This is a genomic window from Sulfuriferula plumbiphila, assembly GCF_009938015.1.
GTDB classification, from domain to species: Bacteria; Pseudomonadota; Gammaproteobacteria; order Burkholderiales; family Sulfuriferulaceae; genus Sulfuriferula; species Sulfuriferula plumbiphila.
Genome location: NZ_AP021884.1, coordinates 2,282,790 through 2,508,255, shown reverse-complemented (window position 1 = coordinate 2,508,255; position 225,466 = coordinate 2,282,790). Strand labels below are relative to the sequence as shown.

Genomic DNA, 225,466 nt, shown 5'->3' with positions numbered 1-225,466 from the left:
CCGGTGAGGCAGCCAGCGAACACGCGCACGTCGTCGGTATGGCTGAGCGCGGCCACGCCGGTGGCGCGCAGGTTATCCAAGGTGCGGGAGGGATGGAAGGGCGCCAGGACGATGTATGCCCCCTCGCGACGGAAACCCAGGGGGGCAATGTGAGTGCCGCCGTCAAGGGTGGCGGTGGTAAGGATGGCTTCGTGGATCAGGCTCATGATGGTTCGGTCGGTGTCTTGCGGAGGGTGCTGCCGGGGGCGCAATGAGTGTTCAGGTCCTGCGCCTGGCGTGGCAGCATGCAGCCCCAGGCGAGTTCCTCGTCCTGGTTGTAGCGCTTGCCAAGTTGCCAGGCGATTTGGGCGCGGGCGAGTTCCACACCCAGGTAGAAGGCGTGGCTGCCGTCGTGTTCCAGCTGGAGATGCGGCCAGAGATCAAAGGGATCGGTAGCGATGTGCAGGCCGTCGCGGTTGTAAATATGAATTCCTGTCTGGCTGACCTGGATGCGGAAGTTGGGGTCCCTAACTGCGCTGGCCATGGCAGCGATTTCATGCGAGGCATAGGGAAAAGGCTTGCGGTGGCGCAGACCGAGCAGGGCGTCTGAAATGTCTCGCGGCAGGCTCTGTGCCTCGCGGGCGGCGAACATGAGGCGGCGGGCGGCGTCGATTTCGCGCACGGCACTGCGGCAGTGGGGGCTGACCTGGGTGGTGAGCAGGGCGTGGATATTCAATTCTGCCATGATCCCCAAGAGCAGGGCATGGATGCCAGGGGTGTCGGCATCGGTGAGTTCGGAGACATTGCCGGTACCCATGAGGATTTCAGCCTGAGGCATGCGTCGGCGCAGTTCATGGTAACGGGCCAGGGACGCAGCAAAGCCGAAGGGAAGCGGATCCAGGATCGGGTCAGCCAGATAGGGTTTGTTTTTGGCCTCCAGCCGTTCCATGGCGGCAATCAAGTTGTCCAGATCGCCGTGGTGGGCGGGAATGAGTACCGGTATGGACGCCACCTCGTCGGCCAGGTGCAGGGTGTCCAGGGTCAGGGAAAGCAGGTAGTCGGCGCCGGCGCGGCCGCCGCGCAGGAGTTCGTCGGGGTCCAGGGAATCGACGCTGACCCGGTAGCCCTCGGCTTTGAGGGCCTGCACGACCTCTTCCAAGTGGGGGAAATGGGTCTGGGGCAAGCCGCCGATGTCGATGACGTCGGCGCCGTCGGCGGCGTAAGCGGCGGCCTGGGCCAGAATGGCATCGACGCTCATGCGCGGGGCGTCCACCAGTTCGGCGAACAGGGTGACGTCGTGTCGTGTCAGGTCGGGCGCATGGCGTTGCCGGCCGAAGAATTCGGGCAGGTCCATGAGTTCGTCCGGCCCTCGTTCCACGGGGATGCCGAAGTGGCTGGACAGGGCCGCAAGATCGCCCCGGCAACGGCCTGGCACCAGGATGCGGTCGGCGCCCTGGGTATCCGTCAAGCGGCGCCGGATCATGTCCGCGGTCATCAAGCCGGCCACTTGCAAGCCGAGCACATGCACGCTCCAGGTAAATTCGGCGTCGCCCAGGCTGGTGAGCACGCGTTTGAGTTGCGGCTCGGCTAGGCGGCCGGTCAGGAATAGGATGTGTTCAGGCATGCCAGTGGTTGGTTGAGGGCCGTCTTGAGGGCCGCTATGCTTTCCACCACTGTGGTATAGGGAAAGGTCTTGAGACGTTGCGTGTTTTCCAGGTCGATGGGACGGGGATAAACCATGACGGTACGATCAGGGGCTTCGGTGATGACCGTAGGTTCACTGTCGCAGGCGAACACGATGGAGTGGATGTGGCATTTGCCGGCCTGGGCGTAGAGATTGGTGACCAGGGTGTCGGAAATGCCAGCCACACATTTGGCCACGGTGTTGGAGGTGGCCGGGCCGATGATCAGGATGTGGTAGTGGCCAGTGTAGAGGAAGCCCACCGGCACGCTGCTGGCAGTGTGATCTTGGTAAACCCGTCTTTTCTCGCTCAAGGTCTTTAACGGGATACCGTACATGTTGAGCACTTCGGTTGCTGCCTTGGTAACGAAAAGGTCCACCTCGGGCAGGTTTTCGATGATTTCCAGGCTTTCGCGCAGATAATGACCTGAACCGGTGAGGCCCCAGGCGATACGCGGCGTGTCGGGCTTAGTCATGGATCCCGCCTGGGACACCCTGTCGGATGATAGGGCGTGAAATGTCACATTGGTGTTTGGCTTCCTCCACGCGCACTTTCGGCAGACAGACGCCCTTGGCCAGAGTTTTTCGGTGCTGGGTCGCGCTGAGACGCTCGTTGATGTACAGGCGATAAGCTCCATCAGCAAAATCATCTCTTCTATGGGCAGTTACGCGGCGGAAATGATGAGGCTGGAGATTTTCGCCGAAATTGCAATAAGTGATGATATGAGCAGAGTTGAAACCCAGGTCAACGGCCTTGATCCAGGTGGCGAAGGGAGATGGCAGCAAGTCATTCCTCCTTGTTGATGCGGATCTTGAGATTATTCATCTTCCGGTACAGGGTGTTGCGACTGACTTTGAGGTGCCGGGCTGCCAGTGTGACATTCCAGCGGCAATTCTCCAATACCTTCAGGATGGTATTGCTTTCGGCTATTTCCAGAGCGGATAGTTGGGCCTCCTCAGGACGCTCCGGGCGCGATGATGGCGTTAGCTGGCTGATTTCCTCCGGCAGATCATAAATTGTGATTTCATAACCATCGTGCAGCGCAAGGGCAGTGCGCAACACATTGCGCAATTGGCGGATATTGCCTGGCCAGGGGTGCGCTTCCAATTTGCGCAGGGCACCTTCGCTGAGATTGACATTCTCTTTGTCACTGCATTCCAGTGACAGGATGTGGTGTATCAGTTCGCGCTTGTCCTGGCGTTCACGCAGCGGGGGGAGATTCAGGGTAATGCCCTGCAGGCGGTAATAGAGGTCTTCTCTGAAGCGGCCTTGCGCCACGAGTTCTTTCAAGTTGCGGTGGGTAGCGCTGATCAGCTTGATGTCAATTTTGACCGGCGTTTCACCCCCCAGCGGAATGACTTCACGCTCCTCCAGCACTCGTAGTAGACGGGCCTGCAGCATGACTGGCATGTCGCCGATTTCGTCCAGGAACAGGGTTCCACCGCTGGCCTGGAGAATCTTGCCGCGGCGACCTTCCCTGCTGGCACCGGTGAAGGCGCCGGGTTTATAGCCAAACAGTTCGCTTTCAATCAGGGTTTCCGGGATGGATGCGCAATTTACCGCAACAAAAGGACGTCCCTCGCCGACTTGTTCGTCGTGAATGGCATGGGCGAAAATTTCCTTACCGGTACCAGTCTCGCCGGAAAGCAGAATGGGAATGTCCCGGTCTAGAACCCGTTTGACACAGCGCACATTGTATTCCATGGTCTGATCACCGAATTGCAGGTCAGTCAGACGTACAATCCTGGCTTTGCCTGGGGCGGCGATCGCTGGTGAGGCGTTGCGCTGTAAGGCGCCCCCGGAGACAGAGCGGTTCTCTGGTGGATTAACCAGACCAAAGAAACGGTTGCCTTGGCGAGCTTCATAGAATGGTACTGGGTTAAGCCAGCCATGGCTCTTGCCACCAAGCAGGGCAGCCATGCCGGTATTGAACAGGTCGCGCAACTGGAGACCCACCAGATCGGCCGGCTTTTTGTGGCCAAGCTGGAAGAGTGCATTTCGGTTGGCAGCCAGAATGCGGCCTTCCTCATCCAGGGCCAGAATGCCTTCCCATAGCGTGCCGATGAATTCAGGACGGCTGTGGAAACGCAAGACGTACTGGTCACGGAAGTTACACAAGAAAGCCCGGTTCTCAATCATTTGGGCAGACATGTTTACCAGCACTAGTGTGTGCTGCTGCGCCAAGTGGGAAAAACTTGATGCATCCAGTACGGCGAGCAGATTACCTTCATGGTTAAAAATGGGTGCAGCTGAACAGGTCAGTCCAACGTTACGGGATAGGAAATGCTCATTGTGATGAATCAAAATTGGACGCTGTTCTATAGCACACGTACCCATTCCGTTGGTACCCTGATTTCGTTCGCTCCACAGAGCGCCTTCTACCATGCCATATTGGGCAGCCGAGTCGGTAAAAGTAGGGTCGCCCAGATAATCCAGTACCACTCCTTCTGTATCAGTGAGTAGTACGGAGAAACCAGAGCCTGCCAATTGTTGGTAGAGGGTGGCCATCTCGCCTTGGGCGATGGCGCGCAAGCGTGTCAGGGGAGCCTGACGATCCTTGAGCTCGCGACCTTCCAGTATGACGACAGGTTCGTTTCTCACCGGATCCAGACCGAAATCGTGTACACATCGATTCCATGACCGTGCGATAGCCGACCCCACCTCCACCGGTTCCATCACCCCGTCCAAACCGACAACGGCGTTCACAAGACGGACATGTTCCAAGATGTCTTGCCTTTCCATGGCTTTAATCCTTAGTTTATTAGCAATAACCGCACCAAATCGTTATAGATCGCTTAGACGGAGGTATTGGTCTTTAAGCATAGTGAAGTACCGCCCTTGGCTCTCTATGTAATATACCGAACTTGGCGACATGTGCGGGACAAATTGTCCCGGTAATGGAACATTGTCACGAAAGCGCTCTATGTCTCGTATTTAGGGATTGAGCAAGCCACTGGGTACCTTAGATAACAATATGTGGACAAAATTCTTGCGTGGCATGTTTCATGCATTGTTAATAGTAACTTGCACTCGTGTTTTCAAAGAAGTAGATGAATTCTACGTGTGCTGCTTGCCTGGCTTGCCTTGTGTGTGTTGGCGGCACCCACGCTGGCGGGCGCCATGTCTTCGGGGATTTCGCTCTCCACACTTCGAAAGGAGACGCCGTTTCCCTGCCCTCGCTATGTGGCAAATTGGTGTTGTTTTATTTCAGGATTTACATGTTGTCCAGTGATGCGCCCCACTGAATTGTTACAATTTCAGCATCTTTATGTCTATGCTGGTAAAGACGCGAGCGCTGTTTCCAGCCTCAGGGCGTGCTCAAAGCGCGCGCGGGCCAATTACCACAAAACATCAGGGCGCGACAAATGGATGGTGTTGCGCTGATCGCATCTTCCCAAGATCGCTGGCTATGTGTGTAGCAGTACGTCGTCGAAATCTAGAAATAAAATCATAACCGCCCCGTTCACATCGATCCATGCCAACCAGCCGGCGCGATGTGCATAATACAAGGCATGGTGCCACGGCTGATTGGGCTTCTCGTGGTACTGGCAAACCGCCTTATTGAAAACCGTCGTGTCGATCAACAAGCGAAAATCATGGCGCCCTACAACTTGCACGGGCAGATCGCCATCGAACATGTCTACCAGCAACTCCCTGCCAATGTATGAATCGCAAGCGATAGTGAGGCGACGCGGCAAGAGGTGTGGGATGAGCTGGCGGCGTGATCACAGTAGCGTTTGAAGGGCACACGTTACCGTAGCTATGTGCCGTTTTGGGCCTGATGCTTATTTAAAAGCAAACCGGCGCGAGCGCTGCCAATGCCATCTAACTCATTTATTTTCAATAAGTTGTTTATTTAAACGCAAACCGGAATGAGCCAGATCAAAGAATCCATCTTGAAAGGCGCTGCCCTGACCTGGTTCGGGGAGCTGGGCTATGCCATTGGCCGCGGGCCGAATATGGTTTGTTTATGAATGGATTGACGCTTTACACATTTCCACAACATATAAAGAAAAGTGCTATATTCTTTGCGCGTTTTTGGATCGTGTCAAAATAACGAGTGTTTTTTAACCTATGCCTATTCGTCTCAAGCCCTTGCCGGTGCCTGACACCATTGAACTGGAGACGCCCGCCGTGCTGCGCTTGGCGGCGCGTGCGCATCGCGCTCTGGCAGAGTTGAAAGGAGCGGCGGCGACGATTCCCAACGAGTCGATCCTGATAGATACCCTGGCATTGCAGGAGGCGAAGGATTCATCGGCGATCGAGGACATTATCACCACAGAGGATCAGCTATTTCAGGGCGATGTAATCTCGGGGAAATTTCCGAACGCCGCAGCGAAGGAAGTTCACCATTACGCCGCTGCCCTGAAGATCGGGCTTGCCCATGTGCGGCAGCAAAGATTTCTGCGGCTGGACGATGTGCTTGAGATTCAGGCGGCACTGGAGCAAAACCGGGCTGGGCTGCGCAGGCTTCCGGGAACCGTGCTTAAGAACCAGCAGGCCGGAGAGGTCGTTTATCAACCGCCGCAAGATCCAGCGGAGATCGAACGGCTGATGGCGAATTTCCTTGAACACTTCCATCGTGACGAACCGGGCGACCCGGATCCGCTGGTGCGGATGACGGTGCTGCATTACCAGTTCGAGAGCATCCACCCGTTTTACGACGGCAACGGGCGTACCGGACGGATTCTCAACCTGCTGTACCTGGTATTACACGGTTTGCTCGACTTGCCGGTGCTTTACCTCAGCCGTTATATCGTGAGACACAAGCCGGATTACTACCGTGGTTTGCAGGCGGTGCGGGAGGAGGATGCCTGGGAGGCATGGGTGTTCTACATGCTCAATGCGGTGGAGGAAACCTCGCGCGAGACGCTCACCAAAGTACGCGGCATCCGCGATCTCATGCAGCTGACGAAACAGCGGTTACGGAACGATTTGCCCAAACTTTACAGCCAGGATTTGCTGAATAATCTCTTCCGCCATCCCTACACCAAGATCGAGTTCATCGAGCGCGACCTTGGCGTGTCGCGGCCCACGGCGACCAAATATCTGGGGGCGTTGGAGGCAGCCGGATTGGTGCGCAAGACGAAGCTCGGGCGAACGAATTTTTATATCAACGAACCGCTTTTTAACTTGCTGGGACGATGAGCCTCAACGAATCCATCGTAGAAGACGCCGCCCTGAGCTGGTTCGGGGAACTGGGCTATGCCATCGGCCACGGCCCACTCATGGCCCCCGGCGAACCGGCGGCGGAGCGGGACTCGTTTGGCGATGTAGTGCTGGCGGGGCGGTTGCGCGAGGCCATCCGGCGCTTGAATCCGGCCATCCCGGAAGAGGCGCGCGAGGATGCGCTGCGCAAGGTGCTGCGCGTCGGCACGCCTTCGCTGAATCAAACCAACCACACCTTCCACGCCATGCTGCGCGACGGGGTGCCGGTGGAATACCCGCGCGCAGATGGCAGCATCGCGGGCGATCATGCGCGGCTGGTGGATTTCGATAACGCCACGGGCAACGACTGGCTGGCGGTGAACCAGTTCACGGTGATCGAAGGCCAGAATAATCGACGGCCTGACATCGTGGTTTTCGTCAACGGCTTGCCGTTGGCGGTGATCGAACTGCTGCGCCAGATGCCGGTACAGGCCGAGAGCCGCGAGCGGTTGCGCGAACTGCTGCAAGTGGCCAGCGGCGGCGTGGTCTTCACTACCATCCAGAAATTCATGCCGGACAAGGGCGAGCAGATGCCCGCACTGTCGCCACGGCGGAACATCGTGGTAATTGCCGACGAAGCCCACCGCAGCCAATACGACCTGATTGACGGCCTGGCGCGCAACCTGCGCGATGCGCTGCCGAATGCGTCCTTCATCGGCTTTATGCTTTAAAGATGGTTGCGCTTCGAGAGGAAGCATTGGCGAGCTGCTACAGAGAATAAAGCGTGATTGGCACAGCGCTGGCACAGTGAATGCCACAACAATATAGGATACATGAACAAGAATCTGGCACAATTCTGGCACATTGAGATATGCTGAATGTGTAGTAAGTGAGGGTGGGTTGGCTGGTGCGTAGCAGCTATCTATTTGATTTATAAATGAATGGTTGGGGTGGATGATGGGGCTCGAACCCACGACAACCGGAATCACAATCCGGGACTCTACCAACTGAGCTACATCCACCGCTGAAAACTGGCCTGCCCGACAGGAATCGAACCTGTAACCCCCAGCTTAGAAGGCTGGTGCTCTATCCGGTTGAGCTACGGGCAGCTCACGAACCGGCCAAGGCACCGGCTAGCCGGGCAAAAAACGTGGTCGGGGTGGAGAGATTTGAACTCCCGACATCCTGGTCCCAAACCAGGCGCGCTACCAGACTACGCTACACCCCGAGAGGTCGAGACTATACCCGTGCCGGCGTATATGGTCAATCCACATCTTGAGTCTGGGGCGTGAAAAATGCGATGATTGCGGCTTTAATACTCCACCCGGATTACCATGCCCGCACAAATTCTTGATGGAAAAAGCCTGTCCGAACGCATTATTGCCGACGTGCAAAAGCGCATTGCCGGGCGCGTCGCTGCAGGTAAATCGGCCCCCACGCTGGCGGTCATTCTGGTGGGCGGCGATCCGGCCTCGGCCATTTATGTCCGTAACAAGCGCAATGCGTGTGCCAAGGCAGGGGTGCGTTCCATTTCCCATGATCTGCCGGCGGATACCAGTCAGAAAGCATTGCTGGCACTGATTGACGAACTCAACGCTGACGCAACGGTAGACGGTATTCTGGTGCAACTGCCGCTGCCGCCGCATATCGATCCGGAAACCGTCATCGAGCGTACCCATCCCGACAAGGATGTGGACGGCTTCCACCCCTACAATATTGGCCGGCTGGCAGTGCGCATGCCTACGCTGCGCTCATGCACCCCGTACGGTGTGATGGTGCTGCTACGCTCGGTACGTGCCGACCTGAAGGGGTTGCACGCAGTGGTGGTAGGGTCGTCCAACCATGTAGGACGCCCGATGGGTCTGGAATTGCTGCTGGCTGGCTGCACCGTCACCACCTGTCACCGTTTTACCCGTGATCTGGCCGGCTTTGTGCACCAGGCTGACATCGTGGTGGTGGCGGTGGGCAAGCCGGGTCTGGTCAAGGGCGAGTGGATCAAGCCCGGCGCGACGGTGGTGGATGTGGGGATCAATCGCCTGGCCGACGGCAGTCTGTGCGGTGATGTGGAATACGCAGCGGCTGCGGAGCGTGCGGCGTGGATTACCCCGGTGCCGGGTGGCGTGGGGCCAATGACGGTGGCAATGTTGCTGCAAAACACCCTGCAAGCGCTGGAAACCCACCGCCCTTAATTCGCCTGCCCTGCGTGCCAGGCGCGCACTGCTGCCAGATTGACGCACGACTGGCCGTGCAGGCTGCCTTGAATCACCAGCGGTGCGCTGCCAGGTTCGCCCATGTCAGAGAGCACCGCAGTGGCGCCGCTAAAGTCATGACCGTGAGTGTAGTCGTTGGTCGTCACCAGGGTTTTTAAGCCGGCGCCCCTGCTTGCGCGTATGCCGTTCTCCGAATCCTCGAATGCGAAGCAGGCCTCGGGTGGCAGTTTCATTTGCTGTAGCGCCCACACATAAATATCGGGTGCGGGTTTTTTGGCAGGCACGATATCGCCCGCTGCGATGACCTCAAACCAGTCGCAGGCGTCTTCTGCCAGGCTGTGGCGCAGCAGTGCGGTGACGTTTTCCGGTGTGGTGGTGGTGGCGATGGCGAGCCGCAGTCCGGCTGCGCGCGCCTCGTGCAACAGGCGTTTGACGCCGCGGCGCATGGGAATTTCGCCAAGGCCGAGCATCTCGGTGTAGTGACGTGTTTTGGCGCGATGCAGTTCGGCGACCAGGTCGGCAAAATCAGCCGGCTGAACATAATCAGTGCGGAAGTGTTCAACGTAGTATTGCATGCGTTCCTTACCGCCGGTGACGGCCAGTAATTTTCCGTACAATGCCACGTCCCAGTCCCAGTCCAGACCATATTCGCGGAACGCGGCGTTAAACGCCACGCGGTGGCCGTCGCGCTCGGTGTCGGCGAGCGTGCCGTCTACGTCAAACAGTAATGCTTGCAATTCCATGGGCTGGCCCTTATATGAAGTTTGTTGCTCTACGGGGTTATTTCTGCTATTAAAGCGGCTTGTCTTTTTTTCAGTATTCGGAAGCGGTAACTATTATGGCGACAGAATTCACCAAATTCACTCCTTATGTGCCAAAAAAAGGGGAGGAGTACATGAGTGCCAAACAGCTCGGGCATTTTCGCAAAATCCTGGAAGGCTGGAAAGGCGAACTGTCTGAGGATATTGATGGCACCATTCATGCCATGCAGGAAGATGCCACGTTGTTTGCCGACCCCAACGATCGTGCCAGCCAGGAGTCCGACATGGCGCTGGAATTGCGCAATCGTGACCGTGAACGCAAGCTGATCAAGAAGATCGACGAGACCATCGCCAAGATTGACAATGGCGATTACGGCTATTGCGAAGGCTGCGGTGTGGAGATTGGTTTGAAGCGCCTGGAAGCACGCCCGACCGCAACCTTGTGTATTGATTGTAAAACGCTCGATGAATTCCGCGAGCGTCAGGTCGCGCGCTAATCCATATTGGCTGTGCCAGTCATGACCGAGTTCGAATCCAAACTAAACGGGATGTTGTTCAGCCTGATGTCGTGGGATCAGCTGACGGCCTTCTGGGCGCGGGTAGACATGGGTGCGCGGTGGTATCTCTACGCAGTGGGGCAGGAGGTGCCAAGCATTCCTGCATTGCGCGAGCAGGTAGAGGTGTTTGTGCAGAAAATTGATGCATTGCTGCGGCACGAGCATGAAGAAAGCTACTGCGGCATCGTTTACGCAGATGACCTCGAGCGACCGCGCTTTATCAAGATCTACGACCCCAGCAACCTGGGTGTGTCGTGTGGTTCCGGCAAAGTCAAAGTGCAACCGGGCTGGGTGATGAGCCAGTTTGCACCCATCGAACTCCAGGCCAAAGCCGTGCCAGCCAATCGCACGCGCTGGTGGCAGGGCCTGTTCAGCAGCCAATAAGCCATTTTGAGTGACAACAAAAAAGCAGCCATCAGGCTGCTTTTTTGTTGTCCAACACCTGCCTGCCTACTCGGTAGGCGCGGCTTGCTCAGCCTTGACGGGTGGTTCCAGCAGGGCTTTCATGGACAGGCGCAGGCGGCCTTTCTCGTCGGCCTCCAGCACCTTGACCTTGACCTGCTGGCCTTCCGTCAGGTATTCGCTCACTGCGTTGACGCGCTCGTGGGCGATCTGAGAGATGTGCAGCAGGCCGTCTTTGCCCGGCAGCACGCTGACAATGGCGCCAAAATCGAGCAGCTTGATCACGGTGCCCTCATAGGCCTTGCCGACTTCGACCTCGGCGGTGATCTCGGCGATACGTTTTTTCGCGGCTTCACCGGCTTCGCTGCTGGTACAGGCGATTTTCACCGTGCCATCTTCATCAATATCAATCTGGGTGCCGGTTTCTTCGGTCAGCGCGCGAATCACGGCGCCACCCTTGCCGATCACATCGCGGATTTTTTCCGGATTGATCTTCATGGTGATGATGCGCGGTGCGTAGGCAGACATTTCCTCGCGCGGCGCCTCCACGGCGGATTTCATGATGGCGAGAATGTGCAGGCGACCTTCCCTGGCCTGATCCAGCGCCACCTTCATGATTTCCTTGGTGATGCCGGTAATCTTGATGTCCATCTGCAGGGCGGTGATGCCGGCCTCGGTACCGGCCACTTTGAAGTCCATGTCGCCGAGGTGATCTTCGTCACCGAGGATGTCGGTGAGCACAGCGAAACGATTGCCATCCTTAATCAGGCCCATGGCGATGCCCGCTACGTGGGCCTTCATCGGCACACCTGCGTCCATCAATGCCAGGCAACCGCCACATACCGAGGCCATTGAGGAAGAGCCATTGGATTCGGTGATTTCCGACACCACGCGCATGGAATAGCCGAATTCTTCACGGCTTGGCAGCACCGCCAGCAACGCACGTTTGGCGAGGCGGCCATGGCCGATTTCGCGGCGCTTGGGGGTGCCGACACGCCCGGTTTCGCCGGTGGCATAGGGGGGCATGTTGTAGTGCAGCATGAAGCGGTCGCTGAACTCGCCTTGCAGCGCGTCCACTTTCTGTTCATCGCGACCCGTACCCAGTGTGGATACCACCAGTGCCTGGGTCTCGCCCCGGGTAAACAGGGCGGAGCCATGGGTGCGCGGCAGCACGCCGGTACGGATGGTAATGGGGCGCACGGTGCGGGTATCGCGGCCGTCAATGCGCGGTTCGCCGGACAGGATCTGGCCACGCACAATTTTGGCTTCCAGGTTATGCAGGATGTCGTTGATTTCGTTGACCTGCAGCGTGCCCATATCCGCTGTGACCAGTGCCGCCATCACACGGCTGCGCACCGCGTCGATTTCCTGCGAACGAGCGCGTTTCTGGCGCATGCGGTAGGCTTGCTGCAGACCGGTTTCAGCCAGTTCGGTGACCTTGGCGACGAGTTCGGTATTGGCGGCGGGTGCAGTCCATTCCCACGGTTCCGGATTGACTTCATCGGCCAGTTCGTTGATGGCGTTGATGGCTGCCTGCATCTGGGTATGTCCGTATACCACGGCGCCGAGCATGATTTCTTCAGACAGTTGTTGTGCTTCGGATTCCACCATCAGTACCGCACTCTGGGTGCCGGCAACGACAAGATCCAGCGCCGATTGGGGCAGCTCGCTGGCCAGCGGGTTGAGCACATATTCGTTGTTGATGAAGCCGACCCGGGCGGCGCCAATCGGGCCTTCAAACGGGATGCCGGAGACGGCCAGTGCAGCTGACGCGCCAATCAGCGCGGGAATGTCGGAATCCACTTCGGGGTTGCTTGACATCACCGTGGCGATGATTTGCACTTCGTTGTAAAACGCCTCGGGAAACAGCGGACGCAACGGGCGATCAATCAGGCGCGAGACCAGTGTTTCTTTCTCGGACGGACGGCTTTCACGTTTCAGAAAGCCACCCGGAATCTTGCCGGCGGCGTAAGTTTTTTCCTGATAATCCACGGTCAGCGGAAAGAAATCCTGGCCAGCCTTGACTTCCTGTTTGCCGACCACGGTGACCAGCACCACGGTGTCGTCCATGTTGACCAACACTGCGCCACCAGCTTGGCGAGCGATTTCGCCGGTTTCGAGCGTGACAGTATGACGACCATACTGAAAGGATTTAGTAATCTTCATCGGATTCCTTTATTTATCAAACAAAACCGCCCCGCAGTAAAGGCGGGGCGGTGTATGGTGCGGCGATAATGATGTGCCTGAATATTTATTTGCGCAGGCCCAGGTTCGCAATCAGATTGCGATAGCTGTCGTTATTGGTGCGTTTCAGATAATCGAGCAGTTTGCGGCGCCGGCTCACCATTTTTAACAGGCCACGACGTGAGTGGTGGTCTTTGCTGTTGGCCTTGAAGTGATCGGTCAAGCCATTGATGCGCGCGGTGAGCAGGGCAACCTGCACTTCGGAAGAGCCGGTGTCGCCCGGGGCGTGTTGATGTTCGGCAACGATTTTTGCTTTGTCTACTGCGGTTACAGCCATGGTGTTCTCCTATTGGATAAAACAATCGCGAAGCGCTTCGGCTGGGATGCACTTCGTTCAAGAAAGCGCGCATTCTAGCAAAAAAATGCTTTTTACTCAAGTCATTGCACTGGATTCTGCATCGGCGACAAGTTGCTATTCATCAATCTGCGCGCAATTGCGAGACCATTGGCGTGTAGTTCCACCAGCCCGAAAAAGCGCTGCTGGCAGTCGTATGCGCGCACCAGCCCGGCCAGCTGCGTGCAGGCAGCGAGGGTCTGGCGCTGGCCCTTGAGTAAGGCTGCAGATTCAGCGCCATTGAGTTCAATACGCGGCAGATAGGCAACCAGGCTGTCGACAGGCAGCAGCAACTGGTCGCGCGCAGCCATGTCGCTATTTTCCAATAGCGCCAGGCTGACCGCCTGATCCAGCTGGAAACCGCCACTGGCTGTACGGGCCAGTGCAGTCAGGTGCGCGCCACAGCCCAACACCCTGCCAATGTCTTCAGCCAGCGTGCGGATGTAGGTGCCGGCACTGCAGCGTACGTTGATGGTTGCCCGTGTGCCGTCAAATGCGCACAGATCAATGGCGCGGATGTGGATGTGGCGTGATTTGCGCGCAATTTCGATACCCGCACGCGCGTATTCATACAGCGGCCTGCCCTGGTGCTTGAGGGCGGAATACATGGGCGGGGTTTGCTCGGTGGTGCCGATAAACCGGGCGATTGCAGCATTCAGATCAGCGGGTGTTACGTTTACCGGGCGCGTGTCCAGCACTTCGCCTTCAGGATCGCCGGTCGTCGTGGTGACACCCAGCCGCATCACGGCACGATAGGCTTTATCGGCATCCAGTAAATATTGGGAAAATTTGGTGGCCTCGCCCAGGCACAGGGGTAACAGGCCGTGTGCAAACGGATCGAGGGTGCCGGTGTGGCCGGCCTTTTCGGCCTGAAACAGGCGTTTGGCGATTTGCAGAGCGGCATTGGAAGTGATGCCGGCAGGCTTGTCGAGTAGCAATACGCCGTTCACGGCGCGTTTGATGCGTTTGAACTGCACTTGCCAGGATAGTAGGTGACGGTTCAGGAATCGGCGTCGCTATCAGCCGCTGGCTGTGGGCGCTGGCTGCGGTCTTCGGCCACGGCGTTGTCGATCAGGTGCGACAGGGCAGCGCCGCGTTCCACCGAGGTATCATAGACAAATGTCAGCTGCGGTGTGAGGCGCAGACGCATTCTTGGTCCCAGGCGCGTTCGCAAAAAACCGGCTGCACGGGTGAGCGCCTGCTGCACTTCCGGGGCGCGTGCGGCACCGTCCAGCAGGGTGAAGAATACCTTGGCGTGCTCCAGATCATGCGTGGCGACCACTTCGGTAATCGTGATCATGCCCACGCGCGGGTCTTGCAGTTCCAGCCGGATGATCTCGGCCAGCTCGCGCTGGATCTGCTCGGCAACGCGCCGCGAACGGGGAAAATCCTTGGGCATCAGAGTGTGCGCGCCACTTCGACGACTTCAAAGGCTTCCAGCTTGTCGCCCACTTCGAGTTCGTTGAAATTTTTCACCGAGAGTCCGCATTCGAAGCCGAATTTAACTTCCTTGACGTCGTCCTTGAAGCGCTTGAGCGAGTCGAGTTCACCCGTGTGAATGATTTCACCATTGCGCATCACGCGCACTTTGGCGCCGCGCTTGACCAGGCCTTCCAGCACATAGCAGCCCGCCACGGTACCGATCTTGGAAATGTGGTACACCTCGCGCACTTCCACCAGACCGGTGATGTTTTCTTTCTGGTCGGGTGTCAACATGCCGGACAGCGCCGCCTTCACCACATCGACCGCTTCATAGATGATGTTGTAGTAGCGGATATCCACGCCGATGGATTCGGCCAGTTTGCGCGCGGTTGCGTCAGCACGCGTGTTGAAGCCGATGATCACGGCCTTGGAGGCCATGGCCAGGTTGACATCGGACTCCGAGACCGCACCCACGCCGCCATGCAGAATATCCACCTTGACTTCGCTGGTGGAGAGCTTCTGCAGCGAGGTGGCCAGCGCTTCGTAGGAGCCCTGCACGTCGGATTTGATGATCAGCGGCAGGCGCTTGGCCTCGCCTTCGCCCATCTGTTCCATGATGGACTCGAGCTTGGCGGCCTGGCGCTTGGCGAGTTGCACGTCGCGGAACTTGCCCTGGCGGAACAGGGCGATTTCGCGCGCCTTGCGTTCGTCATTCAGCACCATGGCGTCTTCGCCAGCCTTGGGGACATCGGACAGACCCTGGATTTCCACCGGGATGGCGGGACCGGCTTCCTGCACCGGCTTGCCATCCTCGTCCAGCATGGCGCGAATACGGCCATAGACACTGCCCGCCAGCAGCATGTCGCCGCGCTTGAGCGTTCCGGACTGTACCAGCAGCGTGGCTACCGGACCACGCCCCTTGTCCAGGCGCGCTTCGATAATCACACCCTTGGCGGGAGCGTCCTGCGGCGCCTTGAGCTCCAGTACTTCGGCCTGCAGCAGAATGGCTTCAAGCAGGGCGTCGATGTTCTGTGCGGCTTTGGCCGAGACTTCGACGAATTGAGTGTCACCGCCCCAGTCATCCGGCACCACACCCTGCGCCACCAGTTCCTGGCGGATGCGTTCTGGGTTGGCATCGGGCTTGTCAATTTTGTTGACTGCCACCACCATCGGCACATTGGCTGCCTTGGCATGGTGGATAGCCTCAATGGTTTGCGGCATGACGCCATCATCAGCGGCCACCACCAACACCACCAGGTCAGTCACCTTTGCGCCACGCGCACGCATGGCGGTAAACGCCTCGTGGCCCGGGGTATCCAGGAAAGTCACCATGCCGCGAGCGGTTTCCACGTGATAGGCACCGATGTGCTGGGTGATGCCGCCGGCTTCGCCGCTGGCCACGCGGGCACGGCGGATAGCGTCAAGCAGGGAGGTCTTGCCGTGGTCAACGTGACCCATGACAGTGACTACGGGTGCGCGCGGCAGGCTCGGCACCTCGCGCAATTCGCCTGCTTCGAGGAAGGCTTCGGGCGTATCCAGTGGTGCAGGCTTGGCGACATGCCCCATTTCTTCCACCACAATCATGGCAGTTTCCTGATCCAGCACCTGATTGATGGTGACCATGCTGCCCATTTTCATCAATACCTTGATGACTTCTGCAGCCTTGACCGCCATTTTGTGGGCGAGGTCGGCGACACTGATGGTTTCTGGTACCAGCACGTCATGCACAATGGGATCAGTGGGTGCGCTGAAGGTGCTGGCATGATCTGCATCAGGCTTGTGTCGGCCACCGCCCTTGCGGTTGCGCCAGGCGTCACCACCCGCATCGCCACGCGATTTGATACCGCGTTTCTTGGCCTGCAGGTCGCTCCAGCTGGATTCTTTTTCTTTTTTGGCAGGCACCTTGGCGGTTTTTGGTTTTTCGCCCGGTTTGGGCGTGGGCTTGTGCAGCGTACCCTCGCTGGCAGCCGGTTTGGGTGCGGCGGCCAGTTGTGCGGCTTCAGCTGCGGTCCTGGTTTCTGCTTCCAGCGCCAGCTTGCGCTGCTGGATACGCTCCTGTTTCGCACGCAGTTCTTCTGCCTGACGCGCGTGTAAAGCAGAATGGCGGCGCGCTTCTTCGGCGCGCAAAGCGATTTCTTTTTCGTCCAGTACGGGCTTGCCGACACGGGTGCGCGGTGCAGGCACTGCGGCTGGCTCAGCCGCTGCTTCTGCAATGGTTTCGGCAGGTTCTGGCTGCACCGTTTCGGTTTCCGCAATCGGTTCAGCTTCGACAGGCGTCTCAACGACTTTGGGCATCTCAGCAACGGCTGCCTGAGCTTCGATAACCGGCACGGCCACATCGGCTATTGCTGCCTCTACTTCTGCTTCGCTGGTTGTCAAAGGGGGTGCTTCAACAGGCGTCTCCTGTGCGGCGGGTGCCGGCGTATCTTCAGCCGGGGCAACCGCATCGCGTTTTACCAGTATACGTTTTTTGCGCACTTCTACCTGGATAGTACGGGATTTGCCCGTGCTGTCCGCCTTTTTGATCTCGGTGGTTTCCTTGCGGGTCAACGTGATCTTGCTTTTTGGCTCTCTGGCACCGTGTTTCTTGCTGAGGTAATCGAGCAGGCCGGCTTTATCCTGTTCGGTTACCGTATCGGCGGCGGCGGATTTTTCTACGCCAGCAGCGCGCAGCTGTTCCAGCAGCAGTTCAGTGGGGAGCTTCAGTTCCTGGGCGAATTGCTCTACGTTCATATGTGGGCCGTCAGGGCTTTCTGTGCAATTGGGTTATGCGAACCACGGGGCGCGTGCCGCCATGATGAGCTTGGAGGCACGCTCTGCGTCCATGTGAACCATGTCCATCAGTTCATCCACCCCCAGTTCGGCGAGATCTTCCGAGGTGGTAATCCCTTTGGCCGCCAGCGCGCGCAGGGTATCGTTGTCCATGCCGTCGAGTGACATCATGTCCTCGGCAACATGCTCGACCTTCTCTTCGCTGGCAATGGCTTCGGTGAGCAGGGCGTTACGGGCGCGCGCGCGCAACTCGCTGACCAGGTCTTCGTCGAAGCCGTCGATCTCCAGCATCTCGTTAATGGGCACATAGGCCACTTCCTCAACCGAGCTGAAGCCTTCCTGTACCAGGATGCCGGCGATTTCTTCGTCCACGTCGAGCTTTTCAATAAATAGCGTGCGGATGGAAATCGCTTCGCTCTCATTCTTCTGCTGGGCTTCTTCCACCGTCATGATATTGAGTTCCCAGCCGGTGAGCTCGGAGGCCAGGCGCACATTCTGGCCGCTGCGGCCAATTGCCTGCGCCAGTTGTTCTTCCTCCAGCACCACGTCCATGCTGTGTTTGTCTTCGTCCACCACGATGCTGCTGACTTCCGCCGGCGCCAGCGCATTGATCACAAACTGGGCTGCTTCGGGCGACCACAGGATGATATCCACACGTTCACCTGCGAGTTCGCCGGTGACGGCCTGCACGCGTGAACCGCGCATGCCGACACAGGTGCCGATCGGGTCAATGCGCGGGTCGTTGGATTTGACCGCGATTTTGGCGCGGGCGCCGGGGTCGCGTGCGGCACCTTTGACTTCGAGCAGGCCTTCCTCGATTTCCGGCACTTCCAGTTCAAACAATTTGGCAATGAATTCCGGCGCGGTGCGCGACAGGATCAGTTGCGGGCCGCGGCCACCCCGTTCCACGCGCAGCAAGTAGGCGCGCACGCGATCGCCCACACGCAGGTTTTCCTTGGGGATCATCTGGTCGCGCGGCAACAGACCCTCGATGCGGCCCGACTCGACAATGGCATTGCCGCGCTCCATGCGTTTGATGGTGCCGGTGACCAGATATTCCTTGCGCAGCAGAAAGTCGTTGAGAATCTGCTCGCGCTCGGCGTCGCGGATTTTCTGCAGGATGACCTGCTTGGCTGCCTGTGCGCCGATACGGCCGAACTCGACTGGCTCCAGCAATTCTTCGATGAATTGTTCGAGCTGGATATCTGGATGCTGTCGCTGCGCGTCAGTCAGGCCAATCTGGCGCTCGGGGAATTCCACCATGTCGTCAGGCACCACCTGCCAGACCCGAAACGAATCGTAGTTGCCGGTTTCACGGTCAATCGACACGCGCGTTTCCACGTCCTCATGGAAGCGTTTTTTGGTGGCAGATGCCAGCGCCATTTCCAGGGCGCTGAACACAATTTCCTTGCTGACATTTTTTTCCCTGGCCAGCGCGTCTACCAGTAACAAAATCTCGCGGCTCATAAAAAACCTCCGGCCAACCTATTTTATAGTTACAGACTGGGAACCAGGCGCGCTGTATCCATGTTGGCGAAATCCAGCATGACAGTCTGCCCCTCCACGTCCAATTCAATTTGCGTCGCACTGGCACCACGGATCACTCCGGAAAACCTGCGTTGCCCCGCAATTGCCATGCGCAGCTTGACCTGCACCTTTTCACCAGCGAAACGACGAAAATCTTGCGGTTTTTTCAGTGGGCGATCCAGCCCCGGCGATGACACCTCAAGATGCTCGTAGGCGATATTTTCAACCGCCAGCCAGTTGGACAGGTGGTTGCTAACCGCCGTGCAATCGTCCAGCGTGATGCCGCCTTCTTTGTCGATAAATATGCGCAACAATCCGCTTTTTGCGGACATGGACATATCCACCAGCTCGTAGCCAAGGCCGTTGAGTGTCGTTTCCAGCAGCGTTTCCAGAGTCATTCACGTTCCACAAACAAAAAATGGGCCAAAGCCCATAAACAAGCCGTTAAGTATATCAGCAAAGGGGGGGATATGAAAGAGGTCGGCAAGTGGCGGCGGAGGAATGCCGGATGGTGCCCGGAGCCGGAATCGAACCGGCACGCCGTTTAGCGGCGAGGGATTTTAAGCCAGAACATGGAGTCCGCACCAGATAACGCCGGGCTTGGATACAGCTTGCTGTGGCAGGTTTTCCGTAGAGCCAATGCCTGGGATCATATGCCGGTGCGCGATGCAAACCGCCCCGGTTCTCTTTCGCTTGGCTCCTAGCCGGCTCCTGGAATCGGGGGACTCCAGGAGTGCCAAATGGCAAAGATCAAGCTAACCAAAAGCGTTGTTGATGCGGCTCAGGCACAGACCTGCGACGTTGAACTCCGGGACACGATTGTTCCGGGCTTCTTGTGCAAGGTTACACCAACCGGCCGCAAGGTATTCATGCTTCAGTATCGAACGAACTCCGGCGTGCGTCGCAAGCCGGCGCTGGGCCAGTTCGGCGAACTGACCGTCGAACAGGCGCGGTCGCTGGCACAAGACTGGCTGGCCGAAGTCCGGCGCGGCGGCGACCCTGGACACGACAAGGGCGAAGCCCGCAAGGCACCGACAGTCAAGGAACTGTGCGGCCGGTTCATGGAAGACCACTCCAAGCTGCACAACAAGCCGAGTACGCAGGACGGCTACCAGTACCAGATCGACAACTTCGTCATCCCAGCCTTCGGAACCAAAAAGGTCCACGAGGTTACCCGCCACGACATCACGGCGCTGATGAAGCGCATGGAGAAGTCCCCCACACAGGCCAACCGCGTGCTGTCGCTCGTCCGCAAGATGTTCAACCTGGCCGAACTGTGGGGCTACCGGCCCGACGGCTCCAATCCTTGCCGCCACGTGCCCAAGTACCCGGAGAAAGGCTCGACCCGCCTCATCACCGACGAGCAGATGGTCAGCCTGTTCGCCTATTTGGACAAGGCCGAGGCCGAGGGGCTGGAACATCCGATCTATCTGCTGGCCGTCCGGCTGCAATTCGAGTTCGCGGCCCGCATGTCGGAGATCCTGCTGTTGCAGTGGGATTGGCTCGACTTGCCCAATGGCCGGGTCGTCTGGCCTGACAGCAAGACAGGCGATATGTCCAAGCCGCTGAGCGAGGAAGCCCGCCGGCTGCTGACGAACGCGCCTCGCTATGGCAATTCGCCCTACGTCTGCCCGGCCATCCTCGACCATGACAAGCCACTCGGCCCCCATTCCTACTACCAGGCGTGGCGGCGCATCCTCGATCGCGCCGGCGTGCCGAAGGTCGGCACCCATGGCATCCGCCACCGCTCGGCGACCGACATCGCCAATTCCGGAATCCCGGTCAAGGTCGGCATGGCGCTGACCGCGCACAAGACCGTGGCCATGTTCATGCGCTACGTGCACACCGAAGATGACCCGGTGCGTAAGGCGGCCGAGTTGGTGGCGAGCCGGCGCAAGTCGGTCGTCGGCACGCGCCAAGAACCGAAAGAGGTGACCACATGATCGGCGACAAGCGCCCCGCCACGTTGGCCCCTATCGCCGTGTCGCCGCCACGCCAATCGACTCGGTGGCCCTCCCCGCCCGTGCGACGCGCTGGGGTCTGGAAAAGTGTGCCCGTTACGGGTATAGTTTGGAGGTCAAGATGACCCGTGTTCTCAAGCGGAAAGACTTTGCGCGGTGGCAGGCGGGCGAAAAGCTGCCCGATGCCGCCTTGTGCAAGGCGGTTCAGGAGATGGAAAACGGTCTGATTGACGCGGACTTGGGCGGCTTCCTCTACAAGAAGCGGGTTGCCCGACCCGGCGGCGGCAAGAGCGGCGGCTTCCGCACGCTGCTGTCGGCCCGGATCGGCAGCCGCTACGTGTTCCTGCATGGGTTCCCCAAGAGCGACAAGGCGAACATCACGCAGGACGAGAAGAAGGCGCTGCAATTCGCCGGCAAGGTGTTCCTGGAACTGTCCGCCGAGGCTTTGTCGAAGGCATTGCAGTCGGGCGTGTTATTGGAGGTGCATTGTGAGCAAGATCATTGAATCCCTGCGTGGCGACCTGGCTGCGCTCCACGAAGCGGGAGCGATCAGCAAGGTAACGATGCGCGAGTTCGACGCGATCTGCCCGCCGCCGGTACGGGAGTTCAGCGCTGCCGACATCAAACGCCTGCGCGAAGCCTTGAAGTTCAGCCAGCCGGTGTTCGCTCTTCATTTGCACACATCGGCCTCGACCGTGCGCAAGTGGGAGCAAGGCGACACCCATCCCACGGGACCGGCCCTCAAGCTGCTCAACGTCATCGCCGACAAGGGCCTGCAGGCCATCATCTGATGCCTGACGAGGGAGACAGGCATTGGCGATGCGAATTGATCCTTTCAACTCACAGCATCTTGAAGCCGCGTGCCGCGTGCTCGCCGATACCGCGCGCGGCCTGAGCGGCACGCAGATCGAACGCCTGCTGCAAGAAATCGAGACTGCCGACCCGTCGCCCGGCATGACCAAGTGGAAGCGGTTGTTCAATGCGCTGGCCGGTGCACAGAACCAGCACCAAGTCGGCAACCATCTCATCATGTTCATCAATCGCGCGATGAACCCGGTGAGCTACGCCCGCGACCCCGCGACGTTCGCCTGGCGGCGCGACGAACTCAATGTCGTCCTTGCCTTCTCTGGTTTCTACGTGCGCGAAGATGGCAAGGTCGCGCACGCCGACAAGGCCACGACGCTCAATGCCGCGCGCGCCCGCGCGGGGCGACTCAAGGCCGCGCTGGAAAGCCGCGTCGTCCACGCGGAAGTACTGAACTACTGCCGTGCCGAGCTGCTGGACGAAAACTACTTCCATGCCGTATTCGAGGCCACGAAAGGTGTTGCGGAGCGGATTCGCCTGCTGTCGGGCCTGAACGGCGATGGCGCGGACCTGGTGAACAAGGCATTCGCGGGCCAGCAGCCCGTTCTCGCCTTGGGACCACTCACCACCGAGTCGGAGAGGAGCGAGCAGAAAGGCTTTGCCAACCTGCTGATCGGCCTGTTCGGCGCCGTGCGCAATCCGCTGGCCCATGCACCCAAAACGAATTGGCCCATGTCCGAACAGGACGCACTGGACATCCTGACGCTGGTGTCGCTGATTCACCGCAAGCTGGATGGCACCACGAAATTTTCGGCCGTATCGCCATAAGGGAAAGACAGGAATGGACGAGGCGATCGTTGTCTTCTCTCGGAAAGGGATTTTCCAGACCACGATCGCCGCGCGAGACGTTCGCAGCCGGGAACATGCGCGCAAGCTGTGGCCCCTGGTGTCTCCCGGCGCCTCAAGGCAGATGGTGACATGGGTCAGCCCCTCCTTTGAAAGCGGGAAGTTGCGTCGGCGCTCCCATTTCCGGGTGCTTCCTGCCCAGCACACCTTTAACCCCAAAGCGCACTTCGACGACGAAGAAGCCAGCCGGCGGCGCGCCGTTCAGGAAAGTCCCGAACACCGGCAAGCGAAAGAGCTTGTCGCGGCCGAACTCTCCCGACGATTGAATGCCGGCCTTGCGATGCCGTGGGCGTTCAAGGATATGGATGCGTCGGACTATCCGCTAGAAGGCAACTTGTTGCTCGGCGCCGACCAGGTGGCAACCGAGCATCCTCTGGAGACGCCATTTGGCAGCAGATTCCGGCTCGACGTTGCTGTGCTCGGCCCACCGGTCCAGGCAGAGCCGATAGTGCTGGGCGGCGTTGAAATCGAACTTGGCCACGCCTTCGACGGGCGCAAGGCGCTGATCGGGAAGTCGCTCGGATTCCCGCTCATCTCCATCGACATCACCGAGATGACGCTGGCCGAACTCACGTCCGAGTGGGCACAGCAGGTATTGACTGCGACCACGCGGAGTCATGAGCAAGGACGCCGGCAGACCTACATCTATCTCCACGACCTGCTGTACCCCCTCTACGCGCAATTGCCGGCGTTTCTTGACGACGAACAGCGGCATCAATTTCTTGTGTTTGCCGACGATGAAACTCTGAATAAGTTGGTGCGCTGGATGAACCTGCTCGCCGAAAAGCTGGAGTACCCGAAGGGTATGGGCGTGATGCTGATATGCGTGAGCACAGCGGCCAGGTCGCTGAAGCCCAGATTGACGTTCGCTTCCATCGTTAGCGAGGGGCCAAACCAGGATTCAAGATCCTGAAGGCTCAACTGACGGAACTTCGCCAGCATTTCCTCGTACCCACAATGTCCGATTCTGATCTTCGGATTGTCTTGCCTGAGTTTGGCCAAGGCTTCGATGATGTGGGGGCCAAGTCGCCCATCAGGTACGTTGTGAACGAAGGCCCACTCAGCGAAATACTCTTCCCAATGCTCTTTGGCCCCCTCGAAATCCTCGTTGATCTTCTTGACGGCTTCGGTGGCGCTCATTTCATTCGGCGCGTAGCTCTGGAACAGGATTCGCGCGGAAGGTAGATACCCGTCGTTTTTCCGGTCTCCAACATTGCCCCAGGGCCGGCAGGCCATGAAGTCGTTGGGATGTGCCTTCGACATCAGCCTCTCAAACAGACGTTGAAACCCATCCCCTTTGGATTCCAGGAAGGCAATGCGGAAGTCCTTTTCGTAGTTGAGCTGCTGTATGCGATCCATGTGGTCAGGCCCTGGCCTTAGTGTTCTTGGAGTTTTTCAGGCAGAAGCTCATGGCTTCTTGGTTTCGGGTTGGGCCTGCACTCGATTGATATCGAAAGGAAGTGCCTTGTCGGCTGCAATGCGCGTGAGCAGCATCCGAATGGCGTCTGACACGGACAAGCCCATTCCTGCCAGCACGTTCGTGGCTTCCTCTTTGATATGCCCGTCAATCCGGGCGCGAACGACATCACTGCTGCTTGCCATTACATGCCTCAAGCCTTGTTGTAGCTACATTGTGCTCCATTTGCGCTGCGGTGTCATTTGTCTCGTTACAAGCGATCGAGCGTCTCGGCGTTCCGCCGTCGGGCTCGCGGGCTGCGCCCCGCGCCTCGTGCCGAGTCGCGGCCATCCGGCTTTGATCCCTGACGCCTCCGGCCCTTGAGTGCCTGCGCGCTGCGCTTGCCTATCCGTCATTTCTGCGGGCGGGGTGTGGGCGGTCTTGCTGTTCCCTTCACCGTATCACGGCGTTCTCGCTGTCAAGGGCTGCGCGCCCTGCCCTGCGGTTGGTCGCTTGCGTCCTGCGGCCGTCTGCGTCCCCTGACTGCTTGCGCTGCGCCGTGCTGGAGCCGGTTCCGGGCAATTCCGCCCGAGCAACCGGAGTACGATCATGTCGCAACTTTCTCTGTCTCTCGATTCCTCGCTGCTGGTGCGTGACGACCAAGGGCGTTATCTGCCGGCGACCGCCGACCAAATTCTGGAAGCTGCGCGGTACGTAATCGACCAGAAGGTCCCGCGTGGAACGCTGTTCACTTCGCCAGCACTGGTCAAGGACTACCTGCGCACCAAGCTGGCCTGCTTCGAGCACGAGGTTTTCGCTGCCTTGTTTCTCGATAGCCAGAACCGTCTGATCGAATACGTGGAGATGTTTCGCGGCACCATCGACCAAGCATCGGTGTATCCACGCGAAGTCGTGAAAACGGCGCTGCATCACAATGCGGCGGCCGTGATTTTTTCGCACAATCATCCGAGCGGAAATTCCGAGCCAAGCCAGGCCGACAAGCTGCTGACCCAGCGCCTCAAGGAAGCCCTGGCGCTGGTGGACGTGCGCACGCTGGATCACATCGTCGTCGGCGGCGAGGCCACGACGTCATTTGCCGAGCGTGGCCTGATCTGATCCTGGGGCTTCGGCCCCTTTTTGCTGCACCTGGGGCGGCGCAACTCCGGCCCTCGCTGGCCTGCGCGTGCTGCGCACTTGCCGAAGTGCAGGTGTGCGTCGGTGGTGGTGTGAGGCGGTCTTGCTGTCCCCTTCACCGTATCACGGCGTTCTCGCCGTCAAGGGCTGCGCGTGCCAGCACGCTGGCGGCCCCTGGGCCGTCCTTGACCCCTGACTGCTTGCGCTGCGCCGTGCTGGCGACGGTTCCGGGCAATTCCGCCCGTGCAACCGGAGATCGTCATGAACGACAAATCACACGTTTCCCTCGAACAGCACGTTTGCCTGGTCTGCGGCAAAGCGTTCGATACCGGCGCCATCCTGCTCGACAAGCGCCTGCGCGCGAGCATGGAGCACCATACGAAGACGGGATGGGGTCTGTGCCCCGAACACCAGAAACTGTCCGATGACGGCTTCGTCGCGCTGGTCGAGTGCGACCCGCAGCGCAGCGGCCCGCCGGGCGGCCGCCTGAAGCCCGAGCAGGCTTATCGCACGGGCCGGCTGGCGCACCTGAAGCGCCATGTGTTCGCCCAGGTGTTCAACGTGCCAATCGAGGCCGGCCAGCCTTGCGTCTTTGTCGAGCCTGGCGTCATCGACCAGTTGCAATCGATGGTGGTGCCGGCGGCGAGCTGATCGCGCGCTGGCAACCTGGCGCGTCGTCCTTTCGGGCGACGCGCCTTTCTTCTTGCTGCGCCTGGCGTCGATACCTTCGCGCCTGCGGCGCTGCGCACTGCGCTTGCCTCCAGGGGAAAGCCCTGCGGCCTATCCCCGCCGCGCGGTGCTTGGCGCCCCTCAAAGACCGCCGAACCGGCTGCGCCGGATCGGCCGGGAACCAATCGCAGTTCCAGCAGCAGAGGCAGCTCCTCGATGCCTTGTGCATGATGGCTGTCCTGGGCGTGGTATTCACCGAACATCGAATTCAGGGCGTCCCCGGCCAAGAAGACATGGCCGGTCGCGCTGTCGTGCTGCGCATCGAGCCACCTGCGGCGTCTCACCCCATTCGGGCTTCCATCGTTCCCTCACTCCGCTCGGCTGACGCCTCCGGCCCGGCTTCCAGATCCGGGCCTGCGCGCTTCGCTTGCCGTGCGGTCAGCACACAGGGAAGGCCGTTGCCTGTCCAGCCATCTTTCCTGACTCCATCACCTTGCTCGCGACTGTAGCCCGCGGCCGTGTGCCGTCAAGGCGCGCAGGGCCGTGTCCTCGGCTGCGCCTGTGGGCCGCACCAACCCTGCGCTTGTCTCCTTGACGGCTCCCATCCGCGCGCTCCTGACCGTCGCGGGCGATGAACTCAGGAAAGACGGTGGCAACGAGGCCAACCGGGTTCTTCGTGCCGACCGCACCGAACAGCCGAAAGGCTGGGCTCCAAATCTTGGAATCCGGTGTGCGGTGTGAACAGCAAACCCTTTTTTTGTCAGGAGAAAGACCATGCAAATCGCCTCCCGTTTCGCTTCCCGTTCCCCGTCGCTGCGCAGCGATTCCCCGCTGTCTGATGACCAAATCCGCCGCGTGGCACCGTCCATCTTCGCGGATGCCCCTCATGAGAGCCGTTCCGAGCGGTACAGCTACATCCCCACCGCTGCCGTGCTGACCGAACTGCGCAAGGAAGGTTTCCAGCCTTTCATGGTGACGCAGACCCGCGTGCGCGATGAACGCAAGCGCGAGCACACGAAACACATGCTGCGCCTGCGCCACGCCAGCCAGATCAACGGCGCGGAAGCCAATGAAATCGTGCTGCTGAATTCGCACGACGGCACCAGCAGTTATCAGATGCTGGCCGGGATGTTCCGCTTCGTTTGCAGCAATGGCCTTGTCTGCGGCGACACCGTGGCGGACGTGCGCGTACCCCACAAAGGCGATGTGTCCGGGCTCGTCATCGAAGGCGCTTACCAAGTGCTGGGCGGCTTCGAGCAGGTGAAGGAATCGCGCGACCTGATGCGAGGTATCACGCTGGACGATGGCGAATCCGAAGTGTTCGCCCGCGCCGCGCTGGCCCTCAAGTACGACGACCCGGACAAGCCCGCACCCATCACGGAATCGCAAATCCTGACGCCGCGCCGGTTCGACGACCGCCGCCCCGACCTGTGGAGCGTGTTCAACCGCACGCAGGAGAACTTGACCAAGGGCGGCTTGCATGGCCGTGCCGCGAATGGCCGCAGGCAGAGCACGCGCCCGGTGCAGGGCATTGACCAGAACATCCGTCTGAACCGCGCCCTGTGGCTGCTGGCCGATGGCATGCGCGCCCTCAAGGCCTGAATCGCCCCTCACCCGCCGGAGGGGCGGTTTCCCCTCCATTCCTTGTTTCATTCGATTGGAGATATACCATGAACGCCATTACCCAAACCGAAGCCCGCGCCATCAACACCGCCGCCGCTATCCCGCTGGAAGCCGCCGACCCGAGCAAGAACCTGATTCTGGTTCCCTTGTCGCGGCTGGTGCTGCGCCCAACGGGCCGCAACGTGCGCAAGGCCCCGCGCATGTCCATCCCCGAACTGGCCGCATCCATCCAGCGCGTGGGCCTGCTGCAAAACCTCATTGTGATTGCCGCCCCCGATGGCGAGCATTACGAAGTCGTGGCCGGTGGCCGTCGCCTCGCAGCCCTCAAGCTGTTGGCGAAGAAGCTCCACATCCCGAAGGATTGGGAGGTGCCTTGCCTGCAAGTGGCCGATGGCACGGCCCGCACCGCCAGCCTCACCGAGAACGTGCAGCGCGAAGCCATGCACCCGGCAGACCAGTTCGAGGCGTTCGCCGCGCTGGTGGCCGAAGGCCGACCCATCGAAGACATTGCGGCAGATTTCAGCGTGACGCCGCTGGTGGTACAGCGCCGCTTGAAGCTAGCGAACGTCTCGCCGCGCCTGATGGCCGACTATCGCGCCGATGCCGTCACGCTCGATCAGTTGATGGCGCTTGCCATCACTGACGACCACACCACGCAGGAAAGCGCGTTCTACGATGCGCCGACGTGGCAGCGCCATCCGGCCAACTTGCGCGAACGTCTCACCGAGCGCGAAATCGACGCCTACCGGCATCCGCAGGTGCGCTTTGTCGGGCTGGACACCTACGAGCGGGCGGGCGGCGGTGTTCGCCGCGACCTGTTCGCGGAAGGCGATGCAGGCGTGTATCTGACCGACGCTGCGCTGCTGGAGCGGCTGGCGCAAGACAAGCTGGCAGGTATCGCCGCCGAAGTGAAGGCCGAAGGCTGGGCATGGGTGGATGCCACGCCAAGCGTAACCCATGCCGACCTGCACGCCTTCCAGCGAGCACCGAGGGAGCGGCGCGAACCGACCAAACGCGAGGCCCAGCGCATCGAGAAACTGCAAACCAAGATGCAGGAGGTGGGCGAAGCCCTCGATGCCGCGCTGGACGTAGATGACGAAGAAAAGGCCGACGCACTGCAAGAGGAAGGCGAGGCGCTGGGCGAGCAATTGCAGGCGCTGGAAGATGGCTTGCAGGACTACAGCCCGAACGCGAAGGCCGCAGCCGGGGCCATCGTCACCATCGACCGCAACGGCGAGGCCGTCATTCATCGCGGGCTACTGCGCGAGGCCGAGGCCAAGGCGCTGCGCACGCTGGAACGGCTGCGGCAGGGTTTCGGCAGTGAGGAAGCCGAGAACGACGATGAAGGCGACGTGGCAGACGAAGCGAAAGCCCCCGCCATGTCCGACCGGCTGGCGCAGCGCTTGAGCGCGCATCGCACGGCAGCGCTGCAAATCGAAGTCGCCCAGCATCCGCAAGTGGCGCTGGCTGCGCTGGTGCATGGCATGGTGCAGACCGTCTTGCAGGGTAACCACTACGGCAATGACCTGCCGCTGGGCGTGCGTTTAGCAGTGCAAGACCGGCTGGAAGGCATGGCCCCGGACTGGCCGGAATCGCCCGCCGCCGTCGCTCTGCGCGAACTGCAACAGGCATGGGGCGGCAAGCTGCCCGAGGACAGCGCCGAACTGTTCGCCGTGCTGCTGGCGATGGAACAAGGCGAACTGGTCAAGCTGCTGGCTGTGTGCGTGGCTTCGACAGTGGACGTAGTGACGCCTCGCGCCACGCCGCGCCAACCCGGCGCGGAACTGGCGCAGGCCGTGGGCCTCGACATGGCGGCATGGTGGAAGCCGAGCGCCGAGGACTATTTCCGGCATGTGCCGAAGGCCGCAATTCTCCAAGCTGTGGGCGCGTACGCGCCGGAGCATGTCAACCGGCTGGCGAAGTTGAAGAAGGGCGACATTGCCAGCGAAGCCGAGCGGCTGGTCGATGGTACGGGCTGGATGCCCGCCATCTTCAAGGGCGAATGCCCGCAGGAGGTGGCACAGGCGGAAGGCCCGGAGCAGAACGCCCCGGAGGATGCCGAAGTCGTGGCGAATGAGTCCGCCGAGGCGCTGGCCGTTTGACCCGCGCAGAAGGCAAACGCCCCGGCTTCGACCGGGGCGCTTCGCTGGGAAGGAGAGATGCCGTGACCCGCAATATGACCAGCCGCCCGCGCATGGCGGCAATCTATGCCCCCGGCACGGTACGCGTCCGCCGCTGGCACGGCGAAGGCGACGTGCGCGCCTACCGTCCGCCCTCGGGCTGGTCGGCTCGCGCCGACCTCACCGACATTCACCCCATCACGGGCCGCGCTTTGCCGTGTGCCGTGTGGTGGCTTATCGAGACGAAGGAATAACCGCGATCAGCACCGCGCCCAGGCCGTTCCGTCTTGGGCGCGGTGGACGCAAAATCCGGGCGCGGCGGTGGCCGCACCCGGTGTCGAAGGCCAGCAGCCGAATCAAATCGACGCCGCCTTCACGGTTGCTCAGGCGGCGGTGTTGATGCGGCCGGGCATCTCGCCCGGCAGTTGCAAACCCGCATGGGCCAGAAAGCCAAAGCGCGCGTAGTACGCGGAATCATCCAGCGGCTCACAGCCTGCCGCCTGTAGCGCTCGCGGCAGCACCGACAATTCCGATTCCATCAGGCGCATGTTCGCGTTCCTTGCTTGGAAATCTGGAACGGCCTGGGCGTGCCGGCGCGATGCGCCGTCGGGCTTTTGGGCTGCGCCCCGTGCCGCCTTTGCCGTCACGGCCATTCGGCTTCAATCCCTCACGCACCTTTGCGCCTATGACGCTGCGCGCTTCGCTTGCCTCTAGGCGATCGGTGTACAGCCCGCGCTCGGACTGAACCAAGCCCCGGCACGATTGCTAAGGTCGTACCTCCAATACCTCTTCGCACTTGGGAAGGCGCTGGAGCGGCAAGAGGTCCATGACATCGCAAAACAGAGCCCGGTTCTGCCAGTCGTTTCGGTCGCCGATCACGTAGAAGCGCCGCTTGGCCCGTGTGGCCGCCACGTTCAACAGGTTGGGTTCCGAGACCGCCCAATCGCGTGCGCCGGAACCTTCGGTATTGCCGCCCAACACCATGATGACGACCGGAGCCTCCTTGCCCTGCATGGTGTGGATGGTTCCGGAAACCATCGTGTCGCCGAGCAGGCGTTTGAGGTTTTCCTGTACAGCCTTGAAAGGCGTGATGACCGAGATGTCGGCCGCATCCACACCGTCCACGCGCAGCAGGGCGAGCAGTGCCCTCAAAGCCTCCCCTTCGGCCGGCACCCAGTTCCCGTCGGATGCTCCGCTGGCGTTAATCCATCCTGTCGGCAGGCGGGCGCGCGTCTCCTTGTCGGCGCGCGGTGCTATGGTGCCGTACACCATGGCGCCGTCGTAGGCGATGCGGTTGGCCAGCCCGTGCATCGGCTTGTCACAGCGCCGATGCGCGACCAAGGGCAGCCCCACCCACGTCTTGCTGTCGGCCGGTCCTGCCAGGCGGCCCCATGTCGTGGCCTGGTCCGCCAAGGTCTGCGCGGATTGTCTGTTGGGGAGCCAATGCGCATCGACGCGGTAGCGCGTGCGCATGTGTTCCAGCACTGAGTCGGACACGGTGACGATCGGCTTGAGCTGGAGAGGGTCACCCACCAGCAGCGCGCGCCGGGAACGCCACAGCGCCCCCACCGCTGCTTGCGGGGGGGCCTGTCCGGCTTCATCCACCAGCAGCCAACCGATCTCCCCCGGCCCCAATGAGCGGAAAGAGCGTGCGAACGAGGCAAAGGTGCTGCTGAGTACCGGCACAACCATGAACAACGAGGCCCAAGCCGAGCGAATCGCCTCGCGCGAGAGTCCCTGCAGGTGGGTGCCGGTCAACATCGCGTTGATCAGGAACAGGTTGGAGCGCATCCGTGCCGCCTCCAGCTCGAAGAACGTCCGATGCAGCTTCAGCGCCTGGATGAAGACACGCGCACGGGCCTGTCGCCAGCCCTCGATGTGCCAGGGTTCGGCCAGTTCGATGGCGTCGCCACGACCGATGACGCCGCCGCGCAGCCATGCCAGCAGATGGTCGGCCCGGCAAGCGCTGGCCAAATCGCTGGCCTGTTGCGTCAGGGATTGATCTTCCGCCTGCATTTTCCTCAACGCCTGCTGCCCACTGGCGATCTGCCGATCCAGTTGCTGCCTGGAGTCCTCGAACTGCTTGGCGAGCCGTGCGATGCGGTCGAACTCGGCCTTGGCGAGGCCATGCCGGTCTTGCAGCAGTTTCAGCGCAGTGTTCCAGGTGCGTGACGCGCCCCACAGACTGCATAAGTTCGCCCAGAACCTTGGCTTGCTAGCCTGGTGCTGAGCAAGCCCCTCCAGCGCATGTTTGAACGCCGCATTGGCGGGGCGGCCTTCCTCGGCATCCAGGCGCGCCTGTTGTTCCGTCGTGCGCACCAAGCGCTGTTCAAGCGCTTGCACGGTGGCGGTCGTTTCGGTGATCTTCTTCCTGGTCGTTTCCAGCGCCTGGATTAGTGTGCGGATGCGGGAGGCATCGGCGCATGCCGAGCGAACCTGCGCCTTGGCCGCCACGTACTCGGCGACCGCCTGTTGCCAAAGGGCTTGGCGTTCTTCCGGCCTACGCTCCTTGTTGAGCTGGCTGTGCCCGCCAAGCCATGCCATCAGGCCTTGCGGCGCTTTCTTCTGTTGTTGCGGAGATGCTTGCTGGCCATCGGCCTCGGCAGCAGCGGCCGGGCCGGCAAACAGGGTCTTGACGACATTCTCATCGTCGGTTTCGTCGCCGGCTTCCTCGTTGTTGCCCACCTTGTCTTGGCTGGCCGATGGACTCTGTCCGTAGAAGTAGCGGTCCACGAACGCCTTACGCCGCGCCTTGCTGCCCAGCGCGCCAGAGATCAATCCCCAGGCCGGCTTGCCGGTGATCAGCTCGCCCAGGTCGGCGAAGTGCTCGGCCTCGGGCAGCCAACTCTCGTCGATCTTGTCGCGCTGTGGCAGTTCAAGGGTGACGTTCTCCACAGCGCCGTTGTTGGACGAAGCGACCACGATCTCGAAGCCGTACAGCGAAGGATTGAGCTTGAAGGCGACCTGCTCCTTGCCGCCATCGTTGCTGGTTTCGCGCGCGTTGCTGGCGAAACCGTCCGATGCGCGGCGCAGCGTGGCAAGCACATCGGCCCGGCTGGTGATGATGGCGGCGATCAAGTCGCGTAGCAGGGTCGTTTTGCCCGTGCCCGGCGGGCCATTGACTCCCAGAAGTCCTTGTCCGTCAGCGAGCTTGGACAGAACGGTGTTCACGGCCAGTTGCTGGGAATGCACAAGCCCCAGGTGCCGTTCGGAGGGCCAGCAGCTATCGGCATGGGCCTGCGGCATCAGCCGCTCGATCAGCGACGGGGAAGCGTCGTCGCTGTCGATGTGCAGCCGCGGTTGCGGATCGTGGCGGCGCAGGTATTGGTTCAACGCTTCGCTCGCCACGCCCTTGCTGAGGCTGTCAGCAACTGTGGCAAGGTCGTCGAGCAGGAAGCTGTTGAGCGGATCGTCCTCCGATGCGGGCTTGTCGGGTTTGACGGGTTGGGAACGGAATCGCAGTGGTGGGCGCTCAACAGTTGCAAAGAAGTCCGCCACGCCGAGGAACTGCAGCACCCACCGGGTGAAGTCCCGCAGCGCATCGCCGGACACCTGGCCCTGTAGCTGCGTTAGCGCCTGCTCGGCGGCGGCCCGTTGATCGTCCTCGAAACCGCGTGTCCAATCATTTCTCGCCAGCGCCCGCCCGAGGAACCAGGCCTCGCTGGAGAGCACGAAACTGTCCTCCACAAGTTGCCCATTCAAGGTGAATTTTGCGGCGAACAGCGCTGACTCTCTGTGCTGCGGCTCGCGGTAGCCCTGGTCGGCGCCGTACAGTTCCTTGAGTGCGGCGGCGACGAGCCGACTGTCGTACAGGTGGGCATAGAGCGTATGGCTCCATTCGCGCTTGTCGGGAAGCGCCTGCTTGCTGACGATGCTCTCGGGCGCCCACGGAGGAATGGGGCGCGTGCAGGGTGTGTCGTGAAAGAATGCGCCATAGACGCTACTGCGCTTCTTGACCTTGGGGGCCGATTGCGGCTGCAGCAACTCGACTGCATGCCAGTAGCGGATGATGTTCTCTGGCTCCTTCAAGATGCCTTCCCTTTCATGCTCTTAATTTTCTTTGCGGTCCACGCCGCGCGTATTTGTTGTCCATCTGCTTGAATTGCCATGGACGCTATGCGTGTGCGGGACACCTCGGTGATGCGCTGAGCTTTCCATGATGCCATGCTATGGCTTTCCCACGAACGCTGTGCTACGCCCTCGTGGGGGCTGACGAAGAGGAAAGCGGGAACCGTGCAGCGTGCCGGCGCGCCGCCGGGCTTTCGGGCTGCGCCCCGTGCCGTCTTAGCCGTCACGGCCATTCGGCTTCAATCCCTCACGCCTTCGCGCCTGCGGCGCTGCGCGCTTCGCTTGCCTCCAGGGGGAAAGCCCTGCGGGCTATCCCCGCCGCGCGCAGCTTGGCGCCCCTGTGAGAGAGCCGAACCGGGTATCGCCGGATCGGCCTAGCCAGCGCGCCACCGCGATGGGCGGGGCTCTGGCGAACACGCCGTGGCTTGCTGCGGCAGGTTGTGTGAATGCGTGCCGTCGTCAACGCTGGCGGTTCTTGCCTATCACGTCCACGAAGGACGGTTCACAGACACCGCCCTGCATCGCCATGAAGCTTCCACGCCACACCTCAAGACAGGCGCCGCAGAGTGCGGCAGGGGCGTTCTCGCCTGTCGTCGGGTGGTTGACCTGGCCCGCGTCGGCAATCGTGCTGGTGCAGCCTTCGAGCGGGGATGTCGAGTCGGCCACATCTCCTTTCGGAGCGGTCGGCCCAAGGCGTCCTTGTCTCGTTGTGAATCCTGGTGGTGGCACGGCTGCGCCTCGGGCTTCATCGCTGCAACCGTCCGGCGCAAACAATTTCCCCGCCGCTGCGCGGCTTCCTCGCGGGACAAATTCTTTTCGCCTTCCGGTTCTCCACTGCGTTGCGACCGCAAGCGGTGCAGCCCGCCCGTCCCCCGCCGGCCGGATCACAACAAGGACGCGATGGGCGCGAGCCTTGTTCAACCGAAAGGAAAAATCATCATGGCCAACATCGGCACCTTCACCGCGGACAAAGACGGCTTCACCGGCACGCTGCGCACCCTGACGCTCAACGTCAAGGTCAAGCTGGTTCCCAACGACAAGGGCAGCAGCGAGAACGCCCCCGACTTCCGCCTGCAGGCGGCCAGTCACGACATCGGCGCGGCGTGGAAGAAGACCAGCGAGGCCGGGCGGGAGTACCTGTCCGCGACCCTCGACGATCCTTCGTTCCCGGCAACGGTCTATGCCCGCCTGATCGAAGGCGAGGACGGCACGCACGACCTGATCTGGTCGCGCAGCAAGCCCCAGGCGGCCTGACGGCCGCAGCGCCCCGCCCGTTGCGGCGGGGCGTCGGGGCCTGCTGGCAACCGCGGAAACGCTCAACCCATGACCCGGATGGGAGGCCGACCTTCAACCGGCATCTCCCATAACTGCTTTCGAGTCATACGAATACCCGGTCGGTTGATTTCTCTGTCGTTGGCCTTTTGCAGCATCCGGGCGATGGTTGTGCGGAGATGGTCCAACGTACAAGGCGTCTTTTCCAGGTAATCGTGAAAGCTGATGGTATTTGCCACGTCCTTTTCCCAGTTTCTGACCTGATGGATGCCGGCATAGAAGCCGCTGGGCGGGGGAACGATACCGACCTGCAGTTGCTTCAGCCAGTCGTAGATTTCCGGATACTTGTTCGATACGCCGGTTGGAATGATTAGTTGCTCGGGCATGCCATGGAAGAAGAAGTCTGGCTTCTTGGCCCATGCACGCGTCAGGAATTCAATTGGCGTCATGAGCGTCTTGCTGGTTCTCAGTTCCGCGTAGAAGGCTGAGGAGGTGTGGTCGGCCACGATGTAGTGGACGACATGCTCCTTGTCCGCTTCCTCCACCTTGTCGAGCTGCACTTCCATGGCCTTGTCTTGCCACTTCAGCCGCCTATCCTTCAATACATAGAGGTGCTTGGATGGCGTGACGAATAGCTGATGGATGTAGTTCGGATACGGGGAGCTGTAACGATTGATCATGCCGAAAACCTGAGATGAATTGTCCGGGGGGGGAACTACGGATTGCTCACATGGTATCCGACGTATCTTTCAGCTCGGCAATTTCACGGCGCACACGCTCCACAAGCAGGTCGACACCCTTGGCGTCGCCACCATATGCCAGAGCCAACAAGGTCATCGGGTGGATTTCCATCACCTCGCACAGCTCGGCCAGTTTGTTGAGCGTCGGGCTTTTCAGGTCGCGCTCCAGCGAACTCAGGTAGGTCCGGCTGGAGACATCGGAGAACGCCTCCTGGCTCAGACCGCGTGCCTTCCTGACCGTCTTCAGTGCCATCGCCAATGAGTTTTTCTCTGCCATCCCGTGGTTTCCCCAAAAACCAAGATGACAGTCGATTGCGCTCTACAGGGCTACAATCTATAGTGTTCATTCGATAGTGAGCCTTACGACTTTGCGCCTTTACAGAAATCCGCCTCTGCGGATTTCGCCAGAACCGGAGAGCCGCACTCATGTCTTTCCTGACATCCACAAATCCGCTTCTACGTTTCTGTCTCTGTACGGATTCGATGGCTTGCGCTTCCGTGTTTACACACGAAAGCGCGCATACGTTTCGGTGGTTCCACGCTTTCGCGGAAAGGCGGATTCGTGCATCCTCGGTTTCGTGGGGTTCCTGACTGACCATGCCCCAACCACTCACCACCGCCGACGAGCGAGCGCAACTGCTCGCCAACGGCGAGGCGCGCGCGGCAGGCCGAAGCATCGACCCGCTACCCGTGGTGCGGCTGTTCACGCCGGATGCGCACGCAACCTGGTTGCTGGCTTCGCTCGACCCGGCCGACGGCGATACGGCCTGTGGCCTCATCGACCTCGGCATCGGCATACCGGAGCTGGGAACGGTCAAGCTGTCCGATCTGGCGGCCATCGTCGGGCCGCGTCATCAGCCCATCCTGCGAGACAAGTATTTCCGCGCATCGCGGCCGTTATCCGAGTACGTCCGGCTGGCACAGATCGATGGCTCGATCCCCGACTGATCAAGCCGCATGGCCTCTGCTACGGGCGGCCATCCAGACACAGGCCGTTGCGGTGCATTGTGTCTTTTTCGGTCTGACTTATGACGTTGGCGATCTGAATTGCCACTCTTGCGCCAAGGTGGTACGTCCCTGACAAAAAAGGATATGACGCACAGCAAGGCTTGCAGCAGGGTCTTGTCTGCTGCGCTCCATTTCTGGGCTGCGCGGCCGTCGTATTCGGTCAATCCACGCAAGACTTCGGAGCCAATCAGACTTGACACCACGCCCTTGAGTTTATCCCTTTGGTAGTAGTGCGTTGATGTTTTGACGGCGTAGTTCCAACGTGCCGACGACCGCGGCGACGATCCCTGTCCAACAGGAGGTTGCGTCATGACTGATCGAAGCGCCGAACCTTGGTATCCCACTGCCGCGTATCTCTACGTACTGCATCTGGATGACTTGGCACTGGCCTGGGAGTATTTGCGCCGCCATCCCGACTATCGCCGCGACTGGCTGCACCGTCGCCGCAGGCTGGACGCTGCCCACGACTGGGGGCTGCGCATGCTGGAAGACCCAGCCTTGGATGCGCGCGACGCACATCCTGCCTGGCTTCCCGGCCATCCTTGTACAGCGCAACTTCACCCGGACATTGACCCGCCACCGGATGCCGTCGCGTTCGAGCTGTGGCGCATTCCCGGTCAAAAACACCTGGTCCACGATGGCCGACGCCTGATGCTCGCTGCGCGCTGGCCCGGCTGCTGCCTGCGCCTGACGCTGGCGCCAGGCTTGGATGACGGCATGGCCTACGTCTACGCTATTCGGTCCTGCAACATGCCTTGTGCGCACCATTGCACGCTCCGGGCCGAACTAGACAAGCTGGCCGTGGCCCCAGAAGGAACGCCCGCGGCAGCGGCCCGGCCACGGCCTGCGCCGACTGCGCTGCAGGAGTTGCACACCTTGCAGGCGCTCGACGCCAACTTGGCTGGGGCGTCCTTGCGTGAAGTTGCCGAGGGGCTGTTCGGCACCGATGCAGTGGTCAAAGGCTGGTATGCCGATGGCGGTCTGCGTTCCCGCGTGCGTCGCCTGGTGCGACGCGGCCTGACGATGATGCGCGGCGGATACCGGCGTCTGGCCCAACTCAAATAGCTTGGGGAGGGTCGTTTTGCATTCCCTGCAAAACGACCCTCAACGGGACGCATCGCTTTCTTGAGACTACCTCCATCTGGCCGCGCTGGTGCGGCCGGGCTGTCCTGACCGATGGAGGCTTACCCGATGCGACCCGCTCCCTTGCGGCCTGCTGCCGCACACGCTACGCAGCCGCAACCCGCTGCTGCTACACAACCTCAACGCTACCTGACGAACGACGAGGCCGCCGAATACCTGCGACTGTCGCCGCGCACGCTGGAAAAGCAGCGCGTGATTGGCGGCGGCCCGCGTTTCCGCAAGTTCGGCCGTCGCGTCATGTACGCGGTGGCCGACCTCGACGTTTGGGCCGACCAGCGCAGCTTCGAGGCCACGTCCGATCCCGAATATGCCGAGCACCACTCGGCCGACAGCCGTGCGCGCTGAGCGGCGCTTCGCCGGTGGCCATCACCATGCCCAGCCCATCGCTGCCGTCCCGATCATCGGGGCAGCGACCAACGCAGGAGCGGGAACAGCTCGACCTGTTCCGCGCGCTGCCGGGCGACATGGCGCCGCGCGACAGCCAGGATTTGATGGCCTTTCCGTTCTTCTCACTGGCCAAGTCGAAGCGCGTCCAGCCGATCGACTTCCGCGCCGGCGGCGTGACGATCCGCGTGGAGGGCACGCAGGAGCACGGCATCGCCACGATCTGGGATGCCGACATCCTGATCTGGGCGGCCAGCCAGATCGTGGAAGCGCGCGACGCTGGCATTCGCCCGTCGCGCCTCATGCGCGCCACGCCCTACGAGATCCTGCGCTTCATCGGACGCGGTACGTCGCTGCGCGACTACCAGCGCCTCAAGGCGGCCTTGGATCGGTTGCAATCCACCACGGTGGCCACCTCCATACGCGAGACGACCGGGCGGCGCCTGCATCGCTTCTCCTGGATCAACGAATGGAAGGAACTGGCCGACGCCCGCGGCACGCCGCTGGGCATCGAGCTGATCCTGCCGGACTGGTTCTACGCGGGAGTGCTGGACGCGGCGCTGGTGCTGACCATCGATCCGGCCTATTTCAAGCTCACGGGTGGTATCGAGCGCTGGCTGTACCGATTGGTGCGCAAGCACGGTGGCAAGCAACCGGGTGGCTGGCAGTTCGACTTCAAGCACCTGCATCGCAAGTCGGGCAGCACGGCCAAGCCTTACGACTTTGCCTGCGACCTGCGCACGCTGGTGGCGCGGCAGTCGATGCCGGGATACGTCCTGGGCATCGAGCGGATGCCGGACGACGGGGCCGAACTGCTGACCTTTCGGCCCGTGCTGCGGACGGCACGGGGATAACTCGGGGAGAAGCTGTGAATGGCCTCGTGCTATCAGGCGTGCCGGGTATCGTGCTATCGGGCGTGTCCCTATCGTGCTATCAGGCGTGCGAAACCACCGAAAACCCAATAGCGGCGCGGGTTTCCATCCCCTCTAACTTCCCTAACTTAAATTCTTTAACTAATAACAGAAGCGCGCCGTTTCGGTGGATAAATACCAAACGGCGCGACGCGCAGCGTTTCGCTCGGCCAAGAAGACCCGGTTTTCCAGCAAGGAGGACCGGGCCATGATCATCGCCTTGCTCAATCAGAAAGGCGGCGTCGGCAAGACCACGCTCGCCACGCACATCGCGGGCGAGCTGGCCATGCGCGGCCAGCAAGTCGTTCTGCTCGACGCCGACCCACAAGGCTCGGCGCTGGACTGGACGCAGCGGCGCGCCCAACAGGGCTTGCCGCGCTTGTTCAGCGCCGTAGGCCTCGCTCGCGAAACACTGCACCAGGAAGCGCCCGAGCTGGCGCGCAGGGCCGATCACGTCGTCATCGACGGCCCGCCGCGCATCGCCGCCTTGGCGCGCTCCGCGCTACTGGCGGCCGAGCGCGTGCTGATCCCGGTGCAGCCCAGTCCCTACGATCTGTGGGCATCTGCCGAGATGGTGGCGCTGATCCGCGAGGCGCAGGTGTTTCGGCCAACGCTGCGCGCAGCCTTCGCCATCAATCGGCGCGTCAGCACGACCATCATCGGCCGTGAAGCGCGCCAGACGCTCGCCGACCAGCCGCTGCCCGCGCTGCGTTCGGAAGTGCACCAACGCATCGTCTTCGCCGACAGCGTGGCCGCTGGTCGGTTGGCCCGCGAAACAGCGCCTGACAGTGCCGCCACGCGCGAGATCGCCGCGCTGGTCGATGAACTGCTGCGGTGGCCGACATGACCACAGAACGATCTACGCGCGGCAAGCGCGTCGGCATCGGTGTACGGCCGCCAGCGAATCCGCACGCAGAGGCATGGGTTCGCCAGGGCGAAGCCGACGCCTTGCAGAAAGGCGACCTCTACACCGCACGTCTGACCCTCGACATCACGCCTGCGATGCGTGCGCGCATCAAGGTGTCGGCCTTCACGCAAGGCGTGACTGTCGCCGAACTGCTGCGCGCATTGCTGGAGCGCGAGTTTCCAGAAAACTGCCTGGAGAACCGTCCATGAACACATCCGCTCCGGCGTCCACAGTTGCGCCGCCGCCATCGCTCGCGGTGCTCGCCAGCCAGACCGGCACTGCGTCGCTGACCCGCGTTTCGCTCGCCTACGTTGAGCAGCGCATCGACATCTATCTGCGCTTCGGCGAACCGGCGCGCACCGCCCGGCTCGACCACTGGCGGCGCGTCGCGATCTTCCCGCCCGGCGCGCTGTTCTGCCGCATCCGTTGGCACGCCAACGACTACGGCACGATCCGCTGGCAGCTCATGGTGATGCAGGCCTGCACGCCGCTGGACGCGGCGCAGCGCATCCCCGGTGTGCTGCCGGGCGCACGCCTGTTGCTGCACGCTGAGGGCGAGCCAGCCGTGCGCGCCGTGCTGGCACGGATCGACGCCATCGAGGCGCTGGGCATCGCTGCCATCGATGTGTCGCCGGCGTACTGGCGCACGCTAGGCAACCGTCTCGCTGCGCGCCTGGCGCTGCCCGAATACACCGCTGCACGGCACGCCGCCTGGCTAGCCGGGAGGACGTTCCCATGACGACAGTTTCTACGTCCGCCAACACCACGGGAACGGCGCCGCACCCTCGCTCACACTTGCGTGCTCGCCTCGCGCTGGCGGGCCTGTCCGCCTGTGGCCTCGCTGCGCTGGCCTGGGTGTCCTTCCTTCCTGACCACATGCGGCCGCTGCCGCGCCTGATCTACAACCCGTCCGACAGCGTGGCGGTTGGCTGGTATCGCGTCGATCCGGTCCAGCGCTGGGCCGACTCGCTGCAACATCCGTTGTCCGTGGGCAGCATCGTGTTGGCCCAGCTTCCGGCTGACGCTGCCGTGCTGGCAGCGCAGCGCGGCTACCTGCCGGCGCGTGTGCCGCTGCTCAAGCGCGTAGGCGCGGTGGCGCCGCAGCGAGTGTGCATCGTAGGTCGCAGCGTGCTCATCGACGGCGTGCTGGTGGCCGCTGTCTTGCCTGCCGATCGCATGGGCCGATCGCTGCCATTCTGGAAGCAGTGTCGGCAGCTTCATTCCGGCGAATTGTTCCTATTGAGCACGACCAACCCGGCGTCGTTCGACAGCCGGTACTTTGGGCCGATTGCTGCATCCACCGTGATCGGTGTTGCGCATCCGGTCTGGCTGGAAACGTGCCCATGATGGCTACCGATTCGCTGCGCTTCATCGTGCCATTGGGCGTGTCGTCGCTGGCCGTTGCCGTGTCGTTGCGCGGGCCGTGCGCGTGCATTCGCACCGCTCTTCGCTCAGCATCCGGAGCCCTCTTCCCACGCGCAGGCGTCTTGCCTCGAACGCGCCCGGCCGGTCGCCGTGGCCGCGTTCGCCGGCGGGCTGGCTGCAAGCAGCACAGCGCCACCGGGCCGCCGACGCCCAGAGCGAAAGCGAGGGGCAAAGGCGGAAGGCAAGATAAAAGGTTGCGGCACCCGGCCGCTTGAAAACCTTGTCTGCACATGGGGGTGGCGCGGCACGCGCCAAGGGGCAGCGGCGTGCCGCGAGAGTGCGCAATGCCGCACCGGCATTGGCGAAGGCGCGTGCTTCGCTCGCTGGACTGCGCCGATCTTGGATGGAGACACCACATGAGCAATCAAGACGACGATCGTTTCCGGGCGCGGCCTGGTGCGCCGAAACGGCGCGGCGATGCCTTCATCAACAAGGTGCTGCGCCAGACCAGCAAGGCTGGCGCCAAGCTCGGCAAGACGGTCGGCAAAGTCGGCCAGCGGCCGGGTTCCCGGCTGGGGCGCGGCCATGTCGCGGCCCGCTTCGCCGGGGTCTCGCTCACGCCAAACGCCCGTCGCGTGACGATCAAGGCGCGGCTGATCAATCTAGCCAAGGCTGGGCCGCGTTCAACCGCCGCGCACCTGCGCTACATCGAGCGCGAAGGGGTTGATCGCCAGGGCGGGTCGGGCCATGCCTACGGCCCGACAACCGACGCGGTGGACACCGCCGCTTTCGAGGAACGCGGACGCGAGGATCGGCACCAGTTTCGCTTCATCGTATCGCCAGAGGATGCCGAAGAGCTCGACGACCTGCGCACGTATACCCGCCACCTGATGGCGCGCATGGAGGCCGACCTGGGCACACGGCTGAACTGGGTGGCAGTGGATCACTGGAATACCGACAACCCGCATACCCACATCGTCCTGCGCGGCAAGGACGACACCGGAAAAGACCTCATCATTTCCCGCGACTACGTCGCCGAGGGGATGCGCCGCCGGGCCGCTGAACTGGCGACCGATTGGCTGGGGCTGCGCACCGAGTTGGACATCCAGCGCGCCATGCAGCGCGAAGTCGATCAGGAGCGGTGGACGGGACTGGATCGCACCTTGCAGCGCGAGGCCGCAGATGGCCTGGTGCGGACGGAAACGTTGGCCGAACCCCGGCTGCAACGCCAGCGGCAAATGCTGATCGGCCGTCTGCAGCGCTTGCAGCGCATGGGGCTGGCGACCGAGCAGCAACCCGGCGTATGGGCCATCCGTGCCGAGGCCGAGCCTACTCTGCGGGCCATGGGTGAGCGCGGGGACATCATCCGCACCATGCATCGCGCCATGAGCGGCAAGCAGCGCGAGCTGGCCGTGTTCCAGGCCGGCGAGGAAAGCCGTGCCATTGTTGGTCGCGTCGCCGGCAAGGGGCTGGCCAACGAGCTGTACGACAAGGGCTACCTCGTCATCGACGGGACCGATGGTAAGGCGCACTACGTTGCACTACCGCCGCGATCGGAATTGGAGCAATACCCAACTGGTGCCGTGGTGGAGGTGAAAGGCTCGACCGACGTGCGCGCGGCTGACAAAAACATCGCGGCGTTGGCCGTCGATGGTGTGTACCGCACCGATCATCACTTGGCCATCGTGCAGGGAAAGGCCATGCCGGACCGCGACCCACACGAAGTGGTGGCGGCACATGTACGGCGGCTGGAAGCCCTGCGCCGCATCGGCATCGTGGAGCGCATGGCCGAAGGCGTCTGGCGTGTGCCTGAGAGCCTGCCCGAGCGAGGCCGCCAGTACGATGCTCAGCGCCTCGACGGCGGCGTGGCGGTGGCGCTGAAATCACACCTGCCCATCGAGCGGCAAACCCGCGTGATCGGCGCCACCTGGCTCGACCAGCAGTTGATCGGCGGCGGCAAGAGGCTGGGTGATCTGGGCTTTGGCAGCGAGGTCAAGGACGCACTGCAACAGCGCGCCGATTTCCTGACCGAACAGGGGCTGGCCGAGCGGCGGGGGCAGCGCGTCGTCCTCGCGCGCGACTTGCTGACGACGCTGCGCAACCGCGAGTTAACGAAGGCCACGCAGGACATAGAAGCGGAAACCGGCCTGCAGCACCGGCCGGTTTCCGACGGGCAGCGCGTGAGCGGTATCTACCGGCGCAGCGTCACGCTTGCTAGCGGGCGCTACGCTATGCTTGATGACGGCATGGGATTCAGTCTGATTCCATGGAGGCCGGTGATCGAACAACGCTTGGGGCGCCAACTCGCAGCGACGGTTCGCGGCAGTGGCGTGTCTTGGGACTTTGAGCGGCAACGCGGACCATCACTGATCTGAATTTGCCCGGTTTTAAGAATGTGTCTTCGCCAACCAATCACGAGGTGACATCCCCATCCTAGCCGCAAACGCACGCGATAGCGCCGAAGCATTCGCATAACCGAGCTCTTCCGCTAACAGCTTGATCGGTCGCCCCTCGCGCAGCCGGCTTTGCGCCAGCGCGATACGCCAGTCGGTCAGATAGTCCCCCGGAGGCTGCCCCACTACCTCGCGAAACGTAGTGGCAAACGAAGTGCGCGACATGCTGGCGCATTCGGCCATGCGCTCCAGCGTCCACGGTTCGCCGGGGCTGTCGTGCATCGCTACCAGTGCACGGGCCAGGCGCGGGTCCGACAACCCGGTGATGAGTCCGGGCTGCACACCTGCCTCCTGTGGATTGTCGAGCAACCAGCGCAGCAACTGGAGAACGACTACCTCAAACAGCCGATCGGCCAGCAGTCGCTGGCCGCAGCGCACGCGGTCGGTTTCAGCGAACAACAACTCCAGCGTCGAGTGCAAACCGGATATCCGCGCCAACGGCAAAACGATCAAAGACGGTAGCGCCCGCGCCAGCGGGTTGCGTTCTCCTCCATCGAAGACCAGGCGCGCGCAGGTGAAGTCGGAACCCTCCAACGGAGGGTTGTGGAAGCGATGCGTCATCGGGCGCGGATACAGCAACAGCGTCGGTTCTTTGAGGTGCATCGATTTGGGCACATCGCGCGCACCCGGATGGCTCACTTTTAGCTGACCGCGGCGCAACACGTGCAAGTAACCGTGTCCTTCGCAAGCGTCGAAGTGGTTGAGTCCGCACAGCGCGCCGGAATGATGCAACTGCGCCTGCACGCGGAAGCGTTCGAGGATGCCGGATAGACGATCAACCGGAAGGCTATCTTTCATATGCGCTCATTCGAACTAATTGGTATCTTTATTGTACATATTGTATCCAATAATTCAGATTTTTCGACCAAACTTCAAGCCGTCGATCACAGCGGATCGACGATCCCAACCCAACCTTGGAGAGTCATATGAAGCCACACATACCCACCTTTTTCGCCATCGCATTGGCGTGCGTTTGCTCAGTTAGCCACGCGCAGCAACAACCCGGTACAAGTGCTCCCGGTTACGCCTATGGTCAGCGGACGTTGTCCAAGGCGCCATACACGATGACGGACCTCAAGGCGCTGCAGACGACGTTGCTATTCACTGAAGAGGACATCAAGGCGCTGCGCCAGAGCAAGGCCATCCTAGCCGACCAGACCGACGCCATCCTCGATGTTTGGTACGGCTTCGTCGCCTCGACGCCCGAATTGGTCCATTTTTTCAGTGATGCGAAGACTGGCAGGCCCGACGGTGCATACCTGGAAGCCGTGCGCAAGCGCTTCGCGTTGTGGGTTCTCGACACCGCCGACGCCAACTACGACCAGAAATGGCTGGATTGGCAGTACGAGATCGGCCTGCGCCACAATCGTCTGAAGAAGAACAAGACCGACCGCGTCCCGAGCGTCGCCCAGGTGAACTTCCGCTATATCCCAGCGCTGACCATTCCCGTCACCACCACGCTCAAACCATTCCTTGCCAAAAAGGACGCATCGGCGGCCGATGTCGAGAAGATGCATACAGCATGGGTGAAGGCGGTGCTGATGCAGAGCATCTTGTGGAGTCAACCGTACATCAAGGATGGTGAGTTCTGAGATGCCGGCGATTCTCTACCACGACGGCTGCGCCAATTGTTTGTCCATCGCCGATAGCTTCGCCTCGGCACCCGGACTAAACGTCGAGATCATCAACCTCGGCGCGGACAACCGCCGGGCTGGCGAGGCAGTTGCCGCTGGCGTCGCGCGGCTGCCGTCGCTGGTGATCAACGGCAAGGTCATGCGCCTCGAAGACCACTCCCCGATCGAGCATGTGCTGTGAATGAAAACTCCCGCTCGACTGACACACATTCCCATCAAATAAAGGAAACACCCATGAGCCACGTCAATCTGATCGAATCCACTCAAACCACTCCGGATCGCGCCGCCGTGCTGGCGGAAATCCAGCAGGCATTTGGCACCGTGCCCAACATGTTCCGCGCCGTCGTAAACTCGCCCGCCGCGCTCAAGAGCATGTGGGGTTCCTTCTGCGCGTTGGACAAGGGCACCTTGGGTGCCAAACTTGGTGAACAGATCGCGGTCGCAATCGCCAACCGGAATCGTTGCGAATACTGTCTGGCCGCCCACACCGTGCTCGGCCAAAATGCCGGCTCAACCGCCACCGAGATGGCTGCCGCACAAGCGGGCCAATCCGGCGACGCCAAGACCGCCGCGGCGCTGACCTTCGTGCTGAAGGTGGTCGAACAGCGTGCCCACGTCAACAAAGCCGATGTCACCCGCCTACGCGATGCCGGATTTGGCGATGAGCAAATCGTCGAAATCATGGCCCACGTCGCGCTGAATCTCTTCACCAACTACGTCAATGTCGCGTTTGACGTTCCGGTCGACTTTCCCAAGGTCGCGCTGAAGTAAGACAGGACGAGCTTTACCCGCCAGCGGGTGTGAACCGCCCCGGCCGGGGCGGTTCACAAGTGGTCTATAAGATCGCTTTCGGATTCGATCAGGCGTTCGGCTCGTTAAGGGTGACACCGCAGTTCGCGGCATAAGCCACCATGAGTTTGTCGAGAAAACCAAACAGATTCTGGTTCATGACGTCATAGTCGTTGTCGCGCAAGGCATCTGGCTGCTGCACAAAACGATGGTTAGTCAGCGTTGCCAGTTCACGTTCGGCTGCGGCAATCAGAAGTTCGATAACGTCAAGCGTGAACTCCATGTGGCACTGGAATCCATATGCGAGTTCACCATACTCAATGATCTGGCGAGGGCATCCCTCGCTGTACGCAATGATTTTCGCATTTGCGGTCAGCCCCGGCATGTCGCTGTGCCAATGCCCAACGTCCACGGTGTCGCCGAAGTGGGCGAACTTGACGTGAGCCTTCCCTTCAGTCGTCAATTTGATCGGGAACTTTCCGATTTCCTTTTCCGGGCTGTGCTCATGGCGGGCGCCCAGGGCCTTGCCCATCAACTGCGCTCCCAAGCACACACCAACGACGGCCTTTCGAGCGGCGACGAATTCGGCAATCAAAGCACATTCCGACGCAGCATCGAAATGCGGACATTCCTCTCGGGTCGTTGATGGCGATTGGGGGCCGCCCATGATCACCAGCAGATCGATGTTCTCGATGGACTGCGGCAGCGGTTCATGCGCATAGACGCGAGAATACGTTGCCTCGTATCCACGATCACGGACCCATGCTTCATATGCACCTGGTGCCTCGAACGATTCATGCACCACGAAATGTACTCTCATGATTTCCCTTTCTATTGGATGAATTTGGTTGAATGAGCAGCCACGCGCGAAGCTTTACTACACGATGACATCCCATATCCCTGGCCCAGCACATGGCCGAGCACGCGCGCAAACGCTTCCGCGCCTGCCTCGTCGATGGATGAAACTGTGATGCGCAGCCCGTGCGCCTGCCCCTGTACACCGAAAGATTCACCGCCGCGCACCAGCCAGCCATGACGGGCTAGCTCCAGTACCGCCGCCTGGCTGTTCGCCGGCAACGGCAGCCACAGGTTCAGGCCCTCGGCAGGCGTGGTGACGGAGATGCCTTGCCTGGCCAGGGCCATCGTCAGGCTGTCTCGACGCCGCGCATAGTCCGCGCGAGCTTGGACGATCTGTGCGGAGACTTCCGGCGAAGACAGGCAGGCGCCGACTACATCCTGCAATAGATGACTGACCCAGTTCGTGCCGGGCGCCAGGCGTAGGCGCAGCCGCTGGGAGGTCTGTTCATCGCTGGCAACGAAGGCCAAGCGCAGGTCGGGGCCGAGCATCTTGGACACCGACCGGATCAACGCCCACCGTTGGGCCATGGGTGGAATCACATCGAAGTAGTCGGTTACGGCCAGCAACGAGAAATGGTCGTCGGCGATGACCAGCACGTGCGGATAGTGCGCCAGCACCGCGCGCAGCTTGCGCGCGCGCGCCGCACTCAAGCTGCATCCGGTCGGGTTGTGCGCGCGCGGCGTCACGATAACCGCCTGCGCGCCCTGCGCCAGCGCCTGTTCCAGCGCCTCGGCACGCATGCCATGCGCATCGACGGCCACCCCTACGGTTTGCAGCCCGGCAATGCGCAGCGTGTTGATATTGCTGACGAAACATGGGTCTTCTACGGCTACCTTATCACCTGCCACCAGATATGCCCCCAGCAAACGCTCAACAGCATCCACTGCTCCATTCGTCAAGTTGATCTCGAAGCGATCTGGGCAATCGCCAGTCAACCATTGCCTCGCTGAGGCTTCTAGCTCCGGGGCCACCGTGGCCTCGCCATACAGGCGCGGGCGATACGGCTTCCGCACCAGGGCTGCGCCCATGTCGGGCAGCCAGACTGGATTCGGATTGCCGCCGCCTAGGTCGACCAACGGCGAGCCGGGCAGCGAGCCTTCTTGCTCACCGGGGCCGGGCTGCTCACGAATGACCGTGCCTAATCGACCTTGCGTAACCGCGACCCCGGCCGTCACCAAGCGCTTGTAGGCCATCGACACCGTATTGCGGTTGACGCTCAGCGTGGCGGCCAGATCGCGCACCGTGGGCAGTTCCTGGCCCGGCGTCAATGCGCCCGTCTGCGTCAGCGTTCGGATGCTGTCGAAGATCTCGGCCGCAGTCTTTCCGACAATTCCCATAATGATCTAGGACATGTTAAAGTTTGACCTAGGACAATTATACATTAATTCGACGACGCCTGCACCACCTTGAGTGCGATGGGCTTTCCGATAGCGAGGCTTACACGTGAACATTGGCATACCCCTGGAAACATCCACCATGCACGACCAGCATGGACGCTGGCCCCAGGCCGAGTCGGTGGAGGACTTCCGTCGCAACATGGCAGCAGTTCATGCGCGCATTGCGGCGGCGTGCCAGCGGGGCGGCCGCGATCCGGGCGGCGTGCGTCTGCTGCCCGTCAGCAAGACCAAGTCCGAAGCGAGCCTGCGCCTGGCTTACGCTGCGGGCTGCCGCCTGCTCGGCGAGAACAAGCCGCAGGAGGCATACCGAAAATGGGAGGGGATGACTGACCTGACCGATCTGCGTTGGTCGGTGATTGGCCATTTGCAGACCAACAAGGCCAAGTTGGTGGCGCACTTCGCCGCCGAGTTTCAGGCGCTGGATAGCCTGCGCGTGGCCGAGGCGCTGGAGCGGCGCCTGCAAGCCGAAGGCCGCGGGCTGGATGTGTTCGTGCAGGTCAACACATCGGGGGAGGCCAGCAAGTACGGCCTTCCGCCGGACGAGGTGGCCGCTTTCATACGCGAGCTACCGGCATTTTCGGCGCTACGTGTGCGCGGCCTCATGACACTGGCTCTGCTGTCGGTCGAGGCTGCGCGCGTGCGCCGCTGCTTCGTGCTGCTGCGCGAACTGCGCGATCGACTGCGTCAGGAAGCCCCGGATGGAATCGACCTGGATGAACTGTCGATGGGCATGTCCGGCGATTACGAAATCGCTATCGAAGAGGGGGCAACTGTCGTGCGCGTCGGGCAGGCCATCTTCGGTGCACGAGCCACGCCGGATGTTTACTACTGGCCGTCGGCTGGAGAGGGGAAAACGGATTGATGCGACCAATTGAAGCTGCTACCGCCGTTCCCATTGATCCTGTGCCGTCGCTACAACCGCTGCCCATCGATGTGGTTTCCGTCCAGTCGCAGGTCGTCTATGGCCGGGTCGGCAACAACGTGGCCATGCCCACGCTGCAAGCGCAGGGACTGATCGTCGCGGCCGTTCCTACGGTGATTCTCAGCAACACGCCACACTATCCGACAATCCACGGTGGCACCTTGCCCACCGCGTGGTTCGAGGGCTATCTACGCGACCTGACTGCGCGCGGTGCGCTGGGCCGGCTTCGGGCTATCCTCACCGGCTATCTCGGCAGCCCGGAACAGGCGCAGGCGTTGGGTCGCTGGATCGGCCAAGCCATCGAAGCGCAGCCTGGCTTGCAAGTCGTAGTTGATCCCGTGCTGGGCGACCATGACCACGGGGAATACGTCAGTCCGGGCATCGCCGACGCCTACCACCGCCATCTGCTGCCGCTGGCCGACGGGCTGACGCCCAACGGCTTCGAGCTGCAACGGCTGACCGGCCTGACGGCGACGAACCCCGAAAGTGTCATCGCCGCCGCACGAACCCTGCTGGTCGGTCGAACGCAATGGGTGATCGTCACCAGTGCCGCTCCTGCGGCTTGGCCCGCCAATCAAATGCTGGTGGCGGTCGTGACCCGCAACCGGCAGGAGGTCTTGAATCATCCTCGCATCGACGCTTTGCTCAAAGGCTCGGGCGACTTGTTCAGCGCTGCGCTCACGGGCACCCTGCTGACGGGTGCCTCGGTGTTCAAGGCTGCGTCTTTGGCTTGCGATCAGGTCACGTCAGCATTGCGGCTAACCCGGCAGGCGCAATGCGCCGAGCTGCTGCTGGCTACATCAACCGGATCATCTCTGGAAAGCCGCACATGAATACCTACCGCCTCATCATCCACAACCGCGACCGGCTGCTTGGGCACTTCGAGTCCAGTACGCCATCGTCGCGTGAAGCCATCAAGGAAATCGCCGACTGCTTGAAGCGGAACGGCTACCAGTTGGAATTGCTGGTCGCCTATGACGAAAGGCGTCTGGTCGAAAGCACATCCGACGGCGTGCGGCTCTTGAGCAGCGAGCCGCTGTTCAAGCCTGCGCCCCTTGATATGTAAGCCCACTTCCCTGGAATCTCTAGCTCATGCTCACACCTCACGCCCACCTGATGCACGTCTATGCCCGCCAGCCAGTTTCGTTCGTTCGCGGACAAGGTGCTCGCCTCTGGGACGCCCAAGGCACGGAGTACCTTGATGCCATCGCCGGGGTGGCCGTGACCAACCTCGGACACGCCCATCCCGATGTCGCAGCAGCAATCGCCGAACAGGCCACGCTGCTTTTGCACACGTCCAATATGTTCGGCATCGCTTGGCAAGACCGCCTGGGCGAACGCCTGTCCGCCTTGGCTGGCATGGAGCGCGCCTTCTTCTGCAACTCGGGTGCGGAAGCCAACGAAACCGCACTCAAGCTGGCCTGGCTGCACGCCAACCGCAAGCAGGTAGCGCCGCCGCAAGTGCTGGTAATGCAAAACAGCTTTCACGGCCGCACCTTCGCCACCCTGGCGGCTACGGGCAACTCAGCCGTGCATCGCGGCTTCGAGCCGCTGATGCCCGGCTTCGTGCGGGTGCCCTACAACGACCTATATGCCATCCGACAAGCTGCAGAGCACGTGCCAGGCATCGCGGCAGTGCTACTCGAACCCATCCAGGGCGAAGGTGGCGTACATGTGGCATCGCCCGAGTACCTGCGGGCGGTACGCCATTTGTGTGATGAGCACGACTGGCTGCTGATGGCCGACGAGATTCAGACCGGCATGGGGCGCACTGGCACGTGGTTCTGCTACCAGCAGGCCGGCATCCTGCCAGATGTTGTCACTCTGGCGAAGGGCTTGGGCAACGGTTTCCCAATCGGAGCCTGCCTGGCGCGTGGTCGTGCGGCCGAGTTGTTCTCGCCAGGCACCCACGGCTCCACCTTCGGCGGCAACCCGTTGGCCTGTCGGGTCGGCTGCACCGTCATCGACGCAATCGAGCGGGAGGGTCTGCCCGACCGGGCCGCCGTGCTAGGCCGGCAACTGCTGCTGGGGCTACGCAAGGCGTTGTCCGGCGTCCCCGGAGTCGTTGCCATCCGCGGACAGGGATTGATGGTCGGCATTGAGTTGGACCGGGCCTGCGGTGATCTGGTACGCAAGGCTCTGGAGCAGGAACGGCTGCTCATCACCGTCACCCGCGAGAGGACGATTCGGCTACTACCCCCGCTGATCTGCGATGAAGCTCAGATCGACGAAATCGCCGTCCGTGTCCGGCGTCTTCTGCAGTGAGCTGAAAGGACAAGGGATGCTTTTATGGAGTTGAGGCACTTACGCTGCTTCTTGGCAGTGGCCGAAGAACTCCACTTCGCCCGGGCGGCCGAGCGCTTACATATCGAACAGTCGCCGCTTTCACGCGCCATCAAAGAACTGGAAGAAGACCTGGGTGTTCAGCTATTTGCTCGCACCACCCGCAGTACCCGACTCACGCGCGCGGGCCGGATGTTCTTGGAACACGTGCCTCGCGTCTTCGCCTCCTTGCAGCAGGCTCGGGACAGCGTAAAAGCCGCCGCCAACGGCTTCCATGGCCAATTGCGCATTGCCTTGTCTGACGGCATCACGCCGACCTGCTTCTCAGCCCTCTTGGCACTTTGCCGGCAGGAAGAGCCTGAGATCGAGATTCGCCTAACCGAGGTTCCCTTGTCCCAGCAGATCAAGGGGCTGCACGACGATCTCTACGACGTAGGGTTTGCTCAGTTGGATGAAGCCGGTGATGGACTTGTTGCTGAACCCATTTGGCACGATCCATTGATGGTGGCGGTTCCGGCACGTCACCCATTGCTCGCCTACAAGCGTGTACCGCTGGACGAGGTGTTGCGCTATCCCTTGGCACTCGGCGATGCGCATACATGCGAAGGACACGCTCGCCAAATTGATCGCGCTTTGCGTCAATCAAGTATGGAGCCGTTGATCGCCGAACGAGTCGCGTCCTTCGATCTGATGATGACCCTGGTGTCGGCAGGTTTTGCGCTCGGGTTGGCGGGCGCTTCGCAGATTGCCGCCAGCCGTGAACCCAGCGTGGTGGCCCGACCGCTGGCTGGTCGTTCGCACATGCTCACGACTTACCTGTTGCGTGCGGATAGCGAGCCGTCAGATGCCTTGGCTCGTTTCATCAAACGAGTCCTTGCCATTGATCCCCCAAGAGGAAAGACCTCAGCTGCACTTGAACGAACTGATCCACCAGAGGAAATCGAGCCATGAAGAAGATCATCCCGTTTCTGCTTACTACAACGTTGGTTGCCTGTGGCAAGCCCGAACCGACCGCGACAAGCAACAGCTCTGCACCAATCGAATCCGTTGAATCGCTCGCCGCCAATCCCGAACGGTTGAAGGCACTGCGCCAGCAATGCAAGACAGATCGAACAAAGCTCGGTGATGAACTCTGCAACCGAGTAGCCGAAGCGACGAATCGGCGCTTTCTCGGCGATGGCAAAACACCCTACACGCCGCCGAAGGAGCCGCCCAAGTTCTGATCTGGGACGACTTGCAACAAAACCGCATTTATCTGCTCGATACGCCGCAACGCGCCGTCGCTTGCGGCGTTTTTATTCGCTTCGCCGCTACATGAATTGATGTTTTATCAAGCATCTTTGTCCCGATAACGGTCTTTGACCGACCGTGATCAAGCCCCGAATCTCCCGAATGCGGCACGTTTTCGTGCCGCTTGCCGCGCAGGAGAAATCGGGAGGCCAGGATGCAAGGTCAAGGTGTGCTGTTCGGGCAGATCGTTGCTGTATTCAGCATCGTGATCGCCGGCGTGTGGGGTGCCACGCAATGGACAGCCGCCGCCTTGGGCTACCAACTACGTCTTGGCTCGCCTTGGTTTGATTTCTTCGGCACGCCGGTGTATCACCCTTGGCGGCTGTTCGAGTGGTGGTTCTTCTTCGATGCCTACGCGCCCAACGTCTTCGACATCGGCGGCGCGATCGCTGGCGGCAGCGGGTTGATCGCCGTCGTCGTCGCCATCACCATGTCGGTGTGGCGTTCGCGGCAGTCGAAGCTGGTCACGACCTATGGTTCGGCGCGCTGGGCCGAAACCAGTGACATCCGCAAGGCAGGACTGACCCAACCGGCCGGCGTCTTCCTCGGCCTGCATGACGGGCAATACCTGCGTCACGAAGGCCCCGAACACGTCCTGACCTTCGCACCGACGCGCTCGGGCAAGGGCGTCGGCCTGGTGGTGCCAACGCTGCTCTCCTGGCCCGCGTCCACCGTGATCCACGACATCAAGGGCGAGAACTGGTCCATCACCGCCGGTTGGCGCTCGCGCTTCTCGCACTGCCTGCTGTTCAACCCCACCGATACGAATTCAGCGGCCTACAACCCGCTGCTGGAGGTGCGGCGCGGCGCGCATGAGGTGCGCGACGTGCAGAATATCGCCGACATCCTGGTGGACCCGGAAGGTGCGCTGGAGCGTCGCAACCACTGGGAGAAAACTTCGCACGCGCTGCTGGTCGGCGCCATCCTGCATGTGCTCTATGCCGGCGAAGACAAGACGCTGCGCGGCGTCGCCAACTTTTTGTCCGACCCGGCATGCCCATTCGAGTTGACGCTGCACCGGATGATGACGACGCGGCACCTGGGTGATGCCCCGCATCCCGTCGTCGCCTCGGCCGCGCGCGAAGTGCTCAACAAGAGCGACAACGAGCGTTCGGGTGTGCTGTCCACGGCCATGTCGTTCCTCGGCCTATACCGCGACCCCACAGTGGCCGAAGTCACGTCGCGCTGCGACTGGCGCATCGCCGACTTGATTTCGGCAGAGCATCCGGTATCGCTGTACCTGGTCGTGCCGCCGTCCGACATCAGCCGTACCAAGCCGTTGGTGCGCTTGATCCTCAACCAGATCGGTCGGAGGCTCACTGAATCGTTGGATGGCTCGGATGGCATCGCGCGTCGCCACAAACTGCTGTTGATGCTCGACGAGTTCCCGGCACTTGGCCGACTCGACTTCTTCGAGACGGCGCTGGCGTTCATGGCCGGCTACGGGATTCGCAGCTTCCTCATCGCGCAGTCGCTCAACCAGATCGACAAAGCCTACGGTCAGAACCATTCGATCCTCGACAACTGTCATGTCCGGGTGACGTTCGCCACCAACGACGAACGAACAGCCAAGCGCATTTCCGAGACTCTGGGCACGGCCACGGAGTTGCGCGCGCAGCGCAACTATGCTGGGCACCGGCTCGCGCCGTGGCTGGGGCACCTGATGGTGTCGCGGCAGGAAACGGCGCGGCCACTGCTTACACCTGGTGAGGTCATGCAGCTCCCGCCCGACGAGGCCGTGGTGATGGTGTCCAGCATGGCACCGATCAAGGCGAAGAAGCTGCGCTACTTCGCGGACGTGAACTTCAAGCGGCGCGTACTGCCGCCGCCCGCGCACGCAGCCGGGCGCTATGCCGATGCACCGCCGACACGCGCCGACGACTGGAGCGGCATGGCAGTCCCCGCCGCTGTGGGCCTGACCGGCAGCGACACGGCCACCGCCGATGACGGCGGGCCACGGCGTCAGCCAGAGCTGTCCGAGGTCGCCGAGTACCACCCAAAACAGGAGCCAGCGAGCAACGACCTGGCACTGCTCGATGACGACGATTTGCCGCTGCCGCTTCCCCGCCAGCTCGACCCGGCCATGCAGCGCACGGCCCGGCTGGCATCCCTCGACCCCGACGACGGACTCCAGCTATGAGCCAATACCGCCTCAACCTGTTCATTCCACCCGAGCACGCGAAACGTCTGGACGAGCTGGCCGCCAAGAAAGGTGTGTCCAAGTCGTCCATCGTCGCGGCGGCACTGGCGTCCTGGTTGTCGCCCGATGCGGGCGATCAGCGCGAGGCGGCCATCGCCAAGCGGCTTGATCGGCTGTCACGCCAGTTCGAGCGGCTGGAGCGCGACCAGAACATCGAGATCGAGACGCTGGCGCTATTCGTTCGCTACTTCCTGACCGTCAGCACGCCGGTGCCTGAAGCCCACCAGGAAGCGGCCCGCGCCCAAGGCAAGGCGCGATTCGAGCAGTTCGTCGAACAGCTCGGCCGTCACCTATTGCGTGGGCGCAGTCTTGTGCGCGACGTGGTGGAGGAACTTCAACCCGACTCTGCGCGGCTGGACGAAGCGGCGGCATTGGCCGAAGCCCAGGAGCGTGCCTCATGAGCGCGCAACCCGAGTCCTTCGCCGCCACGTCGCTCGACCGACGCATCCGCATGCTGCGCACGGCCATGGGGCCAGTGATCGCCGCCGCGCTGGAAGACCCGGACGTGGTGGAAATCATGCTCAACCCCGACCGGTCACTGTGGGAGGATCGCCTGTCGTCCGGCCGCGCACCGCTGGGCGTGGAACTGTCTGAAGAAGACGGCGAACGCATCATCCGTCTGGTCGCTGCACACGTTGGCGCGGAGGTCCATCGCGGTCAACCGCTTCTGACCGCCGAGTTGCCCGAGACGGGCGAGCGCTTCGAGGGCATCCTGCCGCCCGCCGCACCGGGGCCTGCCTTCGCGCTGCGCAAGCGCGCCGTGAACATCATCGGCCTGGATCGCTACGTGACCGACGGCATCCTGTCTGCCCCACAGGCCGAGTTCCTGCGCCATGCCGTGCGCGAGCGGCAGAACATCCTGATCGCCGGCGGCACCAGCACTGGCAAAACGACGTTGGCGAATGCCTTGCTCGCCGAGATCGCCGTCACCGGCGACCGCGTGCTGGTGCTCGAAGACACCATCGAGCTGCAATGCGCCGCCCGCGACCATGTGCCGTTGCGCACACGCGCGGGCGTCGTGTCCATGACTGAGCTGGTGCGCGCCACGATGCGGCTGCGCCCCGACCGCGTTGTGGTCGGCGAGGTACGCGGCGGCGAAGCGCTGGATCTCATCAAGGTGTGGGGCACAGGTCACCCCGGTGGCATCGCCACCATTCATGCCGGCTCCGCGCTGGGCGCACTGCTGCGCCTGGAACAGTTGGTTCTTGAAGTCGCGGTGAATCCGCCGCGCGCACTGATCGCCGAGGCGGTGAACGTCGTCGTGTTCATCGTGGGCCGTGGCCACAAGCGCCGCATCGAAACCATCGCCCGTGTCGCCGGCTTCGACGGCACGGGCTATCGCTTGGCGGACGTTCTGGAAACCCCGTTTCCAGAGCTGCTGCCGCCTTCTTCCGTCGTTCCTTCCCCGTCCCTCAACCACTCTGGAGAACTGCCATGACGCACGCCCATACTTTCCGCTTTTCCGTAAATCCGGTTTCGATCCTCGCTCGCTTGCGCCGCCTTGCCGAGCCCGCCCATCACGGCCTGCTGCTGGCTGCTGCGATGCTGATGACGGTTGGCACGGCGAAAGCAGCCGGCTCCTCGATGCCTTGGGAAGGGCCGCTGCAATCCATCCTCGACTCCATCCAAGGGCCGGTCGCACGCATCATCGCGGTGATCATCATCATTTCCACCGGCCTGGCACTGGCCTTCGGCGACACATCGGGTGGCTTCCGCAAGCTGATCCAGATCGTCTTCGGCCTGTCCATAGCCTTTGCCGCATCCTCGTTCTTCCTGTCGTTCTTCAGCTTCTCCGGCGGGGCCGTCGTATGAGCACGGCCAACGACCTGCCGGGCTTTGAGATTCCGCTGCATCGCTCGCTGACCGAGCCGATCCTGCTGGGCGGTGCGCCGCGCACCGTGGCGATCGCCAACGGCACGCTGGCCGCCGCCGTGGGCCTGGGCCTGCAACTGTGGATTCCGGGCATGGTGCTCTGGATCGTTGGCCACTCGCTGGCGATGTGGGGAGCCCGCGTCGACGCGCAGTTCATGCAGGTGTTCGCCCGCCACATCAAGCACAAGCCGCTGCTGGACGTGTGAGGACCGAGCCATGATGAACTTCGCCGAATACCGCCAGCGCCCAGCCTTGCTCGCCGACTGGCTGCCTTGGGCCGGGCTGGTCGCGCCGGGCGTGGTGCTCAACAAAGACGGCAGTTTCCAGCGCACGGCGCGCTTTCGTGGGCCGGACCTGGACAGTGCAACCCAAGGCGAGCTGATTGCCACCACGGCACGGCTGAACAACGCACTGCGCCGGATCGGCACTGGCTGGGCGCTGTTCGTCGAAGCCGAACGCCGGCCCGCAGCGGACTATCCGCATTCGGATTTCCCGGAGCCGTTGTCCTGGCTGGTGGACGAGGAGCGACGCGCGACCTTCGAGGAATCGGGGAACCACTTCGAGAGCGGCTATCACCTCACTCTGCAATTCCTGCCGCCCGAGGAGTCCCGCGCCCGCGCAGCCAAGATGCTCTACGAGAACACGCCCACGCAGGGCGTGGACTGGCGCGAACGCCTGTCGGCCTTCGTCGCGGAAACCGACCGCATCTATGACCTGCTCGACGGCGTGATGCCGGAGATCGTTTGGCTGGACGACGGAGCAACGCTGACCTACCTGCACGCGACCGTCTCAGCGCGGCGCTATTCGGTGTTGGTGCCGGAAGTGCCGTTCCACCTTGATGCGCTGCTTGCTGATGCGCCGCTGGTCGGCGGTCTCGCGCCCATGCTGGGCGACCAGCACCTGCGCGTTGTGACGATACGCGGCTTTCCGACCTCGACCTGGCCGGGGATTCTGGACGACCTCAACCGGCTCGGTTTCGCCTACCGCTGGAGCACACGCTTCCTGTGCATGGACAAGGCCGAGGCCGAGAAGGAACTGGGCCGCCTGCGCCGGCAATGGTTCGCCAAGCGCAAGAACGTCCTCGCGCTGCTGCGCGAAACCATATTCCAACAGGAAAGCCCGCTGGTCGATACCGATGCCAGCAACAAGTCTGCCGACGCGGATGCGGCCTTGCAGGAGCTGGGCAGCGATCAGGTTGCCTTCGGCTACGTCACTGCGACAGTGACCGTACTGGATGCCGACGCCAATACGGCCGACGAGAAGCTGCGCATGGTGGAGCGCGTCATTCAGGGGCGTGGCTTCGTGACCATCCCGGAGACGCTGAACGCCGTGGAGGCCTGGCTGTCGTCGGTGCCGGGCAATGCCTATGCCAATGTTCGCCAGCCCATCGTCTCGACGCTGAATCTCGCGCACCTGATGCCGGTATCGGCGGTGTGGGCCGGACCGGAAAAGAACGATCACCTCGATGGCCCGCCGCTGATCGTCACGCGCACCGAGGGCGCGACGCCGTTCCGGCTGGTGACGCACATCGGCGACGTGGGGCATACGCTGGTGGCTGGCCCGACCGGGATGGGCAAGTCGGTTCTGCTCGCCACGCTGGCGATGCAGTTCCGCCGCTATCCCGGCTCACGCATCTTCGCCTTCGACATGGGGCGTTCGATGCGCGCCACCATTCTCGGCCTGGGCGGCGAGCACTACGACCTGGGGGGCGATGGTGCGATCGCTTTCCAGCCACTCGCCCGCATCGATCGGGAAGGTTATCGCACCTGGGCGGCCGAGTGGGTCGAAGGCCGCCTGCGGCACGAGGGCATTGCCATCGGTCCCGATGAGAAGGTGGCCATCTGGTCGGCACTCGGCAGTCTCGCGGGGGCCCCCGTGGAGCAACGCACGCTCACCGGCCTGTCGGTGCTGCTGCAATCCAACGTGCTGCGCCAAGCGCTCGCGCCCTACGTGCTCGGCGGCGCGCACGGCAAGCTGCTGGATGCCGACAGCGACCGGCTGGGCGTGGGCGACGTTCAGGGCTTCGAGATGGAGGAACTGATGCACAGCAAGGCCGCTGTATTGGCCGTGCTGGGCTATCTGTTCGCACGCTTCGATGAGCGTTTCGACGGCGCGCCGACGCTGCTGATCCTCGATGAAGCCTGGCTGTTCCTTGACGACCCGGTGTTCGCGGCGCGCATTCGCCAATGGCTCAAGACGCTGCGCAAGAAGAACGTCAGCGTCATCTTTGCCACGCAGTCACTGGCCGACATCAAGGACTCGACCATCGCGCCCGCGATCATTGAGAGCTGCGCGAGTCGCATCTTCCTGCCCAACCCGCAGGCCACTGAACCGCAGATCCGCACGATCTACGAGGGCTTCGGGCTGAACAGCCGGCAAATCGAGATCGTCGCCACCGCCCAGCCCAAGCGCGACTACTACTACCAGTCGCGGCTGGGCAACCGCCTGTTCGATCTTGACCTCGGGCCGGTCACGCTCGCCTTTGCGGGCGCCTCGACGCCTCAGGACCAACGCGCTATCGACAACGTGCTGCGCGATGCCGGAACACCGGGATTCGCCGGTGCCTGGCTGCGCCATCGTGGCCTCGATTGGGCGGCCGACCTGTTGCCGTCCGTTCCCTCGGCCGCGTCCTTCCTTGCTTCCCAACCTCTGGAGGTTTCACCATGAAAAAACGTCTTCTTGCCGTTGCTGTTGCTGCCTTGATTGGCGCCGTACCCATCGCACAAGCGCAATGGGTCGTCGTCGACCCCACGAATCTGGCCCAGAACATCCTGACTGCCGCACACACGCTGGAGCAGATCAACAACCAGATCAAGCAGCTTCAGAACGAAGCGCAGTCCTTGATGAACGAGGCTCGCAACCTCGCAAGCCTGCCTTTCAACGTGGTCAATCGCCTGCGGGCCAACCTCGACACGACGCGGCAACTGATCTCCCAAGCACGTGGGCTGGCCTTCGACATCCAGAACATGGACCAGCAATTCGCGCAACTCTACCCGGAGCAGTATGCCGCCAGCGTGAGCGGCAACCAGATGTTCCAGGATGCGCACCAGCGCTGGCAAAACACGCTGCAGGGCTTGCAGACCGCCATGCGCATGCAGGCGCAGGTATCGCAGAACCTGAACCAGGATGAGGGCGTGCTGGCCGATCTGGTCGACCAGAGCCAATCGGCCACCGGCGCCTTGCAGGCCATGCAGGCCACCAATCAGCTCCTGGCCCTGCAAGCCAAGCAGTCCATCCAGACCCAGCAGCTCCAGCTCACGCAAGGCCGTGCGGCTTCGTTGGAACTGGCTCGGCAAGCCGCCGCTGTTGAGCGTGGACGCGAGGTGACGCGCCGCTTCATCGGCAGTGGCACGGCGTACACGCCGCAATCTGTGAACTTCTACGGCAACTGACGGATGCGGCCATGAACGACGTCTCCGTCATCGACCGTTTCCTCAATGTCTTCTCCACGTACATCGATTCGGGGTTCGGCCTGCTGCACGGTGAAGTCGCTTTCCTGACCGCGACGCTGGTGGCGATCGACATGACCCTGGCCGGCCTCTACTGGGCGCTGGGCCACGCCACCGGCCAGGGCGAAGACGTGATGGCCAAGCTCCTGCGCAAGGTGCTCTACGTCGGCGCCTTCGCCTACATCATCGGCAACTTCAACTGGCTGGCGAGCATCGTGTTCCGATCGTTCGCCGGCCTGGGCCTGACGGCTTCCGGTTCGACCATGAGCATGGCGACCTTCCTGCAGCCGGGGCGCCTCGCCAAGACCGGCATCGATGCCGCTGCGCCCATCCTGCAACAGATCAGCGAGATGGCCGGTTTCCCGGAGGTGTTCATCAACATCGCGCCCGTCGTGGTGATGTTCCTCGCCTGGTTGATCGTCATCATCAGCTTCTTCGTGCTGGCGGTGCAGCTCTTCGTCACGCTGATCGAGTTCAAGCTGACCACGCTCGCCGGCTTCGTACTGGTGCCGTTCGCGCTCTGGAACAAAACCGCCTTCCTTGCCGAAAAGGTGCTCGGCAACGTGGTGTCCTCGGGCATCAAGGTGCTGGTGCTGGCTGTGATCGTGGGCATTGGAACGGGGCTGTTCGCGGAGTTCCAGGTCACGCCCAGTGAACCGTCCGTCGATCACGCGCTGGTGGTGATGCTGGCCTCGCTCGCCATGCTAGCACTCGGCATCTTCGGTCCCGGCATCGCTACCGGCCTGGTGTCCGGTGCTCCGCAGCTTGGCGCGGGTACGATGGCTGGTGCAGCGATGGGCGCAGCCGGTACGGCTGTCGCGCTCGGTGCTGCCGCGACTGGCGTGGGTAGCGCGGTGGTGGCCGGGGCGCGCATGGCACCCGCCGCCGCCAAGATGGCCGCCAGCGGTGCGCGTGCTGCGGCCTCGACCGCAGGCAGCGCGCGCTCGGCCTATCAAGCCGGTTCCGCAGCAGCGGGCGGTGGCCTCAAGGGTGCCGCTGCCGGCGTGGGCAACGTTGCCAAGACCGGCGCGCAGGCCGTTGGCCAAAAGGCCGCCGCCGGGATGCGCTCGCTCAAGGAGCGCGCGGCATCTGCTTTCCGTTCCGACGAGGCAGGGCCGGCATCTGGAGGCGCCGCCACGTCAGGCCAATCCAGTGCCAGCGAAGCCAGTTCCGGCGCTGCGGACCCGCAGCAACAGGCGCAGCCCGCCTGGGCCAAACGCCTGCACCGCCGCCAGCAGATCAGCCATGCAGCCACGACGGCCGCCCACACGTTGCGCGGAGGCGATGGCGGTGGTTCGAGCAGCGGCCCGAGTTTGCACAGTTCCGACGATTGAAGCGATTCATAAGGAGAACAAACCATGCGATTCAAACGACCGCAGGTGCGCTATGCCGATACGCCGCAGCCTGCCACTCCCTACCAATCCGCCGCGCAGCTGTGGGACGAGCGCATCGGCTCGGCCCGCGTGCAGGCCAAGAACTGGCGGCTGATGGCTTTCGGCTGTTTGTCGCTCGCGTTGCTGATGGCCGGCGGTCTGGTCTGGCGTTCGGCGCAGTCCATCGTCACGCCCTACGTGGTGGAGGTGGATCAGGCCGGCCAAGTTCGGGCGGTCGGCGAAGCCGCCACACCGTACCGACCGAACGATGCGCAGATCGCCTATCACCTGGCGCACTTCGTCGTGCTGGTTCGTTCGCTGTCCATCGACCCCATCGTCGTGCGGCAGAACTGGCTCGATGCCTACGACTACACCACCGATCGCGGCGCGGGCGTGCTCAACGAGTACGCGAGCACCCATGACCCGTTTGTCCGCGTCGGCAAGGAGTCGGTCACGGTGCAGATCACCAGCGTCGTGCGCGCCAGCGACGCGTCTTTCAACGTGCGCTGGACCGAGCAGCGCTTCGTCAACGGAGCGCCGGTCGGCACCGAGCGCTGGAACGCCGTGATTTCCACCGTCCTGCAAACCCCGCGCACCGAGCAGCGGTTGCGCAAGAACCCATTGGGCATCTACGTCAACGGACTGTCGTGGAGCCGCGAACTCGATGCCACCGAAGGAGCCAAGCCATGAACCAGTCTTTCCGCTTTTACGCTTTCGTGTTGATGCTTGCAGCCTCTGCACTGTCGCTACTGGGCTGCGCCACGAAGGGCACGCCGCCGCCAGCCATCTCGCTTGATGAGCCGGTGCAGGCCCAGCCACTGCCCGAACCGCCCAAGCCGGTTGAAGTGGTGGAGGTGCCGAAGGTGCTGCCGATGCCGGCGCAGATGAAACCATTGCCGGAGAGCATCGAGGTCAAGACTGCACCTGAGCCCGCCGATGAAAAGCTGCGGGTCTCGCGTGCCAACGCCGAGGCGCGCATCGCGCCCACGCGCGAGGGCTACGTCAACGCCATCCAGGTCTGGCCCTTTACCGATGGCGCGCTGTATCAGGTCTATGCGGCGCCGGGACGGGTAACGGTGATCTCTCTCCAACCCGGCGAGGAACTCGTAACGGTTGCCGCCGGCGATACCGTGCGCTGGATTGTCGGTGACACCTCCAGCGGCGCCGGTGATGCGTTGCGCGTCAGCGTGCTGGTCAAGCCTATCCGCTCGGGCCTCAAGACCAATCTGGTCATCACCACCAGTCGGCGCACGTACCTGATCGAGCTGACCTCGACGGAACGCGCCTGGATGGCTTCGGTGTCGTGGGAATACCCGAAAGATCGGATGCTGGCCTTGCAGCGCCAGGCACAGGCTGCGCAGGCGACCGCACCGGTCGATACCGGCCTGTCGTTGGAAAAGATTCGCTTCCGCTACGCGATCAGCGGCAGCAATGCGCCGTGGAAGCCGCTGCGCGCCTTCGACGATGGCGAGAAGGTCTACATCCAGTTCCCGCCGGGCATCGCCCAGGGCGAGCTGCCGCCGCTGTTCGTGATCGGTGCTCAGGGCGACGGACAACTGGTGAACTACCGTTTCCGCTCGCCGTACTACATCGTGGATCGGCTGTTCGGCGCGGCCGAACTGCGCTTGGGCGGTGGAAAGGGAAGCGATGGGGGCGAAGTGGTGCGCATTGAGCGCACCGATGGGGTCGCAGTCGGAGCACGGGGGAACTGACCATGAGCCAGAACGATGTCCTTGATATGCCTGTTCCCGACGCCGCCCCGAAGGTCGCGCCAGAGAACGTGGCGCTGCGCGCCCAGCCGCGTCCGGTGACGCGCTTGAACCGGCGCACATTGATGGTTCTGGCCGGTAGCCTCGCCGTAGCTGTGTTGGGCGCAACCATGTGGTCGCTGCAACCGCGCAAGCGCAGTGCAAGCGAACAGGCCGAGCTTTACAACGTGGATCGCGTTTCGCGCTCGGAAGGACTGGACCAGCTTCCAACCGATTACTCCAAGCTGCCGCGGGCTTTGCCTCCCCAAGTACCCGAACTGGGGCCGCCGCTGCCGGGCGACTTGGGGCCAGCCATCGTGAAGTCGCAGCAGCCGGTAACACCCAGCTACACCCCGCCCGGCCACGCTCCGGCTAATGCCGAGCACGACGCACAGCGCAAGGAAGCGGAAGCGGCCGCAGGGGCATCGGTGTTCTTCCGTTCCAGCAACCAGCGCGCCGCTGTCGCGCCAACGCAGGTGGCCACGGCCAGTCCCGCATCGGGCCTTGCGGGCTTCGATCCGATGGCTGCCGGGCCGGCCTCGACGGCGGCCCAACCGGCCGATCCGACCGCTGTGCAGAACCGGCAGGACCAGAAAGAGGCGTTCCTGAAAGCCGGAACTACGGAAACCCGTAATTCCGGGAACCTGAAAATGCCGGCTTCACCTTACCAGGTGATGGCCGGGACGGTGATCGCTGGCGCGCTGGTCACGGGCATCAAGTCCGATCTGCCGGGCGACGTGATCGCCACGGTGACGGAACCGATTTACGACACGGCTACCGGCAAGTTTCTGCTGATCCCGCAAGGCTCGCGCATCCTCGGCCGCTACAACAGCCAGGTGAGCTACGGGCAGAGCCGGGTGCAGGTGGTGTGGAATCGGATCATCCTACCCGACACTTCATCACTGACGCTGGACAACTTGGCCGGCACCGACCCGGCCGGCTACGCCGGTTTGGAGGATGGCGTCGATTGGCATTGGGACCGCATCTTTGCCGGCGCGGCGCTGACGACGCTGCTGGGCGTCGGCGCCGAGTTGGCTGCGCCGGAGAGCCGCCAGGATGGCAATCGGATCGTCATCGCCGGGCGCGACAGCCTTCAGGACAGCGTGAACCAGGTCGGACAGGAGATGACCCGGCGCAATCTCAACATCCAGCCGACGTTGACGGAGCGGCCGGGCCTGCCCGTGCGCATCATCGTCAATCGGGATCTGGTGCTGCGGCCCTATCAGCCACTGTTCTTCAATCGGGGGACTTCGCGATGAGCACTACGCGCAAGCTGCGGCTGGGGCCGCTGCCCAAGACCGAGAGCATCAAGCTGACCTTTACGTGCCCGACCAGCCTCAAGGCTGACCTCGACCGCTACGCCGCGCTGCATGCACAGGCCTACGGCGAGGCGGTCGATGCGGCGACGCTGATCCCGCATATGCTTGAGGCGTTCATGGCGGGAGATCGAGGGTTCAAGAAACCCACGGCTATCCGGCTAAAGCACAAAGAGCCTGTAGAAAACTGAAAGCCGCTCCCCGAAGTGCGAACCCACTGGGGCATCGAGAACGGATTGCACTGGTGTCTCGATGTGACCTTCGGCGAAGATGCCAGCCCGATCCGTTTGCGCAATGCCGCCCAGAACTTCTCCTTCCTGCGCCGCCTTGCCTTGAATCTCTTTCGCGCCTCCCCGAAGGAAGCGGCTTGAATTGGTGCCCGAGGCCGGAATCGAACCGGCACGCCTTACGGCGAGGGATTTTCTTACCACTTCGGCTTTCGCCGCCAGCGCATGCGCTGTTCGTGGTCTGGAGCACGCCTTCACCATAGCCTTGCGGCCGTAGGTGCCCGCCGTCTGCTCTCTACACCTTCCCAAGCGTTGGGCCTGGGCTTGGCTCGGCGTTGGCTCGGATGCCGTAGCATCCAGGGCTTTCGCCGACTTTGACGGGCTTCACTTCGGGCGTTTCCACCCGAAGGCTCAAATTGTTTAAGTCCCTTGTGTCTACCGATTTCACCACTCGGGCATTACATGATGCTCAGGAGCCTACACTCTCTCTACTGGCTCCTGGTTGGCTCCTGACCATCAAGCCGAGCCGCGAAGCTACGCCTTGGATGTTCACAAACCATTGTCACTACTGACCTTCCGCCCTGGTGGCACGAGAGAAAAATACTTGACAAAACAGATTTTAAGTCCCTTGTGTCTACCTGTTCCACCATCCGGGCGGAATGGAGGCGGGGGTCGGAATCGAACCGGCGTCCACGGCTTTGCAGGCCGCTGCATAACCACTCTGCCACCCCGCCAGGGGTGCTTGATGAAACCAGCGCTGAAATCAGTCGGACACCACGTCCGGCTGAAATTAAAAGGGGAAAGCAAGAAGCTTTCCCCGGTGTTCTGGAGCGGGAAACGAGACTCGAACTCGCGACCTATACCTTGGCAAGGTATCGCTCTACCAACTGAGCTATTCCCGCGTCAACGAGATGCGCATTGTAATGGCGGGGGTTTTTTTGTCAAGCGCTATTGCAGGCGTGGATTGACCGGGCATGGGCAATCTACTATGCTCAATACTGTTTTTTTTCGTTCTATCAAGCGCATATGTCCGTAAGCATTAAATCCTCCGCCGACGTCGAAAAAATGCAGGTTGCAGGCCGTCTGGCTGCCGAAGTTCTGGATTACATCACGCCGTTCGTCAAGCCCGGTGTGACCACCGGCGAACTGGATCAGTTATGCCACGATTACATGGTGAACGTGCAGGGCACCATCCCGGCGCCGCTCAATTACGCGCCGCCAGGTCATGCGCCGTATCCGCGCTCGATTTGTACATCGGTCAACCATCAGGTGTGTCACGGCGTACCCGGCGACAAGCAGCTCAAGGCGGGCGATATCGTCAATATCGACGTGACTGTCATCAAGGACGGCTGGCACGGCGATACCAGCCGCATGTTTTATGTGGGTGAGCCATCCATCCAGGCGCGCCGCCTGTGCGAGATTACCTACCAGGCGATGTGGCATGGCATCGCCATGGTGCGTCCCGGTGTCCACCTGGGTGATATCGGCCACGCCATCCAGAAATTCGCCGAATCCCAAGGTTGCAGCGTGGTGCGCGAATTTTGCGGGCACGGCATCGGCCGCGGATTCCACGAAGAACCGCAGGTATTGCATTACGGCCGCCCTGGCAGCGGGCTGAAACTGGTAGCGGGAATGACTTTCACCATCGAACCGATGATCAATGCCGGTCGACGCGACATCCGCCAGATGAACGACGGCTGGACGATTGTCACCAAGGATCACAGCCTGTCGGCGCAATGGGAGCATACCGTGCTGGTCACCGGGACCGGTTACGAGGTGCTCACTGTCTCTGCCGGTACGCCGCCGGTTCCGGCTTTCCTGACCCAGGCCGCCTGATTCTCCACCTTCATGACAGCCAGTTCGCCGCAGCGCGTGGACAGCCTTGACCCGCGTGGCTGGCGCGAAACGCTGGGCAACGGACGCGACGCAATCAGGCATGCCTTTGACGGCAAAGTAGCGACACGGTCTTTGCTGATGCGCTACCGGCGCCTGGTGGATGAGGTGCTGCAGTCGCTATGGACTGCGGTACGGCTACCCGCAACGGCATCTCTGGTGGCGGTGGGCGGCTATGGGCGGGGCGAGCTGTTTCCGCATTCCGATGTGGATGTGCTAATCCTGCTGCAGGCCAATCCCGATGCGGCTACCCAAACGGCAATCGAGCATCTCGTCGGCCTGTTCTGGGACATTGGCCTGGAAGTTGGGCACAGCGTGCGTACCGTAGCGGAGTGCCTGGAGGAAGCGCGCCGCGACGTGACGGTGCAGACCAATCTGCTGGAGGCGCGCTATCTATGCGGCGAGCGCAGTCTGTACCGGCATTTTGAGCAGATGTTCCGTGCCGAGCTCGACCCTCATGTGTTTTTTGAAGCCAAGCTGCTGGAACAGGACCAGCGCCATGCACGCTTCAACGACAGCGCCTACAGTCTGGAGCCCAATCTCAAGGAAAGCCCGGGCGGGCTGCGTGACCTGCACAACCTGCTGTGGCTGGCGCAGGCGGCGGGTATCGGACGGCGTTGGAGTGATCTGGCCGAAGCGGGCTTGTTGAACGCAGGTGAAATGCGCCAGATCCAGGCGCTGGAACGTTTCCTGTTTGGCCTGCGTTTCCGTCTGCATTATCTTGCCGGACGGCGCGAAGATCGTCTGCTGTTTGATTATCAGAATGCGCTGGCTGCGCAATACGGCATTTCGGCGACGGCCACGCGGCGTGCCAGCGAACTGCTCATGCAACGCTATTATCGCAGCGCCAAGATCGTCGCGCAGATGCGCGATATTCTCATCCCCGGCTTGCGCGCGCGGGTGTTTGCTGCCTTGGCCGAGCTGCCGCCCACGGCATTGAACGCGCGTTTCCAGGTGCGTGGCAATTTGCTGGAAGCGGTGGACGAGCGCGTATTCGAGCGCGAACCCGGCACCATACTGGAATGTTTCCATCTGCTGCAGCGCCGCCCGGAATTGCAGGGCATGACGGCAGGCACTTTGCGCGCCCTGTGGCGGGCACGTGAGCGCATCAACCCGGTGTTCCGGCGCGACCCGGCCAACCGTGCGCGCTTCATGGCCATCCTGCGCGAGCCGCGCGGGCTGACCTGGGCGTTGCGCAGCATGAATCGCTACGGCGTGCTGGGGCGTTATATCCCGGCGTTCGGGCGCGTGGTCGGGCAGATGCAGCACGACCTGTTTCACATCTACACGGTGGATGAACACATTCTCACTGTACTGCGCAACATGCGCCGCCTCAACGTCCCCGAGCTGGCGCACGAATACCCGCTGGCCAGCCGCCTGATCAGCGGTTTCGAGCGCCCCGAGGTGCTGTATCTGGCGGCACTGTTTCACGACATCGCCAAAGGGCGCGGCGGCGACCACTCCACCCTGGGGGCCGTGGATGCGCGGCGCTTTTGCCGCCAGCACGGTCTGACGGCGCAAGATGTGGAACTGGTCGGCTGGCTGGTGTCACAGCATCTGTCCATGTCGGCCACGGCGCAGAAGCAGGATTTGTCCGATGCCGACGTGATTGCCGGGTTTGCCGGCCGGGTGCCGGATGAGCGGCATCTGATTGCGCTCTATCTGCTGACGGTGTGCGACATTCGCGGTACCAGTCCCAAGGTGTGGAATGCCTGGAAAGGCAAGCTCCTGGAAGACCTGTTCTACGCTACGCGGCGCGTGTTGGGTAGCGATAGCCCGCAGCCCGGCGGCATCGCAGCGGTCAAGGCAGAGGCGCAGCGTATTTTGCGTTTGTATGGGCTGGAGGCCGATGCCCAGGACATCCTGTGGGGTAATCTTGATGACAGCTATTTCCTGCGTCACGAGGCCCAGGAAATAGCCTGGCATACGCGTCTCCTGTGGCACAGCACAGCCAGTGCCAAAGCGCTGGTGCGGGCCCGCCTGAGCCCAATAGGCGAAGGCGTTCAGGTCATGATCTACGCGCCGGACCGGGAGGAATTGTTCGCGCGCATCTGCGGATTTTTCGAGCGCCTCAACTACACCATTCTGGATGCGAAAATTCATACCACGCGCAACGGTCATGCGCTGGACAGCTTTATGGTAATGGACGAGGCGCAACGCAAAGTGCCTTACCGGGATTTTCTAAGCTATATCGAACACGAGCTGATGCTGGTGCTGCATGCCCGGAGCGTGCTCCAGCCGTCTGGCCACGGGCGGATCAGCCGCCACCTCAGGCATTTTCCCATCACCCCGGAAATTACCCTGCGTCCGGATGAAAAGGGCGCATTTCATATGCTGGGCATAGTCGCGGGCGACCGTCCGGGCCTGCTCTCGGCCATCGCGCAGGTGCTGCATCAGCACCATGTGCGCATCAATGCCGCCAAAATCACCACCCTGGGTGAACGCGCGGAAGATACTTTCATGATCCAGGGGGCGGTGTTGACCAGGCAGAAATCACTGATGCAGCTGGAAACCGATTTGCTTGCGGTGTTGAAAACCTGAGATTTATTCCACGCTGGTTTGCTCCGGAAACAGCACCTCGGTAAAGCCGAAATTGCGCAGGTCGCGGATCCGCATCGGATAGAGTATGCCCAGCAGATGATCCACCTCGTGCTGCACCACGCGCGCATGAAAGCCGGACACGGTGCGGTCAATGACTGCCCCGAACTGGTCAAACCCGCGATAATGCAGGTGCGTGTGGCGTGGCACCAGCCCGCGCATGCCCGGCACCGACAGGCAACCCTCCCAAGCCTCATCCATGTCTGTGCCGATGGCGGTCAGCGCCGGGTTGACCAGTACCGTATCGGGCACCGGCTCGGCGTCCGGATAGCGGGGTGTGCTGTGCACGCCAAAAATGACGACTTGCAAGCCGACACCGATCTGGGGCGCAGCCAGTCCCGCGCCGTTGAGCGCCGCCATGGTGTCACGCAAATCCGCAATCAGCGCGTGTAATTCAGGTGTGTCGAAGGCGCTGACGGATGCTGCTGGCTGCAACAGGCGCGGGTCGCCCATTTTGAGGGTGGTTTTAATGGCCATTTTTTATAGTCGGCTGTCACAGGGTTGGCGATTGAATGAATTACGCTATTTTATAGGAGTGGCCACGCAATAAAAAACCCCGGCTCGTGACCGGGGTTTTTTGATATTGCCCGAGCTTACGCAGCGCGGTTGCGCTTGCGCTCGTTCTCGGTGAGGAAGCGTTTGCGGATGCGGACGGACTGGGGGGTGATTTCCACCAGTTCGTCGTCGTCGATGAATTCCACTGCGGATTCCAGCGTGAGCTTGACCGGCGGCGTCAGGCGCACGGCTTCGTCGGTGCCGGAGGCGCGCACGTTGGTGAGCTGCTTGCCCTTGATGGGGTTAACCACCAGGTCGTTGTCGCGGCTGTGAATGCCGATAATGATGCCCTCATACAGCTTGTCACCGGGGGCGACGAACATGCGGCCGCGGTCTTCCAGTTTCCACAAGGCATAGGCAACCGCCTCGCCCTGGTCCTGGGAGATGAGCACGCCATTGCGACGGCCGGGCATGTCGGCCTTCATCGGGCCGTAGTCATCGAACACGTGGGCCATGATGCCGGTGCCGCGGGTGAGGGTCATGAACTCGGACTGGAAGCCGATCAGGCCGCGCGCCGGGATGCGGTATTCCAGGCGCACGCGGCCGTGGCCGTCGGACTGCATGTCCTGCAGGTCGCCGCGCCGCCGGCCGAGTTCTTCCATGATCGCGCCCTGGCTGCTGTCTTCCACGTCTACGGTGAGCGCTTCATAAGGCTCGCATTTCTCGCCGTTGATTTCCTTGAACACCACGCGCGGCTTGGAAACGGCCATTTCGAAGCCTTCCCGGCGCATGCTTTCGAGCAGGATGGTGAGGTGCAACTCGCCGCGGCCGGATACCAGGAACACATCGGCGTCGCCGGTTTCTTCCACCTTCAGCGCGACGTTGGTGAGCAACTCCTTGTTCAGGCGGTCGCGGATCTGGCGGCTGGTGACGAACTTGCCCTCGGTGCCGGCCAGCGGCGAAGTGTTGACCTGGAAGTTCATGGTCAGGGTGGGCTCGTCCACTTTCAGCATGGGCAGCGCTTGCGGATTTTCCCGGTCACAGATGGTCACGCCAATGCCGATGTCCTCGATGCCGTTGATGAGCACGATATCGCCGGCCTGGGCTTCGTCCAGCAGTACCCGTTCCAGGCCCTGGAAGCCCAGCACCTGATTGATGCGGCCGGTCTTCGGCGTGGCGTCCGGCCCGGCCATCACGACTACGGATTGCCCAGGTTTGATGCGGCCGTTGCTGATGCGGCCGACACCGATGCGGCCGACGAAGTTGGAGTAGTCGAGCGCAGACAGTTGCAGTTGCAGCGGCGCGTCCGGATCGCCGGCGGGCGACGGCACGTTGGCCAAAACGGTTTCGAACAGCGCGCTCATGTTGTCGCTCGGCTGTTTCATATCCAGCGTGGCGTAGCCATTCAGCGCGGAAGCGTAGACCACCGGGAAATCCATTTGCTCCTCAGTCGCGCCGAGTTTGTCGAACAGATCAAAAGTGGCGTTCACCACCCAGTCGGGCCGGGCGCCCGGGCGGTCAATCTTGTTGATCACCACAATGGGCTTCAGGCCCAGTGCCAGCGCTTTTTTGGTAACGAAACGGGTTTGCGGCATGGGCCCTTCCACTGCGTCCACCAGCAGCAACACGCCATCTACCATGGACAGCACACGCTCGACCTCGCCGCCGAAGTCGGCGTGACCGGGGGTATCCACAATATTGATACGGTTGCCTTTGTACTCGACCGAGGCATTTTTGGCCAGAATGGTGATGCCGCGCTCTTTTTCCAGATCGTTGCTGTCCATGACACGCTCGGTGACAGCCTGGTGGGCGGCAAAAGTGCCAGCTTGTTGTAACAGTTTGTCAACCAGCGTAGTCTTGCCGTGGTCAACGTGGGCGATGATAGCGATATTTCTGAGCGCGCGGGACATGTTCGTTTCCGGTTTTGCAAACGAAAAATTATATCATGACATTGTGTATTTTCAGAATTTCAGTATAATCTAATTCTCCCAACCGCCCTGATCTTCACTGTTCCGATCAAGGCTTGGGCGCGTGTTTCACAACACGCCATCGATCCCTGACCTCATCGCGTTTCAGCACGGTTTTTTCTGAAAGCGCAGCGCCACCCGGTTAGCGACGATGTTACGCGCCGGCAGTGGATGGCTGTAGCTAGCCTATCCCCGTTGGCTTGCTATTTGCTTTTTTTAAGGAAAAATTTCGTGTCTTTCGAAACCCTCGGTCTCAATGAATCTCTCATAAAAGCGCTTGTTGATTCGGGCTATACCCAGGCCACCCCGATTCAGGAACAAGCCATTCCGCTTATTCTGGCTGGCGAAGATCTGCTTGCCTCGGCTCAGACCGGCACCGGCAAAACGGCTGCCTTCATGCTGCCCGCGCTGGAAAAACTGTCCCAGCCCAGTGCGGTTGCCGGCCGCGGCCCGCGCATCCTGGTATTGACCCCGACCCGCGAACTGGCGCTGCAAGTCACCGCCGCTGCGGAAAAATACAGCAAGCACCTGCGCCGCGTGAAAGTGGTCAGCATTCTGGGTGGCATGCCGTATCCGATACAGAACAAAATGCTGTCGCAGCCATTTGAAGTGCTGGTGGCAACCCCGGGTCGCCTGATTGACCACATCGAGCGCGGCCGCATTGATTTTTCGCGCCTGGAAATGCTGATTCTGGACGAAGCGGACCGCATGCTGGACATGGGTTTCTTCGATGACGTGGAACGGATCGCCAATGCCACGCCCGCGAGCCGCCAGACGGTGATGTTCTCCGCCACCTTTGAAGGCAACATCGCGCGCCTCGCCCAGCAGTTGCTGAAAACCCCGAAGCGCATCGAAATCGCCCACCAGCAGGCACGTCATGAGAACATCACCCAGCACATGCACTATGTGGACGACCTTTCCCACAAGAATCGCGTGCTGACCCACCTCATCAATGACGTGGACATCAACCAGGCGCTCATCTTCACCGCGACCAAGCGCGACGCCGATACCCTGGCCGACGACCTGCAGGCACAGGGTCACAAGGTCGCCGCGCTGCACGGCGATATGCACCAGAGCGCGCGCAACCGCACCATCACCCAGATGCGCCAGGGCAATATCCGCCTGCTGGTGGCCACCGACGTCGCCGCGCGCGGCCTGGACGTGCCCGGCATCACCCATGTCATCAACTACGACCTGCCGAAAAACCCGGAAGATTACGTGCACCGTATCGGCCGCACCGGTCGTGCCGGTGCTTCGGGTATTGCCATATCGCTGGCCAGCCCGCGTGATTCCATGCAATTGAAGCGCATCGAACGCTTCACCGGCCAGCAGATTCCGGCTGAAGTCATCGTCGGTCTTGAGCCCAAGCTGAAGCCGCGTAGCGCTGCCCCTGGCGGCCGTCCGGGTGCAGGCCGTGGCCGCCCTTCCGGCCAGGGGGAACAGCGTCGCACTTCAGGTTATGGCAACAGCGCTAATGGTAATGGCGGTGCAGGTAACAGCAACGGCAACAGCTGGGGCAACAATAGCGGCAACGGCGGCGGCCGCCGTGATGGCGCTGCGCGTCCCGCCTCCGGTGCGCGCCGCGATGGTCAGGGCAATGGCGGCGGTAACCGCAGCAACGGTAATCGCTCCTGGAGCTGATCGGGCGGAATTGATCCGGGCGATTCACCCCGGATAAGCCCGACAAAAAAGGCGCTGGATGCGCCTTTTTTGTCGGGCTCAAATCTGATCCAGGCATTTTTTTCTACGCCATATGCGTTCCGCTTGCTGATCGAAAGGGCTACGCTGCCACCGGCCTGATCCGGCTGGCAGCAAGCCTGGCGCGATCACGCGCGCTGTCGGTGGCGCCGGCGCAGGCCAGCGCCACCCCCATGCGACGCCGCGAAAATGCCTCGGGTTTGCCGAACAGGCGTATATCGGAACGCGGTACGGCGAGTGCCTCGGCAACGCCGTCAAACGCGATGCCGCTGGCTTGCATGCCGCCATAAATCACTGCGGAAGCACCTGCCTCGCGCAGGCGGGTGTCCACCGGCAGGCCGAGGATGGCGCGGGCATGCAACTCGAATTCGCTTTGATACTGGCTGCACATCGTCACCATGCCGGTGTCGTGCGGGCGCGGCGACACTTCCGAGAACCACACCTGATCGCCTTTGACGAACAGCTCCACACCAAAAATTCCGCGTCCGCCGAGGTTGTCGGTGACTTTTTGGGCGATCGCCTGCGCTGCCGCCCGGGCTGCCGGAGACATCGCCTGCGGTTGCCAGGATTCGACGTAGTCGCCCTTCACCTGCAAGTGTCCGATCGGCTCGCAGAAATAAGTTTCAACCTGGCCCGATGCGCCCAGCGCACGCACCGTGAGCAGGGTGATTTCGTAGTCGAAATCAACGAAGCCCTCAACTATCACCCGCCCCTGATCCACGCGCCCGCCACTGGCCGCAACCTCCCACGCGCTGGCCACGTCAGCCGGGCTGTCCAGCTTGCTTTGGCCTTTGCCGGAAGACGACATCACTGGCTTGACCACGCACGGATAGCCGATGCCGCCGTCAATCGCCGCCTGCAATTCAGCCAGGCTGTTGGCAAAGCAATAGGGGGAAGTGGGTAAACCCAATGCTTCGGCAGCCAGATGGCGGATACCTTCGCGGTTCAAGGTGAGCTGGGCGGCACGGGCGGTGGGGATGACTTCACACAGCCCGCTGCGTTCGATTTCCACCAGCGCGCCGGTGGCGATGGCTTCAATTTCCGGCACGATCAGGTGCGGGCGCTCCTGCTCCACCAGCGCGCGCAAAGCGGCGCTATCGGTCATGTCGATCACATGCGACCGATGCGCTACCTGGTGGCCGGGGGCGTTGGCGTAGCGGTCCACAGCGATGGTTTCCACGCCCAGGCGTTGCAGGGCGATGATGACCTCCTTGCCGAGTTCACCGCTGCCGAGGAACATGACGCGGGTGGCGGAGGGGGAGAGCGGAGTGCCGAGTTTCATGGTATGGGCTTTCAGAAAAAATTTTTTGCCACGGAGGTCGCGGAGTACACAGGGGAAAACCAGGGTAATCAGCCTAATCCAACAAGATTGCATGGTTTAATTCCGGCTTTCCCGGTGCGCTCTGTGACCTCCGTGGCAAACGAATTGGGTGGGTAAATCAGTTCAATTGTACCCGCTCACCCCAGGGCACCGGTGCTTTGCCCTTGACCAGCCACAGCACCGGGTAGTCGGGTGCGTATTCGGGGAATTCACCTTCGGCGTCGGTGAAATACACCAGCAAGTCGGGGTGCAGTTGCGCGGTGGCAATCCATTCAAACGCCGGACGAAAATCAGTCCCGCCACCGCCCGCGAAGCCTGCCGGCAAGGTGACGGCCTCCCATGGATCGAAGTGCCACGGGCCAGTCTCGGCCAGGCGCTCGTCGCAGGCATGCAGGGTCACCTGGGCGTTGACCTGGCTCTTTAATGCATCGATCTCGGCAGCGAATTCGTGCATCTCCGTATCGGCAATCGAGCCGCTGGTGTCGAGCACGGCAATGAGCTGGATGCGACGGCTGTACAGGCTGGGCAACAGTGCTGCGCCTTCGCGCCGCGACACGCGCTGGAAGCTGTAGTCCTCGCGCGCCGAATTCATCAGGTAACGCGCCAGCAGCATGCGCCAGGGCAGCCTGGGGGCGATGAGCTCGTCCACCAGGCGCAGCCAGGATGCGCCCAGGCGCCCGGCCATGCGCGCCTGCTGCGCGGCAGAGGCCAGATGGCCGCGCCATTGCCGGGCCAGTTCTTCACGCTGGGCAGGGGTGATGTCGTCCATGCCGGGGCGGCCATGCGGGCTGGGTTGTGCGCGCGGCCGGGGTTGTCCGGTATTGCCGCTGTCGCCGCCGGGAGAGGGCGGGGGCGTGTCCTGGGTTTGTTTGCCGCCGCCTTCCCCGGACGGGTCGTCGCCTTCACCCTGACTATCATCTGCGCTGTCTGCAGCTCCCTGTTGGGTCTGATCATTGTGATGCTGGCCGCTATCGTTCCCGGTCTGGTCGAACAGGTGTTTGTCCAGAGTCTGCTCGCTGCTGTGTTCGGGAATCAGCGGATAGATTTCTTCGGCGCACAGCCCCCTGTATTCGTCATTGGCGAGGATATTGGGCGGGGGACGCAGGCCTTCACCCAGTAACAGCAAATTGACCGCGTGGTCGCAGGCGATATTCCAGCGTTGTATCACGCGGTGCGAACGGCGCGCGAAGTGACCCAAGGCGCAATGCAGTGCCTCGTGGGCGAGGACAAACTGGGTCTGCGCCAGCGACAGGCGCTCGATGTAAGCTGGATGGTAGTAGAGTGCGCGCGCATCAGTGGCGACACTGTCGCAGGTTGTGGCGTCTACCGCTTGTAATGGCAGGTGCATCACCAGTGCGCCCAGGAATGGTCGTTCAAGAATCAGCCGGGTGCGTGCGGCGGAGAGCTTGGTGGCGATTTCGTCGGGAGCGTGCATGGGGTTGCCCCTGGAATAAAGTCGTTAGCCACGGAGAGCACGGGGAAGGCAAAAGGCAAAAGGCAAAATTTAAGACACCTCACCAGGTTTGATTTTTGCCTTTTGTCTTCCCCGTGCTCCGTGGTTCAAATGTTATTTCAAATTTAGCGCATCGGTGACCATTGCAGGTCGTAGAGCATCAGGTCGGTGATGGTGTTCGCCCAGTCCTCGAATTCCGGCACCGCAAACAGCGGTTTGCCGATCGAGCGGTGCATGTCGGTGACCAGCATCACGCCCATTTCGCGCTGCGGGAAGCGCCGCGCATAGTCGAGAATATTGCCGAACACGCGATTGGCTTCCATGGTTTCGCGCGCCAGCACGGCACGCCGCACCAGCGCGGCCGCGACGCCGTATTGCAGGTCGATGCCTTCCGGTACGTCGGCGGCCTGCCCGGCGAGGATGGCTTCGATGTCGGGCAGGCGCGTCATGTTGTCGATGAAGGTTTTGAACTCCACCGCGGCGGCTTGTCCCACGCAGGCCTGCAGCGCATCCAGCATCAGGTCGGGTGTGTCGCGGAATTTTTGCAGCGCACGCTGGGCATACTCCCACGAGCGCGGGCTGGGAAAGGCGACCGGATTGTGCGCCGGGTTAAAGCTGAACAGCAGGTCCGGGCGAAAGCGCAGAAAGCCGATCAGACGCTCGTCCATGCCTGCGCTGTGCGCCCAGGTCACCCAGTCATCCAGATGGGCCTCGACTTCGTAGTGGGTAAAGCGGTTGGCCAGCGGCGCGGGCATGGCATAGGTCACGCCGCGGTCGCCCTGGCGGTTGCCGGCGGCGAAGATGGCCCAGCCTTCCGGCACGCGGTAGTCGCCCAGGCGCCGGTCGAGGATGAGCTGGTAGGCGGCGGCAGACACACTGGGCGGCGCCGAGGTGATTTCGTCCAGAAACAATATCCCCGCTGCGCCGTGGCGGCCCGCATCCGGCAGCATGGCGGGGATGGACCACTCGACCAGGTCGCCGCTGCGAAACGGGATGCCGCGCAGGTCGGTGGGTTCCATTTGTGACAGCCGGATATCAATCAGCGGCACGCTGTGGCATGCGGCGATGTGCGCCACCATTTGTGATTTTCCTACCCCGGGCGGCCCCCACAGCATGACCGGGGTGTGATGCCGGGCACTCGCGAATTCGCGGTCGAGAATGGTGAGAATGTGGGCTGGGCGCATGGCGTGTCCTAAACAGAGAAGGAGGCGGCTTGGGTTAATCGGGCGGCGATCAGCGCGGCGTGCAGACGGGCCGGGTTGGTGATTTCAGGTAACACGCGGTATACCTCGAGCAATTGTTCCGGATTTTGCAGCGCAGCGTCCTCAAGCCGCAGCCGGGTGGCGGGCGATAGCCCCGGCTGTGTGAGCAGCAGGCTGGCGATCCAGTGGTGGTATTCGCGCACCAGTTCGCGCTGGGTGGGCTGCGACCAGCACTCGCATACCGGCAGTTCGGGGAAAGCGGCGGCAGCCAGCTGGCGCCCGATCCATGCCGGATCGAGTCGCAAGCCGGCATCCAGGCCTGCACCGCCGCCGTCCGGGTTACGGCGAAACCACTGTGCGGCTGGCAGCGGACGTGCCGCGTCGTTGATCTGGCGCGCCAGCACGTCGCGGTGTTTCACCGGCCAGGCACGCGGGTCGCGTTTGGCGTCGGCGTCGGCCAGACAATGGGCGGTAAAGCGCGTATCGGTCAACACAAACGGGTACCAGGTCGGGTCGCCGACTTTCCCGGGCGCGGCATGCGCGCGCTGGGTTTTGAGCAGGGCCAGCGGCAGGCTGCGGGCTTTGTCCAGCAGCCAGAGTTCCAGCGTGTCCTGGGGGACGAAGGGCAGCGGCGGATGGTTTTCAAGTGCGGCAATAATGGCTGCTGCGTGCTGGCAATTATTGAGCATGCCGCCTTCGCCCTCGATCCATTCGCCGGACGGCCAATAGCGGCTGAACGGGTTTTTGCAATGCACCTGCCAGCTGTGTCCGTTGGTGCTGTGCGCCAGCGCGCATTCGATAGCGACGACAAACAACATGCCGCGATACGGCGAGAGCTGGCGGATGGCGTAGTAGTCTGCGTGCACGAAGGGAGCGTGGCGCCATGTATGGGTTGTTTTTTCGGACAGGTATAACGATAACAGGTTCCTGCATAAAACCAAGCTAGCCGCCGCGGGTGATTTTTGTTAAGTTCATAGGATATTTTTTGGGAAGCCATCATGAATTTTTGCAGTGAATGCGGCAGTGGTGTGATCCACACCATACCCGACGGCGACAACCGCCTGCGCCATGTGTGTCTCCAGTGCAACACGGTTCATTATCAGAATCCGAAAATGGTGGTGGGCTGCCTGCCCGAGTGGGAAGACAAAGTGCTGTTGTGCAGGCGTGCCATCGAGCCGCAGTACGGACTGTGGACGTTGCCCGCCGGATTCATGGAGAACAACGAGACCACCCAGCAGGGGGCCTTGCGCGAGACCATGGAAGAGGCGGGCGCGCGCGTCGAGATCGAACAGCTGTTCACGCTCTACAACCTGCCTTATATCAGTCAGGTGTACCTGATGTTCCGCGCGCGTTTGCTCGATCTGGATTTCGCGCCCGGTCCGGAGAGCCTGGAAGTGGCGCTATTCCGCGAGGACGAGATTCCCTGGGATCAAATCGCGTTTCGCACCATCGAGCAAACCTTGCGGCTGTATTTTGCCGACCGCCGCAATGGCGGGTTTGGCTTTCATATCGGGGATATTGAGCGCAGGAATCGCTAGCAGGGTAGTTGGAGCTTGCCCATAAACTATTTACGGCAAGCCCTAAACCATCCCGACATGGCGCCGCGTCAGGATGTTGAATTTCAGCAGCAGCCAATCGTGGCTGCGGTCCTGCTCATGGGTAATGCGGACACGATAAATATAGTCCCCGTCCAGCATGTCATAAAGCTGCGTGGCCGCGATGCTCATGTCGCCGACCACTAGTGCGCTGCTGAATCTGCGCGCATCCTGTGCGGGCAGAAAAATACCTGGCGTCGGCATGCAGTCTGCGGGCGGATTGACCAGGCAGAAAATGCTTTCCGACATCAGGTGGCCGACGCCATGCAAGGCAACCACTCTGGGCGCGGTACCGAGCCGTTCTGCGCCCAGCTTGACCGGATGGCCTGGTTGCTGATCAATCCAGCGTACCGCAGCGAGCACCCATGGGTGCGCTTTTACCTCGGTGCGCAGACCGATCAGTGCGCCGTGGTCGGGGATGCTGACGGGGGTGCCATAGTGGGTCAGGCCAGAGCCGTCATTGCCTTCGTCCTGCATGATCCATGGCTCAAGTGGCGCAGTGCGCTTGCTGCCGGCTGCCCCGCTCAGGGTGTGCAGCACATGTTCGAAGCCGCATACCAGGAGGGCCGACATGTTTTGCTGCTGGCGCGGTGTGTGACGCTGCGGGCCACCGCGCTTGAGAATGGCGCGGATGTCATCCAGCAGCCCGGGTACATCGGCCTCATTCTTGATGGCGTCGAGCGGACTTGCGGGTGGGTTGATCAATTGTGTGCGGGTAATTTCAAGCGCAGTCAGCACGCTTTGCAGAGACCAGTAGCGTAGCGCGTTGCCTTCCACCGGGCGGTCGCCGATGCGGTGCAGCGGTTCGCAACCGGCCAAATCGAGCCAGTGGGTGTGCGATTGCGGGTCGAACAGCGTAGCCGGTTGCAGTTGCCGGCACCAGCTATGGATCCAATGCGCAGTCAATTCGATTTTCCAGGGGCATAGCCCGAGTGGATTAATCAGGTTGAGCAGCAGGATGTGGGCATACAAATGGGTGCAACTGGCTTCGACGTTGTCGCTTAACATCAGGCGCCGCTCGGCAAAGCCATTGCATTCGGCAATGGCGTAGAGCGCGTGCACATTGCGCCAGGCATCTGACGTGGGGGTCTCATAGCGCATGTAGCGCCACTGGATCAGCTTGCCCTGATAGTGCAACGCGAGCAGCGTAATGGCGGGTAGCTGCTGGTCCAGCGCGGGCTGGTTGCGCGTGGCAGCCTTGACAAAACTCTGGTAAGCCAGTGCCAGCTGCCAGTAAAAAACAAAGATTTCCTGCCACAGCGATTTGCCGGCGTAGCGGAAGGCGGTCTGATTTTTCAGATACTGCATCACCATACCCTCCTGCAGCGCGCCGCCAGCGTGGCGCAGCATGGCCAGGATGTGGAGTCTGCGTTCGTCCAGCACAACAGTTGACAGGTTGAACTGATTGAGTGCATCCACCACCATTTGATGCGCTTCATACTCATGATGAAACTGCAGTTGTTCCACCCAGCGCCGGGTGCTGTGCAGGGTCGCGAAGGGCGAACGTTCCCGGCGTGACCCTGGCAGCCATTTTTGGAGTATTTTTGTGAACGGGCTCATCGCATGCGGGTAAGGGATTGTTTGCCGGAATTCAGCACGATATGTGCCAGCAAATGAGTTGCCGGAAAGGCTGGCAAAGGCTTGAATGCAGGGCACCTGGTGCCAGGCGGGTTAAGGAATGAGGCGAAACCCGGACACTGATGTCGGGATGCTGACAGCCGTCACCGTAGCATCAGGCGACCCACCCGAAAACAGGATCCGGTCTGCCAATGTGGTAGCCTTGGGCGAAATCCACACCGTAATCGCGCAACATCTGGACAATCTCTGCGTTCTCGACAAATTCGGCCACAGTCTTTTTGCCGAAGCCGTGCGCCGCTTGCACCAGGGCCTTGACGAACATCTGATCGTCTGTACTGGTGGCGAGATTGCGGATGAACGAGCCGTCAATTTTGACATACTCGACAGGGAGCTGTTTGAGATAATCGAACGAGGCAAAGCCCACGCCAAAATCATCCAGGCTGAATGCGCAACCCAGGGCAATGACTTTTTCCATTAGCGCACGTGCAGATGCCATGTCTTCCACGGCGGCAGTTTCGGTGATTTCAAAGATAAGACCCGCCGGGTTGATCTGTGAACCAGCCAGCTCGGTCTGCAGCAATTCCAGCCAGCGCGGGTTGCTGAAACTGCGCCCGGAGAGGTTGACCGATAGTTTGATATTGGGTGTCTTGCGCTGCAGTTCAGCCAGCGCGCCTATCGCCTTGTGCAGTACCAGGCGGTCAATGCCACGGATCAGACCGGTGGTTTCGGCCACGCTGATAAACTCTGCCGGCATATACAGGTCGCCGGTGGGGTTGCGCATGCGTACCAGCGCTTCATAATGGCTCACATTATTGCTGGATAGTGCCAGTATGGGCTGGAAATACAGCTCGAACTGGTCGTCTGCCAGCGCCTGCTCGATTTTGTCCACCCAGTACACACGATTGAGCACACGCTCCATCAGGCCTTCGTCCGGAGCATACAGATGCAAGTTGCCACGACCGCTCTCCTTGGCGCGGAACAGCGCCAGATCGGCATTGGCCAACAGCTCCTGGGCAACTGTGCCGTGTTCGGGAAACAGGGCGATACCAATACACGCCGAAACCTTGTGGCTGAGAGGGATTTCTGCCAGGGTAATCGTGGATAAACTGTGCTGGATGTGGCGTGCCAACTGCATTGCGTGCGGCGCGTCAAGGTGGCTGAAGAATACGCCAAAATCATCGCCGCCCAGCCTGCCAATCAATGCGGGTGCGGGAAGCAAGCCCTGCAACTGGCTCGCTACCGCGTGTAAAACCTGATCCGCTGCATCGTGCCCGGTCGTGTCGTTGAGCGACTTGAACTCATCCAGATCAAGATAGATCAGCGCTCCACTGGATTGTGCATCGGTGTGCGACAGGATTCCCTGGAGTGCTTCCTGGAAGCGGTGACGGTTGTACAGACCCGTCAGTGCGTCGTATTCGGTCAGGTAGCTTGCCTGTTTTTCAACCCGGTGCAGTTCGGTGATGTCCAGGCCTACCGATAAAATGGCCGCGTCATCAGGATTTTCTGCGCCGAGCGACGAGTGTATCCATACCACATCGCGCGATTCGCCACTCTTGCAGCGCAGCGCTGTTTCCTGGCGCAAACTGGCGCCGTCCGAATGCAGCAACGCAGCCAGTTCACGGCCCGTGTCCGCAGCTTGCTGTGGCAGGCTGAAATAATCTGTCAGTTTTGCGCCACGCAGTTCCCGGTAGTCGAAGCCGGTCAACGCCAGCATGTAGGCATTCGCCATCAGGATACGGCCCTGGCTGTCCTGGGTGATGATCAGCATTTGCGCTGTATCCAGTAGTCCGGAAACAAAATCGCGCTCGCGCGCGAGTTGCCGTACCAGATTGTCGAGCTCATTGCTGTGCGAGCGGTTTTTTTCCTGCAGGTCTTCCAGCCGGTCAGCCAGATCCAGCGCGCTGGCGTCGAGCGTGTCGAGTTCGTCACGGATTGTATCTATGCGACTGGTTTTTTCCAGCCGGGCACGTACTGTCTCGAACTCGCCCCGGCCAAGCAGCGGCAGGGCTTCTGCCGTGCGCTTGAGGCGGCGCATTGGAACCCACAGCAGTACCATCAGCATCAGCTCGGAGATGCACAGGCCGAGGATGCCGACGCCCGCGCTTTTCCATGCCACCGCGTGCAAATGCTGCAGATTGCGGGTGCGGTCAAAAATCACCAGCATGGAGGGACTGCCGATGCTGGCACCGATAGGCACCGGCACAGGTAAAATTTCGTAATGGCGATTTTGATACGATACGTTGATGCGATGGTCGGCAATGATATTGCCCAACGGGATGTCCTGCAGTATGGCGATACTCTGCTGGCCGCCGGACACGGCCAGCACCCGGCGCCTGAGCGCAGGCACCTGGGGTTGGTTGAAATCGCTGGTCGAGTCGCCAGTGTTGTTGGGTGCCAGAATGGCCAGAGCCATGTCAGCACCGGTCATGTGCTGGAATGACAGTACTGCATCAGCCAGCGACGCGGCGACGGCGACGGCGGCGACGGAACGCCCATTGTCGAGCACGGGTACGATGTAATAGTAAAGACAGGTCGCTGCACATGCCAGCAGGCGTTGTGGTTGTTCCTCAACAATGACATGCCTGGCCAGGGCAGACAGGGCGGGCTCGTTCACATGCATGGTGTCCTCTTTCCAGCGGGCGAACAATTGCCCATCGGGTTTGAAGAACAGCACCTGTTCCAGTCCGCTGTTGAGGTGGAGGGCGCTCCAATAGCCCTGATAGTAGTGTTGCAGGGCCGCTCCATCGCCGCTGGCAATCGCGCTGTGGACGTCGCTCAGATTGGGAATCAGATTGGCTGAGGGAAACTCTGCAAAACCCCCACTTCTGCGCCCCGCACCCGAGTCCATTGTGGCAATATTAAGCCCATGAAACAAACCACCCTGAATCTAGACCTCAGTCTCAAGCGCACGCGCAAGCGTGAATTTCTCGAGCAGATGGAACACGTCGTACCGTGGGCAGCGCTGGTCAAGCTGATTGCCCCGCACTACCCCCAAGGCAACAACGGGCGTCCGCCGTTCCCGCTCGAAACCATGCTGCGCATCCACTTCATGCAGCAATGGTTCAGCCTGTCCGATCCGGGCATGGAAGAAGCCTTCTTCGACATCCCGCTGTACCGCGAATTTGCCCAACTCGAAGACTATGCCCGCCTGCCTGACGAGAGCACCATCCTGCGCTTTCGCCACCGGCTCGAGCACCACCAGCTGGCCGAACAGATTCTCGCCACCGTCAATCAGCTGCTGATCCAGCAAGGCCTGCTGCTCAAAGTCGGCAGCGTGGTGGACGCCACCCTGATCCCGGCGCCCACCTCGACCAAGAACAAAGACAAGACCCGCGACCCCGAAATGCATTCCAGCAAAAAAGGCAATCAATGGTACTTCGGCATGAAAGCCCACATTGGTGCGGATGCCGATTCCGGACTGGTGCATACCGTGCGCGGCACGGCTGGCCATGTGCATGACGTGATCGAAGCCAATGGGCTGTTGCATGGCGAGGAAACAGAAGTGTATGGCGATGCCGGTTACCAGGGTGCCGCCAAACGCCCGGACGCCAAAGCGAGTATCAACTGGCACATCGCCATGCGCCCGGGCAAGCGCCGGGCGCTGGACAAGGACAAACCCATTGATGCATTGATCGACCAGTTGGAGAAACTCAAGGCGGGTATCCGCGCCAAGGTAGAGCACCCGTTCCGGGTGATCAAGCGCCAGTTCGGATTCGCCAAGGTGCGCTACAAAGGATTGAAGAAGAATACGGCCCAGCTCATCACCCTGTTTGCGCTATCCAATCTGTGGATGGCGCGGCACAAACTGAGGGCACTACCGGGATGAGTGCGCCTGGAAATCAGGAAAGCGGCCTGAACGGGGCTAAAAACTCTAAAAACAGCGCGGGAATAGGCGCTTATTAAGCATTTCGCGTGGCTGATTTGAAATTTAAAGCAGCGCCGCCTGCCGCTGCGCGGTGGATGGGGTTGTTCAGAGCATCCTGAGGTTTCCAGCTGTGCACCCAGCTGGGTGACGACTTCAGCGGCGAAACGCCGGCTTTGCGTTTCACTTGCATTGCGCACGCTGTCAAATTCAGCACGCTGACTGCTGTAATTAATGTATGACAGCGACGCATTCACCGCCAGCAGCACCAGGCTGAGCGGCACAATGATTTTCCACTTTAGGCTGAAAAAACGCCTGAGTCTGGCGGATCGGGTGACCATCGGCTAGAAGCGGTAAGCCGCCTGAAATAACCACATATTCCAGTGTCGCGTGGTGACAGCTGGATTGGGGTTGTCACTGTAGGGTAACCAGGCGGTACCATCCACGTGATGAAATTCACCACGCAGCAGCCAGTTATTGCCGAGCCTGTAGCTCAGGCCGGCGGCCAGGTCTTTGGCAAATCGGCTATAGGGAGGCACGCCGGTCATTGCACTGAATGCCTGGCCATCCTTGTCGTTTTTATCCCTGTAGGTGACGTCATAGCGTGCCAGGGCTGACCAGCCTGGTGTGAGCTGATAAGTTCCCTGAACATAGTAACTGCTGCCGGTTGCAGAGTGATTCGGGAAAAAGGCGCCAAAATTCTGGGCGTTAATACGGTTTTGCGCGTATTCGCTAGTGAACACCCAGTTTTCTGCATTGTATTGTCCGGAGAATACCCAGGCGTCAAAGTGAATATTTCCGGCGTGCAGGGTATCTGACACCTCCGGCTGGTAATGCGCGCGCATGCTGACACCGGTCAATGCCAGTTTGAAATGACCATTGCCTGGTTCCAGAAGAATCCGTCCGATATAGGAAGCATCACTTTTAATTGTCCCTGGCCTGTCCATCCCCAGGAAGGTGCCTTCGGTTTCCCTATCAGATGTGTCTGGTCTGATAACACCGAATTGATAGCTGAGGTTGCCGATAGCCAACGTCTTGTCGCCATAAACTGCCAGTCCCGGCGAAGATAATACAAAGTTGCGTACGCGATCCAGATAGATGGATTGCGGCAACAGGATGCCGGGACGGGTGAACGCGACATCGCGGGTTTCGTTATACAGGCCGTAGGGGTTTTTGATCTTGCCCAGATACACGCCGTAGCGCGCATTCTCGCTAGCGTGGATAGTATAGTCCAGATAGTCCAGGGTTGCATGGTCGAGGCGCGGCGAGCCATTGTCGGTTTCACCTGCGCGGCGCGAAACGGCCTGGGCAGACAGCTGCAGGCTGGGATTGAGGCGCCAGGAAATATTCGCGCCCAACTCGGTAAAACCAAGGCTGGCCTTGTTCTCAGTAGCGCCGAAGAAGTTGTTGTGGCTGGTGCCGATAACCGCCTGGCTGGCAAAACCATGCACCTGGACACCGTCGGGCAGGCTGTCGGCGCCTGCATTCATGCCATGGCCTGCGAGCGTCAGCATGACTGCCAGCATTTTGATTTTGGCTCGGTACATAATCATTCCGCCGAGTTGATCCTGCCCGGATTATCTCCTGAAAGGATACGTACCCGGTCGCCCGGTTTCACCTTCCTCGCATAGCCCAACGCGCCAGGGGTAGTGGCAACCCTTTTGAGCATTTCCTGTTCCGAACCGACCTCCGTCGGCGCCTGTCCTGTACCTGAATAGACCAGCCGGTCCCAGGTCTGGCGCAATTGATACGGGTAAACGTCCAGCGCTTCCTTGCAGAAGGCCCGGTGCAGTGGATTGTCGTCGGGCAGCACGAATACCCTGACCGGCTGGCTGTCCGGCCACTGCAGCAATTTCACCGCGAACATGGCGCGTAGCGCGTTTTGGGACAGGGTGGTGGCAGATACATGCGGATTCGCAATGATCATCACTGCCCATGCTTTGGCCACGCCCAGCAGGCAGAGACACAGCAATATGCGCGCCATGATGCGGGCAGTGCGAATCATGAAAGTGTGAGAATAACGCATGTAATGCTTGGTATCGTTATCTGCAGGAGGTTGCTGGTTACGCGACGTAAATCCATTGTAGGAAATTTATTGCAAAGCAAATGATAGCAATGTAATTCTCGTACATCCTATTCGACGAAACATTCTGGCGCTTTAACAAAATCTTGCTGGTTATGTGCAGCCAGTATTCCCGCTGGCTAATCTGTGCGGCCACAGCTAAAATGTGAGCCGCATCGCCAGGAGCCTGGCACAAACAAGGAAGGTTGGCAGAGCGGTTGAATGCACCGGTCTTGAAAACCGGCGTGTCGGCAACGACACCGTGAGTTCGAATCTCACACCTTCCGCCATCTGTCATGGTGGAATACCCTGAACACGCCCCTTACCTCCGCTGATCATTCGCGCGACGCTGCTGGCATGACTTATGTCTATCCGGTGGTGTCGCGACGCGCGGGTGGTGTATCCGTTGGCATCAATCTCAATCCCAACAATGCCTGCAACTGGCGCTGCGTTTACTGCCAGGTGCCCGGGCTCACGCGCGGTGCGGCGCCGGAAATCAACTTATCGCTGCTCGAACACGAGCTGGCCAGTTTTCTGCACGAGCTGATGCATGGCGACTTCATGGCGACGCGCGTGCCGGAGAGCGCACGGCGCATTAACGATATCGCCTTGTCCGGCAATGGCGAGCCCACCAGTGCCAAAGCCTTTGTCGAGGTAATCGGATTGATTGGTCGTGCCGTGGCGCGTTTTGGTCTCACGGGTAAAATCAAGCTGATCCTCATCACCAACGGCAGCCTGATGGACAAGGCCTATGTGCAAGACGGTTTGCACCAGATGCGCACTCTCAATGGCGAAGTCTGGTTCAAGCTGGACAGTGCCACGCGTGAGGGGTTGCGCCGCATCAACCACGCCAAACTCAGCCCGGAGCGGGTGTTTGCCAACCTGCAAGCTGTCGCCAGCCAGTGTGCCACCTGGCTGCAAACCTGCCTGTTTGTCATCGATGGCACACCGCCGTCCGCGCTGGAACAGCAGGCTTATCTGGATTTCGTGCGACGGATCGTAAGCGCAGGCGTGCCGGTGCAAGGTGTGCTGTTGTACGGTCTGGCGCGACCCTCACAGCAACCCGAAGCGCCGCGTTTGTCGGCATTGCCGGCAGACTGGCTGGAAGCGTTTGCGGAAAAAATCCGCGCGCGTGGGCTGGCAGTGAGAGTCAGCGTCTGATGATTTACGGCATAGGCACAGATATGGTGGCGGTGGCGCGCATGGCGCGGCTATTGGCGCGCCACGGCGAACGTGCGGCACAGCGTATTCTGGCACCGGAAGAATGGGCGGAATTTACGCGCAAGTCCGACGGCGCGCGTTTTCTCGCCAAACGTTTCGCCGCCAAGGAGGCGCTGGCAAAAGCCGCCGGTACCGGCTTGCGCAGTCCGGTGGCGCTATGCAATATTCGCGTGCACCATACCCCACTGGGGCAACCCGAACTGGTGTTTGCACCTGATCTGCAAACCTGGCTGGCAACGCGGGGCGTGGCGCGCGCGCATCTTTCCATCAGCGATGAATCCGATTACGTTATTGCCTTTGTGATACTGGAAACCATACCATGAGCCTCGGTCCCATCATGCTTGACGTGCCCGGCGTGGCACTTACCGGCGACGACCGCCGCCGCCTTGCGCATCCTCTGGTGGGCGGCGTAATCCTGTTTGCGCGCAATTATCAGTCTCCCGCGCAACTGGTTGCGCTAACGGCCGAAATCCACGCGCTACGCACGCCGCATCTGCTCATCGCGGTGGATCACGAAGGCGGACGCGTGCAACGCTTTCGTGATGGCTTCACGGTGCTGCCGCCGATGCGCGAGCTGGGGCGGATCTGGGATCGGCATCCCGCCGAGGCGCGGCGGCTGGCGCACGAATGCGGCTATGTACTGGCTGCCGAGTTGCGCGCGCACGGCGTGGATCTGAGTTTCACGCCGGTACTGGATCTGGATTACGGCGCATCCGGCGTGATTGGCGACCGTGCCTTTCACAGCGATGTGGATGCGGTTGCCGACCTCGCGCATCAGCTCATGCTCGGCCTCAAGGACGCGGGCATGGGCAGCGTCGGCAAGCATTTCCCCGGCCATGGTTTCGTGCGCGCGGACTCGCATCGGGAAATTCCGGTGGACGAACGCAGTTATGCCGATATCGAGCAGGCTGATCTGGTGCCGTTTCGCCGGATGGCGGGCTACGGCATGACCGGCATGATGCCTGCCCATGTCATCTACCCCGCGGTGGACAGCCGTCCGGCCGGGTTTTCTCCGCTCTGGCTGAAACAGATATTGCGTGGCGAGCTGGGCTTTGACGGGGTGATTTTCAGTGACGATCTTTCCATGCAAGGCGCCAGCGTGGCAGGCGATGTTGTCGCGCGTGCGGCGGCCGCACTCAATGCAGGCTGCGACATGGCGCTGGTGTGCAACAACTGTGCCGGCGCCGATGAAGTGCTGGCCAGGCTCGACTGGCGCATGCCTGCCACCAGCATCGCCCGCATCGCACGCCTGCATGGCAAACCGCATCCACTTGGCATGACTGAATTACGTGAACAATCACGCTACGCCTCTGCCGTTCACGCCATAGCCGGTATAGGACATGGCAGCGCCGATTTATGGGCAACCGACAGGAGCAACACTTGTGGCCAAGGCTGAAGACACGCACCAGGATCACGACCACGCTCATCACGGGGACAGCCATCACCATCATGGTCACGCTGGGGTGGGCATCGCCTTCTGGCTGACGCTGGGATTTGCCGCTGTGGAGGCGGGCGGCGGCTGGTGGGCAGGCTCGCTGGCCCTGATCTCCGATGCCGGGCATATGCTGATCGACGCACTGGCGCTGGGGCTGGCGGCGTTTGCCGGCTGGCTGGCGCAGCGTCCGGCGTCGTATCGGCACTCCTACGGCCTGGTACGCGCCGAAGTGGTGGCGGCACTGATCAACAGCGTGCTCATGCTGGCGCTGATGGTGGGCATTGTGTGGGAAGCCATTGCGCGCCTGAATGCACCGCAGCCGGTGCAGGGCGGCGCCGTGATGGTGATTGCCGCAATCGGGCTGGCGGTGAATATCTTCGTTGCCTATCAGCTGGCGCGCGGCGAACAAACCCTCAACGTGCGCGCTGCACTGCTGCATGTGCTGGGGGACATGCTCGGCTCAGTGGCGGCTCTGGTGGCGGGTGCGGTGATCTACTTCACCGGCTGGCTGCCGATTGACGCGCTGCTGTCGCTGTTCGTGGTGGCGCTGATTCTGGTTTCCAGCATCCGCCTGCTGAGAGAGGCGCTGCACATCCTCATGGAAGGCGTGCCGAAAAATCTCGATTTGCCCGAAGTGGGGCGAGCCATGGCGCAGACAGCCGGGGTGACTTCGGTACATGACCTGCATATCTGGACGCTGGCTTCGGGCAAGGTCGCGCTGTCTGCGCATCTGGAAATCCCCGCCATGCAGGACTGGCCGGACATTCTCCACACCACGCGGCAAATGCTGCACACGCGCTTTGATATCGACCATGTGACCCTGCAGCCGGAATTGCCCGCCGCACAACCTGAACAGGTTGGCATCCCGTTTTACCCCCGGCACCGCCATTGATGACGTCTTTTGATCTGAACTGCCGTACCTGCCCGCGCCTCGCCGCTTTCCTCGACCAGGTACGCGTGGCGCATCCAGGCTACCACGCGCGCCCGGTCGCACCGTTTGGCGATGCCGCGCCCTGGCTGTTGATTGTCGGTCTCGCCCCCGGCATGCATGGCGCCAACCGTAGCGGCCGCCCGTTTACCGGCGACCACGCGGGGATATTGCTCTACGAAACCCTGCACGCCTATGGTTTCGCCAGCCGCCCCGCGTCGGTGAGCGCCGACGACGGGTTGCAACTGCACGGCTGCCGTATTACCAACGCAGTCAAATGCCTGCCTCCGGCCAACAAGCCGGAAACCGCCGAGATTCGCCGGTGCAATCATTATCTGGCGCATGAAATTGCCGCGCTCTCCAAGGATCTGGCCATCCTTGCATTGGGTAGCGTCGCACATGCCGCCGTGCTCATGGCGCTGGGGCTGAAAGCCAGATACCATGCCTTCGGACATGGCGCGGTGCATGCGCTGGGTGACGGGCGCGCGCTTTACGACAGCTACCATTGCAGCCGCTACAATACGCAGACGCGCCGCCTGACGCCGGACATGTTCCGCGCTGTGTTTGCGCGCATCCGTGCTGACAAGGAGAGATGAGCCATGCCTTACGTGAACATCCGCATCGCAGGCAGTTTGAGCCGCGAACAAAAGCAGAAAATCGCCGCAGAAATCACCGACACGCTGGAACGTGTGGCGGGTAAGCCTGCTTCATATACCTACATCGCCTTCGATGAACTGCCGGAAGAAAACTGGGCAATCGCGGGCCAATTGCTGGATGAAGACTGAGGTTTTCGACAGCAAGGCATTCCTCGCCACGCTGCCCAGCCTTCCCGGCGTGTATCGCATGCTGGGGCAGGGTGGCGAAGTGCTTTATGTAGGCAAGGCGCGCGACCTGAAAAAGCGTGTGGCATCGTATTTCCAGAAGAACGACCAGAGCCCGCGCATCCGTCTGATGGTGGCGAAAATTGCCAGCGTGGAGATCACCGTCACGCGCTCCGAATCCGAAGCGCTGGTGCTGGAAAACAACTTGATCAAGGCGCTGTCGCCGCGCTACAACATCCTGTTCCGCGACGACAAGTCCTATCCCTACCTCATGCTCAGTGGCCACCGCTACCCGCGCCTGGCCTATTTTCGCGGCACGCCGCAGCGCCAGGACCGGTGCTTCGGCCCCTTTCCCAATTCCCATGCGGTGCGCGACAGCATCCAGATTCTGCAAAAGGTGTTCCGCCTGCGCACCTGTGAGGACAGCGTATTCAACCATCGCTCGCGGCCCTGCCTGCTGCACCAGATCAAGCGTTGTACTGCACCGTGCGTGGATTTGATCTGCGCCGAGGACTACGCCGCCGACGTGAAGAACGCCGCGCTGTTCCTGGACGGCAAGGAAAACGAGGTGTTGCAGGCGATTACCGAAAAAATGCAGCATGCCGCGGCAGCCATGCGCTATGAAGAAGCGGCGCTATACCGTGACCAGATCAAGAGCCTTACCGCGGTGCGCGAGAAGCAGTTTGTCTCCAGCCACAGCAGCGTGGATGTGGATGTAGTGGCAGTGGTGGCCGAGCACGGCCTGCTCTGCGTTAACCTGCTGATGATACGTGGTGGACGGCACCTGGGTGACAAGACCCTGTTCCCGCAAAATGCCCAGGACGTGGCGCCAGAAGAAGCCATGCAAGCTTTTCTCGCCCAGCATTATCTCAACCGCACCATTCCTCCCCAGATTATTGTCTCCGAGCCGGTGGACGTGGATGCCTTCGCGGCAGTTTTCAGCGAGCAGGCCGGGCGCAAAGTCAGCATCCAGATCAACCCCATCGGCGAACGCCGCAGCTGGCTGGCCATGACCCAGGGCAACGCGCGTATCGCGATTACCCGCCAGCTTGCGCAAAAAGCCACGCAACAGGCACGCCTCACTGCGCTGCAGGAAGCGCTGGCGCTACCCGGTCTGCAACGCATCGAGTGCTTCGATATCAGCCATACCATGGGCGAGGCGACGGTGGCGTCGTGCGTGGTATACGACAAGGGCACGATGCAAAACGGCGAATACCGGCGCTACAACATCAGCGGCATTACCCCCGGCGACGATTACGCAGCCATGCGCGATGCGCTCACCCGGCGCTACACCAAAATCCAGCAGACCGAGGCCAGGCGCCCCGACCTGATCCTGATCGACGGCGGCACCGGCCAGCTCCACATCGCCAGCGAGGTCATGGCAGAACTCGGCATCACCGACATCGAGCTGATCGGTGTCGCCAAGGGCATCGAGCGCAAGGCCGGCATGGAGCAGCTCATCACCACCGATGGCCGCGCCACGCGCCTGCCTGGCGACCACCCCGGCCTGCACCTGATCCAGCACATCCGCGACGAGGCGCACCGTTTCGCCATCACCGGCCACCGCGCCCGGCGCGGCAAGGCGCGCACCCACTCGGCGCTGGAAGATATCGGCGGCATCGGCCCCAAACGCCGGCAAAAACTGCTGGAGAATTTCGGCGGCCTGCGCGGCCTGCAAAATGCCGGGGTAGAAGAGATCGCCCGGATCGAAGGCATCAGCCGCGCACTCGCCGAAAAGATATACCGTGAATTACACTAGCCAGATAGCCCACTAAAATTTACGCCATGCCGCTCAACCTGCCTAACCTGCTCACCTGGCTCAGAATCATTCTGATTCCGCTGGTCGTTGCCGTGTTCTATCTGCCCGACGGCTGGCTCACCGCGCGCGAAGTCAATCTTGCCGCCGCCGGCATGTTCGGTATCGCCGCCCTCACCGACTGGCTGGACGGCTATCTGGCGCGCATTCTCAACCAGACCTCTGCATTCGGCGCCTTTCTCGACCCGGTGGCCGACAAGCTGATGGTCGCCGCCGCCCTCATCGTGCTGGTGAAACTGGGGCGCGTGGATGCGCTCATCGCACTCATCATCATCGGCCGCGAAATCACCATCTCCGCCCTGCGCGAATGGATGGCCAGCATCGGCGCGCGCGGCAGCGTGGCGGTATCGATGATCGGCAAGCTCAAAACCGTGGCACAAATGGCCGCCATCCTGCTGCTGCTGTTCCATGAGCCTTTGCTCGGTCTGGATACCCGACAAATCGGTACCTGGCTGATCTGGCTGGCCGCTGTGCTCACACTGTGGTCGATGGCTTACTACCTGCGCCGGGCGGTGCCAGAGGTGATCAGGCATGGGCGGTGAGAGAAGCACAGTGGCAGGATAAGCCGAACCTGCGGTGATTGGTTAGCGGAGTAATCAGGCCGAGGCCGAAAATCGCTCAAAATAGTTCATTTCAGAACAATCACTTAAATGGAGCGTCTTGAGAGCTGGCATTTGATCGAGAACCCCACAGTCGATAAAGAAACCACCCGTATATTGCAACGTTGATGAGTATTACGAAACCCGCCAACCAGAATTGAATACTTCTCGTGAGCCCGGTGGGATAGATGATGGGCAGGAGGTAATGTTCAATGAAGCTATCCGAGTAGCCAGCATCACCGGCAGCACGGCGAAGCCCGACTTCCAGCGTAGTGAGTGGACACAGCTTTCCAGTCAGTTCAATGAAGATTCCCCAGCAGACGGCCGGGATGTGGATTGACGCGACCCAGGCAAAGCGATGCGCGATGAGGCCGCCGAAAATGACGAATCCTATAAACAGGAGATGAAGAACCAGAACCGAGTCTGCGAGAAGCCGATAGGTCATCTGGATATGGAAATATGTTTGGCATGCCCAACAGTTATTAACCAGACCAGTCCGTTTCTATATGCATGCCGCGAGAATCGCTCCCATGGTCATGCCAAGTGACTGAATATGTCAGCATCCTATCTACCCTCTGTCGCTATATCAAGGGTGAGCAACTGCGGACACTCATATCTGAAATAGTGCACAAAAGGCTCGCATCATGAACTAAATGACTTTAACCCGCCCTAATCGGAGAGCGCTTTTCAAAGCATTCGCAACTAACTACCAGAAATATCGCGTGCCCCCCAATCAAAAAAGGAATGAAATTGAAATTATCTTTGCAACAAACAGTGCTGTTCGGGGTAGTGCTTGGCCTATCCGCCAGCGCATTCGCAGCCGGTTACCCGAAGGTGATTCAGAATGCCGTCGGCCAGGGTGTCAAGGTGGAAAAATCTTTCCCCGCCGCATCCGGCATGACGGGTTGGGTGCTTTCCAGGCAAGGGCAATATTCCATCGTATTCACCACACCTGACAATAAAACGCTGCTGGCTGGCTTGATGATTGACGAGAGCGGCGCCAACCTGTCGCAAGAATATGCGGGGAAATACATTCCGAAGCCGGATTTCGCAGCGCTATTCAAGGAACTGGAAAACACCGCGATGATCGTGGAAGGCGCCAAGTCCCCCCGCAGCACGCTGTATGCTTTCTTCGATCCGAACTGTCCATTCTGCCACATGACCTGGAAAGCGCTGCAGCCGTATGAAGCAGCGGGCCTGCAAGTGCGCTGGGTGCCGGTTGCCTACCTCGCCCCGAGCAGCCTGCCCAAGGCGATAGAAATGCTTGCCTCGGCCAACCCAACCGCAGCGTTCCGCGCCAACGAACAGAATTTCGGCAAGGGCAGAAATCCGCCCGCGAAATTCACTGCCAGCGCTTATCCAGAGATTGCCAAAAAGCTGGAAAAGAATGCCGGGCTGATGCAAAAATTCGGCTTTAACGGTACGCCGGGTATCGTATGGAAGGATAAAAGCGGCAAGGTGACGGTCAAGAACGGTATGCCCAGGCTGTCGGAATTGCCGGAGATGACAGGGCTGCCTGAACAGAAAGTGGATGATCCGGAACTGGCCAAATTCCGCTGAATAAACTAGTTTGGCAAGGCGTGGCGCATTGCCCATCAGGCCACGCTGGGCCCCTTGCCGGGCGTCTGCTTTATGTTATGTTGGACACATGCAAACCAGGCAAAGGGTTCAGGAAATGAACGCAAGCGCACCGCTTCCGGAACTGGATGATGGGTCTGTCCCCGCTTCCAAAGGGCTGTTGCGACACAATCCCAAATCTTTCCTGAAGCTGATTCTGATCGGATTTACCCTGGTGGCGCTGCCGCTTATCATCGCCCTCATCAATAGCGCCGTATCCATTGACCGACTGGCTGGGCAGAGCCGCAAGGCAGTCTATCAGGCAGCGCAAATTGCACATGGCAGCCGCGTCCTGCTGGATGAAATTACCACCATGGAACGCAGTGTGCGACAGGCGCTTATCCTGGGCGACGCATCCTTGCTCGAGGGTTATTTCCAGGCGCACGCGAAATTCGGAAACACTGCCATGAGCCTCTCCTCGCCCTCTTTGCGCCCCGACCAGAAGCGGGTGCTGGACAAGCTCACAGTATCTGAATCAGCCATTTTTCAGCAGGTATCCGCTGCCCGCCGATCACCAGAAGGCTTGCAAGAGATAGTGAGGGACTTTGTGCCGCTGCTGGATTCGGCACGGACTTTCTCGTCTGGCGGCTATGCGTTGATTGAACGCGAGGTGAATGCGATGCAGGATATGGCGGGGCATGTCCGGTCCGTTGTGGTATGGCAACTGCTTGCTTTGGTCCCGTTTGCGATGCTGTTGGCACTCGGTTTTTCGGTGTTGATTGCGCGTCCGATTCGACAAATCGATGCCGCAATCCGGACTCTGGGGCAGGGTGAGTTTTCCAAGGCGGTGAGCGTCGCTGGGCCGCAGGATTTAAGGTACCTTGGTCAGCGGCTGGACTGGATGCGCCGCCGCCTGCTGGAGCTGGAAGAGCAGAAGACCCGGTTTCTGCGGCATGTTTCGCACGAGCTCAAGACCCCCCTCACTGCAATTCGTGAAGGCGCCGATCTGCTGGCGGAAGGTGTGGCCGGCGAGTTGAGCGTGCAGCAGCGGCAGATAGCAAATATTCTGTATACCAACAGTATACAATTGCAAAAACGCATCGAGGATTTACTTAACTACAGCGCGCTACAGACTGAAAAAACCGCTCTTGTAAAACGCCGCGAGTCCTTGGCGCGGGTTGTGAACGCGGTGTTGCAGGATCAGAACCTCGCAATCATGAATAAAGGCTTGCAGGTCGATCTGGCTTGCCCCGAGCTGATGATTGAGTGTGACCAACAAAAAGTCAGCATTATTGTGGATAATCTCGTGTCGAATGCAGTGAAGTTTTCTCCTTCAGGTGGGTGTATCAAAATATGGGCGAACCAGGTCGGCGAACTGGCCTGGCTGGATGTGACGGATGCCGGCCCAGGCGTCGACGAGACTGACTGGGACAAGGTATTTGAGCCTTTTTACCAGGGGCGTAGGGCGCCTGAGAGGCATGTCCAGGGAACAGGCCTGGGATTGTCCATTGCACGGGAGTATGCGCGTGCGCATGGAGGCAACATCGAGCTTGTGAAACAAGCCGGCGCTGGCGCCCACTTTCGTCTCACTTTGCCCATCCGTGATCCGCAAGATATCCATGCGTGACTTACGCCAGCGGTTCTGGATTCTGCCAGCCATCCTGCTGGCATCCCTTGCCGCCTGTTCAAACATGCCGGCGAGTCCGTCGCATAAGGCAGCTGCAGGCTGGTCGCCACCATTGATCGTGACCAGCCAGGTAGAAGAACTGATGCTGTATTACGATTATCTGCATAAACAGCCAGCGGCGGAGCTGGTTAAAGAATACGACAAAGCGCGGCAGAGTCTGGCGCAAGCCAGAACCGACGTAAACCGTGTGAGAGTGGCGCTGCTTCTGGTGCTTCCTAATGCGCCTTTCCACGATACGACAGCAGCGCTCGGTTTGCTCAACGAGCTGACGAAAGAAACCAAAACCGCATCCCCGGGTTTGCGCGGTCTGGCAGGCATGATGGCGATGCTGATCGCAGAACAACAGCGCGCAAATAATAATGTGGAGGACCTGTCGCAAAAACTGAAAGACGAGCAAAAACGTGCTGATCAATTGCAGGGGAAAGTGGATGGCATCAAGAATATGGAAAAAAACCTTATCCGCAGGGATAGGCACGGAATTAGCGCAAAACCATGACTGAATCCCGACCAAAAATCCTGATTGTCGATGACGATGCCGATTTGCTTGAACTGCTCTCGATCCGCCTGAGCGCTGCCGGCTATGAAACTGAAGCGGTGCAGAATGGGGAGGCAGCGCTCAATCATCTGGACGTGTCGCGCCCACAACTGGTCATCACGGATATGCAGATGGGCGGCATGGACGGTATGGCGCTGTTCGAGCACATTCATCGCACCACGCCCACTTTGCCGGTCATCATTCTGACCGCGCATGGCACGATTCCGGATGCGGTTGCAGCCGCGCAGCGGGGGGTTTTCGGCTATCTGGCCAAACCTTTTGACAGCAAGACCTTGTTGGCCCAGATCGCCCAGGCGCTCAGGCTTTCGCCCGGTGTTGCGCCTCACAGTGAGGTGCCGCAAGCGCTGTGGCGTGCGGACATCATCACACAAAGCGCCGCGATGGAGGACCTTCTCACCAAGGCCCAGCTCGTCGCCGCAGGCGATGCAAGTGTGCTGATTCATGGTGAAAGTGGCACCGGCAAGGAATTGCTCGCCCACGCCATTCATGATGCGGGAAAACGCTCCCATCAACCCTTTGTGGCGGTCAATTGCGCGGCGATACCGGAACAGTTGCTGGAGTCGGAACTGTTCGGGCACGTCAAGGGAGCCTTTACCGGCGCAGTTCGCGATCACCAGGGTTTGTTCCAGATGGCTGGGGGAGGCACGCTGTTCCTCGACGAAATCGGCGATATGCCGCTTCTGCTTCAGGTCAAATTATTGCGGGTGCTCCAGGAAAGGCAAATACGTCCGGTGGGTTCCGCGCAGACCATCCCGGTGGATGTGCGCATTATTTCCGCCACGCACCGCGATCTCAGGACGGAAGTTACTACAGGCGGCTTTCGCGAAGATCTCTATTACCGGCTGAACGTGGTGGCGTTAACGATTCTGGCGTTGTCGCAGCGGCGTGAGGATATTCCTTTGCTGGCAAACCATTTTCTTGGGCTGCTTGCCAGGAAATACCAGAAGAACATCAATGGATTCTCGCCCGAGGCGATGGAAATGCTGGTGAGCGCCTCCTGGCCCGGCAACGTGCGTCAACTGATGAATATCGTCGAGCAATGTGTTGTCTTGTCTACGGCCCCGCTCATTTCGCCTGTGCTGGTGTACGACGCCATGCATAAGGAAGAAGAGCAGCTGGTTTCGTTCGAAGAAGCGCGTAAGCGCTTTGAAAGGGATTACCTGGTGCGTGTGCTGAAGATCACTGCCGGCAACGTGACGCAGGCGGCGCGATTGTCCAAGCGTAACCGTACCGAGTTCTATAAATTGCTGCAGAGACACCAGCTTGATGCCTCCGCTTTTAAATCGTCATAAATTCCGTTCCTCCCTTCGTCACCGTTCGGCGACAAGATATATTCCAATATTTTTCAATAAGTTAGCCTGGTATCGCCAGATTTGTGTTGTCAGAAGGCGACATACAATCTGTGTTCTCCATTTTATTTACAAGTAACGTAATGTTTTATATTGATAATTTAATATGGCATAACAATTGCTTATCACGTCTGTACAGCAATATTGCTGTGTGAGTAAAGGAGATACAGGATGAATTACTGTGTTGTAAATTTGCAAAATAAAGCAATTCAAGCATGCGTATTGGGGGCCGCACTGGCTGTGGGCGCGATAGGTACCAGTCACGCTGCGCCAGCCTCAAAATCTGAGGTTGCCCCAGCCATGTCGCTGTTTGACACCAATCATGACGGTTCTGTCAGCCCTAAGGAAGCCTCGGCACAGGGGATGACGGCTCAAGTGTTCAAAGAAGCAGACGCCAACCACGACGGGAAATTGAGTCCGCAAGAGCTTGCCAATGCAATGACGACAAGCGCGCCGTCAACAGGTACTCCGAAGTACTAATCAAGCCGTTTCGCGAGGCGCGGCTTGATTTTTAGATTGTTTTGCAAATCCGGGATGGTTGGCTGGCTGAACTGTTGTGATTGCCAATTCCTGCAAGATAATTACCGGGAAGCGCACGCTTGGATCGGCCATGATCCATGCAATGGTCAAATAGCAGTGCTGGTGTGTGACTGACCGGTTCTGTTTTAATAAACTGGGGATATCGATCCATGAAAATGCAACTTCACGCGCTGCCGTTTGATTCGCAAATTCGGGTACTGAAGGCCGTTGATGATCAAATCATCACGGCCAAGATACAAACTGCTCTGGTCCAGCATGAATCAATGCAGCATGCATTCATCCATGTGCAGACATTTGCGGGTGGCGTTGAGTTGACTGGATGGGTGAGCAAGGCCGCCCAGAAACAGCTCGCTGTAGCTCTGGCTGCAGACATACAGGGCGTTTCCTATGTGGTGAATAACCTGAGCGTGCGTGGTTAATGCCAAGAGAGTGTTGAATTTATCGCAATGTTGAGATGGCTTGAGATTTTTGATGCGGGGGGGCCTCAATAGAAGGAGTTCATCGTGGGCTCACCAAAAGAAATTTCATGTCCGATACTGGTGATATCCGGGATTCCTCTTGCGATTTTTAGTCTTCTCGGGTTTGCCGCATCTGCGGCTGGTTTCCGTCCGTCAGTGCATACGAAAAAACGTCTGCACCCCTTGTGAATACTGAAATACCACGCCAAACATAAAAAGATATGTCCGCACCGTGAATCCGTACGCACTGTCGCGCTAACGGGAGGTCAATCAGTCATGGGTGCCTCGCGAGGAAGACCTGGCTGCCGCAGCCGTGTATATACCCAGCGCTGTTTGGTTTTTCTGAAACGGCTTTGCTGTTTCTTGTGGATCTGCATGCACCTCTCCCGTGCATCAGACGCATGCCATAGAAACTATAGCTAAGCATATGTTCCTGGCGCAAGCGCTTTTCGGCTAATTGCAGGGTGCTGAACGCAAAAAATCCAGTCAAATGTTAATGATATTTAGATAAAATAAAACAAATGATAAGTGCACCACTCCGGAATGCGCTGCACCAATGCTGGGTTGGGTTTGGGTGAAAATGCGCAATTTGATATGGGGTTATTGTGTAATTCATTGAAATACAATAAGATTAATATCTAGCATGGATGTTGCTCAATACCTCCTGAAAGTTCCTATCTATTGTTAGGTATGACAATTTCAGTGAGGTGAATTGTATGAATACAATGACTGGTTTAGAGAGTGCGTCCAAGTGGTCACATAACCGGTGGTGGCAGCTTATTTTCGGACTTGTTGCAATGATGTCCATTTCGAGTTCTCAGTACGCCTGGACCTTGTTTGTGAAGCCTTTGCAGTCTTCACTCGGTGCCAGTCTTGCTGGCGTGCAGGCAACGTTTGCGATTTTTATCGTTTTGCAGACCTGGCTTTCACCCCTGCAAGGATTCCTGATACAAAAATTCGGGCCTCGGTTATTGATTTCCGTCGGTGCACTATTGACCGGCGGCAGTTGGGTGCTGGCTGCTTCCGCCCATGACTTGGCCGGGTTATATCTTTCCTATGGGGTAATGGGGGGATTCGGAACGGGGATTATTTATGTCGGCATTGTCGGATTGATGGTGCAGTTATTTCCCGACAGGCGTGGCCTTGCTACAGGTCTGGTGGCAGCCGGCTATGGCTTCGGTGCGATATTGACGACTTTCCCCATTGCGTCGACGATCAAGAGCGCGGGCTATGCGCACGCCTTAACCGTATTCGGCATCGCTCTCGGTCTGGTGGGATTGGTCGTCGCCCAGGGTTTGCGTCGTGCGCTGAAACCATCCGGCCTGCCGCCACATGCAGTCATATCTTCCGGGACAGCCGTTTTTCAGGGCGCGCGCAATTTCACCTCGGGCGAGATGCTGAAAACACCGGTGTTCTGGCTGTTGTTCGTGATGATGACCATGATGTCCACCGGCGGCCTGATGGTCATCTCCCAGATGGGGGCGTTCGCCAAGGATTTCGGGGTAAGCGACGTGCTGGTGTTCGGCCTGGCGGCGCTGCCTTTGGCGTTGTCGATTGACCGATTTACCAACGGATTGACACGCCCGTTTTTCGGTTGGGTTTCCGATCATATCGGCAGGGAAAACACCATGGCGGTGGCGTTTTTGCTGGAAGCCGTGGCGATCGTGATGATGCTTGCCTTTAGAGACAATGCACTGGCATTTGTCCTGCTGTCCGGTGTTGTGTTCTTCGGATGGGGTGAAATTTTCTCGCTGTTTCCTTCCACCTTGACGGATATCTTCGGCACCGGCAACGCGACGACCAACTACGGCTTTTTGTACATGGCCCAGGGCGTGGGCGCTATTCTCGGCGCCCCTGTAGCCGCTTTGCTGCATGAAAGCACGCACAGTTGGGTGCCCATCTTCGGCATTGTCACGGTAATGGATGTGGCTACCGCTCTGCTTGCGTTGTTCGTGCTCAAATCATGGCGCAAACGGATGGTTTCCGAACGCATCGAAATCGCCCCGGCGCTGGCTTGAATGCTGGCGTGCAGAGGTTCGCTATGGAGATGCCTTGAGTAATTACATCATATGGTCAATACGTTAAGGTGTGGCGGTGCGATGGCGGTCGCACCGCATTTCCTGGCGTCGCGGGCGGCCCTCGATGTACTCGAGGAAGGCGGCGACGCGATTGAGGCCATGGTGGCCGCTGCCGCCACGATTGCGATGGTTTATCCACACATGACCGGTCTCGGAGGTGACGCTTTTTGGCTTATCCATGAACCGGGGCAGGTCCCTGTCGGCATCGATGCCTGCGGCGCGGCGGCTGCAGGGCTGACCCCATCGTTTTATAACGCCCAGGGGTTGGACAGCATTCCGGTGCGTGGGCCTTTGGCCGCCAATACCGTCGCGGGCACGGTGTCGGGCTGGGAGCGCGCGCTGGCGTTGAGCAAGCAGCACTGGGGCGGGCGCATGCCTTTGTCCCGGCTGTTCGCCGACGCCATTCACTACGGGGAACGCGGGGTGCCCGTCACCGCCAGTCAAATGCGCAGCACTCGGGCAAAACAGCCGGAGCTGGAAGCACAGCCGGGCTTCCGCGAGTGTTTTCTGGTGGACGGAGAGGCGCCAGCGGAAGGCAGCCTGTTTTTCCAGCCGAAAATGGCTGCAACCCTGCGCCATTTGAGCCGCACCGGCCTGGACGATTTCTATCGCGGCGAACTGGCCCGGGCGATTGCGGCGGATCTGGCGGCATGCGGGAGTCCCCTCGGGCTTGGCGATCTGAACGGCTATCGAGCGCAACTGACCAAACCTTTGGCGCTGGCGCACAGCCTGGGCACGCTCTACAACCTGCCGCCACCGACCCAGGGTGTGGTGTCGCTGATGATCCTCGGTATTCTGGACCGGCTGGGATTGAGCGAGATGGAACCCGACAGCGCCGATTACGTGCATTGCCTTGTGGAGGCCACCAAACAGGCGTTTAAAGTCCGCGACGCCCATATTACCGACCCCCGCTATATGCGCATCGATGCGCAAGATTGTTTGAAACCCGATTTTCTGGAACCTTTGGCGGGTGCCATTAACTTGGGCAGGGCGCTGCCGTGGGGGAACGGCCGCGGCCCCGGCGATACCGTATGGATGGGGGTGGTGGATAGTCAAGGGCGAGCGGTGAGCTTTATCCAGAGCATCTACCATGAGTTTGGAAGTGGCGTGGTGCTTGAGCGGACCGGGCTCAACTGGCAAAACCGGGGATGCAGTTTTTCCCTGGACGAGAATGCGCTGAACGGGCTCAGGCCAGGGCGCAAACCTTTTCACACATTGAATCCGGCTTTGGCCCGACTGCATGACGGGCGGGTGATGGTATATGGCACCATGGGCGGCGATGGCCAGCCGCAAACCCAGGCAGCGCTGTTCACTCGCGCCATTGTCTATGGGCAGGGTCTGCAGCAGGCGGTAAGCGCGCCCCGCTGGCTGCTTGGACGCACTTGGGGGCGGCCGTCGGATAGCTTGAAACTTGAGGCACGCTTCAGTGGAGAAATCGTCGGATCATTGCGGCGTCGCGGTCACGAGATCGAGATGCTGCAGGAGTTCGACGAGGCCGTGGGGCATGCGGGCGCGATCGTTCGGCATCCGGGCGGCGTGCTGGAAGGGGCGTCCGACCCGCGCAGCGACGGCGGCGTTGCCGGCTTCTAGGCGTCTTTGACACCCTGTAATTCAGGGATCATTTTCTATTTTGTTGTTGATTATTAGAGTGGGGAGAGACTGCATGACGTTTTTCGTTTTTTACCTTGGTCTGGGGGGGGGTCGCCGGCCTGTTGGGGGGGATGCTGGGGGTAGGCGGCGGTATCGTGGTTGTGCCTGCCCTGATCTGGATCTTCAGGCGGGCGGGCGTCCAGCCTGATGTACTGACTCACCTGGCTATCGGAACCTCGCTGGCCGCTATTATTTTCACGTCCTTGTCTGCAATCAGGGCGCAGCAAAAGCGCGGTGCGATAGACTGGGCAGTAGTGCGCCTGCTGGTCCCCGCCACGCTGATCGGCGGCCTGGTGAGCGGCTATCTGGCCGGCTTCATCCCGGCCGCGACGCTCAAGATGATATTTTCGGTTTTCCTGATTGTGGTGTCGTTGCAATTACTGGCCAAATGGCAGCCCGCCTCCCACTGGACGCTGCCGGGACCGAAAGGGCTTTGGGGCGTGGGCCTGGGAATAGGCTCGCTGTCCGCCATGATGGGGATCGGCGGCGGCACGATTTCCGTTCCGTTCCTGCATGCCTGCAATGTCGATATGAAACGCGCCATCGCCATCTCTACCACCCTGGGTTTTCCCATCGCGTTATTCGGCGCCGCGGGCTTCGTTCTGTCAGGGTGGCATCACGCGGGTTTGCCTGCCTGGAGCTTGGGATATGTTGATTTGCCGGCACTGCTTGCAGTGGGCGCGACTTCGATGGCCGTGGCACCGCTTGGCGTGAGGCTGGCCCACCATCTGCCGGTGGCAAGGCTGAAGCGGGCTTTCGGTATACTGTTGCTGTTGGTTGCACTGCAAATGTTGTTCGGTGGCTAGCCTTGCCGGACCTTCTCGGGCGTCGGCAATCTGTGTCCGAACGCGATAACTCGGAGGCAAAGCCGTGACCGATCTGGACCAAAAAATATTGCAGATACTGATCGACGACGGACGCAGAAGCTTCGCCGATATTGCGCGCGAGCTGGGGATTTCCAGAGTGCATGTGCGTGATCGCGTGCAGAAACTGATCACGGACGGCGTGATCGAGAAATTCACCCTGATCGTCAATCCGGAAAAGATCGGCAGCACCGTTTCGGCATTTTTCGACGTTGAGGTCGATCCGCAGGGCATCGAGGCGGTTGCTGAAGATATTGCCCGGCAGCCGGAGGTGCGCAGTCTTTACATCATGAGCGATATGTCCAGCCTGCATATCCATACGCTGACGCAGGACAGCAAGGCGCTCGAGGACTTCGCCCACCGCAATCTTTTTTCCCGCAAGCATATCGTGAAGGTCAATTGCAAGACACTGCTGTCACGCATCAAGAACCGTCGGGGCGGGCCGCGTATCTAGTCCGTCGTCGTGCACCTTTGCGCGGAGATGTGCCTGGCTGCCCCCACAAGGGGGTGCAAGTACAGATAATCTGATCGTTAACCCTGGCGCCGACCCATCGGGTTTCTGACCGGTGCTGAGGCAGGGTATGTTTGAGTCGGTTTGGATGTGTCTTCCTGAATCGGTTCCGGTTTCGCTGCTACGGATATTTCCGGCGCTTTGACCAGGCTGGCCTGGGTTGAGAGCGCTGCCACATCGCCCGAGATGGTACCGCCTTCCTCAATCATCAGCGCACCATAGCGAATCTGGCCGGTGACTTTGCCTGTGGCATAAATCACCAGCCTTGTGCGGGCAGTGATCTCGCCCTCAAAATGGCCACGCACCTCTGCAACGTCGATTTCTGCCTTGCCGGAAAAGACACCGCCTTCGGCGATGCGGATGTCGCGGCTGTTCATGGAGGCTTCCACCCGGCCTTCCACCACCAGAATCTCGCAATCGGTGATCTCCGAACCTTTCAGCTTGATGTTCGGCCCTACGGTAAGCTTGCTGCCTTCTTCACGTGGTGCCGGTTTTGCTGCTGCGGATGCATCGGGAGGTTTGGGTGAGTCCGCAGGTTTCAGTGTATCCAGAAGCGCGTTATTGATGCCGTTCTGATTGGTTCTGGGATGGCTGGGCTGCATGAAGTTCTTGAGCATGTGGATCGTCCTCTCGGTGGGATTGGGTCGCGGAAATTGCCACGGCACCCATGCAGCCGTGGTATCCGGAAGCTACTCAGCAAAATGTGCGCCATTAATGAACAAGCTTAATAAACAATGGGATAATGCGAAACGGCGCAATTGATCAGGGCCCGGATATGATTTGTTTGTCGCCCGGAAGAGACGCCAAATTGAGGTTGTTTTGATTTGTATGATACAAATCAGCAGGCTATTTGTGATTTTTGTGTCGCCAAATGGCGACGCGGCCTTGGTTGTTGTGAGCGCATCTTAAATTATCCACATTCATGTTAATGGCCATGCCTTTTACTCAAGCACTGCAAAAAAGCAGCCTGGCTACCCTCCAGGGACTGTTTCCCTTTCTCGCGCCGTATAAACGGGAATTCCTGTTGGCCGGTATTGCACTGTTGGTCGCCGCTGGCGCCACGCTTGCCATCCCGTATGCATTCAAGCAGATGATAGACCTCGGCTTTGCGGCAGGCGGCGCAACAAGCATCCGGCACGTGAATGCCTACTTCCTGGCGCTGTTCGGCGTGGCCGGCATTCTCGCCATTGCCACGGCAGCACGCTTCTACATGGTGTCGTGGCTGGGTGAGCGCGTCACCGCCGATATCCGCAGTGCGGTGTACCGGCATGTTGTCAGTCAAAGCCCGCAATTTTTTGAGACTACCCAGACGGGTGAGGTACTGTCGCGCCTGACCACCGACACCACCCTGATTCAGGCCGTGGTCGGCACCAGTATTTCCATGGTGCTGCGCAATGCCCTGCTGTTCATCGGCGGCCTGGTGATGTTGTTTGTCACCAGCGCCAAGCTGTCGTCCATCATTATCGTGCTGCTGGCCGCTGTGGTGCTGCCGATCGTTATCTTCGGCCGGCGTGTGCGCAAGCTGTCGCGCGACTCGCAAGACCGCATTGCCGATGCATCGGCAATGGCCGGCGAAATTCTCAATGCGATGCCAACGGTGCAGGCGTTCACGCATGAGGCCGTTGAATCCAGCCGCTTCGGCGCTTCAGTTGAAAATGCCTTCAGCACAGCGATGCGGCGCATCCGTGCGCGCGCCATGCTGACCCTGCTGGCGATTTTGCTGGTGTTTGGTGCGATCGTGTTTGTGCTGTGGCTGGGCGCACACGCGGTGATGCAGGGGCGGATGACCGGCGGCGAACTGGGGCAATTCATCCTCTATGCGGCAATCGTGGCCGGCGCCATCGGCGCGCTGTCGGAAGTGCTGGGCGAAGCGCAGCGGGCGGCCGGCGCGACCGAGCGGTTGCTGGAACTGATGTCGGCACGCGCGCCGATCCAGTCTCCCGCGCTGCCGCGGGTATTGCCGCCACGCTCCCAAAACGGCGCTGCACTGGTGCTGCGGGAGGTCACCTTTCATTACCCTTCGCGCCCGCTGACGGCGTCACTGAGTCATTTGTCGCTCACTATCCAGCCTGGCGAGACAGTGGCAGTGGTCGGCCCGTCTGGCGCAGGCAAGACCACGCTGTTCCAGTTGCTGCTGCGTTTTTATGACCCGCAACAAGGATTGATCACCCTGGATGGTGTAGACATCAGGCAACTCGATTTGCATGCCTTGCGTGCCGCCATCGGCATCGTGCCGCAGGATACGGTAATCTTTTCCGCCAATGCGCTGGAGAATATTCGTTATGGCCGCATCGATGCCACCGACGCTGAAGTGATTGCTGCCGCCAAAATGGCCGCAGCGCACGAATTCATCGACAGGCTTCCGCAAGGATACCGCTCCTTTCTCGGCGAACGTGGCGTACGCCTGTCCGGTGGGCAGCGCCAGCGTATCGCCATCGCGCGCGCGTTGCTCAAAAACCCGCCGCTATTGTTGCTTGATGAGGCGACCAGTGCGCTGGATGCCGAATCCGAGCGTCTGGTGCAAAGCGCGCTGGAAGCGGCGATGGTCGGTCGCACCACCCTCATCATTGCGCACCGTCTGGCGACGGTGCAGCGTGCCGATCGCATTGTCGTGATGGAAAACGGTGAAATTGTGGAAGCCGGCACGCATGCAGCGCTGATTGCACTGGGCGGCATATATGCCAATCTGGCGGCGCTGCAATTCCATACATACCGCTGAGGGCTCGTTGCCGAGCAGGCGGCCGGCATGCTAGAATTACATTCTTGGTGTGCATGGTGCGCATCATAATTCGCACAGCCGTCAATAGCTTAGGGTGCCCCTGCGGGGTGTTGGGCGGCGGCTGGAGGCTTAACCCTAAAGGAAAATTCATGTCCATTACCATGCGTCAAATGCTGGAGGCAGGTGTCCACTTCGGCCACCAAACCCGTTTCTGGAATCCGAAGATGGCGCCGTATATCTTCGGTCATCGCAACAAAATCCACATCGTCAACCTGGAAAAAAGCCTGCCGATGTTCGAGGATGCGCTGAAATTCGTGCGCAAACTGTCGACCAACAAAGGCACGGTACTGTTTGTTGGCACCAAGCGTTCGGCTCGCGAAATTGTGCGCGAAGAGGCCGAACGCGCCGGCATGCCTTACGTGGATCACCGCTGGCTGGGTGGCATGCTGACCAACTTTAAAACCGTCAAGCAGTCTGTCAAGCGCCTGAAAGATCTGGAAGCCATGCTGGGCGATGTCAATTCCAAGCTGACCAAAAAGGAAGCGCTGGTGTTGCAGCGCGAATTTGACAAGCTGGATCGCAGCCTCGGCGGCATCAAGGACATGAATGCGCTGCCTGATGCGTTGCTGGTGATTGATGTGGGCTACCAGAAAGGTGCTGTGACCGAAGCCAACAAGCTGGGGATTCCGGTCATCGGTGTGGTGGATACAAACAATAGTCCTCTGGGTGTGGATTACATTATCCCCGGTAACGATGACTCCAACCGCGCGATTCGCCTGTATGCGCGTGGCATGGCTGATGCGGTGCTGGAAGGCCGTAGCCAGGTGATCAGCGAAATTCTGGGCGAAGGCGAAGAATTCGTTGAAGTGGAAGCCTCTGGAGAAGCGGCAGCACAATAAGCTGATCTTCTTGAAAAAAAAGGGGCGCACGCCCCTTTTTTTGTAATATGTTTTTGAATTGTGAATTAAGAATCCGAGGAGTAAGGCATGGCTGAAATTACTGCAAGCATGGTCAAGGATCTGCGTGAACGCACCGGGCTGGGCATGATGGAATGCAAAAAGGCATTGACTGAAACCAGTGGCGATATGGGTGCTGCCGAAGACCTGCTGCGTATCAAGAGCGGCGCCAAGGCCAGCAAGGCTGCGGGGCGGGTGGCGGCCGAGGGGGTGATTGGTTGTTTTGTCAGCGCCGATGGCAAAATGGGCGCGCTGGTGGAGGTCAATTGCGAAACCGACTTCGTCGCCAGGAACGAGGATTTTCTGGCGTTTGCCAAGGCTGTCGCGCAACTGGCTGCACAAAGTGGCAGCACCGATGTGAGCGCTTTGTCTGCCATGCCCATGCCCGCTGGCGGCAGCGTCCAGGAAGTGCGTCAGGCCCTGATCATGAAGCTGGGCGAGAACCTCAGCATTCGTCGTGTCGCGCATCATGTTACGGCAGGCCGCCTGGCTGTTTACCTGCATGGTTCCAGGATTGGCGTGATGGTGGATCTGGATGGTGATGAGGCATTGGGCAAGGACATTGCAATGCACATCGCCGCCAGCAAGCCGATCTGCGTGTCCAAGGATCAGGTGTCAGCCGGCCTGCTGGATAAAGAACGCGAAATCTACACTGCGCAGGCGGCGGACTCCGGCAAGCCCGCCGACATTGTTGCCAAGATGGTGGAGGGCCGTATCGGCAAGTATCTCGCAGAGGTTACCCTGCTGGGCCAGCCATTCGTGAAAAATCCCGACCAGACCGTGGAAAAGCTGCTGGCCGAGAAAAAGGCCAAAGTGAACGGTTTCACGCTGTTTGTGGTGGGTGAAGGCATCGAGAAGAAGGTGGTGGACTACGCTGCCGAAGTGGCCGCAGCTGCCAGGGTTTAATGCCATGAGCGCTCCGGTGTACAAGCGCATTCTGCTGAAGCTGTCGGGCGAAGCCCTGATGGGTGACGACAGCTACGGCATCAACCGCGACACCATCGCCCGCATCGCGGGCGAGGTCAAATCGGTGGTGGATATGGGCGTGCAGGTGGCCGTGGTGATCGGCGGCGGGAATATTTTTCGCGGCGTGGCGCCGGGTGCTGCGGGCATGGACCGCGCGACCGCCGACTACATGGGGATGCTGGCCACGGTGATGAACGCGCTGGCATTGCAGGATGCCTTTCGGCGTGTGGGCGTGCCAAGCCGGGTGCAGTCTGCGCTCAACATCGAGCAGGTCGCCGAGCCCTATATTCGTGGCAAGGCGCTACGTTATCTGGAAGAGGGCACGGTGGTGATTTTCGGCGCCGGCACCGGCAATCCGTTTTTCACCACCGACACCGCCGCAGCCTTGCGCGGCATGGAAATGAACGCGGATATCGTGGTGAAAGCCACCAAGGTCGATGGCGTATACAGCGCGGACCCGAAAAAGGATCCGGCTGCGACGCGCTACCAGCGGCTGAGTTTTGACGAGGCGATCCAGAAAGACCTGAAGGTGATGGACGCCACGGCATTCACCCTGTGTCGCGACCAGAACATGCCGCTGGCGGTGTTGAGCATTTTCAAAACCGGTGCGCTGGCGCGTTTTGTGGCGGGTGAAGACGAAGGTACGCTGGTTCTGGCGCAGTGTTAACAGGAGCTATTCATGATTGCAGACGTCAAAAAAACCGCTGAGCAAAAAATGATCAAGAGCCTGGAATCGCTTAAGGCAGATCTGGGCAAGGTGCGTACCGGCCGTGCGCATACCGGCATTCTTGACCACGTCATGGTGGATTACTATGGCAACCCGACTGCGATCAGCCAGGTTGCCAATATTACCCTGATGGATGCACGTACCATTGCCGTACAGCCGTGGGAAGGCAAGATGGTCGGTGCGGTGGAGAAGGCAATCCGGGATGCCGACCTGGGACTGAACCCGTCCAGCCAGGGCAATCTGATTCGCGTGCCGATGCCGGCTCTCACTGAAGAACGCCGCCGCGATCTGATCAAGCTGGTGAAAACCGAAGGCGAAAACGCCAAGGTGGCGATACGCAACGTGCGCCGCGATGCCAATGCCCAACTCAAGGAACTGCTCAAGGACAAGGCCATCAGCGAAGACGATGAACGCCGCGCCCAGGAAGATATCCAGAAACTCACCGACAAATATATTGCCGAGATCGACAAGGCGCTGGTCGCCAAAGAAGCCGACCTGATGGCTGTCTAGGTTTTACTCAGTGGGTATTTTTACCAGCTCGACCAGGGACATCCCGCAAGCAGCGGCGGTGCCGCGTCACATCGCCATCATTATGGACGGCAATGGACGCTGGGCGAAAAAGCGCTTTCTGCCGCGCATCGCCGGGCACAAACGCGGCGTGGAAACCGTGCGCGACGTGATCAAGGCGTGCGGCGATCGCGGCGTGGAATATCTTACCCTGTTTGCGTTCAGCTCGGAAAACTGGCGTCGCCCGCAGGAAGAGGTGTCCATGCTCATGGATTTGTTCGCCCTGGCACTGGAGCGGGAGATTACCAAGCTGCACAAGAATGGCGCGCGCCTGCGCGTAGTGGGCGACCTCGCGCGTTTTGGTCCCAGGCTGGTCAAGCTCATCCACGAAGCGGAACATCTCACCTGCCACAACACCCGCCTCACCCTGACCATTGCGGCCAATTATGGCGGACGCTGGGACATCATGCAGGCGATGAACGCGATGCTGGAAAAACACCCCGAACTGGCCGGAAAACCGCTGACGGAAGCTGATTTCGCGCCGCATCTGGCCATGCACTACGCACCCGAGCCGGATCTGTTTATCCGCACCGGCGGCGAGCAGCGCATCAGCAATTTCCTGCTCTGGCAACTGGCCTACTCCGAGCTGTATTTCACCCCTACGCTGTGGCCGGATTTCGATGCTGCCGCGCTGGATCAGGCCATTGCCTCGTACAGTAGCCGCGAACGCCGTTTTGGCCGCACCAGCGAGCAGTTGGTCAGGCATGCTAAGTAAACGCTGGGCAACAGCCCTGACCCTGCTGGCCGGCTTCCTGGCCTGCCTGTTCCTGTTGCCGCAATCATGGTGGGTGCTGGTGATGACCGTGCCACTGGTGTTCGGTGCGCGCGAATGGGGGCGCCTGTCCGGATTTGCTGCGCCCGCTGCCAATGGCTACGCGCTGGCCAGCGTGGCGCTGGCGGCGCTGGTTTATGTGTGGGGGAATACTTACCACGTGCAGGTTTACCTGGCAGCATTGGCATTCTGGCTGGTCGTCGTACCGCTATGGCTGGCGTTTGGCTGGCGTGTGCAGCAGCCTTGGCTGCGTGTACTGAGCGGCTGGCTGGTGCTGCTGCCATTATGGCTGGCGCTGGTGGATTTGCGGGCTTACAGCGCATTCGGCCTGTTGCTGCTGATGGGTATTGTGTGGATTGCCGACAGCGCGGCCTACTTTACCGGCAAGCGTTTCGGCCGGCGCAGGCTGGCCGCACAAATCAGCCCCGGAAAAACCTGGGAGGGCGCTGCCGGCGCATGGCTGGCGGTGACGGTGTATGCCACTGTTGTGCTGGGTGTGGCGGCCATGCTGGGACGGGTGCCGTATCCCGCTGACTGGCTGTTGCCGCTGGCACTCTTCGTCTGGCTGCTATTTTACTTGAGCATACTGGGCGATCTGTTTGAGTCCTGGATCAAGCGTCTGGCCGGTGCCAAGGACAGCAGTGACTTGCTGCCCGGTCACGGCGGCATGCTGGATCGCATCGACGCGCTGACCTCCACTTTGCCGATCGCAGCGCTGATGCTGTTGCATGGGCAACTGCTGACACGGGCGCTGACATGAGCGTACGTCATCTCACCATACTCGGCGCCACCGGCACCATCGGCGTCAATACCCTGGATGTGGTGGCACGCCACCCGGATCGTTTCAATGTCGTGGCGCTGTCCGGCAGCAGCCAGCTGGACAGGCTCGCCGAGCAGTGCCGAACGCACTCTCCGCGCTATGCCGTGGTGCTGGACGCGGCCAGCGCCGCGCGCCTGCGCGAGATGCTCGAAGCAACGGCTTGTGCGACCGAAGTGCTGTGGGGCATGGCCGCACTGGAACGGATTGCCGCGCTACCCGAAGTGGATACGGTGATGGCAGCGATTGTCGGCGCTGCGGGGCTGCGCCCGGCGCTGGCAGCAGCCAAAGCCGGCAAGCGCATCCTGCTTGCCAACAAGGAAACCCTGGTCATGGCCGGCAGCCTGTTCATGCAGGCGGTGATCACGGGCGGCGCCGAGCTGATACCGATTGACAGTGAGCACAACGCGATTTTCCAGTCTCTGCCGCGCCATTTTTGCGGCGATCTCGTATCGTGTGGTGTGCGTCGTATTCTGCTCACGGCTTCGGGCGGTCCATTCCGCACCACTCCGATCAATGAATTGGCGCACGTCACGCCGGCGCAGGCCTGCGCGCATCCCAACTGGGTGATGGGCAAAAAAATTTCGGTGGATTCCGCCACCATGATGAACAAGGGGCTGGAGGTGATCGAGGCGCACTGGCTATTCAACGCCACGCCTGCGCAGATCCAGGTGGTGATCCATCCACAGAGCGTGATTCACTCGATGGTGGAGTATCTGGATGGCTCGGTCATCGCCCAGCTCGGCAACCCCGACATGCGTACCCCCATTGCCTACGCGCTGGGTTTCCCGGAACGGATCGAGGCTGGCGTATCGGCGCTGGACCTGTTTGGGCGCGGGCTCACATTTGAAGCCCCGGATTATGCGCGCTTCCCCTGTCTGAAACTGGCATTCGACGCGCTGGCCAGTGGCGGCATGCTGCCAGCGGTGCTGAATGCAGCCAATGAATCCGCGGTGGCGGCGTTTTTGGCCGGGCGCGCATCGTATCTGGCGATCCCGGCGGCAATTGAACATGCGCTGGCACGCGCGCAAACCGGCGAGCCAGGCAGTATGGATGATCTGGTGCAGGCCGATATCCAGGCGCGCGCCGACACCGATGCCTTCCTCGAAACCTGCCATGCGAGAGCCTAGACCATGACCCTGTTAACGACCCTGCTGGCATTTGCGGTGGCGCTGGGCATTCTCATTATCGTGCATGAATTCGGCCACTATGCGGCGGCGCGCCTGGTGGGCGTGAAAGTGCTGCGTTTCTCGGTCGGTTTCGGCAAGCCCCTGCTGCTGCGGCGCTGGGGCAAAGACCGTACCGAATGGGCGATTGCCGGCTTTCCGCTGGGCGGGTATGTAAAGATGCTGGACGAGCGTGAAGGCCGCGTGGCGGAAGCCGACCTGCCCCGCAGCTTTAACCGTCAAAGCGTGGGCGCGCGCATGTTGATCCTGGTAGCCGGACCGCTGGCCAACCTGCTGCTGGCGGTTTTGCTCTATTGGGGTTTGTTCATGCACGGTGTGCCTGGCCTCAGGCCAGTCATTGCCCAGCCGCCTGCCGCCAGCGCCGCGGCGCGCGCCGGGCTCCATAGCGGCGACGAGATCAGCGCCATCGGCGGAGAGCCGGTGGCCAGCTGGGCGGATCTGCAATGGGCGCTATTGCGCCAGCTGCCCGCGCAGCAACCACTCAGCCTTGCTTTGCAGGACGGCAGTACACGCACGCTGGATGCTGCTGGTGTGACGGTGGATGGCGAATCCGATATTGCAGCCAAACTGGGTATCCGCTTGTTTGAACCGGCGCTTGCGGCGGTGATTGGGCAGGTACTGCCCAATAGCGTGGGCGCGCGTGCCGGGTTGCGTGTGGGCGACCGTATTGTGGCGGTGAATGGCGCAAAGATCAGCGAGTGGTCTGACCTGGTCAGATGGGTGCGTGACCAGCCCGGCAAAGTGCTCAACCTGCAGGTCGAACGTGCCAGTCCGGCAGGCATGGTTGATATCAGGCTGGTGCCGCAGCGCGTGAATGAAGCCGGCGTGGCGGTGGGCAAGGTAGGTATTGGTCCCAAGGTGGATCCTGCGGTGTTCGATACCATGCTCACCGAAACGCGCTATGGTGCAGCGACAGCATTCGTCAAGGCGTGCGCCAAAACCTGGGATACCGCCGTGTTCAGCCTGCAGATGATGGGGCGCATGGTGATCGGCGAGGTGTCGTGGCGCAACCTGTCCGGTCCCATCACCATCGCCGACTATGCCGGGCAGTCGGCACGCACCGGCCCGGCAGCATTTGTGGCCTTCCTGGCGTTGGTGAGTATCAGTCTCGGCGTGCTCAATCTGTTGCCCATCCCATTATTGGACGGGGGGCATTTGATGTATCATATCGCGGAGCTTATCAAAGGCAGTCCGGTATCCGAGCGCGTGATGGAAATCGGTCAGCAAATTGGCATGGCGCTGTTGCTCACTCTCATGATTTTTGCCTTTTATAACGACATTTCCCGTTTGTTTACAGGCTGACCCTAATGCAAATCAGACTTGCAGCTGCACTCGTAACAAGCCTGTGGGCGATATCCGCTCACGCAATCGACAATTTCGTGGTGAAGGATATCCGCGTAGAAGGCATCCAGCGCACCGAAGCTGGTACGGTATTCAGTTATTTGCCGGTGAAAGTCGGCGATACGATGGATGACGAAAAAGCTTCCGCCGCGATCAAGGCACTATTTGCCACCGGTTTTTTCAAGGATGTGCGCCTGGAACAGCAGGGCAATGTGCTGATCGTGGTAGTGGAAGAGCGCCCGGCGATTTCCAAGGTGGACATTGTCGGCAGCAAGGAGTTTTCCAAGGAACAGCTCACTACCGGTCTAAAGCAGGCGGGTCTGACAGAAGGCCGTATTTTCGACAAATCGGTGCTGGATCGTGCCGTACAGGAAATCAAGCGACTGTATTTCAGCAAGGGCAAATACGCGGTACAGATTGAGACTACGGTCACGCCGCTGGAGCGTAACCGGGTATCAATCACTTTCAACATCCAGGATGGTGATGTTGCCAAGATCAAACAGATCAATATCGTTGGCAACAAGGCGTTCAGGGAAAAACAGCTGCTTGGTCTGTTCAGCTTGCAAACTCCGGGATTCTTCAGCTGGTACACCAAGAACGATCAATATTCCAAACAGAAGCTGGCTGCCGACCTGGAAACGCTCAAGTCGTTTTACCTGAATCGTGGCTACCTGGAATTCAATGTTGATTCCACCCAGGTGTCGATCACCCCGGACAAGCAGGACATCTACATCACCGTCAACATCAGCGAGGGTGACAAATACACCGTGTCCAGCGTCAAGCTGGCGGGGGAGACCATCGTCCCGGCGGCGGAACTGGAAAAGCTGATTGTGGTGAAGCCGGGCGAAGTGTTCTCGCGCGAAAAACTCACCGAAACCGCGAAAAAAATCGGCGACCGGCTGGGTAATGACGGCTATGCGTTTGCCAACGTCAATGCAGTGCCTGACGTGGACAAGGAAAAACACCAGGTCGCATTCACCTTCTATGTGGACAGTGGCCGTCGCGTGTACGTCAACCGCATCAACGTCACCGGCAATACCCGCACCAAAGACGAAGTGGTGCGGCGCGAATTCCGCCAGATGGAAGGCGCCTGGTACGCAGCCGACAAAATCAAGCGCTCGCGCGAGCGGGTTGAACGCCTTGGCTATTTTAGCGATGTCAACGTGGAAACGCCTGCCGTGGCAGGCACCACTGACCAGGTGGACCTTGACCTGGGAGTGACGGAAAAAGCGACCGGCAGCATCATGGTAGGGGCGGGTTTCTCGTCATCGGAAGGTCTGATCCTGTCTGGTTCGGTGGCGCAAAACAACCTGTTTGGTACCGGTAACCAGCTGTCCCTGCAGATCAACAGCGGCAAGATCAACAAGGTCTACTCGGTATCCTATACCAACCCCTATTTCACTCCGGATGGCCTGAGCCTGGGCTATGACCTGTATCGGCGTGACATCAATACGACCTCGCTCAGCAGCGTGGCAACCTATCAAAACTCTACCAAGGGCGCGGGATTGCGTCTGGGCATTCCGCTGAACGAAAAAGACAGTATCAATCTGGGGCTGGCTTACGAGCGTTTCGATCTTACGGTGGGTGCCACGAGTCCCAAGCAGTACCAGGATTTCGTCACGAAATTCGGCAGCAGCAACGATACCCTGCGCGCTGATTTGGGGTGGGCGCGCGACAGCCGTGACAGTCTGACTTACCCAACCGAAGGCATGCTGCAGCGGGTTTACGGCGAGGTGGGCGTACCGCCGGGCAGCCTTGAGTATTACAAGCTGTCCTATCAACAGCAGTGGTTCAAGCCACTGAGCAAAAATTTCACCCTCATGCTCAATGGCGAGATCGGCGTGGGTAATGGTTATGCGGGCAAGCCGCTGCCGTTTTTCAAAAATTTCTATGCGGGTGGCGTGAGCTCGGTGCGCGGTTATGACACATCCACGTTGGGGCCTAAACTGAACGACCCGGTTAACGGTGTGGTAGCGGCAGGCGGTAACAAGCGCATCGTTGGCAATGCGGAACTGATGTTCCCCATGCCCGGTCTGCAGAATGACAAATCGGTGCGCATGAGCGCGTTTGTTGATGCAGGGGCGACGTTTGGACCGGATGATTATCTGGGGCGTTATTCCAGCTTCAGTTTCAAGGATCTGCGTTATTCCACGGGGATTGCGCTGAGCTGGATTTCTCCTGTCGGGCCACTCAAGTTCAGTTTGGCAAAACCGATCAATCCCAAGCCGGATGACAGGAAGCAAGTGTTCCAGTTTACGTTGGGCACGGTGTTTTAAGGAGCAGGCAGTGAACAAGGTTCTGGCAGCGATTGTATTGTGCGCAGGTATGATGACGGCGGGTGTGGCATCAGCCGACATTAAAATCGGCTTTGTGAATACCGAGCGCGTGTTTCGTGAAGCGCCTATCGCTCTGCAGGCGCAAAAAAGGCTGGAAAAAGAATTTGCCGCGCGCGCTGCGGAATTGCAGAAAATGGCCAAGCAGGCGCGTGACCTGCAGGCCCAGCTGGAGAAAGACGGCGCCATCCAGTCCGACGCTGAACGCCGCAATAAAGAACGTGATCTGGCCAATCTGAACCGCGACTACCAGCGGAACCTGCGCGAATTTCGCGAGGATCTCAACGTGCGCCGCAATGAAGAGCTGTCCAAGGTGCAAGACCGCGCACGCAAGGCAATTCAGGCCTACGGCGAGGCGGAGAAATTCGATGTCATTCTCGAAGAGGCAGTGTATTTCAGCCCCAAGATCGACATCACTGACAAAATCATCCGCGCCCTGAGCGACAAGTAATCCTGAAGGGCGCCCAATGCCGGACGTGTCTTACACATTGGCAGAAATTGTTGGGCGCCTGGGCGGCGAAGTGCTCGGAGATGCGCAAACCCGCGTCAGCCAGATTGCTACGCTGAGCAGTGCCCAGGCGCACCAGATCAGCTTCCTCGCCAATCTGAAATACCGCGGCCAGTTGGCTCAATCAGCGGCGGGTGCGTTCATCCTGGGGCGTGATGCGGCCGGGGCCAGTGCCAGGCCGCGCATTATTGCTGACAACCCTTACGCTTACTTCGCCCGTGTTTCCGCGCTGTTTAATCCGCCGCCCGAAGCTGTGCCAGGAGTGCACCCCTCAGCGGTGGTGCATCCCGCAGCACATATCGCGGATGACGCCAGTATCGGCGCCAACGCGGTGATAGAACAGGGGGCACAAATCGGCGCCGGCAGCATTATCGGCGCCGGCAGCGTGGTGGGTGCGGATTGCATTATCGGCACTGGCTGCCTGCTGTACGCCAATGTCAGCGTGTATCACGGCTGCATGATAGGCGACCGCGTTATTTTGCATTCCGGTTGCGTGATTGGTGCCGATGGTTTCGGCCTGGCACCGGATGGCGGGCGCTGGTTGAAGATACCGCAGATCGGCCGCGTGATTATCGGCAACGATGTGGAAATCGGCGCCAATACCACGGTGGATCGCGGCGCGCTCGACGATACGGTGATCGAGGAGGGCGTCAAGCTCGACAACCAGATTCAGGTCGCCCACAACGTGCGCATTGGAGCGCACACCGCTATTGCCGCCTGTACCGGTATTGCCGGCAGTGCCAGAATCGGTGCGCACTGCACCATCGGCGGCGCGGCAATGATTTTTGGCCACATCGAGATTGCCGACCGGGTGAATGTTTCCACCAATACCCTGATTACCAGATCACTCACCCAACCCGGCACCTATACCTCGGCGCTGCCCTTTTCAGAGCACAGCGAATGGCTGAAAAATGCAGTGCAGATGCGCCACCTCGACAGCATGGCCAAACGTATCCGCGCGCTGGAAAAAAAGCTTGGCGAACTGGAGAAAAATCAACATGAGTAGCATGGATATCAACGAAATCATGGCGTATCTGCCACACCGCTTTCCGTTTCTGCTGGTGGATCGGGTGCTTTCTCTGGAGCCGGGAAAAAACATCGTCGCGCTCAAAAACGTGAGCATGAACGAGCCATTTTTCCCGGGGCATTTTCCCAAACATCCGGTCATGCCGGGCGTGCTGATCCTGGAGGCGCTGGCTCAGGCGGCAGCCCTTCTGTCATTCAAGACGGTGGCAGATACGCCCAGCGATGACGCAGTGGTGTATTTTGCCGGTATCGACGGCGCGCGTTTCAAAAAACCGGTGATGCCCGGCGACCAGCTCATGCTGCATGTGGAAATCCTGCGTAATCTCAAGGGCATCTGGAAATATGCGACCTACGCCGAAGTGGACGGCCAGCGCGTGGCGGAAGCCGAAATGATGGCCACGCTGCGCTGAAACAGATGATTCACCCCAGCGCAATCATTCATCCCGGCGCGCAGCTCGGCGCCAATGTCAGTATCGGTCCTTACGCCGTGATCGGCGAGCACGTGGTCATTGGCGACGGCACCACGGTGGGCGCGCATACGGTCATTAACGGACACACCCTTATCGGCCGCGATAATCATATTTTCCAGTTCAACTCCCTGGGAGAAATTCCCCAGGACAAGAAATACGCGGGGGAGCCAACCCGGCTGGAAATTGGCGACCGCAACACCATCCGCGAATTCTGCACTTTCAACCTGGGCACCGTGCAGGACACGGGAGTGACCCGTATCGGCAACGACAACTGGATCATGGCCTATGTACATCTCGCGCACGATTGCCAGGTGGGCGACAATACGATTTTCGCCAACAACGCTTCTCTGGCCGGGCACGTGACGGTGGGCGACCATGCCATCCTCGGGGGGTTTACCGGCGTGCATCAGTTCTGCAAAATTGGCGCCCACGTGATGACGGGTATTTCCAGCGTGGTATTCAAGGATATTCCCCCCTATGTCATGGCCGCGGGCCAGCCTGCCGCACCGCACGGCATCAATGCCGAAGGCCTGCGGCGGCGCGGCTTCTCGCCCGAGGCGCTGGCCGGTCTCAAGCGTGCCTACAAAACCTTATATCGTGAGGGGCTGACTTTCAGCGAGGCACAACAACGTCTTGCAGAACAGGCGCAAGGTATTCCGGAAGTCCGGTTGCTGGTGGATTTTCTCAGCCAGGCCGAGCGCGGCATTATTCGCTGACATGGCGGGCGCAGCACGACCGCCCCGCGTTGGCATTGTCGCGGGTGAAGCCTCCGGCGATCTGCTCGGCAGCCACCTGATCAAAGCCCTGAGGGCGCGCTGTCCGGATATCGAATTTGTCGGTATAGCCGGACCGAAAATGATTGCGTTGGGCGCGCGCAGCCTGTTTCCGATGGAAAAGCTCTCGGTGAATGGATACGTTGAGGTGCTGCGCCACCTGCCGCAAATCCTCGGCATCCGGCGCAAGCTCAGACGTGCCTTGCTGGCCGATCCGCCCGACTTGTTCATCGGCATCGACGCACCCGATTTCAACCTCGCTCTCGAAGCCGGCCTCAAGGCGCGCGGCATTCCCACGCTGCACTATGTGAGCCCGTCGATTTGGGCATGGCGCGGCGAGCGCATCAAGAAAATAGCGCGCGCGGTCACCCACATGCTGGTGGTATTTCCGTTTGAAGAAGCGATTTATCGCCAGGCCGGCATCCCGGTCAGCTACGTCGGTCATCCGCTGGCCGATATGCTGCCCGTCAACCCCGACCGCGCCGAAATGCGCGAGCGCCTTAAACTCTCCATCAAGCAGCCCATACTGGCGTTGCTGCCCGGCAGCCGCGTGAGCGAGCTGATGCAGCATGCACAACTGTTTGTGGACACCGCGCGCCTGATTCATGCCCGGCACCCGGAGGTTGGTTTTCTGGTGCCGCTGATGAGCCGCGCGACGCGTGGCATTTTTGAGCGTGCCCTATACAGCAGCGCTACCATGCTGCCTGTTCGCATTATGGTCGGTCACGCCGATTACGCGATGGCCGCAGCAGACGCGGTGCTGGTTGCCTCCGGCACCGCCACGCTGGAAGCAGCGCTGCTCAAACGCCCCATGGTCATTACTTATCGCGTGCCCAAACTCACCGCCTATATCATGCGCCGTCAGGCCTATTTGCCCTGGGTCGGGCTGCCCAATATCCTCGCCAACCGCGACGTGGTACCCGAGCTGCTGCAGGAAAACGCCACCCCGGAAAAACTCGCAGCCGCACTGCTGGACTTGCTGGCTGACGAGGATAAACGCGGCGCCATCGAAGCCGAGTTTGCCAGCCAGCACGCGTCACTTAAATGCAATACCGCCGAGCGCATGGCTGAAGCCGTGCTGCCCTATCTGGAGCGCAAATGAAAAACACGCTGCTGGTGTGCGGTGTGGATGAGGCCGGGCGTGGTCCGCTGGCTGGCGCAGTGTTCGCCGCTGCGGTTATCCTCGACCCGACGCGCCCGATCGACGGCCTCGACGATTCCAAGCAACTTTCCGCCCGTCGCCGCGAGGCGCTCGAAATCCTCATCCGCCAGCGCGCGCTGGCCTGGGCGGTGGCGCAGGCCAGCGTTGCCGAGATCGACGCCATCAACATCCTGCAAGCCACGCTGCTGGCGATGAAGCGCGCAGTGGAAGCGTTGCAGACCGTGCCTGCCGAAGTGCTGGTGGATGGCCTGCACTGTCCGAAAATCCTGATACCCGCACGTGCCATCGTCAAGGGCGATGCGCTGGAGCCCGCCATCTCCGCTGCCTCCATTCTCGCTAAAACAGCGCGTGACCGCGATCTGCTGCGCTTGCATGAAATCTATCCTGAATACGGTTTCGACCGTCACAAGGGCTATCCCACGCATGACCATTTGGCTGCCTTGGCACGCCACGGCGCCACTGCCGAACACCGCAAGAGCTATGCGCCGGTGCGACGCTGTATGCTAGCCGCACAATGCGAACTGTTAACATAACGGTAATGGCTGACAAGCGCGGCGTCTTGTGTGTACTCTGTGCCAGACATTTTTTTAATCGAGGAGAGACCCACCATGATATTTGCCAAATTTCTGCACATTCTTGGCTTCACCGTCTGGGTAGGCGGCATGTTTTTTGCCTACATGGCGCTGCGCCCGGTGGCCGCAGCGCGGCTGGAACCGTCGCAGCGTTTGCCGCTGTGGGAAGGCGTATTCGGCAAATTCTTCCCCTGGGTATGGCTGTGCGTCGCCGCCATACTTGGCAGCGGTCTCTACATGATGGCGCAGCTTGGCAGGCCACCCCTGTATGTATCCGCCATGTTCGGCCTGGGGATCATCATGATGCTGCTGTTCGCGCACGTCTTCTTTGCGCCGTTCAAACGCCTCAAGCGTGCTGTCGCCGCCCAGGACTGGCAGGCGGGCGGTGCGGCACTGGGGCAGATACGCATGCTGGTGGGGATCAATTTGAGCCTGGGACTGGTGACCATCGCGGTGGGCGCGCTGGGGGCTTTGCCTGGATGATGGCAAACAGGCTGGAGCTTGCCGCACGTCAGTAGCCTGTTTGTGAGCTGCGCGGCAGCTCGCCGACTTCACCGAAGAAGTGCCCACAGCAGATGGGCGACGACTTCGGGGGCAATCACGGTATGGCGCTTGTTGGTTTCCTTTGGGCAGGCACGCAGGTCCCTGCGCAATTGCGCATTAACCGTCAGGTCGAAAATGATATCGACCCGCTCGCCAAGACCGATTACCTCCAGCGCATCGCGGCAAGCGGGAATTTTGCTGTGCACGCAACCCATCGCTACTGGAGATTCCAGGTCTCGGGAGGCAGCCGCAACAATTTCCCAGGCCGAGCAGGAAAAAATCAGGCTGGTTGCGAAATTACGGTATGCGGAAGTGACGTCATCCGGACATTAATTGCCAGCGCGCTCAAGCCTGGTTGCAATTAGGGCGCTTCAATCACGCTTGCCAGAGAGTCTGCTTCTGTTTCGGGCATAAACAATTCCCGGCGCCTTGCGCACTGGTTTTGTAGCAGCGCCAGCCAGGCCGGGTCGCGCTCGGCGCGGTGAAGCAGGGCGGCGAGCGCGGCTGCGTCTGCCAGCGGGTAATAACCTGCGTAATGCTCGCCCAGCATGCCGATGTTGCCGGGTATGGCCGAGGCGATGACCGGGGTGCCGGCGGCGACGGCCTCGCAGATCACATTCGCGCCGCCTTCCATTTGCGAGCTGATGACCATTACCGGCGCGCGTGCCAGGTGGCGCAGGACTTCAGCGTGGGGGCGCTCGCCCAGCCAGCGGTAGCGCCGCGCTTCGACGCGCATCCAGTGCTGCGCCTGTGCGGCCATTGCCTGATCCAGCGCCTGTCCCATTTGCGTAATGCGGATGCGGCTGTCCGAAGGCAGCAGGTGCAGGGCCCGGGCGGCGCAGAACGGGTCTTTCTCTGTGCGCAGGTGACCGGCTATGCACACCTCGAAACTGCGTTTGAGCGGTGGCCTGCGTGCAAGGCCGGGCGCGGACTGATACACCACATGAGCCCGGGCGCGGAGTGCCGGGGCCAGTTCGTCCAGCCCCTTGTCTTGCAGCACGATGATGCGCGTGGCCAGCGTGAGCGAGCGCTGTGCGGCGGCGTCAAAGCGGATGTCGCGGTAGATGTCTGTTCCCGTCAGTGCCAGCACCAGCGGGCGCTGCGGGTAGGCCGCGGCAAACCGGGCAACGGAATCGGCGCTGCGGCGGGCGTGCAACGCCAGCATCAGGTCGGCCGGGCGATCATTCCAGCTGACCTCCAGCGAGACCTGATGGCCGCGCTGGCGCAGCATGGCGGCCCAGCGTAGCGCAGTGTGACGATTGCCCACGCGACTGGCGGGCTGGGCGGGGGTGATGAGGGCGATCTTCATTGGGCTACAATACCTGCTCTGCCACTTTTCGCCAAGCACCGACGTGACATGACCGACACCGTTTCCTCGCCGCAAAATGCGCGCTTCAGGCACATCAAAAAACTCGCCGAATCGGCAGCTATGCGTCATGAATACGGCCAAACCCTGCTTGATGGGGAGCATTTGCTGGCGGCGGCGCTGGATGCCGGGATCCGTCCCGCGCTACTTATTACCACACCCGCCGCATCCGCCCACCCCTTGCTGGCACGTTGCGCAGAAGCGGAACGGCTGACGTTTTCGCAGGGTTTGTTCAATGTCCTGTCGCCGGTTAAAACCCCGACCGGCATGCTGGCACTGATCGCCATTCCCCGCTCCGCCCCGCCTGCCAAAACGCATTTCTGCGTGCTGCTGGAGGCAATACAAGATCCCGGCAACCTCGGCACCATGCTGCGCAGCGCAGCGGCGGCGGGGGTGGATGCGGTGTATCTTTCCCCGGGCTGTACCGATGCCTGGTCGCCCAAGGTGCTGCGCGGCGGCATGGGTGCGCACTTTGCGATCCGCATTATCGAGGACGCCGACCTGCCTGCCGTGGCGCAGGCCTTTCCGGGTGCGGTATGTGCTGCCACCCTGGGCGCGGCGCACAGCCTGTATCAAACCGATTTGCGCGGCGCGGTGGCTTTCGCGGTGGGCAATGAAGGCGCGGGGCTTTCCGCTGAACTGCGTGCCGCAGCGGGCATGGAATTCACCATCCCCATGCCGGGCCGGGTGGAATCGCTCAACGCTGCCGCCGCGCTGGCGGTATGCCTGTTCGAGCGGGTACGGCAAGCGGGATAACGACTTGGCCGTTACGGAGGGCGCAGATTAAACACATGGCGCACCGTCCGGGCTACACTGGTGTTTCGTGTAACAGTCTTGTGTTCTCTTGGTGATCTTTGCGGCCCAACGGTTTGAGGATAAGTGCATGAACCAGTCCTACATTATCGATTTCACCCAGCTCAAGCTCACCGATGTACCTCGCGTAGGTGGCAAAAATGCCTCTCTGGGCGAAATGATCGGTAACCTGTCCAGCGCGGGGGTCAACGTGCCGGGGGGCTTTGCCACCACCGCGCAGGCGTTTCGTGATTTTCTCGACTTCAATAACCTGACTGCACGCATCAGCGACGCCCTGGGCCAGCTCGACGTGGCCGATGTGACGCAACTCGCGGCGACAGGCAGGGCAATTCGTGACTGGGTGGCGCAGAGTCCGTTGCAGCCGGATCTGGAAGCGGCCATCCGCGCTGCCTATGCGGAACTGGGCGATATGCCGGTGGCAGTGCGTTCCTCCGCCACCGCCGAAGACCTGCCCAATGCCTCGTTTGCCGGACAGCAGGAGACCTATCTCAACATCCAGGGCGCGGATAATGTTCTCGCCGCCATCCGCCTCGTGTTTGCTTCCTTGTATAACGACCGCGCCATTGCCTACCGCGTGCATCAGGGTTTCGGGCATGACCATGTGGCGCTGTCCGCCGGGGTGCAGCGCATGGTGCGCTCGGATCTGGCATGTTCCGGGGTGATGTTCACCCTGGATACCGAATCCGGCTTCGACGGCGTGGTGTTCATCACCGCCGCCTACGGGCTGGGAGAGACCGTGGTGCAGGGGCAGGTCAATCCGGACGAATATTACGTGCACAAGCCCACCCTGGCGGTGATCCGGCGCACGCTGGGCAGCAAGGCGGTCAAAATGATATTCGGCGCGAGTCAGGATGCAGCCCATGCCACGCGGGTGGAAGCGGTGCCGGAAACCGAGCGGCGCCGCTTTGCGCTGACCGACAGCGATGTTCTGGCGCTCGCGCGTCAGGCCATTGCCATCGAGCAGCACTACGGCCGCCCGATGGATATCGAATGGGCGAAGGATGGCGTGAGCGGCGCACTGTTTATCGTGCAGGCGCGGCCGGAAACCGTAAAGGCACGCGGCGCCGGTACCACGCAATGCCGCTACGCGCTGAAACAGCATTCGCGCATCCTCGCCCAGGGCCGCGCCATCGGCAGCCGCATCGGCCAGGGCGCGGTGCGCAACATTGCCAGCCCGGCGGAAATGGCACGCGTGCAAAAGGGTGACGTGCTGGTCACGGACATGACCGACCCGGACTGGGAACCGGTGATGAGAGTGGCGTCTGCCATTGTCACCAATCGCGGCGGGCGCACTTGCCACGCCGCGATTATCGCGCGCGAACTCGGCATCCCGGCGGTGGTGGGGGCGGGCGATGCGACCACCCGTCTGATGGATGACGTCGAGGTCACCGTGTCTTGCGCTGAGGGTGATACCGGCTTCGTGTACGAAGGGCGGCTGGAAGTGGAGGTCACCGAGGTCGCGCCGGGAAAACTGGCCGAGCCGCCGGTCAAAATCATGATGAACGTGGGCAATCCCGAGCGCGCCTTCGACGCCAGCCAGTTACCCAACCACGGCGTCGGCCTGGCGCGGCTGGAGTTCATCATCAATAACCAGATCGGCATCCATCCCCGTGCCGCGCTGGACTACCCCGATGTGCCGCCCGATGTCCGTGCAGTACTGGAGGACAAGAGTGCGGGTTACGGCGATCCGGTGAATTTCTATGTGGAAAAACTCGCCGAGGGCGTGGCCACGCTGGGCGCCGCGTTCTGGCCCAAGCCGGTGATCGTGCGCCTGTCCGATTTCAAGTCGAATGAATACGCCAATCTGCCCGGCGGCCGCGCCTACGAGCCGGTCGAGGAAAATCCCATGCTCGGCCTGCGCGGCGCCGCGCGCTATGTCTCGCCGCTGTTCCGCGACGCCTTTGCGCTGGAATGCCGCGCCGTGAAAAAGGTGCGCGAGAGCATGGGGCTGACCAACGTGGAATTGATGATCCCCTTCGTGCGCACCGTGGACGAAGCCCGTGCGGTGGTCGAAGCGCTGGAGCAAAATGGCCTCAAACGCGGAAAATGCGGCCTGCGCCTGATCATGATGTGCGAAGTCCCTTCCAACGTGATTCTGGCGCATGACTTCCTGCAATACTTCGACGGCTACTCCATCGGCTCCAACGACCTGACCCAGCTGACCCTGGGGATCGACCGCGACTCATCCCTGGTCGCCGCCAGCTTCGACGAACGCAACCCGGCGGTGAAAGCGCTGCTCTCGCAAGCCATCAGCGCCTGCAAGCAGGCCGGCAAATACGTCGGCATCTGCGGCCAGGGGCCGTCCGACCACCCCGATCTGGCCGACTGGCTGGTGGCGCAGGGGATCGACTCCCTGTCGCTGAATCCGGATACGGTGCTGGAGACCTGGGAGCGGCTGGCGGGGAAAGCGGTTTAGTTTGCGCTGATTGCGACTTCCACAGGTAGAATCGCTGGCTGATGAAATGGGTACCGGGCGCAGGTGTTGTCTTCTGCGCCTGCTGATGGGGAAAACATGGCGCGGCTGACAGAACAGGAACAACAGGAAATCATCCGCTTTCTCGAAGCGGGCAAGCCGCTGCCGGACAAATACCGCTTTCTGCTGTTCGAGGACAAGCGCGAAGTCGAGCTGGTGTGGAACGGCAAGACCGGCGAGGTGTGCAACGTGGTGCTGCCGTTCCAGGTGATCGAGCAGGTGGACGAGCCGCGCTCTGAAAAAGACACCTCGATGCAGTTCGGGCTGTTCGATATGGATGCCCGCGGCCGCCAGCTCAAGGGCTGGACGAATAAACTCATCTGGGGCGACAACAAGCTGATTTTATCCAGTCTGAAAAACGGCCCGCTGCGCGAGGAGATCGAAAAGCAGGGCGGCATCAAGCTGATCTACATCGACCCGCCCTTCGACGTCGGCGCGGATTTCTCCTTGGACATCGAAATCGGCGATGACACTTTCACCAAACGCCCCAACGTGCTGGAAGAACTGGCCTACCGCGACACCTGGGGCAAGGGCGCGGATTCCTTCATCGCCATGATCTACGAGCGGCTGGTGCTGATGCGCGATTTGCTGGCGGAGGATGGGAGCATTTATGTGCATTGCGATTGGCGGGTGAATGCGTATATCCGGCTTGCGCTAGAAGAAGTTTTTGGGCGTGAGCGGTTTCAAAACGAAATTGTATGGATCAGAACGAACGCCCATAACATGCAAACGCAAGGTTACGTTCGTTCGCAAGAAACCGTTTTTTTCGCGGCAAAATCGGATACCTTCATTTTCAATGAGCAACGAACGGCTTATGGCGACGCCCAACTTGGCCGCTACAAGAAAGAGGATACCGGGCGGCTATACACTGGGCGTGACATGACATTCTCGTCGGCTAATCCAAGCCGCCAGTTTGAATGGCGAGGAACAAAACCTCCATCGAATCGTTCGTGGGGCTATCCATTAGAAAAGTTGGAAGAGCTTTGGGCGCAAGGTCGCATCTTAACGAAGCAAGATGGGACGCCACGGCTTGATGGGCTGAAGGTTTACCTTGATGAGACTAAAGGCAAACCACTGACCACTCTTTGGGATGATGTTGGCCGTATTGGAAACACATCATCGGAACGCCTCGGCTACCCCACCCAAAAACCCGAAGCCCTGCTCGAACGCATCATCAAAGCCTCGTCCAACGAAGGCGACCTGATCGCCGACTTCTTCTGCGGCTCCGGCACCACCGCAGCGGTGGCGGAAAAACTGGGGCGCAAGTGGATCACCTCCGACCTCGGCAAGTTCGCCATCCACACCACGCGCAAGCGTCTGATCGGCGTACAGCGGCAACTGAAGGCCGAAGACAAACCCTACCGCGCCTTTGAAATCCTCAACCTGGGCAGGTACGAGCGCCAGCATTACATCGGCGTGAACCCCAACCTGCGCGAGGCGGAAAAGCAGAAGCAACTGGAGGAAAAGGAAGCTGCCTTCCTCGACCTCATCCTGCGTGCCTATCGCGCCGAAAAGACTGATGGCTTTCAGACCTTCCACGGCAAGAAGGCTGGGCGGCTAGTGGTGATTGGCCCGGTCAACATGCCGGTGACGCGCCTGTTTGTCGAAGAAGTGATTATGGAGTGCCGCAAAAAGCACATCACCAAGGTAGACATTTTGGGCTTCGAGTTCGAGATGGGCTTATTCCCCAACGTTCTGGACGAGGCGAAATCGAAAGGCATCGACATCGCGCCCAAGTACATCCCGGCGGACGTGTTCGACAAACGCGCGGTGGAAAAAAACCAGGTGGTGTTCCACGACGTATCCTTCATCGAGGTAAAGCCTCACATAAAAGGGAATAGCGTGGCGGTGGAGTTGACGGATTTTTCGGTGTTCTATTCCCAGGATTCCATTGCCGCTGCCGAAGCCAGCCTGAAGGACAAGGCCAGCAAGATCGTGGTGGACAAAGGCCAGATCGTGAAGGTAAGCAAGGACAAAGACGGCATCGTCACCCGTGAGGTGCTGACCCGGCACTGGACAGACTGGATTGATTACTGGTCGGTGGACTTCGACTTCGAGAACAAGCGGGAAATTATTCGCGTCAAGAAGATACCAGCCGGGCAAGGCGCGTTGGGTGGGCTTGAGCCGCCGCAAATACCCTTGGAAGAATATGAGGAAGTCTGGACCGGCGATTATGTGTTCGAGAACGAGTGGCAGTCGTTCCGCACCAAGAAAGACCGCTCGCTGGAATTACAAAGCGTGTTCCAGGAAGTCATGCCGGGACGGCGCAAGATCGCGGTGAAGGTGGTGGATATTTTCGGCAATGACACGATGACGATTATTGAAGTTAATGTGGGAGGGAAAATCTGATGGCCCTGCATCAGAATTTCCCTGATTCCCCCTACGTCATCCTTGACCCAGAGATTCGCTGGTTTCCCGCAGATGAGGCGTTACGGGAAACCAGCGCCGACAAGCTAATGCCACCGCTTGTGCCGGAGCTGCGCAAGCAGGTCAAAGCGTGGCGCGATGACGGTTATGCCAAAGCCACGGAAACCAGCCGCAGCCTGCTCAACTGGTGGTTCAAGACGCCGCACCTGCTGCCGAAGTCCGATGGCACCATGGCAGAGTTTCAGTACTATTTCGCCCAGCGGGAAGCGCTGGAAACCATTGTCTATCTGGTTGATGTGGTGCGAGTCAAGGACAAATACGACCTAATGCGGTTCGCCGGTAATGCGCCTGTGACACCCTCGATGTTTGACGAAACCTGGCGGCGCTTCGTGGTGAAGATGGCCACGGGGGCCGGGAAAACCAAGGTGATGAGCCTGGTGCTTGCGTGGAGTTACTTTCACAAGCTGTATGAGCCGGAATCCACACTTTCGCGCAACTTTCTAGTAATCACGCCCAACATTATCGTGCTGGATCGTATCTACAAGGATTTCCAGGGGCTGCGCATTTTTTTTGAAGATCCGGTTTTGCCGGATAACGGCGTGGATGGGCAGAACTGGCGCGACGATTTTCAGCTTACCCTGCATGTGCAGGACGAGGTGCGCATCACCCATCCGGCCGGCAATATCTTCCTGACCAACATCCATCGCGTCTATTCGGGCGAAGACATCCCGCCCTCGCCCGACGATGAAGACACGATGGATTACTTCCTGGGCAAGCGACCCACTGGTGCGACCACCGATTCCAAGGTGGACCTGGGCATGATCGTGCGCGACATCGACGAACTGATGGTTCTGAACGACGAGGCGCACCATATTCACGACAATCGCCTGGCCTGGTTCAAGTCCATCGAGGACATCCACAACCGCCTCAGGCAGAAAGGCGACGCCCTGAGCCTGCAAGTGGATGTGACGGCCACGCCCAAGCACAACAGTGGCGCTATATTCGTGCAGACCGTTTCAGATTACCCGCTGGTGGAGGCCATTTCGCAAAACGTGGTCAAACACCCGGTGCTGCCGGATGCCGCCAGCCGCGCCAGGCTGGTGGAAAAGCAGAGCGCCAAATATACCGAGAAATACGCCGATTACATCAATCTGGGCGTGGTGGAATGGCGCAAGGCGTATGCCGAGCACGAGAAGCTGGGCAAGAAGGCCATCCTGTTCGTGATGACCGACGACACCAAGAACTGCGACGACGTGGCGGAATTCCTGGAAGGCAACTACCCAGACCTCAAAGGCGCAGTGCTGGTCATTCACACCAAAAACAACGGCGAGATTTCCGAAGCGACAAGCGGCAAGAACAAGGAAGAACTGGAAAAGCTGCGCCAGCAGGCCAACGACATCGACAGCCTGGACAGCCCCTGGAAGGCCATTGTTTCCGTGCTGATGCTAAAGGAAGGCTGGGATGTGCGCAACGTGACCACCATCGTGGGCCTGCGCGCCTATGCCGCCCAGAGCAACATCCTGCCGGAACAGACGCTGGGGCGCGGCTTGCGCAAGATGTATCCGGGTAGCGTAGAGGAATATGTAAGTGTCGTCGGCACCGATGCCTTCATGGAATTCGTGGAATCCATCCAGGCCGAGGGCGTGGTGCTGGAGCGCAAGCCCATGGGCGAAGGCACCGGGCCAAAAACGCCGCTGGTGGTGGAGATCGACAACGCAAACGAGAAGAAGGATATCGAGGCGCTGGACATCGAAATCCCGGTGATGACGCCGCGCGTTTACCGCGAATACAAGAATCTGGCCGATCTGGATGTGGGCACGCTGGGCACTGGCAAGGTGACCTATCAGTCGTTCAGCGAGGAAGAGCAGCGGGAAATCGTGTTCAAGGACATCACCACCGGCGCGGTGACCCATACCACCATTCTGGATACGGCCGGCATTGCCGATTACCGCAGCGTGATCGGCTATTTCGCGCAGACGGTCATGAAGGACTTGCGCCTGGTGAGCGGCTACGACGTGCTTTACGGCAAGATCAAAGCGTTTGTGCAAGACCAGTTGTTTGACCGGAAAGTAGAACTGGAAGACCCGAACACCCTGCGCAACCTGTCCGAACTGGCCGCCACCAAGACACTGGTCGAGACGTTCAAAAAGGCCATCAATGCGCTTACTGTACGCAACAAGGGCGATGCGGAAATCCGCGACTCCATCAAGCTGCGGCAGACCCGCCCCTTTGTGGCGAAGGACCAGGGCTACCTGGTGCCGAAGAAAAGCATCTTCAACAAGATCATCGGCGACAGCCATTTTGAACTGCTGTTTGCCGGTTTTCTCGAAGGCTGTGATGATGTGGTTTCCTACGCCAAGAATTACCTGGCGGTGCATTTCAAGCTGGATTATGTGAATGCGGACGGCGACATTTCCAACTACTACCCGGACTTCATGGTGAAATTGTCGGCCAAGGAGATTTTCATTGTCGAAACCAAGGGGCAGGAAGACCTGGACGTGCCGCTGAAAATGGCGCGGCTGCGACAATGGTGTGAGGATATCAACCGGCTGCAACCGGAGGTGAAGTACGGCTTCGTTTATGTGGATCAGGAAAGCTTTGATAGATACAGGCCCGCCTCATTCAGCAAGTTGGTCGAAGGGTTCACCGAGTATAGGCAAGGCGTGGCAGCCCATTAACAGGCGCGTAAGACAGCGTGGCGCAGCGCGCCAATTGTTCCCCCCCGCGCTTTACGCTAAAATTCAGCATTACCTGCGCCGTAAATCAACATGACCCGTTATATCTTCGTTACCGGCGGTGTGGTTTCTTCCCTGGGCAAGGGAATCGCCGCCGCCTCTCTCGCCGCCATTCTTGAATCGCGCGGCATGCAAGTCACCATGATGAAGCTGGACCCGTACATCAACGTGGATCCGGGCACCATGAGCCCGTTCCAGCACGGGGAGGTGTTCGTCACCGGGGACGGGGCGGAAACCGACCTGGATCTCGGTCACTACGAGCGCTTCACGCATGCGCACATGAGCAAGCGCAACAACTTCACCACCGGCCAGATCTACGAGTCGGTGATCAAGAAGGAGCGGCGCGGCGAGTATCTGGGCGGTACGGTGCAGGTCATTCCCCACATCACCGACGAGATCAAGCTGCATATCCGCAACGGCGCGGCGGGTGCCGAGGTGGCCATTGTCGAGATCGGCGGCACCGTGGGCGACATCGAATCGCTGCCCTTCCTGGAGGCGATCCGCCAGATGGGTCTGCAAGAGGGGCGCAACAACACCTGCTACATCCACCTCACCCTGGTGCCGTATCTGGGCAAGGCGGGCGAGGTCAAGACCAAACCCACCCAGCACTCGGTGAAAGAGCTGCGCGAGATCGGTATCCAGCCGGATGTGGTGCTGTGCCGCGGCGACCGCCCGCTGCCCGACGAGGAACGCCGCAAGATTGCGCTGTTCACCAACCTGGAGCCGGGTGCGGTGGTTTCCGTGCACGACGTGGACAGCATTTACAAGATTCCCGAGATGCTGCGCGAGCAGGGCATGGACGAGATCGTCTGCCGCAAGTTCGGCATCACCCCGCCGCCCGCCGATCTGTCCATGTGGAACGGGCTGGTGGAGGCGCTGGAGCATCCGCAGCACGAGATCAATATCGCCATGGTGGGCAAGTACGTGGGGCTGACCGAGTCCTACAAATCCCTGTCCGAGGCGCTGATCCATGCGGGGATTCATACCCGCACCCATATCCATATTCATTACCTGGATTCCGAGCAGATCGAGAAGGACGGTATCGGCTGCCTGACTGGAATGGACGCCATCCTGGTGCCGGGCGGTTTTGGCAAGCGCGGCGTCGAGGGCAAGATTGCCGCGATACAATTTGCGCGCGAAAACAAGGTGCCGTACCTGGGCATCTGTCTCGGCATGCAGCTTGCCGTGATTGAATATGCGCGTCACCAGGCGGGCATGACGGACGCCCACAGCACCGAGTTCGAGCCCGCCACCACGCATCCCGTCGTGGCGCTGATTTCCGAATGGAGAGACGCCGCCGGCCAGGTGGAAACCCGCAGCGAAAACTCCAATCTGGGTGGTACCATGCGCCTGGGCGGGCAGGTATGCAAGCTTGAGGCAGATTCGCTCGCGCACCGTGTGTACGGTGCCGACGAGATTACCGAGCGCCACCGCCACCGCTATGAGGTCAATAACGCGCTGCTGCCGCAACTGCAACAAGCCGGGCTTGAAGTGAGCGGACTGTCCGCTACCGACGGTCTGTGCGAAATGGTGGAGCTGCCGGATCATCCCTGGTTCATCGGCTGCCAGTTCCATCCGGAATTTACCTCAACGCCGCGTGCCGGGCATCCGCTGTTCAAGGCGTTTGTCGAGGCGGCGCTTACCTACCAGCAATCTGCAGCAGGGAAACTGGCTGTAGCAGGAGAAAAGCCATGAAACTGTGCGGATTTGAAGCGGGGCTGGATCAGCCGCTGTTCCTGATTGCCGGCCCCTGCGTGGTGGAATCGCGCCAGATGGCGATGGACAGCGCCGGGGCTTTGAAAGAAATTTGCGCCGAACTGGGCGTGCCGTTCATCTACAAGTCTTCCTACGACAAGGCCAACCGCAGTTCCGGCGTGTCGTTCCGCGGGCCGGGCATGAACGCCGGGCTGCAAATCCTGGCGGACGTGAAAAAAGAGATCGGCGTGCCGGTGCTGACCGACGTGCACAGCATCGGGGAAATCAGCGAGGTGGCAGCGGTGGTGGACGTGTTGCAGACGCCCGCCTTCCTGTGCCGCCAGACCGATTTCATCCACGCCGTGGCGTGCGCGGGCAAGCCGGTGAATATCAAGAAAGGCCAGTTCCTCGCCCCATGGGACATGAAGAACGTGGTGGACAAGGCGCGTGCCGCCAACGGCGGGCAGGACAACATCATGGTGTGCGAGCGCGGCGTGTCGTTCGGCTACAACAATCTGGTGTCGGACATGCGCTCGTTGATGGTGATGCGCGAAACCGGCTGCCCGGTGGTGTTCGACGCCACCCACTCGGTGCAACTGCCGGGCGGGCAGGGCAATGTCTCCGGCGGGCAGCGCGAATTCGTGCCGGTGCTGGCGCGCGCAGCGGTGGCGGTGGGCGTGGCCGGACTGTTTGCGGAAACCCACCCCGATCCGGCCAAGGCGCTGTCCGACGGGCCCAATGCCTGGCCGCTGGGACTGATGAAAGAACTGCTGTACACGCTGAAAGAAATGGATGCGCTGGTGAAACAGCGCGGATTTATTGAAAACAAAGTGAAATAGGCTGCGCACACCGCAGCCGTTGATTGGACAAGGAAAATAAATGAGCGCAATTGTTGATGTCATCGCCCGCGAGATTCTGGATTCGCGCGGCAACCCCACTGTTGAAGCCGACGTGCTGCTGGAGTCCGGCGTGCTGGGGCGCGCTGCCGTGCCGTCCGGCGCGTCCACCGGCAGCCGCGAAGCGATCGAGCTGCGCGACGGTGATGCCCAGCGCTATCTGGGCAAGGGTGTGTTGCGCGCGGTGGAAAACGTCAATACTGAAATCTGCGAGGCCATCATCGGACTGGATGTGGAAGACCAGCATTTCATCGACCGCACCATGATCGAGCTGGACGGCACGGAATCCAAATCGCGCCTGGGCGCCAACGCGATCCTGGCAGTGTCGATGGCGGTGGCGCGCGCGGCGGCGGAAGAATCCGGCCTGCCGCTGTACCGTTATCTGGGCGGAGCGGGTCCGATGCAGTTGCCGGTGCCGATGATGAACATCATCAACGGCGGCGCGCACGCCAACAACAATATCGACATGCAGGAATTCATGATTATCCCGCTCGGCGCGCCCAGCTTCCGCGAGGCGCTGCGCTACGGTGCGGAAGTATTCCATGCGCTGAAAAAACTGCTGGACGAACTGGGCATGACCACTACCGTGGGCGACGAAGGCGGTTTCGCGCCGAATCTGGAATCCAACGAAGCCGCGTTGCAGCTCATCGTGCAGGCGATTGAAAAAGCCGGTTACGTGCCGGGCACCGATATTGCGATCGGCCTCGATTGTGCCGCCAGCGAGTTCCACAAGGACGGCAAATACCACCTCGAATCCGAAGGTCTGCAACTCTCCTCCGCGCAATTCACCGACTACCTGGCGAGCTGGTGCGACAAATACCCCATTATCAGTATCGAAGACGGCATGGCCGAAGACGACTGGGCGGGCTGGGCAGTGCTCAGCGCGCGCCTGAAAAAGTTCATCCAGATCATTGGCGACGATCTGTTCGTCACCAATGCCAAAATCCTGAGCGAGGGCATCCGCCAGGACATCGCCAATTCCATTCTGATCAAGGTGAACCAGATCGGCACGCTGTCCGAGACCTTCGACGCGATCGAGACTGCCAAGCGCGCCGGTTATACCGCGGTGATTTCGCATCGTTCCGGCGAGACTGAAGATACGTTTATCGCCGACCTTGCTGTCGCCACCAACGCGCTGCAGATCAAGACCGGTTCGCTGTCGCGTTCCGACCGCATGGCCAAATACAACCAGCTGCTGCGTATCGAGGAAGAACTGGGTGATGCCGCGCGTTATCCGGGCCGTGCCGCTTTCTACCAGATCGGCAATTGATTTAACCGCGCCAGATGCGCTGGATGACATGGATTCTGGTATCTTTGCTGCTGTTGTTGCAGTACCCGCTGTGGTTTGGCAAAGGTGGCTGGTTGCAGGTGTGGGATACGGGGCGCCAGGTGGCCGAGCAAAAACAGCTCAACGCCACCCTGACTGCGCGTAATGCGGCGATGGATGCCGAAGTGCACGACCTCAAGCACGGGCTGGATGCCATTGCTGAGCGGGCGCGTAACGAGCTGGGCATGATCCGTAACGACGAAGTGTTTTTTCAGGTATTGAAACCGGGACAGGCACAGCCTGCGGCGCCGTCTCAAAACGGGAATAATAAACAGCAGCCACCGCCAGGTGGCGCGGGAGACGGAAAGCAAAGATGAATCCATTGCAAATCAGTCTGATTGCAGTCGCAATCGTGGTGGTCGCAGCGATCGTCCTGTACAACTGGTTTCAGGAAAGAAAATACCGTAAGCAGTCGCGCGAAATGTTTGCGTCCCAGCAAGACGTTTTGCTGGATGCACAGCAAGGCGCTGAATCCGATGCGACGCGCATCGAGCCGTACCTCGATGCGCCGCCAATCCATGCCGAACATCCCGTGCCAGACACCTCCCTGACCCATGCGCGGACAGAGCCCGCTGCATCTGCCAGCATGGATCCCTCCCCGATTACCTACCAGGCTGATATTGCCGCGCTACGCGAGCCGCATGTGCAATCCAGGCCTGCACCCGCAACTGCTACGGCGCAGCCGGAATCTGTACCCGTCGCGGACGAACTGCCAGCATCCCCGGCAGACCCGATGATTGATTTCGAGATTCGCCTGCACACCGCTGACGCGGTTCCCGGCTCCGCCATGGGAGAGCTGATCGAGCGCAGCCCCAATAATGGCAAGCCCGTGTACTGGTGGGGCTACAGCCATCTTGCCGGAGGCTGGGAAGAAATCGCCAGCTGGCGCGAAGATGCCTATGCGGAGATTGTGATTGCCCTGCAACTGGCCGACCGCAACGGTGCCGTCGGCGAAGACCAGCTGGTGCAGTTGTGCACCCAGGCGCGGCAGCTCGCCAGCCGTTTCAACGGCGTGGCAGAATGCCCGGACATTCCATCCGCATTGCAGCGCGCCAATGCGCTCGATTTGTTCTGTGTGGATGTGGATGTGCTGATTGGCCTGAATGTGGTGAGTCGTGACAACGCGGTATTCTCCGGCGCCAGAATCAGCGAGCTGGCGCAACGCGCAGGCATGGTGCTGGCGGTGGATGGAGTATACCAATGCCGCAATGCCGCCAATGAGGTGATCTACTCATTGTGCAACCACGAATCTGCCCCCTTTACTGCCAGCGCTACTGCGCCGTTTTCCACTCACGGCGTGACCTTGCTGTTCGATTTGCCGCGTGTGGCCGATGGGCTGGTGGCGTTTGACCGCATGACTGCGCTGGCATACCAGATCAGCGAGCAACTCGGCGGCCAACTGGTGGATGACAACATCCGCCCGCTCACCCAGGCGGGTATCGACAAAATCCGTATGCAACTCGACCAAATCTACCAGCGCATGCAGGCGCGCGGTATTCCTGGCGGTAGCGAGCGAGCGCTGCGCCTCTTTAACTGATGCCAGTTCCAGCCGAGATTGCCGAACGCGCCCGCCTGCTGCGCGAACAGATCGAATACCACAATTACCGTTACTACGCGCTCGACGCGCCAGTGATTCCAGACGCCGAATTCGACCGCCTGCTGCGTGAGTTGCTGGCGCTTGAAACGCAATACCCAGAGCTGGTTACGCCGGATTCTCCCAGCCAGCGCGTGGGTGCAGCGCCGGTTGCGGCATTTTCCCAGATCGCTCACCGCGTCCCCATGTTATCGCTCAACAATGCCTTTAGCGACACGGAGATAGAGGCTTTTGATCGCCGTTGCCGCGAGGCAACCGGACTGGCGCAGGTTGAATACGCAGTGGAACCCAAGTTTGATGGCCTGGCGATTACGCTCAGTTATGAGCACGGCCGTTTTGTGCAGGGCGCCACGCGCGGCGATGGCTACACGGGTGAGGATGTAACCGCCAACCTGCGCACCATCCGTGCGATTCCCATGCTGCTGGGCATCGATCAGCCGCCTGCCTTGCTCGAAGTGCGCGGCGAAGTACTCATGCTCAAGGCGGATTTCGCAGCGCTCAATGCCGCCCAGCGCGCGCGCGGTGACAAGGAATTTGCCAATCCGCGCAACGCGGCGGCGGGCTCATTGCGTCAACTCGACCCGCGCATTACCGCCACGCGGCGCCTGCACTTTTTCGCTTACGGCATCGGCGCGGCAGAGGGCTGGGCCGTCCCGGGCAGGCATGCCGCCCTGATGGATCAGCTGCTGGCGATGCACCTTCCCGTTGCCAGGCAACGCGGCGTGGTGCGGGGCGTATCCGGCTTGCTGGATTACTACCGTAATATCGGAGCCAGCCGTGCGCAGTTGCCCTACGACATCGACGGCGTGGTGTACAAGGTCAATGATCTGGCTTTGCAGGAGAAATTGGGCTTCGTGGCGCGTGCGCCGCGTTTTGCTATTGCGCACAAATTTCCGGCGCAGGAAGAACTGACCCAGGTTCTGGAAATTGACGTGCAGGTCGGCCGCACCGGTGCGCTGACGCCTGTGGCGCGGCTCGCACCCGTGTTCGTCGGCGGCGTGACGGTGACCAACGCCACGCTGCATAATGAGGATGAAATCCGCCGCAAGGACGTGCGCATCGGTGACTGGGTGAGTGTGCGCCGGGCCGGCGATGTCATCCCCGAAGTGGTCTCCGTTGTACTGGCACGCCGCCCAGCGGATGCCCGTGAATTCGTCATGCCACTCAGCTGTCCGGTGTGCGGCTCGCATGTGGTGCGCCTGCCGGACGAGGCGGTGGCGCGCTGCAGCGGCGGCCTGTATTGCCCGGCGCAGCGCAAGCAGGCGCTGTGGCACTTTGCCAGCCGCCGCGCGATGGATATTGACGGCCTGGGTGAAAAGCTGGTCGAGCAGCTAGTGGATCTGGGTCTGGTCAACAGCCCGGCAGATCTCTATCGGCTAGGCATGGTGAAACTCGCCAGTCTGGAACGCATGGCGGAAAAATCCGCTGCCAAGCTGCTTGCCGCGATCGAGGCCAGCAAGCACACCACGCTGGCACGATTTATCTATGCCCTGGGTATCCGCAATGTGGGTGAACAGACCGCCAAGGATTTGGCGCGTTACTTCGGCAATCTCGATGCGCTGATGGCCGCCGACGAAGCCGCATTGCTGCAGGTGCCCGACGTGGGACCGGTGGTGGCGCAGTCCATCGCGCAGTTTTTCGCCGAACCCCATAACCGCACCGTGATCGAGATGTTGCGCGCCAGTGGCGTGAGCTGGCCGGAGGGTGCGCCGGCCGTGCCCACCCAAACCAGCGCTATTGCCGGCAAGACTTTCGTGCTCACCGGCACCTTGCCCAAGCTGAGCCGCGATGATGCCAGGGAAAGGATTGAGGCGCAGGGTGGCAAGGTGAGTGGCAGCGTGTCGAAAAAGACCGATTACGTGGTAGCAGGCGTTGATCCCGGCAGCAAATACACGAAGGCGCAAGAACTCGGCGTCAAAATTCTCGATGAAGCCGCATTACTGGAATTATTGGGCAGTATAGAATGAACGCAGTAACCACCATGGAGCCAGCATGACTAACACGATTACCAAGGCTGTTTTTCCGGTAGCTGGCATGGGTACACGTTTTTTGCCTGCCACCAAGGCCAGTCCCAAGGAAATGTTGCCCATTGTGGACAAGCCGTTAATCCAATACGCAGTGGAAGAGGCTGTCGCGGCTGGTATCACCGACCTGATCTTTATTACCGGGCGCAGCAAGCGCGCCATACCTGACCACTTCGACAAAGCCTACGAGCTGGAAGCCGAACTGGAAGCGCATGGCAAGACCAAGCTGCTGGAGCTGGTACGCGGCATTCTGCCGTCTCACGTGAACTGCATTTACATTCGCCAGTCGGAGGCGCTAGGGCTGGGACACGCAGTGCTGTGCGCGAAGCCCGTGGTGCAGAACGAACCTTTTGCCGTTATCCTCGCCGATGACCTGATCGATGGCGAGCCGCCGGTGATGAAGCAGATGGTGGATTTATACAACTATTATCAGTGCTCGCTGCTGGGTGTGCAGAACATCACCCGTGAAGAGACCAGTCAGTACGGTATCGTAGCGGCGACGCCGCTCACCGACGGCTTGCACAAGGTAAGCTCGATTGTAGAGAAGCCGCGCCCGGAAAATGCGCCCTCCACGCTGGGTGTGGTAGGGCGTTACATCCTTACCCCGCGCATCTTCCATCACATCGAGAGCATAAAACCGGGCGCGGGGGGGGAAATCCAGCTTACCGACGCGATTGCGGGCCTGTTGCACGAACAGCAGGTGCAAGCCTATGAATTTAAAGGGGTGCGCTATGATTGCGGTAGCAAGCTGGGTTATCTGAAGGCCACGGTGGAATATGCATTGAGGCACGAGGAGGTTAGCGAGGAATTCCACGCATATCTGCAATCAAGATATTGTTCCGGATCGGAAAAATGATCCGCTGCGCCAGCTGGACAGGCCAGTTTCGCCGCATTCACCCGGCAGCCTGCGCGATGGAACGGCTGAGTGGCCCCGTCGGATTGTTCGGCAGCGCTGACGAAAAGCCAGCGGGTAGCAGCATCCGGTTCAGATAATTTCATTTTTGCCGTTAATCGGGTTGCGGCATCAGTTCTACGCTGCGCAGGCTGATTAGAGCCCGCATGGCGGCATTGCTAAGTGGCCTGCAGCAACGGCCGGCCGCGTGCCTGGATTGCACAATACCAAAAGAGGAGTCTCGAAATAATGCGTAAATTCTTTTTTATGGCGACGTTGCTGCTGTCTTTTAACCTGCAGGCGGCGGAAAGGCTGATGTTCGGTATCAATCCGGGCACTGTCGGTAAGGAAGACCAATGGGTATTAAGGGATTCGTTCCAGCCTCTTGCCGACTATATTGGCAAAGCAGCGGGGATTCAGGTACGCACGGATATCACGCAAAACTTCAAGGCAATCGATGAGCATGCGGGCACAGGGCGATATGACTTGCTGATGGCGCCCACCAATGTGATTGGCCTGGCCGGCAAGGCCGGATACTATCCGGTGGCGAAGTTCAAGGATCTGCATGCGGTTTTTCTGGTCAGATCGCAAAGTCCCTACCAGACCATCGCCTCCATCAAGGGTTCGCGAATCGGCGTGATAAGCCGTAAAACCCTGATGGGCCTGCTGTCGGTGAATTTATTGAAAAATAATGGGTTAATGTTGGATCGGGATTTCAAGCAAGTTCAGGAAATCCAATTTATGGATACATTGGCTTCGCTTTTGCTGGAAGACGCTGTGGATGTGGTTACCGTTTCGCCAAAATCAGCAATCGATGCTATGAAAGCGCATCCCGGGAAGCTGCGCATTCTGGCTACAACCGACCCTGTTCCAGGTTTTGCGATCGCCTTGTCTCCTGACATGCCGCAGGCTCAGGCGAAAAAAATCACCGAGGCGTTGCTGACCATAGGCGATAACCCCAGCGGCAAGGCTGCGCTGGCAGCGATCAAGATAGGCGGCGGCTCGGGTGAAACCCATTTGACCAAAACCAGCAGCGCGGAATATGCCAAAGCGATGGGATTGATCAGTGCGGCGAAAAAGCTTTATCCGCCTTTACCAAAATGACCGGATGTCTTGGCCGAACCCCGGCAACAGTTCCGGCCAAAAAACCCAAACAAATACCCGCCTTATGCGGGTATTTTTCAGTAGGCCTGCTGAGACGTTACAGGTATCTCTTAACAACAGGACCGGATGTTGGGCTAAACAGCCCGCTGATTAAGCAATCTGCGCGCTTCCAGCGTCACTTCCGATGCGGTCAGCCCCACCGGTCCCATGCCCTGTTCCAACAGGGCATCTGCTGCCGCGCCATGCAGATAAACAGCAAGCTGCAGCGCGGCGAAAGGCGCCGCGCCCTGCGCCAGCAGGGCCGCCACCATGCCCGTCAGCACATCCCCCATGCCGGCGCTGCTCAAACCGGGGTTGCCCGTAGCGTTGATACGCCATGCTTTGTCGGGCGCGGCGCAAATACTGCCGGCACCTTTTAGCACCACCCAGGCGCAATATTTTTCGACCAGCTGCAACGCTGCAGCCGGACGGTCGCGCTGGATGGTTCTGGTGTCGCAGCCAAGCAGCCGCGCGGCCTCGCCGGGATGGGGCGTGAGCAGGGTGGGACGGGTGCGGTTTTGCGCCAGTTTTTTCAGGCTTTGCGATTCGGCAAGCAGGTTCAGGGCATCTGCATCCAATACCAGAATGGCCGGGCTTTGCAGCGCGATTTCCAGCAACTGGCCAGCCTGTTCGGAGCGCCCCAAACCGGGGCCGACGGCCAGCACGGTTAACGGTGTGTCGAGCAATTGAGTCGGGCCAAGCAGCATGATTTCAGGTTGCATGAAGTCTATGGCGATACTGCTGTTCAGGCTGGCGGCGTAGACTTTGCCCGCACCCATATGAAGTGCCGCCCGCGCTGCCAGCAATGCCGCCCCGGTCATGCCCGGTGCACCGCCCAGGATGCCGACGCTGCCGAAGTCGCCCTTGTGACTGTCGCGCGGGCGCGGCGGCAGCTTGCCAAGGATGGTTTTTTCGATCAGCCTGTCATTGGGAAAAGGGTCTGCGTCTGGTTTCATGACGAACTCGGTATGGGTTGGGAGGTCTATAATCAAAGCGTAGCATCAGGATGATGGCACCGAGGAGAGCGAAATGAAAATACCGAGAAATGTGAATCCCAATGGCGGTGAAATTCTGCCTTGTGTCGAGGATACAGAATGCGAAATCACCAGTTGCGCGGTATGCATGGTTGAGATTCCGGCTTCTGTCGCCAGAAACGAAGAAGCGACGGATTACATCCAGCATTTCTGCGGGCTGGACTGCCTGGAAATCTGGAAACGTGAGAAAGGGCAGGAGCCTCCCGCAGAGTCGGCTGCCTGACTTGAGCGTCTCCTGTGGTTAGGGCGCGGGGCCGATTTCGGGTAAAATCCGCTTTTGTCCGATGCCCGATTCGCACCATGCCCGAACTGCATAAATTGCGCGGCGGCGCCGCGCTTTCCCGTTTTCGTCTCGACAAGCTATCCCAAGGACTGCCTGATTACGACTGTATTCAAGCCGAGTTCTGGCATTTCGCGGAGGTGTCGACTGCGCTGGACAGCGTCGAGCAAACCAGGCTTGACGCCATCCTCGCCTATGGTATCCCGTTGCCGGCCCGGCCGGACGCTGCGTTGCTGCTGGTCACCCCGCGCCCCGGCACCATTTCGCCGTGGTCTTCCAAGGCAACCGACATCGTTCGCCACTGCGGGCTGGAAAAAGTATCCCGGATTGAACGGGGCACTGCATATTATTTCCTTCGCCGCGATGGCGCTGCGCTGACTGCTGATGACCAAGCGCAGATTGCGCCGCACATCCACGACCGCATGACAGAAACCGTGTTCGGCAGTCTGGACGACGCCCATACACTGTTCCGCCATCTCCCGCCCAAGCCGTTGACCACGGTGGACATTCTGGGTGCTGGCCGCGCGGCGCTGGTGCACGCCAACAGCGCGATGGGGCTGGCGTTGTCGGCAGATGAAATCGATTATCTGCTGGATAATTTCACCCGCATCGGGCGCAATCCCACGGATGTGGAGTTGATGATGTTTGCCCAGGCCAACTCCGAGCACTGCCGCCACAAGATTTTCAATGCCGCCTGGGTGATCGACGGCGCGGCGCAGCCGCATACGCTGTTTGGCATGATCCGCGAAACCCACGCGCGTCACCCGCAAGGTACCGTGGTGGCGTATTCGGATAATTCCTCGGTGATCGAGGGCGCTGACGTGGCGCGCTTCTATCCGGCGGAAAATGGCCGCTATGTTTACCGTGAGGCGCGTACGCACATCCTGATGAAGGTGGAAACGCACAATCACCCCACCGCCATTTCACCTTTCCCCGGTGCGGCCACCGGTTCCGGCGGCGAGATCCGTGACGAGGGTGCGACTGGCACGGGCTCCAAGCCCAAGGCGGGGCTGTGCGGGTTCTCGGTGTCCAACCTGAATATCCCGGGTGGCCGGCAACCCTGGGAAACCTGTCGGGACAATGTCAATGGCTACGGCAAGCCCGACCGCATCGCCTCCGCGCTGCAAATCATGATCGACGGCCCGCTTGGCGCGGCGGCGTTCAACAATGAATTCGGCCGTCCCAACCTGGCGGGTTACTTCCGCACTTTCGAGGAGGAATGCGCGGGCGAGATGCGCGGCTACCATAAGCCCATCATGCTGGCGGGGGGGGTGGGCAATATTGACGACGCCCACTGCTTCAAAAAGCAGTTCGCCGCCGGCACGCTGCTGATACATCTGGGCGGCCCGGGCATGCTCATCGGACTGGGCGGCGGCGCGGCATCCAGCATGGATACCGGCGCCAATGCCGAAAACCTGGATTTCGACTCGGTGCAGCGCGGCAACCCGGAAATGCAGCGCCGCGCCCAGGAGGTGATCGATCGTTGCTGGCAGATGGGCGACGCCAATCCCATTCTGTCCATCCACGACGTGGGTGCGGGTGGTGTTTCCAATGCCATGCCGGAGCTGGTGGATGGCGCCGGACGCGGCGCACGCTTTCAATTGCGCGATATCCCGCTGGAAGAATCCGGCATGTCGCCGCGCGAAATCTGGAGTAATGAATCCCAGGAACGCTATGTGCTGGCCATTGCGCCGCCCAGTCTGGACAGCTTCCGCGCCGTGTGCGAGCGCGAGCGCTGCCCGTTCGCCGTGGTCGGCATCGCCACCGGGGACAGGCATTTGACAGTGGAAGACAGCCTGCTGGGCGCTACCCCGGTGGACATGGATATGTCCGTGCTGCTCGGCAAGCCGCCGCGCATGACCCGCGACGTGCAGCGCGTCCAGCGCACATTGCCGGCGCTGAATACCGACGGCATCGAGCTGGCGGATGCCGCGCTGCGCGTGTTGCGCCTGCCCAGCGTGGCATCCAAGTCATTTCTCATCACCATCGGTGACCGTAGCGTGGGCGGCTACACTGCGCGCGACCAGTTGGTCGGCCCCTGGCAGGTACCGGTTGCGGACGTGGCGGTGACCACCATGGGCTATGCCACCGAGCGCGGCGAGGCCTTCGCCGTGGGCGAGCGCACCCCGCTGGCGCTTATCGACGCGGCAGCCTCCGGGCGCATGGCGGTGGGCGAGGCGCTGACCAACCTGGCCGCCGCGCGGGTGGAAAAAATCGGCGATGTGAAACTCTCCGCCAACTGGATGGCGGCGGCTGGCTTCCCCGGCGAAGACGCGGCGCTGTACGACACGGTCAAGGCGGTGGGGCTGGAACTGTGCCCAGAATTGGGCATCAGCATCCCGGTGGGAAAGGATTCGCTGTCCATGCGTACCGTGTGGGAGGCGGATGGCAAGCAGAAATCCGTCACCGCGCCGCTGTCTCTTATCATTACCGCCTTCGCTCCCACGCCTGACGCGCGCGCCACGCTCACGCCGCAACTGCGTACTGACCAAGGTGACACCGATCTCATCCTGATTGACCTCGGCTGCGGTCGCAATCGCCTGGGCGGCTCGGCACTGGCGCAGGTATACAAGCAGGTGGGCGAGCGCTGCCCGGACCTCGATCACCCCGGTCAGCTCAAGGCGTTTTTCGAAACCGTGCAGGCGCTCAACGCCGCCGGCCGCTTGCTGGCTTACCATGACCGCTCCGATGGCGGGCTGTGGGCGGCGCTGTGCGAAATGGCTTTCGCCGGCCACTGCGGTATCACTGTAGATACGGACGAACTGTGCCAGGATCGCTTCCGCGTGGAAGTTGAAGAAGAAGGCCTGGATGGAGACGAGGAAGTGGTCACCGAGCGCACGGGTTACAGCCCGCGTGTATTCGGTGTGCTGTTCAACGAGGAACTGGGCGCACTGCTGCAAGTGAAGCGCGAGCATACCGCCGAGGTGATGCAGGCCTTCATTGCGGCCGGCCTGCGCTCCGAGTTCCACATCATCGGCAGCACCAATGATCGCGACCGCGTGGAAATCGTGCGCAATGAAAAAACCATGCTCGACTTCAGCCGGGTGGAGTTGCAGCGTGCCTGGAGTGAAACCAGCTACCGGATCCAGCGCCTGCGTGACAACCCGCTGTGCGCCGAGAGCGAATACGCGCAACTGCTGGATGGGACTGACCCGGGGCTGTCGGCAAAGCTGAGCTTTGACCTCAACGACAACATCGCCGCGCCTTTCATCGGCGGCAGCAAGCCGCGCATCGCCATCCTGCGCGAGCAGGGCGTCAACGGCGAAGTGGAAATGGCCGCTGCCTTCGACCGCGCCGGTTTCGCGGCGGTGGACGTGCACATGAGCGACATTATCGCCGGGCGCGTCTCGCTCCAGGACTTCCGTGGCTTTGCCGCGTGCGGCGGTTTTTCCTACGGTGACGTGCTGGGCGCCGGCGAAGGCTGGGCCAAATCCATCCTGTTCAACCTGCGCGCCCGGGATCAGTTCGAAGCATTTTTCAATCGCGACGACAGCTTCGCGCTGGGCGTGTGCAACGGCTGCCAGATGATGGGCAATCTCAAATCCATCATTCCCGGCGCCGAATACTGGCCGAAATTTACCCGCAACCAGTCAGAGCAGTTCGAGGCGCGCTTCGTCATGGTCGAAGTGCCTGACAGCCCCTCCATCCTGTTCGACGGCATGGCCGGCAGCCGCATGCCGGTGGTAGTCTCACACGGCGAAGGTTATGCCGACTTCAGCCAGGGTGGCGACGCCAGCCGTGTGCTGGTCGCGCTACGCTTTGTGGACAACCGCGGCAAGGTGACCGAAACCTATCCGGCAAACCCCAATGGCTCGCCTGGCGGTCTGACGGGCGTGACTACTGCCGATGGCCGCTTTACCCTGATGATGCCGCACCCGGAACGGGTGTTCCGGGCCGTGCAGCATTCCTGGCGTCCGGACGGCTGGCGCGAAGACGGTCCGTGGCTGCGTATGTTCCGCAATGCGCGGAAATGGGTAGGATAAACATGACTGACGTTGCTAAACCCATCCCCATCAAACGCTTCAGCGCCGAGGAACTCGCCGCGCGCGACCGCGAAATGGCACTCGATGATACGCGCTGGTACAGCGAAGATGAGCTCGACGAACTCGACGCGCGTGACCCGCTGCTGGCGGCGCGCATCGCCCAGCGCCAGGCGCGTCTGGAAAAGTTGCGCCCCTGCCAGGCCAGCGGCGCAGCCCCGCCGCTCACCGAAGCCGCGCTGATACAGGTCCTGGAAGAAGCCCGCGCCATCCTGCTGCGCGACGGCGGTGATCTGGAGCTGGTGGAAATCAGCGGCACCGTTGTCCGGGTGCGGCTCAAGGGTGCCTGTGTGGGGTGTCCAAATTCCATGCTGGATCTGAAAAACGTGGTGGAGAAAATCGTGCGGCGCACCTTTCCACAAGTCACCGGGGTGCAGAATACCTATTGAGTATTATTTTGCCTGTTCCCAAGCCTGTCCGGGAATCCGACCCTTATTCCGAACACTTATTTTTTTGGTTCGGACGACTTGCAAATCTTGTTGAGCTGGGCTGTACTGCACTGAAAGTAGCAGGTTAGCGCGCTGCTCACTGCACCGAACAGCCAGAACAGGAAAAAACCCAGCGAGTAAGCGCCAAGCCGGGTTGTGAACAGAAGGGTGTCCCGATAGATCAGTGCCATTGGGTCAAGCAGCGTGAACAGGACAATATCCATTACCCCCGCCGCGATGAACGACGGCCACAACACCTGGATTATGCGTTGCATGCTTTCCTCCTTCGTTTGTGTGATTTTTGCTGTGAGAGTGTGCCGGCGACAGGTATTTATTTTCCCCTGGATTTGTTTATGAACCACCAGGTGAACCAGCCTAGCATGCCAATCGCAAAAACCACGGTGAACAGGCTCATTAGTCCGGTACGCGTGGTGAGCAGCAGGTTCAGCAATGTAGCCATGTGATTCTCCCGTCTAGTTGAGGTTGTTCGTTCGGATTTTGGCCGGGTGTTTCGCGCCCAGAATAAGGGTCCGGGTGTGGGGTTGCCACCACACGCCCGTCAGGCGCCATTCACGCCGGGGCGGTTCCAGGATCAGCTGCCAGCGTCCATTGCCCAGGCCCGGCATGGCGCCGCTATACATGCCGTTACCCGCCGCATGCAAGGTGATGACGTGGTCGTGTCCGGGTTGGGTGGGGTGCAGGATGGAGAGTCGCAACGTGCTGGGCAGGGGGGCGAGCCTGCCGGTCAGTGTCACATGCAAGGTGCGCGCGTCCGCGCTGGTGCGCAAAGTGGCGTCCAGGTCCATCGCGGCCGCTGCTGCATCACGGTGCAGGGTCTGATTAATGGCCATGCCGTCCCTGTAATAGTCATCCGCCACCAGGCCGTCGCTACTCACCACCGCGTACCAGGCGGTGATCAAACCCGCCACCACCGCTGTGAGCGGCAGTATCATCAGCAGCCACGGCCAGGGTTCGCGGTACCAGGGTTGATGGTCGGTGGCCTGCATGGCGTAACTCCTAGCGATTAAGAAAGGTGGACCGGACGGTTGTCGTCAGGTCGGGGTTGTCCAGCGACCGGATTTTGAATTGCACCGGGCTCGAGCGTGTGCTGAGTTCACCTGGATCGATCTGGACATGCACCACGGCGTCATGGGTTCCCAACGGAGCGACTTGCACCAGGGGGCTGCTGTCCGCCAGCTTGATGCCTGGCAGCCCCGCTACTGAAATGACGTAGCGGTGGGGTCTGTTTTCCATGTTGATAATCTGCAGGCGGTAGACGTTTTCAATATAGCCCTCGGCGGTTTCGCGGGCGGCAATGCGGTCGCGGATCGCATCCGCGCGCAGCGGCACCCGGCTGATCAGCGCCATACCCAGAGTGGCAACAATGGCCAGCAGCAGCACGCTATAGATCAGGGTGCGCGGGCGCAACACATGGGAAAGAATGCTGCTGTCCGGGTATTTTCCCTTGATCACGTTTTCCGTGGTGTAGCGGATCAGGCCGCGCGGATAGCCCATTTTGGCCATCACCTGAGCGCAGCCGTCGATGCAGGCGGCGCAGCCGATGCATTCGTATTGCAGGCCATTGCGGATGTCGATGTCAGTGGGGCATACCTGCACACAGATGCTGCAGTCCACGCAGTCGCCCAGCCCGGCGGCATGGCGGTCAGTGGATTTGGAACGCGGGCCGCGTGGTTCGCCGCGCGAGGAGTCGTAAGTGACGGTCAGGGTGTCCGAGTCGAACATCACGCTCTGGAAGCGCGCGTAGGGGCACATGTACTTGCATACCTGCTCGCGCATGAAGCCGGCGTTGCCGTAGGTGGCGCAGCCATAGAAAAAAATCCAGAACGTCTCCCATGGCCCCAGCGTCCAGTGCGCAAAGGATATCGCCAGTTCCTTGATGGGCGTGAAATAACCCACAAAGGTGAAACCTGTCCACAACGCCAGCGCCAGCCAGGCGGTGTGTTTGGCAGTTTTCCTGGCAATTTTTTCAATATTCCAGGCTTGCCTGTCCAGCTTCATCTGCTTGAGGCGATCGCCTTCGATGTTGCGTTCTATCCACAGAAACAGCTCGGTGTAGACTGTTTGCGGGCAGGCAAAACCGCACCACAGTCGTCCGGCAATGGCGGTGAACAGGAACAGCGAGAATGCGGCAATGACCAGCAGGCCGGTGAGGTAGATGAAATCCTGAGGCCAGAACACCAGTCCCAGAATGTAGAACTTGCGTTGTGCCAGGTCGAGCAGGATCGCCTGACGCCCGTCCCAGGACAGCCAGGGCAGGCCATAGTAAAGCAGCTGCGTGAACAGCACCAAAGCCACACGCCAGCTGGCGAACCAGCCGGAAACCGCACGCGGATAGATCTTTTGTTTGACGGCGTAGAGCGCCTGCTCCATGTCGGTGGAGGGTGCGATGTTGGTGACTTTTTTTTGTTCCGCCTCGGCCACGCTTGGAGTCCTTTGATGGTTGGGAAGCCGGTGGGGCGCCCGGCCTGCGCAGGCCCACCGGTTCAGCGCCTACTTGCCCTGCGATAATCCATACACATACGCCGCCAGCAGATGCACCTTGGCGTTACCCAACTTATCGAGCTGTGCCGGCATGTGGCCATTACGGCCCTTGGTGATGGTCTCGATGATGGTGGCTTCGGAGCCGCCATAGAGCCACACCTTGTCGGTCAGGTTGGGCGCGCCCATGGCTTGCGTGCCTTTGCCGTCCGCCTGGTGGCAGGCGGCGCAGTAGGTAGCAAACTTGTCGCGCCCGGCCGCGGCCAGCGTCGCGTCATGTTTGCTCCCGGACAGGGACAGCACGTAGCTGGCGACTTGCTTCGTGCCCTGCTCGCCCAAAGCCGCGCCCAGCGCAGGCATCACGCCGGCACGGCCATTGGCGATGCTGGCCTGGATGGTTTCCGGGTCGCCGCCATAGAGCCAGTCATGATCGGTCAGGTTGGGAAACCCCCTGGCGCCGGCCGCATCCGAACCGTGGCATTGCGAACAGTAGGTCAGGAACAGGCGTTGACCCATTTCGCGCGCTTGCGGGTCAGCCGCGACCACCTTCAGGTCCTGCTTCAGGTATTTGTCAAAAACCGGGCCGTACTGCGCGTTGGCCTTGGACTGTTCCTGCTGCCATTGGCCCGTGGCACTCCAGTCCAGCACACCCTTGTAGCTGCCCAGACCCGGATACAGCGCCAGATACACCACGCCGAACACGATGGTCAGGTAAAACAGCCACAGCCACCAGCGCGGCAGCGGATTGTTGAGTTCCTGCAAGTCGCCGTCCCAGGCTTTTTCAATCAGCTCGGCCTTTTCGTTGGCGGCGAGTCTGCGCGTGGTCTGGGTCTTGAGAAACCACGTCACCCAGACGATGCTGATGACGGTGATGCCGGCGATGTAGAGGCTCCAGAAACTGCTGACAAAGTCGCTCATGTTATTTCTCCTTAAGCCGGGCGCGATTTCTCGGGCGCCCCGGACCGGGTTAGTCGTGTTTGGGCGGGATGCGCGAAGGGGTGTCTTCTTCCTCGAAAGGCAGATTCGCAGCGGCGTCGAAATCCTTTTTGCGCCGCCCGCTCCATGCCCACAGCCCAATGGCCACAAAGATCACGAAGCAGACCACTGTGACGATGGCTCCGATAGTCCCTGCCATGCTTATCTCGTTTCCTTGAGTGAAGTGCCGAGTATTTGCAGGTAGGCAATCAGTGCGTCCAGCTCGGTCTTGCCCTGCAATTCATTTTTGGCGCTGACAATCTCCGCGTCGGTATAGGGCACCCCCTCGATGCGCAGTACTTTCATCTTGGTCTCGATGTCGCTGGCATCCGCCGGATTTTTTGCCAGCCACGGGTAAGACGGCATGTTGGATTCAGGTACCACGTCCTGTGGATGGTTCAGGTGGGTACGGTGCCAGTCATCCGAATAGCGGCCGCCCACCCGCGCCAGATCCGGCCCGGTGCGCTTGGAGCCGTACAGGAAGGGATGGTCGTATACCGATTCACCGGCTACCGAGTAGTGCCCGTAGCGCTCGGTTTCCGCGCGGAACGGCCGGATCATCTGCGAGTGGCAGCCGACGCAGCCCTCGCGGATGTAGATGTCGCGCCCGCTCAACTGCAGCGGGGTGTAGGGCATCATGCCCGCCACCGGCCGGGTGGTGGATTTCTGGAAAAACAGCGGCACAATCTGTACCAGACCACCCACGCTTACCACCAGGATGGTCAGCACGATGAGCAGCCCGGTATTTTTCTCGATTTTCTGGTGAAATGATTCCATGGTCTTCTCCTGGTTGTCCCGTTAAGCGTGCACGGCCTGGGGTATCTGCGCTTCCACCGCTTTGCCGGCGGATACCGTTCTCCAGGCGTTGTAGGCCATGATCAGCATGCCGCCAAAGAACATCAGGCCGCCCAGCAGGCGGATGGTGTAGAACGGATACATTGCGTTCAGCACCTGGGCGAAGCTGTAAGTCAGCGTGCCGTCCGGATTGGAAGCGCGCCACATCAGGCCTTGCGCCACCCCGGCAATCCACATCGCGGCGATGTACAGCACCACGCCCAGGGTGGCTACCCAGAAGTGCAGGGTGATAAGCCTGACGCTGTACATTTCTTCGCGCCCGAACAGGCGCGGAATCAGGTAGTACATGGAGCCGATGGTAATCATCGCCACCCAGCCCAGTGCGCCGGAATGCACGTGGCCGATGGTCCACTCGGTGTAGTGGGACAGGGCGTTGACGGTCTTGATCGACATCATCGGACCTTCGAAGGTGGACATGCCGTAGAACGACAGCGCCGTCACCAGGAACTTCAGGATTGGGTCGGTGCGCAATTTATGCCAGGCACCGGACAGGGTCATGATGCCGTTCATCATGCCGCCCCAGCTCGGCGCCAGCAGCATCAGCGAGAACACCATGCCGAGCGATTGCGCCCAGTCGGGCAGCACGGTGTATTGCAGATGGTGCGGACCGGCCCACATGTAAATGAAGTTGAGTGACCAGAAGTGCACGACCGACAGGCGGTAGGAGAAAATCGGGCGCCCGGCCTGCTTGGGAATGAAGTAGTACATCATGCCGAGGAAGGCAGTGGTGAGGAAAAAGCCTACTGCGTTGTGACCGTACCACCACTGCACCATGGCGTCCTGCACGCCGGCATAGACATAGTAGGATTTGGTCAGGGACACCGGAATCTCGGCGCTGTTGACGATGTGCAGAATGGCAATGGTCAGAATGTAGGCGCCGAAAAACCAGTTGGATACATAAATGTACCTGGTGCGGCGCTTGACAATGGTGCCGAAGAACACCACCGCGTAGGCCACCCACACCAGGGTGATGAGAATGTCGATCGGCCACTCCAGCTCCGCGTATTCATGCGAGGTGGTATAGCCCAGCGGCAGCGTGATGGCCGCCGCCACGATCACCGCCTGCCAGCCCCAGAAAGTAAAGGCGGCGAGCTTCTCGGCAAATAGCCGCACCTGGCAGGTGCGCTGCACGATGTAGTAGGACGTAGCAAACAGCGCACTGCCGCCAAAGGCAAAAATCACCGCGTTGGTATGCAGCGGCCTTAACCGTCCGTAACTCAGCCACGGTACGCCAAAATTCAGTTCCGGCCAGATCAGCTGCGAGGCGATTACGACGCCCACCAGCATGCCGACCATGCCCCAGACGATGGTCATGATGGCGAACTGACGGACGACCTTGTAATTGTAAGTTGTTGTTTCCATGGCGTACCTCTCCTTTTTTTGCCACAAGCAAAATTACACGTCATTGATTGACCGGGAATGCCTGACTAAAACATTATTCGTTTATTCGTCTGAATATTTCTTACCGGGAGATTTATCGTCATCCATCAGAATCCGGTGGGCGGGCCCTTCCATATCCTCGAACTGGCCCGCTTTCACCGCCCATAAAAATACCGCCGCGATCAATACCACCAGTATCACGCTCAACGGAATAAGCAGGAACAGAATGTCCATGTCAGGGTCCTTCAAGCGCGGGCACAGTCACTGCCGTGCCTGCTGCGGTGGCGCTGTGAGTTGGCGCGCCCTCATCGCCAGAACCAAGTCGTATGCGGCTCAGACGCCGGGCATTGAGCACCACCAGCAGCGAAGAAAGCGACATGCCGATACCTGCCATCCACGGCGTGACAAAACCCAGGGCTGCGGCAGGAATGGCAGCCAGGTTGTAGACCGCCGCCCACGCCAGGTTTTGCCGGATGATCCCGGCCGTACGCCGTGCCAGCACCAGCGCATCCGCCAGACATTCCAGCTGGCCGTTCATCATCACCATATCGGCGCTGGCCTGAGCCACATCCGAACCCTGGCCCATGGCGATGGAAACTTGAGCCGCGGCGAGTACCGGTGCATCGTTTACGCCGTCGCCGACCATGGCGACAATCTGACCGCCATTTTGCAGTGCACGCATGCGTGCCAGCTTGTCCCCGGGCATCAGCTGTCCCGCATAATGCTCGATGCCCAACAGTCCGGCCACATGCGCCACGGTGGCGTTGCCGTCGCCGGATAGCAGACTGACTTCCACACCCAGTTCTTTCAGACGCGCCACCGCCCGCACGGCGTCCGGGCGCAGCCGGTCGCCCAGCAGAAATACACCCAGCCAGCCGTGTTCGTCGCCCAGCGCAACCATGGTCAGGTTATCCCGGAAATTGAGGTTGACGGGTAGCGGCCGGCCATGCAATTGCGCCACAAAGTCCGGGCGGCCCAGGCGCAGATGACGCCCTTCAACGATGCCCTCCAGACCGTACCCCGGCACATTGGTAATGGCGTGGCTTGGCAGCGAGTGTGCGGCGGGGTCATGCAGGGCATGTGCGATGGGGTGTTCGGAGACGCCCTCCAGGGCGGAAGCCAGGGCGCGGCAGTGCGCCGCCGAGGTTTCGCCCAAAGATATGGTGTCGAGCAGGGCGAGCCTGCCGCAGGTGAGGGTACCGGTTTTGTCGAACACGACGTGGGTGACGCGCGCCAGCGTTTCCAGCGCGTGGCCGCGCGTGGCAAGCAGGCCCATGCCGGTGAGGCGTCCGGCAGCGGCGGTAAGGGCGGCCGGGGTGGCCAGCCCGAGCGCGCAGGGGCAGCTCACCACCAGCACCGAAACCGTGATCCAGAACGCCCGCGCCGGCTCCACCCAGTACCAGCCCAGCGCTACGCCTGCTGCCAGCACCAGCAGGGTGAACACAAACCATGTGGCGAACCGGTCTGCCAGCAGGGCGATGCGGGGTTTTTCCGCCTGGGCACGGTCGAGCAGACGCAGAATGCCGGACAGCACGGTGTCGGCGCCGGTTTTTTCCACACGCATCACCAGCGGGCTGGAGATGTTGATCGCGCCGCCCACCAGGCGATCGCCCGCTATCTTGGGCAGCGCGCGGGATTCACCGCTGAGCAGGGACTCGTCCGCCTCGCTGATCCCCGCGAGCACAATGCCGTCCGCCGGAATCGCTTCACCGGGTTTCACCAGCAGCGTGTCGCCTGCGGTCAATTGGGTGACCGGCACGCTCTGCGTTTCCTGCTGCGCCGGGTAATTCCGATAACGATTGGCGACGGCGGGAATCAGTTTGGCCAGTGTTTCCAGCGCTGCTGCCGATTTGCGCCGCGCGCCCATTTCCAGGTAGCGTCCGCTGAGCAGGAAAAACACGAACATGGTGACCGAGTCGAAATATACCTCGCCGGAGTGGGTCAGTATGGCCCACACACTGGCGGCAAACGCGGCTCCCACGCCCAGTGCCACCGGCACATCCATGCCCAGGCTGCGACGCCTGAGGTCGCGCCAGGCGCCCTGAAAAAATGGCCACGCCGAGTAAAACACCACCGGCAGGGTGAGCATCAGGCTGGCCCAGCGCATCAGCGCCTGGATGTCCCGGGTCATGCTGCCAGGATCGGCCAGATAAGCCGGGATGGCATACATCATGACCTGCATCATGCCCAGTCCGGCAATCGCCAGCCTGCGCTGGGCGGACGCACGTTCGCGCCTGAACACGTCTTCCTGGCGATCAGCGTCGAATGGGTACGCGGCATAGCCGATATCGCGGATGGCGTGCAGGATGTCGGAGAGCTGGATACGACTATTGTCCCACCGCACCCGCGCCCGGTGCGTGGCGAAATTGATCTCCACCGCGAGTACGCCTGGTAACTGCGCGATATGGCGCTCGTTCAGCCAGATGCAGGCGGCGCACACAATGCCCTCCAGAATCAGCGCGGCCTCGCGGATGTCACCTTCGCCTGGCTTGACGAAGGCTTGCTGGATTTCCGGCAGGTCATAGAGTCGCAGTTGTTGCAGGATTTCGCTGGCGGCGGGCGCCGCTGCGGCGGGGGGCAGGCGGGTGCGGTGGCGATAGTAGTCGACGTTGCCGCTGCTCACGATCATCCGGGCGACCGCCTGGCAGCCATGGCAGCACGTGTTGCAACTTGCGTCCGGGAGATCGACCGGATAATGCGCACCGGGCGGCAACGGGCTGCCGCAGTGGAAACAGGTGGGCATGTGGCTACTGCCGGTATCCGTTGGCATGGCTGCCGCCATCTGGCATGGCCGGATGACTAGAAGCGCCAGCCGTAGCCGACGCCGATGATTACCGGATTGATGTCCACATCGGTAACGTACGCGCCTGCGGTCGTTTTTACCTTGGTGCTGATATAGACTTTTTTCACATCCAGATTGATATAGCCGTGGTCGGTAACAGCAATGTCCACGCCGGCTTGCAATGCGCCGCCGAAACTGTTTCTGTCCAGATCCACACCTGCCAGGTCCACGTTATAGAAGCAGGTGTAATTGATGCCGGCGCCCACGTAAGGCCTGATTTTGCTGTCCGGGGAAAAATGCCACTGCAGGGTCAGTGTGGGCGGGAGGTGGTTGACCTTGCCGAGGCTGGCGCCATTTAGCGTCACCTCATGGCGCGCGGTTCCCAGGATCAGTTCGGCAGCGATGTTCTTGCTGATAAAGTAAGTGAAATCCAATTCCGGCACCACTTGCGAATCCACGTCTACCCCGGCTAGCGGAGATGAGTGGGTGTAAGGATCGATGTGGATGGCGCGAACCCGTGCCATCCAGTTACCGTCTGCAGCTTGAGCGAAATGGGTGGAGAAGGCGGTGGCAAAGGCAAGAATCAGTACGGTGCGTTTCATGGCTGCTCCTTGGGTTGTGGGTGAATCGTCATTGAAATCGAGTATTTTGTTTAAGCTCACTTGCAATAACCATACTATTAACATGGTTAAATTGTCAACGAATTGTCAGTGAGTTGTCAATGAATGAATTGATGCAGAAGATTAAGGTGAAACGCGAAATACGTGGTTGGTCCTGTAGCAAATGTGCGCAGCAGGATAGAATTCGTTACATGTTGACCTGGCTCACTGACAACGAGGATTTTCCGGCCGTATGCAAGGCGTTACGTGACCCGGCCGGGCTATTGGCTGCGGGAGGCGTCCTTTCCCCGGCGCGCCTGGTGAACGCTTATTCTCGCGGCATTTTTCCCTGGTACAACCCCGGCGATCCTGTTCTATGGTGGAGTCCGGATCCGCGCATGGTGCTGTTTCCGCAGGAGCTGGTGGTGCAGCGCTCGCTGGCCAAGGTGTTGCGCAAGCGCCACTATGAAATCCGCGTGGATACGGCTTTTGCCGAGGTGATGGCGGGATGTGCCCGGCCGCGTGCGGGGCAGGGGGGCACCTGGATCAGCGCGGAGATGATTGCCGCCTATACGCGCCTGCACGAGATGGGTGTGGCGCATAGCACCGAGACCTGGATAGGCGGCAGGCTGGCGGGCGGTTTGTATGGCATTGCGCTGGGGCGGGTGTTTTACGGCGAATCCATGTTCACGCAGGTGCCGGATGCCTCGAAAATCGCTTTCGTGCATCTGGTGCGCCAGTTGCAACGCTGGGGCTTCGGCGTGATCGATTGCCAGATGAACACGGCGCATCTGGCGCGCTTTGGTGCGCGCGAAATTCCCCGCGCAGACTTCATCGCGCAGCTGAATAACTTGGTAAACTTGCCAGCAGTGCCCACTCCCTGGCGCTTCGACCATGACCTTGTTGAATGACCTGCCGTTCGCGCGGCTGCAGTTTTACCTGACCTCGCCGTATCCGTGCAGCTATCTGGCGGGGCGAACGGCACGCTCGCAGGTGGTCACGCCTGCCCATCTGGTGGACGGCATGGCCTACAGCCAGTTGATTCAGGCCGGGTTTCGGCGCAGCGGGCTGTTCACTTATCGTCCGCAATGCGGCCAGTGCCAGGCGTGTATCCCGGTACGCGTGGCGGTGAATGAATTCATCCCCAGCCGCACCCAGCGCCGTACCGGCAAGCGCAACGCGGGCCTGGTGGCGGAGCCACAAGGTGCGCGTTTCGATCCTGCCCATTTTGCTCTGTACCAGCGCTATCAGGCGTCGCGCCATGCCGGCGGCGGTATGGATCATGACGACCGTGACCAGTACACGCATTTTTTGCTGCAAAGCAATGTGGATACCTATCTGGTGGAATTCCGCGAGGCCGGAGAACTGCGCATGGTAAGCGTGATTGACCAGGTCGAGGACGGGCTTTCTGCCGTGTACACGTTTTTTGACCCTGATCTGCCGCAGCGCAGCCTCGGGGTATACAGCGTGTTGTGGCAGATCGAGTTGGCGCGCACTCTGGGGCTTGCTTATCTGTATCTGGGCTACTGGATTGAAAACAGCCGCAAGATGGCCTACAAGAGCCAATACCAACCATTGCAGGGACTGATTGATGCAGACTGGCGAACCTTCACCCCGGCGCATATTTGAACCGCTATGCGGGAAAATTGGCCGTGACCGTGTCGACCAGGTGATACACGCGTTCTACGCCACGTTGCGGACGGACCCGATGTTGCATGGGTTTTTTGACGGCATCGCGGATTTTGCCGGACACGAGTCCCACATCGCCGATTTCTGGTGGGTGGCGCTGGGCGGCACGCTGGAACAGCCGCGTCAGTTCGACATGCTGGGGCGGCACCAGGGCCTGGCGCTGACACCCGCAGCGTTCGCGCGCTGGCTGGCGTTGTTTGGCGAGACGCTGACTGAATATCTGCCCATCGAGCTGGCAGCGCAGTGGCTGAAAATGGCCGAGGCGATTGCGGCTAACCTGCAACGCCACACGCTCTGACCAGCCTAATCACCTATGGGCAAGCCCTTGGTTTAATCAACCATGATTTTTAACCTGATACCCTGACCACCATGCGCCAATACCTCGACCTGATGCGCCACGTGCTGGAACACGGCACCCGGAAATCCGACCGCACCGGCACCGGCACCCTTTCGGTTTTCGGCCACCAGATGCGCTTTGATCTGAGCCAGGGTTTTCCGCTGGTCACTACCAAGAAATGCCATCTGCGCTCCATCATCCACGAACTGCTGTGGTTCCTGCAGGGCGATACCAATATCCGCTATCTCAAGGAAAATGGCGTCAGCATCTGGGATGAATGGGCCGATGCGAACGGTGACCTGGGTCCGGTCTATGGTTACCAGTGGCGCAGCTGGCCCAAGCCCGATGGCGGCCATATCGACCAGATTGCGCGCGTGTTGCACGACCTCAAACACAACCCGGATTCACGCCGCATCATTGTCTCTGCGTGGAACGTCGCCGATCTTGACAAAATGGCGCTGGCGCCCTGCCATGCTTTTTTCCAGTTCTATGTCGCGGATGGCAAGTTAAGCTGCCAGCTCTACCAGCGCAGCGCCGATATCTTCCTCGGCGTGCCATTCAACATCGCCAGCTACGCGCTGCTTACCCTGATGATGGCGCAGGTGAGTGGACTCAAACCCGGCGATTTCGTGCATACCCTGGGCGACGCGCATCTGTATTCGAACCACCTCGAGCAAGCCCGCGAACAGCTCGCGCGCGCGCCACGCCCGTTGCCGACCATGCAGCTCAATCCGGCAGTAAACGACCTGTTCGCCTTCCGGTTCGAGGATTTCGTGCTGCAAGGCTACGACCCGCATCCGGCGATCAAGGCACCGGTAGCTGTGTAGGAAAGATTCGTAATGACGCTGTTACCCGTTTGGGCCGAGCAAATCAAATACCTGGTCGGCATTTTTGCCATTCTGAATCCGCTCGGGGCAATCCCGATTTACCTCAGCCTGACGGCAGATCGTCGCCCCAGGGAAATGCACCGTACGGCCGCCAAAGCCGCCGTTGCGGTGGCGGTGATCCTGATTCTTGCGGTGTGGGCGGGTGATGCCTTGCTGTCGTTTTTCGGTATCGGCCTGCCGGCGTTCCGCATTGCTGGCGGATTGTTGGTACTGCTGATCGCGATTGCGATGTTTCATGCCAAAACCAGCCCGGCGCGGCAGACCGATGCCGAACAAACCGAAGCCGAATCCAAGAACGACATTGCCGTGGTGCCGCTGGCAATCCCCCTGCTGGCGGGCCCGGGGGCAATCAGTCTGGCTATCGTCGATGCGCACCAGGCGGGCAGTTGGCCCGACAAGCTCGTGTTCAGCCTGGGAATAGTGGGAGTGGCGGCAATTGTCTGGGTCGTATTGCGGCTGGCCGAGCCGATCGGCGAGCGTCTGGGGACGGCCGGGCTCAACATCGCCACGCGTGTGATGGGGCTGATACTCGCCGCGATGGCGGTACAGTTCATGGCAGATGGCCTGTTGGCGCTGTTTCCGGGTTTGTCGCGTTAAGGGCTTTACGGCTGCGTCGGGACTTGCCCCTGTTGGACTGCCTTGAGGACTTGCATCAAATCGCCAGAAGCCAGCGACGGCGGTTGCGGCCCTTCGATTTTGACCTGGGCCCAGTCCACCACCGACCCGGTGCCCCATGACACTACTGAGGCCAGTACAAACACCAGCATGCCGCGCGTCATGCCCTTGCCGATTTCCATGTCATCCAGATAACGGTTGAGCCACCAGGCGGCGATGATGAATGCGATGGTGGAGATAATCAGGTTCAGCATGGTTTCTTTCTCGGGTGCCGGAATATTACGCATAACGGTTTTATTACGCCGTTCTTTACTGCATCAGGCCGGATATAATGCGCCGATACCTGGAGAAAACATGCCCCACCCCGAGCCCCGCATCGCCCTCATCGCCGCGCTGACGCAAAACCGCGTCATTGGCGTCAACAATACCCTGCCGTGGCGTTTGCCGGAAGACCTCCAGCATTTCAAGGCGCTCACCCTGGGGCATCACATTGTGATGGGGCGCAAGACCTTTGAGTCAATCGGGCGGCCGCTACCGGGGCGTACCACGGTGATTATTTCAAGCAATGCCTACAGCGCACCGCCTGGCTGTCTGGTGGCGCATTCCATCCCGGATGCATTGACTGCGTGTGCGGGCGACCAGGAGGTGTTCTTTGTCGGGGGCGCGCAACTATATGAACAGGCATTGCCGCTGGCGGACCGGCTTTATCTGACCGAGATCCATGACGAATTCGCTGGCGATGCCTGGTTTCCCGGGTTTGAGCACGCTGATTGGGAGGAGCTCAGTCGCGACCCGCGACACGACAAGGCCAGCGCATTAGACTATGATTTTGTGGTGTATCAACGTAAGGGGAAATTAATATGAAGTCGATCAAGGCATGGGTGATTTTCGTGTTCAGCATGGTGCTGGCGGTGAACGCGGCCTGGGCCGGGCAAACCGAACTGACCTGGTACGGCCATTCTGCGTTCAAGATCAAAACACCCAACGGCAAGATACTGCTGATCGACCCGTGGATCACCAATCCCGCCAATAAAAACGGCAAAGCCGATCTGGCGTCTATCACCCATGCCGACCTGATCCTGATCAGTCACGGCCATTTTGATCATGTCGGTGATGCGGTGGCGATTGCCAGAAAAACCGGCGCGCGCCTGGTCAGCACGTTTGATCTGGGCAATGCGCTGGTCACCTACGGCGGCTTTCCAAAAGCGCAGGCGGGTCTGGATACCCAGGGCAATTTTGGCGGCGAACTGACTCTGCTCGGCGGCGCGGTGAAAGTGGCGTTTATCCCGGCCATCCACAGCTCAACCGTGATGGATGAGAATGGCAAGGACATCCACGAGGGCGGCAATCCGGGCGGATTCCTGATCACCATAAAGAATGGCCCGGTGATCTATCACACCGGCGATACCGATGTGTTCAACGATATGACGCTCATCCCGCGTTTTCACAAAGTGGACGTGATGCTGGCATGCATCGGCGGTCATTTCACCATGGGTCCCGATCGCGCTGCGCTGGCTGTAAAAATGGTCGGGCCGCGCATGGTGGTGCCGATGCACTACGGCACCTTCCCGGTACTGGACGGTACGCCGGCCGAATTCAAGGCCGCGCTGGCCAAACAGGGCGTGAAAACCAAACTGGTGGTGATGCAGCCGGATGAAATGATCAAACTCTGATTTCCGAATATCGATCAACGACGGCCTGGTTCACCGGGCCGTTGTTTGTTATCGAGCATGAGAAAGTCACTTTTTGTGGCCGCGGGCCTGGCTGCGGCTTTTCCCGGATTTTCAACGAGATCGCAACGGCCTGCCTGACCACTTTTTGTTTCGTCGCAGGATGGCATTTCTCCATTTTTGGTAAAAAGTGGCGAACCAGATTCTACGCAGTGTGGGAGGCTTCGTGCGGGTGTCGTTCCATGATGTAACCTATCGGGCTTTGCGCCAGGGCGCGTGGCCAACAAGATCGCCGATAAGCTGGTTTGGGTCTGCTACATATCCAGAGAATTGCTGCACTGAACCAATTTACATCCGCAAGCGATACCCCATACAAAATTCAACAAAGGAGATCAGATTCATCGGCTTGGCGATAAGGTAACCCTGCGCCATATCACATCCCATGTTTTTTAGTAAGTCCCATTCTTGTTGGGTCTCCACCCCCTCGGCCACGATTTTGATCTGCAGTTCGTGCGCCATGTCGATGCTGGACTTGACCATGATGCGCAATGCCTCGTTGTCAGCAAAGTCCTTCACAAAAGACTGGTCAATCTTCAGTTCGCTAAAGGCTATGCGCGTGAGTTGCTGCATGCTGGAATAGCCGGTTCCATAATCGTCGATGGAAAGTATGAATCCATTCATGCCCAAACGCACCAGATTTTCCAATGCGTGCGCAACATCGGTCATGGCCGCTGACTCAGTGATTTCCAGAATGATGTAGCGCGGGTCTATCCCGGCGTTCCGCACTACCTGGGTAATCTTGTCCGCCAGCGTGGTATCATCCAATGAGTTTGGTGAAAGATTGATCGAGATGCTAAATATACAGCCTCTATCGTGAAACGAGCGACACGCAGCCACGGATTTTTCGAGTATGAGAAAAGTCAGTTTGTCGATTTCGCCGCTCTGCTCCAGCAGTGGGATAAAACCATAAGGGCTGATTACACCCTGCTCCGGATGAATCCAGCGCGCTAGCGCTTCAGCACCTACTATCTGACCCGTTTTAAACTCGACTTTGGGTTGAAAGAACGGTTCAAACTGATTTGCACGGATCCCTTGTAATACTTCTTCCAGCGTAAAGCGCTCCGCGGAACTGGCTTGCGGCCAATTGTAGTCAGCACGCATAAATTTTGTAAGCATCTGCTTGAGTTGTTCCGGCATAAAGGGCTTATCAATCACCCCCAGGAGTTTAATGCCATACATCTTGGCCATTTTTCCCGCCGAAATAAGCAACTTGCTGCCCAGCGCACTCATGAGGATAATTGCAACGTTATAATGTTCTTGACCCAGATGCCGCAGGAACTCCAGGCCATCCATTTCAGGCATATTCAAGTCGCAAACCACGATGTCTACCGGCTTCCCACTCGGCTCACGCAGTATCGCGAAGGCCTGCATGCCATTACCCGCATCGCCAATCGATGTCGCACCCAACGAACGCAGCATATTTACGACTATCCGGCGTTGGAACGCGTCGTCCTCGACAACCAGGAAACTCAGTTCATTCGCATTCATTATTTTTCAGGCTCAACAATGAAAAGCGTAAATAATTTCCGTGGTCGCATGCGCCACAGGCCTAGATCGTATTCGGCAAGTGTCAGATCCTTGATCATCTGAACGAGGCACTGGATGAAGTGCGCCGGATCGAATACGTGTGTGGTGCAGGGCGATAAGCGCCGCTTCATCAAGGCTATGAAGATCATCACTCATTTCCTGCCGGCGCTCCCAAATCATGCAAAAATCACCCTCATGTTTCCGCGTTGAGCCAGTTTTCCATCAGGCTTTATCCGTTGCTGGTTCACAGTGCATTGCAATGGCTTTCAATCTGCCTGATGGCCTCGTCCAGCCCTGCCATTGCCACCCGCACATCGTCCATATTTCCGTTGCATGCAGTCTCAATGCTTACACAAGCGTTTGACAGATTCTGTGCGCCTACCATTCGGCTGGATCCTTTCATACGGTGAACCATGCGTTCAACATTGACTTGGTCACCTTGTTCCAACATCTCGAGCAGCTTGGCGCGGTCAGCGCGAATATGCGCCTGAAAATCATGCAGCAGCTGAATCTGCTCTGCACTGTCCGGTACAATCTTATTCAGAACGGCATAATCAATTGGCTGTGCGATCAGGCCACTATCCGCATCCTGCAGTGCAGGCGTGGGCTGGCTATGGTCTGTCTCTGTAATGCACAGCCACTTTGCCAGCGCCTTCTTCAGTTGCCCCAGATCGGCCGGCTTGATTAAGATTTCATCCATGCCGGCATCATGGCAATGCACTGCTTCCTCGGCAAGCGCATTGGCCGTCCAGGCGATGATCGGGGTGTGAGGAAGTCTTTCCTCGGCCTCGATTTTGCGTATTGCCTGCGAGAGCGCATAGCCATCCATTGCTGGCATGTGGCAGTCGGTGATGACCAGCGCAAAGCGCCCATCCCGCCACATAGGCAGCGCCACTTTCCCATTCTCCGCCGTTTCGGCGCGCAGACCGAGCAGCCTGATCTGGCGCGCCAGCAGATCGCGGTTGATTGGATGATCGTCCACCGCCAGCACCAGGGGCGCATCCACGTTGCCATCAAGTAGGGGTTTAACCGCCCTTTGTGCTACATCGGGATGCAGACGTCGCACGCTTTCTGCCGGCGCTGTGGAAACCGGCAGCGTCAGCGTAATGCTGAAGATGGATCCCTGTCCGGGCTCGCTTTGCAATTCAATGTCCCCGCCCAATAATTCCGTCAGGTGCCGGCAGATTGCCAGTCCCAATCCGGTTCCACCGAACAAGCGGGCGGTGTCGGCACTCTCTTGCCGGTAGCGCTGGAACAACAGCTGCTGGACATCTTTGGCAATGCCGATGCCAGTGTCCTTGACCGAGAAGCGTATCCGCTCGCCGTTCTCGAGCTGCTCGAGGAGTTCGGCGCGAAGTTCGATTTCTCCATGTTGAGTGAACTTGATCGCATTGCTGACGAAGTTGTTCAGCACCTGCGAGAGGCGCAATGCATCGACCCTGTGCGCCGCACTTAAACGGGCGTCGGCGTGCTGCCACAACAGCAGACTTTTAGCGCTGGCTACGCGTGAATAGGTATTGATGACCTCTTGCAGTAATTGGGGAATCGAGGTGGCGTGCGGAGAAAGTTCCAGTTTGCCTTCCTCGATCTTCGACCAGTCAAGGATGTCGCTGACAATGCGCAACAGGCCCCTGCCGGAATCCCACGCTGCATCCAATGTCGCGTGCTGCTCGTTGTCAAGGGTCGTCAGGGAAAGCAGTTCGAGCATTCCGAGCATGCCGGTAAGGGGGGTGCGGATCTCATGGCTCATGGTGGCGAGGAAGGAATCCTTGCTGCGGCTGGCATTCTCGGCTTTTTCTTTTGCCTGATACAGCAGTGCTTCGGCTTGCGCGCGCGCGATTATTTCACGGCGGATTCCCAGGAACAGGGTCGTGAGGATGCCTATCGTCACCGCGACCATAGCCATAAGCGCTACAAGCGTGCGTTCACGGTGGTGTGCGAGGGCTGCCTCGCGGTCGGATAAGAGCTTTAGCTCTACGTTGTCCATACGCTTGATCTGGCTGCGTATGGCCTGCATGGTCTGGATCCCGTCGTCGCTGGCGATGGCAACTCTCTCAGCGGCGTTGCCTTGGTGTTCAAAAACGGTGACCTCCTGGGCAAGGTTGTTTAATCGATGAACAATAAGCAGCCCCAGATCCGTGATATTTTTCATTTGTTCCGGGTTGTCGTCAATGAGTCGAGCCAGCTTCTGCTTATGAATGTTCACCTCTGAGATGGAGCGCGCGTAATCCGCTTTCTGTGAATGTTTGCCGGTTAGCAGATAACTGCGTTGCGTTGATTCGACATCGAGAATTGCACTGAAGAGCTGACCCAGTTCAGCGCGTACGTGCTGAGTGTGGGTAACCCACTTCGCAGAATTCACATATTCGGCGCTTGTGCGGTAGGTATACCCCCCTCCCGCGATCAGCAGCACAAACGCGATGATGAAACCGGCGAGAATCTTAATCTCGACTGAGGTGTTTCTCACACTCAGCGGTTCGGGCACCCAGCTTGCGAGGAACATGCCGACCCCGAGCAGGGTAAAGGCAAAAGCACTATTCACCGCTACGGGTGGCAGCCAGCTGTCGGTCACCAGTTCGCTGGTATTCCACAGGTAGCCCAGGAGCACAATCGCGCCAATGGCGATGACGACTATTGACATCAGCCGCACCAGCGGGCGCAGTGAGCGCACTGGCAAGGCAGTTAGCGTCAGCCCGATAATGGCGAAGGCAACGGCGGTGAACGGCGACATTCGACCGCGGATCGCGTTGTATGCGTCGGCAGTGTCATGGAACAGTAATTCGTCGATTCCCAATTGCCAGCCGAACAGATACTGGCTGAGGGTGGCAAGGCCGAGCGCCACGACCACTAGCGCTACAATCTGCGCCAAACGTGAGCGTGACTGCGACGGCCGCTTGCCAAGCATGAACAAGGCCCAGGCCGCCAGCACCAGGCCAACGGCGGTGTTGGCTTTCATCTCGACTGCACCGGGGAACACGCTTTTCAACAAGGGTACGGAGAACACCCAGCCGACAAGAACAGCCAGTCCCAGCGTACCCGTGATAACGGCGGCCAATAGCGGAAACGCACTCCAATTGCCGAGCCGGACAACTTGGCTCAAGTTTCCTGCAGAGTTTTCGCTGCCGTCATTTCCCGTGTGTGACACCATGGTTGTGGCCGCTTATCGAAATTCATTGCGCTAACATCTTCGTTCCCAATATCCGCGATTCAGAGCGCTCAGCGATTGCAAGAGCCCGTCCAGCCCTGGTTCTTGGTTAGGGTGACGCTGCGAAGGCGATCATCCGCTAGACCGGAAACGTTGCGTCCCTAGCTTTCGCACAGGTTTGCCTTGGTCAGACAATTCAAAATACCAGATAAGACTTACGGCAACATTGTAGGATAGCCGCAGGAACCCATGACCCGTAAACCGCATGATGTTTAACGGAACGGCAACAAAAAACTTTAGAAAAGGCAGAACGATTTCAAAAAAACAATTGATCACGCAAACTTGTGTTCGTAAGAAGCAGATGTTCTGGAATCGCCAAGAGTCGAGACGCTCGGTCGTCTGAGGGATGCCTAAGCGGTTTGTTTCACAGTGGATATGCTGGCTGATTTCAATTGGAATCAGCGGCTGTTTTTGTCGGCAATACCCGTGGTCTGAGTGGTTTAATGGTCAAGCAGCCTGCCCCGAGGCCGTCCCGAGGTAAGGACGCCGCGCCTATGGGCGGAGTTTGGGATGAGGATATTATTCTTTTTCTGAGACGCCGCCTATACTCAGGAAAAGACTCGGGCCTCCGATAAAATGATCACGCCCAACCGCCCCTACAGCAAGCCTCTCAGCATTTCGTGCTTGATCGCTTCATGGGGCTTCTGCTCATGAAAAAAACGCGATCATTAGCCCAATCCGACCGGCGGATACTGTGGGGCGCCCAAGCATTTTTTGTGATATTGGTTTTGTTGCTTGCCGGCGCCGCCCTCTGGCAGGCCATTGACCTGCAACAATCCATTCAAGCCAACTTTGCCAACCGCGCCAGGCTTACGGCACAACAAACAGCCAACGCAGTAGCGTCCGCCATCGATGTTCATTTCCGTGATCTGCAGTTCCTTAAAAATTCGTTTTTTGACTTGCGCACCCGCGGGTTACTACCGAGCGCGCAGGTGCTCTCCACTTTTACGGCCTTTCAGCGCACCCATCCTAATATCCCGGCCATCAACATCCAGGATCCTTCCGGCAACCGGATCATCTGGTCGAGCCGGAAACAGCCGGCAACGCCTCTTACTCTGGAGAAGGATTTCACTCCTCTGCCGCAGCACCCGGGCAGGCTGATCGGTAAGACAAGTTACGCCAGATACGCAAATGCCTGGGTGCTGACAATGCGCCAACGCATCGAGGACAATGAGGGACATGTGCTGGGCTTTATCGGTTCTCCTTTTCTTCTCTCCAGCCTCAATACCATCTACATCCCCACCGACCTGCAATCCATCCTGCTCACGAATTCCAGCAACCAGGCCATATCGGTCTGGCAGGATGGCCATTGGGCGCCACCGGATACCCGGTTGCCCGCCTCTGTGGGCGAAATAACGGTTCCAGTTCCGGGTTATCCCTGGGTTCTTCATGTGCAATGGACGGCAGCGGCGATGCATCATGCTTTCTGGCGGGTGGAGCGGGTAAGACTGGCGATCATTCTGACTGCCTTGTTATTTCTGGTTGTGATGGACGTATTTACCCAAAAAGTGCTGCGCCAATTATTGCGACTGCGCCAATATCAGGCAGCAGCGTTACTTGCTCAACAAGACATCCAGCGCCTGAATGAGCCTCAGGCGATGTATCAGCAGCTGGTGGGCATAGTGGTGACGCAGACGGAGGCTATTGGGGCTTTTATCGTGGTTCCAGAAGCGGGTAGCGAGTGGTTAAGGTATGCGGCTGCCGCAGCAGATGAGCCAGCTCTGCAGGCGGCCATGGAACAACTGACACCCTCAAGGGATCCATCACATTTCCCCTATGGCGACATGCTCCCGAGCCGGGCTTTTCGCGAGAAAACCACACAGGGGCCAGTCAATCCTCATCAATCTCCCGCGATGATGGCCGTGCAAAAACAGCACGCCGCTCTGTCACGGATCCAGAGCGTCATGGCTTTTCCGATTTTTGTGTGTGAGGACCCAGAGCCATCTGCCGTGCTGGTGATTGAGAGTGATCTCCCTGAACACTTCACGCAACCGTTGCGACAATTGCTCGAGCAATTGGCCAACACCCTCGGGCTGGCTTTGACCCAATGGCGACATCATCGTGAACTCGTGGAAGCCGGGGCGGAAATTCACAAAATGGCGTTCTATGACCCCCTGACGGGCCTCCCCAATCGTCGTCTGCTCGAATGCCATCTGGAACAGGACATGGCCCGGGCCGAACGGCACAACAAGCTCCTGGCAGTCTGCATGCTGGATCTGGATGACTTCAAACCCATCAACGATACCTATGGTCATGAGGCCGGTGATGAAGTCCTGGTAGCGATGGGCCAACGCCTGCCTAAATCGTTGCGCAAATCGGACTTCGTCGCCCGCCTGGGCGGGGATGAATTTGTCTTGCTGGTGGATGAACTCGCCAGCCAGGACGATCTGGCCCAGGTACTGACCAATATAGAGGACGCCATCAGCGCTCCCATTGCCCTGAGTAATGGCAAGACGGTTCAGATCCGTGCCAGCATAGGAGTGGCGTTCCATCCTCCGGGAGGAAAAGAAACTCCGTCCCAATTACTGCGCTTTGCCGACCAGGCTCTGTACGAAAACAAGGCGAACAAAGACAACCGTGAAAAATCCTGGGTACTGTTCAGAAGCGAAGTTCAAAAATGAAAACCGCCAGCCCAGCGTCTATTGGCGGAAGGAAGATTGGAAGTCTGGTATCACCCATCCTGGGTGATCGCGTCCGCAAAGTGATTGGACTGGACACCTTGGCTCGGCTGCGGGATAACGATGGGTGGAGCCTCTATCCGGATGAATTCCTGCCTCCTCTCGCAACGGATTATCTGACAAATCTCAGCCGGCTTGTTCTGACTCAGGTACTGGCCGATTTGCTTACCTGTCGATGAGACCACGTCTGATCATCGCGTCATCAGCACTCTGGAAGAACGGCCACAGGATCTGCATTTTGTGGGAGCCATCCAGGACCTCGCCGCCGGAATGGGCGTAGATGGTGAAACCGTTTCAGATGGGGAAAAGTTGGCCAGAAATCACTGGAAAATGGGATTTTCTATAACGTCAACGTATCTGGTGTGGGTTTTGGCCGAGCATGCCGGGCGTAATCAGGGTAATGCCGTTTTCGGTCACATAAAAACGCCGTTCGTCCTCCTTGCGGTCCACCCCCACCACCAGGCGCTCGGGTATCTTGCAGTCCTTGTCGATCACGCAGCGGCGCAGGCAGGCATGTCGGCCAATGTCGACGTTGGGCAGCACCACGGCGTCTTCCACCGTGGCGAAACTGTGGACCTGGACATTGGAAAACAACACCGAGCGGCGCACCGTGGCGCCGCTGATAAGACAGCCACCCGATACCATACTTTCGAGCGCCACGCCACGCCGCTCTTCATCATCGAACACGAATTTGGCGGGGGGAAGCTGTTCCTGGTGGGTCCAGATCGGCCATTGCCTGTCGTACAGATTGAGTTCCGGCGTGATGTTGGCCAGATCCAGATTGGCCGCCCAATAGGCATCCACCGTACCCACATCGCGCCAGTAGGGCTCGCTGCCCGGCAGGCTGCCGATGCAACTGTCCTTGAAGCTGTGCGCGTAGACGCGGTAGCGATCGATCAGGTGCGGAATGATGTTTTTGCCGAAATCGTGTTCGGAAGCGGGATCATCCGCGTCGCGAATCAGCTGTTCGTAGAGGAAGCGGGCGTTGAACACATACACGCCCATGGACACCAGCACGCGCTCCGGGTTGCCGGGCAGGGTGCTGGGGTTATCCGGCTTTTCGGCAAAACCCACCACGCGCTCATCGGCGTCCACGGTCATCACGCCAAACGCGCGCGCGTCTTCAATCGGCACCTCGATACACGCCACCGTCATGTCGGCCTCGTGGCGCACGTGGCATGCCAGCATTTCGCCGTAGTCCATTTTGTAGATGTGATCGCCCGCCAGTATCAGCACATAATCGGGTTCGTAATTACGCACAATATCCATGTTCTGGAACACCGCATCTGCGGTACCCTTGTACCAGTCCAGCTCGGAAACGCGCTGCTGCGCAGGCAACAGTTCAATGAACTCGTTGAACTCGCCGCGCAAGAACCCCCAGCCGCGCTGGATATGCTTGATCATCGAGTGCGCCTTGTACTGCGTCAGCACGCCCACGCGACGGATACCGGAATTGAGGCAATTGGAGAGCGGAAAATCGATGATGCGGAACTTGCCGCCAAACGGCACGGCGGGCTTGGCGCGCCAGTCAGTTAATTGTTTGAGTCGGGAACCGCGGCCACCGGCAAGAATCAGCGCGACGGTATTCTTGGTGAGGAGGCTGACGAAGCGCGGCAAATATTTTTGCACGGCAGGCTCCTTTTTTTTGGTGGTATAGTTAATTTCAATATAGCGTAGCAAACCGAGCGAGTGCGAATCATCGACCGATTTTTCTCCAGCATTGATTAGAAACACAGCGGGTTTATGTCATCACCTAAGCTTGTCAGTCCTTGCGACAGGTTGACAATCCGCATGTGCGTTGCTTACACGCCTGGTGCGCGTGTTGCTGACTTTCGGTTTCTTGATGTTATCCATCGGGTTCATCAGTCCGGCCATGCCCCATTCTTTCGGGCCGTGTTAAATAAGGTGAGAGAGTAGGGCGAGCCGAATCGTTATGCTGGAGGTGCATAGTCTTTCAGCCAGGCGTTGCTCCGGATCGCGTTCACCCGCCGCGTTCCTGGTGGAGCTGGGGGCATGGATGATCCTGGCATCCACCATCGTGCCCTTGGAGATCAACATCTCCTGGGCTTTGAGGTGGCCGTTGATTGCCGCCAGCAAGGGCTCTGTCAAGGCCTTCCCTTCCAGCCGGTGGCGGAACTTGAGGATAGTCGTCTCATCGGGCAACGCCGCTGTGACAGTCGTGAAGCCCGCAAAGCGCCGGATGCTTTCTATCTCGTACAGCGCGTCTTCCATCTGCCGGTCCGGAAAGTTGAACCACTGCTGCATAAGCTAAATCCGCAACATAGCGTTCAACACCATCGGTGACCTGCCGCGTCGTCCGGACTTGGGGTAGTGCGGCTCAATCACAGCCAGCAGCTCAGTCCACGGTATCACCCGCGCCATATCGGATAAAAATATTTCCCGAGGCGTTTCTTGTTGCGGCATTCTCGTTGGCAAAACTCGTTTGGCGTGGCATCTTCGGCTCGGTAACAGGGTAATCGGATGGCGATATTTTCTCGGTTTACCGGCAAATCGCAGGCGAATAAATCAGCGCTTCCCTAGACGGTCAGCGCACTGAAGCCGCCATCGGCACGGCGGTCATCAATCGGATGTGGGAAGCTGGACGCCCGAAATCCGTTCGCAGGGTGCAAAAAATTTCATAACGTCCGGATGCAAGACCAAATTTCATCCTGTTCTTATCCCTGCACCAACGCCATCAGGAAGTCACGCTCATCATCATTGTTTCTTCAGATGTGCCAGTTCCTCCAGTCCGCTGCCGCCATCCGCATCGCGGTCTGAAAACTCGGCCGCGCTTTCCAGCGCTTCCAGATACCGTCCAGATATTCGAAGCGCTCGTCGAGCGGCGTTGCATTCACAGGAAATTTCGAGAACGCAATCGCCACGCACAGTGTGATATCGGCAAAGGTCGGCGTGTCGCCGCCCAGCATCCATGGTCGGCCGTCCGACAGATGGCGGTCAACCAGCGCCGCATGGGACAGCGCTTCCTTGCGGCAGTGTTCGCCCCATTGCGGATTGTGTGTCAGTTCCAGTTTCGGACCGAGGCCTTGGTTCTTTACGTGAAACAGGGTGACGATGCGATACAGGATATGGGTCCAGACGCGGTTTTCCCACATCGTGTCCTCCCCTTGCTCCAGCGGCGATGCGCCCATGATCTTGCGGCCGGGACATTCGCCACGTTTACGTCAATAAAGTAGCCGGGGGTGTAGGGCAACGTGGCACTCACGTTGCGCCCCTGAGAACGGTAGACCATAATTCAACGCCGCGTGCGCCTGAACACGCAACGGGCATTGAAAGTCGCCGTATTCGATGATGCCCGCCTTTGCAGACGCTGGGCCAGTGATGTGCTCGGATGCCGTGTCCGGCGTCAGCACCGGGTCAGGATTTACGGTCGCAATCGTCTGCAGGGGCTATCGGTCGGGTATGGCGGATTCACTTTTCGCCTGCGTTGCCCAATAGCCGACCAGTCCATAATGTTTGTAGATGCCCATTTCCTGCTCACGATCCAGCTGCGCCGCTGAGTCGTATGGCGGAGCGTCTTTCACTGCCTGCCGCGTCAGGTTGATGGAGACCGTAGCGTCGGGCCAGCTCACGTCCTGGATCCATTGCGGCGCAATGAGCACCTGGTGACCGAGCCACCAGTTGCTCGTGTTCACAATCATGTATCGAATGGACCAGGTCTCCTCATCGACGAGCAGGCCCTGTACGTGGCCGATGTCACCATCGGTCGCCTGAATGTGATAGGTCATTACCGTTTTACACCTGCGCAGGTGGGGATCGTCATCCTGGTGCCGCGCCGCGTCAGTGCGTGCGTGAGATTCCTCCACTTCTGGACGTTCGGCATGCGGCGTCGAAACGAAGCCCGCGTAGCCTGGCATCATCATGTTCGGGTAAATTCCCCCGCCCCAGGGCATGGCGCCACCCCAATATAACGGGTAGCCGTAATACCCGAGGTACTCTATTTCGTGCTGCCGCGAAACCGGCTTCTCGGTGTCGATGGCGGGGCTGTTCTTCACTTGCTCTTTCGTGATCGAGACGGGCAGTAGCTTTTCCGTCCAGTTCGGGTGGCCGATCGCGATAGGCGAGATCAACACTTTTCGACTCGAAAGCCAGGTGCCGGTGTCGACCACGAGATAGCGGATAACCCACGCTTCGTCATCGAAATAGAAATCTTTCACGTGGCCAATGGTGCCGTCGGTCGCGCGGATCGCGTAGTCTTCCAGATCGTTCATGCTGCGTAACATATGTCCTTCTCCTTTGAGGGCGTCGAATAACGAGCATCCGGCGAATTGAAAAATCATGCCTTCGTGAGACAGATGACGAAGGTGATAGGGGTCGTGGCAATACTCCACTCCTGCGTGTAGGGTGCGCGCGGTGGAAAGCGCACGTCTGTGCGCTGTCGCACGCAGCAACATCCCGATGGCTAGTGGGATTTCCGCAAGTCAAAACAACTTGTTATCCCGCACGGTATCCGCGCTATTACCAAGTGCGTAAAAGAGATGAATCGGCAAGTCAATGAGCTGGAACTGCAAATCCAGTTGTGGCACCGGGATAACGCAGCTAGCCGGAAACTGGCAGAGATACGGGGCTGGGGCCGATCACGGCGAGCGCGATCGTCGCGACGGCAGGCGATGCACGAGAATTCAAGAACGGTCGCCGGTTGGCGGCAAGCAACAATATGACATCTATTAGATATCCTGACGGGTCGGCCTGAACAGGATTTCGTTCACGTCGATGTCGTCTGGCTGACTCATCGCAAAGGCCACGGCTCTCGCGAACGAATCGGCTGGAATGGCGATTTCATAGATCTTTCGGACACTGTCGGCGATATCAGTTTCGGTGATGCTGTTGGGCAGCTCGGTCGCAATCGCGCCAGGTGAAATGACAGTGGTGCGGATGTTATACGGCTTTACTTCCTGGCGCAGACCTTCGGATAATGCCAGCACAGCGTGCTTGGTCGCTGCATAGACGGCGCTACCGGGACGGACTTTATGTCCGGCGACCGACGCGACGTTGATGATGTGTCCTGCTTTTTGCTGCTGCATGTAGGGCAGGGCAGCGGCGATACCATACAATACGCCTTTGATATTGACATCAATCATGCGGTCCCAGTCGGCGATTTTGAGCCGTTCAAGCGGGGAGTGCGGCATCAGTCCGGCGTTATTGATCATGACGTCGATGCGTCCGTATTTTTCAACGGCGGCTTCGACCAACTGCTTGACTTGCCCGCATTGAGTGACATCGGTTTGCACGGCGATGGCTTTGCCTTCGCTGCCTGCCAACGCTTGCGCCAGCGCGCTAATCCGGTCAATCCGCCGGGCACCCAGTACCACCACGGCACCCTGCCCAGACAGATGACGCGCTGTCGCCTCGCCAAGCCCACTGCTTGCGCCCGTGATGACGACGATCTTGCCTTCGATGTTATTGCCCATGTTTACCTCCAAAGTGGGAACTTCGGCGGGATAGCCCCGCCGCTGGCGGACGTCGCAATCGCCGCCTTGATTTCTATGTCCTCGAAGCCGGGCCCCTGGCTGGTTTTCAAGCTTTCTGTCTCGTACCGGGAATGTTCGTTGCGACACGAGAGAATAGCATTTCTGATACTTTCTCGTCTGGCGAAGCATGGCCGATGTGGACCGCTCCCTGAGCGCCATCGTCTGGCATGTACGACGCTTGAACCCGTACAATTTCAATTTAACAGGCCGATGAGCAACTCTCATTAACCAGCACCTGATACTGCATCGTGAAGCGACCTTTGTGCTGCGCATGTCCGGCTGGCCAATGCGCGACGCGGGCATCCATGACGGCGACGAACCGATCGTCGATCGCTCGCTGGAACCCGCAGGCGGCAATGTCGTGATCGCCGTGCTGGACAATGAGCTGACTGCAAGCGCCTGCCTTGTAACCGGCTACTTTTTTACAGTACCTGTTCTTTCAAGCGCAGTGTCCGTGTCGGCGATGAGAAGTGAAGCAGAGGGCTTAATCTACACAGCAAGGCTTACCTTGAGGGCGCAAACAAGCCACCTCTGCGCAGACACTTTGCGGCCAACCGCCTGATCGAAGCGATCAACCCGAAAGTTGGAGCCTGCTATTCATTTTCGGTTTTCGCCTTTGCGGGGAACATCCTCTTGTGGAGCCGACGCAGCGAGTAAACGGTAAGGCAGGCAATCAACGCACCGCCCAGCACATCCACAGGGAAGTGCGCTCCCAAAACGGGGCGGGACAGGCAGACCAGCAGGGCAAAGCCCCACAATAACCAGCGTAGCGGACGGGCAGACTGGTAGGACAGGCTGGCTGCCAGCAACACCGCAAAGGTGGCGTGCCCGGAGGGAAAACTGTGATGGAATTCAGGCCGCCCCACCACCTGCACCCAGTGCGAATCCAGTGCCAGCAACGGGCGAGGAAAATTCAGCAGGAGTTTGATCTGGGTAACGATCCATCCGGTAAGCACATACCCCACTCCGAATATCAGGACATTGCTTCCGGGCAACCACAGTGGGCGCCCTGCGCTGAGCAACAAGGCCAGCGCCATATAAATTGGGTAGTTGGCATGGTCGCCCAGCGCTGTCATGGTCAGCATCAGTGCATCCCAATAGGCGCTGTGAAAACCATTGATCCACAGAAACAGCAGGCGATTCAGTCCGCCCCAGGCATACAGCGGATTATCCGGCGACATACTCACAACATTGCCAGTCCATAACCCCACAGACCAATGCCGGCAAGCGCGCAGATGGATGCAACGCTCATCAGCCAGGCACGCTTGGTCAGCGCGGTAACGGATGCCAGTGCCACCGCGATTTGAAACAGGATGATGGCCAGCGCCATTTTTTCGTGCGGCGCGCTCAAACGCGCGGCTTCTGCGTTGGCCTTGGCTGATGCCTGCTCATATTTTTCTGCGTCGACCTTGATCTTGGCTTTTTGTGCCTTGTATTTGGTTATCTCGCTATTGAACCCGCTGGTTTTGTCGGCTGGCGCCAGCGTTTTTGCCAGTTCCATCAGATGCGTTTTCGTGCTCACAGCCTGATAGTAATTCCATTGATCGGTGGCATGTGCCTTCATCAACACGGCCTCGTTTTTCTGTAACAGCACCTCGTTCATCAGATGGCTTCCCTGATAGCTCAGAACGGCGCCCAAGGCTGCCAGGATCGCGGTGAATATGGCAACCCACTGGTCCAGGGAATTGGCTTCATGGTCATGATGGGCATGATGGGGAATATGGATGCCTGAGTCGCTCATGGTAAAAATCCGGATTGATTAAAAGGAAGGTGGGTACGTATTCTGAATTGATTGGATGCTTGCATCAAGCCATTTGCTTCGCCAAAACCGGACCGTTTGCAGCCTTCCTGCCAAGGCCATTTGCCTTGAAGTGACTGAAACGCGACAATTGCCAGTCTGAGCCGGGCGATGCGTTTCATCCGTATCCTCAAAGGCTGGGACTGGCGCTTCTCCCTGGACGACTCCGGCAGCGGCATGTCCTCTTTTGCGTACCTCAAAAATCTTCAGGTGGACAGCGTCCGGGTAGACGGCGCATTTGTCCGGGACATCGACTGGCGCGGCGGTCCATGCCATGGTGGAGGCCATCAACCGCAGCGGCCACGTGATGGGGTATCCAGACGGTGGCGGAATTTGTCGGGAACGACGCCAGTATCCCTGCATATGGAGCGATTTCTGCCTGACACCATATGAGAAAGTCGCGGCATTTGATGATTTGATGTGTACGCTTAATGACAGCACGGCCAAACTTGCACATGATGGATATGAGGATAAAACCAGGCCGGATATGGGGATGGGCGAGTGCGACCGCAGCTTTGCTGTTGTCGCTGACTGCCGCGGCCGGGGTGTCTGAACATATTCTGCTGCAGTCATCGCCGCTGGCCGGATTTCAGTATTACAGCGGCAGGCAGGTGTGGGCAGAAATGCACGAAGGTGATGTGCTGGAACTGGTACGCGAGCCGCAAAATGCCTATGACCCGCGCGCGGTGCGAGTGGAATGGCACGGCATCAAGCTGGGCTATGTGCCGCGTCGCGACAACGAGGCAGTGGCGCGGCTGATGGATCGCGGTACCCGGCTGGAGGCGCGCATCAGCCGTTTGAGCGCCAGCCGCAACCCTTGGCAGCGCGTTTTGTTCGAGGTCTATCTACCCATTCGCTAGCCCGTCTCCGTTATAATCGCCGAATGAGAATTCTGGCTTTTGACACATCCACCGAGTACTGCACGGCTGCCCTGTTGATGGATGGCGATCTGACTTATCGCGAGGTTCACGCCGGGCAAACCCACTCGCAATTGCTGCTGCCCATGTGCCAGGATTTGCTGGCCGGAGCCGGGGTGAGCCTGGCGCAGCTCGATGGCATCGCATTCGGCGCCGGGCCAGGCTCGTTTACCGGGCTGCGTATCGCCTGCGCGGTGGCGCAGGGACTGGCGTTTGGTGCGGATGTGCCGGTGCTGGGCGTGGGCACCCTGCTGGCACTGGCCGAGGCGAGCGGCGCGGCGCGCGTGATCGCCTGTCTGGATGCGCGCATGGGCGAGGTTTACCATGCCGTTTATCGACGTGAGGCAAGCGACTGGATTGCTGAATCCGGGCCGCTGCTATGCGCGCCCCGGCAGGTGCCCGCTGTAGCGGGCTTGGACTGGTGCGGTTGCGGCAGCGGATTCAAAGCGTATGCTGAACCGCTGCAAGCGCGTTATGGTGCGGCGCTGGTCAGCATCTGTCCGGAACTGTATCCGCACGCACGCGAGATCGCCCGTTTGGCCATGCCACGTATCGAAGCCGGGCAGGGCATGGCGGCGGAACTGGCAGTGCCGCTGTATATTCGCGACAAGGTTGCTTTGAAAATTTGCGAACGATGAGTGCGCTGTTACATATCCAGCCGTCGTTTCGCCCGATGCGTGAAGATGACATCGACGTGGTGGTGGCGATGGAGCACGCGGTTTACCCGTTTCCGTGGACGCGCGGCAATTTCCGCGATTCGCTGCAATCCGGCTATAGCTGCTGGGTGTGTCAACACAATCAATACATCGCGGGCTACGCCGTGCTGATGCTGGCAGCGGGCGAGGCGCATTTGCTGAATATCACGGTGGGGCTTGAGTGGCAGGGTAAGGGGTGGGGCCACGCCTTCATGCAATATCTGATAGCGATTGCACGCGATTACCACGCCGAGACCATGTACCTGGAAGTGCGGCCATCCAATACCGTGGCGCGCCGTCTGTACCACAAGCTGGGGTTCGAATATGTGGCCATGCGCAAGGCGTATTACCCATCCCATTATGGCCGCGAAGATGCCGTTATCATGCTGCTGGATATGAAAAAATATGCGTGACCTGGTATTCCATGAACTGGGGCTTGCGCCACGCTGGAAGCTGCGCGGCGCAGCGGTTGCGACGCGCTCTGCGCCAGCCACGGCTGGTATTGAGGAGGTCAGCCAGATGGACTGGGATGCGCTCAGGCAGGCCGTGGCAAGCTGTACTGCCTGTCCGCTGTATGCAACCCGTACCCAGGGTGTGCTGGGCGTGGGCGATATTCATGCCGACTGGCTGTTTGTGGGCGAGGCGCCGGGCGCGGAAGAAGACGCCCAGGGTGAGCCTTTCGTCGGTGCAGCGGGCAAGCTGCTGGACGCCATGCTGGCGGCAATCCGCCTGAAACGCGGTGACAACGTATACATTGCCAACGTACTGAAATCGCGGCCGCCGGGGAACCGCAATCCCAAGCCGGAAGAAATCGCAGCCTGCCTGCCTTATCTGGTGCGCCAGGTGCAGCTCATCCAGCCTAGACTCATCGTCGCTCTCGGGCGCTTTGCCGCGCACAGCCTGCTCAATACCGACGCCAGCATCAGCAGCCTGCGCGGGCAGGTGCATCATTACCACGGCATCCCGCTGATTGTGACGTATCATCCAGCCTATCTGCTGCGCAACCTGGCGGACAAGGCGCGTGCCTGGGAAGATCTGTGTCTGGCTTTAAACACCTTGAATAATCCCATCCCTGAAGGAGAGAACAATGCGTAACTGGATGATGCCGTTCCTGCTGCTGCTTACCCTGAGTCTCAGTGGATGTGGCTACAATACATTTCAGACCACTGATGAGCAAATCAAGGCCAGCTGGGCCGAGGTGCTTAACCAGTACCAGCGCCGCGCCGATCTGGTGCCCAACCTGGTGAACGTGGTGAAAGGCTATGCCGCCCACGAAAAAGATGTGTTCACGCAAGTGACCGAAGCGCGCGCCCGGGTCGGCCAGATTCAGGCTACCCCCGAGCTGATCAATGACCCCGCGGCCTTTGCCAGATTCCAGGCCGCGCAACGCGACATGAGCAATTCGCTGTCGCGCCTGATGCTGGTTGCTGAAAATTACCCGCAACTCAAGGCGGACGGGGTATTTCGTGACCTGCAGGCACAGCTGGAAGGCACCGAAAATCGCATCGCCGTCGCGCGTAAACGTTATATAGACGCGGTGCAGGAATACAACAACACCGTACGCCGGTTCCCCAGCAACCTCACTGCCATGGTGATGGGCTACAAGGTCAAGCCCAGCTTTACGGTGGAGAACGAGAAAGAAATTTCGAAAGCGCCCAAAGTCGATTTTGGCGCACCCGCCAGTCCGGTTCCGGCGCAGTAGGTCCGATGAAACGCTGGCTGGCGGCGCTGGCCGCCTTGCTGTATGTGGTCTTGACCAGCCCGATACTGGCCGCGGTGGCGGTGCCTGCACTCAAGGCGCACGTCACCGATCTCACCGATACCCTCACCTCAGCTCAGGTAGCCAGCCTGGAGCAGCAACTGTCTGACTTTGAAAAACGCAAAGGCAGCCAGCTGGCCGTGCTGATCGTGCCCACCGTTGCCCCGGAGGCGATTGAGCAATACGCCATACGCGTGGCTGAGACGTGGAAACTGGGACGCAAGGGCGTGGATGACGGTGTGCTCCTGCTGGTCGCCAAAAACGACCATGCCCTGCGCATCGAAGTGGGCTATGGCCTGGAAGGCGTGATTCCGGATGCCATCGCCAAGCGCGTCATCGCCGAGACCATCGTGCCGCATTTTAAACAAAACGATTTCGCCGGTGGGATACAGGCCGGGGTGGATCAGATCATCAGACTGATAGACGGCGAAGCGCTGCCGCCGGTCAAGACGCAAACTCAAAACAGCAGCAGCGATCCGCTCGGTTTGCTGTTTATCGTAGTGGTTGCGGCGGCCTTCATTGGCCAGGTGCTGCGCGCGGTGTTTGGACGCTTTCTGGGTTCAGGCATGGCAGCAGCAGCAGTAGGCGGGCTGGGCTGGCTGGTGCTGGGCTCGGCGCTGATGGCGTCCCTCGCGGGTGTGCTGGTGTTTTTTGTAGTGTTTTCCGGAATTAACCTGGGGCGTGGCGGCGGTGGTTTTGGTGGAGGCGGATTCGGCGGCGGTTCGGGCGGATTCGGTGGCGGGGGCGGCGGCTTTGGTGGTGGCGGCGCGTCGGGGAGATGGTGAGATGAATCTCATGCGTGTGTTCAAACATCTGCTGCATTTCCCGTGGCGCGTGCATCGCGTATTCCCGGCACACACCCTGCGTGCGATCGAGTCCGCCATCCATGACTCCGAGCAGTACCATTGTGGTGAACTGCGCTTTGCCGTGGAAGGCGCGCTGGATATTGCTGAGCTATGGCACGGCGTGTCTGCACGCGAGCGGGCCCTGAACGTTTTCGCCGATCTGCGCGTGTGGGATACCGAACACAACAACGGCGTGCTGATTTATCTGTTGTTGGCTGACCGCGATGTGGAGATTGTCGCCGACCGGGGTATCCACGGGCATATTGCGGCGGGCGAATGGGAGGCCGTTTGTCGCGCCATGGAAGCACTGTTGCGGCACGGGAAATATGAAGCGGCGGCATTGCAGGGTGTGGCTTTGGTGGGGGAACTGCTACAGCGCCATTATCCCGCGCAAGGCAGAAAGCGCAACGAACTGGATAATCGGCCGGTAGTGGTGAAGCGTTAGCTCATAACCAGACAGCCCGCGATTCATTCGCGGGCTGTCTGGGTTTGGCTCTGATTCGAAAGCATAACCGATTGGGGTTTAACCAATCCAGGCGTGTTCCATCACATCCAGGCGCAGGTCTTGCGCGAATTTCTCGCCGTTGCCTTCCACCGACAGGGTGACTACGCGCACGCCGGGGGTGGCGAAGGAAATTTCATGGGTATAGGTGCCGGGCGCGTTGACGGTCTGCTCATGCAGCGTCTTGCCGGTGCTATCCAGCAGTTTGCATTTGACTGCGCCGGTGCCGTCAACCAATGCCTGGATGCGGAAGTTCTCGTTGGCGCTGCGGCGGTACACTTCCGGATCGCGGTTGGCGTTGTACTGCAGATTGTTGACCTTGACGAGCTTGACCAGCTTTTTCATATCAGCATTCCATAATTTAATAAAGTTGAGTAAAATTATCAGGTATTGCGTATTTCACAATCTGCTAATTTTATTCTTAAACTCCTGACCGGTCTAGTAAGCAAATGGATCACATCGCATTGATTCAAACATTTGAACAGGTAGACGCGCAAATCGTCGACCTGGAACGCATCCTCAACGAACGTGGTTCGCTGCCCCTGCACCAGACGGTCGAGCACGCCATGGCGCTGACCAAGCAGCTCATCATCGCTTACATAGCCGATGTGGGTGAAAAAACGCTGCCCAATCAGGCCGATGATCTGCTCGACGTGTTCAAGGCGCTGGTAAAAAGCGATCCGTCGTGGAACACCATCCGCGACAACTGCCGCGAGCTGGTTTATTACCGCAATTGCATTGCCATGGCGCGCCTGGATGCGCTTCCGCATAACCCGGAAAAAATGGCCGTGCGCACGCTGCGCCACCTGTATTTATTCATGAAAACGCGCTGCATGCGTGAAGACCGACTGGAGATGGCATGAAAGGTTTTTTGAACCGTTTGCGCGGGGTTGAGCGCGACATTATTCAGCAGCCGGTGGACGATGCCGCTGGAGCGCCGTATTACGAAGCGCAGAAAAATGAAGTCGAAATTTTCGAAGCCGCCTACAAAAAACGCCTGCCGGTGATGCTGAAAGGCCCCACCGGCTGCGGCAAGACGCGTTTTCTGGAATATATGGCATGGCGCCTGAAGCGGCCGCTGGTGACGGTTTCCTGCCATGAAGACCTGACCAGTTCCGATCTGGTGGGTCGCTTTTTGCTCGAAGGTGAAGCCACCGTGTGGCAGGACGGCCCGCTCACCCGCGCGGTGAAGGCGGGCGCCATCTGCTATCTGGACGAAATCGTCGAGGCGCGCACCGACAGCACGGTGATCATCCACCCGCTCACCGACCACCGCCGCCAGCTGCCGCTGGAAAAGAAGGGTCAGGAAATCGAGGCGCACGAGGACTTCATGCTGGTGATTTCCTACAATCCCGGCTACCAGACCGTGCTGAAAGACCTCAAGCCGTCCACCAAGCAGCGTTTTATCGGTATCAATTTCGATTATCCGCGTGAAGAAATCGAACGCAAAATCATCCAGAACGAAGTGCCGGAACTGGACACAACACAAGTCGAAAAACTGGTTGCCACGGGTCGCCGCGCCCGTACCCTGAAAGACCACGGACTGGAAGAAGCGACCTCCACACGTGCGCTGGTGTACGCCGGCAACATGATGGTTGCGGGCATCGAGCCGGTGGAAGCGTGCAAGGCCGCGCTGGTCAATCCGGTGACGGACGACCCGGAACTGGCCGAGGCGCTGATGGAAATCATCAAGGCGCATTTTGCTGTTTGATTTGAGCTGATGACACAACCCGAAATTCTCGCCGCCATCCAGCAGGCGCTGGCCGATCTGGAGCAGATCAGCTTCGTGGCCCACCGTGATACCAGGGAAGCGCTGGACGCCATCCAGAGTCAAGGGGATGAAATCGCACTGGAATGGGTGCGCGCCTGCAAAGCCTTGTTTCAGCACGATCGCGACGCCGGCAAGGCGTTCATACGCGGCAGTCGTGCGGCGCTGGAGGCAGGCCACACGGTGCTGCCATGGATGCATCAGGCGCTGTGCTTTCTACAGTGGCGCGGCTCCTGGAAAGCATTGGATGGATTCATGGACCAACTGCCCGCTGCCTATCACATTCTGGGAGCAGCAGGCGAAGCACGCTGGGCAGAGCTGGGTATTGCCTGGTGCGGGCGTCATCTGGAATCGGGTGCGACTTATTTCCGTTGCCCGGTTGCGGAACTGGCCGCCACGCACGGCATCGCCGGCGTGGAAGAGCTGGTATTGCCGGCAGAGAACCTGTTCAGCCAGCGTCGTCTGGCGCTTGCCACCTATCTTCCCGGCGCAATCCGGGTGCGCAATCTGCTCGGCGTGGAAGCGGTACAACCCTGGGCCAAGCGCGGCGCGGACATTCTACAGGCGGGGCGGCTGCGCGGCGAAGCATTCTTCAAGCTGGAATCGGAAGAAAGCATGGCCATGCTGCTGGAGAATCTGCCCGGTTTTCGTACGCCGGAGCACCAGCGTTTATTACAATTAATTCTTTATGCCTGGTTTGGCGAGAATTTCGATCTGCTGGACGGCAACTGGTCGCCGGATAAGGGCCGCGCCTTTGTCGAAACCGACGGCGCGGCGCTGTATTTGCCCATTGCCTTGCCCAGCCGTGAGGTAGCCATCCTGGCGCTGTTGCATGCCGCCGGACATCTGACGTTCCACTCCTTCGAGCGGCGCTATATCGAGGCGCTGTTCCACGAAGTCGGGCGCGAACACCCGCCCCTGGATGCGGACAAGCGCATCACCTGGCGGCCCTTGTTCGCCGCCTTTGGCGAGGACATGATCCGCTTTCAGCTGATTTTCGACCTGTGTGAAGACTTGCGCGTGGATGCGCGCATCGGTGCGCGCGTGCCGAATTACCTGAACCGTCTGCTGGCGGCGGCAGAAGCGGCTGTAGTGCCTGAAGGCGCGCCTGCTGCTTACTTCGAACTGGCGCGCGCAACGCTGCGCTGGGCGGCCTCGGGTGCGCCGGAGCAAGCAGAAATGGAAGCAGTGCGCCCCCTACTGGATGAATCGGCCACTATTGTGGACGCGTTTCGCATTGCCAAGTCGATTTATACGGATACCCCTCTGCCGCCGATGACGCTGGCCGAGCGCGAACACGCTTACCTGCCGGGCCGTTCTCCCAATGCCGCGCGCCCGGTGTATCCGCGCCGCGAACTGGATCACGGCGAATTCGGCACCGGCACCGAAGACCAGGACGACGCGGTCAAGAATACCGAGATCAAGCCCAACCCGGAAAACAAGGAAATCCCCAAGCACGCCGCCGGCGAAGACCCCGATTTCGATATTCCGCCCGAGGAGACGACTGGATCCGGCGGCCGCGTCGGCGTAGGCATACCCCAGCCCGCTCACGTGACAGGCCATGCGCGCGGCGCGGAGTACAGCGAGAAGGGCAAGCCCTACGCCGAATGGGATTACCGCGACGGGCGCTACAAGCGCAACTGGGCGTGGGTGCAGGAAAAAGAACTCACCGAGCTGGACGCTGACGAGGCGGCCAGGCTGCTCACGCACTATGCGCCGGCGCTGAAACGCCTGAAACGCGCCATCCAGACGCAGAAACCGGCGCGCATGGCGCCGCTGCGGCGCCAGTTCGACGGCGATGAACTGGATCTGGAAGCGGCCCTTGGCTATATCGCCGAAAAGCGCGCCGGCATGTCGCCCAAGGCCAATATCTACCGGCAAAGAGTGATGCAGCACCGCGACACCGCGGTCACCCTGCTGGCGGATATCTCCACCTCGATCATGCAGCCCTGCGCGGAAGGCGGCGGGCGCGTGGTGGATCACATCCGCGCCGGCATGCTGCTGTTCGCCGAGAGCATGGAGGAGGTGGGCGATCCGTATAGTCTGGCGGCCTTTGCTTCCAAGTACCGCGACAATGTCAGCTATTACCGCATCAAGGGTTTCGATCAGCGTCTGACCCCGCACGTGCGCGCCGTGCTGGGTGGCTTGTCGGGGCGGCTCGCCACGCGCATGGGCGCCGCCCTCCGTCACGCGGTGAAAGGTTTCGACCAGGCGCCGTCTCAGCGCCGTTTGTTGCTGATCCTGTCCGATGGGCGTCCGGCGGACTACGACGACGGCGGCGACGAACGCTACCTGCACGAGGATACGCGCATGGCGGTGAAAGAGGCGGTGGATGCCGGCGTGCATCCGTTCTGCATTACCCTGGACGCCGCCGGCAGCCAGTACCTGCCGCAGATTTTCGGGCCCGGGCATTATCTGGTGCTGGATCGCATTAATGACTTGCCCAAGAAACTGCCCGAGGTTTACCTGCGGCTGAGGAAATGAGTTGTTGGTAGGCAGGATTTAGCAGGATTCCTCAGGATTTGCAGGAAAAGGCAAAAACAATTCTTGAACCTGAAAACGGCTATTGAACCATTACGGAGAACACCGGGGAAATGGGGTTCTGCGGGTTGGGCGGCTTGCCGCCCAACCCGCAGAACCAAAGACTTTGGAACTCAACTGCTCTTACCCGGCAGATGATATGAGCAACCGCGCAACGCACTGATTTTACCCGTGCTCCCCGTGGTGTGTGCTTTTTCCGGGTTGAAATGGATTTTGTTCTGTCAATCCTGAGAAATCCTGTTAATCCTGTCTGATTTCAACACCAAATGAATCCACTGCCCACCCGCAAAGCCACTTTTATCGGCGCGTCGAAATACCGGCGCAAGGCCTACGGCAGCAATCACCCGCTGGCGATCCCGCGGGTTTCGCTGACGTATGACCTCATCCACGCCTACGGTGCGCTTACCGACGCAGAATTTCTGCAGGCGCGCAAGGCGGCGGATTTCGAGCTGGAATGGTTCCACACTCCCGAATATGTCTCGGCCTTCAAGCGTGCCGAGGTATTGGGTCGCGTCAGCAATCCGACGCGCAAGCAGCACAACCTCGGCACGCTGGAAAATCCTTACTTCGAGCAGTTTTTCACCATCCCTGCCACTGCCACCGGGGCTTCCGTGCAAGCTGCGGAGGAGGTCATCCGCGGTCGTATCGGTTTCAACCCGGCGGGCGGGATGCACCATGCACGCCCGGATCGTGCGCTTGGGTTTTGTTACTTCAACGACCCGGTGTTGGGCATTTTGCGGCTGCGCCGCGAAGCTTGGCGGGTACTCTATGTGGATATTGACGCTCACCACGGCGACGGTGTGGAAGCAGCATTCCTGGCTGATCCCGAGGTGTTTACCCTTTCCCTGCACATGGATACCGGCTACGCCTATCCCTTCAGCGGTGGGCAACTGGGCGACGCGGGCACGGCCGAATCCGGCCACACCAGCCTGAATGTGCCGCTGCCCCAGGGTACACATGACGCCGAATACCGCTTGTTGTTCGAGGCAGTATGGCAGCCCTTGCTGGACAAATTCAAACCAGACGCGGTGGTGCTGCAGGCCGGTACCGACATGATCTTCGCTGACCCGCTGGGCAAGCTTGGCCTTTCCACTCAGTGTTTTCTGGAAACCGCCCGGGTGATTCTGGAAACCGCACCCTGCCACGCCGACGCCACCCCGCGCTTGCTGGTGACGGGCGGCGGCGGGTATCATCCGCTGGTGCTGGCGCGTGCCTGGACCGGGCTGTGGGCGCTGCTGTCCGGACGCGATCTGGCGGAAGCGATACCCGCTGCCGGCGCGCAAGCACTGCGTGCGGTGGAGTGGGATATGGACGAAGACGAGGACTACTTCGAACAGCTTTTCATCTCGCGCCTGGACCGGCTCGAAAGCCGCCCGGTGCGTCCGGAAATCCATGCCCTTATCGAACAGATTCAGCAACATCCTTACCTGAAAAACACATGACCACACCCCTCATCCCCGGCCATTGCACGATGATGGCCAGCAAGCAATACGCGTCCAGTTTCGGCAAGGATTGCGCCGAAGGCCATTACAGCGACTTTCTCAATGTCCACCTGCGCCTGTCTTCCATCGGCATCGGTACCTTCCCGGGTGCGCCGACCGACGAGGTGGACGCGCAATACGTCGAAATCATCGCGCAGGCGCTGACCCACGGCATCAACGTGGTGGATACGGGAGCGCATTATCGTTATGGGCGTTCCCCGGCTGCGGTGGGTGCGGGCGTGAAAAAAGCGCTCGCGACGGGTGTCAAACGCGAGCAGATGTTTCTGGTATCCAAAGGCGGTTTCCTGAGTTTTCGCGACGGTCCGCCGCCGGACCTGCAAGCCTGGTTCCAGAGCGAGATCGTGGCGAAGGGGCTGGGGCGCGCAGAAGACCTCACCCAGGCGCACTGCATCAGCCCGGAATACATCGGTTTTCAGCTGGAGCTGTCACGCCGGCTGATGGGGGTGGAAACCCTTGACGCTTTCCTGATCGACCAGCCCGAAGTCCACATCCCCGTCATCGGCAAGGATCGGCTCAATAAAAAGCTGGAAAAAGTGTTCATGGTGCTGGAGCAGGCGGTCAAGGACAAAAAACTGCGTTATTACGGCATTTCGACTTTCAATGGTTTTCGTGTGGAAACCGACAATCCGCTGTTTCAGTCCATCACCTCCATGCAGGGCCACGCTGAAAAAGCCGCGCGTGCGATCTGGAAAGACGACCAGGCCAAGCACCAGTTCAAGGTGGTGCAAATGCCGTTCAACCAGGTCATGCAGGAAGGTTTTACCCGCTTCAGCCAGACTACCGGTCAGGGCAATATCGGCTCCACCATTCAGGCCGCACACCAGCTGGGCGTTTATCTCATGGCCAGCCACACTCTGTTCAAGGGGCATCTCGCCAGCCAGGCCATGGACGCTGTGATTCAGGCCATGCCCATGATGCAGAATCACGCCCAGCGCGCGCTCCAGTTCAACCGCTCGACACCCGGGGTAGGCACGACGCTGGTGGGTGTGAGCACACCAGCGCATCTGGATGACGTGCTGGCGGTAGCGAAGTTGCCACCGCTGGAAAAAACGGCTTATCTGAAAATGTATCAACGGACGGAATAGCCATCGGCTGTTCAGGCTTTACCTTTTTTGCTGGCTCTGTTCTGCCTGCACCTTGCGGAAGACGGGCCCCCAAATGGGATGGCCTGCCTCAGCGGCGCTCAATTCGAAGCCGGGGTTGATCTCCAGCGCCCTCTTGAACTGTTCCCGGCATTGTTTTTCCCGTTCAGAAACGCAATCTATAAACGCCAGATATTTATGCGCTGTCACTTGATCGCTCTTAAATGTCAGTCCGTTATTCAGGGCATTTTGCAGATACTTTGCGGCCATCTGGTAATGGCCATTTTCGTAATTTTTAAGTCCCGCGGAAAGTTCCTGTTCCGCTTTGCGGGGTGCCAATTTGTCTAGCCCCATATCTCTGATGGGGGTGGACGAGCAGGCGGTTGCAAGAAATACAACTGGCAAGAGCAGAAACAACAATCGAATTGGCACAGGCGACCTCTATTTAAAAATGTATTTAATTTTTTTGGTTGAATCGGTTTTTAAATCTATTGTTTCCGAGTAGGGGGCAAAATTCAAGTTCCTGATTTCAATTGTGTGCTTGCCGGCTGGCACTTTTAGTTCCTTGAGGGGAGGCGAGGCACCTACTTTCTTCCCATCCACATACACTTCACCCCATGGGGTAACAGCAAAACTGAGCAGCGCATCACCGCTTGGTGCGGTGGCATCAGGCGGGGTTGCCAGCGTTTCACGAGGGATAATCTTGTGTTTCAGCGTTTTATGGTGTGGTGTGTTAACACTCGGTATGGTCACTGGAGTTGCCGGAGTTTGTGGTTCAGGGACAGGCGGTGCTGCTTTTGACAATTTGCTATTCAGGGAAGCATCGTCTGCCTGCGCTACGTTTTCGGTGGGTTTTTCGGCGCGTGCGGGTGCCGGGGTGACAGCAGTTTGCCCGGGCAACGATAATTTCTCTTGATGTGCAGGTCTGCCCCGCATAACAGTAAGGGTAAAAGCCAGAAGCAAAATCATGATCGCTGCCAGCAGGATTTTTTTACTCTTCCAGAAAAAAGGGCCGCTGGCAGGAGTGGCAGTGGTTTGCGTTTGTGTTGTTGCAACGTCGCCAGTAACCGTTTTATTGCCGATCAGGCCACCGGCTATCGGGTTCAGAAAAATGGTTTCCTCGCCTACGTTGTTTCCGGGCCTGGCTTTGCGGTCCAGGGTTCGGGGCTGATCGGGCGTAGCGGGTGCTGATACCGGTATGGACAGGCCTTTGTAATTTCTCAGGTCGCGTGCCAGTTCCCTGGCACTTTGATAGCGCTCGGCGGGGTGTTTGGCCAGGGCTTTAGCGACAATGTGGTTAAACACATCCGGTATGCGCGGAGTCAGCGTTTTAGGCGGGGTAGGGGCTTCATTCACGATGCGGTACATGGTGGTGTTGATGTTGTCCCCATTGAAAGGAGATTCGCCCGTCAGCATCTCATACAGCACCACACCCAGCGAAAATAAATCCGAGCGGCCGTCTACGGCCTTGCCGACCACCTGTTCCGGTGCCATGTATCTGGGAGACCCCAATACCGTTCCCGCCAGCGTTCTGGAACCGGTGGGCATCTGTGCTATCCCGAAATCGGTGATTTTGACAACGGCGCCGCGCACCAGCATGATATTGGCGGGTTTGATGTCGCGGTGGACAATCCCGTTTTCATGAGCGTATGCCAATCCATCCGCAACCTGGGCGGCGATGTCGGCAATCTTGTCGATGGACAGCGCGGTATGCACATCCAGAACTTCTTTTAATAACTGACCTTCCAGAAACTCCATCGCCATGTAAGCGATGTGGTCTGTTTTGCCTACATCATAGATGGTAACGATATTGGGGTGATTGAGGCGACCTGCGGATTTGGCTTCCCGGTAGAAACGCTCCTCGAAATTCGCGAGTTCATCCCTTGAAAGATCGAGCTTGATGGTCTTGATGGCAACGGTACGATCTATGAGCGGGTCGATTGCCTTGTAAACAATACCCATGGCACCCTGGCCAAGCTCAGAGAGAATTTCGTAGCGGCCCAGTTTTTCAGTTGATTTTTCAGTTGCCATTGGATGCTGCATTTGAATGAAATAAGGGGTGGGATCGAAGCCTGGATTGGGGGCAAATATAGCAACCGGTGTTCGTCGGCATTTCTCAATATCGGTAAGAACGGCCTGGGCGCAGATATCTTTAGTGAATTATAAACATTCACTGTCTGAGAGGGTCTGTATTGCTTCTTTTCCGAAGCTGATGAGAGAATGAGCCAGTAAAAATCATAGTGAAATTAACGCATGGCAACATTTGAAAAATGTTGGATGCTGGTCATCCTTACCATACGAAACAGGGGTTTATAGAAGTATGACAGCGCGCAGCCATTTTCATTTAGAAGTCGCCAGCGCCACCGATGCTGGCGCAATCCGTTCTTTCAACGAAGACAGCATCGCTGCCGACAGTAATCTCGGATTGCTGGTGCTTGCCGACGGCATGGGCGGATACAAAGCCGGTGATGTGGCGAGCTCCATCGCCACCGGTCTGGTGATGGATTATCTTAAACGAATGCTAAACGAGATGGCGCCGTCACCGATACAATCCGCCCGGCTTTCGCCCGAATCCATGGCGGTTAAATCCACAATCGAAAAAACCAATCTGGCCATTTACAAAACCGCTCAAACGGATAATAAATATACCGGGATGGGAACAACCATAGTGCTCATTCTGTTCCACCATGGCTTGGCGACCATCGCTCATGTAGGAGATTCGCGCCTCTATCGTCTGCGTCAAGGGCGTTTGGAACTGCTGACACATGATCATTCGCTGCTCCAGGAGCAGGTGGAAATGGGCCTGATTTCTTCCGAAGATGCCAAGGTTTCCCATAATCGCAACCTGGTATCGCGTGCGCTGGGGGTCGAAGCGGAAATCAAGGTGGATGTCAGCGAACATAATGTGCAGCCAAACGATATTTATCTATTGTGCTCAGATGGTTTGAACGACATGGTGGATGACGCCGATATTGAACTGGCGGTGAGCGAATTGCGGGCCAATCTTCCCCTTGCCGCGAGTCAGTTGGTACAGATGGCGAACGATAACGGCGGCCATGATAATGTCTCGGTGCTTATCGCCAAGGTGAGGAATGGTGGCACCGGGGAGCATCACCTCATGGACAGATTATTCGACTGGCTGAAATCTTCCAGGATAAATACGCTATGGCGAAATTAGTTGTAAGTTTTGAAGGGGTGGTCGAGGGGCATTATTTTCTCGACAAGGAACGGTTTACAATTGGCCGCAAATCGGATAGCGACATTTTTCTGGATGGCCCGGGCGTCAGCAATATACACGCTGTGATCGTCACCATCAGCAATGACCATGTGCTGGAGGACGCGACAAGCACCAATGGTATTCTGGTCAACGGGAAAAAAGTCGCGAAGCACATCCTGCAGAATAACGATGTGATCGAATTGAGTGCTTACCAGCTGAAATATATCAATCAGCGTGCAACGTCGGACATGGATTTCGACAAGACGATGATCATGAAAGCGGTGCAGCCGGAAGCGGATGAATTGCCAGAACCCGGGACACTGCAGGCCAGGCCACAATTGGCAACTGCCGTATTTTCTGCTCGTTCAGTGAAAACCGGTTTTCCGTTGGGCGGCGTGAAAAACATGAAGGGGCCGCAACCAGGGGAGGAAATATTGATTAGCCGCCCTCTGAAAACTTTTGGTCAGCCGGGGATGCAGGTGGTCATGATTTCGCGTCGCCCGCACGGCTATTATGTGACCCATGTGGAAGGCAAGAAACACCCACGGGTAAACGGAAAATCCATCGGTACCCAGCCATGGCTACTTCAGGAAAATGACCTGATTGAAGCGGGAGATGTGAAGTTGAAATTTTTTATGCAACACTAGCTTGGTTTTTTGTCGCCGAGGAAAGCGCCTGTCCAGCCTGCCATGCAGGCGCCATCCACTCAGCGCTTAAATGTGCTCGACTCCCCCAATGCGGCGAAAGCGTATCTGAATCGCCAGCATCGACAGGCTGATAAAGCCGCCAAACGCAATGATGATCCAGTCCATCGGCCAGCCAGCGCGATCCATCAGTGCGTAGAAGCCAAGCAGAACGAGGATGGAGAGGTTCTCGTTGAAATTCTGCACGGCGATGGAGTGACCCGCACCCATCAGCAGGTGGCCGCGATGTTGTAAAAGGGCGTTCATCGGTACCACGAAAAAGCCGCCCAGCCCGCCTATCACCATCAGCAGCCCGGCAGCGATGAGCGGGTCGCTGACAAACATCATGCCGATAACGACAAAGCCCATTACGATACCGGCAGGCAGTACCTTGATTGAATCCTGCAGTTTGATGTAGCGCCCCGCCAGCACCGAGCCAATGGCGATGCCCACGGCCACAACGGCGGTGAGTTGGGTAGCTTTTTGCATATCGTATTTGAGTACCAGTCCGGCCCAGGTGAGGATGACCAGGCGCAAGGTGGCACCCACGCCCCAGAACAGCGTGGTGACGGCCAGCGTGACCTGGCCGAGCGGGTCGCGCCAGAGCAGCTTGAAACTGTGCCAGAAGTCGTGCAGCAGAAACAGCGGATTGCGTTTGGGAGGGCGATGGTCCATGGCGATGCAGGGGATGAACAGGTTAGCCAGCGCAGCGGCAATATACAGCAGCGTAATCAGCACAATGGCGAGCTTGGCCACGCTGATGTCACCCAGAAAGGGCAGATGCATGAGGATATGCCCGGAAATATCGGCATTGAGCATCAGTCCGCCGAGGATGGCCCCGAGCACGATGGCGGCCACGGTGGCGCCCTCCATCCAGGCATTGGCGGCAACCAGCTGGGCGGGTGGCAGGTATTCGGTAAGGATGCCATATTTGGCAGGAGAATAGGCCGCAGCGCCGAACCCGACGATGCCGTAGGCATACAGGGGATTCAAACCCGCCAGCATGGCAAAACAGCCGATAAGCTTGATATTGTTGCTGATGAACATGACACGCCCTTTGGGCAGCGCATCGGCAAACGCGCCGACAAAAGGCGCCAGCACGATATAGGAAATCACAAAGAATTCCTGCAGCACCGGGGTGTGCCAGGACGGCGCGCTCAAATCCTGGAGCAGGGCAATAGCGGCAAACAGCAGTGCGTTGTCAGCCAGCGCAGACAAAAACTGTGCGCTGAGGATGATGTAAAAGCCCAGGTTCATGCAAGCATCGTGTTGCGGTAAATCGTCTGGTTAGGGGGTGGCAATGTTGCCGGGTTCATACCGCGCCCGGCATCATTGCGACTTGTCGTTTTGTCTGGATTCAGCCAGTGCCTTGAGCATGGCTTCCTGTTCGGCGAAAGAGGGGGCGCGGCTGCGGCTATTGAGAGCCGGGTCTTTGCCCGGCAAAACATGGCCCCCGCGTTCCTGTTCCTTCACCCTGAGGTAGCCGTCGAGATCATCGTCCGTGTAGCGACCACGGAATCCTTTGGGGGCTGCGGCGCTATGTTTGCCTTTATAAACCATCATGCGCAGTACCTTGTTGAGGGTAGCCACGCGATCCTCGATCCAGCGGATATCGTATACCGCAAAACTCACGGTAAGTCCCGCAATGACCAGTGCAACCCAGCCTTGGCCGAACCACCATGCCGCCAGCGTGGCAACGCTGGCGGCGCGATAAATCCAGGCGCCACGAACATCCTCCAGATAAGCCCGGTGCAGGCCGAGCGGAAACAGTGCGAGGAGACCGTAAGCCCTGGGGCGCCGTTTCATTAGCTGTACCAGGCGCAGGTTCGCGCTTTGCAGCCCTTCGCCCTCCAGATCAAGGTGTTTCCATGCGTCACTCATACAAGCCGTCTATCTTCGCCCTAGAAATTGTGATTGAATAACGGATTATCCTTGTTCAAGTCCGCATACCCATGGCTGATCGCCGTATTCAAGTATTCTACACTGTCGCCAAGCAGCTGAGCTTCACCAAAGCGGCTGAACTGTTGTTCATGACCCAGCCGGCGGTAACGTTTCAGGTCAAACAGTTCGAGGAGCACCTCAACACACGTTTGTTTGAGCGTACCCACGGCAAGATCGCGCTGACCCCGGCGGGTGATTTGGCGATGTACTATGCCGAGAAAATTCTCGACCTCAATGCCGAGATGGAAGCACGCATGGCCGAAATGACCGGGCAGATGAGCGGGCCATTGATGATAGGTGCGTCCACCACCATCGCGGAATACATGCTGCCGCGCATACTGGGCGATTTCAAAGCCAAGTTTCCGCAGGTGCAGGCACGGCTCACCGTCGCCAATTCGGAAACCATCGAAAACCGGGTAAATGATCACACCCTGGACGTGGGTCTGATCGAAGCGCCTTCGCATCACCCCAACCTGACTACAGCGGCATGCTGTGAGGACGAGTTGTTGCTGATCTGCGCGCCGGGTCATGCCTTTGCCAAACTGGCTAAAATTGCGCCACGCCAGTTAGCCGAGATTCCCTACATCAGCCGCGAGCTCGGATCCGGCACGCGGGAAGTGATTGACCAGTATTTCCGTGATAACGGGATGCCGCCCGAGGATCTCAATATCGTCATGGAACTGGGTAGCCGCGAGGCTATCAAGGGTGCAGTCGAGGCCGGGCTGGGGGTGGCGATCGTATCGGGTTCCACGGTGATTAAAGAGCTCAAGCTGGGCGATCTGGTAGCCGTGCCGCTGGATAAACCGCTGCGCCGGCAATTGACGCTGGTCTATGCGCAGGAAAAATTCCGCTCCAAATTGCTCCAGTCTTTCCTTGATTTTGTGGATACCTGTCTCATTAGTCCCTCGGCCAAGTCCACGAAATAAGTAAAACACGGCAGGTAAAAATAAAAATGAAACGGTTCATGGTGGTGCAACACTCCTATTCGGAATTTCTCGGTCCAATCGAAAAGCAGCTCGAATCGCGCGACATCGGCTTTCAGTACCAGCGTCCGTTTTTGGGGGCGGATCTGCCCGGAACTGCCACCCAGCACGACGCACTGTGGCTGCTGGGCGGAGCGTATCCGGTTACGGACAGCGAGGCCTGTCCGTGGATAGACGATGAAATGCGCCTGATCGGATTGTTCAAGCGGATGAAGCGGCCGATTGTCGGCATCGGCTTTGGCGCGCTGGTCGTGGTGCAATACGAAGGCGGCATGGTGCATGAGGAACCTTACTTCAATGCGTACTTCACCACCTGTCATAAAACCGAGGCGGGGCGCGACGACCTGCTGGCCAACGCAGTGGATGGCAAGACCATGCTGGTGATGTACAACGGCAGCGCCGACCTGCCCGCCGGGATTGACCCCATCGTGGTGGATGACAACGGCAACTGGCTCGCCATTCACCCGGACGAACTCACCTATGCCATGCTGTTCCGCCCCGAGATCAAACCCGGCATGATCGAAGACATGATCATGGAAGACAACCGCCCGCTGCCGGACAATATCGGTGAATTGCTGGAGCAGGCACGTGCGCACTGGGTGCAGACACAAAAGAACACTGCCGAGGTGTCGCTGGCGCTGGTCTCCGCACTTGACTTGATGACCGAGCATCGGAAAATGCCGGTATTCAGCCTCCATGTGGTGAAAACCGATGACCCAGAATGAAAAAAAACTGCTGCAGCAGTTTCGCGGCCTGACTGAGAACCAGCGCGAAACACTGCTTGATTTTGCCGCGTTTTTGGCGGCGCGCGGTGAAGTGGCAGCGGCTACCGAACCTGTCCAGCCATTACCGATAGAGCGCCCGGCGCAGGAATCGGTGGTCAAGGCCATCAAGCGCCTGATGGCGACTTATCCCATGCTGGAGCGCAACAGGCTGCTGCACGAAACTTCCAACCAGATGACCCGCCACGTTATCCACGGGGTACCTGCTGTTGCGGTGATTGATGACCTGGAAGCCCTGTTTCGCCGCCACTACGAAGCGCATATCGCACCCCCGGAAGAGCGTTAGCCCGATACCGGATCGCGCTCAGCGATCATCGCGGCAATCAGCGGCGTGCAAATCATCTCGATTGCCAGCGTCATTTTCCCGCCCGGAACCAGCATGGTGTTGCGGCGCGTCATTTGCGCGCCGTCTATTTTTTTCAATAATTTCGGAAAATCAAAACGCCATGGATCACGCAGGTGAATCACCACGATGCTTTCGTCCGCCCCTGGAATGTCGCGTGCGACGAATGGATGCGAGGTATCCACCAGTGGCACACGCTGCACATTGATGTGGGTACGTGCGAATTGCGGCACGATATGATCCACATAATCCGGCATGCGATGCAGGATGGTGTCAATCACCAGATGCTCGTCACAGCCGCTGCGGCCGCAGTCGTGATGGATTTTTTGTATCCACTCCAGGTTTACCGAGGGGGTTACACCCAGCAGCAAATCCACCTGTTCGGCAATCTGTATGCGCCTGGTGGTTTTGCTGCCCGGCTGCGAAAACCCGCCATGATGTCCCTCGTAAAACAACAAATCGGTATTGGCGGGTAGCGCCTGCCACGGCGTGAAATGCCCGGACTGCGTGCCGAAGTGCGCTGCCTCGGCGTCGTCGTGGGCGTAGTTGCGGGTCATGCCGGTGCCGGATTGCGCATATTCGCGAAACAACGCTTCGAGCTTGTCAAGCAGATTGGCATCCGGATGAAAATGGCTGAAGCGCTTGCCCTGGGCTGTGGCGGCGTCGATTTTAGCGCGCATGACGGTGCGCTCATGGCGCAGGAATCCGTCGCCCTGTATCCATGCGGCCTGAATCCGCAGCCGCCGGAACAGATCAGCAAAGGCGCGCCGTACTGTAGTGGTGCCCGCACCACTCGAACCGGTAACAGCGATTATGGGATGCTGTCTTGACATTTTTATCCTCCATCGTCGGTCTGTTTTTTCAAGGAAATATTTAAGCCTGGAAAAAGCAGCCCGGATCAAATCCTGGATGACGCAGTTTTACTTGACCTTAATGAGTTCCACATCAAAAATCAGCACCGCATTGGGCGGGATCACGTCCCCTGCACCGCGTGCACCGTAGCCAAGCTGGGCGGGGATGGTGAGCTTGCGCTTGCCGCCTTCCTTCATTCCGGCCACGCCCTCATCCCAGCCGCGAATCACCTGTCCGGCGCCGAGGCGGAACTCAAACGGCTCGTTGCGATCCTTGCTCGAATCAAATTTGGTGCCATTGGTCAGCCATCCGGTGTAGTGCACGACCACGGTGTGGCCGGCAGTCGCGGTGGCGCCGGTGCCTTCAACGAGGTCTTCATAAATCAATCCGGATGCGGTGGTGGTTGCCATTGTGCTGCTCCTGTCAGTGGTGGATTGGACCGATTTTACGGCACGGTTAACGGGGCTGGTCGCATTTGCACTGCCGCAGGCGATTAATGTGACTAATGCAATACTGGTCAATATGAGGCTTTTCAATTTCAGGCTCCTGGGCGAGTTTTATTTAGTGTAATTTTTCCGGCGCACCGCAGCATTTTTTGAATTTCTTGCCGCTGCCGCACGGGCAGATATCGTTGCGCCCCGGGTTGGGTGTATTGCGCAGGGGTGCAGACGGTGCGTAGTCTGCCACACGTTGCCAAAATCCACGCAAATCGTGGGCGGCCAGAATGGCTGCGCCTATCCATTCCTGACGGGTGTGCTCGCGTTCGTGCGTGGCTTGCTCTGCGTCCGGAATGGTCAGGATATAAAACGGGTCGAGCAGCGCATCCAGTACATCTTCCAGCGCATGCCCGGCGGGCAATGTCCACTCGTCTTCCCAGTGTTCCACCCCCCATACAAAGCCTTCCGCCCAGGCCATGCCGGTGTAGGCAATCTCCAGCGCTGTCACTTCAGTCTGCTCCGCGCGGGTCATCTCGGCCAGGGTGGCCTCCCAGTCATTGAGCAGTGGCACCAGCGCCCCCGGTTCGGTTAAGTCCTCGACTGGCTGTGCCAGCGCCGCGCCCACGTCATGCCAGCGCCGGTTGAAAAAGCCCATGAATTCGGCACATTGCGTCGTGCTGGAAAATGCCGCCATGTAATCTTCGCCCAATAGCGCAGGCAGGTATTCGCCCGGCTCAATCGGGCGCGGTGCGCAATGGAGTGCGCAAATCAGGCCATCCAGTGCCTCCAGTTCGAGCGGAAAATCGGTTCGGTCGCCAATTGCGTCCAGCAGCTCGGCGAAGGCCGCAATCTCGTCGGGGGAAAGAGGCAGGCTGTCATTGTCGGGGGGCGTATTCATGAGGTCGCTTGCTGGGTGGAATGCCGGTGCAGGGCAGGTAATCAAAGTGGCAAGAATACCATTGCTCCGGCAGTCTGCACGAACCAGTTGATGCTGCGGTTGGTTTTGTCGGCGATGATTTTGGCGAGGGTGTCCTGCTCCGCGATGAGTTTGCCGAATTCGCGCTCGAAACTCAGATTGCTGCCCGCTGTGTCCATGCTGTTGGAGATCAGGTACAGCCTGCCCTCTGCATCGCGCGCGGTGGCGAGTTTCCAGGCGGCGGTTTCGGTGTTGCGCGCGCTGTTGTAGAGTTTTTGCGGGTCGAGGTCATCGAGTACGAAAAACTCGGTTTTGTTGTTGTAGGCGGCCATGATCATGTCGGAAAGCCCCGCCATGTAGGCGAGCACGCGGTCGCCGCGGTAATCTGGATCGAACGCGAGGAATACGGCACCGGCGCCGCGTCTGCCTTGCAGTTCGGCAAAGTCGCTGGTATAGGGCAGGGCGGCAAGGCGGTTGAGCGCGGCGTCCCGTGTCATGCCGGATTTGCGCAGTTCACGCGGGTTGCGCTTATAGAGCTTTTCGGCCAGCACGCGCAGGGGGTCAAGGGCGGCATGCTGGTGGGCTTCAGTCACCATGTCGGTGCTGGATTTGACGATGTCGCTGAAGCTGTAGTCTTTGTTGAGCAGAGGTTTGCCGTCGCGTTGCATGATCTGGGTGCTGCACCCCGCCAGCAGGACGAGTGCGCAGGCAAGCGGGGCGGCAGAGTTCACGATGAGCAGCTCACGCTGATGTGGCTCGCCCAATCAGGCGGCGCGCTGGCGTAGGCTGCGTTTTCCGGCTGCTCGTCGAAAGGACGGCGCAGCAGATCGAGCAGGCGCTCGACTGCGCTGAAATCGTGGTGGTCGCACGCACGGCGTATGGCGATTTCGGCCAGGTGGTTGCGCAGGATGTATTTGGGGTTGACGCGGTACATGGCGTCGTGGCGCGCCGTATCCTGGCTGTTTTCCGCTTGCAGGCGGGCGCGGTAGCCGATTGCCCAGGCATCGAAGGCGGCGCGATCCGGAAACAGGTCGCGCAATGGTGCGTTGGTGGCATCCGGTGAGGAGTCGAAACCGCACAGCGCGCGCCAGAAAATCGTGTAGTCCACATGGTTGCTGTGCAGGATGTCGAGCACACCGGTGATGAGCGGCACGTTGTCCTTGCCGGGCACTATGCCCAGTTTGGCGCTCATCAGGTCAATGTAGCGGGTGGCAAAGGCCGCGGGATAGATGTTGAGCGCCTCCTTGGCGGCGTCAACTTCCATCAGCGGGGTGAGCGCCTGCGCCAGACGGGTGAGATTCCACGAGCCGATGTCGGGCTGCTGGTCAAAGGCGTAGCGCCCGCCCTGGTCGGAGTGGTTGCAGATATAGCCGGGATCATAGGCGTCGAGAAAGCCAAACGGGCCATAGTCAAGCGTGAGGCCAAGAATGGACATGTTATCGGTGTTCATCACGCCGTGGGCAAAGCCGACTGCCTGCCATTGCGCCATCAGGCGCGCGGTGGCCAGCACCACGGCGCGCAGGAAACGCGGGTATTTGTCGGACGCATCCAGCAGTTCCGGGTAATGCCGCGCGATGACGTAGTCGGCGAGGATGCGTATGGCGTCTGGTTGACTGCGATAAAAAAATACCTCAAACGAACCAAAGCGCACGAAGCTCGGTGCCATGCGCATCACCACGGCGGCAGTCTCAACTTGTTCGCGGTACACCTCATCGGCACTACCGACGATGGACAGTGCGCGCGTAGTGGGGATGCCCAGCCCGTGCATGGCCTCCGAGCACAGGTATTCGCGGATGCTGGAGCGCAATACCGCGCGGCCATCGCCATTGCGCGAATAGGGGGTCAGGCCGGCGCCTTTCAACTGCAATTCCCAGCCGCCGTGCGGCGTTTGCACTTCGCCCAGCAGGATGGCGCGGCCATCGCCCAGCTGCGGTACAAAATAGCCGAACTGATGCCCGGCGTAGAGCGCCGCGACGGGTTGCGCACCATAGAGGTGTGCGGTGCCGGACAGATAAGCCGGGGCATCCGGGCGCTGTGCCTGGGCGGGATCCAGCCCGATTAGCGCCGCGGCATCGGCGTTGAAGCTCACCAGATGGGGATGGGCTAGCGGTGTGGGCGTAACCGCGCTATAAAAAATGTGCGGCAGCGCGGCAAAACTGTTGGCGAAAGGCAGGGTTTCAAATGTGTGCATAGGCGTAGAATACCGCATTCGTCATTATATATTTGGAGTCGCAATGCGGAAAACCTACGTAGGTATAGACCAGGATCAATACGGCGGCATGAGTGCAATGGGTGCAATTGTCAAGGACGCGTGGCTGTTCGGCATTCTGCCGGAGACCGAGACCTGTGTTGGCTGGGATGTGAGTCGTATCCAGATGGTGTATGACAAAACCCAGGCGGAATGGGATAAATACGGCTGCCTTGCTTCCAATCTGCCACCCGAGCTGCGTGAGCGGCACGCGCGCATCCATGCCGCAGCCATTGAACGCGCCAAGGCCTTGGGTTGGGAGCCGGAGATGTATTTGAGTGAGTAAACCCAAGCATATTCTGGCCGGTGATGTGGGCGGCACCAAGGTGTTGCTGCGATTGTCCAGAATTGATGCCATAGGCTGTGTCCTGGTCAGGGAGCAGCGCTTCAGCAGTGCCGATTTCCCGGATTTTGAAGCGCTGCTAGCGCAGTTTTTGCTGGATGCGCCGGCCATTGCTGCGGCCTGCTTTGGTGTGCCCGGGCCGGTCAAGGACAACGCCGCGCGGCTCACCAACCTGCCGTGGTTTGTGGATGGCAGTGCAATTGGCAGGCGCTTCGGGATAATTTCGGTACGGATTCTCAACGATTTTGCCGCTGTTGGTCATGGTATTGCTGCGCTGCCACCCGAGGATCTGCGCGTCTTGCAGGCCGGTGCCGCGCAAGACGGTGCTGCCCGTGCGGTGTTGGGGGCAGGTACCGGGCTGGGTGTGGGGTTTGTATTCCCGTGCGGGGAGGGCGAGATTGTCGTGCCCACCGAGGGCGGCAATGTGGATTTTGCCCCCGGCACCGAGATGGAAATCGAGCTGCTGCGTTTTTTGCGGCGGCGCTATGGGCAGGTGTGTGTGGAACGTGTCGTGTCCGGTCCCGGGCTCGCCAATATCTACGCCTTTGTCTGCGAGTATGGGCAACACCCGCCGGTGCTGCTGGAATCGGCAGACCCACCCGCGGCGATTGCCGAAGCGGCGCAATCCAATACGGACGTTGCCGCCAGTCACGCGCTGGCCATGTTTATCCGGGCATATGGCGCCTTTGCCGGTGACCTCGCGCTGCTGTCTTTGTCACGCGGCGGGGTGTACGTAGCGGGAGGGGTTGCCGCCAAACTGGCGACGCAGATGGCGCAAGGCGGCTTTGTTGCGGGTTTTCTGGACAAGGGGCGTTACCGCAGCTTGCTGGAAACGGTGCCGCTGTATCTGGTGATGAATACCGAGGTGGGGCTGCTGGGGGCTGAGCGACTGGCGGCGCGTCAGGTGTCAGCGTGAGTCGACAATAAAAAAGGGCAGGGATCATCCCTGCCCTCCTGCACACTGCGCCTGATTATTTGGCAGCAGGGCTCATTTCTTTAGACTCTTCTTTCTTTTCTTCTTTTTTGGTTTCTTTTTTAGCGTGGTGCTTTTTAGCAACGTGCTTTTTGGCGTGGTGTTTTTTCACAGCAGGTTTGGCAGCTTCAGCTTTAGGCGCATCAGCAGCAGGCGCTGCAGCATCAGCAGCAACAGCAGAAAAGGAAACAGCAGCGAAAGCGGCAACCAGCAGAGCGGACAGCAGTTTGTTCATTTTGACTTCCTTATAAAAACAATTGATCAATGGTTTTTTGGTAACACAAAACAGCATGTGTCACGGCAACTAACGCAGCTTAATTACAGTCGGTTGACATACCCGTGATTAAATTAATGTGGCGACTTCCGCGGCGGTCGCAGCGCGGTACTCGCCGGGCATCAGTGCTGCCAATGTGGACAGGCCGATTTGACTGCGAATCAGGCGCAGGGTGGGATAGCCGACTTTGGCCGTCATGCGCCTGACCTGGCGGTTTTTTCCTTCTTTCAGAACGAGTTCAATCCAGCTGGTGGGGATATTTCTGCGTTCTCGAATGGGCGGATTGCGCGTCCACAGACCCACAGGTTCAGAGATGGAACGTGCCTGGGCGGGCAAGGTGACAAAATCTCCCAGGTTGACGCCGCCTTGCAGGGCTTGCAGCGCGGCGCTATCGGGTATGCCCTCCACCTGTACCCAATAGGTTTTCGGCAATTTCCGGCTGGGATGCGCGAGGCGATGTTGTAGCGCACCATCATCGGTTAAAATGAGCAGCCCTTCGCTGTCTGTATCCAGCCGCCCGGCAGGATAAATGCCGGGAATAGGGATGTAATCCTTGAGCGTGGGGTGCTTGCCGTCCGGGCTGAACTGGCAAATGACCCCGTAGGGCTTGTTGAACAATACAATGCGGCTCATCTGTACCAGCTATCGCTGAATGTAAAGCGGCCATTCTAACTTGTTGAAATAGGGTAATCATGTACCAGCATATACAGCTGCCGACTCACGGCGAAAAAATCACGATCAACACTGACGCTTCGCTCAATGTCCCCGATCAGCCGGTTATTCCCTTCATCGAAGGTGATGGTACCGGTGTGGATATCACCCCGGTGATGCGTCGCGTGGTGGATGCGGCCGTGGCCAAGGCATATGGTGGCAGGCGCAGTATCGCCTGGATGGAAGTGTATGCGGGCGAAAAGGCCGTCAAGGTCTATGGTGGCGACAACTGGTTACCCGATGAAACGGTAGCCGCCGTGCGCGAATACGTCGTCTCCATCAAGGGGCCGTTGACCACGCCGACTTCCGGTGGCATGCGCTCCCTGAATGTGGCGTTGCGCCAGTTGCTGGATTTGTATGTCTGCCTGCGCCCGGTGCGTTACTTCGATGGCGTGCCCAGTCCGGTGAAAGCGCCGGAAAAAGTGGATATGGTGATCTTCCGCGAAAATACCGAGGATATTTACGCCGGGGTGGAGTGGCAAGCTGGCTCGGATGAGGTGAAAAAGATCATCGCCTTCCTGCAAGGCGAAATGGGGGTGAAGAAAATTCGCTTCCCGGAAACTTCCGCCATTGGTATCAAACCGGTTTCCGTGCAGGGCAGCGAGCGCCTGATCCGCAAGGCGATTCAGTATGCCATCGACAATGGCCGCGAGTCCGTTACCTTGGTACACAAGGGCAATATCATGAAGTTCACCGAGGGAGGCTTCAAAAAATGGGGCTATGAACTGGCCAGGCGTGAATTTGGCGCGGTGGAGATGGATGGCGGCCCGTGGTGCAGGCTGCCCAACGGCATTGTCATCAAGGATGTGATTGCCGATGCATTCTTGCAACAGATACTGTTGCGCCCGGATGAGTACGACGTGATTGCGACGCTTAATCTGAACGGCGATTACATCTCGGACGCGCTCGCGGCTGAGGTGGGCGGCATTGGTATTGCGCCGGGCGCCAATCTGTCCGATTCAGTCGCCATGTTTGAGGCCACGCATGGTACTGCACCAAAATATGCGGGCCAGGATTACGTCAACCCGGGCTCGATTATTCTTTCCGCGGAGATGATGCTGCGCCACCTTGGCTGGCTGGAAGCCGCTGATATCATCACCGCGAGTATGCAGCGTGCAATTGCTGCTAAAACGGTAACCTACGATTTTGCTCGCCTTATGGACGGTGCGACGCAGGTGTCCTGTTCAGCATTTGGCGAGGCGATGATCGCGCGCATGTAAGTTTACTCAGGCCCGGCGTATTCAGTGCGAACATGATCGGGTTTGGGTGGTGGTTCAATGCCACTGCCGCGCAGCAGACTGATTAACTCGTCGGCGATTTCACCGAGTTCGTCGCGCATGGCTTCGAGGCCCTCCAGCAAATGCGCGGCCTCGGTCGGCAACACACTGATCTGGGCAGTCTGTTTGTCGAGTGCAGAAATGTTCATGGTAGCCCCCTATTCTGTACCAGGCTGATGCGCACCCGGTTCCCAGGCATGAGGTGGTTGCCGGAACTGGTTCTCCGCATCGTAATGCGCTTCGTTCAGCAGGTAGGCAAAATCCAGCAGTGCGGTATGCGCATCTTCGGCGTGCTGGATGACGGTTTTTGCGAGTTCTCGCGCCTGTTTCTGGCTCATGTCCAGGACCAGGGAACCATCAGGCTGGTGTTGAATGTGCATATTCTGCTCTCCTTAAATGGATGTGTTACAGATATTTCAATGTAGCACAGCGCTTTTGAAAAGCCAGAACTCAAAACCCGAGGCGAAAAAAACGCGGAACCAGGTTCCGCGTTTTCAAGTAATCGGTGAGCCGATTTATGCAGGCTGAATGTTCGAAGCCTGTTTGCCTTTCGGGCCCTGGGAGACCTCGAATTGGACTTTTTGACCTTCCTTCAGGGTTTTGAAACCACCCATGTTGATGGCGGAGAAGTGAGCGAAAAGATCTTCACTACCGTCGTCCGGGGTAATAAACCCAAAGCCTTTAGAATCGTTGAACCACTTTACAGTGCCAGTTGCCATTGCTACTTCCTTGATAAAAACAGGCCAAAACGGCCAGGGGCTGTTTGAAAATCAAGATCGCACAACGGCATTACCAGACTTGCAGGAACCTTGACGCCAAACTCCAGATTGCTTTTTACGCCTGCCTAGTTGATTTGGCAAGTGCCAGGCAAATTTTTTTTTACTGGATAGCACTTGAAAATTTCGCGCCAGTCGTCAAAATGGTTCCTGACTATCCGGAAACTATCCAGCGCCATGGCAACCAAGCACCGCGATGACACCGTTCTGGAAGCAAGCGAAACAAAACTCAAGCCGCCGCCTTTGTACAAGGTAATGTTGTTGAATGACGACTACACGCCCATGGATTTTGTGGTTCTTGTGATTCAGAACTTTTTTTACAAGAGCCGTGAACAGGCTACGCAAATCATGCTCAAAGTACATAGGGACGGCATGGGAGTGTGTGGCGTATTCCCCCGCGATGTGGCGGCAACCAAGGTAGAGCAAGTGGTCGGGTTCGCCCGCCAGCACCAGCATCCGCTGCAATGCGTGATGGAGGAAAATTAGATGATTGCGCAGGAATTGGAAGTTAGTTTACATATGGCGTTCATGGAGGCGAGACAAAAGCGCCATGAGTTTATTACGGTCGAGCACCTGTTGCTGGCGATGCTGGATAATCCGTCCGCCGCCGAGGTGTTGCGCGCGTGCGGCACCAATACCGACGAACTGCGTCGTGGACTGGCTGATTTCATCACCGAACACACCCCTACCGTTGCAGGAAGCGAGGAAGTCGATACCCAGCCTACGCTCGGATTTCAGCGCGTGATTCAACGCGCCATTTTGCATGTGCAGTCGTCAGGCAAAAAAGAAGTGACCGGCGCGAACGTGCTGGTGGCCATTTTTGGCGAGAAGGATTCCCACGCGGTGTATTTCCTGAATCAGCAGGGTGTATCGCGTCTGGACGTGGTGAATTTCATTTCCCATGGGGTGAGCAAAGTCCCGCAGGGCAGCACTGCGCGCCCGGAGGCGACCCCTGAGGCGGGTGAGGAAGCTGCACCCGCAACGGCGCTGGAAACCTATACGCAGAACCTGAATGTGCAGGCGCTGGCGGGAAAAATAGACCCGCTTATTGGCCGTGCGCTGGAACTGGAGCGTGTCATCCAGACATTGTGCCGGCGGCGCAAGAACAACCCGCTGCTGGTGGGTGAAGCCGGAGTCGGCAAAACGGCCATCGCTGAAGGTCTGGCGCGGCGTATCGTTGAGGGTGTGGTACCGGATATTCTATCGGACAGCACGGTGTATTCGCTGGACATGGGAGCCCTGTTGGCAGGCACCAAATACCGTGGTGATTTTGAGCAGCGCCTCAAGGCCGTGTTGAAGCAGCTATACGAAAACCCGCAGGCAATTTTGTTCATAGACGAAATTCACACGCTGATTGGTGCAGGTGCGGCTTCGGGCGGCACCCTGGATGCTTCCAACCTGCTTAAACCGGCGCTTTCATCCGGGCAACTCAAATGCATCGGTGCAACCACTTACAACGAGTATCGTGGCATTTTCGAAAAAGACCATGCGTTATCGCGGCGGTTTCAGAAGATTGATGTGAATGAGCCTTCGATCGAGGAGACAGTCGAGATTCTGCGTGGCTTGAAATCGCGTTTTGAAGCGCATCACGGCATCAAATACACCGCGTCGGCGCTCACCACGGCAGCCGAGCTGTCGGCACGCTATATCAATGACCGCCACCTGCCGGACAAGGCAATCGACGTGATCGACGAAGCCGGCGCGGCGCAGCGTATCCTGCCCAAATCACGGCAGAAGAAAGTCATCAGCAAGCGCGAGATCGAAGAGATCATCGCCAAGATTGCGCGGATTCCGTCCAAGAATGTGAATAGTGATGATCGCGATGCGCTGAAAAACCTCGATCGCGACCTCAAGACCGTGGTGTTTGGCCAGGATAAGGCGATCAATGCGCTGGCAGCCGCGATCAAGATGGCACGCAGTGGCTTGGGTAATCCGCAGAAGCCTATCGGCTCTTTCCTGTTTTCTGGCCCCACCGGGGTGGGCAAGACCGAAGTGGCGCGGCAGCTCGCGTATATCATGGGCATTGAGCTGATTCGCTTCGATATGTCCGAATACATGGAACGCCATGCCGTGTCGCGGTTGATAGGCGCCCCACCGGGCTATGTCGGGTTTGACCAGGGCGGCCTGTTGACCGAGGCGATTACCAAACATCCCTACGCGGTGCTGTTGCTGGATGAAATCGAAAAAGCGCATCCGGACGTATTCAACGTACTGTTGCAGGTGATGGATCACGGCACGCTTACCGACAACAATGGGCGCAAGGCGGATTTCCGTAACGTGGTGATTGTGATGACCACCAACGCGGGTGCGGAGTCGCTCAACAAGTCGGGGATTGGCTTTACCCAGGAAAAACAAACCGGCGACGAAATGGCAGACATCAAGCGTGCCTTTACGCCGGAGTTCCGTAACCGGCTGGATGCGATGATCTCGTTTGCACCCTTGTCCCAGGAGGTCATCCTGCGCGTGGTGGATAAATTCCTGATGCAGCTGGAAGACCAGTTGCACGAGAAAAAGGTCGAGGCGACGTTTACCGACGCGCTCAAGGCGCATCTCGGCAAACGCGGTTTTGACCCGTTGATGGGCGCGCGCCCCATGGCCAGGCTGATCCAGGACGAGATACGGCGGGCACTGGCAGATGAATTGCTGTTTGGCCGTCTGGCCAATGGTGGGCATGTGGTCGTGGACGTGGACGAATCCGGCACAATCAAACTGGCATTCGACGAGGAAAACGTGGCTGTCTAGATATTGCCTGCATCAGGTAGCGTAGTGGCTGGCTTCCGCGGAGGGAGCCAGCCATTTTTTATGATCATTACCATTTTGTAATTCGATCGGTCTATATGCTGGCGCTTGTGAGACAACCGATAATTGCGCATCATGGACGCCGGGTGTGAATCACGCCACAAAACATACCAATCCAGGGAGATGACGCGAATGAAATCGCATCCAATTATGCATAAAATGGCGCTGGCGCTGATGCTGGGAACAGTGCTCGCCGGCTGCAGCAAGCAGGAAACGCCGTCTTCAGCCATCGCCAGCGTGAACGGCACCGCTATCACTAGCGCACAACTGGACCTGGCTTTGTCGCGCTTGAATCTGGCAGCGCAGGATTTGACGCCGCAAGCTAAAAATCGGGTAGTGCAGGCACTGGTGGATCAGCAACTTCTGGTACAAAAAGCCACTGCGCAAAAACTGGATCAGGATCCTGCTGTGCAGCAATTGCTGGAGGCCGCGCGCAATCAGGTGCTGTCCCAGGCCTATCTGCAGCGTGCAGGGCAGGCTGTCGCCAAACCTGGCGAAGCCGACATCAGCGCCTACTACAACCGGCATCCCGAGTTGTTCAGTCAGCGTCGTATCTATAATCTGCAGGAACTGGCCATCGCTGCCCCCAGGGGCAGGATCGCTGTACTCAACTCACGTCTTGAAACCAGCCATGATCTGGGCGAATTTGTGGACTGGCTGCGCAGCCAGAATATACCGTTCCGCACCGGCAGCGAGGTCAAAGCGGCGGAACAATTGCCGATGAATATTGTGCCGCGCATGCAGACCATGCAGAATGGACAGTTACTGGCGTTACCGTCTGCAAACGGGATAACGGTATTGCAGATAGCCTCCATACAATCTGCACCGATTACCCTGGACAAGGCACATACGTTAATAGAGCGTTATCTGGCTGCTGCCCGACAGCGCGATGCCGCTACCGCTGACATCAAAAAACTACGGGATGCAGCAAAAATTGAATACGTGGGCGAGTTTGCAAGCCTGGGAAAAATGGCACAGAGCAAGTCCGAGAACAGCAGCGCCGGGTTACCGGAAATAAAATAAAGGCTAACCGGGAATTACCATGATTCTAATCACAGGCGGCGCCGGTTTTATCGGTGCCAATTTCGTATTGGACTGGCTGGCGGACAGTGACGAGCCGGTCATCAACCTCGACAAACTCACCTACGCAGGCAATCTGCACAACCTCGCCAGTATTGAGGGTGACGCCCGCCATCTCTTCGTACAAGGCGATATTGGCGACCGCGCCCTGGTCGCAGGTCTTTTGGCTGAACATCGCCCGCGCGCCGTCATCAACTTCGCTGCCGAAAGCCACGTCGATCGTTCCATTCACGGCCCCGAAGACTTTATCCAGACCAATGTCGTCGGCACTTTTCATTTTCTGGAAGAAATCCGCGCTTACTGGAATGCAATGGAAGGGATAGAGAAGGCCGGATTCCGCTTCCTGCACGTTTCCACCGATGAGGTGTACGGTTCCCTCGGCCCGGATGATGCCGCGTTTACCGAGACCACTGCCTACGCACCCAACAGCCCGTACTCAGCCTCCAAGGCTGCCTCCGACCACCTGGTGCGCGCCTATCACCACACCTATGGCCTGCCGGTACTCACTACCAACTGCTCCAACAACTACGGCCCTTACCAGTTCCCGGAAAAGCTCATCCCGCTGGTAATGATGAACGCCGTGGCCGGCAAGCCGCTGCCGATCTACGGCGACGGACTTAACGTACGTGACTGGCTCTATGTCGGCGACCATTGCAGCGCCATCCGCGCCGTGCTGGCTGCGGGCAAGGCAGGCGAGGTATACAACATTGGCGGTTGCAACGAAAAAACCAATATCGATGTGGTCAGGACCATCTGCGCCATGCTTGACGCGCTGCACCCGGGTTCACCCGTCACCCCTCACGAAAAACTCATCACTCATGTCAAGGACCGCGCTGGCCACGATCGTCGCTACGCCATTGACGCACACAAAATCGAGCGCGAACTGGGCTGGCGCCCACAAGAGACGTTTGAGACCGGGATTCGCAAAACCGTTGCCTGGTACCTGGCCAACCCGGACTGGGTAGCCAACATCGCCACCGGTGAATACCGCCACTGGGTAGAAAAACAGTATGGGAGCCAGGCATGAGCGCGCGCAGGGGCATTATTCTGGCCGGTGGCTCGGGTACCCGGCTATATCCCGTGACCCAGGCAGTCTCCAAGCAATTGCTGCCGGTGTACGACAAGCCCATGATCTACTACCCGCTTACCACGCTGATGCTGGCAGGAATCCGGGACATCCTCATCATTTCCACCCCGCAGGATACCCCGCGTTTCGAGCAGTTGCTGGGTGATGGCAGCCAGTGGGGGATTCGCCTCAGCTATGCTGTTCAGCCCTCGCCCGACGGTCTGGCGCAAGCCTTTGTCATTGGCGCGGATTTCATTGGCGATGCGTCGAGCGCTCTCATACTGGGCGACAACATCTTTTACGGTCATGAATTTTCCGGCGGCCTGCGCGCCGCCGCTGCCCGCCAGTTTGGCGCATCGGTGTTTGCCTACCCGGTGCATGACCCGGAACGCTATGGCGTGGTTGAATTCGACGCTCAAGGCAACGCCATCAGCCTGGAAGAGAAACCCGCCCAGCCCAAATCGCGCTACGCCGTCACTGGCCTGTATTTTTACGATAACCAGGTCATCGATATCGCCCGCAAGCTCAAGCCATCTCCGCGCGGCGAACTGGAAATCACCGACATTAACCGGCATTACCTCGAAATGGGGCAATTGCAGGTGGAAGTCATGGGGCGCGGCCATGCCTGGCTGGACACCGGCACCCATGAATCCCTGCTGGAGGCATCGCTATTCATCCAGACCATTGAAAAGCGCCAGGGTCTCAAAATTTCCTGTCCGGAAGAAATCGCCTACCGCCAGGGCTATATTGATGCCGCCCAGGTCGGACGGCTGGCAGCGCCTTTGCAGAAAAATGCCTATGGCCAATACTTATTGGCCATGCTCAACGAACGGTTGTTTTAACCATGAACATCATCCCCACTGAAATCCCCGACGTGCTTGTGCTCGAACCCAAAGTATTCGGCGACGCGCGCGGCTTTTTCTACGAGAGCTACAACCGTCGCGCCATGACCGGGGCCGGTATCCCCGACGACTTCGTGCAGGACAATCACTCGCGCTCAGCCAAGGGCGTATTACGTGGCTTGCATTACCAGATTCAAAATACTCAGGGAAAGCTGGTACGCGTCATTAGTGGTAGCGTGTATGACGTGGCGGTGGACTTGCGCAAATCCTCACCCACGTTTGGCAAATGGGTGGGGATGGAACTGTCCGCCGAAAACAAACGCATGGCCTGGATACCCAAAGGCTTCGCCCATGGTTTCCTGGTGATCTCCGACAGCGCAGAGTTTCTCTACAAAACCACCGACTACTGGGCGCCGCAGTTCGAGCGCAGCCTGCTGTGGAATGATCCGGCGCTGGGCATCACCTGGCCACTGCACGGCGAACCCGCACTTGCCGCCAAGGACGCCGCCGGCCTGCCGCTGGCGCAGTGCGAGGTGTTTGCGTGAATATCCTGCTCACCGGTGTCAATGGCCAGGTCGGCTGGGAGTTGCGCCGCACATTGGCGACTTTGGGCAAGGTGAGCGCGCCCACCCGCAGCCAGCTTGACCTGACCGACCCGGGTGCCATCCGCAGCCTCATACGTAGCTTGCGCCCGAACCTGATCGTCAACCCGGCCGCCCATACCGCCGTGGACAAGGCGGAATCCGAGCCGGAACTGGCACGTGCGGTGAATGCCATTGCTCCCGCCATCATGGCCGAAGAGGTGGCAAAACTCGGCGCGGCGATGATTCACTACTCTACCGATTATGTGTTCGATGGCAACAAGCCCGGTGCCTACACTGAGGACGACACCACCCACCCGCTAGGCGTCTATGGGCAGACCAAACTCGAAGGTGAGAACGCCATCCGTGCTGCCGCCATTCCCCACCTCATTCTGCGCACCAGCTGGGTGTATGGCCTGCGCGCTGGCAATTTCCTGCTCACCATGCAGCGCCTGTTCAAGGAGCGCGAGCAGTTGCGGATTGTTGCCGATCAATACGGCGCACCCACCTGGTCACGCATGATCGCCGAGGCCACGGCGCAGATACTGGCGCAACAGCCGTTTGGCCAGGGTAAAGAAGCCCTGCACGGCACTTACCACCTCAGCAGCCGGGGCCGGGCGAGCTGGTATCAATTCGCCCAGGCCATCCTCGACCAAACCACCCAGGCGGGCGCCAAACGTCCTGAGCTGATCCCGATCCCAAGCACTGATTACCCCACCCCGGCCAGGCGCCCGGCTAATTCCGTGCTGGCCGGGGACAAGCTGCTGCGCAGCTTTGGTTTGCTATTGCCGGATTGGGATGCGGCGTTGGGCCTGTGTTTGGACAAGCCCGAAAAGGAGACATGATATGTGTTTGGCTGACTGGCCAGCCGGTTTTCATTGGTTCGCGTAGCGTAGATGTCTTGCTCTCGATGCAGCGCGCCGGACTGTATCGCATGGATGCCTTTCCCCAGCTTGGGCAGGCTGATGAATTCACTGAATTGATTGAGGAAACAACCAACATGCGCATTCATCCCGTCATTCTCTCCGGGGGGTCCGGTACCCGCCTGTGGCCCTTGTCCCGCGCCGCGTTGCCCAAGCAGTTGTTGCCGCTGGTGTCGGAGCGCACCATGCTGCAGGAAACCGTGCTGCGCCTTTCCGGTATCGCCGACATCACGCCGCCCACGCTGGTATGCAACCATGAGCACCGCTTCATGGTGGCCGAGCAGATGCGCGCGATTGAGGTCACGCCCGAGACTATTTTTCTCGAGCCCATCGGGCGCAATACCGCACCGGCAGCGGCAGTCGCAGCGCTGGCACTCATGGCGCGGGATGCCGAGGCCCTGATGCTGCTGTTGCCGGCCGATCACTTGATAGCAGATGTGGACGCATTTGAGCGCGCCGTGGCCCAGGCCGTGGATGCCGCCCAGGCTAGTCAGCTGGTGACCTTCGGCATCGTGCCACAGGCGCCTGAAACCGGCTATGGCTATATCCAGCGCGGCCCGGCGGACAGCCATTTGGACGGTGTGTTTGCAGTAGGGCGTTTTGTGGAAAAACCCAGCCGTGAAATCGCCCAGGGCTATCTGCAATCGGGCGATTATTTCTGGAACAGCGGCATGTTTCTGTTCAAGGCTGCGGCGTTTGTCAATGAATTGCGCGGCTACCGCCCGGATATTCTCGCCGCCAGCCAGGCGGCACTGGACAGCAGCCAGCGTGATCTGGACTTTGTCCGTCTGGATACCCAGGCATTTACGGCTTGCCCCTCCGAATCCATCGATTACGCCGTCATGGAACGCACCCGTAACGCCGTGGTGGTGCCCGCCGACATTGGCTGGAGCGATATCGGCTCGTGGTCGGCACTGTGGGAAATCGGTGCCAAGGATCGTGCTGGCAATGTCATGCGCGGTGACATCTACAACGACGGTGCCAGCAACAATCTGATCCGTGCCGAGAGCCGCATGGTCGCGGTAATTGGCGTATCCGACCTGGTGATCGTGGAAACCAGCGATGCCGTGATGGTGGCGCACAAAGACCGCGTGCAGGACGTCAAAAAAGTGGTCGAGCACCTGAAACAACACCGTCGTACCGAGCATCTCAACCATACCCGTGTGTTTCGCCCGTGGGGTTGGTACGAAGGTATTGATGCGGGGGAGCGTTTTCAGGTCAAGCGCATCATGGTCAAACCGGGCGAGAAACTGTCGTTGCAAATGCATCACCACCGTGCCGAGCACTGGATAGTGGTGAGCGGCACGGCACGCGTTACGCGTAATGACGAAGTGCTGCTGCTCACCGAGAATCAGTCCACCTACATTCCATTGGGCAGTACGCACCGGCTGGAAAATGCGGGCAAGATTGCATTGCACATGATCGAGGTGCAGTCGGGCGCGTATCTGGGGGAGGATGATATTGTGCGCTTTGAGGACATTTACCAGCGCAGTTAGAAAATCGCAGGCAACAAAAAAGCGGGGCAGCAGGCTCCGCCTTTTTGTCGGGGGGTAACCTGCGCTTAGTAGGTCAGGGTCACGACATCTTCATCCATGGCCTGCTGGATGACGTAGGCGCCGCCCACGGTTTCTTCGATCTCGGGGATCAGGTCGTCGCCCCACAGTTCCAGGGTCGGGGTGCACACTTTGAAATGCACGCCGGCTTCGTGAGCGTCCTTGATGAAGTCGTACACGCTCTTGGGCGAGCCTTCCATCACGAACAGCTTTTCAGCCACGCCTTTTTTGGCCAGTTCGCCGGAACGGGCGGTCAGAATCACTTCGACTTCATATTCCATCGCGGCGGCAACGGTCGCTTGGAAGAAAGGCGCGCCCAGTTCAGAGCCATTCGCGGGGTCGGTGTTGACCATAATAATCATCAGCTTATCAGCCATACTTCATCTCCTGATACAAAAATTTAGGGGCGGTCTCAAGTCAAGACACAAGATTATAACAATAAAACAGAATACTTATGAACAGCTATTTAGGCGGAAAGTTTTGCCAATTGTTCCTGCAGCCGGCATATCACGGTTTCACGCCCAAGCAGTTCCAGCGTGGCGTCGATGCTCGGCGTTTGTGTCTCACCCGTGACCAGCACGCGTAGCGGCATGGCGATTTTTGGCATTTTCAGCCCGGATTCCGCTACCACGGCCTTGAGCGTTTCCTGGATAGTCTGGCGTTTCCATTCGACGGCCATAAAGCGGCTGGCCAGCGCGTTCAGCGCCGGAATCGCCTCCGCTGGCAGATGTTGTGCGACCAGTTCCGCGGAAGGCTCAAGATAACGGTAGAACAGCACCGCTGCGTCGGCGAGTTCCACCAGGGTGCTCACGCGTACCTTCAGCAGCTGCACAACCTCGGTGAGTGGCGGGCCATTGGCAAGGTCGCCGCCATCGCGCAGCAAGAAAGGTGTGGTCAACTCGGCCAGGCGCGCATTGTCGGCAGTTTTCAGGTATTGCTGATTAATCCACAGCAGTTTTTCCGCGTTGAACTTGGCGGGGGAACGGCTGATGGCCTCGAGATTGAACCATGCGACGAACTGCGCCATGGAAAACACCTCGTCGTCGCCGTGCGCCCAGCCCAGCCGTGCCAGGTAGTTGAGCAGCGCCTCGGGCAGGTAGCCGTCTTCCAGGTATTGCATCACGCTTACCGCGCCGTGGCGCTTGGACAAACGCTCGCCATCGGCACCCAGAATCATCGGCACATGCGCGTATTGCGGCAGGGTGGCGCCCAGCGCCTTGAGGATGTTGATCTGGCGCGGCGTGTTGTTGACGTGGTCGTCGCCGCGAATGACCTGGGTGATGTTCATGTCCCAGTCGTCCACCGCCACGCAGAAATTATAGGTGGGCGTGCCATCGGGGCGGGCGATGACCAGGTCGTCCAGTTCGGTGTTGCTGATCTCGATGATGCCTTTGACCAGATCGTTCCATGCCACTGAGCCATCCAGCGGATTCTTGAAACGGACCACCGGCGCGACGCCAGCTGGCGGCGCGGGCAAAACTTTGTCCGGCTCGGGCCGCCAGCGGCCGTCGTAGCGTGGTTTGAGTCCGGCAGCGCGTTGCTGTTCGCGCATGGTTTCGACTTCTTCCTTGCTGGCGTAGCAGTGGTAGGCATGGCCGCTGGCCAGCAACTGGCCGATGACTTCCTTGTAGCGCGCCATGCGCTGCATCTGGTAGAACGGACCTTCGTCATAATCGAGCCCGAGCCAGCTCATGCCCTGCAAAATGGCCTGGACGGATTCCGGCGTGGAGCGTTCCAGGTCGGTATCCTCGATGCGCAGGATAAAGACGCCACCGTGTTTGCGGGCATACGCCCAGGAAAACAGCGCGGTGCGCGCGCCGCCAATATGCAGATAGCCGGTCGGGCTGGGAGCGAAGCGGGTACGAATCATCGGGTAGGGCGGATAGGTAAAGTCATTATTTTACGCGAAACGGGATGTTGGCATTAGCCGGCCAACATGCTCTGGTACAGCCCCTGGTAATGGCGTGCGCTGGTCTCCCAGCTGAAATCACGCGCCATCGCGTTCTTTTTTATTCGGCTCCATTGGCGCGGGTTATGGTAACAGGCCAGCGCACGCCGTACCGCAGCGAGGAATGCTGCCGGGGTGGCTTCGTCAAACATGAAACCGGTGGCGCTGCCGTCTGCGAGGCTGGCGCTGGTGGTGTCGGTCACGGTGTCGGCCAGCCCGCCGGTGCGGCGCACCACGGGCGGCGTGCCATAGCGCTGGCTGTACATTTGATTCAGCCCGCATGGTTCGAAGCGCGACGGCATGAGGAAGATATCCGCCCCGGCCTCAATGCGGTGCGCAAGGCCTTCGTCATAGCCAATCACCACCCCCACTTGCGCCGGATATTCTGCGGCAAGCTGGCGCAACCGGGTTTCCAGCATGGCATCGCCACTGCCCAGCACCATGATTTGTACGCCTTCTTCGATCAGTTGGGGCGCAATAGCCAGCAGCAAGTCCTGACCTTTCTGGTGCGTCATGCGGCTGATGACCCCGAATAAAGGCGTGTCATTGCTGCGGGTAAGGCCGTGCTCAGCCTGTAACAGGCGCTTGACGGCAGCCTTGCCAGACATGCGGCCAGGATGGTAGTGGCGGCACAGGTGCGGGTCGCTGGCCGGGTTCCAGTCGTCCGTATCAATACCGTTCACAATGCCGGTGAGCTGTGCGCGGCGATGCTGCAGCAGCCCTTGCATACCGAAGCCCAGGGCGTCGTGCTGGATTTCTTCAGCGTAGCTGGGGCTGACCGTGCTGATGTGATCAGCGTAGTACAGGCCGGCTTTGAGAAACGACAGGTTGCCATAGTATTCCAGACCTTCGATGCTGAAGCTGGCCGGCGGCAACCCCAGCTCGGTGAGGGTATGCGGCGGGAAAATACCCTGATAGGCCAGGTTGTGGATGGTCATCAGTGTGGCTGCCGGGCGTGCGCTGCCGTGGTGCAGGTAGGCGGGTGTGAGACCGGTTTGCCAGTCATTGCAGTGCACAATATCCACCGGCCAGTGCAACGGCGAGGCTGTGCTGCCCAACAGCGCAGCAACTGCCGACAGCAGTCCAAAACGCAGGTGGTTGTCTGGCCAGTCATGGCCGGTGATGTCCTGGTAGGGGCCGCCGTGACGGTCGAAATAACCGGGATGCTCAATCACGATCAACGGCACGCTGCTGTCCGGCATGGCCGCACCATGCAAGCGCAGCGCACCGTGTACCGGGAGCTCCAGGCTGGCGAGCGGTGTTTTGTCGGGTAATGCGGCCAGCACCTTGGGATAACCGGGGATGAGCACGCGCACGTCCATGCCCAGCTTGCGCAGCGCGGCAGGCAGGGCGCCGCTGACGTCGGCGAGACCGCCGGTTTTGGCTAGCGGGTAGATTTCTGAAGTGGCAAACAGGATATTCATGAATGGCCTTTATTGAATAATGCCGCCGCCCAGGCACACATTGCCCGCGTATAGCACCACAGACTGGCCTGGGGTGACGGCCCATTGCGGCGTGTCGAAATCCAGCATACAGCGGCCTGGGTCCAGTGCGCCGAAGCGGCAACCGGCATCGGCCTGCCGATAGCGGGTTTTGGCGGCATAGGCAAGCATCTTATCGGGAGCAAAACCGGCGATCCAGTTGAGGTCTGCGGCGTGCAGGCGGGTGCTGAACAGCAGCGGGTGGTCGTGTCCCTGCACCACGGTCAGGCGATTCTCCGGCAGGTTTTTAACCGCCACGAACCAGGCTTCACCGGCCCCGCCGATACCCAGCCCCTGGCGCTGTCCCAGCGTGTAGTACATCAAGCCCTGGTGGCGCCCGACCACGCGCCCGTCCGGCGTGCACATGTCTCCGGGCTGGATCGGCAGATAGCGTTGCAGGAATTCGCGGAACGGGCGTTCGCCGATGAAGCAGATGCCGGTGCTGTCTTTTTTGGCGAAATTGGGCAGCCCGGCCTCCTCGGCGATACGGCGTACCTGCGGTTTGGTCAACTCGCCCAGCGGGAACAGGGATTTGGACAGCTGCGCCTGATTGAGGCGATACAGAAAATAGCTCTGATCCTTGGCTGTATCCACGGCTTTGAGCAGTTCATAGCGTCCGTCTACCTCGTGCAGCCGCGCATAATGACCGGTGGCGATGCGTTCGCCGCCCAAACTCAGTGCATGGTCGAGAAACGCCTTGAATTTGATTTCCGCATTGCACAGCACATCCGGGTTAGGGGTGCGTCCGGCCTGGTATTCGCGCAGAAAGTAGCTGAACACCCGATCCTTGTACTCGCTACTGAAATTGACCGCTTCGACGTCCAGGCCGATGACATCGGCCACCGCCAGCACGTCGAGAAAATCCTGGCGCGCCGGACAGTGCTCGTCGTCCTCGTCTTCCCAGTTTTTCATGAACAGGCCGGTGACGCGATAGCCTTGCTGTTTGAGCAGCAGCGCGGTGACAGCGGAATCCACGCCGCCCGACATGCCGACGATGATGTGTGGCTTAGACATCGGGGGAGGCTCCGCTGAGCCAGTCTTGCAAAGGGGAGATGACGGCTGGCTGGCTGTTGTCATAAAACCATGAATTCACTGCGTATTCCTGGCGTTCTGTGCGATCCATGATATGCGTGGCCCAGTGTACGTTGACAATCAACGGTGCGCGTTCCACCGGAGCGAGCAGCGCGTGAAAGCGCAACAAGCCCAAGCGCTGCAGCAGCCTGAGATAGGTGGTGTTGGTGGTGGAATCGCCGATGCAATCCAGGCGCCCGTCGGCTCCATCGTCATTGGCGTTGCCGCCCTTGTCGCGCCAGGTGGGGGTCTGCTCGCCGGCAAAACGCTCAAACTGGCCAATGGCATTGGCAATCGCGCTGCGCTCTGCAGGCGGGGTGGTCGCGCATTTAAACAGCTGGCGTAGCGCATGCATCTGCCGGACACTGAAATTCACATTGGCGTGGCGGGCGCAACTGCAGTTGTAGCAGACGTTGGCAGTGACCGCCCAGGCGGGTACGGTGCTCACCAGACCAATACCTAATGCCGCAACGCGCATCATGCGTAGTGGGTCAGCAGCGCCAGCGGATAGCGTGTGCCGGTCAGGTAATCGTCCACACAGCGCATCACCAGCGGGCTGCGATGGCGGGTTTGCAGGGCGCGCATTTCCTCTGGAGTCTGCCAGACCGTACGCAGGATGCCCGCGTCGAGGATGCGATGCGGTTCTGAGCCGGTGATATTGCCGGTGAAGGCAAAGCGCAAATAAGTGCGGTCATGCGCCGTCTGGTGCCAGTGATACACGCCCACCAGGGTTTCGGGCTGAAAATGATGCGCGGATTCTTCCAGTGTTTCGCGGATCACTGCCGTCACCAGCGACTCACCCGGATCAAGATGACCGGCGGGCTGGTTGAACAAGATCCCGTCGTCGGTTTCTTCTTCGACCAGCAAAAAACGGCCATTCTGTTCGATTACGGCGGCAACGGTTACGTGAGGTTTCCAGATCATGCGAGGCAAAGTGTGATGAGAAGCCTGCGATTTTACCGCAAATAAAGTCCGACAGCCTTCTAGCCCCCGGTTGCCGACATGAAGCGCACAATCTTGTCCGGTTGTTCGCGGAATTCGTGACGTTCCGGCTTGAGTTCCAGTGCTGCGCAGATGGCGCTTTCCAGCTCGGCATCGGTCGCACTGCCACGCAGCAGGGGACGGAACTCGAATTTTTCTTCCTGCCCCAGGCACAGGTAGAGCGTGCCATCGACGGCCAGGCGCACGCGGTTGCAGGTAGCGCAAAAATGTTGCGAGATGGGAGTGATGAAACCCACTGAAAACTGCCCGTCCGGACTACCCAGATAACGTGCCGGGCCGCCGCCTTGAAAGGCCGTATCGACCAGGCCGAAACGCGCCTGGATACGGGCTTTGACCGGCTGCAGATCGAGATATTGCGTATTGCGGCCGGTGTCGCCCATTGGCATCGCTTCGATCAGGCGCAGCACAAAGTTACGTTCCATACAGAACGCGACCATGTCGTCGATCTCGTCGTCGTTCACACCGCGCATCGCCACCATGTTGATTTTGATCGGGGTAAAGCCCGCCTGCTGCGCGCTGCTCAGGCCAGCCATGATCTTGTGCAGCACGTCGCGCCCGGTGACGGCCTCAATACGCTCGGCGTGCAGGGAATCCAGGCTGACATTCAGCCGGGTGACACCCGCAGCCTTGAGCGCGGTGGCGTGTTTGTCCATCTGGGTGGCGTTGGTTGAGAGCGATAGATCTTCGATGCCTGGCAGGCGGGCAATACGCGCAGCGAGCGCGGGCAAATCGCGGCGCAGCAGGGGCTCGCCGCCAGTGATGCGAACGCGTTTCAGGCCCAGCCGCGCAAACGCGCCCAGCAAGCGCTCGATTTCATCAAAAGTGAGCCAGTGCGCGGGCTCTTCAAAACCCTTGAATCCCTCCGGCATGCAGTAGCTGCAGCGCAGGTCGCAGCGGTCGGTCACCGATAGCCGCAGATATTCAATGCGGCGGCCAAAGCGGTCGGTAAGATTGGGCATGAGGGTGGCGGACATGGCTTTGCAGACAGTCGTTATGTTGTATAGAATATAACGCTATATGATGTCAAAATCAAAGAAAAAACACAGATGAAGGTATTGGGTCTGGCGGGCTGGAGCGGCGCAGGCAAGACCACGCTGATCGAGAAGCTTATCCCGCTATGCGGGGCGGACGGGTTGAAAGTGACGCTGATCAAGCAGACGCACCACGATGTGGACATTGATCAGCCTGGCAAGGATAGCTGGCGCGCACGCCAGGCCGGTGCGCATGAGGTGCTGCTGGCATCGGGCCGGCGCTGGGCGCTGATGCACGAGCGACGCGACGGTGCAGAGCCGGGTTTGCAAGACCTGCTGGCACGCCTGGCGCCGGTTGATCTGGTGCTGGTGGAAGGCTGCAAGCGTGAGGTCATCCCCAAGCTGGAAGTGCATCGCCGCGCCAACAATCAGCCGTGGCTGTACCCCGGCGATGCGGCCATCGTGGCAGTCGCCAGCGATATGGCGCCGCCGGGCGGAATGCTGCGTCTGGATTTGAATGACGTCGCCGCTATTTATCAATTTATCCGAACAACAATGGGAGTTTGAGGTGCTGACTGCAGACCAGTTATTGGAAGAACTGCTCAGGCGCGCGCGCGCGCTGACGCAAACCGAGGCGGTGCCTGTCGAGCTAGCCCTGGGACGTGTGCTGGCGCAGCCGCAGGTATCCGCGATCAGCGTGCCGCCGCTGGATAACAGCGCGATGGATGGCTACGCCGTGCGTGCAGCAGAGTGTGTGCCGGGTGCGCGACTGGTGGTCTCGCAACGCATTGCTGCCGGGCAGGTGGGGGAGGCGCTGGCCACGGCTGGCGCGGCGCGGATTTTCACCGGCGCGCCGGTGCCGCCGGGAGCCGATGCGGTGGTGATGCAGGAGCATTGCAGCGCGGACGGCGACAAGGTGCAGGTTCACCACCAGCCCAAACCGGGCGAGAATATCCGCCGCGCCGGAGAAGACATTCGCCCCGGCGCTACCATCCTGCCTGCAGGCATGCGCCTGGGTGCCGCCGCGATGGGCCTGGCCGCGTCGGTGGGTCTGACCGCGCTGCCGGTGTACCGGCGCCTCAAGGTGGCCAGTTTTTCCACCGGCAACGAACTGGTGCAGCCGGGAACGGCGCTGGGGGCAGGGCAGATTTATAACTCCAATCGTTATACGCTGGCTGGCCTGGTGCAGGGCCTGGGTTGCGAATGGCTGGATCTGGGCAGCGTGCCCGATACCCTGGCGGCCACGCTGGCCGCACTGCAGCATGCGGCAGCGCTGGCTGATGTGGTGATTACCAGCGGCGGCGTGTCGGTGGGGGAAGAAGACCACGTCAAGGCGGCGGTTGAGCAGCTCGGCAAAATCGACATGTGGAAGGTGGCGATGAAACCCGGCAAGCCGCTGGTATACGGGCGCGTGGGTGAGGCGGATTTCATCGGCCTGCCCGGCAATCCGGTATCCACGTTGGTCACCTTTGCGCTGTTTGCCCGGCCATTTCTGCTCAAACGCATGGGTGTGGTGGATGTACTGCCCAAAACCTGCCGCGTCAAGGCCGCATTCGACTGGGAAAAACCGGGCGAGCGCCGCGAATTCCTGCGCGCGCGGCTGCAGGCGGGGCAGGGCGGCGAACTGGAAGCGCAGCTATTCCATAACCAGAGCTCGGGCGTGCTCACCTCCGCCGTGTGGGCGGATGGCCTGGTGGATATTGACATTGGCCAGATGGTAACGCGCGGCCAGACGGTGCGGTTTATCCCGTTTAGCGAGGTGCTGGGATGAAGCTCAAGGTGCTGTATTTTGCCCGCCTGCGCGAACGCCTGGGGGTGGCTGAAGAGGCCGTGGAACTGCCCGACGGCATGGGCATGGTCGCCATGCTGCTCGACGTGCTGCGCGCGCGCGGCGGCGTGTGGGCCGAACAGCTCGCCGCTGGCAAGAATTTCCGGGTGGCGGTCAACCAGGATATGGCAGGGATGGAAGCCCCCATTGAAGACGGCGACGAAGTGGCGATATTCCCGCCGGTGACGGGGGGCTGATGAAAATTCTCGTCGATGAAAAGGATTTTGACGCCGGTGCCGAAATCGCCGCGCTGCGCGCAGGCAATCCGCACATCGGCGCGGTGGCGAGCTTTGTCGGCCTGGTGCGTGATACCAATGCGGGCAGCACGGTGGCCAGCATGACGCTGGAACATTATCCCGCCATGACCCGGCGTGCGCTGGAGGCGATTGTGGCCGAAGCCGGCCGGCGCTGGGCGCTGCTGGATGTGACAGTGATCCACCGTGTGGGAGAACTGCGCCCGAGTGATCAGATTGTGCTGGTAGCGGTTGCCTCCGGTCATCGCGCGGATGCGTTTGCCGCGTGTGAGTTCATCATGGATTACCTCAAGACCCAGGCACCGTTCTGGAAAAAAGAACAGACCCCCGCTGGCGCACGCTGGGTGGAACAGCGTGCCACGGATGAACAGGCGGCGGCACGCTGGGCTGAGTAATCCGGACAAGAATCTGTCACCCAGGCATACAGAGACAATATAACGCTTGTGCGCGATACCCGGTGTACCGGCTCAGGCCAAATCTGGCAGGCAGTGTCTGAATGCGACCTGTCAGTGTGGAATTGCGACCTGGCACTTCCAGCCAGAAACCTGCTGATGCTCACTATTCGGCGCGCTTGACATGACCGGTTTTTGGCGCTGAAGCCCGGTCGTGATTCCGGGCTGATTTACAGACCTGCCGTCCGCTGTCAACAACGAGTGACTGAAAAACAAGCTATTGCTGTGTCTGAAAAAACTTGACCCCTACGGTTCGACATGATCCGTTTCCCCTGACTGGAAGGGCTTTACATTGCCGGCGCAGCTTGCTATCTTTCGCGCAGGAGATGGCATGCCTCCCGGGGAGCTGATGTAACCTCGAACCGCCTTCAGGGCTAATGATGTCTACCGGCAACCCGGCAACGGGGCGGTAGGCATTTTTTTCGCCCCCTGCCGGAATCTTGATCGATCTGTCTGGAAGGGAGGAGTATGGGCTTCTATGGTTTTCTTGCGGTGGGCGGTGGCGCGGCTTTCGGCGCATGGTTGCGCTGGTGGCTGGGCATTCTGCTCAATCCAGTTTTTCCCACGCTTCCTCTCGGTACCCTGGCCGCCAATTTGCTGGGCGGCTACCTGATCGGCGTTGCTGTTGCGCTTTTTTCCGAACAAGCCGGTCTGCCGCCGGAGGCGCGGCTGTTCGTCATCACCGGCTTCATGGGGGGGCTCACCACGTTTTCCACCTTTTCCGCTGAGGCCGTAACGCTGTTATCGCGCGCCGAATACCCGTGGGCCCTGGCGCACATCGTGGCGCACTTGGGCGGCTCCATCGCCATGACGGGGCTGGGCATGGTAACGGTCAACCTGCTCAAAACGAAGGGCGCTGCATAATGAACGAAAGCGCGCAAAACTGTCCGTTCTGCCAGCCTGAAGACGTCCTGTTCGAGAATGACCTGGCCTATGCGCGCGCGGACAGGTACCCGGTCAACCCGGGCCATCTGCTGATCATCCCCAAGTGTCATGTCGCCGACTTCTTCCTCACCACCATGGCGGAAAAAACTGCCCTGCTGGCGCTGCTTGACGAGGCGAGACACTACCTCGACAGCAAACATGCTCCCGCCGGCTACAACGTCGGCGTCAACGTGGGCGAGGCGGCGGGGCAGACGATCTTCCACGTCCATCTGCACCTCATCCCCCGCTACCTCGGCGACACGGCGGACCCCCGTGGCGGCGTACGAGGCGTCATTCCGTCCAGACAGTCCTACTGAAATCGAACCCGAGGAGGAAAACACCATGCAAGGCACCTATCTCAAATTCTACGTGCATGAGAACCGCAACCATCACCATATCCTGGTCTACGAATGGCTGCTGGAACAGGCGAAGAAGATGGGCATCCACGGCGGTTCTGCATTCAAGGCCATTGCCGGTTTCGGACGCCACGGCGTGCTGCATGAAGACCATTTTTTCGAGCTGGCGGGCGATCTGCCGGTGGAAGTGGTGTTCATGGTGAGCCACGAGGAGGCGGAGCAGTTTCTGGAATTGATCAGGAACGCAGGCTTGACCTTGTTCTACGTCAGGATGGCCGCCGAATACGGTGTGATCAACGGCGACACGCATTAACTCCGAGGAGAAAAAGCCATGACTGAAATGCTGCCGGGATCGGTAGCCAAACAGGTTATTGCCTACGCCTCCTGCACGGTGACCGTGGTGCGCGCTTGAGTGCCAGGCGTGGAAGGGTTGCAGCAAATCTGCCTGAGATGTTTCCATCTGATTCCGGCGGAAACGCAGACCTGCCCCCATTGTGGAGCCGACCTTGCCGCGTTTGCGGCGCGGGATTACGCGGATAAGCTGATTGCCGCGCTCGGCCACTCTCTGTCCGAGGTGCGCATGCGCGCCATTATTGCGCTCGGCTGGCGCGGTGAGGGTCGTGCTGCGCAGCCGCTGCTTGAACTGGCGCTACGACACCCTGTGGATGTCGTGGAGGGGCTGGCGGTGGTGAAGAGTCTCGCCGGAATGGGGGTTGAAGGCCGCATCGCCCTGGTCGCGCTGGCTGAACGGCACCAGGCTCACGCGGTGAGGGAGACGGCGCAACAAGTGCTTCGAACAATTAGGCACGCTAAACACTAAGGGAACCTGTCTTCAATGATCAAAGAAGTTTTTTACGACTGGGGGGGTGCCAATCTTTGGCTGTTCCATGCCGTCAACGACCTGCGCAGCCCGATTCTGGACCGCTTCATGTTGCTGGGCACACAGATCGGCAGCCACACGCTCTTCCCGGTTTATCTGACCCTGATCGTGCTGGCGGCGGTATTTGCCGCGACGCGCGTCAAGGCGCCGGATCCGAAACAAGGACAAGGTGTGGCGGTTCGCTGGCTGACCACGCTTGCTATCTTGTGTGTCGCTTACCTGCTGGACGCTGCGCTTATTATTTGGGCAAAGCACTTTTTTGATTTTCCCCGTCCGCCCCTGATTTTGCCGCAAAGTTCGATCCATATCATTGGAAAAACAGAATATTACCGCAGCCTGCCAAGCGGCCACGCTTCCTTCGCCATGCTGATCGCTGCGAGCCTTTGGCCGATGCTTGATAACAGGCAACGCTGGGCCGCAGCATTCTTTGTGATTTGGGTCGG

General features: G+C 59.7%; 233 protein-coding genes, 7 tRNA genes, 2 pseudogenes and 1 riboswitch (2 of these 243 only partly in view). Of the genes and pseudogenes, 152 read left to right on the top strand and 90 right to left on the bottom strand.

The window, feature by feature from the left end; translation table 11 throughout:
* The 6 genes from GZH91_RS13025 to GZH91_RS13000 form a co-directional block, all read right to left on the bottom strand.
* Positions 1-206, bottom strand: the 5' end (the start) of a protein-coding gene (locus tag GZH91_RS13025; protein ID WP_174861828.1) for a DUF447 domain-containing protein. 367 nt of this gene lie to the left of the window's left edge; 206 of the gene's 573 nt are visible here — the first part of the coding sequence; the start codon lies at positions 204-206; its stop codon lies off the left edge, out of view.
* Complete coding sequence (locus tag GZH91_RS13020; protein ID WP_147071480.1) at positions 203-1,603, bottom strand: DUF6513 domain-containing protein; 1,401 nt, start codon at positions 1,601-1,603, stop codon at positions 203-205. The genes GZH91_RS13025 and GZH91_RS13020 overlap by 4 nt, the downstream gene beginning before the upstream one ends.
* Positions 1,579-2,136 (bottom strand): flavoprotein, encoded by a 558-nt coding sequence (locus GZH91_RS13015; protein ID WP_147071478.1) that lies wholly within the window; start codon positions 2,134-2,136, stop codon positions 1,579-1,581. The genes GZH91_RS13020 and GZH91_RS13015 overlap by 25 nt, the downstream gene beginning before the upstream one ends.
* A complete protein-coding gene (locus tag GZH91_RS13010; RefSeq protein ID WP_147071476.1) occupies positions 2,129-2,446 on the bottom strand; it encodes a hypothetical protein in 318 nt (105 codons plus the stop codon). The genes GZH91_RS13015 and GZH91_RS13010 overlap by 8 nt, the downstream gene beginning before the upstream one ends.
* A gap of 1 nt (position 2,447) precedes the next feature.
* Positions 2,448-4,403 carry a sigma-54-dependent Fis family transcriptional regulator gene (locus tag GZH91_RS13005; RefSeq protein WP_147071474.1) on the bottom strand — a complete coding sequence of 652 codons (1,956 nt, stop codon included), beginning with the start codon at positions 4,401-4,403 and terminating at the stop codon, positions 2,448-2,450.
* A 665-nt stretch (positions 4,404-5,068) separates the two neighbouring features.
* Positions 5,069-5,299: a hypothetical protein gene (locus GZH91_RS13000; RefSeq protein WP_161984271.1), complete on the bottom strand. Its 231-nt coding sequence runs from the start codon at positions 5,297-5,299 to the stop codon at positions 5,069-5,071.
* A 436-nt stretch (positions 5,300-5,735) separates the two neighbouring features.
* Here GZH91_RS13000 and GZH91_RS12995 point away from each other — a divergent pair, with 436 nt between their 5' ends.
* Complete coding sequence (locus GZH91_RS12995) at positions 5,736-6,809, top strand: Fic family protein (protein ID WP_147071472.1); 1,074 nt, start codon at positions 5,736-5,738, stop codon at positions 6,807-6,809.
* Positions 6,806-7,540, top strand: a complete 735-nt coding sequence (locus GZH91_RS12990; RefSeq protein WP_147071470.1) for a type I restriction endonuclease — start codon at positions 6,806-6,808, stop codon at positions 7,538-7,540. The genes GZH91_RS12995 and GZH91_RS12990 overlap by 4 nt, the downstream gene beginning before the upstream one ends.
* 215 nt (positions 7,541-7,755) lie before the next feature.
* Here GZH91_RS12990 and GZH91_RS12985 read toward each other — a convergent pair.
* The 3 genes from GZH91_RS12985 to GZH91_RS12975 all read right to left on the bottom strand — a co-directional run bounded on the left by GZH91_RS12985 (position 7,756) and on the right by GZH91_RS12975 (position 8,037).
* Positions 7,756-7,831, bottom strand: a tRNA-His gene (locus tag GZH91_RS12985).
* Positions 7,832-7,841: 10 nt separating this feature from the next.
* A tRNA-Arg gene (locus GZH91_RS12980) sits at positions 7,842-7,918 on the bottom strand.
* 42 nt (positions 7,919-7,960) lie between these two features.
* A tRNA-Pro gene (locus GZH91_RS12975) sits at positions 7,961-8,037 on the bottom strand.
* 106 nt (positions 8,038-8,143) lie between these two features.
* On the opposite strand from GZH91_RS12975, the gene folD reads away from it, so the two are divergent.
* Positions 8,144-8,998 (top strand): bifunctional methylenetetrahydrofolate dehydrogenase/methenyltetrahydrofolate cyclohydrolase FolD, encoded by an 855-nt coding sequence (gene folD / locus GZH91_RS12970; RefSeq protein WP_147071468.1) that lies wholly within the window; start codon positions 8,144-8,146, stop codon positions 8,996-8,998.
* Here the strand turns inward: folD and GZH91_RS12965 are convergent.
* Positions 8,995-9,762, bottom strand: a complete 768-nt coding sequence (locus GZH91_RS12965; protein WP_147071466.1) for an HAD family hydrolase — start codon at positions 9,760-9,762, stop codon at positions 8,995-8,997. The two genes, folD and GZH91_RS12965, sit on opposite strands and share 4 nt — an antisense overlap.
* 95 nt (positions 9,763-9,857) lie before the next feature.
* On the opposite strand from GZH91_RS12965, the gene dksA reads away from it, so the two are divergent.
* Positions 9,858-10,277, top strand: coding sequence for an RNA polymerase-binding protein DksA (gene dksA / locus GZH91_RS12960; protein WP_147071464.1), 420 nt, complete (start codon positions 9,858-9,860; stop codon positions 10,275-10,277).
* A 21-nt stretch (positions 10,278-10,298) separates the two neighbouring features.
* Positions 10,299-10,721, top strand: a complete 423-nt coding sequence (locus GZH91_RS12955) for a hypothetical protein (protein WP_147071462.1) — start codon at positions 10,299-10,301, stop codon at positions 10,719-10,721.
* Between the two features lie 66 nt (positions 10,722-10,787).
* Here GZH91_RS12955 and pnp read toward each other — a convergent pair whose 3' ends face one another.
* From pnp to GZH91_RS12915, 8 genes are all read right to left on the bottom strand, one after another.
* Entirely contained in the window at positions 10,788-12,905 is a 2,118-nt protein-coding gene (gene pnp / locus GZH91_RS12950) for a polyribonucleotide nucleotidyltransferase (protein WP_147071460.1), read from the bottom strand.
* An 85-nt stretch (positions 12,906-12,990) separates the two neighbouring features.
* On the bottom strand, positions 12,991-13,260 hold the full coding sequence (rpsO, locus tag GZH91_RS12945; protein ID WP_147071458.1) for a 30S ribosomal protein S15: 270 nt from the start codon (positions 13,258-13,260) through the stop codon (positions 12,991-12,993).
* A gap of 101 nt (positions 13,261-13,361) precedes the next feature.
* A complete protein-coding gene (gene truB / locus GZH91_RS12940) occupies positions 13,362-14,294 on the bottom strand; it encodes a tRNA pseudouridine(55) synthase TruB (RefSeq protein ID WP_147071456.1) in 933 nt (310 codons plus the stop codon).
* A 23-nt stretch (positions 14,295-14,317) separates the two neighbouring features.
* Positions 14,318-14,716 carry a 30S ribosome-binding factor RbfA gene (rbfA, locus tag GZH91_RS12935; protein ID WP_147071454.1) on the bottom strand — a complete coding sequence of 133 codons (399 nt, stop codon included), beginning with the start codon at positions 14,714-14,716 and terminating at the stop codon, positions 14,318-14,320.
* The gene (infB, locus tag GZH91_RS12930; RefSeq protein ID WP_147071452.1) at positions 14,716-17,472 is read right to left on the bottom strand and encodes a translation initiation factor IF-2; all 2,757 of its coding nucleotides are present in this window, start codon (positions 17,470-17,472) and stop codon (positions 14,716-14,718) included. The genes rbfA and infB overlap by 1 nt, the downstream gene beginning before the upstream one ends.
* A gap of 33 nt (positions 17,473-17,505) precedes the next feature.
* Complete coding sequence (nusA, locus tag GZH91_RS12925) at positions 17,506-18,978, bottom strand: transcription termination factor NusA (RefSeq protein WP_147071450.1); 1,473 nt, start codon at positions 18,976-18,978, stop codon at positions 17,506-17,508.
* Positions 18,979-19,007: 29 nt separating this feature from the next.
* Positions 19,008-19,436: a ribosome maturation factor RimP gene (gene rimP, locus GZH91_RS12920; protein WP_147071448.1), complete on the bottom strand. Its 429-nt coding sequence runs from the start codon at positions 19,434-19,436 to the stop codon at positions 19,008-19,010.
* 111 nt (positions 19,437-19,547) lie between these two features.
* Positions 19,548-19,638 (bottom strand) — tRNA-OTHER (locus GZH91_RS12915).
* A gap of 140 nt (positions 19,639-19,778) precedes the next feature.
* On the opposite strand from GZH91_RS12915, the gene GZH91_RS12910 reads away from it, so the two are divergent.
* The 5 genes from GZH91_RS12910 (at position 19,779) to GZH91_RS18505 (ending at position 23,622) form a co-directional block, all read left to right on the top strand.
* Positions 19,779-20,981, top strand: a complete 1,203-nt coding sequence (locus GZH91_RS12910; protein WP_147071445.1) for a tyrosine-type recombinase/integrase — start codon at positions 19,779-19,781, stop codon at positions 20,979-20,981.
* Positions 20,982-21,120: 139 nt separating this feature from the next.
* Positions 21,121-21,504 (top strand): type II toxin-antitoxin system RelE/ParE family toxin, encoded by a 384-nt coding sequence (locus tag GZH91_RS12905; protein WP_147071444.1) that lies wholly within the window; start codon positions 21,121-21,123, stop codon positions 21,502-21,504.
* Positions 21,488-21,790 carry a helix-turn-helix domain-containing protein gene (locus GZH91_RS12900; RefSeq protein ID WP_137819144.1) on the top strand — a complete coding sequence of 101 codons (303 nt, stop codon included), beginning with the start codon at positions 21,488-21,490 and terminating at the stop codon, positions 21,788-21,790. The genes GZH91_RS12905 and GZH91_RS12900 overlap by 17 nt, the downstream gene beginning before the upstream one ends.
* Positions 21,791-21,818: 28 nt before the next feature.
* Positions 21,819-22,631, top strand: a complete 813-nt coding sequence (locus GZH91_RS12895) for a TIGR02391 family protein (RefSeq protein WP_147071442.1) — start codon at positions 21,819-21,821, stop codon at positions 22,629-22,631.
* Positions 22,632-22,644: 13 nt separating this feature from the next.
* On the top strand, positions 22,645-23,622 hold the full coding sequence (locus GZH91_RS18505; RefSeq protein ID WP_223264501.1) for a hypothetical protein: 978 nt from the start codon (positions 22,645-22,647) through the stop codon (positions 23,620-23,622).
* Positions 23,623-24,116: 494 nt separating this feature from the next.
* On the opposite strand, the gene GZH91_RS12880 is transcribed toward GZH91_RS18505, so the two are convergent.
* Positions 24,117-24,311, bottom strand: a complete 195-nt coding sequence (locus GZH91_RS12880; RefSeq protein ID WP_104727288.1) for a type II toxin-antitoxin system RelB/DinJ family antitoxin — start codon at positions 24,309-24,311, stop codon at positions 24,117-24,119.
* A gap of 403 nt (positions 24,312-24,714) precedes the next feature.
* Between GZH91_RS12880 and radC the strand changes: the two genes are divergently transcribed.
* The 5 genes from radC to GZH91_RS12855 all read left to right on the top strand — a co-directional run bounded on the left by radC (position 24,715) and on the right by GZH91_RS12855 (position 29,905).
* A complete protein-coding gene (radC, locus tag GZH91_RS12875; RefSeq protein WP_147071440.1) occupies positions 24,715-25,221 on the top strand; it encodes a RadC family protein in 507 nt (168 codons plus the stop codon).
* Between the two features lie 279 nt (positions 25,222-25,500).
* Positions 25,501-25,890 carry an ATPase gene (locus tag GZH91_RS12870; protein WP_147071438.1) on the top strand — a complete coding sequence of 130 codons (390 nt, stop codon included), beginning with the start codon at positions 25,501-25,503 and terminating at the stop codon, positions 25,888-25,890.
* A 792-nt stretch (positions 25,891-26,682) separates the two neighbouring features.
* On the top strand, positions 26,683-27,510 hold the full coding sequence (locus tag GZH91_RS12865) for a DUF932 domain-containing protein (RefSeq protein ID WP_147071436.1): 828 nt from the start codon (positions 26,683-26,685) through the stop codon (positions 27,508-27,510).
* 68 nt (positions 27,511-27,578) lie between these two features.
* Complete coding sequence (locus tag GZH91_RS12860) at positions 27,579-29,633, top strand: ParB/RepB/Spo0J family partition protein (RefSeq protein ID WP_147071435.1); 2,055 nt, start codon at positions 27,579-27,581, stop codon at positions 29,631-29,633.
* A gap of 62 nt (positions 29,634-29,695) precedes the next feature.
* Positions 29,696-29,905, top strand: a complete 210-nt coding sequence (locus tag GZH91_RS12855) for a hypothetical protein (RefSeq protein ID WP_147071433.1) — start codon at positions 29,696-29,698, stop codon at positions 29,903-29,905.
* Positions 29,906-30,034: 129 nt separating this feature from the next.
* Here the strand turns inward: GZH91_RS12855 and GZH91_RS12850 are convergent, their stop codons facing one another.
* The 3 genes from GZH91_RS12850 to GZH91_RS17725 form a co-directional block, all read right to left on the bottom strand.
* The gene (locus GZH91_RS12850) at positions 30,035-30,199 is read right to left on the bottom strand and encodes a hypothetical protein (RefSeq protein WP_161984120.1); all 165 of its coding nucleotides are present in this window, start codon (positions 30,197-30,199) and stop codon (positions 30,035-30,037) included.
* A gap of 217 nt (positions 30,200-30,416) precedes the next feature.
* Entirely contained in the window at positions 30,417-33,680 is a 3,264-nt protein-coding gene (locus tag GZH91_RS12845) for an AAA domain-containing protein (RefSeq protein ID WP_147071431.1), read from the bottom strand.
* A gap of 498 nt (positions 33,681-34,178) precedes the next feature.
* A complete protein-coding gene (locus GZH91_RS17725) occupies positions 34,179-34,385 on the bottom strand; it encodes a hypothetical protein (protein ID WP_174861827.1) in 207 nt (68 codons plus the stop codon).
* 273 nt (positions 34,386-34,658) lie between these two features.
* On the opposite strand from GZH91_RS17725, the gene GZH91_RS12835 reads away from it, so the two are divergent.
* Complete coding sequence (locus tag GZH91_RS12835; protein ID WP_147071429.1) at positions 34,659-34,973, top strand: DUF736 domain-containing protein; 315 nt, start codon at positions 34,659-34,661, stop codon at positions 34,971-34,973.
* Between the two features lie 62 nt (positions 34,974-35,035).
* Here GZH91_RS12835 and GZH91_RS12830 read toward each other — a convergent pair whose 3' ends face one another.
* Together GZH91_RS12830 and GZH91_RS12825 are read right to left on the bottom strand one after the other, a co-directional pair.
* On the bottom strand, positions 35,036-35,671 hold the full coding sequence (locus GZH91_RS12830; RefSeq protein WP_147071427.1) for a hypothetical protein: 636 nt from the start codon (positions 35,669-35,671) through the stop codon (positions 35,036-35,038).
* Positions 35,672-35,717: 46 nt separating this feature from the next.
* On the bottom strand, positions 35,718-36,008 hold the full coding sequence (locus GZH91_RS12825; protein ID WP_147071425.1) for a helix-turn-helix domain-containing protein: 291 nt from the start codon (positions 36,006-36,008) through the stop codon (positions 35,718-35,720).
* A 320-nt stretch (positions 36,009-36,328) separates the two neighbouring features.
* Between GZH91_RS12825 and GZH91_RS12820 the strand changes: the two genes are divergently transcribed.
* From GZH91_RS12820 to GZH91_RS12780, 9 genes are all read left to right on the top strand, one after another.
* The gene (locus GZH91_RS12820; RefSeq protein WP_147071423.1) at positions 36,329-36,679 is read left to right on the top strand and encodes a DUF2958 domain-containing protein; all 351 of its coding nucleotides are present in this window, start codon (positions 36,329-36,331) and stop codon (positions 36,677-36,679) included.
* A 369-nt stretch (positions 36,680-37,048) separates the two neighbouring features.
* Complete coding sequence (locus GZH91_RS12815; RefSeq protein ID WP_147071421.1) at positions 37,049-37,804, top strand: DUF7011 domain-containing protein; 756 nt, start codon at positions 37,049-37,051, stop codon at positions 37,802-37,804.
* Positions 37,805-37,930: 126 nt separating this feature from the next.
* Complete coding sequence (locus tag GZH91_RS12810; protein ID WP_147071419.1) at positions 37,931-38,227, top strand: helix-turn-helix domain-containing protein; 297 nt, start codon at positions 37,931-37,933, stop codon at positions 38,225-38,227.
* 14 nt (positions 38,228-38,241) lie between these two features.
* Entirely contained in the window at positions 38,242-39,120 is an 879-nt protein-coding gene (locus tag GZH91_RS12805; protein WP_443098184.1) for a replication initiator protein A, read from the top strand.
* A 265-nt stretch (positions 39,121-39,385) separates the two neighbouring features.
* Positions 39,386-40,024, top strand: coding sequence for a ParA family partition ATPase (parA, locus tag GZH91_RS12800; protein ID WP_147071416.1), 639 nt, complete (start codon positions 39,386-39,388; stop codon positions 40,022-40,024).
* Positions 40,021-40,293: a chromosome partitioning protein ParB gene (locus GZH91_RS12795; RefSeq protein WP_147071414.1), complete on the top strand. Its 273-nt coding sequence runs from the start codon at positions 40,021-40,023 to the stop codon at positions 40,291-40,293. Before parA ends, GZH91_RS12795 begins: the two co-directional genes overlap by 4 nt.
* Positions 40,290-40,823 (top strand): DUF2840 domain-containing protein, encoded by a 534-nt coding sequence (locus tag GZH91_RS12790; protein WP_147071412.1) that lies wholly within the window; start codon positions 40,290-40,292, stop codon positions 40,821-40,823. Before GZH91_RS12795 ends, GZH91_RS12790 begins: the two co-directional genes overlap by 4 nt.
* The gene (locus tag GZH91_RS12785; RefSeq protein ID WP_147071410.1) at positions 40,820-41,431 is read left to right on the top strand and encodes a S26 family signal peptidase; all 612 of its coding nucleotides are present in this window, start codon (positions 40,820-40,822) and stop codon (positions 41,429-41,431) included. The genes GZH91_RS12790 and GZH91_RS12785 overlap by 4 nt, the downstream gene beginning before the upstream one ends.
* A gap of 434 nt (positions 41,432-41,865) precedes the next feature.
* Positions 41,866-43,824 carry a relaxase/mobilization nuclease and DUF3363 domain-containing protein gene (locus tag GZH91_RS12780; RefSeq protein WP_147071408.1) on the top strand — a complete coding sequence of 653 codons (1,959 nt, stop codon included), beginning with the start codon at positions 41,866-41,868 and terminating at the stop codon, positions 43,822-43,824.
* Between the two features lie 12 nt (positions 43,825-43,836).
* On the opposite strand, the gene GZH91_RS12775 is transcribed toward GZH91_RS12780, so the two are convergent.
* On the bottom strand, positions 43,837-44,700 hold the full coding sequence (locus tag GZH91_RS12775) for an AraC family transcriptional regulator (RefSeq protein ID WP_147071406.1): 864 nt from the start codon (positions 44,698-44,700) through the stop codon (positions 43,837-43,839).
* Positions 44,701-44,966: 266 nt separating this feature from the next.
* Between GZH91_RS12775 and GZH91_RS12770 the strand changes: the two genes are divergently transcribed.
* The 3 genes from GZH91_RS12770 to GZH91_RS12760 are packed head-to-tail and all read left to right on the top strand — an operon-like array spanning position 44,967 to position 46,307.
* Positions 44,967-45,494, top strand: coding sequence for a protoglobin domain-containing protein (locus GZH91_RS12770; RefSeq protein WP_232522181.1), 528 nt, complete (start codon positions 44,967-44,969; stop codon positions 45,492-45,494).
* Entirely contained in the window at positions 45,484-45,717 is a 234-nt protein-coding gene (locus GZH91_RS12765) for a hypothetical protein (protein WP_170227431.1), read from the top strand. Before GZH91_RS12770 ends, GZH91_RS12765 begins: the two co-directional genes overlap by 11 nt.
* Before the next feature lie 53 nt (positions 45,718-45,770).
* On the top strand, positions 45,771-46,307 hold the full coding sequence (locus GZH91_RS12760; protein ID WP_147071400.1) for a carboxymuconolactone decarboxylase family protein: 537 nt from the start codon (positions 45,771-45,773) through the stop codon (positions 46,305-46,307).
* An 88-nt stretch (positions 46,308-46,395) separates the two neighbouring features.
* Here the strand turns inward: GZH91_RS12760 and GZH91_RS12755 are convergent, their stop codons facing one another.
* Both GZH91_RS12755 and ptsJ read right to left on the bottom strand, forming a co-directional pair.
* Positions 46,396-47,145 carry a type 1 glutamine amidotransferase gene (locus GZH91_RS12755; RefSeq protein WP_147071397.1) on the bottom strand — a complete coding sequence of 250 codons (750 nt, stop codon included), beginning with the start codon at positions 47,143-47,145 and terminating at the stop codon, positions 46,396-46,398.
* A gap of 11 nt (positions 47,146-47,156) precedes the next feature.
* Positions 47,157-48,521 (bottom strand): MocR-like B6 salvage transcription factor PtsJ, encoded by a 1,365-nt coding sequence (gene ptsJ, locus GZH91_RS12750; protein WP_147071396.1) that lies wholly within the window; start codon positions 48,519-48,521, stop codon positions 47,157-47,159.
* 106 nt (positions 48,522-48,627) lie between these two features.
* Between ptsJ and GZH91_RS12745 the strand changes: the two genes are divergently transcribed.
* The 19 genes and pseudogenes from GZH91_RS12745 to GZH91_RS12655 all read left to right on the top strand — a co-directional run.
* A complete protein-coding gene (locus tag GZH91_RS12745) occupies positions 48,628-49,443 on the top strand; it encodes a YggS family pyridoxal phosphate-dependent enzyme (RefSeq protein ID WP_223264500.1) in 816 nt (271 codons plus the stop codon).
* On the top strand, positions 49,443-50,336 hold the full coding sequence (gene pdxK, locus GZH91_RS12740) for a pyridoxine/pyridoxal/pyridoxamine kinase (RefSeq protein WP_147071393.1): 894 nt from the start codon (positions 49,443-49,445) through the stop codon (positions 50,334-50,336). The genes GZH91_RS12745 and pdxK overlap by 1 nt, the downstream gene beginning before the upstream one ends.
* A complete protein-coding gene (locus GZH91_RS12735; RefSeq protein WP_147071391.1) occupies positions 50,333-50,569 on the top strand; it encodes a cytoplasmic protein in 237 nt (78 codons plus the stop codon). Before pdxK ends, GZH91_RS12735 begins: the two co-directional genes overlap by 4 nt.
* Before the next feature lie 26 nt (positions 50,570-50,595).
* Positions 50,596-51,768 carry an aspartate aminotransferase family protein gene (locus tag GZH91_RS12730; RefSeq protein ID WP_147071389.1) on the top strand — a complete coding sequence of 391 codons (1,173 nt, stop codon included), beginning with the start codon at positions 50,596-50,598 and terminating at the stop codon, positions 51,766-51,768.
* A gap of 24 nt (positions 51,769-51,792) precedes the next feature.
* Positions 51,793-52,737 carry a LysR family transcriptional regulator gene (locus tag GZH91_RS12725; protein ID WP_147071387.1) on the top strand — a complete coding sequence of 315 codons (945 nt, stop codon included), beginning with the start codon at positions 51,793-51,795 and terminating at the stop codon, positions 52,735-52,737.
* Positions 52,734-53,009 (top strand): EexN family lipoprotein, encoded by a 276-nt coding sequence (locus tag GZH91_RS12720; protein ID WP_147071385.1) that lies wholly within the window; start codon positions 52,734-52,736, stop codon positions 53,007-53,009. Before GZH91_RS12725 ends, GZH91_RS12720 begins: the two co-directional genes overlap by 4 nt.
* A gap of 221 nt (positions 53,010-53,230) precedes the next feature.
* Entirely contained in the window at positions 53,231-55,216 is a 1,986-nt protein-coding gene (locus GZH91_RS12715) for a conjugal transfer protein TraG (RefSeq protein ID WP_147071383.1), read from the top strand.
* On the top strand, positions 55,213-55,677 hold the full coding sequence (locus GZH91_RS12710; RefSeq protein ID WP_138928444.1) for a ribbon-helix-helix protein, CopG family: 465 nt from the start codon (positions 55,213-55,215) through the stop codon (positions 55,675-55,677). Before GZH91_RS12715 ends, GZH91_RS12710 begins: the two co-directional genes overlap by 4 nt.
* Positions 55,674-56,714: a P-type conjugative transfer ATPase TrbB gene (gene trbB / locus GZH91_RS12705; protein ID WP_147071381.1), complete on the top strand. Its 1,041-nt coding sequence runs from the start codon at positions 55,674-55,676 to the stop codon at positions 56,712-56,714. The genes GZH91_RS12710 and trbB overlap by 4 nt, the downstream gene beginning before the upstream one ends.
* Complete coding sequence (locus GZH91_RS12700; protein WP_147071379.1) at positions 56,711-57,088, top strand: TrbC/VirB2 family protein; 378 nt, start codon at positions 56,711-56,713, stop codon at positions 57,086-57,088. Before trbB ends, GZH91_RS12700 begins: the two co-directional genes overlap by 4 nt.
* The gene (locus GZH91_RS12695) at positions 57,085-57,354 is read left to right on the top strand and encodes a VirB3 family type IV secretion system protein (RefSeq protein WP_147071378.1); all 270 of its coding nucleotides are present in this window, start codon (positions 57,085-57,087) and stop codon (positions 57,352-57,354) included. Before GZH91_RS12700 ends, GZH91_RS12695 begins: the two co-directional genes overlap by 4 nt.
* Positions 57,355-57,364: 10 nt before the next feature.
* On the top strand, positions 57,365-59,815 hold the full coding sequence (gene trbE / locus GZH91_RS12690) for a conjugal transfer protein TrbE (RefSeq protein ID WP_147071376.1): 2,451 nt from the start codon (positions 57,365-57,367) through the stop codon (positions 59,813-59,815).
* Positions 59,812-60,540 carry a P-type conjugative transfer protein TrbJ gene (gene trbJ / locus GZH91_RS12685; RefSeq protein ID WP_147071374.1) on the top strand — a complete coding sequence of 243 codons (729 nt, stop codon included), beginning with the start codon at positions 59,812-59,814 and terminating at the stop codon, positions 60,538-60,540. The genes trbE and trbJ overlap by 4 nt, the downstream gene beginning before the upstream one ends.
* An 11-nt stretch (positions 60,541-60,551) precedes the next feature.
* A complete protein-coding gene (trbL, locus tag GZH91_RS12680) occupies positions 60,552-61,931 on the top strand; it encodes a P-type conjugative transfer protein TrbL (protein WP_147071372.1) in 1,380 nt (459 codons plus the stop codon).
* A 24-nt stretch (positions 61,932-61,955) separates the two neighbouring features.
* On the top strand, positions 61,956-62,660 hold the full coding sequence (gene trbF, locus GZH91_RS12675; protein WP_147071370.1) for a conjugal transfer protein TrbF: 705 nt from the start codon (positions 61,956-61,958) through the stop codon (positions 62,658-62,660).
* Positions 62,657-63,682: a P-type conjugative transfer protein TrbG gene (trbG, locus tag GZH91_RS12670; protein ID WP_147071368.1), complete on the top strand. Its 1,026-nt coding sequence runs from the start codon at positions 62,657-62,659 to the stop codon at positions 63,680-63,682. Before trbF ends, trbG begins: the two co-directional genes overlap by 4 nt.
* A 2-nt stretch (positions 63,683-63,684) precedes the next feature.
* Positions 63,685-64,977 carry a TrbI/VirB10 family protein gene (locus tag GZH91_RS12665; protein WP_147071366.1) on the top strand — a complete coding sequence of 431 codons (1,293 nt, stop codon included), beginning with the start codon at positions 63,685-63,687 and terminating at the stop codon, positions 64,975-64,977.
* Positions 64,974-65,225, top strand: a complete 252-nt coding sequence (locus GZH91_RS12660; protein WP_147071364.1) for a DUF2274 domain-containing protein — start codon at positions 64,974-64,976, stop codon at positions 65,223-65,225. Before GZH91_RS12665 ends, GZH91_RS12660 begins: the two co-directional genes overlap by 4 nt.
* A gap of 15 nt (positions 65,226-65,240) precedes the next feature.
* Positions 65,241-65,375 (top strand): annotated as a pseudogene (locus tag GZH91_RS12655) (transposase); the annotation flags it as partial.
* Between the two features lie 546 nt (positions 65,376-65,921).
* Here GZH91_RS12655 and GZH91_RS12650 read toward each other — a convergent pair.
* A tRNA-Cys gene (locus GZH91_RS12650) sits at positions 65,922-65,995 on the bottom strand.
* Positions 65,996-66,087: 92 nt separating this feature from the next.
* Positions 66,088-66,163 (bottom strand) — tRNA-Gly (locus GZH91_RS12645).
* Between the two features lie 124 nt (positions 66,164-66,287).
* Here GZH91_RS12645 and map point away from each other — a divergent pair.
* Both map and GZH91_RS12635 read left to right on the top strand, forming a co-directional pair.
* A complete protein-coding gene (map, locus tag GZH91_RS12640; RefSeq protein ID WP_147071360.1) occupies positions 66,288-67,097 on the top strand; it encodes a type I methionyl aminopeptidase in 810 nt (269 codons plus the stop codon).
* A gap of 12 nt (positions 67,098-67,109) precedes the next feature.
* Positions 67,110-69,695 carry a [protein-PII] uridylyltransferase gene (locus tag GZH91_RS12635; protein ID WP_147071358.1) on the top strand — a complete coding sequence of 862 codons (2,586 nt, stop codon included), beginning with the start codon at positions 67,110-67,112 and terminating at the stop codon, positions 69,693-69,695.
* A gap of 3 nt (positions 69,696-69,698) precedes the next feature.
* Here the strand turns inward: GZH91_RS12635 and def are convergent, their stop codons facing one another.
* Positions 69,699-70,229 (bottom strand): peptide deformylase, encoded by a 531-nt coding sequence (gene def, locus GZH91_RS12630; protein ID WP_147071356.1) that lies wholly within the window; start codon positions 70,227-70,229, stop codon positions 69,699-69,701.
* 116 nt (positions 70,230-70,345) lie between these two features.
* Positions 70,346-72,157: a translational GTPase TypA gene (gene typA, locus GZH91_RS12625; protein WP_147071354.1), complete on the bottom strand. Its 1,812-nt coding sequence runs from the start codon at positions 72,155-72,157 to the stop codon at positions 70,346-70,348.
* Positions 72,158-72,445: 288 nt separating this feature from the next.
* Here typA and GZH91_RS12620 point away from each other — a divergent pair, with 288 nt between their 5' ends.
* Complete coding sequence (locus GZH91_RS12620) at positions 72,446-73,855, top strand: DEAD/DEAH box helicase (protein WP_147071352.1); 1,410 nt, start codon at positions 72,446-72,448, stop codon at positions 73,853-73,855.
* A gap of 139 nt (positions 73,856-73,994) precedes the next feature.
* On the opposite strand, the gene purT is transcribed toward GZH91_RS12620, so the two are convergent.
* The 4 genes from purT to GZH91_RS12600 form a co-directional block, all read right to left on the bottom strand.
* A complete protein-coding gene (gene purT / locus GZH91_RS12615; protein ID WP_147071350.1) occupies positions 73,995-75,194 on the bottom strand; it encodes a formate-dependent phosphoribosylglycinamide formyltransferase in 1,200 nt (399 codons plus the stop codon).
* Between the two features lie 157 nt (positions 75,195-75,351).
* A complete protein-coding gene (locus tag GZH91_RS12610) occupies positions 75,352-76,668 on the bottom strand; it encodes a vWA domain-containing protein (protein WP_147071348.1) in 1,317 nt (438 codons plus the stop codon).
* 143 nt (positions 76,669-76,811) lie between these two features.
* Positions 76,812-77,870 (bottom strand): AAA family ATPase, encoded by a 1,059-nt coding sequence (locus tag GZH91_RS12605; protein ID WP_147071345.1) that lies wholly within the window; start codon positions 77,868-77,870, stop codon positions 76,812-76,814.
* A gap of 8 nt (positions 77,871-77,878) precedes the next feature.
* A complete protein-coding gene (locus GZH91_RS12600) occupies positions 77,879-78,754 on the bottom strand; it encodes a hypothetical protein (protein ID WP_147071343.1) in 876 nt (291 codons plus the stop codon).
* 132 nt (positions 78,755-78,886) lie between these two features.
* Here GZH91_RS12600 and GZH91_RS12595 point away from each other — a divergent pair, with 132 nt between their 5' ends.
* Positions 78,887-79,426: an NUDIX hydrolase gene (locus GZH91_RS12595; RefSeq protein ID WP_147071342.1), complete on the top strand. Its 540-nt coding sequence runs from the start codon at positions 78,887-78,889 to the stop codon at positions 79,424-79,426.
* Between the two features lie 42 nt (positions 79,427-79,468).
* On the opposite strand, the gene GZH91_RS12590 is transcribed toward GZH91_RS12595, so the two are convergent.
* Both GZH91_RS12590 and GZH91_RS12585 read right to left on the bottom strand, forming a co-directional pair.
* Positions 79,469-81,043, bottom strand: a complete 1,575-nt coding sequence (locus tag GZH91_RS12590; protein WP_147071339.1) for a hypothetical protein — start codon at positions 81,041-81,043, stop codon at positions 79,469-79,471.
* A 172-nt stretch (positions 81,044-81,215) separates the two neighbouring features.
* Complete coding sequence (locus GZH91_RS12585; protein WP_161984270.1) at positions 81,216-83,909, bottom strand: bifunctional diguanylate cyclase/phosphodiesterase; 2,694 nt, start codon at positions 83,907-83,909, stop codon at positions 81,216-81,218.
* 18 nt (positions 83,910-83,927) lie between these two features.
* Here GZH91_RS12585 and GZH91_RS12580 point away from each other — a divergent pair, with 18 nt between their 5' ends.
* Positions 83,928-84,887 (top strand): IS5 family transposase, encoded by a 960-nt coding sequence (locus GZH91_RS12580; RefSeq protein WP_161984269.1) that lies wholly within the window; start codon positions 83,928-83,930, stop codon positions 84,885-84,887.
* 380 nt (positions 84,888-85,267) lie between these two features.
* On the opposite strand, the gene GZH91_RS12575 is transcribed toward GZH91_RS12580, so the two are convergent.
* Positions 85,268-86,470 carry a hypothetical protein gene (locus GZH91_RS12575; protein ID WP_147073043.1) on the bottom strand — a complete coding sequence of 401 codons (1,203 nt, stop codon included), beginning with the start codon at positions 86,468-86,470 and terminating at the stop codon, positions 85,268-85,270.
* A 2-nt stretch (positions 86,471-86,472) separates the two neighbouring features.
* Positions 86,473-86,949, bottom strand: a complete 477-nt coding sequence (locus GZH91_RS18115) for a type 2 periplasmic-binding domain-containing protein (RefSeq protein ID WP_174861846.1) — start codon at positions 86,947-86,949, stop codon at positions 86,473-86,475.
* A gap of 236 nt (positions 86,950-87,185) precedes the next feature.
* Here GZH91_RS18115 and GZH91_RS12565 point away from each other — a divergent pair.
* The 9 genes from GZH91_RS12565 (at position 87,186) to pgsA (ending at position 93,748) form a co-directional block, all read left to right on the top strand.
* Positions 87,186-87,275 (top strand) — tRNA-Ser (locus tag GZH91_RS12565).
* Between the two features lie 67 nt (positions 87,276-87,342).
* Entirely contained in the window at positions 87,343-88,146 is an 804-nt protein-coding gene (locus GZH91_RS12560; RefSeq protein WP_147073045.1) for a radical SAM protein, read from the top strand.
* On the top strand, positions 88,146-88,529 hold the full coding sequence (acpS, locus tag GZH91_RS12555) for a holo-ACP synthase (protein ID WP_147073047.1): 384 nt from the start codon (positions 88,146-88,148) through the stop codon (positions 88,527-88,529). Before GZH91_RS12560 ends, acpS begins: the two co-directional genes overlap by 1 nt.
* Positions 88,526-89,602, top strand: a complete 1,077-nt coding sequence (gene nagZ / locus GZH91_RS12550; protein WP_147073049.1) for a beta-N-acetylhexosaminidase — start codon at positions 88,526-88,528, stop codon at positions 89,600-89,602. Before acpS ends, nagZ begins: the two co-directional genes overlap by 4 nt.
* The gene (locus tag GZH91_RS12545; RefSeq protein ID WP_223264554.1) at positions 89,589-90,533 is read left to right on the top strand and encodes a cation diffusion facilitator family transporter; all 945 of its coding nucleotides are present in this window, start codon (positions 89,589-89,591) and stop codon (positions 90,531-90,533) included. Before nagZ ends, GZH91_RS12545 begins: the two co-directional genes overlap by 14 nt.
* Positions 90,533-91,165 (top strand): uracil-DNA glycosylase, encoded by a 633-nt coding sequence (locus tag GZH91_RS12540; RefSeq protein ID WP_174861847.1) that lies wholly within the window; start codon positions 90,533-90,535, stop codon positions 91,163-91,165. Before GZH91_RS12545 ends, GZH91_RS12540 begins: the two co-directional genes overlap by 1 nt.
* 3 nt (positions 91,166-91,168) lie before the next feature.
* A complete protein-coding gene (locus GZH91_RS12535; RefSeq protein WP_147073055.1) occupies positions 91,169-91,354 on the top strand; it encodes a tautomerase family protein in 186 nt (61 codons plus the stop codon).
* Positions 91,344-93,149, top strand: a complete 1,806-nt coding sequence (gene uvrC, locus GZH91_RS12530) for an excinuclease ABC subunit UvrC (RefSeq protein WP_147073057.1) — start codon at positions 91,344-91,346, stop codon at positions 93,147-93,149. Before GZH91_RS12535 ends, uvrC begins: the two co-directional genes overlap by 11 nt.
* A gap of 26 nt (positions 93,150-93,175) precedes the next feature.
* On the top strand, positions 93,176-93,748 hold the full coding sequence (pgsA, locus tag GZH91_RS12525) for a CDP-diacylglycerol--glycerol-3-phosphate 3-phosphatidyltransferase (RefSeq protein WP_147073059.1): 573 nt from the start codon (positions 93,176-93,178) through the stop codon (positions 93,746-93,748).
* Between the two features lie 100 nt (positions 93,749-93,848).
* On the opposite strand, the gene GZH91_RS18430 is transcribed toward pgsA, so the two are convergent.
* Positions 93,849-94,250: a DUF2784 domain-containing protein gene (locus tag GZH91_RS18430; protein ID WP_147073061.1), complete on the bottom strand. Its 402-nt coding sequence runs from the start codon at positions 94,248-94,250 to the stop codon at positions 93,849-93,851.
* A gap of 305 nt (positions 94,251-94,555) precedes the next feature.
* Between GZH91_RS18430 and dsbG the strand changes: the two genes are divergently transcribed.
* The 5 genes from dsbG (at position 94,556) to GZH91_RS12495 (ending at position 99,434) form a co-directional block, all read left to right on the top strand.
* Positions 94,556-95,365, top strand: coding sequence for a thiol:disulfide interchange protein DsbG (dsbG, locus tag GZH91_RS12515; protein ID WP_161984268.1), 810 nt, complete (start codon positions 94,556-94,558; stop codon positions 95,363-95,365).
* 115 nt (positions 95,366-95,480) lie between these two features.
* Positions 95,481-96,989, top strand: a complete 1,509-nt coding sequence (locus tag GZH91_RS12510) for a sensor histidine kinase (RefSeq protein WP_147073065.1) — start codon at positions 95,481-95,483, stop codon at positions 96,987-96,989.
* A complete protein-coding gene (locus GZH91_RS12505) occupies positions 96,964-97,545 on the top strand; it encodes a dihydrolipoamide acyltransferase (RefSeq protein WP_223264556.1) in 582 nt (193 codons plus the stop codon). The genes GZH91_RS12510 and GZH91_RS12505 overlap by 26 nt, the downstream gene beginning before the upstream one ends.
* Positions 97,542-98,897 carry a sigma 54-interacting transcriptional regulator gene (locus GZH91_RS12500; protein ID WP_147073067.1) on the top strand — a complete coding sequence of 452 codons (1,356 nt, stop codon included), beginning with the start codon at positions 97,542-97,544 and terminating at the stop codon, positions 98,895-98,897. The genes GZH91_RS12505 and GZH91_RS12500 overlap by 4 nt, the downstream gene beginning before the upstream one ends.
* A 228-nt stretch (positions 98,898-99,125) precedes the next feature.
* On the top strand, positions 99,126-99,434 hold the full coding sequence (locus GZH91_RS12495) for an EF-hand domain-containing protein (RefSeq protein ID WP_147073069.1): 309 nt from the start codon (positions 99,126-99,128) through the stop codon (positions 99,432-99,434).
* Here GZH91_RS12495 and GZH91_RS18285 read toward each other — a convergent pair whose 3' ends face one another.
* Complete coding sequence (locus tag GZH91_RS18285) at positions 99,435-99,566, bottom strand: hypothetical protein (protein WP_262982463.1); 132 nt, start codon at positions 99,564-99,566, stop codon at positions 99,435-99,437.
* 77 nt (positions 99,567-99,643) lie between these two features.
* Here GZH91_RS18285 and GZH91_RS12490 point away from each other — a divergent pair, with 77 nt between their 5' ends.
* From GZH91_RS12490 to GZH91_RS12470, 5 genes are all read left to right on the top strand, one after another.
* A complete protein-coding gene (locus GZH91_RS12490) occupies positions 99,644-99,913 on the top strand; it encodes a BON domain-containing protein (RefSeq protein ID WP_147073071.1) in 270 nt (89 codons plus the stop codon).
* Between the two features lie 755 nt (positions 99,914-100,668).
* The gene (oxlT, locus tag GZH91_RS12485; RefSeq protein ID WP_174861848.1) at positions 100,669-101,970 is read left to right on the top strand and encodes an oxalate/formate MFS antiporter; all 1,302 of its coding nucleotides are present in this window, start codon (positions 100,669-100,671) and stop codon (positions 101,968-101,970) included.
* A gap of 81 nt (positions 101,971-102,051) precedes the next feature.
* Complete coding sequence (locus GZH91_RS12480) at positions 102,052-103,620, top strand: gamma-glutamyltransferase family protein (protein WP_223264557.1); 1,569 nt, start codon at positions 102,052-102,054, stop codon at positions 103,618-103,620.
* A gap of 95 nt (positions 103,621-103,715) precedes the next feature.
* Complete coding sequence (locus tag GZH91_RS12475; protein ID WP_223264558.1) at positions 103,716-104,486, top strand: sulfite exporter TauE/SafE family protein; 771 nt, start codon at positions 103,716-103,718, stop codon at positions 104,484-104,486.
* Between the two features lie 64 nt (positions 104,487-104,550).
* On the top strand, positions 104,551-104,997 hold the full coding sequence (locus tag GZH91_RS12470; RefSeq protein ID WP_147073075.1) for an Lrp/AsnC family transcriptional regulator: 447 nt from the start codon (positions 104,551-104,553) through the stop codon (positions 104,995-104,997).
* A 77-nt stretch (positions 104,998-105,074) separates the two neighbouring features.
* Here the strand turns inward: GZH91_RS12470 and GZH91_RS12465 are convergent, their stop codons facing one another.
* Positions 105,075-105,671 (bottom strand): bactofilin family protein, encoded by a 597-nt coding sequence (locus tag GZH91_RS12465; RefSeq protein WP_147073077.1) that lies wholly within the window; start codon positions 105,669-105,671, stop codon positions 105,075-105,077.
* A 317-nt stretch (positions 105,672-105,988) separates the two neighbouring features.
* Between GZH91_RS12465 and GZH91_RS12460 the strand changes: the two genes are divergently transcribed.
* From GZH91_RS12460 to GZH91_RS12380, 17 genes are all read left to right on the top strand, one after another.
* The gene (locus GZH91_RS12460; protein WP_223264559.1) at positions 105,989-107,773 is read left to right on the top strand and encodes an ABC transporter transmembrane domain-containing protein; all 1,785 of its coding nucleotides are present in this window, start codon (positions 105,989-105,991) and stop codon (positions 107,771-107,773) included.
* 149 nt (positions 107,774-107,922) lie between these two features.
* Positions 107,923-108,672: a 30S ribosomal protein S2 gene (gene rpsB / locus GZH91_RS12455; RefSeq protein ID WP_147073081.1), complete on the top strand. Its 750-nt coding sequence runs from the start codon at positions 107,923-107,925 to the stop codon at positions 108,670-108,672.
* An 87-nt stretch (positions 108,673-108,759) separates the two neighbouring features.
* Complete coding sequence (tsf, locus tag GZH91_RS12450; protein ID WP_147073083.1) at positions 108,760-109,635, top strand: translation elongation factor Ts; 876 nt, start codon at positions 108,760-108,762, stop codon at positions 109,633-109,635.
* A gap of 4 nt (positions 109,636-109,639) precedes the next feature.
* Positions 109,640-110,362, top strand: a complete 723-nt coding sequence (pyrH, locus tag GZH91_RS12445; protein WP_147073085.1) for a UMP kinase — start codon at positions 109,640-109,642, stop codon at positions 110,360-110,362.
* 12 nt (positions 110,363-110,374) lie between these two features.
* Positions 110,375-110,932: a ribosome recycling factor gene (gene frr / locus GZH91_RS12440; protein ID WP_147073087.1), complete on the top strand. Its 558-nt coding sequence runs from the start codon at positions 110,375-110,377 to the stop codon at positions 110,930-110,932.
* A 10-nt stretch (positions 110,933-110,942) separates the two neighbouring features.
* Entirely contained in the window at positions 110,943-111,704 is a 762-nt protein-coding gene (gene uppS / locus GZH91_RS12435) for a polyprenyl diphosphate synthase (protein WP_147073089.1), read from the top strand.
* Positions 111,694-112,521: a phosphatidate cytidylyltransferase gene (locus GZH91_RS12430; protein ID WP_147073091.1), complete on the top strand. Its 828-nt coding sequence runs from the start codon at positions 111,694-111,696 to the stop codon at positions 112,519-112,521. The genes uppS and GZH91_RS12430 overlap by 11 nt, the downstream gene beginning before the upstream one ends.
* Positions 112,518-113,708: a 1-deoxy-D-xylulose-5-phosphate reductoisomerase gene (ispC, locus tag GZH91_RS12425; protein WP_147073093.1), complete on the top strand. Its 1,191-nt coding sequence runs from the start codon at positions 112,518-112,520 to the stop codon at positions 113,706-113,708. The genes GZH91_RS12430 and ispC overlap by 4 nt, the downstream gene beginning before the upstream one ends.
* Before the next feature lie 3 nt (positions 113,709-113,711).
* Positions 113,712-115,067 carry an RIP metalloprotease RseP gene (gene rseP, locus GZH91_RS12420; RefSeq protein ID WP_147073095.1) on the top strand — a complete coding sequence of 452 codons (1,356 nt, stop codon included), beginning with the start codon at positions 113,712-113,714 and terminating at the stop codon, positions 115,065-115,067.
* Positions 115,068-115,072: 5 nt separating this feature from the next.
* Positions 115,073-117,382 (top strand): outer membrane protein assembly factor BamA, encoded by a 2,310-nt coding sequence (gene bamA / locus GZH91_RS12415; RefSeq protein ID WP_147073097.1) that lies wholly within the window; start codon positions 115,073-115,075, stop codon positions 117,380-117,382.
* Between the two features lie 10 nt (positions 117,383-117,392).
* The gene (locus GZH91_RS12410) at positions 117,393-117,890 is read left to right on the top strand and encodes an OmpH family outer membrane protein (protein WP_223264560.1); all 498 of its coding nucleotides are present in this window, start codon (positions 117,393-117,395) and stop codon (positions 117,888-117,890) included.
* Positions 117,891-117,915: 25 nt separating this feature from the next.
* Positions 117,916-118,953, top strand: a complete 1,038-nt coding sequence (gene lpxD, locus GZH91_RS12405) for a UDP-3-O-(3-hydroxymyristoyl)glucosamine N-acyltransferase (protein ID WP_147073098.1) — start codon at positions 117,916-117,918, stop codon at positions 118,951-118,953.
* Entirely contained in the window at positions 118,946-119,383 is a 438-nt protein-coding gene (gene fabZ, locus GZH91_RS12400; protein WP_198415311.1) for a 3-hydroxyacyl-ACP dehydratase FabZ, read from the top strand. The genes lpxD and fabZ overlap by 8 nt, the downstream gene beginning before the upstream one ends.
* 5 nt (positions 119,384-119,388) lie before the next feature.
* On the top strand, positions 119,389-120,159 hold the full coding sequence (lpxA, locus tag GZH91_RS12395; RefSeq protein WP_147073100.1) for an acyl-ACP--UDP-N-acetylglucosamine O-acyltransferase: 771 nt from the start codon (positions 119,389-119,391) through the stop codon (positions 120,157-120,159).
* Position 120,160: 1 nt separating this feature from the next.
* Positions 120,161-121,318, top strand: a complete 1,158-nt coding sequence (gene lpxB / locus GZH91_RS12390) for a lipid-A-disaccharide synthase (RefSeq protein WP_147073102.1) — start codon at positions 120,161-120,163, stop codon at positions 121,316-121,318.
* Positions 121,315-121,911, top strand: a complete 597-nt coding sequence (gene rnhB, locus GZH91_RS12385) for a ribonuclease HII (RefSeq protein WP_174861850.1) — start codon at positions 121,315-121,317, stop codon at positions 121,909-121,911. Before lpxB ends, rnhB begins: the two co-directional genes overlap by 4 nt.
* A gap of 75 nt (positions 121,912-121,986) precedes the next feature.
* Positions 121,987-122,433, top strand: a complete 447-nt coding sequence (locus GZH91_RS12380) for a CopD family protein (protein ID WP_147073104.1) — start codon at positions 121,987-121,989, stop codon at positions 122,431-122,433.
* Positions 122,434-122,501: 68 nt separating this feature from the next.
* Here the strand turns inward: GZH91_RS12380 and GZH91_RS12375 are convergent, their stop codons facing one another.
* The gene (locus GZH91_RS12375) at positions 122,502-122,699 is read right to left on the bottom strand and encodes a hypothetical protein (protein WP_147073106.1); all 198 of its coding nucleotides are present in this window, start codon (positions 122,697-122,699) and stop codon (positions 122,502-122,504) included.
* Between the two features lie 155 nt (positions 122,700-122,854).
* Positions 122,855-123,802 carry a selenoneine biosynthesis selenosugar synthase SenB gene (senB, locus tag GZH91_RS12370; protein ID WP_147073108.1) on the bottom strand — a complete coding sequence of 316 codons (948 nt, stop codon included), beginning with the start codon at positions 123,800-123,802 and terminating at the stop codon, positions 122,855-122,857.
* Positions 123,803-123,850: 48 nt separating this feature from the next.
* Between senB and GZH91_RS12365 the strand changes: the two genes are divergently transcribed.
* The 12 genes from GZH91_RS12365 (at position 123,851) to GZH91_RS12310 (ending at position 141,779) form a co-directional block, all read left to right on the top strand.
* The gene (locus tag GZH91_RS12365; protein WP_147073109.1) at positions 123,851-124,615 is read left to right on the top strand and encodes a TrmH family RNA methyltransferase; all 765 of its coding nucleotides are present in this window, start codon (positions 123,851-123,853) and stop codon (positions 124,613-124,615) included.
* 127 nt (positions 124,616-124,742) lie between these two features.
* Positions 124,743-127,088, top strand: a complete 2,346-nt coding sequence (gene ppsA, locus GZH91_RS12360) for a phosphoenolpyruvate synthase (protein WP_147073111.1) — start codon at positions 124,743-124,745, stop codon at positions 127,086-127,088.
* A gap of 213 nt (positions 127,089-127,301) precedes the next feature.
* Positions 127,302-129,494, top strand: coding sequence for a site-specific DNA-methyltransferase (locus GZH91_RS12355; RefSeq protein ID WP_223264561.1), 2,193 nt, complete (start codon positions 127,302-127,304; stop codon positions 129,492-129,494).
* A complete protein-coding gene (locus GZH91_RS12350; protein WP_147073115.1) occupies positions 129,494-132,190 on the top strand; it encodes a DEAD/DEAH box helicase family protein in 2,697 nt (898 codons plus the stop codon). The genes GZH91_RS12355 and GZH91_RS12350 overlap by 1 nt, the downstream gene beginning before the upstream one ends.
* Positions 132,191-132,280: 90 nt before the next feature.
* Entirely contained in the window at positions 132,281-133,942 is a 1,662-nt protein-coding gene (locus GZH91_RS12345) for a CTP synthase (protein WP_147073117.1), read from the top strand.
* Complete coding sequence (gene kdsA, locus GZH91_RS12340) at positions 133,939-134,781, top strand: 3-deoxy-8-phosphooctulonate synthase (RefSeq protein ID WP_147073119.1); 843 nt, start codon at positions 133,939-133,941, stop codon at positions 134,779-134,781. The genes GZH91_RS12345 and kdsA overlap by 4 nt, the downstream gene beginning before the upstream one ends.
* A gap of 40 nt (positions 134,782-134,821) precedes the next feature.
* Positions 134,822-136,108 carry a phosphopyruvate hydratase gene (gene eno, locus GZH91_RS12335; protein WP_147073122.1) on the top strand — a complete coding sequence of 429 codons (1,287 nt, stop codon included), beginning with the start codon at positions 134,822-134,824 and terminating at the stop codon, positions 136,106-136,108.
* A 23-nt stretch (positions 136,109-136,131) separates the two neighbouring features.
* On the top strand, positions 136,132-136,482 hold the full coding sequence (gene ftsB, locus GZH91_RS12330; RefSeq protein ID WP_307723880.1) for a cell division protein FtsB: 351 nt from the start codon (positions 136,132-136,134) through the stop codon (positions 136,480-136,482).
* The gene (locus GZH91_RS12325; RefSeq protein WP_147073131.1) at positions 136,479-137,702 is read left to right on the top strand and encodes a cell division protein ZipA; all 1,224 of its coding nucleotides are present in this window, start codon (positions 136,479-136,481) and stop codon (positions 137,700-137,702) included. The genes ftsB and GZH91_RS12325 overlap by 4 nt, the downstream gene beginning before the upstream one ends.
* On the top strand, positions 137,702-139,726 hold the full coding sequence (gene ligA, locus GZH91_RS12320; RefSeq protein ID WP_147073133.1) for an NAD-dependent DNA ligase LigA: 2,025 nt from the start codon (positions 137,702-137,704) through the stop codon (positions 139,724-139,726). The genes GZH91_RS12325 and ligA overlap by 1 nt, the downstream gene beginning before the upstream one ends.
* A gap of 25 nt (positions 139,727-139,751) precedes the next feature.
* Complete coding sequence (galU, locus tag GZH91_RS12315) at positions 139,752-140,639, top strand: UTP--glucose-1-phosphate uridylyltransferase GalU (RefSeq protein ID WP_147073135.1); 888 nt, start codon at positions 139,752-139,754, stop codon at positions 140,637-140,639.
* A 285-nt stretch (positions 140,640-140,924) separates the two neighbouring features.
* Entirely contained in the window at positions 140,925-141,779 is an 855-nt protein-coding gene (locus GZH91_RS12310; RefSeq protein WP_147073137.1) for a phosphate/phosphite/phosphonate ABC transporter substrate-binding protein, read from the top strand.
* Between the two features lie 134 nt (positions 141,780-141,913).
* Here the strand turns inward: GZH91_RS12310 and GZH91_RS12305 are convergent, their stop codons facing one another.
* Positions 141,914-142,774: an NAD(P)H-hydrate dehydratase gene (locus tag GZH91_RS12305; RefSeq protein WP_147073140.1), complete on the bottom strand. Its 861-nt coding sequence runs from the start codon at positions 142,772-142,774 to the stop codon at positions 141,914-141,916.
* Positions 142,775-142,847: 73 nt separating this feature from the next.
* Here GZH91_RS12305 and GZH91_RS12300 point away from each other — a divergent pair, with 73 nt between their 5' ends.
* The 3 genes from GZH91_RS12300 (at position 142,848) to GZH91_RS12290 (ending at position 147,561) form a co-directional block, all read left to right on the top strand.
* Positions 142,848-143,075 carry a DUF3330 domain-containing protein gene (locus tag GZH91_RS12300; RefSeq protein ID WP_147073142.1) on the top strand — a complete coding sequence of 76 codons (228 nt, stop codon included), beginning with the start codon at positions 142,848-142,850 and terminating at the stop codon, positions 143,073-143,075.
* Between the two features lie 77 nt (positions 143,076-143,152).
* Entirely contained in the window at positions 143,153-147,115 is a 3,963-nt protein-coding gene (gene purL / locus GZH91_RS12295) for a phosphoribosylformylglycinamidine synthase (RefSeq protein WP_147073144.1), read from the top strand.
* Positions 147,116-147,117: 2 nt separating this feature from the next.
* The gene (locus GZH91_RS12290; protein ID WP_161984267.1) at positions 147,118-147,561 is read left to right on the top strand and encodes a NifU family protein; all 444 of its coding nucleotides are present in this window, start codon (positions 147,118-147,120) and stop codon (positions 147,559-147,561) included.
* A 56-nt stretch (positions 147,562-147,617) separates the two neighbouring features.
* On the opposite strand, the gene GZH91_RS12285 is transcribed toward GZH91_RS12290, so the two are convergent.
* The 11 genes from GZH91_RS12285 to GZH91_RS12235 all read right to left on the bottom strand — a co-directional run bounded on the left by GZH91_RS12285 (position 147,618) and on the right by GZH91_RS12235 (position 156,693).
* Positions 147,618-147,875, bottom strand: coding sequence for a hypothetical protein (locus GZH91_RS12285; RefSeq protein ID WP_147073148.1), 258 nt, complete (start codon positions 147,873-147,875; stop codon positions 147,618-147,620).
* 56 nt (positions 147,876-147,931) lie between these two features.
* Positions 147,932-148,060, bottom strand: a complete 129-nt coding sequence (locus tag GZH91_RS12280) for a DUF3149 domain-containing protein (RefSeq protein WP_147073150.1) — start codon at positions 148,058-148,060, stop codon at positions 147,932-147,934.
* 13 nt (positions 148,061-148,073) lie between these two features.
* A complete protein-coding gene (locus tag GZH91_RS12275) occupies positions 148,074-148,607 on the bottom strand; it encodes a FixH family protein (RefSeq protein WP_147073152.1) in 534 nt (177 codons plus the stop codon).
* Between the two features lie 10 nt (positions 148,608-148,617).
* The gene (gene ccoG, locus GZH91_RS12270; RefSeq protein WP_147073201.1) at positions 148,618-149,991 is read right to left on the bottom strand and encodes a cytochrome c oxidase accessory protein CcoG; all 1,374 of its coding nucleotides are present in this window, start codon (positions 149,989-149,991) and stop codon (positions 148,618-148,620) included.
* Between the two features lie 120 nt (positions 149,992-150,111).
* Positions 150,112-151,017, bottom strand: coding sequence for a cytochrome-c oxidase, cbb3-type subunit III (gene ccoP / locus GZH91_RS12265; protein WP_147073154.1), 906 nt, complete (start codon positions 151,015-151,017; stop codon positions 150,112-150,114).
* A gap of 49 nt (positions 151,018-151,066) precedes the next feature.
* Complete coding sequence (locus tag GZH91_RS12260) at positions 151,067-151,234, bottom strand: cbb3-type cytochrome oxidase subunit 3 (protein ID WP_147073156.1); 168 nt, start codon at positions 151,232-151,234, stop codon at positions 151,067-151,069.
* A gap of 2 nt (positions 151,235-151,236) precedes the next feature.
* Positions 151,237-151,851 carry a cytochrome-c oxidase, cbb3-type subunit II gene (ccoO, locus tag GZH91_RS12255; protein WP_147073158.1) on the bottom strand — a complete coding sequence of 205 codons (615 nt, stop codon included), beginning with the start codon at positions 151,849-151,851 and terminating at the stop codon, positions 151,237-151,239.
* A gap of 21 nt (positions 151,852-151,872) precedes the next feature.
* Positions 151,873-153,291 (bottom strand): cytochrome-c oxidase, cbb3-type subunit I, encoded by a 1,419-nt coding sequence (gene ccoN, locus GZH91_RS12250; protein WP_147073160.1) that lies wholly within the window; start codon positions 153,289-153,291, stop codon positions 151,873-151,875.
* Positions 153,292-153,372: 81 nt separating this feature from the next.
* Positions 153,373-153,543, bottom strand: coding sequence for a cbb3-type cytochrome oxidase assembly protein CcoS (gene ccoS / locus GZH91_RS12245; RefSeq protein WP_147073162.1), 171 nt, complete (start codon positions 153,541-153,543; stop codon positions 153,373-153,375).
* Between the two features lies 1 nt (position 153,544).
* Positions 153,545-156,079, bottom strand: a complete 2,535-nt coding sequence (locus tag GZH91_RS12240) for a heavy metal translocating P-type ATPase (protein WP_170227446.1) — start codon at positions 156,077-156,079, stop codon at positions 153,545-153,547.
* Between the two features lie 29 nt (positions 156,080-156,108).
* On the bottom strand, positions 156,109-156,693 hold the full coding sequence (locus tag GZH91_RS12235; protein WP_147073164.1) for an OmpW/AlkL family protein: 585 nt from the start codon (positions 156,691-156,693) through the stop codon (positions 156,109-156,111).
* A gap of 209 nt (positions 156,694-156,902) precedes the next feature.
* Between GZH91_RS12235 and aat the strand changes: the two genes are divergently transcribed.
* From aat to GZH91_RS12210, 5 genes are all read left to right on the top strand, one after another.
* A complete protein-coding gene (aat, locus tag GZH91_RS12230; protein ID WP_147073166.1) occupies positions 156,903-157,601 on the top strand; it encodes a leucyl/phenylalanyl-tRNA--protein transferase in 699 nt (232 codons plus the stop codon).
* Positions 157,585-158,319, top strand: coding sequence for an arginyltransferase (locus GZH91_RS12225; RefSeq protein ID WP_147073168.1), 735 nt, complete (start codon positions 157,585-157,587; stop codon positions 158,317-158,319). Before aat ends, GZH91_RS12225 begins: the two co-directional genes overlap by 17 nt.
* Positions 158,282-158,677: a group III truncated hemoglobin gene (locus tag GZH91_RS12220; RefSeq protein WP_147073170.1), complete on the top strand. Its 396-nt coding sequence runs from the start codon at positions 158,282-158,284 to the stop codon at positions 158,675-158,677. Before GZH91_RS12225 ends, GZH91_RS12220 begins: the two co-directional genes overlap by 38 nt.
* 71 nt (positions 158,678-158,748) lie before the next feature.
* On the top strand, positions 158,749-159,543 hold the full coding sequence (locus GZH91_RS12215; RefSeq protein ID WP_147073172.1) for a thymidylate synthase: 795 nt from the start codon (positions 158,749-158,751) through the stop codon (positions 159,541-159,543).
* Positions 159,544-159,555: 12 nt separating this feature from the next.
* On the top strand, positions 159,556-160,200 hold the full coding sequence (locus GZH91_RS12210) for a MarC family protein (protein WP_147073174.1): 645 nt from the start codon (positions 159,556-159,558) through the stop codon (positions 160,198-160,200).
* Between the two features lie 5 nt (positions 160,201-160,205).
* On the opposite strand, the gene GZH91_RS12205 is transcribed toward GZH91_RS12210, so the two are convergent.
* On the bottom strand, positions 160,206-160,505 hold the full coding sequence (locus tag GZH91_RS12205) for a hypothetical protein (protein WP_223264562.1): 300 nt from the start codon (positions 160,503-160,505) through the stop codon (positions 160,206-160,208).
* A 67-nt stretch (positions 160,506-160,572) separates the two neighbouring features.
* Between GZH91_RS12205 and GZH91_RS12200 the strand changes: the two genes are divergently transcribed.
* Together GZH91_RS12200 and GZH91_RS12195 are read left to right on the top strand one after the other, a co-directional pair.
* Positions 160,573-161,082, top strand: coding sequence for a dihydrofolate reductase (locus GZH91_RS12200; protein WP_147073176.1), 510 nt, complete (start codon positions 160,573-160,575; stop codon positions 161,080-161,082).
* Positions 161,079-161,891: a metal-dependent hydrolase gene (locus GZH91_RS12195; RefSeq protein WP_147073178.1), complete on the top strand. Its 813-nt coding sequence runs from the start codon at positions 161,079-161,081 to the stop codon at positions 161,889-161,891. Before GZH91_RS12200 ends, GZH91_RS12195 begins: the two co-directional genes overlap by 4 nt.
* A 345-nt stretch (positions 161,892-162,236) precedes the next feature.
* Here GZH91_RS12195 and GZH91_RS12190 read toward each other — a convergent pair whose 3' ends face one another.
* From GZH91_RS12190 to GZH91_RS12180, 3 genes are all read right to left on the bottom strand, one after another.
* Positions 162,237-163,436, bottom strand: a complete 1,200-nt coding sequence (locus tag GZH91_RS12190) for an EAL domain-containing response regulator (protein ID WP_147073180.1) — start codon at positions 163,434-163,436, stop codon at positions 162,237-162,239.
* Positions 163,436-163,624, bottom strand: coding sequence for a hypothetical protein (locus GZH91_RS12185; RefSeq protein ID WP_147073182.1), 189 nt, complete (start codon positions 163,622-163,624; stop codon positions 163,436-163,438). The genes GZH91_RS12190 and GZH91_RS12185 overlap by 1 nt, the downstream gene beginning before the upstream one ends.
* Before the next feature lie 95 nt (positions 163,625-163,719).
* Positions 163,720-166,623 (bottom strand): ATP-binding protein, encoded by a 2,904-nt coding sequence (locus GZH91_RS12180; RefSeq protein ID WP_147073184.1) that lies wholly within the window; start codon positions 166,621-166,623, stop codon positions 163,720-163,722.
* 707 nt (positions 166,624-167,330) lie between these two features.
* Between GZH91_RS12180 and GZH91_RS12175 the strand changes: the two genes are divergently transcribed.
* A complete protein-coding gene (locus GZH91_RS12175; RefSeq protein ID WP_232522179.1) occupies positions 167,331-169,301 on the top strand; it encodes a bifunctional diguanylate cyclase/phosphodiesterase in 1,971 nt (656 codons plus the stop codon).
* 405 nt (positions 169,302-169,706) lie between these two features.
* Here the strand turns inward: GZH91_RS12175 and glgC are convergent, their stop codons facing one another.
* From glgC to GZH91_RS12155, 4 genes are all read right to left on the bottom strand, one after another.
* Positions 169,707-170,987: a glucose-1-phosphate adenylyltransferase gene (gene glgC / locus GZH91_RS12170; RefSeq protein WP_161984202.1), complete on the bottom strand. Its 1,281-nt coding sequence runs from the start codon at positions 170,985-170,987 to the stop codon at positions 169,707-169,709.
* A gap of 267 nt (positions 170,988-171,254) precedes the next feature.
* Positions 171,255-171,623 (bottom strand): transposase, encoded by a 369-nt coding sequence (locus GZH91_RS12165; RefSeq protein WP_147074410.1) that lies wholly within the window; start codon positions 171,621-171,623, stop codon positions 171,255-171,257.
* 461 nt (positions 171,624-172,084) lie between these two features.
* Complete coding sequence (locus GZH91_RS12160) at positions 172,085-172,507, bottom strand: glutathione S-transferase family protein (RefSeq protein ID WP_198415310.1); 423 nt, start codon at positions 172,505-172,507, stop codon at positions 172,085-172,087.
* A gap of 258 nt (positions 172,508-172,765) precedes the next feature.
* Positions 172,766-173,599 (bottom strand): PRC-barrel domain-containing protein, encoded by an 834-nt coding sequence (locus tag GZH91_RS12155; protein WP_147074411.1) that lies wholly within the window; start codon positions 173,597-173,599, stop codon positions 172,766-172,768.
* 267 nt (positions 173,600-173,866) lie between these two features.
* Between GZH91_RS12155 and GZH91_RS12150 the strand changes: the two are divergent.
* Positions 173,867-174,024: pseudogene (locus GZH91_RS12150) on the top strand (transposase); the annotation flags it as partial.
* Positions 174,025-174,043: 19 nt separating this feature from the next.
* On the opposite strand, the gene GZH91_RS12145 reads toward GZH91_RS12150, so the two are convergent.
* Entirely contained in the window at positions 174,044-174,787 is a 744-nt protein-coding gene (locus GZH91_RS12145) for an SDR family oxidoreductase (RefSeq protein ID WP_147074412.1), read from the bottom strand.
* A 283-nt stretch (positions 174,788-175,070) separates the two neighbouring features.
* On the opposite strand from GZH91_RS12145, the gene GZH91_RS12140 reads away from it, so the two are divergent.
* Entirely contained in the window at positions 175,071-175,409 is a 339-nt protein-coding gene (locus tag GZH91_RS12140) for a LexA family protein (protein WP_408646942.1), read from the top strand.
* Positions 175,410-175,440: 31 nt separating this feature from the next.
* Here the strand turns inward: GZH91_RS12140 and GZH91_RS12135 are convergent, their stop codons facing one another.
* The 3 genes from GZH91_RS12135 to GZH91_RS12125 are packed head-to-tail and all read right to left on the bottom strand — an operon-like array spanning position 175,441 to position 176,767.
* Positions 175,441-176,028, bottom strand: a complete 588-nt coding sequence (locus GZH91_RS12135) for a phosphatase PAP2 family protein (protein ID WP_223264608.1) — start codon at positions 176,026-176,028, stop codon at positions 175,441-175,443.
* 2 nt (positions 176,029-176,030) lie between these two features.
* A complete protein-coding gene (locus GZH91_RS12130; RefSeq protein WP_147074415.1) occupies positions 176,031-176,588 on the bottom strand; it encodes a DUF4337 domain-containing protein in 558 nt (185 codons plus the stop codon).
* Entirely contained in the window at positions 176,585-176,767 is a 183-nt protein-coding gene (locus GZH91_RS12125; protein WP_147074416.1) for a hypothetical protein, read from the bottom strand. The genes GZH91_RS12130 and GZH91_RS12125 overlap by 4 nt, the downstream gene beginning before the upstream one ends.
* On the opposite strand from GZH91_RS12125, the gene GZH91_RS18425 reads away from it, so the two are divergent.
* From GZH91_RS18425 to GZH91_RS12080, 9 genes are read left to right on the top strand one after another with little or no spacing between them, the layout of a single operon-like run.
* Positions 176,757-177,038, top strand: coding sequence for an EAL domain-containing protein (locus GZH91_RS18425; RefSeq protein ID WP_147074417.1), 282 nt, complete (start codon positions 176,757-176,759; stop codon positions 177,036-177,038). The genes GZH91_RS12125 and GZH91_RS18425 overlap by 11 nt on opposite strands.
* Positions 176,920-177,198 (top strand): hypothetical protein, encoded by a 279-nt coding sequence (locus GZH91_RS12115; protein ID WP_161984119.1) that lies wholly within the window; start codon positions 176,920-176,922, stop codon positions 177,196-177,198. Before GZH91_RS18425 ends, GZH91_RS12115 begins: the two co-directional genes overlap by 119 nt.
* Positions 177,167-177,505: an HIRAN domain-containing protein gene (locus tag GZH91_RS12110; RefSeq protein WP_223264602.1), complete on the top strand. Its 339-nt coding sequence runs from the start codon at positions 177,167-177,169 to the stop codon at positions 177,503-177,505. The genes GZH91_RS12115 and GZH91_RS12110 overlap by 32 nt, the downstream gene beginning before the upstream one ends.
* Before the next feature lie 23 nt (positions 177,506-177,528).
* A complete protein-coding gene (tsaB, locus tag GZH91_RS12105) occupies positions 177,529-178,200 on the top strand; it encodes a tRNA (adenosine(37)-N6)-threonylcarbamoyltransferase complex dimerization subunit type 1 TsaB (RefSeq protein ID WP_147074419.1) in 672 nt (223 codons plus the stop codon).
* Positions 178,197-178,670 (top strand): ribosomal protein S18-alanine N-acetyltransferase, encoded by a 474-nt coding sequence (rimI, locus tag GZH91_RS12100; RefSeq protein ID WP_147074420.1) that lies wholly within the window; start codon positions 178,197-178,199, stop codon positions 178,668-178,670. Before tsaB ends, rimI begins: the two co-directional genes overlap by 4 nt.
* On the top strand, positions 178,663-179,352 hold the full coding sequence (locus tag GZH91_RS12095; protein WP_147074421.1) for a uracil-DNA glycosylase: 690 nt from the start codon (positions 178,663-178,665) through the stop codon (positions 179,350-179,352). The genes rimI and GZH91_RS12095 overlap by 8 nt, the downstream gene beginning before the upstream one ends.
* Positions 179,345-179,959: a LemA family protein gene (locus GZH91_RS12090; protein WP_147074422.1), complete on the top strand. Its 615-nt coding sequence runs from the start codon at positions 179,345-179,347 to the stop codon at positions 179,957-179,959. The genes GZH91_RS12095 and GZH91_RS12090 overlap by 8 nt, the downstream gene beginning before the upstream one ends.
* 5 nt (positions 179,960-179,964) lie before the next feature.
* Positions 179,965-180,801: a TPM domain-containing protein gene (locus GZH91_RS12085; protein ID WP_147074423.1), complete on the top strand. Its 837-nt coding sequence runs from the start codon at positions 179,965-179,967 to the stop codon at positions 180,799-180,801.
* A 1-nt stretch (position 180,802) separates the two neighbouring features.
* Positions 180,803-181,306 carry a TPM domain-containing protein gene (locus GZH91_RS12080; protein WP_147074424.1) on the top strand — a complete coding sequence of 168 codons (504 nt, stop codon included), beginning with the start codon at positions 180,803-180,805 and terminating at the stop codon, positions 181,304-181,306.
* Positions 181,307-181,384: 78 nt separating this feature from the next.
* Here GZH91_RS12080 and GZH91_RS12075 read toward each other — a convergent pair whose 3' ends face one another.
* Positions 181,385-181,708, bottom strand: coding sequence for a hypothetical protein (locus GZH91_RS12075; protein ID WP_147074425.1), 324 nt, complete (start codon positions 181,706-181,708; stop codon positions 181,385-181,387).
* Between the two features lie 119 nt (positions 181,709-181,827).
* Between GZH91_RS12075 and GZH91_RS12070 the strand changes: the two genes are divergently transcribed.
* The 5 genes from GZH91_RS12070 (at position 181,828) to GZH91_RS12050 (ending at position 188,259) form a co-directional block, all read left to right on the top strand.
* Entirely contained in the window at positions 181,828-182,226 is a 399-nt protein-coding gene (locus GZH91_RS12070; RefSeq protein WP_161984265.1) for a hypothetical protein, read from the top strand.
* Positions 182,223-183,074 (top strand): CbbQ/NirQ/NorQ/GpvN family protein, encoded by an 852-nt coding sequence (locus tag GZH91_RS12065; protein ID WP_147074427.1) that lies wholly within the window; start codon positions 182,223-182,225, stop codon positions 183,072-183,074. Before GZH91_RS12070 ends, GZH91_RS12065 begins: the two co-directional genes overlap by 4 nt.
* A gap of 9 nt (positions 183,075-183,083) precedes the next feature.
* Positions 183,084-185,615 (top strand): nitric oxide reductase activation protein NorD, encoded by a 2,532-nt coding sequence (locus GZH91_RS12060; protein ID WP_147074428.1) that lies wholly within the window; start codon positions 183,084-183,086, stop codon positions 185,613-185,615.
* Between the two features lie 323 nt (positions 185,616-185,938).
* On the top strand, positions 185,939-187,114 hold the full coding sequence (locus tag GZH91_RS12055) for an acetoin utilization protein AcuC (RefSeq protein WP_147074429.1): 1,176 nt from the start codon (positions 185,939-185,941) through the stop codon (positions 187,112-187,114).
* Positions 187,111-188,259: an aldo/keto reductase gene (locus tag GZH91_RS12050; protein ID WP_147074430.1), complete on the top strand. Its 1,149-nt coding sequence runs from the start codon at positions 187,111-187,113 to the stop codon at positions 188,257-188,259. The genes GZH91_RS12055 and GZH91_RS12050 overlap by 4 nt, the downstream gene beginning before the upstream one ends.
* An 18-nt stretch (positions 188,260-188,277) precedes the next feature.
* On the opposite strand, the gene GZH91_RS12045 is transcribed toward GZH91_RS12050, so the two are convergent.
* Positions 188,278-188,688, bottom strand: a complete 411-nt coding sequence (locus tag GZH91_RS12045; RefSeq protein WP_147074431.1) for a TssQ family T6SS-associated lipoprotein — start codon at positions 188,686-188,688, stop codon at positions 188,278-188,280.
* Positions 188,689-188,697: 9 nt separating this feature from the next.
* Positions 188,698-190,287, bottom strand: a complete 1,590-nt coding sequence (locus tag GZH91_RS12040) for a serine/threonine-protein kinase (protein WP_147074432.1) — start codon at positions 190,285-190,287, stop codon at positions 188,698-188,700.
* 289 nt (positions 190,288-190,576) lie between these two features.
* On the opposite strand from GZH91_RS12040, the gene GZH91_RS12035 reads away from it, so the two are divergent.
* A complete protein-coding gene (locus tag GZH91_RS12035; RefSeq protein ID WP_147074433.1) occupies positions 190,577-191,434 on the top strand; it encodes a Stp1/IreP family PP2C-type Ser/Thr phosphatase in 858 nt (285 codons plus the stop codon).
* Positions 191,422-192,120, top strand: coding sequence for an FHA domain-containing protein (locus GZH91_RS12030; RefSeq protein WP_147074434.1), 699 nt, complete (start codon positions 191,422-191,424; stop codon positions 192,118-192,120). The genes GZH91_RS12035 and GZH91_RS12030 overlap by 13 nt, the downstream gene beginning before the upstream one ends.
* A gap of 66 nt (positions 192,121-192,186) precedes the next feature.
* Here the strand turns inward: GZH91_RS12030 and lplT are convergent, their stop codons facing one another.
* Together lplT and GZH91_RS12020 are read right to left on the bottom strand one after the other, a co-directional pair.
* Positions 192,187-193,413 carry a lysophospholipid transporter LplT gene (gene lplT, locus GZH91_RS12025; RefSeq protein ID WP_147074435.1) on the bottom strand — a complete coding sequence of 409 codons (1,227 nt, stop codon included), beginning with the start codon at positions 193,411-193,413 and terminating at the stop codon, positions 192,187-192,189.
* A 72-nt stretch (positions 193,414-193,485) separates the two neighbouring features.
* Positions 193,486-194,037: a TM2 domain-containing protein gene (locus GZH91_RS12020; RefSeq protein WP_147074436.1), complete on the bottom strand. Its 552-nt coding sequence runs from the start codon at positions 194,035-194,037 to the stop codon at positions 193,486-193,488.
* 71 nt (positions 194,038-194,108) lie between these two features.
* Between GZH91_RS12020 and GZH91_RS12015 the strand changes: the two genes are divergently transcribed.
* From GZH91_RS12015 to GZH91_RS12005, 3 genes are read left to right on the top strand one after another with little or no spacing between them, the layout of a single operon-like run.
* Positions 194,109-195,023, top strand: a complete 915-nt coding sequence (locus GZH91_RS12015; RefSeq protein ID WP_147074437.1) for a LysR family transcriptional regulator — start codon at positions 194,109-194,111, stop codon at positions 195,021-195,023.
* A 26-nt stretch (positions 195,024-195,049) separates the two neighbouring features.
* Positions 195,050-195,805 (top strand): type 1 glutamine amidotransferase, encoded by a 756-nt coding sequence (locus tag GZH91_RS12010; protein ID WP_147074438.1) that lies wholly within the window; start codon positions 195,050-195,052, stop codon positions 195,803-195,805.
* Positions 195,792-196,148, top strand: coding sequence for a hypothetical protein (locus tag GZH91_RS12005; protein WP_147074439.1), 357 nt, complete (start codon positions 195,792-195,794; stop codon positions 196,146-196,148). Before GZH91_RS12010 ends, GZH91_RS12005 begins: the two co-directional genes overlap by 14 nt.
* Here the strand turns inward: GZH91_RS12005 and GZH91_RS12000 are convergent.
* The 5 genes from GZH91_RS12000 to GZH91_RS11980 form a co-directional block, all read right to left on the bottom strand.
* Positions 196,145-197,038: a phosphoribulokinase gene (locus GZH91_RS12000; protein ID WP_147074440.1), complete on the bottom strand. Its 894-nt coding sequence runs from the start codon at positions 197,036-197,038 to the stop codon at positions 196,145-196,147. The two genes, GZH91_RS12005 and GZH91_RS12000, sit on opposite strands and share 4 nt — an antisense overlap.
* Before the next feature lie 87 nt (positions 197,039-197,125).
* Positions 197,126-197,467, bottom strand: coding sequence for an FKBP-type peptidyl-prolyl cis-trans isomerase (locus tag GZH91_RS11995; protein WP_147074441.1), 342 nt, complete (start codon positions 197,465-197,467; stop codon positions 197,126-197,128).
* Positions 197,468-197,618: 151 nt separating this feature from the next.
* Entirely contained in the window at positions 197,619-198,392 is a 774-nt protein-coding gene (locus GZH91_RS18110; protein ID WP_147074477.1) for a YecA/YgfB family protein, read from the bottom strand.
* A gap of 41 nt (positions 198,393-198,433) precedes the next feature.
* Positions 198,434-199,141 carry a hypothetical protein gene (locus GZH91_RS11985; protein ID WP_223264604.1) on the bottom strand — a complete coding sequence of 236 codons (708 nt, stop codon included), beginning with the start codon at positions 199,139-199,141 and terminating at the stop codon, positions 198,434-198,436.
* Complete coding sequence (locus tag GZH91_RS11980; protein WP_147074442.1) at positions 199,138-200,601, bottom strand: protein adenylyltransferase SelO; 1,464 nt, start codon at positions 200,599-200,601, stop codon at positions 199,138-199,140. The genes GZH91_RS11985 and GZH91_RS11980 overlap by 4 nt, the downstream gene beginning before the upstream one ends.
* 43 nt (positions 200,602-200,644) lie before the next feature.
* Between GZH91_RS11980 and GZH91_RS11975 the strand changes: the two genes are divergently transcribed.
* Together GZH91_RS11975 and glk are read left to right on the top strand one after the other, a co-directional pair.
* Complete coding sequence (locus GZH91_RS11975) at positions 200,645-200,944, top strand: hypothetical protein (protein WP_147074443.1); 300 nt, start codon at positions 200,645-200,647, stop codon at positions 200,942-200,944.
* On the top strand, positions 200,937-201,917 hold the full coding sequence (gene glk, locus GZH91_RS11970; RefSeq protein WP_147074444.1) for a glucokinase: 981 nt from the start codon (positions 200,937-200,939) through the stop codon (positions 201,915-201,917). Before GZH91_RS11975 ends, glk begins: the two co-directional genes overlap by 8 nt.
* Before the next feature lie 55 nt (positions 201,918-201,972).
* Here the strand turns inward: glk and GZH91_RS11965 are convergent, their stop codons facing one another.
* On the bottom strand, positions 201,973-202,209 hold the full coding sequence (locus tag GZH91_RS11965) for a hypothetical protein (RefSeq protein ID WP_147074445.1): 237 nt from the start codon (positions 202,207-202,209) through the stop codon (positions 201,973-201,975).
* Positions 202,210-202,317: 108 nt separating this feature from the next.
* On the bottom strand, positions 202,318-202,881 hold the full coding sequence (locus tag GZH91_RS11960; RefSeq protein WP_147074446.1) for an rRNA large subunit pseudouridine synthase E: 564 nt from the start codon (positions 202,879-202,881) through the stop codon (positions 202,318-202,320).
* A 59-nt stretch (positions 202,882-202,940) separates the two neighbouring features.
* Between GZH91_RS11960 and icd the strand changes: the two genes are divergently transcribed.
* Complete coding sequence (icd, locus tag GZH91_RS11955) at positions 202,941-204,179, top strand: NADP-dependent isocitrate dehydrogenase (RefSeq protein WP_147074447.1); 1,239 nt, start codon at positions 202,941-202,943, stop codon at positions 204,177-204,179.
* A 2-nt stretch (positions 204,180-204,181) separates the two neighbouring features.
* On the opposite strand, the gene GZH91_RS11950 is transcribed toward icd, so the two are convergent.
* The 3 genes from GZH91_RS11950 to GZH91_RS11940 form a co-directional block, all read right to left on the bottom strand.
* The gene (locus GZH91_RS11950; protein WP_147074448.1) at positions 204,182-204,385 is read right to left on the bottom strand and encodes a hypothetical protein; all 204 of its coding nucleotides are present in this window, start codon (positions 204,383-204,385) and stop codon (positions 204,182-204,184) included.
* A gap of 9 nt (positions 204,386-204,394) precedes the next feature.
* A complete protein-coding gene (locus GZH91_RS11945) occupies positions 204,395-204,616 on the bottom strand; it encodes a hypothetical protein (protein ID WP_147074449.1) in 222 nt (73 codons plus the stop codon).
* Positions 204,617-204,751: 135 nt separating this feature from the next.
* Complete coding sequence (locus tag GZH91_RS11940; RefSeq protein ID WP_124705778.1) at positions 204,752-204,955, bottom strand: cold-shock protein; 204 nt, start codon at positions 204,953-204,955, stop codon at positions 204,752-204,754.
* Positions 204,956-205,189: 234 nt separating this feature from the next.
* Here GZH91_RS11940 and clpS point away from each other — a divergent pair, with 234 nt between their 5' ends.
* From clpS to GZH91_RS11900, 8 genes are all read left to right on the top strand, one after another.
* Entirely contained in the window at positions 205,190-205,498 is a 309-nt protein-coding gene (gene clpS, locus GZH91_RS11935; RefSeq protein WP_124705779.1) for an ATP-dependent Clp protease adapter ClpS, read from the top strand.
* Entirely contained in the window at positions 205,499-207,754 is a 2,256-nt protein-coding gene (gene clpA, locus GZH91_RS11930) for an ATP-dependent Clp protease ATP-binding subunit ClpA (RefSeq protein ID WP_147074450.1), read from the top strand.
* A 189-nt stretch (positions 207,755-207,943) separates the two neighbouring features.
* Entirely contained in the window at positions 207,944-208,834 is an 891-nt protein-coding gene (locus tag GZH91_RS11925; protein WP_161984264.1) for an EpsD family peptidyl-prolyl cis-trans isomerase, read from the top strand.
* A 19-nt stretch (positions 208,835-208,853) separates the two neighbouring features.
* Positions 208,854-209,918, top strand: a complete 1,065-nt coding sequence (gene rfbB / locus GZH91_RS11920) for a dTDP-glucose 4,6-dehydratase (RefSeq protein ID WP_147074452.1) — start codon at positions 208,854-208,856, stop codon at positions 209,916-209,918.
* Positions 209,915-210,799 carry a glucose-1-phosphate thymidylyltransferase RfbA gene (gene rfbA, locus GZH91_RS11915; protein ID WP_147074453.1) on the top strand — a complete coding sequence of 295 codons (885 nt, stop codon included), beginning with the start codon at positions 209,915-209,917 and terminating at the stop codon, positions 210,797-210,799. Before rfbB ends, rfbA begins: the two co-directional genes overlap by 4 nt.
* Positions 210,800-210,801: 2 nt before the next feature.
* Positions 210,802-211,344: a dTDP-4-dehydrorhamnose 3,5-epimerase gene (gene rfbC / locus GZH91_RS11910; protein WP_147074454.1), complete on the top strand. Its 543-nt coding sequence runs from the start codon at positions 210,802-210,804 to the stop codon at positions 211,342-211,344.
* Complete coding sequence (gene rfbD / locus GZH91_RS11905; protein ID WP_147074455.1) at positions 211,341-212,225, top strand: dTDP-4-dehydrorhamnose reductase; 885 nt, start codon at positions 211,341-211,343, stop codon at positions 212,223-212,225. Before rfbC ends, rfbD begins: the two co-directional genes overlap by 4 nt.
* A gap of 155 nt (positions 212,226-212,380) precedes the next feature.
* Complete coding sequence (locus GZH91_RS11900) at positions 212,381-213,799, top strand: mannose-1-phosphate guanylyltransferase/mannose-6-phosphate isomerase (RefSeq protein ID WP_147074479.1); 1,419 nt, start codon at positions 212,381-212,383, stop codon at positions 213,797-213,799.
* 65 nt (positions 213,800-213,864) lie between these two features.
* Here the strand turns inward: GZH91_RS11900 and GZH91_RS11895 are convergent, their stop codons facing one another.
* The 7 genes from GZH91_RS11895 to moaA all read right to left on the bottom strand — a co-directional run bounded on the left by GZH91_RS11895 (position 213,865) and on the right by moaA (position 220,332).
* Complete coding sequence (locus GZH91_RS11895; RefSeq protein ID WP_147074456.1) at positions 213,865-214,233, bottom strand: DsrE/DsrF/DrsH-like family protein; 369 nt, start codon at positions 214,231-214,233, stop codon at positions 213,865-213,867.
* A gap of 89 nt (positions 214,234-214,322) precedes the next feature.
* The gene (gene gltX, locus GZH91_RS11890; protein ID WP_147074457.1) at positions 214,323-215,726 is read right to left on the bottom strand and encodes a glutamate--tRNA ligase; all 1,404 of its coding nucleotides are present in this window, start codon (positions 215,724-215,726) and stop codon (positions 214,323-214,325) included.
* Positions 215,727-215,779: 53 nt separating this feature from the next.
* Positions 215,780-217,228, bottom strand: a complete 1,449-nt coding sequence (glgA, locus tag GZH91_RS11885) for a glycogen synthase GlgA (protein ID WP_147074458.1) — start codon at positions 217,226-217,228, stop codon at positions 215,780-215,782.
* Between the two features lie 9 nt (positions 217,229-217,237).
* Entirely contained in the window at positions 217,238-218,299 is a 1,062-nt protein-coding gene (mnmA, locus tag GZH91_RS11880) for a tRNA 2-thiouridine(34) synthase MnmA (RefSeq protein WP_147074459.1), read from the bottom strand.
* Positions 218,292-218,804, bottom strand: coding sequence for a hypothetical protein (locus GZH91_RS11875; RefSeq protein ID WP_147074460.1), 513 nt, complete (start codon positions 218,802-218,804; stop codon positions 218,292-218,294). The genes mnmA and GZH91_RS11875 overlap by 8 nt, the downstream gene beginning before the upstream one ends.
* Before the next feature lie 29 nt (positions 218,805-218,833).
* On the bottom strand, positions 218,834-219,280 hold the full coding sequence (locus tag GZH91_RS11870; protein WP_147074461.1) for an NUDIX hydrolase: 447 nt from the start codon (positions 219,278-219,280) through the stop codon (positions 218,834-218,836).
* A 59-nt stretch (positions 219,281-219,339) separates the two neighbouring features.
* Positions 219,340-220,332 carry a GTP 3',8-cyclase MoaA gene (gene moaA, locus GZH91_RS11865; RefSeq protein ID WP_147074462.1) on the bottom strand — a complete coding sequence of 331 codons (993 nt, stop codon included), beginning with the start codon at positions 220,330-220,332 and terminating at the stop codon, positions 219,340-219,342.
* A 72-nt stretch (positions 220,333-220,404) separates the two neighbouring features.
* Here moaA and mobB point away from each other — a divergent pair, with 72 nt between their 5' ends.
* From mobB to GZH91_RS11820, 9 genes are all read left to right on the top strand, one after another.
* On the top strand, positions 220,405-220,896 hold the full coding sequence (gene mobB, locus GZH91_RS11860; protein ID WP_147074463.1) for a molybdopterin-guanine dinucleotide biosynthesis protein B: 492 nt from the start codon (positions 220,405-220,407) through the stop codon (positions 220,894-220,896).
* Complete coding sequence (locus GZH91_RS11855; RefSeq protein ID WP_147074464.1) at positions 220,847-222,100, top strand: molybdopterin molybdotransferase MoeA; 1,254 nt, start codon at positions 220,847-220,849, stop codon at positions 222,098-222,100. Before mobB ends, GZH91_RS11855 begins: the two co-directional genes overlap by 50 nt.
* A complete protein-coding gene (gene moaD / locus GZH91_RS11850; RefSeq protein WP_147074465.1) occupies positions 222,097-222,354 on the top strand; it encodes a molybdopterin converting factor subunit 1 in 258 nt (85 codons plus the stop codon). Before GZH91_RS11855 ends, moaD begins: the two co-directional genes overlap by 4 nt.
* Positions 222,354-222,806, top strand: coding sequence for a molybdopterin synthase catalytic subunit MoaE (moaE, locus tag GZH91_RS11845; RefSeq protein WP_147074466.1), 453 nt, complete (start codon positions 222,354-222,356; stop codon positions 222,804-222,806). Before moaD ends, moaE begins: the two co-directional genes overlap by 1 nt.
* Before the next feature lie 370 nt (positions 222,807-223,176).
* Positions 223,177-223,257, top strand: a riboswitch (Fluoride riboswitch).
* Positions 223,258-223,331: 74 nt separating this feature from the next.
* A complete protein-coding gene (gene crcB, locus GZH91_RS11840) occupies positions 223,332-223,727 on the top strand; it encodes a fluoride efflux transporter CrcB (protein ID WP_147074467.1) in 396 nt (131 codons plus the stop codon).
* On the top strand, positions 223,727-224,104 hold the full coding sequence (locus GZH91_RS11835; protein ID WP_147074468.1) for an HIT family protein: 378 nt from the start codon (positions 223,727-223,729) through the stop codon (positions 224,102-224,104). Before crcB ends, GZH91_RS11835 begins: the two co-directional genes overlap by 1 nt.
* 25 nt (positions 224,105-224,129) lie before the next feature.
* Complete coding sequence (locus GZH91_RS11830; RefSeq protein ID WP_147074469.1) at positions 224,130-224,456, top strand: DUF190 domain-containing protein; 327 nt, start codon at positions 224,130-224,132, stop codon at positions 224,454-224,456.
* Between the two features lie 117 nt (positions 224,457-224,573).
* Positions 224,574-224,963, top strand: a complete 390-nt coding sequence (locus GZH91_RS11825) for a HEAT repeat domain-containing protein (protein ID WP_147074470.1) — start codon at positions 224,574-224,576, stop codon at positions 224,961-224,963.
* 15 nt (positions 224,964-224,978) lie between these two features.
* Positions 224,979-225,466, top strand: partial view of a phosphatase PAP2 family protein gene (locus GZH91_RS11820; RefSeq protein ID WP_147074471.1) — the 5' portion only. 160 nt of this gene lie beyond the right edge of the window; the window shows 488 of its 648 coding nt (coding positions 1-488); its start codon is at positions 224,979-224,981; its stop codon lies beyond the right edge, outside the window.

Bases quoted from the DNA above. Each gene is read 5' to 3' on its own strand.
- GZH91_RS13020 (WP_147071480.1), bottom strand. From the start codon at position 1,603: ATGCCTGAACACATCCTATTCCTGACCGGCCGCCTAGCCGAGCCGCAA.
- GZH91_RS13015 (WP_147071478.1), bottom strand. From the start codon at position 2,136: ATGACTAAGCCCGACACGCCGCGTATCGCCTGGGGCCTCACCGGTTCA.
- GZH91_RS13005 (WP_147071474.1), bottom strand. From the start codon at position 4,403: ATGGAAAGGCAAGACATCTTGGAACATGTCCGTCTTGTGAACGCCGTT.
- GZH91_RS13000 (WP_161984271.1), bottom strand. From the start codon at position 5,299: ATGTTCGATGGCGATCTGCCCGTGCAAGTTGTAGGGCGCCATGATTTT.
- GZH91_RS12995 (WP_147071472.1), top strand. From the start codon at position 5,736: ATGCCTATTCGTCTCAAGCCCTTGCCGGTGCCTGACACCATTGAACTG.
- GZH91_RS12990 (WP_147071470.1), top strand. From the start codon at position 6,806: ATGAGCCTCAACGAATCCATCGTAGAAGACGCCGCCCTGAGCTGGTTC.
- folD (WP_147071468.1), top strand. From the start codon at position 8,144: ATGCCCGCACAAATTCTTGATGGAAAAAGCCTGTCCGAACGCATTATT.
- GZH91_RS12965 (WP_147071466.1), bottom strand. From the start codon at position 9,762: ATGGAATTGCAAGCATTACTGTTTGACGTAGACGGCACGCTCGCCGAC.
- dksA (WP_147071464.1), top strand. From the start codon at position 9,858: ATGGCGACAGAATTCACCAAATTCACTCCTTATGTGCCAAAAAAAGGG.
- GZH91_RS12955 (WP_147071462.1), top strand. From the start codon at position 10,299: ATGACCGAGTTCGAATCCAAACTAAACGGGATGTTGTTCAGCCTGATG.
- pnp (WP_147071460.1), bottom strand. From the start codon at position 12,905: ATGAAGATTACTAAATCCTTTCAGTATGGTCGTCATACTGTCACGCTC.
- rpsO (WP_147071458.1), bottom strand. From the start codon at position 13,260: ATGGCTGTAACCGCAGTAGACAAAGCAAAAATCGTTGCCGAACATCAA.
- rbfA (WP_147071454.1), bottom strand. From the start codon at position 14,716: ATGCCCAAGGATTTTCCCCGTTCGCGGCGCGTTGCCGAGCAGATCCAG.
- infB (WP_147071452.1), bottom strand. From the start codon at position 17,472: ATGAACGTAGAGCAATTCGCCCAGGAACTGAAGCTCCCCACTGAACTG.
- nusA (WP_147071450.1), bottom strand. From the start codon at position 18,978: ATGAGCCGCGAGATTTTGTTACTGGTAGACGCGCTGGCCAGGGAAAAA.
- rimP (WP_147071448.1), bottom strand. From the start codon at position 19,436: ATGACTCTGGAAACGCTGCTGGAAACGACACTCAACGGCCTTGGCTAC.
- GZH91_RS12910 (WP_147071445.1), top strand. From the start codon at position 19,779: ATGGCAAAGATCAAGCTAACCAAAAGCGTTGTTGATGCGGCTCAGGCA.
- GZH91_RS12905 (WP_147071444.1), top strand. From the start codon at position 21,121: ATGACCCGTGTTCTCAAGCGGAAAGACTTTGCGCGGTGGCAGGCGGGC.
- GZH91_RS12895 (WP_147071442.1), top strand. From the start codon at position 21,819: ATGCGAATTGATCCTTTCAACTCACAGCATCTTGAAGCCGCGTGCCGC.
- GZH91_RS18505 (WP_223264501.1), top strand. From the start codon at position 22,645: ATGGACGAGGCGATCGTTGTCTTCTCTCGGAAAGGGATTTTCCAGACC.
- GZH91_RS12880 (WP_104727288.1), bottom strand. From the start codon at position 24,311: ATGGCAAGCAGCAGTGATGTCGTTCGCGCCCGGATTGACGGGCATATC.
- radC (WP_147071440.1), top strand. From the start codon at position 24,715: ATGTCGCAACTTTCTCTGTCTCTCGATTCCTCGCTGCTGGTGCGTGAC.
- GZH91_RS12870 (WP_147071438.1), top strand. From the start codon at position 25,501: ATGAACGACAAATCACACGTTTCCCTCGAACAGCACGTTTGCCTGGTC.
- GZH91_RS12865 (WP_147071436.1), top strand. From the start codon at position 26,683: ATGCAAATCGCCTCCCGTTTCGCTTCCCGTTCCCCGTCGCTGCGCAGC.
- GZH91_RS12860 (WP_147071435.1), top strand. From the start codon at position 27,579: ATGAACGCCATTACCCAAACCGAAGCCCGCGCCATCAACACCGCCGCC.
- GZH91_RS12850 (WP_161984120.1), bottom strand. From the start codon at position 30,199: ATGCGCCTGATGGAATCGGAATTGTCGGTGCTGCCGCGAGCGCTACAG.
- GZH91_RS12835 (WP_147071429.1), top strand. From the start codon at position 34,659: ATGGCCAACATCGGCACCTTCACCGCGGACAAAGACGGCTTCACCGGC.
- GZH91_RS12830 (WP_147071427.1), bottom strand. From the start codon at position 35,671: ATGATCAATCGTTACAGCTCCCCGTATCCGAACTACATCCATCAGCTA.
- GZH91_RS12825 (WP_147071425.1), bottom strand. From the start codon at position 36,008: ATGGCAGAGAAAAACTCATTGGCGATGGCACTGAAGACGGTCAGGAAG.
- GZH91_RS12820 (WP_147071423.1), top strand. From the start codon at position 36,329: ATGCCCCAACCACTCACCACCGCCGACGAGCGAGCGCAACTGCTCGCC.
- GZH91_RS12815 (WP_147071421.1), top strand. From the start codon at position 37,049: ATGACTGATCGAAGCGCCGAACCTTGGTATCCCACTGCCGCGTATCTC.
- GZH91_RS12810 (WP_147071419.1), top strand. From the start codon at position 37,931: ATGCGACCCGCTCCCTTGCGGCCTGCTGCCGCACACGCTACGCAGCCG.
- parA (WP_147071416.1), top strand. From the start codon at position 39,386: ATGATCATCGCCTTGCTCAATCAGAAAGGCGGCGTCGGCAAGACCACG.
- GZH91_RS12795 (WP_147071414.1), top strand. From the start codon at position 40,021: ATGACCACAGAACGATCTACGCGCGGCAAGCGCGTCGGCATCGGTGTA.
- GZH91_RS12790 (WP_147071412.1), top strand. From the start codon at position 40,290: ATGAACACATCCGCTCCGGCGTCCACAGTTGCGCCGCCGCCATCGCTC.
- GZH91_RS12785 (WP_147071410.1), top strand. From the start codon at position 40,820: ATGACGACAGTTTCTACGTCCGCCAACACCACGGGAACGGCGCCGCAC.
- GZH91_RS12780 (WP_147071408.1), top strand. From the start codon at position 41,866: ATGAGCAATCAAGACGACGATCGTTTCCGGGCGCGGCCTGGTGCGCCG.
- GZH91_RS12775 (WP_147071406.1), bottom strand. From the start codon at position 44,700: ATGAAAGATAGCCTTCCGGTTGATCGTCTATCCGGCATCCTCGAACGC.
- GZH91_RS12770 (WP_232522181.1), top strand. From the start codon at position 44,967: ATGACGGACCTCAAGGCGCTGCAGACGACGTTGCTATTCACTGAAGAG.
- GZH91_RS12760 (WP_147071400.1), top strand. From the start codon at position 45,771: ATGAGCCACGTCAATCTGATCGAATCCACTCAAACCACTCCGGATCGC.
- GZH91_RS12755 (WP_147071397.1), bottom strand. From the start codon at position 47,145: ATGAGAGTACATTTCGTGGTGCATGAATCGTTCGAGGCACCAGGTGCA.
- ptsJ (WP_147071396.1), bottom strand. From the start codon at position 48,521: ATGGGAATTGTCGGAAAGACTGCGGCCGAGATCTTCGACAGCATCCGA.
- pdxK (WP_147071393.1), top strand. From the start codon at position 49,443: ATGCGACCAATTGAAGCTGCTACCGCCGTTCCCATTGATCCTGTGCCG.
- GZH91_RS12735 (WP_147071391.1), top strand. From the start codon at position 50,333: ATGAATACCTACCGCCTCATCATCCACAACCGCGACCGGCTGCTTGGG.
- GZH91_RS12730 (WP_147071389.1), top strand. From the start codon at position 50,596: ATGCTCACACCTCACGCCCACCTGATGCACGTCTATGCCCGCCAGCCA.
- GZH91_RS12725 (WP_147071387.1), top strand. From the start codon at position 51,793: ATGGAGTTGAGGCACTTACGCTGCTTCTTGGCAGTGGCCGAAGAACTC.
- GZH91_RS12720 (WP_147071385.1), top strand. From the start codon at position 52,734: ATGAAGAAGATCATCCCGTTTCTGCTTACTACAACGTTGGTTGCCTGT.
- GZH91_RS12715 (WP_147071383.1), top strand. From the start codon at position 53,231: ATGCAAGGTCAAGGTGTGCTGTTCGGGCAGATCGTTGCTGTATTCAGC.
- GZH91_RS12710 (WP_138928444.1), top strand. From the start codon at position 55,213: ATGAGCCAATACCGCCTCAACCTGTTCATTCCACCCGAGCACGCGAAA.
- trbB (WP_147071381.1), top strand. From the start codon at position 55,674: ATGAGCGCGCAACCCGAGTCCTTCGCCGCCACGTCGCTCGACCGACGC.
- GZH91_RS12700 (WP_147071379.1), top strand. From the start codon at position 56,711: ATGACGCACGCCCATACTTTCCGCTTTTCCGTAAATCCGGTTTCGATC.
- GZH91_RS12695 (WP_147071378.1), top strand. From the start codon at position 57,085: ATGAGCACGGCCAACGACCTGCCGGGCTTTGAGATTCCGCTGCATCGC.
- trbE (WP_147071376.1), top strand. From the start codon at position 57,365: ATGATGAACTTCGCCGAATACCGCCAGCGCCCAGCCTTGCTCGCCGAC.
- trbJ (WP_147071374.1), top strand. From the start codon at position 59,812: ATGAAAAAACGTCTTCTTGCCGTTGCTGTTGCTGCCTTGATTGGCGCC.
- trbL (WP_147071372.1), top strand. From the start codon at position 60,552: ATGAACGACGTCTCCGTCATCGACCGTTTCCTCAATGTCTTCTCCACG.
- trbF (WP_147071370.1), top strand. From the start codon at position 61,956: ATGCGATTCAAACGACCGCAGGTGCGCTATGCCGATACGCCGCAGCCT.
- trbG (WP_147071368.1), top strand. From the start codon at position 62,657: ATGAACCAGTCTTTCCGCTTTTACGCTTTCGTGTTGATGCTTGCAGCC.
- GZH91_RS12665 (WP_147071366.1), top strand. From the start codon at position 63,685: ATGAGCCAGAACGATGTCCTTGATATGCCTGTTCCCGACGCCGCCCCG.
- GZH91_RS12660 (WP_147071364.1), top strand. From the start codon at position 64,974: ATGAGCACTACGCGCAAGCTGCGGCTGGGGCCGCTGCCCAAGACCGAG.
- map (WP_147071360.1), top strand. From the start codon at position 66,288: ATGTCCGTAAGCATTAAATCCTCCGCCGACGTCGAAAAAATGCAGGTT.
- GZH91_RS12635 (WP_147071358.1), top strand. From the start codon at position 67,110: ATGACAGCCAGTTCGCCGCAGCGCGTGGACAGCCTTGACCCGCGTGGC.
- def (WP_147071356.1), bottom strand. From the start codon at position 70,229: ATGGCCATTAAAACCACCCTCAAAATGGGCGACCCGCGCCTGTTGCAG.
- typA (WP_147071354.1), bottom strand. From the start codon at position 72,157: ATGTCCCGCGCGCTCAGAAATATCGCTATCATCGCCCACGTTGACCAC.
- purT (WP_147071350.1), bottom strand. From the start codon at position 75,194: ATGAAACTCGGCACTCCGCTCTCCCCCTCCGCCACCCGCGTCATGTTC.
- GZH91_RS12610 (WP_147071348.1), bottom strand. From the start codon at position 76,668: ATGCACGCTCCCGACGAAATCGCCACCAAGCTCTCCGCCGCACGCACC.
- GZH91_RS12605 (WP_147071345.1), bottom strand. From the start codon at position 77,870: ATGCGCCCAGCCCACATTCTCACCATTCTCGACCGCGAATTCGCGAGT.
- GZH91_RS12595 (WP_147071342.1), top strand. From the start codon at position 78,887: ATGAATTTTTGCAGTGAATGCGGCAGTGGTGTGATCCACACCATACCC.
- GZH91_RS12590 (WP_147071339.1), bottom strand. From the start codon at position 81,043: ATGAGCCCGTTCACAAAAATACTCCAAAAATGGCTGCCAGGGTCACGC.
- GZH91_RS12585 (WP_161984270.1), bottom strand. From the start codon at position 83,909: ATGGACTCGGGTGCGGGGCGCAGAAGTGGGGGTTTTGCAGAGTTTCCC.
- GZH91_RS12580 (WP_161984269.1), top strand. From the start codon at position 83,928: ATGAAACAAACCACCCTGAATCTAGACCTCAGTCTCAAGCGCACGCGC.
- GZH91_RS12575 (WP_147073043.1), bottom strand. From the start codon at position 86,470: ATGTACCGAGCCAAAATCAAAATGCTGGCAGTCATGCTGACGCTCGCA.
- GZH91_RS18115 (WP_174861846.1), bottom strand. From the start codon at position 86,949: ATGCGTTATTCTCACACTTTCATGATTCGCACTGCCCGCATCATGGCG.
- GZH91_RS12560 (WP_147073045.1), top strand. From the start codon at position 87,343: ATGACTTATGTCTATCCGGTGGTGTCGCGACGCGCGGGTGGTGTATCC.
- acpS (WP_147073047.1), top strand. From the start codon at position 88,146: ATGATTTACGGCATAGGCACAGATATGGTGGCGGTGGCGCGCATGGCG.
- nagZ (WP_147073049.1), top strand. From the start codon at position 88,526: ATGAGCCTCGGTCCCATCATGCTTGACGTGCCCGGCGTGGCACTTACC.
- GZH91_RS12540 (WP_174861847.1), top strand. From the start codon at position 90,533: ATGACGTCTTTTGATCTGAACTGCCGTACCTGCCCGCGCCTCGCCGCT.
- GZH91_RS12535 (WP_147073055.1), top strand. From the start codon at position 91,169: ATGCCTTACGTGAACATCCGCATCGCAGGCAGTTTGAGCCGCGAACAA.
- uvrC (WP_147073057.1), top strand. From the start codon at position 91,344: ATGAAGACTGAGGTTTTCGACAGCAAGGCATTCCTCGCCACGCTGCCC.
- pgsA (WP_147073059.1), top strand. From the start codon at position 93,176: ATGCCGCTCAACCTGCCTAACCTGCTCACCTGGCTCAGAATCATTCTG.
- GZH91_RS18430 (WP_147073061.1), bottom strand. From the start codon at position 94,250: ATGACCTATCGGCTTCTCGCAGACTCGGTTCTGGTTCTTCATCTCCTG.
- GZH91_RS12510 (WP_147073065.1), top strand. From the start codon at position 95,481: ATGAACGCAAGCGCACCGCTTCCGGAACTGGATGATGGGTCTGTCCCC.
- GZH91_RS12500 (WP_147073067.1), top strand. From the start codon at position 97,542: ATGACTGAATCCCGACCAAAAATCCTGATTGTCGATGACGATGCCGAT.
- GZH91_RS12495 (WP_147073069.1), top strand. From the start codon at position 99,126: ATGAATTACTGTGTTGTAAATTTGCAAAATAAAGCAATTCAAGCATGC.
- GZH91_RS18285 (WP_262982463.1), bottom strand. From the start codon at position 99,566: ATGGCCGATCCAAGCGTGCGCTTCCCGGTAATTATCTTGCAGGAATTG.
- GZH91_RS12490 (WP_147073071.1), top strand. From the start codon at position 99,644: ATGAAAATGCAACTTCACGCGCTGCCGTTTGATTCGCAAATTCGGGTA.
- oxlT (WP_174861848.1), top strand. From the start codon at position 100,669: ATGAATACAATGACTGGTTTAGAGAGTGCGTCCAAGTGGTCACATAAC.
- GZH91_RS12480 (WP_223264557.1), top strand. From the start codon at position 102,052: ATGGCGGTCGCACCGCATTTCCTGGCGTCGCGGGCGGCCCTCGATGTA.
- GZH91_RS12465 (WP_147073077.1), bottom strand. From the start codon at position 105,671: ATGCTCAAGAACTTCATGCAGCCCAGCCATCCCAGAACCAATCAGAAC.
- GZH91_RS12460 (WP_223264559.1), top strand. From the start codon at position 105,989: ATGCCTTTTACTCAAGCACTGCAAAAAAGCAGCCTGGCTACCCTCCAG.
- rpsB (WP_147073081.1), top strand. From the start codon at position 107,923: ATGTCCATTACCATGCGTCAAATGCTGGAGGCAGGTGTCCACTTCGGC.
- tsf (WP_147073083.1), top strand. From the start codon at position 108,760: ATGGCTGAAATTACTGCAAGCATGGTCAAGGATCTGCGTGAACGCACC.
- pyrH (WP_147073085.1), top strand. From the start codon at position 109,640: ATGAGCGCTCCGGTGTACAAGCGCATTCTGCTGAAGCTGTCGGGCGAA.
- frr (WP_147073087.1), top strand. From the start codon at position 110,375: ATGATTGCAGACGTCAAAAAAACCGCTGAGCAAAAAATGATCAAGAGC.
- GZH91_RS12430 (WP_147073091.1), top strand. From the start codon at position 111,694: ATGCTAAGTAAACGCTGGGCAACAGCCCTGACCCTGCTGGCCGGCTTC.
- ispC (WP_147073093.1), top strand. From the start codon at position 112,518: ATGAGCGTACGTCATCTCACCATACTCGGCGCCACCGGCACCATCGGC.
- rseP (WP_147073095.1), top strand. From the start codon at position 113,712: ATGACCCTGTTAACGACCCTGCTGGCATTTGCGGTGGCGCTGGGCATT.
- bamA (WP_147073097.1), top strand. From the start codon at position 115,073: ATGCAAATCAGACTTGCAGCTGCACTCGTAACAAGCCTGTGGGCGATA.
- fabZ (WP_198415311.1), top strand. From the start codon at position 118,946: ATGAGTAGCATGGATATCAACGAAATCATGGCGTATCTGCCACACCGC.
- lpxA (WP_147073100.1), top strand. From the start codon at position 119,389: ATGATTCACCCCAGCGCAATCATTCATCCCGGCGCGCAGCTCGGCGCC.
- lpxB (WP_147073102.1), top strand. From the start codon at position 120,161: ATGGCGGGCGCAGCACGACCGCCCCGCGTTGGCATTGTCGCGGGTGAA.
- rnhB (WP_174861850.1), top strand. From the start codon at position 121,315: ATGAAAAACACGCTGCTGGTGTGCGGTGTGGATGAGGCCGGGCGTGGT.
- GZH91_RS12380 (WP_147073104.1), top strand. From the start codon at position 121,987: ATGATATTTGCCAAATTTCTGCACATTCTTGGCTTCACCGTCTGGGTA.
- senB (WP_147073108.1), bottom strand. From the start codon at position 123,802: ATGAAGATCGCCCTCATCACCCCCGCCCAGCCCGCCAGTCGCGTGGGC.
- GZH91_RS12365 (WP_147073109.1), top strand. From the start codon at position 123,851: ATGACCGACACCGTTTCCTCGCCGCAAAATGCGCGCTTCAGGCACATC.
- ppsA (WP_147073111.1), top strand. From the start codon at position 124,743: ATGAACCAGTCCTACATTATCGATTTCACCCAGCTCAAGCTCACCGAT.
- GZH91_RS12350 (WP_147073115.1), top strand. From the start codon at position 129,494: ATGGCCCTGCATCAGAATTTCCCTGATTCCCCCTACGTCATCCTTGAC.
- GZH91_RS12345 (WP_147073117.1), top strand. From the start codon at position 132,281: ATGACCCGTTATATCTTCGTTACCGGCGGTGTGGTTTCTTCCCTGGGC.
- kdsA (WP_147073119.1), top strand. From the start codon at position 133,939: ATGAAACTGTGCGGATTTGAAGCGGGGCTGGATCAGCCGCTGTTCCTG.
- eno (WP_147073122.1), top strand. From the start codon at position 134,822: ATGAGCGCAATTGTTGATGTCATCGCCCGCGAGATTCTGGATTCGCGC.
- ftsB (WP_307723880.1), top strand. From the start codon at position 136,132: ATGACATGGATTCTGGTATCTTTGCTGCTGTTGTTGCAGTACCCGCTG.
- GZH91_RS12325 (WP_147073131.1), top strand. From the start codon at position 136,479: ATGAATCCATTGCAAATCAGTCTGATTGCAGTCGCAATCGTGGTGGTC.
- ligA (WP_147073133.1), top strand. From the start codon at position 137,702: ATGCCAGTTCCAGCCGAGATTGCCGAACGCGCCCGCCTGCTGCGCGAA.
- galU (WP_147073135.1), top strand. From the start codon at position 139,752: ATGACTAACACGATTACCAAGGCTGTTTTTCCGGTAGCTGGCATGGGT.
- GZH91_RS12310 (WP_147073137.1), top strand. From the start codon at position 140,925: ATGCGTAAATTCTTTTTTATGGCGACGTTGCTGCTGTCTTTTAACCTG.
- GZH91_RS12305 (WP_147073140.1), bottom strand. From the start codon at position 142,774: ATGAAACCAGACGCAGACCCTTTTCCCAATGACAGGCTGATCGAAAAA.
- GZH91_RS12300 (WP_147073142.1), top strand. From the start codon at position 142,848: ATGAAAATACCGAGAAATGTGAATCCCAATGGCGGTGAAATTCTGCCT.
- purL (WP_147073144.1), top strand. From the start codon at position 143,153: ATGCCCGAACTGCATAAATTGCGCGGCGGCGCCGCGCTTTCCCGTTTT.
- GZH91_RS12290 (WP_161984267.1), top strand. From the start codon at position 147,118: ATGACTGACGTTGCTAAACCCATCCCCATCAAACGCTTCAGCGCCGAG.
- GZH91_RS12285 (WP_147073148.1), bottom strand. From the start codon at position 147,875: ATGCAACGCATAATCCAGGTGTTGTGGCCGTCGTTCATCGCGGCGGGG.
- GZH91_RS12280 (WP_147073150.1), bottom strand. From the start codon at position 148,060: ATGGCTACATTGCTGAACCTGCTGCTCACCACGCGTACCGGACTAATG.
- GZH91_RS12275 (WP_147073152.1), bottom strand. From the start codon at position 148,607: ATGCAGGCCACCGACCATCAACCCTGGTACCGCGAACCCTGGCCGTGG.
- ccoG (WP_147073201.1), bottom strand. From the start codon at position 149,991: ATGGAGCAGGCGCTCTACGCCGTCAAACAAAAGATCTATCCGCGTGCG.
- ccoP (WP_147073154.1), bottom strand. From the start codon at position 151,017: ATGAGCGACTTTGTCAGCAGTTTCTGGAGCCTCTACATCGCCGGCATC.
- GZH91_RS12260 (WP_147073156.1), bottom strand. From the start codon at position 151,234: ATGGCAGGGACTATCGGAGCCATCGTCACAGTGGTCTGCTTCGTGATC.
- ccoO (WP_147073158.1), bottom strand. From the start codon at position 151,851: ATGGAATCATTTCACCAGAAAATCGAGAAAAATACCGGGCTGCTCATC.
- ccoN (WP_147073160.1), bottom strand. From the start codon at position 153,291: ATGGAAACAACAACTTACAATTACAAGGTCGTCCGTCAGTTCGCCATC.
- ccoS (WP_147073162.1), bottom strand. From the start codon at position 153,543: ATGGACATTCTGTTCCTGCTTATTCCGTTGAGCGTGATACTGGTGGTA.
- GZH91_RS12240 (WP_170227446.1), bottom strand. From the start codon at position 156,079: ATGCCAACGGATACCGGCAGTAGCCACATGCCCACCTGTTTCCACTGC.
- GZH91_RS12235 (WP_147073164.1), bottom strand. From the start codon at position 156,693: ATGAAACGCACCGTACTGATTCTTGCCTTTGCCACCGCCTTCTCCACC.
- aat (WP_147073166.1), top strand. From the start codon at position 156,903: ATGTTGACCTGGCTCACTGACAACGAGGATTTTCCGGCCGTATGCAAG.
- GZH91_RS12225 (WP_147073168.1), top strand. From the start codon at position 157,585: ATGACCTTGTTGAATGACCTGCCGTTCGCGCGGCTGCAGTTTTACCTG.
- GZH91_RS12220 (WP_147073170.1), top strand. From the start codon at position 158,282: ATGCAGACTGGCGAACCTTCACCCCGGCGCATATTTGAACCGCTATGC.
- GZH91_RS12215 (WP_147073172.1), top strand. From the start codon at position 158,749: ATGCGCCAATACCTCGACCTGATGCGCCACGTGCTGGAACACGGCACC.
- GZH91_RS12210 (WP_147073174.1), top strand. From the start codon at position 159,556: ATGACGCTGTTACCCGTTTGGGCCGAGCAAATCAAATACCTGGTCGGC.
- GZH91_RS12205 (WP_223264562.1), bottom strand. From the start codon at position 160,505: ATGCGTAATATTCCGGCACCCGAGAAAGAAACCATGCTGAACCTGATT.
- GZH91_RS12200 (WP_147073176.1), top strand. From the start codon at position 160,573: ATGCCCCACCCCGAGCCCCGCATCGCCCTCATCGCCGCGCTGACGCAA.
- GZH91_RS12195 (WP_147073178.1), top strand. From the start codon at position 161,079: ATGAAGTCGATCAAGGCATGGGTGATTTTCGTGTTCAGCATGGTGCTG.
- GZH91_RS12190 (WP_147073180.1), bottom strand. From the start codon at position 163,436: ATGAATGCGAATGAACTGAGTTTCCTGGTTGTCGAGGACGACGCGTTC.
- GZH91_RS12185 (WP_147073182.1), bottom strand. From the start codon at position 163,624: ATGATCTTCATAGCCTTGATGAAGCGGCGCTTATCGCCCTGCACCACA.
- GZH91_RS12180 (WP_147073184.1), bottom strand. From the start codon at position 166,623: ATGGTGTCACACACGGGAAATGACGGCAGCGAAAACTCTGCAGGAAAC.
- GZH91_RS12175 (WP_232522179.1), top strand. From the start codon at position 167,331: ATGAAAAAAACGCGATCATTAGCCCAATCCGACCGGCGGATACTGTGG.
- GZH91_RS12165 (WP_147074410.1), bottom strand. From the start codon at position 171,623: ATGCAGCAGTGGTTCAACTTTCCGGACCGGCAGATGGAAGACGCGCTG.
- GZH91_RS12160 (WP_198415310.1), bottom strand. From the start codon at position 172,507: ATGGGCGCATCGCCGCTGGAGCAAGGGGAGGACACGATGTGGGAAAAC.
- GZH91_RS12155 (WP_147074411.1), bottom strand. From the start codon at position 173,599: ATGTTACGCAGCATGAACGATCTGGAAGACTACGCGATCCGCGCGACC.
- GZH91_RS12145 (WP_147074412.1), bottom strand. From the start codon at position 174,787: ATGGGCAATAACATCGAAGGCAAGATCGTCGTCATCACGGGCGCAAGC.
- GZH91_RS12135 (WP_223264608.1), bottom strand. From the start codon at position 176,028: ATGTCGCCGGATAATCCGCTGTATGCCTGGGGCGGACTGAATCGCCTG.
- GZH91_RS12130 (WP_147074415.1), bottom strand. From the start codon at position 176,588: ATGAGCGACTCAGGCATCCATATTCCCCATCATGCCCATCATGACCAT.
- GZH91_RS18425 (WP_147074417.1), top strand. From the start codon at position 176,757: ATGCGTTTCATCCGTATCCTCAAAGGCTGGGACTGGCGCTTCTCCCTG.
- GZH91_RS12125 (WP_147074416.1), bottom strand. From the start codon at position 176,767: ATGAAACGCATCGCCCGGCTCAGACTGGCAATTGTCGCGTTTCAGTCA.
- GZH91_RS12115 (WP_161984119.1), top strand. From the start codon at position 176,920: ATGGTGGAGGCCATCAACCGCAGCGGCCACGTGATGGGGTATCCAGAC.
- tsaB (WP_147074419.1), top strand. From the start codon at position 177,529: ATGAGAATTCTGGCTTTTGACACATCCACCGAGTACTGCACGGCTGCC.
- rimI (WP_147074420.1), top strand. From the start codon at position 178,197: ATGAGTGCGCTGTTACATATCCAGCCGTCGTTTCGCCCGATGCGTGAA.
- GZH91_RS12095 (WP_147074421.1), top strand. From the start codon at position 178,663: ATGCGTGACCTGGTATTCCATGAACTGGGGCTTGCGCCACGCTGGAAG.
- GZH91_RS12090 (WP_147074422.1), top strand. From the start codon at position 179,345: ATGCGTAACTGGATGATGCCGTTCCTGCTGCTGCTTACCCTGAGTCTC.
- GZH91_RS12085 (WP_147074423.1), top strand. From the start codon at position 179,965: ATGAAACGCTGGCTGGCGGCGCTGGCCGCCTTGCTGTATGTGGTCTTG.
- GZH91_RS12080 (WP_147074424.1), top strand. From the start codon at position 180,803: ATGAATCTCATGCGTGTGTTCAAACATCTGCTGCATTTCCCGTGGCGC.
- GZH91_RS12075 (WP_147074425.1), bottom strand. From the start codon at position 181,708: ATGAAAAAGCTGGTCAAGCTCGTCAAGGTCAACAATCTGCAGTACAAC.
- GZH91_RS12065 (WP_147074427.1), top strand. From the start codon at position 182,223: ATGAAAGGTTTTTTGAACCGTTTGCGCGGGGTTGAGCGCGACATTATT.
- GZH91_RS12060 (WP_147074428.1), top strand. From the start codon at position 183,084: ATGACACAACCCGAAATTCTCGCCGCCATCCAGCAGGCGCTGGCCGAT.
- GZH91_RS12055 (WP_147074429.1), top strand. From the start codon at position 185,939: ATGAATCCACTGCCCACCCGCAAAGCCACTTTTATCGGCGCGTCGAAA.
- GZH91_RS12050 (WP_147074430.1), top strand. From the start codon at position 187,111: ATGACCACACCCCTCATCCCCGGCCATTGCACGATGATGGCCAGCAAG.
- GZH91_RS12040 (WP_147074432.1), bottom strand. From the start codon at position 190,287: ATGGCAACTGAAAAATCAACTGAAAAACTGGGCCGCTACGAAATTCTC.
- GZH91_RS12035 (WP_147074433.1), top strand. From the start codon at position 190,577: ATGACAGCGCGCAGCCATTTTCATTTAGAAGTCGCCAGCGCCACCGAT.
- GZH91_RS12030 (WP_147074434.1), top strand. From the start codon at position 191,422: ATGGCGAAATTAGTTGTAAGTTTTGAAGGGGTGGTCGAGGGGCATTAT.
- lplT (WP_147074435.1), bottom strand. From the start codon at position 193,413: ATGAACCTGGGCTTTTACATCATCCTCAGCGCACAGTTTTTGTCTGCG.
- GZH91_RS12020 (WP_147074436.1), bottom strand. From the start codon at position 194,037: ATGAGTGACGCATGGAAACACCTTGATCTGGAGGGCGAAGGGCTGCAA.
- GZH91_RS12015 (WP_147074437.1), top strand. From the start codon at position 194,109: ATGGCTGATCGCCGTATTCAAGTATTCTACACTGTCGCCAAGCAGCTG.
- GZH91_RS12010 (WP_147074438.1), top strand. From the start codon at position 195,050: ATGAAACGGTTCATGGTGGTGCAACACTCCTATTCGGAATTTCTCGGT.
- GZH91_RS12005 (WP_147074439.1), top strand. From the start codon at position 195,792: ATGACCCAGAATGAAAAAAAACTGCTGCAGCAGTTTCGCGGCCTGACT.
- GZH91_RS12000 (WP_147074440.1), bottom strand. From the start codon at position 197,038: ATGTCAAGACAGCATCCCATAATCGCTGTTACCGGTTCGAGTGGTGCG.
- GZH91_RS11995 (WP_147074441.1), bottom strand. From the start codon at position 197,467: ATGGCAACCACCACCGCATCCGGATTGATTTATGAAGACCTCGTTGAA.
- GZH91_RS18110 (WP_147074477.1), bottom strand. From the start codon at position 198,392: ATGAATACGCCCCCCGACAATGACAGCCTGCCTCTTTCCCCCGACGAG.
- GZH91_RS11980 (WP_147074442.1), bottom strand. From the start codon at position 200,601: ATGCACACATTTGAAACCCTGCCTTTCGCCAACAGTTTTGCCGCGCTG.
- GZH91_RS11975 (WP_147074443.1), top strand. From the start codon at position 200,645: ATGCGGAAAACCTACGTAGGTATAGACCAGGATCAATACGGCGGCATG.
- GZH91_RS11965 (WP_147074445.1), bottom strand. From the start codon at position 202,209: ATGAACAAACTGCTGTCCGCTCTGCTGGTTGCCGCTTTCGCTGCTGTT.
- GZH91_RS11960 (WP_147074446.1), bottom strand. From the start codon at position 202,881: ATGAGCCGCATTGTATTGTTCAACAAGCCCTACGGGGTCATTTGCCAG.
- icd (WP_147074447.1), top strand. From the start codon at position 202,941: ATGTACCAGCATATACAGCTGCCGACTCACGGCGAAAAAATCACGATC.
- GZH91_RS11950 (WP_147074448.1), bottom strand. From the start codon at position 204,385: ATGAACATTTCTGCACTCGACAAACAGACTGCCCAGATCAGTGTGTTG.
- GZH91_RS11945 (WP_147074449.1), bottom strand. From the start codon at position 204,616: ATGCACATTCAACACCAGCCTGATGGTTCCCTGGTCCTGGACATGAGC.
- GZH91_RS11940 (WP_124705778.1), bottom strand. From the start codon at position 204,955: ATGGCAACTGGCACTGTAAAGTGGTTCAACGATTCTAAAGGCTTTGGG.
- clpS (WP_124705779.1), top strand. From the start codon at position 205,190: ATGGCAACCAAGCACCGCGATGACACCGTTCTGGAAGCAAGCGAAACA.
- clpA (WP_147074450.1), top strand. From the start codon at position 205,499: ATGATTGCGCAGGAATTGGAAGTTAGTTTACATATGGCGTTCATGGAG.
- GZH91_RS11925 (WP_161984264.1), top strand. From the start codon at position 207,944: ATGAAATCGCATCCAATTATGCATAAAATGGCGCTGGCGCTGATGCTG.
- rfbB (WP_147074452.1), top strand. From the start codon at position 208,854: ATGATTCTAATCACAGGCGGCGCCGGTTTTATCGGTGCCAATTTCGTA.
- rfbA (WP_147074453.1), top strand. From the start codon at position 209,915: ATGAGCGCGCGCAGGGGCATTATTCTGGCCGGTGGCTCGGGTACCCGG.
- rfbC (WP_147074454.1), top strand. From the start codon at position 210,802: ATGAACATCATCCCCACTGAAATCCCCGACGTGCTTGTGCTCGAACCC.
- GZH91_RS11900 (WP_147074479.1), top strand. From the start codon at position 212,381: ATGCGCATTCATCCCGTCATTCTCTCCGGGGGGTCCGGTACCCGCCTG.
- GZH91_RS11895 (WP_147074456.1), bottom strand. From the start codon at position 214,233: ATGGCTGATAAGCTGATGATTATTATGGTCAACACCGACCCCGCGAAT.
- gltX (WP_147074457.1), bottom strand. From the start codon at position 215,726: ATGATTCGTACCCGCTTCGCTCCCAGCCCGACCGGCTATCTGCATATT.
- glgA (WP_147074458.1), bottom strand. From the start codon at position 217,228: ATGAATATCCTGTTTGCCACTTCAGAAATCTACCCGCTAGCCAAAACC.
- mnmA (WP_147074459.1), bottom strand. From the start codon at position 218,299: ATGTCTAAGCCACACATCATCGTCGGCATGTCGGGCGGCGTGGATTCC.
- GZH91_RS11870 (WP_147074461.1), bottom strand. From the start codon at position 219,280: ATGATCTGGAAACCTCACGTAACCGTTGCCGCCGTAATCGAACAGAAT.
- moaA (WP_147074462.1), bottom strand. From the start codon at position 220,332: ATGTCCGCCACCCTCATGCCCAATCTTACCGACCGCTTTGGCCGCCGC.
- mobB (WP_147074463.1), top strand. From the start codon at position 220,405: ATGAAGGTATTGGGTCTGGCGGGCTGGAGCGGCGCAGGCAAGACCACG.
- GZH91_RS11855 (WP_147074464.1), top strand. From the start codon at position 220,847: ATGACGTCGCCGCTATTTATCAATTTATCCGAACAACAATGGGAGTTT.
- moaD (WP_147074465.1), top strand. From the start codon at position 222,097: ATGAAGCTCAAGGTGCTGTATTTTGCCCGCCTGCGCGAACGCCTGGGG.
- moaE (WP_147074466.1), top strand. From the start codon at position 222,354: ATGAAAATTCTCGTCGATGAAAAGGATTTTGACGCCGGTGCCGAAATC.
- crcB (WP_147074467.1), top strand. From the start codon at position 223,332: ATGGGCTTCTATGGTTTTCTTGCGGTGGGCGGTGGCGCGGCTTTCGGC.
- GZH91_RS11835 (WP_147074468.1), top strand. From the start codon at position 223,727: ATGAACGAAAGCGCGCAAAACTGTCCGTTCTGCCAGCCTGAAGACGTC.
- GZH91_RS11830 (WP_147074469.1), top strand. From the start codon at position 224,130: ATGCAAGGCACCTATCTCAAATTCTACGTGCATGAGAACCGCAACCAT.